We start from the raw sequence: 227904 nt of genomic DNA on the forward strand, positions 1-227904 counted from the left end.
TCGCTGCTCGCCGCAACATGGTCCCAGCTACGTACGCTGGGCATGGTGTTCATGCATGCGTTTCGCAAGCGCGAGACAGTGCAGTATCCCGAACAGCAGGTCTATCTGCCGCCACGCTATCGCGGGCGTATCGTGCTGACGCGCGACCCCGACGGCGAGGAGCGCTGCGTGGCGTGCAACCTGTGCGCGGTGGCCTGTCCGGTGGCGTGCATCTCGTTGCAGAAGGGCGAGAAGGCGGACGGACGCTGGTACCCGGAATTCTTCCGTATCAACTTCTCGCGCTGCATCTTCTGCGGCATGTGCGAGGAGGCCTGCCCGACCTCGGCGATCCAGCTCACGCCGGATTTTGAACTCAGCGAGTATCGCCGCCAGGAGCTGGTCTACGAGAAGGAGGATCTGCTGATCTCGGGACCGGGCAAGGATCACCAGTACAACTTCTACCGGGTGGCGGGACTGTCTATCGCCGGCAAGGGCAAGGGCGAGGCGCAGAACGAGGCCGAGCCGATCGATGTGAAGACGCTGCTGCCGTAGCGCCGGGATTGTCGGCGAGGGCGCAGCCAGCGGGACGGGGCAGGCATCGGGATTCGTTGTGGGGAGAGAAAATGGAAGTTGCCTTCTATCTGAGTGCACTGGTCGCCGTGCTGGCGACGCTGGGGGTGATCACCAACACCCATCCGGTGCATGCGCTGCTGTACCTGATCGTATCGCTGATCAGCGTGGCGATGGTGTTCTTCGCTCTCGGCGCGCCGTTCGCAGGTGCCTTGGAGATCATCGTCTATGCCGGCGCGATCATGGTGCTGTTCGTGTTCGTGGTGATGATGCTCAACCTCGGGGAGGCTGCGGTGGCCCAGGAGCGCGCCTGGCTGCGGCGGCGCTTCTGGCTGGGACCCTCGGTACTCGCCGTGCTGCTGTTCGGGGTGATGGCGAGCCTGCTGTTCTCGGGAGACGGGCGGGGCGTCATCGCTGGCGAGACGCTGACCGCCAAGGCGGTGGGCATGCAGCTGTTCGGGCCTTACCTCATCGTCGTCGAGCTGGCCGCCATGCTGCTGCTGGCGGCGCTGGTCACGGCGTCGCATCTTGGTCGCAGCGAGGCCCATGACGAGGCCGACAGTGAGCGCGAAAAACAGCATGCGGCGCGCCCCGAGTCGGAGCTGCAGACGCAAGCGGCTGCGCCACATCACGAGACGTCAAGGAGAGCGCCATGAACGGGATACCCATGGAGCATGGCCTGCTGCTGGCGGCGGTGCTATTCGCGCTGGGGCTGGCCGGGGTGATGATCCGTCGCAACATGCTGTTCGTGCTGATGAGCCTCGAGATCATGATGAATGCGGCAGCGCTGGCCTTCATCGTCGCCGGCACCCGCTGGGGGCAGCCCGATGGCCAGGTCATGTTCCTGCTGGTGATCACCCTGGCCGCGGCGGAGGCCAGCGTCGGCCTGGCCCTGCTGCTGCAGCTCAACCGGCGCTTCAAGACTCTCGATATCGATGCGATCAGCAGGTTACGCGGATGATGCTGCTACCTTTTACCTTGCTCTTTCCCTTGGCGGGCTTTCTGATCCTGGCGCTCAACTTCGGGCGGTTGTCGGCGCGCGCCAGCGCCACGGTGGGGGTGGCGTCGATGGGATTGGCGGCCGCGACGACCGCCTGGGTCGTGTTCGACTTCCTGGATCAGGGCGGGGCCGCCCATGTACAGCGGTTGTGGACGTGGATTGCGGTGGGCGACTTCCAGCCTGCCATCGGGCTGCATCTCGATGGGCTGTCGCTGACCCTGCTGGGTGTCGTGACCGGGGTCGGGTTCCTGATCCATCTGTTCGCCGCCTGGTACATGCACGGCGAGGAGGGCGTGACGCGCTTTTTCGCCTACATGAACCTGTTCGTGTTCAGCATGCTGGTGCTGGTGCTCGCCGATAACCTGTTGCTGCTCTATCTGGGCTGGGAGGGAGTGGGGCTATGCAGCTATCTGCTGATCGGCTTCTACTACCGTGACGCGGCGAACGGCTGGGCGGCCTTCAAGGCCTTCATCGTCACGCGCATCGGCGACGTCTTCCTGGCCATCGGGCTGTTCATCCTGTTCGTGCAACTGGGCACGCTGAACATCCAGACGCTACTGGCCCGGGCGCCGGAGGTCTGGTCCCGGGGCGACCTGATGGTCGAGCTGGCCGCGCTGATGCTGCTCGGTGGCGCCGTAGGCAAGTCGGCCCAGCTGCCGCTGCATACCTGGCTGGCGGATGCCATGGCCGGCCCCACGCCGGTCTCGGCCCTGATTCATGCGGCAACCATGGTTACCGCCGGGGTCTACCTGATTGCGCGCACCCATGGCGTGTTCCTGCTCGCCCCCGACGTGCTCACGCTGGTCGGGGTGATCGGGGCGGTCACCCTGCTACTGGCCGGTTTCGCCGCGCTGGCCCAGACCGACATCAAGCGCGTGCTGGCCTACTCCACCATGGGGCAGATCGGCTACATGTTCGTGGCGCTGGGGGTGGGCGCCTTCGATGCGGCGATCTTCCACCTGATGACGCATGCTTTCTTCAAGGCCTTGCTGTTCCTGTCCGCCGGCTCGGTGATCGTCTCCTGTCATCATGAGCAGGACATGCGACGTCTGGGCGGACTGTGGAAGCGCTTGCCGCTGGCCTATGCCGGTTTCGTGGTGGGCGGCGCGGCGCTGGCTGCGCTACCGCTGGTCACCGCCGGCTTCTACAGCAAGGAGGAGATCCTGTGGGAGGCGCTGGCTGCCGGGCATGGCGGGCTACTGGTCGCCGGGCTGCTGGGCTCGCTGATCACTGCGATCTATACCGTGCGCCTGATCGTGGGCACCTTCCATGGCGAACCGCGCAGCCCGGCCAGCCGAGAAGCCCATGCCGGGCGAGGGCTGGCTCACGGCCTGCCGCTGGTCGTGTTGCTGGTACTGTCGACGGCACTTGGCGCCACCATCACGCCACCGCTGGGTGATGTACTGCCGGCCGGTCCCGGCGCCACGGGGGAGGCGGGGCGCCATGTGCTGGAGATCGTGGCTACCGTGATCGGCGTGGGCGCGTTCCTGGCGGCCATCTGGCTGTTCGGCCGTCGACGCGATCTGGTGGCGCGCTACACGCAGACCCGCCCAGGGCGATGGCTCTGGCAGCTCTGGCACCATGCCTGGGGGTTCGATGCTCTCTACGATTGGGTTCTGGTGCGCCCCTACCGACTGCTGGTGCGCATTAATCGCTACGATCTGCTCAATGCCATGTGCAACGGCGTGCCGTTGTTGACGCGGCTCGTGCATCGCTGCCTGAGTGCGAGCCAGACCGGGCGTCTGCGCCATTACGCCACCTCGATGGCCTTGGGGGCGACGCTTTTGCTGGCGCTACTGGCGTGGGGGTAGGCAGCGAGTACGACACGGGTGCGGCAATGCAGCGGAGAAATTTCATGCGAACAGTAAAAGGAATGGCACGCACATGATCCTGGTCTGGCTCATCCTGATCCCCTTCATCGGCGGTCTGCTGTGCTGGCAGGCCGAACGTCGCGATGAACGGCTGCCGCGCTGGATCGCGCTGGCAACCATGCTGCTGGTGCTGGGCTTGACCCTGGGGCTGTGGTGGCAAGGCGATTATGCCCTGAGCGCGCCGGGAACCGCGTCCGGATGGGCTCTGGAGTGGCGCGTGCCATGGATTCCCCGTTTCGGCATCGAGGTGCATCTGGCGCTGGATGGCCTGTCGCTGATCATGATTGCCCTGACAGGTCTGCTGGGGGTGCTGGCGGTGCTGTGTTCCTGGCGAGAGATCGTGCGTCGGGTGGGGTTCTTCCATCTCAATCTGTTGTGGATTCTCGGCGGGGTGGTGGGCGTCTTCCTGGCCATCGATCTGTTCCTGTTCTTCTTCTTCTGGGAAATGATGCTGGTGCCGATGTACTTCCTGATCGCGCTATGGGGACACAGCGGCTCGCCGGGCAAGACCCGCATCGGTGCGGCGACCAAGTTCTTCATCTATACCCAGGCCAGCGGTCTGCTGATGCTGATCGCCATCCTGGGGCTGGTGTTTGCGCATCATGCGGCCACCGGCGAGTACAGTTTCAGCTACGAGGCGCTGCGCAATACACCGCTGTCCGACGGGGTGGCGATGCTGCTGATGCTGGGCTTCTTCGTCGCCTTTGCCGTCAAGCTGCCGGTGGTGCCGCTGCACGGCTGGCTGCCCGATGCCCATGCCCAGGCACCGACGGCGGGCAGCGTCGATCTGGCCGGCATCCTGCTCAAGACTGCGGCCTACGGCATGCTGCGCTTCGCCCTGCCGCTGTTTCCCGAAGCCTCGCAGGCCTTCGCACCGGTGGCCATGGTGCTGGGTCTGATCGGTATCTTCTACGGCGCGGTGCTGGCCTGTGGACAACACGACATCAAGCGGCTGATCGCCTACACCAGTATCTCGCATATGGGATTCGTGCTGATCGGTATCTATGCCGGCACCACCCTGGCGCTGCAGGGCGTCATCGTACTGATGGTGGCTCACGCCTTCTCGGCGGCGGGGTTGTTCATCCTCAGCGGCCAGCTCTACGAGCGGCTGCATACCCGCGACATGCGCCAGATGGGCGGGCTGTGGGGACGGATTACCGGACTGCCGGGATTCGCCTTATGTTTCGTCGCAGCCTCGCTGGGGATGCCGGGCACCGCCAACTTCGTCGGCGAGTTCATGGTGCTGTTCGGCACCTTCTCCGTCGCGCCGTGGACGGTGGTCATCGCCAGCGGGGGGCTGGTACTGGCCGCCATCTACTCGCTGTTTCTGATGCAACGGGTCTATTACGGGCCGCCCCAGGCGGCGACCTCGCTGGGGGGGCTGGATCGGCGTGAAATCTTCATGATGCTGGGGTTGCTGGCGCTGGTGCTATTGTTCGGTCTCTATCCGCAGCCGTTGCTCGACACCTCGGGGGCGGCGATGGAGAACCTGCAACGCCTGCTGGAAGGCGCGCCGCTGGCGGTCGAAGTCCGGATAGGAGCGGCGCCATGAACCTGACTCTGTCGCACCTGCCGGCGCTGCTGCCGCTGATTCTCGTCTGCACCACGGCGATCGTCGTCATGCTGACGATCGCATGGCGCCGCCAGCATGCGCTGAGCGCCATGATCACCGTGGCCGGACTCAACCTGGCGCTGTTGTCCCTGCTGGTCGCGTGGCGCTGGGCGCCGTTGGGGGTGACCTCGCTGCTGGTCATCGATGGTTATGCCCTGTTCGGGGCTGCCCTGATCCTGATTGCCTCGCTGGCCTGTGCCACGCTGGGCCATGCCTATCTCGAAGGAGTCCCGGGCCCCCGCGAAGAGTTCTATCTATTGCTGCTGTGCGCTGCCGCAGGCGGCATGGTGCTGGTGAGCAGTCGCCATCTGGCTTCGCTCTTCTTCGGCCTGGAACTGTTGTCGATGCCGCTCTACGGCATGCTGGGCTATACCTACCGCGAGCGGGACGCGCTGGAGGCGGGCATCAAGTACATGGTGCTGTCTGCGACTGCATCCGCCTTTTTGCTGTTTGGCATGGCGCTGCTCTATGCGCGCAGCGGAACGCTGGATTTTGCCGGGCTGGGCATGAGTCTGGCGATTACGGGAGCCGATTCCTGGTGGGTTGCCGGTGTCACGCTGATGCTGGTGGGGCTGGCCTTCAAGCTCTCGATCGTACCCTTTCACTTGTGGACGCCGGATGTCTATCAGGGCGGCCCCAGCCCGGCGGTCACCTTTCTCGCCACCGCCAGCAAGGTGGCGGTGTTCATCGTGTTGCTGCGCTTCCTGCAGGCGCTGCCGGCCCTGCCCAGCGCCTGGCTGCACGAAGCGCTGGCGGCGCTGGCACTGCTCACCATGCTGGTGGGTAACCTGCTGGCCCTGACCCAGAGTGACCTCAAGCGCCTGCTGGGCTACTCGTCGATCGCCCATTTCGGCTACCTGCTGGTTGCGCTGGTGGTCGATGATGGGCTGGCGGCGGAAACCGTCGGGGTATATCTGGTCACCTATCTGCTCACTACGCTGGGCGCCTTCGGGGTGGTGACGCTGCTCTCCAGCCCCTTCGCGCCCGCCCGGGGCGGCGCCGACACCAGCCAGCTTCATCACTATCGGGGGCTGTTCTGGCGGCGTCCCTACCTGACGGCGGTACTCACCGTGATGATGCTGTCGTTGGCGGGCATTCCCTTCACCGCGGGATTCATCGGCAAGTTTTACGTGTTTGCCGTGGCCGTCGAGGCCGGACGCTGGTGGCTGGTGGCGGGTATCGTGGTGGGAAGCGCCATTGGGCTCTACTATTACTTGCGGGTCATGATCACGCTGTATCTCGTCGAGCCCGGCATGCAGGGCCGTGACGCACCGCATGACTGGGGCGTGCAGGCGGGCGGCGTGGTGGTGCTGGCGCTGGCGGCGCTGGTTTTCCTGCTGGGCATCTATCCCGCCCCGATGATCAGTTGGGCGCGCTGGATGGGAGCCACCGTGGTGGGATAACGGCATCCGGGATCGTCGTGCCGGGCGGGTTATCCTTTTCGCTATCTTGACCTGACTGGCCGACAAACAACGCTAACAACAATATACAAAGGAGCGTGCCCTCATGAGTGCGATCGTTCTACTCGTCATAGGCCTGGGCTGCATGGCACTGGGTTATTTCGTCTACTCGAAGTTCATCGCCGAAAGGATCTACCGGCTGGATCCCGATTACCGGACACCGGCGCACGAATTCGAGGATGGCATCGACTTCGTGCCGACCAACAAGTTCGTGCTCTGGGGGCATCACTTCACCTCGGTGGCCGGGGCTGCCCCCATCGTGGGGCCCGCCATTGCCGTCATCTGGGGCTGGCTACCGGCGTTTCTTTGGGTCATCTTCGGTACCGTCTTCTTCGCCGGCGTGCATGATGCGGGTGCGATCTGGGCCAGTGTGCGCAACCGTGCCAAGTCGGTGGGGGCACTGACCGGCGACATCGTCGGCAAGCGGGCGCGCAGCCTGTTCATGATCGTCATCTTTCTGGTGCTGCTGATGGTCAACGCCGTCTTCGGAGTAGTCATCGCCCGTCTGATGATGAACTTCCCCTCTGCGGTAGTACCGGTGTGGGGCGCCATCTTCGTCGCTCTGATCATCGGGCAACTGATCTACCGGCGCATCCTCAGCCTGCCGGTGGTGTCGATTCTGGGCGTTATCGCGCTCTACGCACTCATCGGCGTGGGGCCGGCCGTACCGCTCGAGATGCCCGCCGAGGTCGCCGGCATGTCGGGCAATGCCGTGTGGATTCTGATCCTGTTCGCCTATGCGGCGATCGCTTCGCTACTGCCGGTCTGGATGCTGTTGCAGCCGCGCGACTACATCAATGGGCTGCAGCTGTTTATCGGCCTGATCGTGCTTTACGGCGCCATCGTGCTGCTCAACCCGAGCATGGTCGCCCCGATGTACAACAGTGACGTGCCGGCGGGTACGCCCTCCCTCATACCGCTGCTGTTCGTGACCATCGCCTGCGGTGCCATTTCCGGCTTCCACGGCCTGGTGTCATCCGGGACCACGTCCAAGCAGCTCAACAAGGAGACCGATGCGCGCTTCGTCGGCTACTTCGGTGCCGTGGGCGAAGGCTCTCTGGCATTGGCCGCCATTCTCGTGGCCACGGCCGGCTTCGCCAGCTTCGCCGATTGGCAGGCGATGTACAGCGCCTTCGGCCAGGGGGGCGTGACCGCTTTCGTCGAAGGCGGTGCCTATGTCATTCATAACGGTCTGGGCCTGCCCCAGGCGACGGCGGCTACCCTGCTTACGGTCATGGCGGCCCTGTTCGCCGGCACGACCATGGATACTGGCCTGCGTCTGCAGCGCTACATCTTCCAGGAGTGGGGCGATATCTATGGCCTGGAGTGGATGAAGAAGCCGGCACCGGCCACACTGCTGGCGGTGGGCACCTGCCTGCTGCTCGCCTTCGGCGCTGGCGCAGATGGCTCCGGCGGGCTGATCATCTGGCCGCTGTTCGGGACCACCAACCAGTTGCTGGCGGGCCTGACGCTACTGATCCTCTCCGTCATGCTGGTACGTCTCAAGCGGCCGATCTGGTATACCCTGGCGCCGTTGTGCTTTCTGCTGGTGATGACCGTACTGGCCCTGCTGATGCAGCTGGTCACGTTCTATCATCAGGCCAACTATTTCCTGCTGACGCTGGACATCGTGGTCCTGGTCGCGGCGATCTTCGTCGCCATGGAGTGCGCCGCATCGCTCAAGCGCCATCGCCGTGAAGTTGCCGAGCAGGGCCAATAGACAGGCAGGAGAGAGTCATGGGAAGCGACGACCGTCATCATGATTCCCGCCGCGACAAGCTACGGACCTGGCTCGGCCAGGCCCGTTTCTTCGCCGAGGAGATCTACGTTTCGCGCTATCGCGGAGCGATCGCCCGGGCGCGGCGCGACGAGGACGACCTGTTCATGCTGCTGGTGTTTTCCGAGATGATGGGGATGCCCAATCCCGCCGCCTACTACACGCTGGAGTTGCAACCATTGCTGCTGGAGCGTTTTCATGACTGGCACCGGCGAATGGGAATGGAGCGCTCTCCCCTGGACCATTTTCGCTGCTGCTAAGCCATGGCGCTCGAATGGGGCGCCGCCCTGGCCTGGGAGGCATTGGGTCCTGCCTGCCAACCCCGATCCATCCTCTGAGATGGGGCAGAGCCGAATGAGGCCTTTATGAATGAGCTACTCGATCGTCGTCTGCTGTGGGTAGGAGGTAAGGGCGGCGTCGGCAAGACTACCGTGGCGGCAGCGCTGGCGGTAGTGGCATCACGGCGCGGGCGGCGGGTGCTGGTGGTTTCCACCGATCCGGCGCACAGCCTGGGGGATGTGTTCGACCGTCAGTTGGAGGATGCACCGCGTCGCGTGCTGCCCAACCTGGACGCCATGGAGATCGACCCGGATGCCGAGGTAGAGGCGCATCTCAAGCGGGTCGTCGATCAGATGCGCCGTTACGCCGCTCCGGAAATGATGACGGAGCTCGAGCGGCAGATGCGCCTGACCCGTCAGTCACCCGGGACTCAGGAAGCCGCTCTGCTTGAGCGTCTGGCCAGGCTGATTACGGCAGACGACACGCAATACGAGCTGATCATCTTCGATACCGCTCCCACCGGTCATACCCTGCGTCTGCTCACGCTGCCCGAGGCCATGGCCGCCTGGACCGACGGCCTGCTTGCCCATAACCGCAAGTCTGAGGAATTGGGCAAGGTGTTGCGCCATCTGACGCCCAGGAGCGGACGTGACGTGGCCACGCCCTTCGATGATCCCGACCAGGATGGCCTGAGCGATCTGGATGAACGCTCCCGTGACGTGGCGCAAACGCTGCTCAGCCGGCGCCGACTGTTTCACCGGGCGCGGCGGCGTATCGAGAATGCCGAGGAGAGCGCGTTTCTGTTCGTGATGGCGCCCGAGAGGTTGCCTATTCTGGAAACCGTGCGTGCCGTGCACGCTCTGGAAGCGGTGCATATTCCGGTGGCCGCAGCGCTGGTCAACCGCGTTATCCCTGCCGAGGCCGACGGCGAATTCCTGCGGCGCAGGCGCGAGCAGGAGGCCGTCTATCTGGCGCGTATCGATGACGAGCTGGGGCATCTGCCGCGTCCACGCCTTGCGCTGCTGCCCACTGACGTTCAGGGCCTGGAAATCCTCGATGATCTGGCGGATCGGCTGGTGGAGCTGGGATTCTAGTCGACACCGAGGACTCATGCTGACGACGCGAAGGAGGTGCAGAAAACTCTGCGCCTCCTTCGCGTCGGGCTATCTGAACTGGGCGGGAAGCCAGGTGGCCAGCTCGGGGATGAAGGCCAGTGCCACCAGCATGCCCAACTGCAGGATGATGAACGGCACCACGCCACGGTAGATCGCCGTGGTCGGTACCGACTCGGGAGCCACACCGCGCAGATAGAACAGCGCAAAGCCGAACGGCGGGGTCAAGAACGAGGTCTGCAGGTTGATGGCGATCATGATGCCCAGCCATACCGGGTCGAGCCCCATGGCCAGCAGGACCGGCCCGACAATGGGCACGACGACGAAGGTGATTTCGATGAAATCGAGAATGAAGCCGAGCAGAAAGATCACCAGCATCACGATGGCGGTGGCGCCGATCACGCCGCCGGGCATGTTGCTGAACAGGTCATTGACCAGCTCTTCGCCACCGTAGGCGCGGAACACCAGCGAGAACAGGGCGGCACCGATCAGAATCAGGAACACCATGGTGGTGACGTGAGTGGTCGAGCGCACCACGTCCTTGAGCGTGGCGAAGTCGAGCTTGCGGTAGGCCAGTGCCAGGATCAGCGCGCCAAAGGCGCCTACCGCCGAGGCTTCGGTGGGCGTGGCAAAGCCGCCGAGAATCGAGCCGAGCACGGCGACGATCAGCGCCAAAGGCGGCACCAGTCCCTTGAGCAGCAGAGATAGCAGGCTGCCCTGATGGTTGAGTTCGGCCATCAGTTCCTGGCGGTCGGCGGGCGGCGCAGCTTCCGGTTTGAGCCATGAGATTATCGCGACGTAGGCGATATAGAGCACCACCAGGATCAGCCCGGGAACCAGGGCGCCGATGAACAGGTCGCCTACCGAGACGGTCTTGGGACTCCAGATGCCCATGGCAAGCTGTGCCTGTTGGTAGGCTGACGACAGGACATCGCCGAGCAGTACCAGAGCGATGGAAGGGGGAATGATCTGGCCCAGGGTGCCGGTGGCGCAGATGGTGCCGGCTGCCAGCGATTGACTGTAGCCGCGCTTGAGCATGGTCGGCAGCGACAGCAGCCCCATGGTCACCACGGTCGCCCCGACGATGCCGGTGGAGGCGGCGAGCAGCATGCCGACCAGCGTCACCGAGATGCCCAGGCCACCACGTAGCGAGCCGAACAGCAGCGCCATGGCGTCGAGCAGAGTCTCGGCGACCTTGGACTTCTCCAGCAGCACGCCCATCAGCACGAACAGCGGTACTGCCAGCAGTGTCTGGTTGGTCATGATGCCGTAGAGGCGGTTGGGCAGGGCAGCGAGAAAGCTCGCGTCGAAGTTGGCGTCGATGCCCAGCGATTCGAGCCCGGCACCCAGTCCGGCGAAGATCAGCGAGGTGCCGGCCAGCGTCAGCGCCACCGGGAAGCCGAACATGAGCACGATACAGATCAGCGCGAAGAGCACCAGCGGCATGAACTCCAGCATCACACGCGCTCCTCGATATGGTCATGCTCGGGTGCGGGCGGCAGACGGCCCGAAATGATCAGTGACTTGCGGACGACTTCGGCGATGCCCTGAACGATCATCAACACCGCGAAAGCCGGGATCAGCGTCTTGAGCAGGAACACCGCAGGAATGCCGCCGCTATCGGGGGAGCCTTCGAGAATCGCCCATGACTTGCCGACGTAGCCGAGGCTCGAGGCGATCACGAAACTCATGAAGGGGATCAGCAGCAGCAGGATGCCGAGCAGGTCGACCCAGGCCTGGGTGCGGGGCGAGAGGCGACGATAGAAAATGTCCACCCGCACGTGGCCGTCATGCTTGAACGTGTAGGACGCCGCCAGCAGGAACAGCACGGCATGCATGTACATGACCGATTCCTGCATGGGGACACTGTTGAAACTGAAGATGTAGCGCAGCACGACAATCAGGAACTGGATCAGCATCATCACGATAGTCAGCCAGGCAAGCGTCTTGCCCAGCCACTCAGTGACGGCATCGATCCAGGCCAGGGGAGCCGGCACGGATGAAGCTCGATTCATGGAACCCTCGTTATCGTGACGCATGCGCCGTTTAACGGTGCCAACGTGTTGCGCGCCGCAGCGGATGTTGCGACGCGCAAAGCGGCGAGCGTTGATTTTTTGCCCGCAAGGGTGCCGCGTAACGAAGCGTTAATCAATGAATCATTGGTCGGATGCATGCGCCATGCTGCGCGCGCAGGAGGTGGGCAGGCGGATGTCGACAGCGACAGGCAAATGATCGGAAAACATCTGGTCGAGGACCTGGAGATTGTCGGCTGCCAGGGTCTCGGAGAGCAGGATATGATCCAGCGCACGGCTGGGCTGCCACGAGGGGTAACTCAGCAGGGGCCTTACCGGCTGTAGCGGCAGCGCGGCACAGAACGTCGGATGGGCGTGGATCTGATCCGGTGTGCAGTTGAGATCGCCCATGACCACGACGTGACGCAGCGGCGCGATGATATCGCGCAGATAATCGAGCTGACGATTGCGGGCTCGCTGGCTCAGCGCCAGGTGTGCGACAAACAGGTGCAGGGCATCGGGACCTTCGCCGAAACGCGCATGAATGGCACCACGCCCCGGCAGGGTGCCCGGCAGGCGATGCTCCTCGACGCGGGATGGCGTGTAGCGAGCCAGCAACCCGTTGCTGTGCTGGGCGACCCGGCCCAGGTTGCGATTGAGCTGCTGATAGTAATAGGGAAACTTGCTGCGCGCGGCCAGATACTCCACCTGATTGACGTGACCGGAGCGGAAGCTGCCGCCGTCCACTTCCTGCAGGCCGACGATATCGTAACCGCTCAGGATCTTGCTGATGATGTCCAGGCGGCCCAGGCGCTTGGGATGCGGCAGAAAATGCTGCCAACTGCGCGTCAGGTAGTGGTGATAGGCGGCGGTATGAATGCCGACCTGCAGATTGCAGGTCAGCAGGCGTATCGAGTGACGGTTGTGGGCCGGAAGTTCTGGGGCCTCGCGCATGTCACTCTCCTCTTTCGTTGCGTACCTTGTTCACTAGAGCCTGAGCAATCTGTGGCATGTTGTCCAGACTGCCGGCGCTTTGCGGAGTGATCACGTAACGACCGTCCACCACCAGGGCCGGCACGCCCATCAGCTGGTAACCGCGGATCTTGGCATGGGCCTGATTGACCTGGCTCTTCACGCCGAAGGAGTTCAATGCCTTGAGAGCCTCTTCCTCGCTGACGCCGTACTGGCTGAAGAACTCGGCGATCTCATCGTCGCTGGTCAGTTGCTTGCCCTGTTCATGAATGGCGTCGAAGAAATCGCTATGCAGCTTTTCCTGGATGCCCAGTTGCTTGGCCGCGTAGAACGCCTTGGCGTGCTTGATCCAGACTTGGCCCATGGTGGCGGGAATGCGGGTAAACACCACGTCATCGGGCAGGTCGGCGACCCAGGCATTGAGAGGTTTTTCCAGGTGATAGCAGTGCGGGCAACCATACCAGAAGACTTCATCGACTTCGATCTGATCATCGCCAACGCTCGTTTTCACCGGCTCGTCGAGTACCTGGTAGTCATCTCCGGCTACCGGTTCGGCGGACATGGTCAGGGTGGAAAACGCGAGGCCGGCAGCCAACGCGAGTAATTTCTTGTACATTCGCCTTCTCCTGGCAAGGGGACTACAAGCGGAAAAAAACCAAGGGTATCAGAAGGCTTGGAGCCAGAACCATGAGCAAGGTTCCGTTCCGCCGTCAGACATGGCCGTGACAGATAAAAAAGGCGGCCTAGGCCGCCTTTGGGAATCGTCCGTCTCAGTGGAGACCGTAGACGAAATTGGCCAGGGCCTCCATGTCGGCGTCGCTCAGCTTGGATGCGATATCGCGCATGATGGCGTTGGGGTCGTTGTTGCGCTCGCTCCGGGCGAAATCCTGCAATTGCTTGAGGGTATACTCGGGATGCTGGCCGGAGAGGGCCGGATAGACCGCCGTGCCGATGCCTTGCCCGGTCGGGGTGTGGCAGGCCATGCAGGCCGGGACGCCCTTGGCCAGGCTGCCGGCCCGATAGAGCCGCATGCCGCGCTCGGCTAGCTCGGGATCGGCCTGGCCGAGGTTGGGTTCCTGGTTGGCGTAGTAGGCGGCGACGTCGGCGATGTCCTGATCCGAGAAGTTGGCGACGATGCCGGCCATCTGCGGGACGACACGCACGCCATCACGAATCTCGGCGACCTGTTTGGCGATGTAGGAAGCATGCTGCCCCGCCAGATTGGGGAAGGTCGGGGCCAGGCTGACGCCGTTGGCGCCGTGGCAGGCGGCACAGACCTGGGCCTTTTGCCGGCCGGCGGCGGGGTCGCCTTGAAGCTCCTGCGCATGGGCCACGCCCATTGCACTCATGGTAATTGCCAGGCTTGCGAGTAACTTTCTCATCGTGGATCCACTATGCCATTCATTGTTAACCGGTGTAGGTCACCTGGGCGCCGACCCCCCGGGCCGCAGCGCTTCCCGTGGTGTCAGCACCGTCCGGGCGGCCGGGGATGGGTTGGGTGCATACCATCAACCAAGTCGGCCTCCAGCGGTGCAAGGACCGGTTCGCTGCCGGTAGAAGCACGGTGGTACACTAGCGAGCCCCAGGTCGCAGACAAAAGCCACGGCAGTATACCGGAACCCCCGAGTGACTTGAACGTGGCGAAACGTCGTCAAGTGGCCCTTTTCACGCAAGTTTTGAGCCGAGTCATGTCTATGCACGATGACGTCCGTCTGAATTATCAGACTGCCCGCTTTCTGACCAGCGCACCGAGCCTGGCTCAGTGCCCGCCGGATCGCGGTGCCGAGGTCGCCTTCGCCGGGCGTTCCAACGCGGGAAAGTCCAGCGCGATCAATACCTTGACGCAGCAGAACGCTCTGGCGCGCACCTCCAAGACGCCGGGGCGTACCCAGTTGATCAACTTCTTTGCCCTGGGTAGCGACGAGCAGCGCCGTCTGGTCGATCTGCCGGGATACGGCTTCGCCAAGGTGCCCGAGAAGGTCAAGCTGGAGTGGCAGCGCCACTTGGCCGAATACTTGCAGCGTCGCCAGTCGCTCAAGGGGCTGGTACTGGTCATGGACGTGCGTCACCCGTTGAGCGAGTTCGATCAGATGATGCTCGGGTGGGCGGACGAGCAGGACATGCCGGTGCACATCCTGCTGACCAAGGCGGACAAGCTCAAGCAGGGGCCGGCCAAGGCCTCGCTGCTGAAAGTGCGTCGCCAGCTCGCGGAGTGGGAGGACTTGGTCAGCGTGCAGTTGTTCTCTTCGCTCAAGCGCCAGGGTATCGATGAAGCTTCCCGCCGGCTGGATGCCTGGCTGAGCGAGGCGGGGCCAGCAACTGAACCGTCCTAGCCCTGTCTGACGAAGCCGTCTTGTCGGGCCGCTACCGATCGCGGCCTGACTGCAATGCCTCCAGCAGGGCCGGAAGCTCGCGGACGTGACCTAGACGATGTATGCCGTGCGGCAACTCGCGCTCCTCCTGGCCGTGAACATCGATCCAGGCCACCTGCATTCCCAGGCGCTGGGCGGGCAGCGCATCATCACGCCAGGAATCCCCGACGTGTAGGGCGCGCGAAGCCGGCGTGCCGAGACGGGCAAGCGCCGCCAGGAAGGGACGCGCATCCGGCTTGGGGGCGCGAAGTTCCCCCGCCGCGATCATCACCGGGAAGTGCTGGGCCAGGGCGAGTCGCTTGAGGTTGGCATTGCCGTTGGTGATTGCCGCCAGCCGATAGCGCCCGCGAAAGCGCTCCAGCATTTCGGCCACCTCCGGATAGGTGTCGAGCTCGTGGCGCAGATCGAGAAAGCGCTCCACGGCAGCGGCGGCCCAGAGCTGCGCGGTGCTCCTGGGCAGGCCGAACTCCTCGATGAGCTCGCCCATGGCGCGCTCGCGAATCCAGGTGAAATCCCCGCGGCGCAGCGGAAAGCGCCGTGCGACTTCGCCACGACGGCGCTGGTAGACGGCGAGCGGGAAACGCTCGAGATAGCGCAGCTCACCCCTCCCCGGCAGGGCCGCCAAGGCCTCGCCGAGCCAGGCGTAGTGTTCGGTTTCCGCCCGCTCGAGTATCGGGCGGTTATCCCAGAGGGTGTCGTCGAGATCGAACGTCAGGGCATCGATTCGCATGCAGGTCTCGTCAAGGAGGAAGGTCGGAGTCGCTTTTCGCGTCGGTACCGTGCGGGCGAGCGCCTTGGCGTTGCGCGCGCGGGTGGGCCGCGTCGTAGGCCTGGGCCAAATGCTGCCAGTCGAGGCGCGTGTAGATCTGGGTCGTGGCCAGATTGGCATGGCCGAGCAGTTCCTGTACGGCGCGCAGGTCCTGGCTGGATTCGAGCAGATGGCTGGCGAAGGAGTGGCGCAGTCGATGGGGATGAAGATGCTCTGGCAGGCCGCGCTCACGGGCCGTCTTAACCAGACGCAGCTGAATGCCGCGGTGGCCGAGCCGGGTGCCTCGCTGGCTGACGAAAAGGGCCGGCTCCTCGGCGTCGGTGAGCAGGGCACGGGCCGGTAGCCAAGCATTCAGCGCCTGGCATGCCCGCGTGCCGACCGGGACTTGGCGTGGTTTGCTGCCCTTGCCCAGCACCCGCACACGGCGGGTATCGAGGCTGTCCAGGTCCAGCGCGGCGAGCTCCGCCAGACGCAGGCCACATGAGTACAACAGTTCCAGCATCGCCTGGTCACGCAGGGCCAGCGGTGAGCCGTCATGCGGTGTGTCGAGAAAGCGGGCGAGCAGGTCGACATCCACCGGGCGCGGCAGGCGCCGCGGCTGGCGCGGCGCCTGGGTCAGGGCGACCGGGTTGTGCGCCAGCAGACCTTCGCCGACGAGATGGTCGGCAAAGCGCGACAGCGCTGCGCGTCGCCGGGCCAGGCTACGGGGCGCCAATCCCCGGGTACGCTCGGCGGCGAGGAATCGGCGCAGCCATGCCACATCCAGTTCATGCCAGCCGCGAACCTCGGCCCTGTCGAGAAAGTCCGTCAATGCGAGGAGATCACGGCGGTAGGCATCGACCGTCGCCGGACTGGCGTGGCGTGCCAGCCGGCTCAGGAAGTCATCGACCACGCGGCGCATGGACAGCATCGAAGCGGGACAACAAGCGGCTGATCACCTCGCCAAGATAGGCGGTGAACAGCGTGTCGAGGGTGGCACGAAAGTGTTCGCTGTCGTGGCTGGCAAGCAGCAGGTAACCCAGCGGTTCGCCCAGGGTCAGGCGCGTCACCGCGCAGGAGCCGGCTTGCTCGGGGGGCGTCGCATGCGGCAGCAGGCATTGCCAGTCCTCGCGCGTCAGCCGGGCGCAGCGGCTGGTGCGACCGTCAAGGAGGGCATCCAGACGGGACTTGGCATCCTCCTGCAGGGCCAGACGTGGTGGCTGAAAGGCCGCCTGGGGCGGATCGGCGTAACTGAGCGGGGCGTAGGTCCACAGGGCCACGGCCTGGGTACGGAAGCGTTCGGCCAGCTGGGTCGAGAGCGCCTGACCCAGGGCGTCGCTGTCCTCGGCTTCCAGCAGGGCCAGGACCAGTTCACGGGTACGGCGATACTGCGCCTCGTTATGGCGTGCCGACTCCAGAAGACGTTCGAGCCGCCATTCGGCATTTTCAGCGCGCTCGCGCAGATCGTGAACCAGGCGTTCGAGCAGCGAGATCGAGCCCTTGGCCTCGGGGTGCGGCACCTTGAGTTGCTGCAGCAACCCCTCCCGTCCGATAAAGAAGTCGGGATGGCGTGCCAGCCAGTGGGCGATTCTGTCAGGATCGAGCGTCTGGCGCGGCTCGGGGGCTTGGGCACGTGACATGCTGTGTTCCTCTCGTCACCTTGGCGGCTTGCGACCGGTCTAAAATGGCCTGGCTCGCGGATGCGGCGATGCAATCCGCTGCAGGATTTCCGCTTCCCTGATGCCGGGCCCGGTCACGGGATAACCACACGGCCATCGAAGACCTTGACTGCCGGACCGATCATCATCAGCGGTGCATCCTCGCCGGCCCATTCCAGCGTCAGGCAGCCGCCGGGCAGGTGGATGTTCACCGGGCTCTGCAGCAGGCCGCGGCGGATGCCGCTTGCCGCAGCGGCGCAGGCGCCGGTGCCGCAGGCCAGGGTCTCGCCCGCGCCACGCTCGTAGACCCGCAGCCGGGCCTCGTGGGGTGACACCACCTGCAGAAAGCCGACATTGACCCTGCGGGGGAAGCGGGGATGACACTCGATTGCCGGGCCCAGGCGCGCCACGGGCGCCGTGTCGACATCCTCGACCAACAGCACGGCATGGGGATTGCCCATCGACACGATGCCGACCTCGACGACCTCGTCGTCCACTTCCAGCCTGTGCAGCGGCAGATCGCGGTCGGCCTCGAAGGGCAACGCCTGCGGCGCGAAGCGCGGCGCGCCCATGTTGACCCGGACGCGGCCATCGTCCTCGATGAGCAGCGTCAGTGGCCCGCCCAGCGTCTCGACCTGGATCTCGCGCCTGTGAGTCAGGCGCTGGTCGCGTACGAAACGGGCGAAACAGCGTGCACCGTTGCCGCAGTTCTCCACTTCGCTGCCGTCGGCATTGAAGATGCGGTAGCGGAAATCCATGTCCGGATCGCGGGGCGGTTCGACCAGCAGCAACTGATCGAAGCCGATGCCGAAATGGCGGTCCGCCAGCTGGCGGATCTGCTCCTCGCGCAGGCGGGCGCGCTGGGTGATCAGGTCGACCACCATGAAATCGTTGCCCAGCCCGTGCATCTTGGTGAAGTGCAACAGCATCACGCGCTCCCTGCAGGCTGGGTCGGCGCGGCGTCGGCGGCCCCGGGCAGCAGGGACTCGCCGGCCCATAGATCCTCCAGGCGCTCGCGGCGGCGCACCAGGTGCATCTCGGCTCCATCGACCATGACCTCGGCCGGGCGCGCGCGACTGTTGTAGTTCGATGCCATCACGAAGCCGTAGGCGCCTGCCGAGCGTACGGCGAGCAGGTCATCCGGGGCGATCGCCAGTTCGCGGTCCTTGCCCAGAAAGTCGCCGGTCTCGCACACCGGGCCGACCACGTCGTAGATGGCCGCTTCGCGCGTGGCGCGGGTATCGACCGGGAGGATACGCTGCCAGGCCTGATACAGCGAGGGGCGAATCAGGTCGTTCATGCCGGCATCGACCACGGCGAAGTTCTTGGTTTCGCCGGGCTTCAGATATTCGACACGGGTCAGCAGCAGACCGGCATTGGCGGCGATCGAGCGTCCCGGCTCGAACAGCAGCGTCAGATTGCGCCCGTGCAGACGCTCGAGCAGCGCCGAGGCGTAGTCGAAGGGCGCCGGAGGCCGTTCGTCCCGATAGGGGACGCCGAGCCCGCCGCCGAGATCGAGGTGCTCGATCTCGATGCCGCGCGCCTTGAGACGGTCAAGCAGGGCCAGCAGGCGATCGAGGGCGTCGAGAAAGGGCGACAGTTCGGTGAGCTGCGAGCCGATGTGACAATCGAGGCCGACCACGCGCACGTTGGCCATCTGTGCGGCGCGTTCGTAGACGTCCAGCGCCGTGTCGACGGGGATGCCGAACTTGTTGGCCTTGAGCCCCGTGGAAATGTAAGGGTGCGTCCTGGCGTCGACGTCGGGGTTGACGCGCAGCGACACCGGCGCCACCTGGCCGCGCTCGCCGGCAACCCGGTCGAGGCGTTCGAGCTCGGGCAGTGATTCGACGTTGAAGCACTTGATGCCGACCTCCAGCGCCCGGGCCATCTCGTCGGCCTGCTTGGCGACACCGGAAAACACTACCTTGGCGGGATCGCCACCCGCAGTGAGGACGCGTTCCAGCTCACCGCGCGAGACGATATCGAAGCCGGCACCCAGGCGGGCGAGCAGATTCAGCACCGCCAGGTTGGAGTTGGCCTTGACCGCATAGCAGATCAGATGGGGATGGCCGCCCAGCGCCTCCGTGTAGGCACGGAAGTGCCGGGTGAAGGTCGCCCGGGAGTAGACGTAGCACGGTGTGCCGAAGCGCTCGGCCAGGGCGTCGAGGGCGACGTCTTCGGCGTGCAGCACGCCGTCGCGATAATCGAAGTGATCCATGTCAGTGACTTTCCTGAATGGCGGTCGGGGCCGCTTCCTCGGTTGTCTCGGGGCCGTTCGGCGCACGCGAGGTGCCGGTCGGGTCGTATTTCTCCGCGGCGGCGCGGTCGTCGGGCATGTACAGCGGCCCTTTCTGGCCGCAACCGGCCAGAACGATGAGCGACGCGACGACCAGGGTGGCGCTCCTGAGCTGTCGCCGAGTCATGACGCTTGGCCCCCGCGCAGCGTCGCCAGAGCGTCGCGGGCCCGCTGGGCGGCGGCACGGACCTGGTCGGGAGCGGTGCCGCCGATGTGGTTGCGTGCCGCCACCGAGCCTTCCAGGGTCAGCACCTCGAAGACGTCGGCGTCGATCTGGGAGGAAAACTGGCGCAACTCGTCGAGGGTCATCTCGGAGAGGTCCTTCTTCTCGCGAATGCCGAAGGCCACGGACTGGCCGACGATTTCATGCGCATCGCGGAAGGGCACGCCCTTGCGTACCAGGTAGTCGGCCAGATCGGTGGCGGTGGAAAAGCCGCGCCGGGCCGCCTCGTACATGCGCTCAGCCTTGGCCTCGAGCGCCGGCACCATGTCGGCGAAGGCGCGCAGGCAGCCGCGTACGGTGTCGAGGGTATCGAACAGCGGCTCCTTGTCTTCCTGGTTGTCCTTGTTGTAGGCCAGCGGCTGCGATTTCATCAGCGTCAGAAGTCCCATCAGATGGCCGTAGACGCGCCCGGTCTTGCCGCGCACCAGCTCGGGCACGTCGGGGTTCTTCTTCTGCGGCATGATCGAGGAGCCGGTACAGAAGCGATCGGGCAGGTCGATGAAGTCGAACTGGGCGCTGGTCCACAGCACCAGTTCCTCGCTCATGCGCGAGAGGTGCATCAGGAGAATGCTGGCGAAGGCGGTGAATTCGATGGCAAAGTCGCGATCGCTGACCGCGTCCAGCGAGTTCTCGGCGGGGCGATCGAAGCCGAGCAGTTCGGCGGTGACGTGGCGGTCGATGGGATAGGTGGTGCCGGCCAGCGCCGCGGCACCCAACGGCAGGACATTGACGCGCTTGCGACAGTCCAGCAGGCGCTCGTGATCGCGGGTCAGCATCTCCTGCCAGGCCAGCAGATGGTGGCCGAAGGTCACCGGCTGCGCCGTCTGCAGATGGGTGAAGCCGGGCATGATGGTATCGGCCTCGCGGTCGGCGAGTTCGATCAGCCCGCTGCGCAGGCGGGCCAGTTCGGCCGCGATGGCATCGATCTCGTCGCGCAGATAGAGGCGGATATCGGTGGCGACCTGGTCGTTGCGCGAGCGGCCGGTGTGCAGTTTCTTGCCGGTGATGCCGATCTTCTCGGTCAGCCGGGCTTCGATGTTCATGTGCACGTCTTCGAGTGCAACCGACCAGGCGAAGCGTCCTTCGCTGATCTCCCGGGCGATCTCGTCGAGCCCGGTGACGATGGCGTCGCGTTCGTCTTCGCCCAGCACGCCGACGCGGGCCAGCATGGTGGCATGGGCGATCGAGCCGCGAATATCATGCTGGGCGAGACGCTGATCGAATCCCACGGAGGCGGTAAAAGCGGCGACGAAGGCGTCGGTGGGCTCGCTGAAGCGTCCCCCCCAGGACTGGTTGGTGTGCTGAGTCATCGGGCTTGGGATCCTGCGTTACGGTTCGGCAAAAGGCGATAAGTCGTGTCAGGGAGTGTACCAGAGTCCGTGCGACTGGCGAGGGTGGGGAGGGCGAAGCGAGATGCCGATTTTTCCTTGGTCGATGACTGCTTTATGATGGTTGAATATGCCGCCTGTGCGGTCAACCGGTTCTCGCGTTCTCTCCGGTGGGGGAGACGCTGTCAATTCCGAGGGAGAATGACGTGCCCGCCATCAAGACCCTACGCATCGCCACGCGCAAGAGCATGCTCGCCTTATGGCAGGCCGAGCATGTCAAGGATCGCCTGATGGCGCTACACCCCGAGCTCGATGTCGAACTGGTGGCACTGTCCACCCGCGGTGACAAGATTCTCGACACGCCGCTGGCCAAGGTGGGCGGCAAGGCGCTTTTCGTCAAGGAACTGGAAGAGGCGATGCTCGATGGTCGGGCCGATATCGCCGTCCACTCCATGAAGGATGTGCCGATGCACTTCCCGGAGGGGCTCGGGCTGTCGGTGATCCTCGAGAGTGCCGCGCCTACCGACGCCTTCGTGTCCAACCACTATACTTCGCTGGACGCGCTTCCCGAAGGCGCGCGCGTGGGCTCTTCCAGCTTGCGTCGCGCCCTGCAGGTACGCGAGGCGCGTCCGGATCTCGAGGTCCTGAGCCTGCGCGGCAATGTGCAGACGCGCCTGGCCAAGCTCGACGCCGGCGACTTCGAGGCCATCATTCTTGCCACCTCCGGGTTGCAGCGCCTCGGGCTTGACGAGCGTATCGCCATGGAGCTGTCCCCGGAAGTCAGCCTGCCGGCCTGCGGTCAGGGCGCGCTGGGCATCGAGTGCCGGCATGACAACGCCGAGCTGATCGAGCTGCTGGCACCGCTGGACGATGCGGCAACCGCGACGCGGGTGCGTGCCGAGCGGGCCATGAACACCCGGCTCGAAGGGGGGTGTCAGGTGCCGATCGGCGGTTACGCCGTGCTCGAGGACGAAGGCCGCACGATCTGGCTGCGCGCCTTGGTCGGCGACCCGGAGGGAACCCAGGTGCTGCGCGCCGAGCGGCGAGGAGGGGCCGACGAGCCCGAGGCCCTGGGCATCCGCGTTGCCGAGGATCTGCTCGATCAGGGCGCCGGCGAAATCCTGGCTCGGGTCTACAGTCAGTCGTGACGGCCCATCGGCCTCCTGTTCTCGTCACGCGCCCCGGTGCCCGTGCCGTGCCGCTGTGTGCGGCGCTTGAGCAGGCAGGGCAAGCGGTCATGCGTCTGACGGTGATGGCACTCGAGCCGTTGCCGGAGCCCCCTCCGGCGCGTCAGGCACTGCTGGATCTCGATCAGTTCACGCATGTCATCGCCATCAGCCCCTTTGCGGCCGAGCTGCTGGCGGAACGAATCGATGCCTACTGGCCTCAATTGCCCGTGGGGCCGCGTTTCTACGCGGTGGGCGAATCCACGGCAGACGTTCTGCGGCGCCAGCTCGGTGTGGATGTCGTGACGCCTGCTGCCGGTGCAGGCGACGCCAGCGAAGGCCTGCTGGCCCTGCCCGAACTCGAGACGCTGCGCGAGCAGCGCGTGATGCTGGCCGCTGGAGAGGGCGGGCGGCCGCTACTGGCCGAAACGTTGACCGAAAGGGGCGCGCGGCTGTCGCGTCTGACACTCTATCGGCGTGTCCTGCAGACACCGGATGCCGATAGCATGGCGAGACTGGCAGCGGGAGATTTCACGGCGCTGGTAGTGACCAGCGGCGAAATACTGGAACATCTGGCGGCCTGGTGCAGCAGCCCTGCGGCGTTGAACCAACCGCTAATCGTTTCCAGTCGGCGTTTGGCTACACTGGCTGACACACTAGGGTTCGTACGCCTGCATGTGGCACGGGACGCCACACCCGCTGCGCTGACTGCAGCGGTACTTGAGGCCTGCGGCCCGTAAGGCGCCGATGTCGATCAAGATGATCTTGAAAAGGGCTAGCGACACATGAGCAAGCAACAACACGATCAGGACGGACGAAAGGCGCAATCTGCGGAGCAACCCAGTACGCACCGGACGTCCGAGCACGAGGGTGATGCCATGTCGGCATCGCCGTCAACGCGCAAGGAAGCGCAAGAGACCTCATCGGCCCAACAGCCTGCGGCAGGTCAGACGGCATCGTCTCCGCCAGAGCCCGGTACCAAGGCCGCAAGCGGTAAGAACGTGAGTGGCAATGGCGCTTCCTCGACGGGCAAACCTCCGGCGTCTGCCGCCACCGCTGGCAAGACCGCATCTGACAAGGCTTCTTCTGACAAGGCCTCTCCTGGCAAGAGCGATAGCGCCCGACCCGCCACTACGAGCGGGACCGGTAGCCAGGGCGCCACTGCGGGCTCCACGTCCTCTGCCGGAAACAAGTCCTCTGCCGGAAAGACGAGCACAACGGCCACGTCTCCTCCGGGGGGGAGTTCGGCCCCGGCCACGGCGCGTCATGACGGCGGCGGCGGTGGTCGAGGGCTGGCGGTCGCTGCACTGGTGCTGTTCGTGCTGCTGGCGATCGCGCTGATTGCCGCCGGTTGGTTCGGCTGGCAGAAGCTCTCCGAGCAGCAGGCACGGCTATCCCGGATCGAGCAGAACTCGCAGGCCATCGACCAGCTGCAAAGCCAGCTGTCCAGCCGTGACCAGCAGAGCGATCAGGCTGCCCAGGCGCTGCGGGACGAGTTCGAGCAGTATCGCCAGGAAGTCAACGACACGCTGGACCAGGTGCTCGAACAGCTTGCCAACCAGCAGCAGGCGGATGCCGGCGACTGGCGTTTTGCCGAAGCCGAATATCTGTTGCGTCTGGCCAATCAGCGTCTGCAGCTCGAGCGTGACGTCAAGGGGGCCCGGGCACTGCTGGAGGGCGCCGACAAGCGTCTGGCAGCAGCCGATAACCCGGCGCTGACGCCGGTGCGTCGCGCCATCCAGTCGGAGCTCGGGGCTCTCGACTCGGTGCCGCAGGTCGACCGTACCGGGTTGTACCTGTCGCTGATGGCACAGCAGGAGCAGCTTGCCCAGCTACCGCTCGATCAGGACGTACAGCCGGTCGCCGCGGAAGGCGGGGATACCTCTCCGGTCAGCGGCTCCTGGCAGCAGCAGCTGTCGCGCTTCGGCACCGAGCTCAAGGAGCTGGTGACCGTGCGCCATCACGATGAGGCGCTGGAAGCGCTTATCACGCCCGAGCAGGAGTCCTATCTGCGCCAGAACGTGCGGCTGCAACTGGAACAGGCCCAGATCGCTCTGCTCCAGGCCGATCCCGAGCTCTACCAGGCCAGCCTCAAGAAGGCCATCACCCTGGTGGAAGGGTACTACGATACGGACAGTGACGGCGTGCAGCAGGTGCTCGACCGGCTCAAGGAGATGATGAACCGGACCGTTCGGCCCGAGCTTCCGGATATCAGCGGCTCACTGCAGGCGTTGCGCGATTTCATGCAAAATCGTCATGACGCCGGGGGCGACAACGCATGAGAAAACTGATCCTGCTCATCGTCTTCGGGCTGGCCATCGGAGCGTTGTTCGGCCAGTTGATGCAATCACTGCCGGGCTACTGGCTGGTGCGTGTCGGCGACACCTCGATCCAGACTTCCTTCTGGTTCGGCGTGATTCTGCTGCTGATTGCCTTTCTGGTTCTGTATTTTGCCTTGCGCATATTGACCCACCTGCGCCGGCCGGTCAGCCGGCTCAAGGTGTGGAACAGCCGGACCCGCCACCGCAATGCCATGAAACGCACCGTGCGTGGCCTGGTGGCGTTGGCGGAAGGGCGCTGGAAACGGGCCGAGAAAGCCCTGACCAAGTCGGCGGACGATTCCAGCACGCCGCTGGTCAATTATCTTTCTGCCGCTCTGGCCGCCCATTATCAGGGGCGTTACGACCAGGCCGATACGCTGCTCAAGCGGGCGCATCATAGTACGGAGGGTGCCGATACCGCCGTCGGTCTGGTGCAGGCGCAACTGCTGCTCGACCGTCAGCAGTACGAGGAGGCGCTGGCCATTCTCACTCGGCTTGAGAAACAGATGCCCGAGCATCCTCAGGTGCTCAAGCTGCTCAAGCAGGCCTACATCAGTGTCAGCGATTGGGATGGGCTGCGTCGTCTGATGCCACGCCTCGACAAGCATCAGCTCATCGCTCCCGAGGAGCGCCGCGAGCTGGAACAGCGTGCCTATCGCGAATTGATCATCCAGTCGGTGCAGAATCCGAACGATGTGGAGCGTGTGCGCAATCTCTGGGCCGATCTGCCCGATTATCTGCGCAACGACGTGGAGCTGGTGGCGCTGTATGCCGAGGCGCTGGTCAAGGGAGGTGAGGAGAGCATCGCCGAACGACTGCTGCGTCACTCGCTCAAGGAGCACTGGGATGCGCGTCTGGTGCTGCGTTACGGTCTGCTCAATGTGGACGCGGCGCGCCAGTTGGCCTATGCCGAAAAATGGCTGCAGGAACGTCCCAACGATCCTGACCTGCTGCTGACGCTGGGGCGGTTGTCGCTGCGCAACGCCTACTGGGGCAAGGCGCAGGAGTACTTCGAGTCGAGTCAGCGCCAACGTTCGAGCGGTGTGGTGTGCGCCGAGCTGGCGCGACTGTATGCCAACCTCGGCGAGCACAACAAGAGCCAGCTCTACTATCGACAGAGCGTGGAGCTGCTCGACAAGTCGCTTCCCGCCCTGCCTCAGCCGAGCGACAACAACCGCTGATCCCCTTCGGTTTGCTCTCCTGGGCGCCTTTGGCGCCCTTTTTTGTGTCTTCCCGGCAGGTTCGCATGCACTCGCCCTGCGGGCGGGGGCGCGCCAGTGGCGGGAGGCGGGACGAAGAGATAACGATGGAATGCTGCGAGGTGTTCTGGCGGTTCCAAACGGGCTTGAGCATCTTCAGCCGTTGGGCGCGGCAGGCTAAAAAAGGGCTACCGGTAAACCTCGGTAGCCCTTCTCATGGGTCCTTCTCACTCGCTTTTTACGATTGTCGGTCCACTAGCGCTCCTGAGGGTCGTTCACATCATCGCTGTCGGGGGTGGCATGCGACGCGTCGCCGACGCGATAGGTGTCGATATCCTCATCGGGCTTCCTCTCGGGGTGGGTATCCGCCGCGTTGCGACGCTCTTCGGCCAGGCGCAAGTGCGCAGGCGGCGCCGTCCCGTCCTTGTCCTCGCCAAAGTAGAGCGTGGTGTGCGGGAACGGAATCTCGATGCCCGCTGCGTCGAAGTGCATCTTGACCAGGCGGTTGTAGGCGCGTCCCACGCCCCACTGGTCGCCTGGAGTCGTCTTGATGACCACCCGGATATTGACCGAGCTGTCGGCCAGGGCGGTAACGCCTGCCACGGTAAGCGGGGCAAGAATCTTCTGGCCATACTCCTCGCTTGCCTGGAGTTCGTCGAAAGCCGCCTGGAGATGTTCGATGGCGTGGTCGATGTTCTCGCGATAGGCGATTCCGTACTCGCCGACGTGGTTGCCGAACTCGCGCATGAAGTTCGAGACCGTATCGACGGAGGAGAACGGCACGATGTGATAGGTGCCCGACAGGTCGCGGATGCCGACGGAGCGTATGCTGATGCGCTCGGCGGTCCCGGTCACGCCGCCGGCACTCACCACATCGCCGGTATTCATGGCGTTCTCCAACTGGATGAACACACCGGTGATGACGTCCTGAACCAGCTTCTGGGAGCCGAAACCGATGGCCAGGCCCAGCACCCCGGCACCGGCGATCAAGGGACCGATGTTGATACCGATCTCGGCAAGCACGATCATTGCCGTCATGGTCACCAAGGCGATGGCCAGGGCGTTGCGGAACAGGCTGAGCAGGGTCTTGGCACGGGCCGTCGGCTCGCCGGTGCCGGTTTCCGGGCTGAGGCGGTTCTCGATCAGGCTGGCGATGCCGATCCAGGCAGCGGCGGCCACTATCAGGATGATCAGGACGTTGATCGTGGTGCCTACCGCGTGCGCGCCCGCTTCGGATGCGTACCAGGCGGCAAGGTCGAAAGCGCCCCAAGCGGACAGTACGGCCATGACTACCAGAATCAGAATGATGGCGCGAATGACCTTGAGAAAGGTGGGAATATAGGAGTTAAGTCGCTTTTCCAGCAGTGGCAAGCGCCGGCGCATATCGTCGGAAAGCGTGATGCGATGACCGATCAGTTGCGTCAGCACGCCGGATACCAGCAGGCCGAGACCGATATAAATAATGGTCTTGAGGGTGGCCATCATCACATAGGGCAGGGCACTTTCGGGGTGCAGCACGGTGACCCCGAACACGACCACGGCGTACAGCAGTGCCAGCAGATGCCAGACCCGCGCAAAGGTACGCAGTGCTACGCGGCTAGCCGCCATATCGGCGTGCTCGGCGCGCGCCATCAGAGCCGTACGGAGGGTGATGCGATGGGTAAGAATGACCGTGGCGGCATAGATCAACGCCAGCAGCATGATCAGGGTGCCCAGGCCTTTACCCAGCGCGGGAGAGAGATTGAAGCTGACGATGGGCGCGGCCACCAGCATGCCATAACCGATGAAACTTGCCAGACGCGCCAGGAAGCGATTGCAGTAAGAAGCCTGATCGGCCGCAATCGGCAGCAGGCGCAGCCCCTCGTAGCGTGACGAGAACAGCATGCGCATGGCGGTCTTGAACAACTCGATCATCAGGAAGGCATTGAGAAACAGGGAAAGCCGGGTTTCCATGCTGCCAGCTTCGCCAATGGCGAAGGTGGCCAGGAAGTTGCCACCTACGTAGGCCAGCACGACCGCCAGCACATCGGCGAGGGCGGCCAGAACCACGGCAAGGCTGGTACGCAGCAGCTTGCTCTTGTTGTTGCCATGCAGTGACCAGTGGTTGAGCCGGGTAAATAGCGGTGCCGCCAGGCGGCGTAGAATGAAGAACAGCACGAAGGTGCCGACTACCACTAACGCCAGGTTGAAGGCCGCAGCCAGGAAGGCACTCATGTCGAAGCCCGGACCGGCAGCCGTGGAGCCCCGTTCGGCACTGAACAGCAGTTTCAGGGCATCGATGGCGCGCAGGAATTGATTGCCCAGATCGGCGGCAATGTTGCTCGTAGCTTCAGCCAGGCGGCGAGGAAAGGAAACCTGGTCGGCACGTTGCCCACTCGGGGCTTCGGCGGCGATCTGCTCCGCTGGCACCGCACCCTCGATATCCAGTGTCTGATCGTTCTCCTGCGCAGCCGCCAGCGTGCGTAGCTGCTCGATAAGCGCTTCGCGTGATTGCTCGTTTTCCAGCAGATCGGCCATGGTCGAATAGGCGGGAGTCCCTTGGGGGGGTGGCTGCTGAGCCAGCGCGGGCATGATCATCAGGATGAGGCCCAGCAATAACCAGCGGCCGAGGCGGGTGTCGAGACGTAACGTCGGCACTCTGTCTTACCTCCTTGTCAGGGTCAGGGGCGGTCCCGGGACGCGGGACGCGATACGGTCATCATAACATCGCTTAAATGCAGAAATGGGGCGTTACGCTCTCCGTTGTGTCCGGCGAAGCTCAGCCTGTTTGAGTATCGGCTCAGACTTGCCGTAGCTAGAGAGTGCCATATCCAGGCCATGCAAAACGCTGAAGGGTAATAAGTGTAATGTATTGAAAACGTTTTAAAATGTAATTTTTGGTACCATGCTTGTTTAATGAATCCTTTTCTGCCAGTTTGGAAAAGCGAACTGATCGCTGACAGGAAGACCTGTCGACGTTTATCGAACCAAGGAGGGTTTCGCATGTTCGGTTCCATGACCTGTTCCCGCTGTGGAAGCCATGATCTGATCTCGCCCGAGACGACACATGATTGGGACGAGATTACCTGCCGCGATTGTGGCGAGTTCATTGATACCCGTCAGGGGTATGAATCCCGTCAGTCTCCCTCACTGTTAGCCGAGGCCTGCCTCAAGAGCCGTGAGGTCGCCAGGCAGATGGGGCTTCATGCCTGATTGATAATGGCTCGAGGAGCCGATGAGCGATTCCTCGAGCCATGTTTCCCCTCGACTTCCTAGTGAAGCAGCCCAGCTGTGTCGAAGCTAGAAGCTACAAGAGTAACCGGCCATGTTTAGAGTCTCGTTGGATCTGCGTTGCAATGTGTGCGGTGGCGATCAATTCATGATCCCCTCTTTCGAAGAGGCGAACGAAGATATTCGTTGTGCCGAATGCCACGCTTTCAAATGCAAGAGTGACGACCTTGAGCGTGCCATGTCGGCTATCCATCAACCGCCTGCCGGTCAGGCGATGTTTGCAGGAGCCGCCCGGGCTCGTTCATGGTGACGCGGTTTCCGGATCGCCCTGATGTGCCAACCCGCTCGAGGAGCGAGGCAGGTCGACAGGCGACTCCTTCTCGGACGTCAGCTGAACGGTAGATTCTGGGCCGATGTGACGCATCGCGAGTCACGTTCAAGGCAAGCATGCTGTAACGTTATGCCACCTTCCGAGGTGGCTTTTTCATGTCTGGCCAGCCTTGTCCTGGCGTGGTTGCCCGTGGGGCGGGTGGAGCCGGCTCGGTGGCGATAAAGCTCTTTTTTGCCACACTGAAAGAACAGGCTGTCGCTACGCAGAGGTGACGATATGGATATGAGACGAATGGCAGGTGCCAGCATGCTTGCAGCCGCCTTGTCACTGAGTCTGGTGGTGGTTGCTCAAGCGCAGGGCGGCGGAGAGGAAGCGGAGGCTTATGCCGAAGGCATGGCCGCCTATGACAGTGGTGAGTATGGCAAGGCGCTGGATCTCGTGAGGTCCATGGCAGAGCAGGGCGATGCCAGGGCTCAATATAGCCTGGGAATCATGTACGCGAGGGGGCAGGGCGTTTCCCGGGATGACGCCGAAGCCATCAAGTGGTACCGCAAGGCCGCGCAGCAGGGACTGACTGATGCGCAGTATGCGCTGGGTACGCAGTATGCCAATGGAGACGGCGTGGCCCAGGACAAGATTCAGGCGCTGCGTTGGATAACTTTGGCTGCGGAAGCGGGTGATCGTCAGGCGCAGGCCGCGCGTCAATCGCTTGAGCAACAGATGTCGCATGCGCAAGTCCAGGAAGCACAACGCTTGGCGCAACAGGGCGGGTCTCAATAGTGTCGGCAGTTGACGCTGCAATAATGCACAAGGCCCGCCATCGGCGGGCCTTGCTGGCTCTATCAAGTTCCGGCTCCCGTTAGGACCTGATTCCCTCAGTGGACAGAAGGGCTTCAGTGGCCAGAGGCCGTATCGGTATCGTGCGGCGTATGGAAGAGCGCATCATCTTCTTCGCCACTTACGTTCAGGAAACCGACAAGACCCTTTTCCATACGGGAAATGGCATGGTCGACCAGAATGTATTTGCCCGGATAGTCGACCTGGAATTCCACCATGGTGGCGCCTCCCGGGGCAACGGTAGTGGTTTGTACGTTGGTGAGCGGAGGACTGGTCAGTGACGCTTGGTCATAGACCTTATCGAATATTTCACCGATCACGTGAAAGCTCGATGTGGCGTTGGGGCCGCCGACGCCGAAGAAGATGCGTACGGTTTCACCGACCTTGGCTTCCATCTTGTGAGTCTTGGTCAGGGCGCCCATGGCGCCGTTGAAAGTAAAATGTTCAGGTTGTTCGGCGAGCAACTTGTCGATCGAGAACTCCTGTAATCCTTGGCTGCCGTGACGCTCGGCGGTGTAAATCTCGCCCTGCATGACATAGAACTCGCGATCCACTGGCGCCAGGCCGCCCTCCGGTTCGACCAGAATCATGCCGTACATTCCATTGGAGATGTGTTGAGCCACCATCGGCGTGGCGCAGTGATAGACGTAAAGTCCTGGCTTCAGGGCCTTGAAGGTAAAGCTCTTGGACTGGCCGGGGCTAACCTGCATCACGGCTGCGCCACCGCCGGGGCCGGTGACGGCATGAAGATCCACCGAGTGGATATGGCGGCTGTCCGGAGCATTGGCGAGGTTGAGCGTGACGCTATCACCGACACGGACGCGCAAAAATGGACCGGGAACCTTGTTATTGAATGTCCAATATTTATAGCTGGAGCCATCGGCCAGTTGACCCACGACTTCGGTGGTCTCGAGGTTTACAGTCACCTGTTGCGGCCCACGCTGGCCCACGGGTTCGCCGACTGCATAGGGGTCTTGAGTGATGTCCTCCGCGTCGCTTTTGGCCTGAGCCAGAGGTTCTCCGACGATGAGCTTGCCGATCATGCCTGCTGCCTTATGACCGGGTAGCGTGCAGAAATACTGGTAGACCCCATTCTTGTCGACACGAAAGACAATGGCGGTGGCTGCACCTTTGCCACTGACATTTTCCGAGTCGGCGTCGAAATCGGGAAAGGCAATATCGTGAGTGGCACCGTCACCATTCACCAGGTTGATCTGTATGACGGCCCCTTCGGGAGCCCGCAGGTCAGGGTTGACCTGCCCCTTGATATCCCCCTTTTCCCCCACGAAGACCAGCTGGCCCTCCGAGATATCGGTGCGCAGCGTGTACGTCACATCCGGTGTGATACTTGCGGGGCCTTCACCGGCCTTGTGGGCGGCGAAGCTAGGATTAAGAGAAAGTATGCCTAGAATTGCGGCTGCGATGGCAGCTTTGTTCCGGATGGTGACGTTGCCTTTCATCGTCGTGTCCCCTGTGGAGAGAGTCTGTCTTTTGACGAATCAAAAGTACCACTTTGGGAATACCTATATTTGATTTACATCAATACTGATTGAGGTTGGAAGAACGGCACTTTTTGCTCTCTACGCGGGCATGAATTTGGAAAAAGCAAGGTGGGAGCGCATGCCGGGCATGGCGGCTGCTGGTAAGCGCTTGGTGAGGGAATAAACGAAAAAAAGGGCCCTGAGGCCCTTTCTAGTGCGGTTTCCGGTGTCTTCTGGGAAGTCCTGAAACCTCGGTTTGGTGGAGGCGGCGGGAATTGAACCCGCGTCCGCCGGTACTCGCCCTTCGGCTCTACATGCTTAGTTTCGTCTTCTGATTTAACGCCATGGACTCCGACGAGCAGGATTCCATGACGCGATCCTCCTGAGTTTTAACGGTCAACGGGAAGGCGCCGTCGACCGCGATCCTATCCGCTTTGGCTCATATCCCCTCCGTGATAGATAGGCACATCACTTCGGGGCCAGGCTAACTACCAGCAGTCTTTAAGCTGCCAGAGCGCCCTGAGCGTAGTTTTCGTCGTTTGCGACTATTTGATTGTGATGTGGGATTTACGAGATACATCACGCTCTCGGCATGCACCTTGGGGGTTGCTCCCGGCGTCGAAGCCATGTCGCCCCCTTAGAACTGCAAGAATATAGCAGTCTTTCCGGGAAAGGCCAACTATTGCTTGTTCTGGTCGCGCATGATGCGGCCTTTCTGGCGCTGCCAGTCACGATCCTTCTCGGTGGCGCGCTTGTCGTGCAGCTTCTTGCCCGTAACCAGCGCCAGCTCGCATTTGATCAGGTTCTTCTTCCAGTAGAGCTTGAGCGGTACGCAGGTATGCCCTTTCTCCTGGGTGCGTGAAAATATCTTGGCGATTTCCTTGCGATGCAGCAGCAATTTGCGGGTGCGCGTCGGGTCGGCCACAACATGGGTGCTGGCGGTATTGAGCGGCATGATATGGCTGCCTAGCAGCCATGCCTCGCCGTCCTTGACCAGGATGTAGGTATCAGTGAGCTGAGCCTTGCCGGCACGCAGGCTCTTCACTTCCCAACCTGCCAATGCCAGGCCTGCCTCGAAGGTTTCCTCGACGTGATACTCGAAGCGTGCCTTCTTGTTCTGGGCGATGACGCTGCCGCCAGGTGCGTTAGCTTTTTTCTTGGCCATGAATCCTCAGTCTCGATATGCCCTACCTTCTCGTTTCATTCGAGATGGGGTGAAGCGTGATATCATTCAAGGTATTGGCGAAATAACCGATTATGATACGCGCAAGGCGCGACGAAGTCAGCGGAGAGGTCCATGCCCACTGTCAATCGCTCTGCCCTGGTCAAACACTCTTCCAGGGCCATGTTCGATCTCGTCAACGATTTCGAACGCTATCCAGAATTTCTGCCTGGCTGCCGGCGGGCACGGGTACTCGATGAGGGAGAGTCGTACCTGGTGGGTGAAATGACCCTTGCCAAGGGCGGCGTGGAGCAGAGTATCGCTACACGCAACGAGCTTTACCCCCCCGAGCGAATCGATCTGTCGCTTGCCAGTGGTCCTTTCCGCCGCCTGCAGGGGCGCTGGCTGTTCACGCCCATGGGCGAGCATGCCTGCAGAGTGAGTCTGGAGCTGGAATTCGAATTCTCCAATCGCCTGCTGGGCATGGCGTTCGGCAAGCTGTTTCAGCAGGTTGCCGGACAACTGGTCAGTGCCTTTACGCAGCGTGCCGATGAGTTGTATGGCCAGTCCTGACGCAAGTGAGGCGACAGCGCCAGGTATTACGGTTGAAGTCGCCTTCGCGCTGCCCGACAAGCAGAGAATCGTGACGCTATCGGTTCCCGCCGGTACGACGGCATGTGAAGCGGTGCGTCTTGCCGGTTTGGGGGCGCTTTTCCCCGAAGTGCCTGCTGCCTCGTTCGAAGGGGCGAGTCTGGGCATCTTCGGCAAGCTGCTGCGCAATCCCCGAGAGCATGCGCTCAACGCCGGCGACCGCGTCGAGGTCTACCGGCCGTTGAAGGTCGATCCCAAGCAGGCGAGAGCCGAGCGTGCTACCCGGGCTGGCCGCAAGGTATAGCTCAGGGCAGCTCGCTATCGGTCGGCGTACTGGAAGGCGCGCCTCCGCGCGGGGCATTGGAGGGACCGCTGGGCACCAGGTTGGGCAGGCCGGTGGTTTCCGTAGCCGGGCCGGGGCCGACATCGGGCATCATGTTCACATCGGCATCGATGTCTCCCGATTGGGCGATGTGTGTCAGACGCTCGCCCTGGAAGGTCAGCGTGACGCGCTTCTGGATCGTGCCCCCGTAGGCCTCGTCAAGCAGGAACACGTAGTCCCACTGGTCGGGGGCAAACGGAGCTTCGAGCAGAGGGCTGCCCATGACGTACTGCACCTGGTCGCGGGTCATGCCGGGCTTGAGCTGAGTCAGCATGTCTTGCGTGATCAGGTTGCCTTGCGGCAGATCGCGCTTGTAGACGCCGAGGTAGCTGCAGCCGCTGACCAGGGTCAGGGCGACGGAGAAGGTGACTGTTTTAATCAAGTTTTGCATTTGCGCCTATCTTTCACTATCGTTTGCTTTGGTCGATCATACCCGACTCAATAAGTTACTGCGAAGAGCAACTAAGTATGGCCGATAGAAACCAGGAATTACGCAAGGTAGGTCTTAAGGTCACCTTGCCTCGAGTCAAGATCTTGCAGATCCTGGAAGCGACTCGCGAAGAAGACCTTCACATGAGTGCTGAGGATGTCTACAAGGCGCTCCTGGATGCGGGTGAAGATGTTGGCCTGGCAACCGTTTATCGCGTGCTGACGCAGTTCGAGGCAGCGGGCCTTGTGGTGCGCCATAACTTCGATGGCGGTCATGCCGTATTCGAGATGTCCCAGGAAGAGCATCACGATCATATGCTTTGCTTGGAGAGCGGGGAAGTGGTCGAGTTCTACGATGCCGAAATCGAACGGCGGCAGCGCGAACTCGCCGAAGAGCGAGGGTTCGAGCTGGTTGACCACGCTCTGGTGCTGTATGTCCGTCCGAAGGGATCCACGGCCACGCGTCGTCAGGATGGCGGCCACCGTCGCTGATGACGGTTCGGCCAGCAGCCAGGCGCGATCATGCTAGATGAAGGATAACAAGCCACGGCAAGCCTGCCGTGGCTTTTGCGTTTCTAAAGGGCATGCCCGTGACGATGGTATCGGTGCGCTGCAAAACGTCAGTGATGCGGATGCTGGCTGGCATCCAGCATCTCTCTGGCATGGGCCAGGGTGCGGTCGGAGAGATGGACGCCGCCCAGCATGCGCGCAAGTTCTCGCACCCGGCCTGAGGTATCGAGCAGAGCCATCTGTGTCAGGGTGGTATCGTCACGCACCTGCTTCTCGATATGCAGGTGCTGGTGCGCCTGGGCGGCAACCTGAGGCAGGTGGGTCACGGTCATGACCTGGCCCTGGGAGCCCAGGCGGCGCAGCATCTGGCCTACGATCTCCGCCGTGGCGCCCGAAATGCCGACGTCGACTTCATCGAAGACCAGGGTGGGAATGGTGGAGTGGAGCGCGGCGACGACCTGGATGGCCAGGCTGATGCGCGACAGCTCGCCGCCCGAGGCGACCTTGGCCAGAGGCCGTGGCGGCTGGCCCGGGTTGGCGCTGATCAAGAAGCGCACCTGGTCCAGACCGTTGGGCTGCGGGGTGTCGCGGCTTTCCACTTCGACCTCGAAGGCCGCCTTGCCCATGGCCAGAAAGGCCAGCTGATCCTGTACCTCCCGGCCAAAGGCGGCAGCGGCTTCGCTGCGGGCCGCACTGATCGCGCGGGCGCGCAGGCGATAATCATCACGCAGCGCTTCGACTTCCCGGGTCAGGGCTTCCAGGTCATGATCGCCGCTTTCCAGCCCGGCAAGCTCTTCGCGCAGGCGCTGATGAAGCGCCACCAGCTCTTCAGGCATGACATGGTGCTTGCGGGCGATCCGATGCACTTCACCGAGGCGCGACTCCACCTCGGCCAGTCGCTCGGGGTCGAGTTCGGTGCTATCGGCGAAGTGGTGCAGCTCGCGGGCGGCTTCTTCGACCTGGATCTGCGCATCGCCGAGCATTCCCAGGGCATTCGCCAGCGCGCCCTGTTCGCTGCCCGGCAGTTGCGAAAGGCGAGTGACGGCCTGATTCAGCAGCTGGAGGGCGCCGCCTTCATCGTTGTCGCAACACTGCGCAGCGAACTGAGCCTCGGTAATCAACTCCTCGGCATGAGCGAGCTGTTCCTGCTCCTGTTCAAGAGTGGCCAGCTCCTCTTCCCCTAGTGCCAGCAGGTCGAGCTCCTCCACCTGATAGCGCAGCAACTGGCGGCGTGCCTGCACCTCGTCTCCATCTTCCGCCAGTCGCTTGAGCTTGCGGCGCAGCGCCTGCCAGCGTCGGAACCCGTCCTGCAGTTCGGCAACAGCCGAGGCATGCCCGGCGAAGTCGTCGAGCAGGCGCAGATGGGTCTCCTCATGAAGCAGCGTCTGATGAGCGTGCTGGCTGTGGATCTCGATGAGATGCTCTCCCAGAGCCTTGAGGTCGGCCACGGTGCATGGCTGCCCGTTGATCCAGGCCTTGGAGCGGCCATTGGCGGACACCACGCGACGCAGCAGGCAATCCTCGGTGGGCAATTCACGCGACTCCAGCCAGGCACGGGCACCCGGCAGGCGGGTGATATCGAAGCGGGCGAAGAGATCGGCGCGATCGCGCCCGTGACGTACGCTGCCAGCGTCTGCCCGCTCACCCAGACATAGACCCAGCGCACCGAGCAGAATCGACTTGCCTGCTCCGGTTTCCCCGGTGATGGCGGTCATTCCTCTGCGCAGGTCCAGGTCGAGGGCATCGACGATGGCCAGATCGCGAATCGCAAGCTGTGTCAGCATGGCTACCTCCGGCATTCATTGCGCCGGTGGGTGTCGGCGCCTCTGTTCTGGCTGTTTATACAGTAGCCCCTCGGTCGCTTCAATGACCCATCGGCATCATTGTCGCTGATGGCTTGAGATCGTTGATGGCATCCCCATATAAGGGCCAACGCTTTGTCAATCGCGGCCTGTGGGCCGTTCCATGATTTCAGGAGATGCTACATGGCCAAAGATCCACAGACTCCCACCGATGAGGAAATGGTTCCGCCTGCGCGTGATGACGAGCCGCAATCGCTCGACGACGAGGCGCTTGAAGGCGAACTGGATGACACGCTCAGGGCGGCTGAACAGGCCGAAGTCGATGACGGCATCATGGTGAACCCCGAGGCGGAAACGCTGGCGGCGCGAGTCGAAGAGCTCGAGCAGTCACTGGCCGAAGCCAAGGATCAGACCGTCCGCGCCATGGCGGAATCGCAGAATGTTCGCCGGCGTGCCGAGCAGGACGTGGAGAAGGCGCGCAAGTTTGCGTTGGAAAAGTTCGTCAAGGAGCTCCTGCCGGTGATCGATAGCCTCGAGAAGGCGCTGGACACCATGGGTGAGGACGCCAGCGAGGCGCACCGTGAAGGCGTTGCGATGACGCTCAAGCTGCAGCTCGACGTATTGAAGAAGTTCGGTGTCGAGCCGGTGGAGCCGACGGGCGAGCCTTTCGATCCGCAGTACCACGAGGCTATGGCCATGGTGCCCAATCCGGAAATGGAGCCGAACACGGTCATGGACGTGATGCAGAAGGGGTATCTGCTCAACGGCCGACTGGTGCGCCCGGCCATGGTCGTGGTCAGCCAGGCGGCTGGCTGACGCCGAAGAAACTTTCTGGCGAGGCGCGACGGGAGCCCTTGAAAGGCATCGCAGCGCCCCCACATAGATGACAAGCAGGCGGCGCAGGCCGCAATGAACAGGCAAGCAACGATTTCGAGGTATTCTCATGGGACGCATTATTGGCATCGATTTGGGAACCACCAACTCCTGTGTCGCCGTACTCGACGGTGACAGTGCCAAGGTAATCGAGAACGCGGAAGGCGGCCGCACCACGCCGTCCATCATCGCCTATACCGACGACGGCGAGACGCTGGTCGGACAGGCGGCCAAGCGGCAGGCGGTCACCAATCCGACCAACACGCTGTATGCCGTCAAGCGCCTGATCGGCCGCAAGTTCAAGGACGATGTGGTCCAGAAGGACATCAAGATGGTGCCCTACGGCATCACTGAAGCTGACAACGGCGATGCCTGGATCGAGGTGAAGGGCAAGAAGCTCGCACCGCCGCAGATCAGTGCCGAAGTCCTGAAGAAGATGAAGAAGACTGCCGAGGACTACCTGGGCGAGGAAGTGACCGAGGCGGTCATCACCGTGCCGGCCTACTTCAACGACTCCCAGCGTCAGGCCACCAAGGATGCCGGGCGCATCGCCGGGCTCGACGTCAAGCGCATCATCAACGAACCGACAGCGGCTGCGCTGGCCTACGGCATGGACAAGTCGCGTGGCGACAAGACCATTGCCGTCTACGACCTGGGCGGCGGTACCTTCGATATCTCGATCATTGAAGTCGCCGATGTCGACGGCGAGACGCAGTTCGAGGTGCTGGCCACCAACGGTGACACTTTCCTGGGTGGCGAGGACTTCGACCTCAAGCTGATCGACTATCTGGTCAGCCAGTTCAAGTCCGACAGCGGTATCGACCTGTCCGGTGACTCCCTGGCCATGCAGCGCCTCAAGGAAGCCGCCGAGAAGGCCAAGATCGAGTTGTCCAGCGCTCAGCAGACCGAGGTCAACCTGCCGTACATCACGGCCGACAACACCGGTCCCAAGCACCTGAACGTCAAGATCACCCGTGCCAAGCTCGAGTCGCTGGTCGAGGATCTGGTTCAGCGCTCTCTCGGTCCGTGCAAGACCGCCATGGCCGATGCCGGTCTGTCCTCTTCTGAGATCGACGACGTCATCCTGGTCGGTGGTCAGACGCGCATGCCGATGGTGCAGAAGAAGGTTGCGGAATTCTTCGGCAAGGACGCGCGCAAGGATGTCAATCCGGATGAAGCCGTAGCCATCGGTGCCGCCATTCAGGGCGGTGTGCTGGGTGGCGACGTCAAGGACGTGCTGCTGCTCGACGTGACTCCGCTGACCCTGGGCATCGAGACCCTGGGTGGCGTGATGACGCCGCTGATCGAGAAGAACACCACCATTCCGACCAAGAAGACGCAGACCTTCTCGACCGCGGACGACAACCAGACGGCCGTGACCATTCACGTCCTGCAGGGCGAGCGCAAGCAGTCCGGTCAGAACAAGTCGCTGGGTCGCTTCGATCTGGCCGACATTCCGCCGGCACCGCGTGGTGTGCCGCAGATCGAAGTCGCCTTCGATCTGGATGCCAACGGTATCCTCAACGTGTCTGCCAAGGACAAGGCCACCGGCAAGGAACAGTCGATCGTCATCAAGGCCTCTTCCGGTCTGTCTGACGAAGAGATCGAACAGATGGTCCGCGATGCCGAAGCGCATGCTGACGAGGACAAGAAGTTCGAGGAACTGGTCCAACTGCGCAACCAGGCCGACGGCATGATCCACGCTGCGCGCAAGACCCTGACCGAGGCCGGCGACAAGGCCGATGCCGCCGAGAAGGAGAAGATCGAGACCGCGATCGGCGAACTCGAGGAGGCGCTGAAGGGCGACGATCAGCAGGTCATTCAGACCAAGCTGGATGCGTTGACCGAGGCTTCCGGCGCACTGGCTCAGAAGATGTACGCCGAACAGGCCGATACGGCGCAGGCGGACGGCGATCAGGCCGATGCCGGTACCAAGAAAGACGACGACGTGGTTGACGCGGAATACGAAGAAGTCAACGACGACCAGAAGAAGCAGTAACAGGGCGTCTGACGTTACCACGGAAGACGGCGGCGCGGGGGCCAGATGACTCCCGCGTTGCTGTATCCGTGGTTCAGACACGGAGGCGGATGGATCCATGTCCAAACGTGACTATTACGAAGTACTGAGTGTCGAGCGCGGCGCCGATCAGAAAGAGATCAAGAAAGCCTACCGCCGTCTCGCTCAGAAATTCCATCCGGACCGCAATCCGGGCGATGACACTGCAGCGGAGAAATTCCGCGAGGTGTCCGAAGCTTATGAAGTGCTGTCCGATGACGAGAAGCGCGCCGCCTATGACCAGTTCGGCCATGCCGGTGTCGATGGGCAGGCCGGCGGCGGTTTCGGCGCGGGCGCCGGAGCCGGTGGTTTCAGCGACATCTTCGGCGATGTCTTCGGCGACATCTTCGGTGGTGGCGCGGGTGGCCGGCGCAATCCGAACGCGCCGCAACGCGGCTCGGACCTGCGTTACAATCTCGAGCTCGACCTCGAGAGCGCCGTTACCGGCACGACCGTAGACATTCGCGTGCCGCGCCATGTCGAATGCGATCATTGCGATGGTCAGGGTGCCGAACCGGGCTCCAGCAAGGAGACTTGCCCAACCTGTCATGGCATGGGGCAGGTGCGTATGCAGCAGGGCTTCTTTGCCGTGCAGCAGACGTGCCCGACCTGCCACGGACGGGGCGAGGTGATCAAGGTGCCGTGCCGCAAGTGTCACGGCGAAGGGCGCATGCGCGAGACGCGCACCCTGTCGGTGAAGATTCCTGCCGGAGTGGATACCGGCGATCGCATTCGTCTCAACAATGAAGGCGAGGCCGGTCTCAATGGCGGACCGCCGGGCGATCTCTACGTCCAGGTGGCAATCAAGCCGCACCCGATATTCGAGCGTGACGGACGCCACCTGCACTGCGAGGTGCCGATCAACTTCATCGATGCCGCGCTGGGCGGCGAACTGGAAGTCCCGACGCTGGAAGGTCGGGTCAAACTGAAGATTCCGCCCGAGACCCAGACCGGCAAACTGTTCCGCCTGCGCGGCAAGGGGGTCAAGCCGGTACGCGGCGGCCCGGCAGGGGATCTCTTGTGCAAGGTGGTGCTGGAAACCCCGGTCAATCTCACCGAGCATCAGAAGGACCTGCTGCGTCAGTTCCAGGACAGCCTGAGCGGCAGCAACAGCCATTCACCGAAGAAGGATAGCTGGTTCGACGGCGTGAAGAAGTTCTTCGAGGACATGAAGCCCTGATCTGCGAGCGTATGCGCCAGTCGAAATGGTAGGCAGTGAGAAACCCCCGGCAAGCGTCCGGGGGTTTTGCATGAGAGGGCGGGGAGAGGCGGTATGGAAAAAAGCGCGGACAGGCCGCTGGCCGGCATCCTGCTCAGGCTTCTCTCCGGCGTGCTCTTCACCGGCATGATGGTCTGCATCAAGGTGGTGGGTCCGCTGGTCCCGCTGGGGCAGATCGTATTCTTCCGCTCGGCCTTCGCCCTGTTGCCTATCGCGATCTTCCTGGCGCTGAGGTGGGAGTTTCCCGGCGGGCTCGCCACCCGGCATCCGGGTGGACATCTGTTGCGCTCGGGGCTGGGGGCGCTGGCGATGTTCGCATCCTTCGCGGCGGTGGCCCGGCTGCCGATCGCGGAGGCGACGCTGCTGGCCCAGTTCACGCCTGTATTGATGGCCGTGGGTGGCGTCATTCTGCTGGGAGAGCGCCTCACGGCTCACCGAACCCTGGCGTTGGCAATCACACTGGCGGGGGTGGCCGTGCTGGTGCTGCCTGGATTACTGGCTGGCGATAGCGATGGCCAGGCGACGGGCTACGCGCTGGGGCTGCTGGCGGCGCTACTTTCGACAGGGGCGCTGCTGACGGTGCGGCGCATCTCGCGCACGGAAACCGCCGGCGCGATCGCCTTCTACTTCGTGCTGATCTCGACCTTGGCGGGCGCCGCGACGCTGCCTCTGGGGTGGGCAGCGCTGTCGACGCGCGAGATGCTGCTCTTGAGCATGTCGGGATTGTTCGGGGGTGCAGCGCATATCGCCATGACCCTGGCGCTGCGCTACGCGGAAGCCTCGCGTCTGGCGCCGTTCGAGTATGTCGCCCTGATCTGGCCGGTACTGGCCGATCTGCTGCTGTTCGGTCTGCCGGTATCGAGCGGGTTCCTGCTGGCGCTGCCCCTGGTGCTGGGCGGAGCCGGGTTGGCAGCGCTCGAAGGGCGACGATTCAGATGGCCCCTTCGACAATGAGTTGGGGCACGCCCCGCGAACAGGGTTCGATACGCGCTTCGACCTGGTAGACGCGGCGTAGCAGATCGGGTGTCACTACTTGGCTGGTGGGGCCGCAAGCGATGAGCTGGCCTCGCTCGATGACCATGGCCCGATCGGTGAAGCGCAATGCATGGCCAAGGTCGTGCAACGCCACCATGATCAGCATGCCGCGCTCCTGAGCCAGCCGCCGCAGGATCGTCAGCAGGCCAAGTTGGCGATTGAGGTCGAGGGCCGAGGTCGGCTCATCAAGCAACAGTATTTCCGGCTCCTGAACCAACGCCTGAGCGGCGCTCAGCAACTGCCGCTGTCCGCCACTGAGATTGCCGATGTCGCGTTCACCGAGGGAGGCGATCCCCAGCTCGTCAAGCGCACTGTCGACGTGCGCGAGATCCTCGGTTTGAACCTTCATGCCGCGTCCTTGCATGCGTGCCAGAAGCACCGCCTCGTAGACGGTGAGGACTGCACTGGCGCCGGTGTCCTGGGGCATGTAGGCCACGGGGCGTGCGGTACGCGCGCCGGTGATCCTCACCTCGCCATCGCCCTTGAGCATGCCGAAGATACGTCGGAACAGCGTCGACTTGCCAGCGGCGTTGGGGCCCAGCAGGGCCACGACTTGGCCGCCAGTGAGTTCGGGCGTGGAAATCTCGGTCAGTATCGCCTGTCGACCATAACTGGCCGACAGGCGATCGAGTTGAAGCGTTACCATGCGGCCTTCCGGTGGTTGAGGACGAGAAAGAGAAAGAAGGGAATCCCCACGAGCGACGTGATGATGCCGATCGGGATGACGGTGCCGGGAATGATAACCTTGGAAAGGACCGAGCCGACGGACAGGATGAGTGCTCCACAGATCGCCGATCCCGGAAGGAAGAAGCGCTGATCCTCGCCGAGCAGAAGACGCGCGATGTGCGGGCCGACCAGGCCGATGAAGCCGATGGTACCCACGAAAGCCACGGCCATGGCGGCGAGGAGCGAGACGAGTACCAGAACCTCGAGACGCAGCGCGCGGGGGTTCACGCCCATTGACGCCGCCTTGGTGTCTCCCAGGCGCATGGCGGTCAGGGCCCAGCCGTGGCGCGCGAGGAGGGGGAGAACGGCCACAAGGATGCCAAAGGTGACCCAGAACTTTGGCCACGTCGCCTTGGTCAGGCTGCCCATGGTCCAGAAAACGACAGCCGACACAGCCTGCTGGCTGGCGAAGAACTGGATCAGTCCCATGAGCGCATTGAAGATGAAGACCATGGCGATACCCAGCAGCACGATCGTCTCGATGGTCACGCCGCGTCGTAGGCTCAGCGCATAGATGAAGAGCGACGTTAGCATGGCCATCAGAAACGCGTTGACGGGAATGACATAGTCAACGGCGGTTGGCACGAACATCACACCGAATGCCAACCCCAGGGCTGCGCCGAAGCTGGCACCTGCCGAAATGCCCAGCGTAAAGGGGCTGGCAAGAGGATTGCTGAGTATGGTCTGCATCTGCGCGCCGGCGACCGACAGGCTGGCGCCCACCACGACGGCCATGAGCGCTACCGGCATGCGGATTTCCCAGAGGATGACGCGTATCTGCTCGCTGACGGAGTCGGGCGTGAAAAGCGCGGCAATAACTTCACCCAGTCCGTATCGGGCTGGGCCTAGGGCCAGGTCGATACACAGGCTCAGAAAGAGCGCCAGCACCAGGCCGACAAGGATTATCTGGCGCCGCAGGACAAGGGCGCGATAGAAACCGCGCCCACCGAGCTGGCCGGTATGGGAGGTAGTGTCACTTGGCATCGAGCGAAACCCAGTAGCCGGGGGCATAGTCGACGGGCAGGAAGCGCTCGTGCAGTTCCTTCATCGTGGCTTCGGGATCGAGTTCGCCGAACAGTTCGGGGTGAAGCCACTTGGCGAGCTGCTGTATGGCCACGAAGTAATAGGGGCTATTGTAGAACTGGTGCCAGATGGCGTGGAAATTGCCGTTTTCGACTGCCTTGATGCCTGTCATGGCGGTGCGTTCGGTCAGCGCCTCGAGCTTGGCGAGCGCTGCCTCCGTGTCGGCCCCCGGACCTACGCCGACCCAGGCGCCACCCGGGACGTAGGCATCCCAGTTGCCTCCGGTCACCACCACATGGTCAGGGTTGGCAGCAATGATCTGCTCGGGATTCAATGTGCCAAACGTAGCGGGAATGATGTCGGCGGCAATGTTGTGGCCGCCAGCGAGCTCGACATATTCACCGAAATTGCCGTTGCCAAAGCTCATGCAGCAATCTTCCGAATAGCCGCCCGCCCGGTCCACGAAGACGTCAGGGCGCTCGGGATTCTCCTTGGCAATCACGTCCGTGACGCGGGCCATCTGAGCCTGGGAGAACGCAATGAAGGCTTCGGCATTCTCCTCCTTGCCCATGAGCTGGCCCATGAGGCGCATGGAGGGAAGGGTGTGCTTGAGCGGATCCTCGCGGAAATCGACGTAGACGATGGGAATGTCGAGCTTGGCCAGCTTGTCGTCGTAGCCGGCCTCCTCGGTGGCCGCCTTGGCCTCGATGTTCATGAGCACGACATCCGGCTGGAGTGCGGCAGCCTGCTCCACGTCAAAGGTGCCGTCCTTGAACCCGCCAAACGTCGGTAGGTTCTTCATCTGCGGAAACTTGGCAGCGTACTGTGCATAGCTGTCGGGATCGGCCTGTGAGAAATCCTCGCGCCAGCCCACGACATGAGCGAAGGGGGCCTCCGGCTCGAGCACGCTCAACAGGTAGATCTGTCGGCCCTCGCCCAGGATGACGCGATCCACCGGGACATCGACGGCCACTTGCCGTCCCGCGATGTCGGTCACGGTGGTCTCCTCGGCCGGAGTGGCCGAGCAGGCGAGTGCGAGCAGTGAGCCGCTGATGAGGCTGAACAGTTTGGTGGGCATGAGCGTCGCTGAACCTGTATGCAAGGCGAAGACTGGGGGAGAGCTTGGTGGTCAGTCTGAAGCCGTAGAAAAGCCCTGGCTCTTGTCTGACATGGATAAATGTCGAAAGATTAATGCGTGTAATTCTTGTTTTCAATGGTTCGATGATTCTGCGCGACAAGGCTCGGCGTCGGCAAGACCGGCACACGTGGCAGGTTCGGCCGTGGGTGTCTCATGGCGGCCGATGCAGTACGCTGGCCTGTCACGCATCATTTGCTATGGAGAGCCGATGTGATCCTGCTGACTTTCGTCATTGCCGCGCTGGGCTTTGCCTTCCTGCCCGGGCCCGCCATGCTCTATACCGCCGCGCAGACCCTGGCGCGAGGGCGCCGTGCCGGCTGGTTGGCGGTCGTCGGCGTGCACTTGGGCTGTTATGCCCATGTGATTGCGGCGGCGCTGGGCCTGGCGGCGTTGTTTCAGGCGGTGCCACCTGCGTATGTGGCAATGAAGGTGGTGGGCGGTCTCTATTTGCTGTGGGCCGGATGGCGCATGTGGCGTCTTGGCCTGGAAACGACCGATGCGACGGCCGTGGCAACGCGCGGCCCTCGGCATGCCCTGCGCGACAGTATCGTCGTCGAAGTCTTCAATCCCAAGACGGCGCTGTTCTTTGTCGCCTTCCTGCCCCAGTTCGTGCAGCCGGAGGCGGCCATGCCGGTCGGCTGGCAGATGTTGTGGCTGGGAATCGCGACCAACGTCCTGTTCTCGTCGGCGGATATCGTCGTGGTGCTGCTGGCCTCTCCATTGCGGGCATGGCTGCAGGGCCAGCGTGGCTCGTCGCGCCTGGCGCAGCGGCTGGGCGGCGGTCTGCTGGCCGGGCTGGGGGCGCATGGCTTGCTGCACGCGTCACGATGACTCGCGATAGAGCGCCTGCCGTACGCCGGGCGCATGGCGGCATGCTGATCTGGACGCTGCTGGTGGGATTCTCGTTTCCGGCGGTGGGAATGCTGAGCGAAGGGTTGCCGCCGATGCTGCTGACGGCACTGCGCTTTGCCATCGCCGCTCTTGCCCTGTCGCCCCTGGCGCTTCGAGAAGGCGATAGATGGCCGGCTGGGCGCGAATTGGCGCTGTATGCTGCCATGGGACTGTGTCTGGCGGGCTTCTTCGGGGCGATGTTCTGGGCGGCGCATCGGGCCAGCGCGTTGAGCATGGCAACGTTGTTCGTCAGCGTGCCGTTGATGGCCTATTGCCTGGGGTTGGCGCTGCGCGTGGAGCAGCGTGCCTGGGGACTGCCGGCGATTCTGGCGCTGGGCGCCCTGGGGGCGCTGGGGCTGGCCTGGGCCGAAGCGGGAGGCCGCCTTGATGCGCTGCACTTCGGGGTGGGCGAGGGTGTCTTCTTTGCCGGCTGTGTATCCTCGGCCCTCTATCCTGCGCTCACCAAATGGGGGCTGGCGCGTCGACGCCTGTCCGAGTCCGCGGCCAAGCGGACGTTCTGGAGCCTATTGCTGGGCGGAGCCCTGATCGGGATGCTGGGGCTGGGAGTGGAGGCGCCTTCCGCGCTGCGTCACATGACCCTCGCGGATGGTCTGCTGCTGGTGTATCTGGGCGTGTTCTCCAGTGCGCTGACGTTCTGGTTGCAGCAGCGGGCCACGGCGGCGCTGACGCCTGCGGCGGTCACGGCCTATGGCTATCTGGTGCCGTTCGTTTCCATGTTGCTGCTGTTCGTGCAGCAGCCTCAGCGTGTTGGTTGGCAGTGGCTGCCCGGCAGCCTGCTGGTAGTGAGCGCCATCGTACTACTGGTTCGCCGGGATGTGCTCAGTCGTCGGGCATGACCTCGAAGCAGCTCAGTAGCGTCTTCTGCAGCAGACTGAAGTTGTCGTCGCTGACCATCAGGTAGCGATTGCCATCGAGGTGGGTAAGCCCCTCGAAGTTGTCCACCGACCAGCCTTCCCCGGTCTTGAGCTGCGCGAGGGTGCTGACAGTCAAGTCGCCGTTGGCCTCAAGACTGACGCGGCGCAGCGTGATGGCCAATGATGCCGGTGGCGTGTAGGCGCGCTCCAGGGCAAGCAGGTCGTCACCCAGCGTTTCCAGAGCGGTAAGCCCGCTGTTGTGCGCATCGGCGAGGGGGTAGATCCATTCGGCGCCGCTATCCAGGGCGAACAGGCGCGTACTGCCTGTCGCCATGCCTTGGGGAGGAAACTCGAGCCCGGCGATGACACCCTCTCGGGAGTGCCTTGCCAGCGCTTCCAGTCCGCCGTTGGGCTGGACGCCTCGCAGACCGGGAGGCGTGATGGCCTCGCCTAGCGAGCTGCCATCGGGAAGAAAGCGCTGCAGGCGGGCATGTTGCTCGAAGCCGACCAGCAGTGAGGTGTCGCCGCGCACACTGTTGTCGGCACCCTGCAGTATCAGCGATTCGGCATCGTTGTTCGGCATCCCGAGCAGAGCGTTGTCAGCGCCGCGCAGGGCATAGGTCTTGAGCGGCTCCAGGCCGACGAGCTTGCCGCCACGAAACTCGGGGCGTGCGCGATGCAGCCAGCCCCGGTCCGAGAGCAGGTAGAGCATCGATTCGTCACTGTCCCAGCCCAGCGCGGACAGGCCGCCCACCGGGGTTTCGTCATGCCATTTGCCGGGCAGGGACAGCGTGCCGCACCACCGCAGCTGCGGTGTGGCGTCCAGGCGGGCCTGCGGGGCCAGCGAGACCTGACGAGGCACGGCCGTACAGCCGGCCAGAGCCGTCAGTAGGCAGCAGAGCAAAAGGCGTGGCATGCCGATGATTCTCCGGAAGTGCAAGGTAAAACAAGCTGTTGTCAGCCTAGCGCAAGGCGAGAGGGGCTGCATGGCCGCGACGGGCGAAGCCTCTGATATACTTCCGCGCAACACACATAGTGAAAGGGGGCAATATGACCCGTATCGCCATCATGGGGGTGGCCGGTCGCATGGGCCGTACGCTGGTTGCCGCCATCGAGCAGGATGGGCAGGCGAGCCTGGCCGGGGGTATCGTCGAGCCGGGCAGTTCGCTGGCGGGGGCCGACGTTGGGGAGCTGGCCGGTCTAGGGAATCTGGGGCTGGCAGCGGTTACCTCGCTCGAGGAGATTGCCGACGACTTCGACGTGCTGATCGACTTCACTTCGCCCCGGGTGACGCTAGCCAACCTGGCATTCTGCGCCGCCCACGGCAAGGCCATCGTGATCGGTACGACGGGGCTCGATGATGACGAGCTGGCAACGCTCGACAGCTACCGCGACCGGGTGGCGATGGTCTTTGCCCCCAACATGAGTGTGGGCGTCAATCTGACTCTCAAGCTGCTGCAGACCGCCGCCCGGGCATTGGGCGACGAGGGCTACGATATCGAAGTCATCGAAGCGCATCATCGGCACAAGGTCGATGCGCCTTCGGGCACGGCATTGAAAATGGGCGAAGTGGTCGCCGAGTCGTTGGGGCGCAGTCTCAAGGAACATGGCGTGTTTGCGCGTGAGGGGCAGTGTGGCCCACGCAGCGACAAGGAAATCGGTTTCGCCACTGTGCGTGCCGGCGATATCGTCGGGGAGCACACGGTGATGTTCGCCACCGAGGGTGAGCGCATCGAGATCACCCACAAGGCCACGAGCCGCATGACCTTCGCCAAGGGGGCGGTGCGGGCAGCCCGTTGGCTCGCGAGCAGGCCTGCCGGACGCTACGACATGCAGGATGTGCTGGGGCTGCATGAGGCGGGAATCCAGGGGTAGCGCTGGACGGCAAAATCCTGTAGGATTCCGAAAATTTGGCCAAGCGCATGTCGCAACGGCTGTCAGCATTCCGAGCGAATGACAACAAGCGGGATGAAACCGGTTTCCACTCCGGGTTTCGTCCCGCTTTTTTACGACCTGTCATTGCATACTTAAGGATGAACAGGCTCGGCATGATCGGGCCATTCACCAGGACTTGTCACGAAGAGCAGGGGAGGACGTTGCGTTGATCAGACCCGCGATACTGGCCTTGGAAGACGGCAGCGTGTTTCACGGTACCGCCATCGGCGCCGATGGGCAGACCAGTGGAGAGGTGGTGTTCAATACCGCCATGACCGGCTACCAGGAAATTCTTACCGACCCATCCTACGCCCGACAGATCGTGACGCTGACCTATCCTCATATCGGCAATACCGGCGTCAATGGCGAGGACGTGGAGTCCGACCGGATCTTCGTGGCCGGCCTGGTGATCCGCGATCTGCCGCTGCTGGCCAGCAGTTTCCGAAGCGAGCAGACGCTGGATGCCTACCTGAAGAGCCAGAAGGTGCTCGGCATTGCCGACATCGATACTCGCCGCCTGACCCGTATTCTGCGCGACAAAGGGGCGCAGAACGGGGCCATTCTGGCAGGGCCGGACGCCGAGGGCGAGGATGCCGTCGAGCGCGCCCTGGCCGCGGCGCGTGATTTCCCGGGCCTGAAGGGCATGGACCTGGCCAAGGAGGTGTCATGCAAGGCGCCGTATGAATGGTCCGAAGGCGAGTGGATCCTGGGAAGGGGGTTCGAGGACGGCCAGCAGCGCGAGCGCGAATTTCATGTGGTGGTCTACGACTACGGCGTGAAGCGCAACATCATGCGAATGCTGGTGTCGCGGGGCTGTCGTCTGACCGTGGTGCCGGCCCAGACGCCGGCGCGCGAAGTGCTGGCGATGAATCCCGATGGGGTCCTGCTGGCCAACGGCCCGGGAGACCCCGAGCCGTGCACTTATGCCATCGAGGCCACCCAGGAGCTTCTCGCCACCGACACGCCGCTGTTCGGTATCTGCCTGGGCCATCAGTTGCTGGCGCTGGCGGCCGGTGCCAAGACGGTGAAGATGAAGCATGGTCACCATGGCGCCAACCATCCGGTGCAGGATATCGATACCGGACGGGTAATGATCACCAGCCAGAATCACGGCTTTGCCGCCGATGAGACGACGCTGCCGATTAACGTGCGCGCCACGCACCGTTCACTGTTCGACGGCTCGCTGCAGGGCATCGAACTGACCGATCGTCCGGCGTTCAGCTTCCAGGGGCATCCCGAGGCGTGTCCCGGGCCACGCGACGTGTCGCCGTTGTTCGACCGTTTCGTCACCCTGATGCGTGAACACAAGAAGTGACGGGGTCGGGGTCGGCCACCGAACCAAGACGCTCGAACACTACTGAATAAGCTGCGGGAATCGTCATGCCCAAACGTACCGACATCAAAAGTATCCTCATCATCGGCGCCGGGCCCATCGTCATCGGTCAGGCGAGCGAGTTCGACTACTCCGGCAACCAGGCCTGCAAGGCGCTGCGCGAGGAAGGGTTCCGGGTCATCCTGGTCAATTCCAACCCGGCCACCATCATGACCGATCCGGTCATGGCTGATGCCACCTACATCGAGCCGATCACCTGGCAGGCGGTGGAGAAGATCATCGAGAAGGAGCGCCCCGATGCGCTGCTCCCCACCATGGGCGGCCAGACGGCGTTGAACTGCGCGCTGGATCTCGACAAGCACGGCGTGCTCGACAAGTACGACGTGGAGATGATCGGTGCCAACGCCGATGCCATCAACAAGGCCGAGGATCGTGACCTCTTCGACAAGGCGATGAAGAGCATCGGTCTGGAATGCCCCAAGGCCAAGGTGGCCCACACGATGGAAGAGGCCTGGGAGATCCAGGCCGAGCTGGGCTTCCCGACCATCATTCGGCCTTCCTATACCATGGGCGGCTCCGGCGGCGGCGTGGCATACAACAAGGAAGAGTTCGAGGAGATCTGCCAGCGCGGCTTCGAGCTCTCGAACAACCATGAGTTGCTGATCGACGAGTCGCTGCTGGGTTGGAAGGAATACGAGATGGAGGTCGTTCGCGACAAGAACGACAACTGCATCATCGTCTGCGCCATCGAGAACTTCGATCCCATGGGGGTGCACACCGGTGACTCGATCACCGTGGCACCGGCCCAGACGCTGACCGATCGCGAATACCAGGTCATGCGCGACGCCTCGCTGGCGGTGCTGCGCGAGATCGGCGTCGAGACCGGCGGCTCCAATGTGCAGTTCGGCATGGATCCCGATACCGGACGCATGGTCGTCATCGAGATGAACCCGCGCGTGTCGCGCTCGTCGGCGCTGGCCTCCAAGGCGACCGGTTTTCCGATTGCCAAGATCGCCGCCAAGCTGGCGGTGGGCTATACCCTGGACGAGCTGTCGAACGACATCACCGGCGGCATTACCCCGGCGTCGTTCGAGCCGTCGATCGACTATGTGGTTACCAAGATTCCGCGCTTCACCTTCGAGAAGTTCCCGCAGGCCAATGATCGTCTGACCACGCAGATGAAATCGGTAGGCGAGGTGATGGCGATCGGCCGGACCTTCCAGGAGTCGCTGCAGAAGGCACTGCGCGGCCTGGAAATCGGTGCCGACGGACTCGACCCCAAGGTGACCGAGTTCAGCGACGGCAACCTGGCGCTGATCAAGGGCGAACTGCAGGCCGCCGGTGCCGATCGGATCTTCTACATCGCCGACGCCATGCGCGCCGGGATGAGCCTCGACGAGGTCTTTGCGCTGACCAAGGTCGACCGCTGGTTCCTGATCCAGCTCGAGGATCTCATACGCACCGAAGCCGAGCTGGCCAAACGCTCGCTGGGTGAGCTCGATGCTCGTGCGCTGTTCCAGCTCAAGCGCAAGGGGTTCAGTGATGCGCGCCTGGCGTCGCTGCTGGGCGTCTCGGAGAAGGAGTTCCGTCGCACGCGTCAGAAGCTGGGTATCCGCCCCGTTTACAAGCGGGTCGATACCTGCGCCGCGGAGTTCGCGTCCAGCACGGCTTACATGTACTCCACCTACGAGGAGGAGTGTGAGGCCGATGTCAGTGATCGTCAGAAGATCATGGTGCTGGGCGGTGGTCCCAACCGCATCGGGCAGGGCATCGAATTCGATTACTGCTGCGTGCATGCGGCGCTGGCGATGCGGGACGACGGCTACGAGACCATCATGGTCAACTGCAATCCGGAGACCGTCTCCACTGACTACGACACCTCGGACCGGCTCTATTTCGAGCCGGTGACTCTGGAAGACGTGCTGGAGATCGCCGACAAGGAGAAGCCGGTCGGGGTGATCGTCCAGTTTGGCGGTCAGACGCCGCTCAAGCTGGCGCGCGAGCTCGAGGCTGCCGGCGTGCCGATCATCGGCACCACGCCGGATGCCATCGATCGCGCCGAAGATCGCGAACGCTTCCAGCACATGATCGAGAAGTTGGGACTCAAGCAGCCGCCCAACGCCACGGCGCGCAGCTTCGAGGATGCCTTTGCCAAGGCCGAGGCGATCGGCTATCCGCTGGTGGTGCGGCCGTCCTACGTGCTTGGCGGGCGGGCCATGGAGATCGTCTACAGCGCCGACGAGCTGGAGCGCTACATGACCCATGCGGTCAAGGTCTCCAACGATTCGCCGGTGCTGCTCGACCACTTTCTGAATGCGGCGGTTGAGGTCGATATCGATGCGGTGTCCGATGGGCAGCAGGTGGTGATCGGCGGCATCATGCAGCACATCGAGCAGGCAGGGGTGCATTCCGGTGACTCGGCGTGTTCGCTGCCGCCGTATTCGCTGCCCAAGGATGTGCAGGACGAGATGCGCGATCAGGTCAAGCGCATGGCGGTGGAGCTTAACGTGGTGGGGCTGATGAACGTGCAGCTGGCCTGGCAGGATGGCGAGATCTACGTCATCGAGGTCAATCCGCGCGCCTCGCGTACCGTACCGTTCGTCTCCAAGTGCATCGGGACGTCGCTGGCACAGATCGCCGCACGCTGCATGGCCGGTACCACCCTGGCCGCTCAGAACTTCACGCATGAAGTGGTGCCGAACTACTACAGCGTCAAGGAGGCGGTCTTCCCGTTCAACAAGTTCCCGGGCGTCGACCCGATCCTGTCGCCGGAAATGAAGTCCACCGGTGAAGTGATGGGCAGTGGCACGACATTCGCCGAGGCCTTCTACAAGGCGCAACTGGGGGCCGGCGAGGCGATCCCTAGGCTCGAGGGCGAACGCAGGGCATTTCTCTCGGTACGGGACCCCGACAAGGCGGGCGTTATCGAGGTGGCGCAATCTCTGCTAGCCTTGGGCTTCAGTCTGATCGCGACTCGGGGGACTGCCCGGGCCCTCGAGGAAGCCGGGTTGCCGGTCGAAGCCGTCAACAAGGTCTTCGAGGGGCGTCCGCATATCGTCGATATGCTCAAGAATGATGATGTGGCCTATATCGTCAACACGACCGAAGGCCGCCAGGCGATCAGTGATTCTTCCGTGATCCGTCGTACCGCACTGGCCAGGAAGGTTCCCTATGCCACGACGCTGGCCGGAGCCCGAGCCGTCTGTATGGCGCTCGAGTATGGTAACGAAATCACCGTCCGGCGGCTTCAGGAACTGCACGCAGGAGTGAAACAATGAACAAGGTCCCGATGACCGTCGCAGGCGAGGCTCGCCTGCGTGAAGAGCTCGAGCAGCTCAAGGGCGTCGAGCGTCCGCGCGTGATCAGTGCGATTGCCGAAGCGCGTGAGCATGGCGATCTCAAGGAGAACGCCGAATATCATGCCGCTCGCGAGCAGCAAGGGTTCATCGAAGGGCGCATCCAGGAGATCGAGGGCAAGCTCTCCTCGGCTCAGGTGATCGACGTCACCAAGATGCCCAAGACCGGCAAGGTGATCTTCGGCGTCACGGTCGAGCTGGTCAACCTCGATACCGATGACGAGGTACGTTACCAGATCGTCGGTGAAGACGAGGCCGACATCAAGAAAGGCAAGATCTCGGTGACCTCACCTATCGCCCGTGCCCTGATCGGCAAGGAAGAAGGAGATGTCGTGGTGGTCAGAACGCCTGGTGGTGATGTCGAATACGAAGTGGGTGAAGTGCACCACCTCTGAGGCGAGTGAGGCGCTCAGGGGCCGAGCATGTGGCGCCGCCTCCGGGCGGCACCATTGCTGGCCTGGGGTGGCGTCACTTCTCGCTGTAGCGCGCGACGTTGGAAAGATTCGCCTTGGCCTTCGGGTTGCGACGATAGACCAGCGCCATTTTTCCGATTGACTGAATCAGCTCGGCCCCGGTGCGTTGAACAACCTGGGCGCTGATCTCCTGGCGGGTTTCGCGATCGCTGATAGCGAGCTTGATCTTGATCAGCTCGTGGTCGGTCAATGCGCGATCGATTTCATTCATGACGCCTTCGGACAGGCCATTTTCCGATACCGTCACGATAGGGTCGAGATGATGGCCGATGCTGCGAAATGCTTTCTTTTGTGCCGGTGGTAAGCTCATGGTACTGTGACGTTTCCCGTTTGGCGTGCGTCCCGGCTCGAATCACGGTCCGGGATGAGGTCTGAAGAATCAGAGTCGTGGAATAACGCCTGGTTCTCCGCGGTGAACGGAACGGATTACAGGCGGGCGTGTCCAAGACTGTCCGGACCGCCGATGCGCCATGGTACGGAGAAAGCGGAAGCTTGGAAAGCCGTCTTCATTTCGGCTGGATTCCGACCAACGTCTACACTTCCCCTCTAGAACTACTTTCTATTTCTATGCTATCAGATGGTGATGCCGTGGCACGCTCCTCGCACTCCAGCAAAAGCAGCAACGGCTGGCTCAAGGAACACTTCGATGACCCCTATGTCCAGCGTTCCTGGAAAGATGGCTATCGCTCGCGGGCCAGCTACAAGCTGCTTGAAATCGATGCCAAGGATACCCTGTTCAGACCCGGCATGACCGTGATCGACCTGGGTGCGGCACCTGGTGGCTGGAGCCAGATCGCTGCCGATAAGGTGGGAAGCCAGGGTGTCGTCATCGCTTCGGATATTCTGGAAATGGATGCGCTGGCCGGGGTCGACTTCATTCAGGGTGATTTCACCGAGGATGAAGTGCTGGAAAAGATTCTGGCAACGGTCGGCGAGCGGCGTGTGGATATGGTGATGTCCGACATGGCGCCCAACATGAGCGGGATGTCTGCCATCGATCAGCCTCAGGCGATGTATCTCGTGGAACTGGCGCTTGATCTTGCCCGGCAGACGCTGTCGCCGGGCGGGCGCTTCCTGGCCAAGGTGTTCCAGGGCGAAGGTTTCGATGCCTATCTCAAGGAGCTGCGTAGCGGCTTCGACAAGGTGGCTACCCGTAAGCCGGAGGCCTCGCGCTCGCGCTCGAGAGAGGTCTATCTACTGGCGGAAGGTTTTCATGGCTGAGCTTGCAACCGTGGTTGGGCATCCCCATGTGGTGTAATGTCAAACTGTCGGGCACGCTTGGCAGACAGATTCATGCAAAGAGGGTACTCCCTTGAACGACATGGCGAAGAACCTGATTCTCTGGTTGGTCATCGCGGCAGTATTGCTGACGGTGTTCAACAATTTCAGCGTCGATAGCGCGCCGCAGACAATGAACTATTCGCAGTTCGTCCAGCAGGTGCAGAACGACCAAATCCGCAGTGTGACCATCGACGGTTATACCATTACCGGGGAGCGCAGTGACGGGTCTCAGTTCCAGACCATTCGTCCTGCCGCGCAGGACCCCAAGCTGATGGATGATCTGTTGGCCCATGACGTGACCGTGATCGGCAAGGAGCCGCAGGAACAGAGCCTGTGGACGCGGCTGTTGATCGCGAGCTTCCCGATCCTGATCATCCTGGCCATTTTCATCTTCTTCATGCGCCAGATGCAGGGGGGCGGCAGCGGCCGCGGCGGGCCGATGAGCTTCGGCAAGTCCAAGGCCAAGCTGCTCAGCCAGGACCAGATCAAGACGACCTTCGCCGATGTCGCCGGATGTGACGAGGCCAAGGAGGAAGTGGTCGAGCTGGTTGACTATTTGCGTGATCCGAGCAAGTTCCAGCGCCTGGGCGGCCAGATCCCGCGCGGCGTGCTGATGGTGGGGCCGCCGGGTACCGGTAAGACGCTGCTGGCCAAGGCTATCGCCGGTGAAGCCAAGGTGCCGTTCTTCACCATTTCCGGCTCCGACTTCGTCGAGATGTTCGTGGGCGTCGGTGCCTCGCGCGTGCGCGACATGTTCGAGCAGGCCAAGAAACAGGCGCCCTGCATCATCTTCATCGACGAGATCGATGCCGTCGGTCGTCACCGTGGCTCCGGCATGGGCGGTGGACATGACGAGCGTGAGCAGACGCTGAACCAGTTGCTGGTCGAGATGGATGGCTTTGAAGCCAACGACGGCATCATCGTCATCGCCGCCACCAACCGCCCCGACGTGCTCGATCCGGCGCTGCTGCGCCCGGGACGCTTCGATCGTCAGGTCACGGTAGGACTGCCGGACATCCGTGGCCGCGAGCATATCCTCGGGGTGCACCTGCGCAAGGTGCCGTTGGGTGAGGACGTCAAGCCGAGCCTGATCGCACGCGGAACGCCTGGCTTCTCCGGGGCGGATCTGGCCAACCTGGTCAATGAGGCTGCACTGTTTGCCGCGCGTCGCAACAAGCGCCTGGTCGGCATGGAGGAGCTCGAGCTGGCCAAGGACAAGATCATGATGGGCGCCGAGCGCAAGTCCATGGTCATGTCCGAAAAGGAAAAGCTCAACACGGCCTATCATGAGTCCGGTCATGCCATCATCGGCTTGGTAATGCCGGAGCATGACCCGGTCTACAAGGTCACCATCATTCCGCGTGGCCGTGCGCTGGGCGTGACCATGTTCCTGCCCGAGGAGGATCGCTACAGCTTCTCGCGCCAGCAGATCATCAGTCAGATCTGCTCGCTGTTCGGCGGGCGTATCGCCGAGGAGATGACGCTGGGGCCCAATGGCGTGACCACCGGAGCGTCCAACGACATCAAGCGTGCCACTGAGCTGGCGCACAACATGGTCGCCAAATGGGGTCTCTCCGAAGAGATGGGGCCGCTGATGTACGACGAGGACGAGTCGCACCAGTTCCTCGGTGGGCCCGGTCAAGGAGGCAGCAAGCTCAAGTCCGGTGAGACCACTACGCGTCTCGACAAGGAAGTGCGTCGGATCATTGACGAGTGCTATGCCAAGGCGCGCCAGATCCTCGAAGACAATCGCGACAAGCTCGACACGATGGCCGAAGCGCTGATGCAGTATGAAACCATCGATGCCGAACAGCTCCGGGACATCATGGAAGGCCGCGAGCCTCGTCCGCCGAAGGACTGGGATGGCAACGGTCCGACGGCAGGGCGTGGAACGCCCACTGATACCAAGCCGGTCGAGCCTGCTCCGGAAACCGGAAGCGAGGACGACGATGATACGCGGCGTCGCCCCTCCGACCCGCTGGGAGGCCCGGCGGGACATTGACTTGGGGCGCCGTTTCGGCGCCTTGCACCATCCGGGGCGCGTGTTACAGTGAAGGTTTTCGAGCAGGCAACGGCTGGAATGACTGACACTGAATCACGCGCCTCGCTGCTTTGTGGCAGGCACAGGCTCGACCTTTCCTCTCCCCGCGTCATGGGCATCCTCAACGTCACTCCCGACTCCTTTTCTGATGGCGGTCGCCACAATGTGGGCGATGCGGCGCTGCGCCACGCCGAACGCATGCTGGCCGAAGGGGCCTCGATCGTGGACATCGGGGGGGAGTCGACTCGGCCGGGGGCCGCCAGTGTGTCCGCCGATGAAGAGCTCGAACGTGTCATCCCGGTCGTGGAGCGCCTGGTCAATGAACTTGACGCCTTGGTGTCCGTCGATACCAGCCGTCCGGAAGTCATGAGCGAGGCGGCACGTGCCGGAGCGGGTATGCTCAATGACGTGCGAGGGCTGCGCTTGCCGGGTGCCATGCAAGCGGCGGCACAGAGCGGTCTTCCCGTATGCGTGATGCATATGCTGGGTGAGCCGAGCAACATGCAGCATGCGCCCCACTACGATATGCCGGTGGAACAGGCCGTGGCCGATTTCCTCAGGACGCGCGTTGCCGAGTGTGAGGCGGCCGGGGTGGAGCGGAGTCGCCTGATAGTCGACCCCGGCTTCGGATTCGCCAAGAGTGTCGCCCATAACCTTCGCCTGCTTAATCGTCTGGAGTCGCTGGCCGATATCGGCCTGCCCATCCTGGTGGGCATGTCTCGCAAGAGCATGATCGGCAAGACGCTGGGGAGATCAGTGGAGGAGCGCCTGCCGGGCGGTTTGGCGCTGGCAGCGCTGGCGGTGGAGCGAGGCGCACGTATTCTGCGCGTACATGACGTTGGGCCTACCGTGGACGCGGTGAACATGACTTGGGCCGTGCTGAAGGAAGGCGATGAAGTATGACAAGACGCTATTTTGGAACCGATGGGATTCGAGGCACCGTGGGCGAATATCCGATTACTGCGGATTTCATGCTCAAGCTGGGCTGGGCCGTGGGGCGTGTACTGTCTCGCAGGTTGTCCAGTCGCTCCCGACAGGCACGAACCAAGGTGTTGATCGGCAAGGATACGCGTCTTTCGGGATACATGTTCGAGTCGGCACTGGAAGCCGGGCTGTCCGCAGCGGGGACCGATGTTTCGCTGCTCGGTCCCATGCCGACACCGGGGATCGCCTACCTTACCCGGACGTTTCGTGCGGATGCCGGTATCGTCATATCCGCTTCGCATAATGCCTTTCAGGATAATGGCATCAAGTTCTTCTCTGCCGAGGGCACCAAACTGCCCGACAGCGTCGAGGAGGAGATCGAGGCGGAGCTCGACAAGCCGTTGGAAACCGTAGCGCCCGATTGCCTTGGCAAGGCGGTGCGCATCAATGATGCGGCGGGACGCTACATCGAGTTCTGCAAATCCACCATTCCCCATCGTCTGGGATTGCATGGCCTCAAGGTCGTGCTCGACTGCGCCCATGGTGCGACGTATCACATCGCGCCCAGTGTCTTTCGTGAGTTGGGTGCCGATGTCAGCCTGATGGGGGTGCAGCCGGACGGCCTCAATATCAATCACCTGGTCGGCTCAACCCATCCCGCGTCGCTGCGCGCTGCCGTGATCGAGCGAGGGGCGGATCTTGGCGTGGCCTTCGACGGCGATGGAGATCGTGTCGTGCTGGTGGACGCCGACGGGCGTGAAATCGACGGTGACGACATCCTGTACATGATCGCCCGGGATCGGCATGGCCGCGGTGTGCTCAAAGGCGGTGTAGTCGGTACGCTGATGTCCAACTTCGGCCTGGCGGCAGCTCTCGAGTCGATGGGAGTCCCGTTTGCCCGCGCGCAGGTCGGGGATCGTTATGTAATGGAGTTGCTGGCTGCCAATGATTGGCAGCTTGGAGGCGAGTCGTCGGGACACATCGTGTGTGGGCATGTACAGACGACGGGGGACGGTATCGTCTCGGCGTTGCAGGTACTGGCGATCATGATCCGTGAGGGCATTCCTCTGGCGGGGCTGCTCAAGGGATTCGACAAGGCGCCTCAGGCGCTGATCAATGTGCGCTTGGTGCCGCAGGCGGACAAGCAGGCTTTGCTGGCCAGCGATGCCGTCCAGAAGGCCGTATCGAGCGTGGAGCGCGAATTGAAGGGCGAGGGGCGAGTGCTGCTTCGTCCGTCGGGGACCGAGCCGCTGATACGGGTGATGGTGGAGGGACGTCCGTATTTCGACGTCTCGGCCATGGCACGCCGCATCGCTGCGAGCGTCGAGGCGCAGATGCTTTGAAGCAGGGAGGCGGATGGCAGTCTGAGCCGTTGAAGCGAGAGGGAGGCGGATGTCGGTTTCGGTTGTCTTGTCAAGAGCGCTCCTATACCATTTCGCACCACTTGAAGGAACAAGTCCTATGCGTAAGCCGCTGATCGCAGGCAATTGGAAAATGAATGGCTCGACCGAGCTGATCGAGGCATTCGGTCGTGCCTTTTCTGATGTCGAATTGCCGGCATCGCTGGATGTTGCGCTCTTCCCGCCGTTTCCTTATTTCGAAGCGGCGCGACGGGCTTTCTCCGGAACTCCGTTGAGCCTGGGTGCCCAGACGCTCAATCCGTTGCACTCCGGAGCGCATACGGGAGAGGTCAGCGGCAGGATGCTCAAGGAGTTCGGTGTCGAATATGCGCTTATCGGCCACTCCGAGCGTCGCCACCTGTATCGCGAGGCCGACGAGGATGTCTATGATCGGCTGATTGCAGCGCTCAGTGCAGACATCCATCCCATCCTGTGTGTGGGAGAAATGCTTGAAGAGCGCGATGCCGGGCGTACCAACGAGGTCGTGCTGCGCCAGGTGGGGCACGTCATGGCGCGGCTGGAGCCGGAGCAGCGTAGCCGGGTGATCATCGCTTACGAGCCGGTCTGGGCCATCGGTAGTGGGCGCACAGCCACGCCCGAGCAGGCTCAGGAGGTCATGGCCGCGATTCGTGCCTATCAGGCCAGTTTCGATCGCGATCTGGCGGCCGGGCTGCGTTTGCTCTATGGCGGCAGTATGAATGCCGGCAATGCAGCTGAACTCCTGTCTCAGCCGGACATTGATGGCGGCCTGATAGGCGGAGCATCGCTCAAGGTCGACGATTTTTTAGCTATTTGTCATTCGGTAGGTTGAATCCATGCAAATCGCAGTATTGTTAGTTCATGTGGCGATCGCCATCGCTCTGGTGGTTCTCGTTCTGCTGCAGCAGGGCAAGGGCGCCGAGGCAGGCGCCTCCTTCGGTGGCGGGTCGTCGCAAACGGTGTTTGGTTCACGCGGCAGTGGCGGTTTTCTTGCCAAGCTGACCGGTGTCCTGGCGGCGGTCTTCTTTGCCACCTCCCTGGTGCTGGCGTACTTCGCCTCCCAGGCAGGGGAAGCGCCGGAAGCGGGTATTCCCGACGCGCAGGTGGTCGAGCAGCAAAATACGCTGCCAACGCTTGACGAGGACAGCAATAATATGAATAATGCTGCGCCAGCACTCGAGGAAAGCGGGCAGTAAGCGCTGGATGCGGATGTTGCGATCAGGTTGCTCGTGTCTGAGTGGCCAAGAGTAAGGGTATGGCGTCACGGTTTCGCAGTTATTGATGGCTGTGCAAACGCAGTGAGGCAACCCTCTCCCCCTGATGCCGAAGTGGTGGAATTGGTAGACACGCTATCTTGAGGGGGTAGTGACCTTACGGTCGTGCGGGTTCAAGTCCCGCCTTCGGCACCACTCTCCAGCCGGTGACATGGCTGATGAGACGTTCGATTGGCAAGAGGCGGCAACAGTCAGGTGCTGTTGACGCTAGCAGGCAAAGCGAATATAATCGCCAGCCTATGATGCGGGGTGGAGCAGTCTGGTAGCTCGTCGGGCTCATAACCCGAAGGTCGTCGGTTCAAATCCGGCCCCCGCTACCAAGTTTTTCTTTCGAAAGGCCCCTTCCAGTGAAGGGGCCTTTTGTTAGCAGCTTATCCTGTTGACGACAACGCCAATCAGCCACCTAGCTTCCTTCTATACTCCCGGTCAGGTGCCTGATGCAACTGCTGTAGGAGCCTTCGTCTGTGGCAATCAAGGACGCGGCGCTGTATGCGCTCATCGAGCCGGTGGTTTCGGCCATGGGCTTTGAGCTCTGGGGACTCGACTATTTCGCCCAGGGCAAACATTCCCGATTGGTAATCTATATCGAGAATCCCAGTGGTATCACCGTCGACGATTGTGCCAGCGTCAGCCGGCAGGTCAGCGGCGTGCTCGATGTCGAAGATCCGATTCCCGGCGAATACCGGCTTGAGGTGTCTTCGCCCGGTATGGACCGGCCTCTTTTCACCCTTGATCATTTCGACCGCTTCAGGGGCAGCGACGTGCAACTCAAGCTGCGTACTCCCTTCGATGGGCGTCGCAAGTTTCAGGGTCGCCTGGTAGGGATCGAAGGAGACGAGGTACTACTGCATCTCGGTGAAGAGGAATACTGCTTTCCCATCGAAAGCATCGAGCAGGCGCGCGTCGTGCCGCGGTTTGATGATTAAGGACAGCTTTTCTGGCGAGGCAAAGGCATGAGCAAAGAGATTCTGCTGGTCGTTGACGCGATCTCGAATGAAAAGAGCGTTCCCCGTGAAGTGATCTTCGAGGCAGTCGAAGCGGCATTGGCCAGCGCATCGCGCAAGCGCTTCGAGGGCCAGGACGCCAGCGTGCGGGTCAAGATCAACCGCACTACCGGCGATTACGACACCTTCCGCCGCTGGACGGTGGTCGACGATGACGAATTCGAAAATCCCGACAGTGAGATTCCATTGTCCGAGGCCGAGCGGCGTGATCCGCCCTTGGCACTGGGAGAAGTGGTCGAGGAGCAGATCGAGTCCGTCGCTTTCGGGCGCATCGCTGCACAGACCGCCAAGCAGGTCATCGTCCAGAAGGTTCGCGAGGCCGAGCGTGCGGAAATCGTACGTCAGTACACCGAACGTGAAGGCGAACTGATTGCCGGCATCGTCAAGAAAACGACACGTGACGGGCTGATCATCGATCTGGGCGAGAATGCCGAGGGTTTCCTGCCGCGTAGCGAGATGATCCCTGGCGAGCGCTATCGGATGAATGAGCGGGTCCGGGCACTGCTGTGGAAGGTGGATCCCGAGGCGCGCGGTTCGCAGCTGATCCTGTCGCGTACCCGTCCGGAAGTGATCATCGATCTGTTCAAGATCGAAGTGCCGGAAATCGCCGAACAGCTCATCGAGATCAAAGGAGCGGCTCGCGATCCCGGCGCTCGGGCTAAAATAGCGGTCAAGACCAACGACAAGCGCATCGATCCGGTCGGGGCGTGTGTCGGGATGCGGGGATCGCGTGTCCAGGCGGTCTCCAACGAGCTGCGCAACGAGCGAGTGGATATTATCCTGTGGGACGATAATCCCGCTCAGCTGGTGATCAACGCAATGGCGCCGGCGGATGTCGCCTCCATCCTGGTTGACGAAGACGCCCATTCCATGGATGTCGCCGTCGCCGAGGACAACCTTGCCCAGGCAATCGGCCGTAGCGGTCAGAACGTCCGGTTGGCATCGGAACTGACCGGCTGGACGCTGAACGTCATGACGGTCGACGAAGCCGAAGGCAAGCGTGAGCAGGAGATCGACAGTCTGGTCGAGTACTTCATCAATCATCTGGAAATCGACGAAGAGCTGGCCCGTGTGTTGATTGATGAAGGTTTTACCTCACTCGAGGAACTGGCCTACGTGCCGCTCGAGGAAATGCTCGAGATTGATGATTTCGACGAGGATCTCGTCGAAGAATTGCGCGCTCGGGCGAAGGATGAGCTATTGAACCTGGCCATTGCCTCCGAGGAGGTGCTTGATGGTGCTCAGCCTGCCGAAGATCTTCTGGAGATGGACGGTATGGATCGTCACCTGGCCTTCATTCTGGCCAGCCGGGGCATTGTCACCATGGAGGACCTTGCCGAGCAGTCCATCGATGACCTGAAGGACATCGACGATGTGGACGAGGAGCGCGCTGCGGCACTGATCATGACTGCCCGTGCGCCTTGGTTCGAGAGCGAACAGTAATTAGGTCACGGGCTCAGGAGGGTCGTAATGTCAGAAATGACAGTTAAAGATTTCGCAGTCAAGGTGGGGCGTGACACGTCCCGCTTACTGGAACAGATGAAAGAAGCGGGTCTCCCGCACAAGAACGAAGGCGATGCGGTCTCCGAAGAAGACAAGCAGCGTTTGCTGGATCACCTGACCAAGAGTCACGGCAGCGGTCGCGGGGTCAAGAACCGTATCACCCTGACGCGCAACACCAAGAGCCGGATTCGTTCCGGTGATGGTCGGGGCAAGACCATCGAGGTGCAGGTCCGCAAGAAACGGACCTACGTCAAGCGCGACGAGGAAACCGAGGCGCCCAAGGAAGAGCCGCAGGCGCATTCGGGGCCGGTACAGCTGGTCGGCGACATGGCCACTTCCAATCAGGCACGTGCGAAAGCGGAGCAGGAAGAACGCGAGCGGGTCGCGGCTGAGGATGCGGTTCGTGAACGGTCCAGAGCGGAAGAGGCTGCACGTGAACAGGCCGCGCCTGAGGTGAAGCCCGAGGCAAGCAAGCCGACTGCCAAGCCTGCTGACGAGCAGCCCGTAGAGGAAGAGGTCAGCAGCTCGGAGCCGTTCGTCGAGGCACCGCCCAAGGAACCGCGCAACGACAATCGTCGTGGGCAGAAGAAGGATGCCGATCGTCGTGCAGCCGGTGGCCGCAAGGGCGGGCGTAGTGAAGATGATGACCGTAGCGAGCGCAACGAGCGTCGGCGCGGCGGTGCCGCCAAGAAGGTCAAGCGTTCCGAGCGTCGCGGCAGCCGTCGTGGTGGTCGTGACAACGCACATGGCTTCCAGAAGCCGACACAACCGATCGTGCGTGAAGTCTCCATCCCCGAGTCTATCAGTGTTGCCGAACTTGCCGACAAGATGTCGATCAAGGCCAATGAAGTCATCAAGGCCATGTTCACCATGGGTGCGGCAGTCACCATCAACCAGACCATCGATCAGGACACGGCGGCGATCGTCGTCGAGGAAATGGGTCACAAGCCCAAGCTGATCAAGGATGACGCGCTGGAGACCGAAGTCCTCGAGGGCATTTCCTACGAGGGTGAGGAGATCACGCGCTCTCCGGTGGTCACGGTCATGGGTCACGTCGATCACGGCAAGACGTCGCTGCTCGACTTCATTCGCCGTACCAAGGTGGCCACTGGTGAAGCGGGGGGCATCACCCAGCATATCGGGGCTTATCACGTCGAGGATGAAAATGGCGGCGTGACCTTCCTGGATACCCCGGGACACGCAGCGTTTACCGCCATGCGTGCCCGCGGTGCGAAGGCCACTGACGTGGTCATCCTGGTGGTGGCGGCTGACGATGGCGTGATGCCGCAGACCGTTGAGGCGATCGAGCACGCCAAGGCGGCCGAAGTGCCGATCGTGGTTGCCGTCAACAAGATCGATAAGCCAGGGGCCGATTTCGATCGTGTCCGCAACGAGCTGTCCCAGCATGGCGTCATCTCCGAAGAGTGGGGCGGCGATACACAGTTCGTGCATGTCTCGGCGAAGACCGGGGAAGGCATCGACGCTCTGCTCGAGGCGGTACTGCTGGTATCCGAGGTCCTGGAACTCAAGGCCGTGCCGGAAGCGCCGGGCAAGGGCGTGGTCGTCGAATCGCGTCTCGACAGGGGGCGTGGCCCGGTGGCGACGGTACTGGTACAGAACGGTACCTTGAAGAAGGGCGACATCGTCCTGGCGGGCCTGCATTACGGTCGCGTTCGTGCGCTGGTCAACGAACTCGGTCAGCAGGTCGACTCTGCGGGGCCCTCCATGCCGGTGGAAATCCAGGGGCTGGATGGTACGCCGGAAGCCGGGGAAGAGTTCACGGTCGTGGCTGACGAGAAGAAGGCGCGTGAAGTGGCCAACTTCCGTCAGGGCAAGTACCGTGACGTACGCCTGGCCCGTCAGCAGAAAGCCAAGCTGGAGAACATGTTCAGCCAGATGGGGCAGGACGAGGTGGCCAAGGTCAACATCGTGCTCAAGGCTGACGTACAGGGCTCGCTGGAGGCCATCCGTGGCGCGCTCGAGGAGCTCTCCACCGATGAGGTCAAGGTGGCCGTGGTGTCTTCCGGAGTGGGCGGTATCACCGGAACCGATGCCAACCTGGCGCTTGCCAGTGAGGCGATCGTGGTCGGCTTCAACGTGCGCGCCGATGCCTCCGCACGCGAGATCATCGAACGCGAGGGGCTGGACCTGCGCTACTACAGCGTCATCTACCAGCTCATCGACGAGGTCAAGCAGGCCATGAGCGGCATGCTGGCACCGGAGTGGCGTGAGGACATCATTGGCGTGGCCGAGGTTCGTGACGTCTTCCGCGCACCCAAGATCGGTGCCGTGGCCGGCTGTATGGTTATCGAAGGGACCGTGCACCGTAACAAGAAGATCCGTGTCCTGCGGGAGAACGTGGTCATCTATGAAGGCGAGCTGGAATCCCTGCGTCGCTTCAAGGATGACGTCAACGAGGTCCGTAACGGCATGGAGTGCGGCATCGGCGTCAAGAACTACAACGATGTACAGGTTGGCGACAAGATCGAGGTCTTCGATCAGGTGAGGGTCGAACGTACGCTGTAGTCTCCTGTTGACGAGCGGCGTTCCGGAGATAGGACGAATCCATCGAAGAAGCACCGTTTCCGCAGGTAAGGTGCTTCCGAGACGGAGTCGATATCACCGAGCGTCGCGGGTCCGAACAGAGGCTGAAGACGTCGAAGGAGAGTCATATGCGCGAATTCAAGCGTACCGACCGAGTGGCCGATCAACTGCAGCAAGAGCTGGCGATTCTCATCCAGCGCGAGATCAAGGATCCGCGCTTGGGTATGGTCACCGTCAGTTCGGTCACCGTCAGCCGTGATCTGGGATATGCTGACATCTATGTCACCCTGCTGGGTGAGAATGATGCCGAAACCATCAAGGAAAACCTGGCGGTGCTCAAGCGTGCCGCCGGCTTCCTGCGTTCTCAGATCGCAAGCCGTATCAAGCTGCGCCATGTTCCGGAGTTGCGTTTTCATTACGATGAGAGCGTGGTGCGGGGGCAGCGTCTGTCATCGCTGATCGATGAAGCGGTGGCGCAGGACCGTGCCCGGCAGAGCGATGCGCCGGAGGATGACGCCTCCGAGCGCGAGGATGAACGCTGATGGCGCGACGTCGTCGGGGACGTCCGGTACATGGTGTCCTGCTGCTCGACAAGCCTCAGGGGCTATCGTCGAATCGGGCGCTACAGCGGGCACGAGGCATCTACCAGGCCCAGAAGGCGGGACATACCGGGACGCTGGATCCCATGGCCACGGGACTGTTGCCGGTGTGCTTCGGTGAGGCGACCAAGTTTTCCTCGTATCTGCTGGATGCGGACAAGGTCTACCGGACCCGGGTCAGACTGGGCGAGGTGACCGATACCGGCGATGCCGAGGGGCAGATCATCGAACGCACGGCGGTGCCGGCACTGTCCGATGACGATGTCGAGGCGGTACTGTCGCGTTTTCGCGGCGAAATCGAGCAGATTCCGCCCATGTACTCGGCACTCAAGCATCAGGGCAGGCCGTTGTACGAGCTGGCCCGGAAGGGGGAAACGGTCGAGCGTGCAGTCAGGCGCGTGAAGGTTTATGATACGCGCCTTCTGGCCCGTGACGTGACGGGTTTCGAACTGGAAGTCTCCTGCAGCAAGGGGACCTATGTTCGGACACTGGCCGAGGATATTGGGCGCGAGCTGGGATGCGGGGCGCATATCACTGCGCTGCGCCGTCTCAAGTCAGGGCCCTTTACGGATCAGCACATGCAATCCCTCGAGGCGCTCGAGGCCCTGGATATCGCGGCTCGCGACGCCGTCCTGCAGCCTGTCGATGTCCTGTTGGCTCATCTTCCCCGCCTCTTCGTCAGCGCCGATGCGGCGCACCGTCTGACGCACGGACAGCGGGCAAGCGCCGATACCGCGGGGCTGGTTCAAGACGATGTGGTGAGGCTGTATCGTGATAGCGCCTTTCTGGGGCTCGCCAAGGTGAGCGGATCCGGAGAGATCGCTCCCCGTCGGCTGATCGACACGTCGCTGATGGCGCCGGATCATTAGGAAGCTTTCCGCTGCCGCGAGGCGGCGGGACCTGTCGGGAATATCGTCACGATCTCCTGACATCGCCCGCGTTAGCGGGTTACTGGAGACTGCAAATATGCGTGGTCTTCGACATTCATCATTCAGGCATATTGCTTACTGGAGAAACAGATGGCATTGACCGCTGAAAGAAAGGCCGAAATCGTCAACGAATACGGCCGTGGTGAGAACGACACTGGCTCCCCCGAGGTGCAGGTCGCACTGCTGAGCGCGAACATCGACGGTCTGCAGGACCACTTCAAGACCAACAAGCAGGATCATCACTCCCGTCGTGGTCTGATCCGCATGGTAAACCAGCGCCGCAAGCTGCTGGACTACCTCAAGCGCAAGGATTTCGACCGCTATCAGTCGCTGATCAAGCGCCTGGGCCTGCGTCGCTAAACCGACCGGCCCCTGGCCAGCACTGCGTCTTTCGAACAAGCAACCCTCGGGTTGCTTGTTCTTTTATTGTCCCCCGGTACGCATTAATATGGCCGCCGAGTACATACGAAACTGAAAAAGTCAAAGGACGTCACCGTGAATCCGGTCAAAAAGACATTCCAGTACGGTCAGAGTACCGTCACCCTCGAGACAGGGCGCATCGCCCGGCAAGCCACTGGTGCCGTGCAGATCACCATGGATGATACGGTTGTCCTGTGCACGGTGGTCGCCAGGAAGGACGTCAAGCCCGGGCAGGACTTCTTTCCGCTGTCCGTGCACTATCAGGAAAAAACCTACTCGGTGGGCAAGATTCCCGGCGGCTTCTTCAAGCGCGAAGGCCGTCCCACCGAAAAGGAAACGCTGACGTCCCGCTTGATCGATCGTCCGATCCGTCCGCTGTTTCCCAAGGGATTCATGAATGAGGTCCAGGTGATCTGTACGGTGCTTTCCGCAGATCGCAACCAGGATCCCGATATCGCCGCGATGCTGGGTACCTCCGCGGCGCTGGCCATTTCCGGTGTTCCCTTCAAGGGGCCGATCGGTGCGGCGCGCGTGGCCTTCACCGAAGACCGTGGTTATTACCTGAACCCCAGCGTCGAAGAACTGGCCGTGTCCGAGCTCGACATGGTGGTGGCCGGTACCGAGCAGGCCGTGCTGATGGTGGAATCCGAAGCCCGGGAGCTTACCGAAGACGAGATGCTCGGCGCGGTTCTGTTTGCCCATCAGGAAATGCAGACTGCCATCATCGCAATCAACGAGTTCGTCGGTGAAGCGGGCAAGCCGCAGTGGGACTGGCGGCCGGTGGGCGAAAACGTCGCCCTCAAGGAGGCCATGGCAGCGGCTTTCGAGAGCAGTATCGGGGAAGCCTATCGTGTCACCGACAAGATGGCGCGCCAGGATGCCCTGGCCGAACTGCGCGCACGGGCCGTCGAACAACTGGGCGGAGAGGACGAGGGGCAGTTCAGCGAAGAGGATGTCAAGGAAGCCTTCGCCCGCCTGGAGAAGCAGGTGGTTCGTGGCCGGGTGATCAATGGTGAGCCACGCATCGATGGGCGTGATCAGAAGACCGTCCGCCCGCTGGACATTCAGGTCGATGTGCTGCCCAAGACCCATGGTTCGGCCCTGTTCACCCGTGGCGAGACTCAGGCGATCGTCATCGCTACTCTGGGTACGCTGCGCGATGCTCAACTGATCGAGTCGCTGGAAGGCGAGCGCAAGGATCGTTTCCTGCTGCACTACAACTTCCCTCCCTATAGCGTGGGCGAAGCCGGCTTCATGGGCGGTCCCAAGCGCCGCGAGATCGGCCATGGCCGTCTGGCGCGCCGCGGGGTTCAGGCGATGCTGCCCAGCGAAGAGGCGTTTCCCTACACCATTCGTGTGGTTTCCGAAATCACCGAATCCAACGGCTCCAGTTCCATGGCGTCGGTATGTGGTTCCTCGCTGGCGCTGATGGACGCGGGAGTGCCGCTCAAGGCGCCGGTAGCGGGCATTGCCATGGGCCTGGTCAAGGATGGTGACCGGTTCGCCGTATTGACCGACATTCTGGGTGACGAAGATCACCTCGGCGACATGGACTTCAAGGTGGCCGGCTCGGCGCAGGGCGTCACGGCGCTGCAGATGGACATCAAGATCGAGGGAATCAACGAGGAGATCATGGAAGTCGCTCTGCAGCAGGCGCATGAGGCACGCTTGCAGATCCTCGAGCAGATGAACCAGGTGATCTCCACGAGCCGCGAGGAAGTCTCGGTCAATGCGCCGTCAATGGCGACGATCAAGATCGACCCCGACAAGATTCGTGATGTCATCGGTAAGGGCGGCGCCACGATTCGTGGCATCTGCGAGGAAACGGGCGCCTCGATCGATATCGATGACAACGGCACCGTGCGCATCTATGCCGAGGACAAGGCGGCGGCCAAGAAGGCGATCGATACCGTGCTCGGTATTACTGCCGAAGCGGAAATCGGCAAGCTCTATCGCGGTAAGGTGGTGCGCATCGCCGATTTCGGGGCCTTCGTCAACTTCATGCCGGGGACCGACGGGTTGGTGCACATCTCTCAGATCGTTCCTGAGCGGGTCAACGACGTGCGTGACTTCCTCAACGAAGGCGACGAAGTCATCGTCAAGGTGCTCGATATCGACAACCGCAACCGGGTGAAGCTCTCCATCAAGGAGATCACGGCGGAAGAAAAGGCGGCTTTCGAAGCGACGCTGGTCGAATAAACCGGAACGCGACACGCCGTCTGGTCGAGAACGCCCCTGCATGCAGGGGCGTTTTTCATGGTCTCGCTAACGTTCGATGGCCAGCGCCACGCCCTGTCCCCCGCCGATGCATAGCGTGGCCAGCCCCTTCTTGGCATCGCGGGCGATCATCTCGTGCAGCAGGGTTACCAGGACGCGGCAGCCCGAGGCGCCAATGGGATGACCCAGCGCAATGGCGCCGCCATTGACGTTTATTTTCTGCGCATCCCAGCCCAGCTCGCGATTGACCGCCAGCGCCTGGGCGGCGAAGGCTTCATTGGCTTCGATAAGGTCCAGTGATTCGATCGACCAGCCGGCCTTCTCCAGACAGCGGCGCGTGGCTGGCGCCGGACCGATACCCATGATGGCCGGATCGACGCCGGCGCTGGCATAGGCCTTGATGGTCGCCAGTGGCGTCAGTCCGAGTTGTCGGGCCTTCTGCGCGGAACACAACATGACCGCCGCGGCACCATCGTTGATGGACGAGGCATTGCCGGCCGTCACGCTGCCTTCCTTGCGAAAGGCCGGACGCATGGCGGCGAGCTTCTCGGCGGTGATGCCGGCGCGGGGGCCCTCGTCGGTATCGAACATCGCGGCATCACCCCTGCGCTGCGTCAGTGGCACCGGGACGATCTGATCCTTGAAGCGACCGGCCTCGATCGCTGCCACCGCCTTCTGTTGTGACCGTGCCGCGAAAGCATCCATCTCCTCGCGGCTGATACCATACTTCTCGGCCAGGTTCTCGGCCGTGATGCCCATGTGGTAGTCATTAAAGGCATCCCACAGGCCATCGTGCACCATGGAGTCGATGGCCTTCCAGTCACCCATGCGCTGTCCGGTGCGCGAGTGCGGCAGGAGGTGGGGCGCCAACGACATGTTCTCCTGGCCGCCCGCCAGTACCACGTCCGCATCGCCGCAACGAATCGCCTGCGCTCCCAGGTGCAGCGCCTTGAGCCCGGAGCCGCAGACCTTGTTGATTGTCATGGCGGGCACCGCCTCGGGCAGCCCCGCCAGGATCGCGGCCTGACGGGCGGGGTTCTGCCCGCATCCTGCCGTCAGTACCTGACCCAGCAGCACTTCGTCGACCTCGTGGGGAGCCACGCCGGTGCGCTTGAGAATGTCTTCGATGACCAGAGCGCCGAGCCGGGTGGCGGGAATGCCGGCGAGCGAGCCATTGAATGTGCCGATAGCGGTACGACGTGCTGCCACGATCACCACGTCCTGCATGGAAGACTCCTTGAACTACAGCGGGAATCCGACAGCATAGGAAGCCGCTCGCCATGCGGCAATCAGGCGATAGGATTAGGCTGGGAGGAGAAGAGGGGGTCCCGTAACGGCTTGGGCCGTTACGGGAGCCGGTCAGGCGACCTGAACGGGAATGGCGTGGCTGGTGTGGCTGACCGTATTGCCTTCCTGGAGATAGATCAACGAAGGCTTGTGAAGGTCGAGTTCATTGGCGCTGTAGTGGGCATAGCTGCAGATGATCACGCGATCCCCGACGCTTGCCTGGTGGGCCGCGGCGCCATTGACCGAGATGATCCGCGACCCCTCTTCGCCGCGAATGGCGTAAGTCGTGAAACGCTTGCCATTGTCGACGTTATAGATCTGGATCTGCTCGTATTCGCGGATGCCGGCCATGTCCAGCAGATCGCCATCGATGGCACAGGAGCCCTCGTATTCGAGTACGGCATGGGTGACACGGGCCATGTGCAGTTTGGCCTTGAGCATGATGGTATGCATGGAGGTTCCTCTCTACGCGACCGCGCCATTAGCGCGGCAGGGTGACCGTCAGGTTGTCGAGCAGACGCGCGGGGCCCAGATGAGCCGCGGCGAGAATCACGGCCTCGACGGTAGTGTCGTCGACCTGACCCAAGTCGTGGGCGCGCCGGATTTCGAGATAGTCTGGCTTGAAGCCGTTTTCACTTAGCTGCGCCAGTGCTTTGCGCACTGCCTCGTCAGGCGTCGCACCGCCTTCGAGTGTGCTGCGCAACTCACAAAGGGTGCGATAAAGCGCCGGCGCCCTGGCCCGTTCCGCCTCATTGAGGTAGCCGTTGCGCGACGACAGGGCAAGGCCGTCCTCGGCGCGGACGATGGGAACGCCGACGATCTCGATGGGAAAGTGAAGATCGCTGACCAGTTTGCGAATCACGGCAAGCTGCTGGTAATCCTTCTCGCCGAAGCAGGCGACATCGGGCTGTACCAGATTGAACAGCATGGTCACGACGGTTGCGACGCCATCGAAATGACCGGGGCGGCTGGCGCCACAAAGCCCCGCCGAAACGTCAGGGACATGGACCGAGGTCTGACTCTCGAGACCGTGAGGATAGACGGTGGCGGGCGAAGGAGTAAACAGTACATCGCAGCCGGCATCGCTCAGCTTGCGCTGATCTTCGGCCAGAGTGCGCGGATAGGCATCGAGATCCTCGTCGGGCCCGAACTGCATGGGGTTGACGAAGATACTGGCCACCACCACATCCGCTCTCTTGCGGGCCGCCGCGACTAATGCCAAGTGGCCCTCGTGGAGGTTGCCCATTGTCGGCACAAGCGCGATGCGCTGCCCGGAGCGACGGTGATTATCCAATATCTGGCGTAACTCATCGATTTGCTGCGAGATGCGCATCAGAAGCTATGCTCCTCCGCCGGGAAGCGGCGTGCCTTGACATCGTCATGATAGGTTCGAAATGCTTGCTCGATGGACGCCGCGCCGGCCAGGAAGTTCTTGGTGAAACGGGGCGTGCGGCCGTGCGTGACGCCCAGGACGTCATGCATGACGAGGATCTGACCATCGGTGTCGGGGCCGGCGCCGATACCGATCACCGGCACCTCGACCGCATCGCGTACGGCGCGCCCCAGGCTGGCCGGCACGCACTCGAGCAGGATCACCGAGGCGCCGGCTTCTACCAGGGCGCAGGCGTCCTCCACGATCTGACGGGCTCGCGTATCCTCGCGCCCCTGCACCTTGTAGCCTCCCAACTGATGCACGGACTGCGGGGTCAGGCCCAGGTGAGCACACACCGGCACGCCGCGGCGAACCAGCTCCCGGACGCCATCGGCCATCCAGGCCTCGCCTTCGATTTTGACCAGCTCCGCCCCGGCACGCATCAACGCTCCCGCGTCACGCAGCAGTTGATCAACAGAGGCGTTGCTCATGAAGGGCAGATCGACCATCAGTAGGCTGCGCTGCTTGCCGCGTGCCACGCAGCGCGTGTGGTAGCAGATGTCGTCGAGCGTTACCGGCAGGGTGCTGGAATGGCCCTGCAGCACCATGCCCAACGAATCACCTACCAGTAGCACGTCGATGCCGGCGGCATCGGCAGCATGGGCGAAAGTCGCATCGTAAGCGGTCAGACAACTGAACGCTTCGCCGGCGCGCTTGTACGCGTTCAGCGTGCTCAAGGTGACGGTTTTCATGAGGGCGTCTCGTATATGTCGCTTTGCCTGGGCGTGCGGGTTGGCGGTAAGTGTTACGGTAGTTGTTACGGGCCGGATGTGAAGTGTGAAACGGTAACACTCAGGAGGCAACTCTACCTTTGGGGTGCCAGGGCTCGCAAGTCGTTGCTGACATGCTGCTGGGCCAGCTCGGCGATCGTCTGGCCGTGATACAGGTAACGTTCGCCGGCCAGTTCTGCCAGTGGTACCAGGACGAAGCCACGACGATGCATCTCCGGGTGCGGCAGGCTCAGGCGTGGCGTGTCCCAATGCTGCTCGTCGTACAGCAGCAGGTCCAGATCGAGCGTGCGGGGGCCCCAGCGACGCTGGCGAACACGCCGATGGCGCTGTTCGAGTGTCTGCAACTGATCGAGCAGTGCCAGCGGCGACAGGCGTGTGGAAAGTTCGGCGACGGCATTGAGGTAATCCGGCTGATCCTGCGGCCCTACCGGCGCGCTGGCGAACAGCCGGGAGCGGCGCAACAGCCGAGTCAGCGGTAAGCGGTCGAACTCGGCGAACGCCTGTTCCAGCTGCCGCTGGGGATCATCGAGGTTGCTGCCCAGGCCGATATAGGCGCGATGATCAGTCATCAAGGGTTGGCGGCGTAGAGCTGGCGCCGCGCCGACGCCGGCGCGGACGTCGCTTGCGTCCTGCGGGAGTTCCTGCGGGGTCGCTGTCGACCTTGCTCAGCAATCGGCGCTGACCATGCTCGTCGGATTCCTGAAACGCCGTCCACCAGTCGCCCAGGCCGGAATCGATTTCGCCTGCAGCTTCACGCAACAGCAGAAAGTCATAAGCCGCCCGAAAGCGAGGATGCTCGCGGGTCTGGAAAGCCCGCTTGCCGCGACGCTTGGGCAGACGCTGCTGCAGGTCCCAGATATCGCGCATGGGCAAGCTGAAGCGCTTGGGAATCGACGTGTGCTGCAACTGTCGCGAGACAGCTTGCTGAGAGGCCGTCTGCTGGGCCGGTACGGGGGGCATGCCCTGGGCTTCGAGATGCTCGGCGCGGGCGCGCATACCGGGCCACAGCAGAGCGGCAAACAGGAATGCCGGCGTAACGGGACGCTCCTGCTGAATACGCTGATCGGTATTGGCAAGTGCCTGCTCGATGAGCTTTTCGGCCCAGGGCTTGGCGTTGATGACCTCATCGGCTTCCGGAAACAGCATGGCGAACAGGCCGTATTCGCGAAGCAGATGGAAGGAAGCAACAGCTTGACCGGACAGGAAGAGCTTGAGCACTTCCTCGAACAGCCGCGCAGGGGGAATCTGGAGCAGCAGCGGCGCCTGCTCGCGAATCGGGGCTTCGGTGGCCGGATCGAAGGTAAACCCGAGCTTGGCGGCAAAACGGATTGCCCGCAGCATCCGCACCGGGTCCTCGCGATAACGCGTCACCGGGTCGCCAATCAGGCGCAGCGTGCGTGATTCGAGATCGCGCAAGCCATCCGCCCAGTCATGGATCGAGAAGTCGGCGATATTGTAATAGAGCGCGTTGACGGTGAAGTCACGGCGTAGCGCATCTTCTTCGATGCTGCCCCAGACGTTGTCCCGCAGCAGCAGACCATCCACGGACTGGTGGGACAGCGTCTCGTCGTGGTCTGCACCTGGCTGACCACGGAAGGTCGTGACCTCGATGATCTCGCGACCAAAGCGGACATGTACGATGCGAAAACGTCGACCGATGAGACGGGAGTTGCGAAACAGATCCCGCACCTCATCCGGAGTCGCATTGGTCGCAATATCGAAATCCTTGGGAGGCTTGCCCAGCAGTGAATCGCGCACGCATCCGCCCACCAGATAAGCCTCGAAGCCGGCGTTATGCAGACGGTAGAGGACTTTCAGGGCGTTCTCGCTGAACAACTGGCGCGAGACGGAATGTTCTTCCCGTGGAATGACGCGCAGCTTGGGTGTGGTGTCTTCTATGGCGTCCTGAGTTCCGAACAGGGTTTTCAAGCGTTCACCAGGGCGTTGAAAAAAGCGGTTAAATCCTTTGAACATGCGGCGATATCGATTCGCAATATGCAGGTTCTCCAGTGTAGCTGACCGCTTTTGCCTTGCAAAGCCATATGGGCTGGGGAATGCCTGATTCTACTGAGGATGGGGCAGCAAAGGAGAAAAGGGAGTCGTGTAGAGAGCTGAAGTAGATAAGGGAGGCTCCATGGCCTCCCTCGAAGCATTCTGTTCAGCATCCCTGCTGATGGTTCTTCTTCGTGATGGCGCATCGCCTTGAATACGCACCACAGTCCCAATGGGATATGGCAGGCAAGCAGTATTCTTGTTATTGGCGTTCTTCCCTGGTCGGGACCGTCTCGTATTCAAAACAATAATCCAACCACGACGGCATGATGGCCTCCTCCCGGCGTCTTGTCGTTGTTTCCGGGAGTGTTTCTTGCGCAGAGCATTGTTCTTGTTGGGCTCGTGCGGGAAACGTCGCGTCCTGGTTACGTCCGGATTCCGACCTGATGTTATTGTTGGCGGTCGGCTCGCATCCTGGGGATTGTTATTGTTCGTCCCGTCGATGCGTGAACATGCCCGTCACTGTTGTCGTTATGATTGTGGTGTCGGGTAATGCATCCTCGTAGCGCGCTGTTGTTCTTGTCCGCAGTACGATGATGTCCGGTTGTTGTTTTTCTTGATCTATCTTAGAGCAGTGTGCGTGCCACATCGTGATTTTTGTTTTAAAAACAATGTGTTGTTTTTATCACCCTTGGTTCCGTATGTGCGGCTTCCCAAGGGTGTTACCGATCTTGGATCATAACGGAGCATTGCCTGTGTGAGATGGTAACAACTGGTGCAGTAATGGGCCGATCATGGCCTTCAAGGGGCGAACAAGCGGTATGTAGACCATGGTCGCACCTCGGGGATACAGGAGTGGTTGCCCGTTGTGCCAAGCCCGTTGTGCCAAGTCAGGCAGAGCGTTGCCGTGAGGTCTTCTTGCGCGGAATGCCCAGGCGCTGGCGACGCTCCCACAAGCATTTACGGCTGATACCCAGCTTCTGGGCGAGTTCCGTTTCACTCATCTGGTCCTGGTGCTCGATGACGAAGTGCTGGAAATAATCTTCCAGCGAAAGGTCCTCTTCGGCTTCGGAAGGCGCCGCTTCCTGAGTCGTTGCCGCAGTACCTGTGGCGGTGGGGCGCCTGTAGGAGAGGGAGGGCAGCCCCAGGTCATCGGGATGGATGAGGTGGCCTTCGGCAAGGATGACACTGCGCTCCAGAGCGTTTTCCAGTTCCCGCACGTTGCCTGGCCACGGATAGTCGCGAATGTCACGGCGTGCGGCACGGGACAGACGCAGCCCTTCACGACCGTGACGCTGGCAGATCGCTGCGAGCAGGATGTCGGCGATCTGCAGAATGTCATCCTCCCGGTCGCGCAGGGGCGGGAGGTCGATCTGCATGACATTGAGCCGGTAGTAGAGATCGAGGCGGAACTCCCCGGTACGCGACAGGGCATGCAGATCGCGGTGGGTCGCCGCGATCAGGCGCACATCTACATGGCGTGTCTCCACCGAGCCCACCTTGCGGATCTCGCCCTCCTGCAGCACACGCAGCAGCCGCGCCTGGGCATCGAGAGGGAGCTCGCCGATCTCGTCGAGAAACAGGGTGCCGCCATCGGCGGCCTCTACCAATCCGGTACGGGCACTGGTGGCGCCGGTGAAGGCGCCCTTTTCATGGCCGAACAGCTCCGACTCGATCAGGGTTTCGGGGATGGCGGCGCAGTTGACGCAGATGAGCGGAGCATGAGCGCGCTGGCTCTGACGATGGATGGCGCGGGCCACCAGCTCCTTGCCGGTTCCGGACTCCCCCTGGATCAGTACGGTGACGTGTGCCGGGGCCGTCTTGCGTATGCGTTCGTAGACCGTCTGCATGGCGAGACAGTCGCCGATCATCTCGGGTGAGGTGCTCCGGCCTGGGGAGGCCGTCGCCGGCTCTGTCGCATGTTCGGGCTGGGCCTCGATCACGCGGGTGATGGTGGCGAGAATCTCGTCGTGGTCAAAGGGCTTGGCGATATAGTCCACGGCACCGAGTTTCAGTGCCTCCACCGCCGAGCGCAGACTGGCATAGCTGGTCATGATCAGCACGGGCGTGGGAGCGGCCAGATCGATCATTGCCGTGCCCGGCTCGCCGGGCAGGCGCAAGTCACTGATGACCAGGTCGAAGCTGCTCGGATCGAGCAGGCGGGCCTCATCGACTGAAGCGGCTTCGCCGACGTGATGGTCGTGGCGCTCCAGCAGGCGCTTGAGCGCGGTACGGATGACGCCTTCGTCTTCAACGATCAATATCCGGCTCATGGAATCTTTCGCCATTGTCTTGGGTAAAGGGGAACCACACCGTGACACGGGTGCCGCATGCCTGTCCCGGAGGCGGCGATTCGATATGAATTTGCCCGTGATGTTCTCTGACGATGCTGTAGACCAGGGAAAGACCGAGCCCGGTTCCCTGGCCGGGGGGCTTGGTCGTGGTGAACGGCTCGAACAGATGGTCGCGTACCGTCGCTGCGACTCCCTGCCCGGCATCGGTGACGTTCAGCCTGATGCCTTCCCGGTCCCGGCAAGCCTCGATGGTCACTTCGCCTCCCTGCGGCGAGGCATCCCGGGCATTGCCGAGCAGATTGATCATGACCTGTACCAGATGCTGGGCATTGCCCATGATCATCAGGTCTTCGGGACAGCGATTGTAATAATGGACATCCTGACCCGATCGGGCGAGATGGATCAAGTGCAGCGCCTGCTCGGTGATGTCGTGCAGGGCAACCTTCTCGACATGCCCCGCCTGGGGGTGCTGGCCACCATGGGCAAAGGCGGTCAACGACTGCAGGATCCGCGAGATGCGTGTCGTCAGTTGCTGTATCTGGTCGGCCGTCTCGAGGACCGCGGGATCGGTGGTATCGTAGCGCAGATTCTGTACCAGCGAAGAGATACCGGTGACGGGATTGCCGATTTCGTGAGCGACGCCTGCCGCGAGCTGACCGATGGACGCCAGGCGCTCGGCATGGCGCAGCTCATCCTCGAGCCACTTCATCTCGCTGTGGTCCTCGACCAGAATGACCGCGCCGCCGCGCTCGCCTTCGTCTGCCATGAGGCGCGCCTTGTGCAGGGTCAGGAAGCGCTGACGATCTCCAAGTACCACGCCCTGCTTGTACAGCCGGTCGCTGTCGGCCAGCAGTATCCGCTCCAGCAGCTCGCTCCAGGGGGGCGGCAGGTTGTCGAGGCGCGAGCCGATAATACTGCTGCCGGCAATGCCGGAGAGAGCTGCCAAAGCCTCGTTCCACATCAGCAGTTCGTCATCGTCGCCGAAGGCACATAGGCCCACCGGCAGTTCGGCCAGCGTGCGGCGGTGATAGCGCCGCAGGCTGTCCAGCTCACGCGAAAGGCCTCGCAGACGTGAGCGGTAGGCTTCCAGACGGCTCTCCACGTAATGGATGTCATCGGTGGCCGGGCGTGGCCCCGGCTGATAGGGCAGGAAGCGGTCGACTATATCCTGGGCCACGGCGGGACCCATCAGGCCGGAGAGATTGATCTGGATACGGTCGCGCAGACGGCGCAGGACGTAGGGGCGCCCGTCCACAGGCGACAGGCCGAGTTCATCCAGGGCGCGCGCCACCTCGCGGGAAGCGACATCCGCCCCCAGCGCTGGAGCAAGCTGGCGGCGGATATCGTCACCATTGTGCACGGCCAGTGGCAACCGCTTGGAGCGGATCACGGCATCCACCGAGCAGGACTCCGCCGCGGCGCGCTCGCCTTCCGAGGTCCGGGTCATCAGAGAGACAGCGATGAAGCCCACGATATTCACTGCGAGAGACATCAGGGCCACGGCGTACCAGTCCGGCGGGTTCGCCGAAGCGACTGATGCTGCCATCAGAGGGGAGCGTCCCGTCAGCAGCGGTAGCCATAAGCCTGCGGCCCAAATGGTGGTACCGGCCAGCAGTCCCGTCACCATGCCCTTGCGGTTGGCTCCCGGCCAGTAGAGAACGGCGAGCATGCCTGGCAGGCACTGGGCCATGCCGACAAAGGCGGTGATGCCCAGCGTGGTGAGGTCATGGTGAATGCCGACCAGGCGGTAGAAAAGCCAGCCGCAGAAAATGACGACGGCCACCAGCGCGCAGCGCAGCCAGTGCAGCCAACGATAGAGATCGGTCCGGTTGTCGGGAGGCCGTGCTACCAGCACCAGGTGATTGAGCAGCATGCCGGACAGGGCCAGCGAGATGATGATCAGCGTACCGCTGGCGGCGGCCAGCCCGGCGAGAAAGGCCAGAGCATCGGTCCACCAGGCATCGGACAGGCTGAAGGCGGCGTAGGCGATATCCTGCTGCAAGCCGAGACGCTGGGCGGCCCACACGATCAGCGGAACCGGCAGGGCCATGCCGAGCAGATACAGCGGCAAACTCCAGCTGGCGCGGAACAGCGCCTCGCGCGACGGGTTTTCGGTGAACACCACATGAAACATGTGAGGCATGAGAAAGGCCGCAGCGAAGAACAGCAGCAGCAGTGTTCGCCATTGTCCCGCATCGAGGCGAGTCACGCCGTGCTGATAGGCCTGACCGGCCCCGTCGAGCCAGGATTGCAGGTCGGCGGGCCCGGAAAAGACGCCATAGAGAGCCACGCAGCCAAGGGCGAGCATGGCGCCAAGCTTGACCAGCGACTCCAGCGCGATGACGGCGAGCAGCGAGTCCTGGCGCCGGGCAGCTGCCTGGCGGATGCCGAAGCGGATGGCAAACAGTACGCTGAACAGGCATAGCAGCAGGATTAGCCAGGTATTGCGCGTGCGACCGGTGAGCTGCCCCAGGGCATCATCGAGCGTCTGTATCTGAAGGGCCAGGAGCGGCATCACGGCCAGGAGCGTCACCAGGGTGATCAGCGTGCCCACCCAGCGGCTGCGAAAGCGGAAGGCGAACAGATCTGCCAGTGAGGCGAGCTGATAGGTCTGGGTCAGGCGGTATATCGGGACGAGCAGCACCGGCGCCAGCAGGAAGGCCCCGGCGACGCCCAGGTAATAGGCGAGATAGCCGTAGCCGGCCTCGGCGGCCAACTCCAGGCTGCCGTAGGTGGCCCAGGCGCTGGCGTAGACGCCCAGCGCGAGAGCATGCACGGCCGGGTGGCGAATGAGTCGCTCCGATACGCGACGACGTTCCACCGCAAGAGCGCAGCCGAACAGCAGCGCCAGGTAGCCGAGGCCGAGAGCCAGGCTGGCGTACAGACTAGCGTTGTTCATCCAGAGCTCGTTTCTGCTCCAGCCACACCGACAGGGCGATCAACACGCCCCAGATCAAGAACGGACGATACCAGGCCGAGCCCGGATTGGCCCAGCCGCTCATCAGCAGAGGAGAGAGCAGATAGCCGCCGAAGACCAGGAACAGCATGATGCGATAAACATACATGGGAAGCTCGGATAGCGGGGATGGTTCCGAGTCTAGGCAGGCGGTGGGGCGTACCACAACACGACCTGGGTCGAATGGACTCAGGGCGCGTGGCGTTCATGTCGCGCATGGATTCGCGCCACGCGCCAGTTGGCCACGGCGGCCTCGAGCTGCTCGCGTACCGAAGCTCGGGACAGCGAGGCTGGCGGAGCCTGATCCAGGGCTTCGAGCGCCTTGTGCAGCAGCGGACGAACCTGTTCGTCCCGGGTGGGCAGTGCCGGTGCCAGATTCTGCTTGGACAACTTCTGGCCGTCGGCCCCTAGCATCAGTGGCAGGTGCAGGTAGCGTGGCTCGGGCAGGCCGAGGGCCTCCTGCAACTGACGTTGCCAGGGCGTGTTATCGAGCAGATCGGCGCCGCGCACCACGTCGGTGATGCCCTGGTCGCCGTCGTCGACTACCACCGCCAGCTGATAAGCCCATAGTCCGTCCTTGCGCTTGAGCACCACGTCTCCCAGGGTGGCGGGATCGAAGCACTGCTCGCCGAACAGGCGATCGACCCACCTCACCGGGCGCCGCCCCTTGTCGCTGCGCAGCCGCCAGGCGAGTGGACGATCGCGATGGCAGATACCCTCGCGGCACCAGCCGGGATAGGTCGTGTACTCCCGCCACTCCTTGCGCGAACAGCTGCAAGGGTACGCCATGTCGGAAGCGATCAGTCGCTCGAGCGCCGCCTGGTAGGCGTCGCTGCGCAAGCTCTGGTAGCGGATCTCGCCATCCCAGTGCAGTCCGAAGGCCTCGAGCTGGCGGAGGATGGTATCGGTGGCGCCCGGCGGACAGCGCGGTGGGTCGATATCCTCGATACGCAACCGCCAGTGTCCGTTGGCGTGGCGGGCGTCCAGATAGCTGCCCAGTGCGGCCACCAGCGAGCCGAAGTGCAAGGGGCCTGAGGGGGTCGGAGCGAAACGGCCTTGATAGAGGGGCATGGCATCTCCGCAGCTGATTCCAGTGGCACAAACGCAAACGGGCACCCCAGGGTGCCCGTTCGATACCAGACGGCAATCAACCGCCGAGCTGCTTTTCCTTGAGTTCCGCCAGCGTCTTGCAGTCGACGCACAGCGTGGCGGTGGGGCGGGCTTCGAGGCGACGAATGCCGATCTCGACACCGCAGGCTTCACAATAGCCGTAATCTTCCTCGTCGATCTTCTCGATGGTCTCGTTGATCTTCTTGAGCAGCTTGCGCTCGCGATCCCGCGTCCGCAGTTCCAGGCTGAAGCCCTCTTCCTGGGTGGCACGGTCGGCGGGGTCGGCGAAGTTGTTCGCCTCTTCCTGCAGATGGCGCACCGTACGGTCCACTTCCTCCATGAGATCCTGTTTCCAGCCGAGCAGGATCTGTCGGAAGTGCTCCAGCTGCTTCTCGTTCATGTACTCTTCACCCGGCGCTGGCTCATACGGGATGAATTTCTTTGGCGCTTCCGCTTTCTTTTCTGCTACTGGCATGGGGCTGCCTCATTACGCAAGTGACTTGGGCCGATGCCCGGCCGGGGTGGGCAAGGGGGTCCGCCCGCCCGAAGCCTTGCTTATTTAGCGAAAAAGCCTGCACATTGCAACTGCCGATTGTCGTTACCCCGACGTTTGGGGCCGATTCGGTTAGAATGCGCCTGATCCGTGACGGAGCCCCTAGCACCCAGCCAGGAGTCGTGAATGACTTGGAGTTCTCACCTCGATCGCGTGCAGCCCTTCCGGGTCATGGGCCTGCTCGAAGCGGCCCAGGCGCGCGAGGCCATGGGCCACGACGTGATCCATCTGGAAGTCGGCGAGCCCGACTTCCCCACCCCCGCACCGGTGATGGCTGCCGCCCGGCAGGCCCTGGACGCCGGCGCGACGCGCTATACACCGGCGGGTGGATTGCCGAGGCTGCGCGAGGCCATCGCCGGCCACTATGCCGAGCACTTCGGTGCCCAGGTCGACCCGGCGCGAATTCTGGTCACGCCCGGTGCCTCGGGGGCTCTGCTGCTGGCCAGCCAACTGCTGGCCGAGCGTGGCCGGCGGGTATTGATGGCCGACCCCACCTATCCCTGCAACCGCCACTTCATGGCCCTGGCCGAGGCCGAGGTGGACGTGGTGCCGGTCGGACCGGGAAGCGGTTGGCAACTCGATGCGGCACTGATCGCCCGTCACTGGCGCGATGCTACCCGAGTGGCGATGCTCGCCACGCCCTCCAATCCCACCGGCCATATGCTCGATGCGGCGGCGCTGGCGGATGTCGCCGAAGCGGTGCGGTTACGTGACGGCTATCTGCTGGTCGACGAGATCTACCAGGGGCTGACCTATGATCTCGCGCCGGTCTCGGTCGCTGCCGTGGCGCCGGAGGCCTTCGTGGTCAACAGCTTCTCGAAGTATTTCGGCATGACCGGTTGGCGGCTGGGTTGGCTGGTGGCCCCAGAGGCCGCCATCGAGCCGCTGACCCGCCTGGCCCAGAACGTTTACCTGGCGGCGCCGACGCTTTCTCAGCATGCGGCGCTGGCGGCCTTCACGCCAGAATGTCGCGACATTCTGGAGGCCCGTCGCGGTGAGCTGCATGCCCGCCGCGATGCCCTGCTCGCCGGACTGGCACGCCTGGGCCTGGCACCTTCCCAGCCACCGCAGGGCGCGTTCTACGTATGGCTGGACGTGTCACGCTATACCCGCGATAGCCAGGCGTTCTGTCGCCGTCTGCTGGAAGAGGAGAATGTCGCCATCACGCCGGGCATCGACTTTGCCGTGCACGGCGGCGACACCCATGTCCGCATTGCCTTCACCACTGGCGTGGCCCGTCTGGAAGAGGCCATATCGCGCCTCGAGCGCTTCCTGTCCCGCCTTTAGGAGAGCCTATGGATTATCCGCCGCTGGTTGCCGGCGTGCTGGAGCGTCGTTACAAGCGCTTCTTGGCCGACGTGCGTCTCGACACGGGCGAGATCGTCACCGCGCATTGTCCCAATACCGGCTCGATGCGGGCGGTCAATGTCCCCGGCTGCCGGGTCTGGCTGGCGCCGAGTACCAACCCGGCCCGCAAGCTGGCCTGGACCTGGGAGTTGATCGAATTGCCCGACGGACGAGGCAGCATCGATACGGCTTCGGTACACACCGGGCGTACCAACGCGATCGTCGAGGAGGCGCTGCGCACCGGTCTCGTCGCCGAGCTGGGTGGCTACGAGCAGCTCAAGCGCGAAGCGCGGGTCGAAGATGCCCGGCTGGACTTTCGCCTCGAATCCCCCGGGCGACGAACCGCCTTCGTCGAAGTCAAGCAGGTCACGCTCAGAGAGATTGACGGGCATGGCTATTTCCCGGATGCCGTCAGCGAGCGCGGACGGCGCCATCTGGAAGTGCTGGCCCGCCTGGCCGCGACCGGGCATCGCGCCGTGCTGTTGTTCTGCGTCGCTCACGAGGGGATCGTCGACGTGGCGCCGGCGGCGCATCTCGATCCCGCCTATACGGCGGCGCTGCGGCAGGTCGCGCATCAGGGCGTGGAGGTGCTGGCCTACGGCTGTCGATTCATGCAACGCGACGGGATGCCCATCGGCGTGCGTCTGTCGCGATGTCTGCCGGTGTCACTCACTCGCGAGGTGAATGTTGCCTCCGGCGTCGATGGCTAGGCCCACGGCGGTGAGCGAACGGCCCTGGCACGGGCCGTAGACGCACTCGCCGCTCTCCGGCAGGAACAGCGCGCCATGCATGGCGCACTGGATCAGCTCGCCGCCGGGCTCAAGGAATACGTTGGGACGATACTCAAGAGGCACCTGTCGGTGCGGGCAGCGGTTGCGGTAGGCAAAGCAAACACGCGCTGGCGAACGCGCACCAGAAACGCCGGCGTACCGTCCGGCAGGGTAACGCCCAGTGCACCGGTGGAATCCAACTGAGAAACGTGGGCGAGGGGCGACATGAAAGGCTCCAGCAGGAACGGAATGTGAGGATAGTGCCATGCAGCGACGCGATTGTCTGAAAACAGTGGCGGCTCTGGGCATGCTGCTGGCATGTCCCGCCTGGGCGACGGAGCACACTCGACGCATGAGGGCCATCGGCCGGGTGCGTGACCTGCACCTGCAGCGTTGGCTGGACTCCGCAGAGCTGCTCGAGCGGTTGCAGGCAGCTTCGGCGGTGATCGTCGGCGAGCGTCATGACAACCCCGAGCACCACCGTCTGGAGCGATGGATAGTGACGCAATTGGCCGAGCATCGGCGGTTGGGCGGGGTGGCCATGGAGATGCTCGACGCGTCCCAGCAGGCACGGCTGGCAATTCCCCCGGTGCAGCTGGCCTCGATGAGCGATGACGCTTTGGCGAGCGCTCTGGACTGGAATCGTGGCTGGGATTGGTCGGCCTACGGCCCGCTGGTCAGGAACGTCCTGGTGCGAGACGTGCCGCTGGCCGCCGCCAACCTGCCGGCGTCGGCTGTTCGCGATATCGTCGCGACCGATCAGGCGCCCGAGCTGCCTCCGGCGGTGGTCGATGCCCAGCGTCACGCGCTGGTGGAAGGGCACTGCGGCATGCTGCCCGAGGCGATGCTCGACGGCATGCTCGCCGCCCAGGTCGCCCGCGACCGGGCCATGGCGCAGGCGCTGGATGCGCTCCCAGCCACGGCGCTGCTGATCTGTGGCAGCGGCCATGCGCGGCGCGATCTGGGCGTGGCGCGCTATCTCGGCGCACCGGTCCTGACCATAGGCCTGGTCGAGGTGCCTCCGGACGTCGACGATTGGCGTGACGCGCTGCCCCGCAGCGTCGATCAAGGACCTCCGTTCGATCTGGCCTGGTTCACTCGAGCACATCCGCGTGGCGATATGTGCGCCACGCTGCGTAGGCGTTTTGCCTCTTCGGCGTCGGATCAGTCGCTGTAGAAACGCTGAATGAAGGCGACCTCGGCAGGAGGCTGATCGGGATCGTAGGTGACCATCAGCGAGAAGCGCATCGGCTCGCCCTCGATGATCCGGAAGGTGGCGAGCTGATAGATCGCATCGCCCTCGCGCACCGTGCGAAAGGCCAGCGGTGAAGTCTGACCGGCGAGATTGCCGACATTGCCGTTGACCATGGCATTGACTGCGCGCGTGCTACCGTCGGGCTGCCGCTTGAGCACGCTCACGTTGAGCAACGCTTGCACCTGGCTGCGGGTGATGTCGTAGGCATCGGCCACTTCCGGCGTCAGGAAGGCGGTATTGATGGCGCTGTAATGAATCTCATAATCGCCGACACGCTCCATCTGCTCGGCATGCACTGGGCTCGCCAGAGCCAATAGCGCGAGCAGGACGACGTGGAGCCCGAAACCTGTAGACCGGCATCTGGCAAAGCCTGAAGGTTGCATATGCATGGTGAGTTCTCCTGCGAATGGACGAACGACGGGGGTGGGACTTCAGTATCGCGAGCCGCGGCGGACCCGGAAGATGGCGGTTTCGCCGAACAGGTTGGGCCAGCGCCGTGCGCTCCAGTGCGTCTCGTGTTCACCGTTGCCTACCGCTTGGTCGGTGATCGTCAGCCCCTTGTCGCGACACAGACGTTCAAAGTCGCGGAAGGTCGACAGGTGAATGTTGGGCGTATCGTACCAGGCGTGGGGCAGGGACTTGGACACTGGCATGCGTCCCTGGACGCCCAGGTACAGACGGTGGCGCCAGTAGGCGAAGTTGGGAAAGGCGATGATGCACTCGCTGGCGACTCGCAGCATGTCGTCGAGAACCCGGTCGGGACGGCGCAGCGCCTGCAGCGCCTGGGTCATGACCACCAGGTCGCAGGCATCGTCGACGAAGTTGTCGAGTCCTTCATCGATGTCCTGCTCGATGACGTTGACGCCCTTTTCCAAACAGGCGGTGATACCGTCGGGGTCGATCTCCAGACCGTAGCCGCTGACCTGCTTGTCGCGTGCCAGCGCCGCCAGCAGGGTACCGTCACCGCAGCCCAGGTCGAGTACTCGAGCGCCGACGGGGATCCAGTCGTAGATCAGTTTGAGATCGGCACGCATCAGACGTTCTCCTCGAGGTTCAGCTCGCGGGCGATGCGCTTCATGAAGCCGCCGAACGCGGCTTCGTATCGGGCGTCGGGCAACAGAAAGGCATCATGGCCGTGAGGCGAGTCGATATTGGCGTAACTGACCGCCTTGTTGGCGCGCATCAGGGCATCGACGAGTTCCCGTGAGCGTGCCGGTGCGAAGCGCCAGTCGGTGGTGAAGCTGACCACCAGAAACGGGCACCGTGCCGGTGCCAGCGCTGCCGCCAGATCGCCACCGTGCACGGCGGCCGGATCGAAATAGTCCAGCGCCTTGGTCATCAGCAGATAGGTGTTGGCATCGAATGACGTGGAAAAGGTGTCCCCCTGATGGCGCAGATAGGACTCGACCTGAAACTCCACGTCGTAGCCGAAGTTGAGTTCGTCGGTGCGCAGGTCGCGGCCGAACTTGGCGCCCATGGAGTGCTCCGACAGGTAGGTGATATGTCCCACCATGCGTGCCAGCTTGAGGCCGCGCCTGGGCACCGTGCCGTGCTCGGCGTACCAGCCGTCATAAAAATCGGGGTCGGAGCGGATGGCCTGGCGGGCGACCTCGTTGAAGGCGATATTCTGTGCCGACAGCCGGGGCGTGGCGGCAATGATCGCGGCGTTGGCGACGCGTTCCGGATAGTCCATGGCCCACTGCATCACCTGCATGCCGCCCAGGCTGCCACCGACCACGGCGGCGAAGCGCTCGATGCCCAGCCGGTCGGCCAGCCGGGCCTGGCTGTGAACCCAGTCGCCCACCGTCATCACCGGAAACTCCGGCCCCCATTGACGACCGGTGGCCGGGTTCGTGCTGCAGGGGCCGGTGCTGCCGTGACAGCCCCCCAGGTTGTTGAGCGAGACGACAAAGAAGCGATTGGTGTCGAGTACCTTGCCGGGACCGATATAGGCATCCCACCAGCCGGGCTTGCGCTCCTCGAGGCTATGAAAGCCGGCGGCGTGATGATGGCCGGAGAGCGCGTGGCAGACCAGAATGGCGTTGTCGCGCGCCGCGTTGAGCGTACCGTAGGTCTCGTAGATCAGCTGATAGGCCGGCAGTGACTTGCCGCAGGCCAGAGCCAGGGGAGCGTCGAAGTGCGCCGTCTGGGGCGTGATCAGGCCGACCGAGTCATGAGGAAGCGTCTCGGGCATCGTGGGGTGTCTTTTCCTCGTGTCCAGCAAAGAGAGCCGCAGGAGCGGCTCTCGGCATGTCATTGTACCGGTTCTGGCGCGCGCGTCGTCAAAAGCCGACCAGGGCGCCGGCGATTCCTGCGGAACGGGTCAGGGTGCCGACCACGATACCGTCGACCAGATTGATGGCGATGAACACCACGATGGGTGACAGATCGATCATGCCCAGCGGCGGGATCACGCGGCGTACGGGGGCCATGATCGGCTCGACGATCTGGTGAACCAGAAGCGCCCCGGGGTGGCTGGCCTGGGGCGATACCCAACTCAGAATGATCATGATGATCAGTGCAAAGAAGTAGATCTTCAGTATGGCATTGGCGACTCCGGCCAGGGCGGCAAGCAGTACGCCGATGATCGGCGGCATGCCGTAACCGGCTATCTGCAGGACGACGACGATGGCGATGGCCTTGAGCAGGAATCCGGCCAGCAGGGTGGCGAAGTCGAAACGCCCCATGGGACGGATGAGCTTCTGCAGCGGTGCCACGACCGGCTGGGTGACCTTGACCACCGACTGACTCATCGGGTTGTAGTAGTCGGCGCGCGATAACTGCAGCAGAAAGCGCAGCATCAGTACGAACAGATAGATACTGACGAGTGTGTTGACCAGCATCAGGCCGGCATTTCCCAGTTGGCTGCCCATGGGCATCTCCGTGTCGAATAAGTGTTCTGGCTTATCTGGCTTGGTTGTCGCCGAGTTCGTCGGCCAATTCCCGGGCACGCAGGGCGCAGGCTTGCGTCGCTTCTTCAAACAACTGGCGCAGCCCGCCATCCTCGAAACTCTGAATGGCGCGTTCGGTGGTGCCGCCGGGCGAGGTGACGCGCCGGCGCAGTTCGGCGGGATCGAACTCGCTCTGACGGGCCATCTTGGCAGCGCCGAAGGCCGTCTGCAGGGCCAGGCGCCGGGCGCTGTCCGCCGGCAGGCCGAGCTGGATGCCGGCAGCCTCGAGAGCTTCCATCATCAGGAAGAAGTAGGCCGGCCCGCTGCCGGAAACGGCAGTCACCGCTTCCAGCAGCCCCTCGTCGTCGACCCACTCGACCATGCCCACGGCTTCGAGCAGGGTCGTCGCCAGTTGCTTGTGTTGCTCGCTGACACGGTCGTTGGCATACAGACCCGCGGCGCCTTCGCCGACCAGCGACGGCGTGTTGGGCATGCAGCGGATTACCGCAAGCTCGCCGCCCAGCCAAGCCTCGAGAGTCTGTGCCGTGAGCCCTGCGGCAACGGAGACGATCAGCGGCTTGCGTGCCTGCACGGTTGCGCGCAGATCTTCGCACACTTCTCGCATGACCTGCGGCTTGACGGCGAGCACGATGACATCGGCACGGCGCACGCCTTCGTGATTGTCCGCCGTGGTGTGGATGGCATAGCGTTCACGCAGGGCGGCGAGCTGTTCGGCGTCCGGCGCGGTGGCGGTGATCGCGTCGGCCGGATAGCCGCTGTCGATCATGCCGCCGAAGATGGCACTGGCCATGTTGCCGGCACCGATGAAGGTCACGTGGCTTGTCATGCAATAAATTCTCCGAGATGAACGCCGATCATGCGATACGGGGCGCGGTGCGTCAGGGGAGTGTTCGGGAATTTCGCGCTCATGTCCTGGGCTCACGGGCGCCGAAGATGGCACTACCCAGGCGAACCAAGGTCGCGCCTTCCTGTACGGCGGCCTCGAGGTCATCGCTCATGCCCATCGACAGGGTGTCCAGCGCAAGCTCGGGATGGCGCTGCTGCAGCGCTTCGAACAGCTCGCGCAGACGCGCCAGTGGACGCCGCTGGGCGGCGAGCGTGTCGGCCGGGGCGGGAATCGTCATCAGGCCCCGCAGACGCAGACTGGGCAGTTGCGCGACCTCTTCGGCCAGTGCCGGGAGTTGCTCCGGGGCGATGCCGGATTTGCTGGTCTCCCCGCTGACATTGACCTGCAGGCAGACATCGAGCGGGCCCAGTGCGGCGGGGCGCTGCTCCGAGAGGCGCCGGGCCACCTTGGCGCGATCGATGCTGTGCACCCACTGGAAGTGCTCGGCGACGGCGCGCGTCTTGTTGGATTGCAGGGGCCCGATGAAATGCCAGACGATATCGTCGAGATCGCCCAGTTCGGCCTGCTTGTCCAGCGCCTCCTGGAGGTAGTTCTCGCCGAAGTCGCGCTGATCCGCCGCATAGGCTGCACGGATTGCACTGGCGGGCTTGGTCTTGCTGACGGCCAGCAGGCGAGCGGCGTCGGGCGAACGTCCTGCCTCCTCGAGTGCCCGCGTCAGACGACGACGTGCATGGAGAAGGGATTCGAAAACCTGGGCATCTGGCATACTGAGCCGACCTTATTCGGAGCGAGAGTACGCATGGATATTACCGAACTGCTGGCGTTCTCGGCAAAACAGAAGGCATCCGACCTGCATCTTTCCGCCGGGCTGCCGCCCATGATACGCGTCGACGGCGACGTGCGTCGGCTCAATGTCCCGGCCATGGAGGATCGTGAGGTTCGCAAGCTGATCTACGACATCATGAACGACAAGCAGCGCCGCGATTACGAGGAGGCGCTGGAGACCGATTTCTCCTTCGAGATTCCCGGTGTGTCGCGCTTTCGTGTCAACGCCTTTCATCAGGGACGAGGCGCGGGGGCCGTGTTCCGCACCATCCCCAGCACGGTGCTGTCCATGGACGACCTGGATCTGGGCGAGGTGTTCCGACGCCTGGCGCTACTGCCACGGGGGCTGGTGCTGGTGACCGGTCCGACCGGGTCGGGCAAGAGCACGACGCTGGCAGCGATGATCGACTACATCAACGATCATCGCTACGACCACATCCTCACCATCGAGGACCCGATCGAGTTCGTGCATCGCAGCAAGCGCTGCCTGATCAACCAGCGCGAAGTTCACCGTGACACTCGCGGGTTCGCTCCGGCACTGCGCAGTGCGCTGCGCGAGGATCCCGACGTGATCCTGGTCGGCGAGCTGCGCGATCTGGAAACCATCCGCTTGGCGCTGACTGCTGCCGAGACGGGGCATCTGGTGTTCGGCACCTTGCACACGACCTCGGCGGCGAAGACCATCGACCGGATCATCGATGTCTTCCCGGGCGACGAGAAGGATATGGTCCGCGCGATGCTCTCGGAGTCGCTGCAGGGTGTGATCTCGCAGACCCTGCTCAAGCGAGAGGGCGGCGGCCGGGTGGCGGCCCACGAGATCATGGTCGCCAACTCGGCCATTCGCAATCTGATCCGCGAGGGTAAGGTGGCGCAGATGTACTCCGCCATCCAGACCGGCGGCAACCTGGGCATGCAGACGCTGGATGCCGCGCTGTTGCGGCTGGTGGCTGACGGAACCGTCTCGCGCCAGGAGGCGCAGACACGTACCCGCAGCGGTATGGGGCTTGGCGCATGAGCCATGCGAGGGGCCGCGCGCAACGAGGAGATAGGACATGACGCCTGCCCAGTGGCTGGAGCAGTTGCTCGACATCATGGTGACCCGGCAGGCCTCGGATCTGCTGATTTCTACCGGCGCGCCGCCAAGCCTCAAGGTCAATGGTCAGTTGGTCTCGCTGGGAGAGACGGCGCTATCGATTTCCCAGGTACGCGAACTGGTTTCAGCCACGGTGCCCCAAGGGCAGCACGAGCGCTTCGTGGCCGAGCGCGAGGCCAACTTCGCCTTGAGCCTGCAGGGCAAGGGGCGCTTTCGCGTCAGCGCCTTCTATCAGCGCAGCCAGATGGCCATGGTGGTGCGGCGTATCGCCTTCGATATTCCGGATATCGCCACACTCGAGCTGCCTCCGGCCATCGGTGAGCTGGCCTCGCTCAAGCGCGGCCTGGTGTTCGTAGTGGGCGGCACCGGTACCGGCAAGTCGACGACCCTGGCATCGATGATCCAGCACCGCAATCAGACCAGCGGCGGACATATCATCTGCATCGAGGATCCCATCGAGTACATTCACCCGCACCGTCGGGCGATCATCAATCAGCGTGAAGTGGGCATCGATACCGAGTCCTTCGAGGTCGCGCTGAAGAATACCCTGCGTCAGGCGCCGGACGTGATCATGATCGGCGAGATCCGCAGCCGCGAAACCATGGAGCATGCGCTGACCTTTGCCGAGACGGGCCATCTGTGCCTGGCCACGCTGCATGCCAACAATGCCAACCAGGCGCTGGAGCGCATCATTCACTTCTTTCCCGCCGAGCGTCACGAGCAGGTCTGGATGGATCTCTCGCTCAACCTGCGTGCCGTCGTCGCCCAGCAGCTCGTGCCGCACCGGGATGGTGAGAGTCGCTGCGCGGCCATCGAGATCCTGCTGCAGTCACCCTTGGTCAGCGAGCTGATCCGCAAGGGGGAGGTCGGCGAGATCAAGGATATCATGCGCCGCTCGCGCGACCTGGGCATGCAGACCTTCGATCAGGCGTTGTATGCGTTGTTCCAGGCCGGGCGAATCAGCGAGGAGGTGGCGCTGGTACATGCCGATTCGGCCAACGACCTGCGCATGCTGATCAAGTATGGCGAAGCGCAGGCGCCGGGACTCGAACAGGCGACAGAGGCCGCCCAGCGCTTGAGCCTGCGTGACGAGGATGACTTCTAGCTTGATAGCGGTCGGGGCGGCTCAGGGGGCATAAATGCCGCCCAGCACTCGCGGTCCCCGGGCGCCGGTGACGGCTGGCAAGTTGCCGGGCAGGCCTGCGAGCCTTCGCCAGGCCAGCCAGGCAAAGGCGCCGGCTTCCAGCCAGTCGGCGGGCCAACCCTGAGACTCGCAGCTGATGATCCGCACCTCGGGCAGGCGTCGGGCCAGGCGTGCCATCAGATCCGTGTTGCGAGCCCCGCCGCCGCAGGGAATCAACGTGATGGGGCGATCGTCCCGACGCACCGCCAAGGCCTGTTCGATGCCTTGGGCGACGCTGGCGGCGGTCAGCTCGGCCAGTGTCGCCTGTACGTCTTCCGGCACTTCGTTCCCGTTCAGGCGAGCCTGAAGCCAGGCCGGGTGAAAGTATTCGCGTCCGGTGCTCTTGGGCGGTGTGCGCTGAAAGAAGTCATCGGCAAGCAGCCGAGCCAGCAAGGCCTCATCGACTCGGCCGCTGGCGGCCCAGGTGCCGTCGTTATCGAAGCGCCCCCGGCGATGACGCGCGTGCCAGGCATCGAGCAGCACGTTGGCCGGGCCGGTATCGAAGCCGAGCACCGCCTGCTCATGCTCCGCGGGAGGCAGCCGCGTGAGGTTGGCGAAGCCTCCCAGATTGAGGATGACGCGCCACTCGCCGGGTGCGCCGAACAGCGCGGCGTGAAACGCCGGGGCGAGGGGCGCCGCCTGACCACCCGCGGCGAGGTCGCGACGACGGAAGTCGGCGATGACCTGACAGCCGGTCAGTTCGGCCAACAGGCTGGGATTGTCGAGCTGGTAGGTGTAGGGCGGTGTCGCTTCGGGCTGATGCTCGATAGTCTGGCCGTGGCTGCCGATCGCGACAATTTCCTCGCGGGAAATCCCGGCTTTCGCCAGTAGCCGTTCGACCGCTTCGGCCTGAAGGCGACAGAAGGCTTCTTCCGCCCAGGCCAAGGCATCAAACGTGATGGACGACGCCTGGCAGAGCGCCAGCAAGGCGTCATGCAGCGATTCCGGCATCGCGATTCCCGCCGTTTCGATCAGATGCGGGCGCCCCTCGCCGCAGCGCACCAGAGCGGCATCGATTCCATCCAGGCTGGTGCCGGACATTAACCCTACAAATAGTGACATCCTTCCTCCTGGGTAGCGGGGCGACGGCTGGGTGATGCGGCGCTCAACCGCCCGGTCAAGACATGCTAACATCCCCGGCCATTGGCCAAGGCAACCGTTTTCAGTGGAGATCGATACGATGACCGACGTCTCTAGCGCGCTGGCGCTGATCAAACGCGGGGCGCACGAGATTCTGGTGGAGGAGGAACTCGTCAGGAAGCTCGAGTCCGGACGCAAGCTGCGCATCAAGGCCGGCTTCGATCCCACCGCCCCGGATTTGCACCTGGGGCATAGCGTGCTGCTGACCAAGATGCGCCAGTTCCAGGAGCTGGGACATGAGGTGATCTTCCTGATCGGCGACTTCACCGGGCGCATCGGCGATCCCACCGGCAAGAACGTGACTCGCAAGCCGCTCACCGAAGAGCAGGTTCGGGCCAATGCCCAGACTTACAAGGAGCAGGTGTTCAAGATCCTCGATCCGCAGTTGACCGAGGTGCGCTTCAATGCCGAATGGTTCGGCGAGATGAGCGCGGCGGACATGATCGAGCTGGCGGCACAGAGCACGGTGGCGCGCATGCTCGAGCGTGACGACTTCGAGAAGCGCTATGCGGCCAATCAGTCCATTTCCATTCACGAGTTTCTCTATCCGCTGGTGCAGGGCTACGATTCCGTGGCGCTGAAGGCGGATATCGAACTCGGTGGCACCGATCAGAAGTTCAATCTGCTCATGGGGCGTGAGGTTCAGAAGCACTTCGATCAGGAACCGCAGGTGGTCATCACCATGCCGCTGCTCGAAGGGCTCGATGGCGTGCAGAAGATGTCCAAGTCACTGGGTAACTATGTGGGCGTGGACGAGGCGCCCGGGGCGATGTTCAACAAGTTGGTATCGATGCCCGACAGTCTGATGTGGCGTTACTTCGAGCTGCTCTCGCTCAAGTCCAATACGGAAATTGAAGGCCTCAAGCGTGACGTCGAGCAGGGCGCCAATCCGCGTGACGTCAAGATGGTCCTGGCGCGCGAGTTGATCGGCCGCTATCACGGCGAAGAGGCTGCGGCGAATGCCCACAAGGCCAGCGGCAATCAGTTGGCCGATGGCGAGTTGCCCGCAGATCTGCCTGAAGTGTCGGTGGATTTCGAAGGCAGTGCCCAGGCGCCCATCGCGGCGGTGCTCAACCGGGCCAATCTGGTCAACAACAGCGCGCAGGCCAAGGACATGCTCGGCAACGGCCGGGTCAGGGTCGATGGCGAAGCCGTTGCTCGCGACCATATGCTGGACACGGGCAGAACTTACGTCATCCAGGCTGGCAAGAAGCGCTTCGCGCGTGTCACTCTGACCTGAGATTCCTGCAGCCGCAGTGCCATCGTTCAACGCCCGCCTCGTGCGGGCGTTGTTTATCCACAGCCGGTCTTTGCTTCGGCGCCGCGAATGGGTGTGGATAACGCGTCGGAGTATAAGGATGACCCTCGCATGACAGGTTCTACAATTTTTTATGACGCAGGGCTTGTCAGGGCGGAGCGGGCAGCGTAAAGTACGCCTCCGCTGCTGCCGACGCCCAGACGTCGCCGGCGGTGGGAAGTGAGGCAAGGCATTGTTGTCGTTGGGTTTTTCAATGGCGCCGTGAGTTCCAGACGCGCCGAAAATCGCTTGACGACGCCACCGGAAACGGTAGAATGCGCCCCACTCGAGGCGGCCGCCATCCCAGGGCGGGCCCGACGATCCGCAGCGATCGCCAGGCCATCCGGGGTTGACAAATCCGGCCGGCTCAGTAGAATACGCCTCTCTCGCGGCGGGGTCCTCGGGCCGGAAGCGACGCCAGGCGATGGTCTGGTGCGTTTAGCGAGACGCTCTTTAACAATCGATCAGGTAATTCATGTGGGCGCTTGCCGACGAAGGGGTGAACAGTCACCAAGACCTTCAAGGCAAGCGACTCGTCAAGAGAAGCTTTGACCTTGAGCCAAGTTTGGTCCGCTTAACGGACTATATGATTTTAAACTGAAGAGTTTGATCATGGCTCAGATTGAACGCTGGCGGCAGGCCTAACACATGCAAGTCGAGCGGCAGCGGGAGGTGCTTGCACCTCGCCGGCGAGCGGCGGACGGGTGAGTAATGCATAGGAATCTGCCCGGTAGTGGGGGATAACCTGGGGAAACCCAGGCTAATACCGCATACGTCCTACGGGAGAAAGCAGGGGATCTTCGGACCTTGCGCTATCGGATGAGCCTATGTCGGATTAGCTGGTTGGTGAGGTAACGGCTCACCAAGGCAACGATCCGTAGCTGGTCTGAGAGGATGATCAGCCACACTGGGACTGAGACACGGCCCAGACTCCTACGGGAGGCAGCAGTGGGGAATATTGGACAATGGGCGCAAGCCTGATCCAGCCATGCCGCGTGTGTGAAGAAGGCCTTCGGGTTGTAAAGCACTTTCAGCGGGGAAGAAGGCCTGGGGGTCAATACCCCTCAGGAACGACATCACCCGCAGAAGAAGCACCGGCTAACTCCGTGCCAGCAGCCGCGGTAATACGGAGGGTGCGAGCGTTAATCGGAATTACTGGGCGTAAAGCGCGCGTAGGTGGCATGATAAGCCGGTTGTGAAAGCCCCGGGCTCAACCTGGGAACGGCATCCGGAACTGTCACGCTAGAGTGCAGGAGAGGAAGGTAGAATTCCCGGTGTAGCGGTGAAATGCGTAGAGATCGGGAGGAATACCAGTGGCGAAGGCGGCCTTCTGGACTGACACTGACACTGAGGTGCGAAAGCGTGGGTAGCAAACAGGATTAGATACCCTGGTAGTCCACGCCGTAAACGATGTCGACCAGTCGTTGGGTCCCTTGAGGACTTAGTGGCGCAGTTAACGCGATAAGTCGACCGCCTGGGGAGTACGGCCGCAAGGTTAAAACTCAAATGAATTGACGGGGGCCCGCACAAGCGGTGGAGCATGTGGTTTAATTCGATGCAACGCGAAGAACCTTACCTACCCTTGACATCCTGCGAACCCGGAAGAGATTCCGGGGTGCCTTCGGGAGCGCAGAGACAGGTGCTGCATGGCTGTCGTCAGCTCGTGTTGTGAAATGTTGGGTTAAGTCCCGTAACGAGCGCAACCCCTATCCCTATTTGCCAGCGGTTCGGCCGGGAACTCTAGGGAGACTGCCGGTGACAAACCGGAGGAAGGTGGGGACGACGTCAAGTCATCATGGCCCTTACGGGTAGGGCTACACACGTGCTACAATGGCAGGTACAAAGGGTTGCAAGACGGCGACGTGGAGCGAATCCCAGAAAGCCTGCCTCAGTCCGGATCGGAGTCTGCAACTCGACTCCGTGAAGTCGGAATCGCTAGTAATCGTGAATCAGAATGTCACGGTGAATACGTTCCCGGGCCTTGTACACACCGCCCGTCACACCATGGGAGTGGACTGCACCAGAAGTGGTTAGCCTAACCTTCGGGAGGGCGATCACCACGGTGTGGTTCATGACTGGGGTGAAGTCGTAACAAGGTAGCCGTAGGGGAACCTGCGGCTGGATCACCTCCTTAATCGACGACTCGCCTCTTCCCGGCAAGTGTCCACAATGAATTACCTGATCGGCCAGAGCAAAAGACTGTTTGGGTCGCGGACCCAGTGGTTTGAAGCCGGGTCTGTAGCTCAGTTGGTTAGAGCGCACCCCTGATAAGGGTGAGGTCGGCAGTTCGAGTCTGCCCAGACCCACCAAATTTTATCCAGTGCTTTGTTATTTCGTGACTTGCCTAGCAGGCTAGGCGGCGCCACGAAATGCCTCGCCCTGACTAAAATTATCCCATCAAGGGACATCAGAGGGGCCATAGCTCAGCTGGGAGAGCGCCTGCCTTGCACGCAGGAGGTCAGCGGTTCGATCCCGCTTGGCTCCACCATCCTCTCTTCCCGACAGTCCTCGTTTCGTGACCAGTGATAAACGCTGAACAGGCCCTCCGGCCTGGCTGAGCGCTTATCACTGTTCTCTGAACAGTCGCTCTTTAACAATATGGATCATGCTGACAAAAGTCTCTCTTAGGCATAAGAGAGCAAGATACGTCTCAAGCGTATCCGGCAATTGTCGTAGTGATCGCAGACCAGACCCCTTCGGGTTATATGGTCAAGCGATTAAGCGCATACGGTGGATGCCTTGGCAGCCAGAGGCGATGAAGGACGTGGAAGCCTGCGATAAGGCTCGGCGAGGTGGCAAACAACCTGCGACCCGGGCATTTCCGAATGGGGAAACCCACTCACCATCAGGTGAGTATCGCTGCATGAATACATAGTGCAGCGAGGCGAACCGGGGGAACTGAAACATCTAAGTACCCCGAGGAAAAGAAATCAACCGAGATTCCCCCAGTAGCGGCGAGCGAACGGGGACCAGCCCTTAAGCGTTGGGGCCGATAGGCGAACAGGGTGGGAAACCTGACCATAGCGGGTGACAGTCCCGTAGCCGAAATCCAACCAACGTGAAATCGAGTAGGTCGGGGCACGTGAAACCTTGACTGAAGACGGGGGGACCATCCTCCAAGGCTAAATACTCCTGGCTGACCGATAGTGAACCAGTACCGTGAGGGAAAGGCGAAAAGAACCCCGGCGAGGGGAGTGAAATAGATCCTGAAACCGTATGCGTACAAGCAGTGGGAGCCGACTTAGTTCGGTGACCGCGTACCTTTTGTATAATGGGTCAGCGACTTATTTTCAGTGGCGAGCTTAACCGAATAGGGGAGGCGTAGGGAAACCGAGTCTTAACTGGGCGACCAGTCGCTGGGAATAGACCCGAAACCGGGCGATCTATCCATGAGCAGGGTGAAGGTTGAGTAACATCAACTGGAGGCCCGAACCGGGATCTGTTGAAAAAGATTCGGATGACTTGTGGATCGGAGTGAAAGGCTAATCAAGCTCGGAGATAGCTGGTTCTCCTCGAAAGCTATTTAGGTAGCGCCTCACGTATTACCGCCGGGGGTAGAGCACTGTTTCGGCTAGGGGCCCATCCCGGGTTACCAACCCGAGGCAAACTCCGAATACCGGTGAGTACAGCGTGGGAGACACACGGCGGGTGCTAACGTCCGTCGTGAAAAGGGAAACAACCCAGACCGTCAGCTAAGGCCCCAAAATCCTGGTTAAGTGGGAAACGATGTGGGAAGGCTTAGACAGCTAGGAGGTTGGCTTAGAAGCAGCCATCCTTTAAAGAAAGCGTAATAGCTCACTAGTCGAGTCGGCCTGCGCGGAAGATGTAACGGGGCTCAAACCAGGTGCCGAAGCTACGGGTTCATCCTCTGGATGAGCGGTAGAGGAGCGTCGTGTACGCCGGTGAAGGTCTGTTGAAAAGCAGGCTGGAGGTATCACGAGTGCGAATGCTGACATGAGTAACGACAAGGGGAGTGAAAAACTCCCCCGCCGGAAGACCAAGGGTTTCTGTTCTACGTTAATCGGAGCAGAGTGAGTCGGCCCCTAAGGCGAGGCCGAAAGGCGTAGTCGATGGGAAACGGGTCAATATTCCCGTACCGGATGTGATTGCGATGGGGGGACGAAGAAGGCTAGGTGAGCCCGGCGTTGGTTGTCCGGGTGAAAGTGAGTAGGCTGGGATTTCAGGCAAATCCGGAATCCCAAGGCCGAGACACGAGACGAACAGACTACGGTCTGGAAGTCATTGATGCCACGCTTCCAGGAAAAGCCTCTAAGCTTCAGATCACATGCGACCGTACCCCAAACCGACACAGGTGGTCAGGTAGAGAATACCCAGGCGCTTGAGAGAACTCGGGTGAAGGAACTAGGCAAAATGGTGCCGTAACTTCGGGAGAAGGCACGCCGGCATTAGGTGAAGCCCCTGCGGGTGAAGCCGACGCCGGTCGAAGATACCAGGTGGCTGCAACTGTTTATTAAAAACACAGCACTCTGCAAACGCGCAAGCGGACGTATAGGGTGTGACGCCTGCCCGGTGCCGGAAGGTTAATTGATGGTGTTAGCTCACGCGAAGCTCCTGATCGAAGCCCCGGTAAACGGCGGCCGTAACTATAACGGTCCTAAGGTAGCGAAATTCCTTGTCGGGTAAGTTCCGACCTGCACGAATGGCGTAATGATGGCCACGCTGTCTCCACCCGAGACTCAGTGAAATTGAAATCGCAGTGAAGATGCTGTGTACCCGCGGCTAGACGGAAAGACCCCGTGAACCTTTACTATAGCTTCACACTGGATGCTGATGTTGCTTGTGTAGGATAGCTGGGAGGCTTGGAAACCCGGACGCCAGTTCGGGTGGAGCCAACCTTGAAATACCAGCCTGGCATCATTGGCGTTCTAACTCAGACCCGTCATCCGGGTCGAGGACAGTGTGTGGTGGGTAGTTTGACTGGGGCGGTCTCCTCCCAAAGCGTAACGGAGGAGCACGAAGGTACCCTCAGCACGGTTGGAAATCGTGCACTGAGTGCAAGAGCATAAGGGTGCTTGACTGCGAGACAGACACGTCGAGCAGGTACGAAAGTAGGTTCTAGTGATCCGGTGGTTCTGTATGGAAGGGCCATCGCTCAACGGATAAAAGGTACTCCGGGGATAACAGGCTGATACCGCCCAAGAGTTCACATCGACGGCGGTGTTTGGCACCTCGATGTCGGCTCATCACATCCTGGGGCTGAAGTCGGTCCCAAGGGTATGGCTGTTCGCCATTTAAAGTGGTACGCGAGCTGGGTTTAGAACGTCGTGAGACAGTTCGGTCCCTATCTGCCGTGGGCGTCGGAAGTTTGAGAAGCGCTGCTCCTAGTACGAGAGGACCGGAGTGGACGTACCTCTGGTGTTCCGGTTGTGATGCCAATCGCATTGCCGGGTAGCTATGTACGGACGGGATAACCGCTGAAAGCATCTAAGCGGGAAGCCCCCTTCAAGATGAGACTTCCCTGGGGCCTTGCGCCCCCTGAAGGGCCCAGCAAGACCAGCTGGTTGATAGGCACGGTGTGGAAGCGCAGCAATGCGTTGAGCTAACGTGTACTAATGGCCCGTGAGGCTTGACCATATAACCCCAAGGGGTCTGAGGTCACCTCGACAATTGCCGGATACCAGAGACGTATCGCGGTCAGCAGATCCATGTTGCGTCGTCGCGCGGCGGGCCGGAAGGCCTCGCGGGACGACACCAGTTACGCCTGACGACCATAGCGTGCGGGAACCACCTGACCCCATGCCGAACTCAGCAGTGAAACCGCTCAGCGCCGATGGTAGTGTGGGGTCTCCCCATGCGAGAGTAGGTCATCGTCAGGCACCTATACCGTACCCCAGCTTCGAAAGAAGCTGGGGTATTTTATTGGTGTGGAGGAAAGCCAGGGGTCTCCTCATGGAGAGTCCCGGAACGCCGGCCGAGTCATCGTCAGGCACCTATACCGTACCCCAGCTTCGAAAGAAGCTGGGGTATTTTATTGGTGTGGAGGAAAGCAAGGGGTCTCCCCATGGAGAGTCCCGGAACGCCGGCCGAGCCATCGTCAGGCACCTATACCGTACCCCAGTTTCGAAAGAAGCTAGGGTATTTTATTGGTGTGGAGGAAAGCAGGGGGTCTCCTCATGGAGAGTCCCGGAACGCCGGCCGAGTCATCGTCAGGCACCTATACCGTACCCCAGCTTCGAAAGAAGCTGGGGTATTTCATTGGTGTGGAGGAAAGCAAGGGATCTCCTCATGGAGAGTCCCGGAACGCCGGCTGAGTCATCGTCAGGCACCTCTTCGAACCCCCTGTCCATACGGACAGGGGGTTTTTGCGTTGGCCGGCCGTCAGCCTTCCGACCGGTTCCCGGCGGCCGCAGAGGCGCCCGGCGGAAACCGGGCTCATGCCCGGAAGGGGCGAGCCTAACGGCACAACGCCTCCAGCGCCTCGATCAGGCTGGCCATCTCGTCATCGGTGCCGATCGTGATGCGCAGGAAATCGCGCAGGCTCGTGGTGTTGAAATGCCTGACCAGAATGCCGCGTTCGCGCAGGCCGGCAAATATCTCGCCGGCCTCGAGCTCAGGGTGGCGTACCAGCACGAAGTTGGTCTGTGACGGCAGGACCTCGAAGCCCAATGATTCGAGCTGCCGGCACGTCCGCTCCCGGGTCGTCATGACACGCTCACGGCAGGCATCGAAGTGCGCCGTATCCTGCAGCGCCGCAACACCCGCTGCGATCGCCAGGCTATCGAGGGGATAGGAGTTGAACGAATTCTTGACCCGTTCCAGCCCTTCGATAAGTTCACACGAACCGATGGCATATCCCAGACGTAACCCCGCCAAGCTGCGGGACTTGGAAAACGTACCGGTGACCAGCAGGTTGGAGTGGCGCTTGATCAGCGGGACCGAGCTTTCACCACCGAAGTCCACATAGGCCTCATCCACTAGCACGACGCAGTCGGTGACACGTTCAAGAAGGCCTGAGATGGCTTCTTGTGAGTGTCCATGTCCTGTCGGTGCGTTGGGATTGGCGAAAATCACCCCCCCGTCTTCGTTGGTAAACGCATCCAGCGATACACGCCACTGCGCGTCCAGAGCAACCTGCCGGTAATCGATACCGTAGAGCTTGCAATAGACCGGATAAAAGCTGTAGGTGATCGTCGGCATTGCCAAGGGGGCTGCCTGCCGGAAGAAGGCCTGAAAGGCCAGGGCCAGGACCTCATCGGAACCGTTGCCCACGAAGACCTGCTCCGGGGAGACGTCATAGGTATCCGCCAGCGCCTGGCGCAGCGACGTGGCGTCCGGGTCCGGGTAGAGGCGCAAGTGGTCGATCGGATACTCGTGCAGTACCTGTTCGACGCCCGGCGCCGGCGGGTAGGGGTTCTCGTTGGTATTCAGCTTGATCAGCCGCTCGCGCGGCTGCTCGCCCGGCACGTAGGGCGTCAGTTCGCGTACCGCAGGACTCCAGAACTTGCTCATGGTCACTCGCATGGGTGTGGGTAGATCTCATGTCATGGTGACGCGGCGGGGCAAACCGCGCAAGCTGTGGCACATACCGGAGCCTAACGTACAACAGGGAACGTCACGTATGCTCGCCAAGATTTTCGCTACCTTACTGCCGGTTTTTCTGATCGCCGCCTGCGGCGCGCTTTACGGCAGGTTCCGCAAGCCCGACATCCGCAGTCTGAACACGCTGAACATGGAGCTGTTCGTTCCGCTGCTGATATTTTCGGTTATGGCAGATCGCCAGGCCCCGCTTGAGGAGTACGGGCGTCTGGCGCTGGCTGCCGCTGTCATCGTTCTGGGTTCCGGCGCACTGTTGTGGCCATTGGTGCGCCTGCTAAAGTACGATCCCCGTACCTTTCTGCCCCCGATGATGTTCAATAATACCGGCAACATGGGGATTCCTCTTCTGGTGCTGGCGTTTGGTGACGCGGCTCTGCCCGCTGCCGTGGTGGTCTTTATCGTCGAGATGCTGCTGCACTTTTCGGTAGGGCTACGGATACTGGCCCCCCGCACGCCTCTCTGGCGCCTGCTGCGCATGCCTATCGTATTCGCGAGTCTGATGGGACTGGCTTCCAACCTGGCGGATATTCACCTGCCGGCGTGGTTGTTGGAGGCGATGCACATGCTGGGGAGCGTCAGTATTCCCCTGATGCTGTTCGCGCTGGGAGTCCGCATGCTGGATATCGACCTGAGCGACTGGAAGACCGGTGTACTGGGCGCGTTGTTATGCCCTCTGAGCGGTATCCTGCTGGCTTGGCCTTTATCGGTAGTGCTGGAGCTGCAAGGCCTCAATGCTGCCGTCCTCTGGGTGTTCGCTGCGCTACCTCCCGCCGTTCTCAATTATCTCGTGGCAGAGCAGTATCGTCAGGAGCCACATAAAGTGGCTTCGTTGGTGCTGATTGGCAACCTGGGCAGCCTTATCGTCATGCCGCTTACCTTGGCGATGATTTTTTCCTATCACGTCGTTTAACAATCTTCCCGACTCGTGACCTTGATTAGTTCCCTAATGGCCACATGTTGTAATCATTGCTCATCTGTCAGAGAGAGGATTCATGGCTTACGAACAACTGCTTTCCCCCGTCACGCTGGGGCGAGTCGAACTCCCCAACCGCGTCATCATGGCTCCCCTGACGCGCTCGCGCACGCCGGATAGCGTTCCGGGTGACATGCAGGCGACCTACTACGCCCAGCGTGCCGATGCAGGCCTGATCATTAGCGAGGCGACCAATATCTCGCCAACGGCACAGGGCTATGCTTACACCCCGGGGATCTGGACCGATGCCCAGGAGCAGGGTTGGAAGAAAGTCGTCGGCGCAGTGCACAATGCCGGTGGGCGCATGGCCCTGCAGCTCTGGCATGTGGGACGTATCTCTCATGAGATGATTCAGCCCGAAGGGCGGCAGCCGGTCGCGCCCAGTGCCTTGCGTGCCGAAGGGGCCAACTGCTTCGTGGAGTTCGCCGATGGCAGTGCCGGTCAGCACCCTACCAGCACGCCTCGTGCGCTCGAAACCGACGAGATTCCCGGCCTCATCGATGATTACCGTCAAGCGGCCAAGCGTGCCAAGCGCGCCGGTTTCGATATGGTGGAGGTCCATGCCGCCAATGCCTATCTGCTGCAGCAGTTCCTGGCCACCGGTTCCAACAAGCGCACCGATCGCTACGGCGGCAACCTGGTCAATCGGGCTCGCCTGGTACTGGAAGTCGTCGACGCCGTCAGCGAAGTGATGGGAGCCGACCGGGTCGGCATCCGCCTGTCGCCTTTCATCGAGATTTTCGGTCTTTCCGACGATGAGCCCGAAGAAATGACCTACTACTTGATGGAGCAACTGTCACGTCGCAAGATTGCCTACGTGCATATCAATGAGCCCGACTGGACCGGCTCGGGGCCCCAGCTGGACGATGCGTTCCGCCGTGCAGTGCGTGATCGCTTCCAGGGTGCGCTGATCTATTGCGGCCACTACACTGCAGAGCGTGCCGAGAAGTTGATTGCCGACGGGCTGGGGGATGCCGCAGCGTTTGGTCGCCCCTATATCGCCAATCCCGATCTGGTCGAGCGCTTCCGTCGCAAGGCTCCCTTGAACGAACCGGATCCCAGTACATTCTATGGTGGAGGCGCCGAAGGCTACATCGACTATTCCACATTGTCGTAAGTCGATAGCGTCAGGGGGTGTCAGGCTGCACGGCTTACCGCTATCCTGTCGATATGCGGACGCATAAGCGGCCCATGGCCCATTGGTTAGGAGGACTATATGCAGTTCAGGACGTTACTGGCCAGCTCCGCCATGTTGGCGGTACTGGCGGGGTGTGCGGCGCAGTCTCCCCAGGGAGGCGGCGGAGCGACGAGTCCCGAGGCCGAGAATGTCGCGGTTTATGAAGGGACCTTGCCGTGTCGCAACTGCGCCGGAATCGATCTTACCGTGCAGTTGAACGGCAGTGAGAGCGCACCCGCTGAAGAGCGTACCTTTACGCTCAATGCCGACTATCGCGAACACCCCCAGAATCCTCCTGCCGAGGAGTATCAGGGGCAGTGGGATGTGTTGACCGGCACCGCTGTCGACCCGCAGGCGACCGTCTACGAGCTGACACCGAGCGGCGAAGGGCAGATCTATTATTTCCAGAAGATCGATGGCGATACGCTGGAACTGATCGATCCGCAGCGGCGGCGTTTCCAGAATGGTGAGACACTGCGCCTGCAACGCCAGTAATCCACCGATGTGGAGCATGTACGGGGCGGCCATGGGCCGCCCCGCGCGTTTCTGCTTCAGCAGGATAGGTATGAGCCGGCGTTGTTGGCCGGCAGGAGAGCGAACGCCAGCATGGCAAAGACGAAGAGTGCCTTTGTATGCACCGAATGCGGTGCGGAGTACAGCAAGTGGCAGGGGCAATGCTCGAGCTGTCGCGAATGGAATACCCTCACCGAAATACGCTTGTCGACGGCGCGTCCGGGAGCGGCTCCTGCTACCACGGGGCGCAGCGGTTACGCCGGTATCGTCTCGCGTGAGGTGGTGGATCTTGCGGCCGTGGACCTTACCGAGGTGCCGCGGTTGTCGTCGACATTCGGCGAGTTCGATCGGGTATTGGGTGGCGGCATGGTCCCGGGTTCGGCGGTGCTGCTGGGGGGCAATCCCGGTGCCGGCAAGTCAACGCTGCTGCTGCAGGCCGCCTGCAATCTGGCCCAGAGTCGCCGGGTGCTGTATGTCACCGGTGAGGAGTCATTGTCTCAGGTTGCCATGCGGGCTCATCGTCTGCAGCTGCCGGTAGGCGGATTGAAGATGTTGGCCGAGACCAGTGTCGAGACCACTCTTGCCGTGGCCGAGCGTGAACGCCCCGAGATACTGGTGATCGACTCCATCCAGACCATGCACCTCGAGGACATCAGCTCGGCCCCGGGCGGCGTGGCCCAGGTGCGTGAATCCGCTGCAGCTCTGACACGCTTCGCCAAGCAGACGAATACCGTGCTGTTGCTGGTCGGGCATGTGACCAAGGACGGCACGCTGGCCGGGCCCAAGGTGCTCGAGCACATGATCGACGCCTCGCTGCTGCTCGAGGGCGGAGCCGATTCGCGCTTTCGGACGCTGCGCGGGCAGAAGAACCGCTTTGGCGCCGTCAACGAATTGGGCGTGTTCGCCATGCTCGAGCACGGGCTCAAGGAAGTGAAAAACCCTAGCGCCATCTTCCTTTCGCGCAGCGAAGAACAGGCTTCCGGCAGCCTCGTGATGGTGGTCTGGGAGGGGACGCGGCCGATTCTCGTCGAAGTGCAGGCGCTGGTCGACGAATCGGCACTGGGCAATCCCCGGCGCGTCGCGGTAGGGCTCGATCCGAATCGCCTGGCCATGCTGCTTGCGGTACTGAACAAGCACGGCGGGCTCTTCACCGGCGATCAGGACGTATTCCTGAACGTGGTGGGTGGCGTCAAGGTACTCGAGACCAGCGCCGATCTGGCCGTGCTGCTGGCCGTCGTCTCCAGTCTGCAGAGCCGAGCGCTGCCGCGCGAACTGGTGGTGTTCGGTGAGGTCGGTCTGTCCGGCGAGATCCGTCCCGTCCCCAGCGGACAGGAGCGTATCGTCGAGGCGGCCAAGCACGGCTTCACCCGTGCCATCGTGCCTCGGGCCAATGCGCCCAAGAAATCCCCGCCGGGCATGCAGGTCATCGCCGTGGACAAGCTGGCCGAAGCGCTCGAGGCGCTTTAACGCCGCGGAAAGACGCTTGCCGCCGTTGAGCGTGTTCCGTGACTCCCTTCGCCGAGTGCCGCCATTCCCCCTAGACTTTGAAGAAGCGGGGCTCGATACCTCGCGGCCGCCACCGTCACATGCCGGGACGGCAAGAGTGAACGGTTACCGTGCGGCTTATGTACAATGTGCTCAGGATTAGCAAGGAGAGAGCGATGAGCGCCATTCGACTGACCAAATACAGCCACGGAGCCGGTTGCGGCTGCAAGATCGCTCCGGACGTGCTCGACAGCATTCTCGCCAAGGCGGGACCCGTGGCGTCCCACTCCCGACTGATCGTCGGTAATCAGGGGCGCGAGGATGCGGCGGTCTATGACCTGGGCGATGGGCGCGGCATGATCGCGACGACCGATTTCTTCATGCCGATCGTCGACGATCCCTTCGACTTCGGCCGCATCGCCGCCACCAATGCGATCAGCGATGTCTACGCCATGGGCGGCACCCCGGTCATGGCGCTGGCGATTCTCGGCTGGCCGCTGGACAAGCTGCCGGCGGACATTGCCGGCGACGTGATTTCCGGCGCCCAGTCGGTATGCCGGGAGCTTGGCCTGGCATTGGCGGGGGGCCACTCGATCGATTCGCCGGAGCCGATCTTCGGTCTGGCAGTCAACGGGCTGGTGGATCTCGAACACCTCAAGCTCAACAAGGGCGCCAAGCCCGGCGATCTGCTGTATCTCACCAAGCCACTGGGTATCGGGATGCTGACCACCGCCGAGAAACGCGGATTGCTGGAAGCCGGGCACCATGACCTGGCGCGCAAGACGATGCTCGAACCCAATCTCATCGGCGCCGAGCTGGCACGTGTCAAGGGCGTGCATGCCATGACCGACGTGACCGGTTTCGGGCTGGCGGGACATCTCAGCGAGGTGTGCTCGGCAAGCGGTGTGGCGGCACATGTCGATTTCGGCAAGATTCCCCGCCTGGCCGAGGCGGAAGCCTACCGCCGCCAGGGCGCGCTACCCGGCGGGACCGAGCGTAACCGCCAGGCGCTGGGCACCAGCCTGCCCAAGATGGACGAGGCGCACTGGCAGTGGCTGTGCGATCCGCAGACTTCGGGTGGGCTGCTGCTGGCCGTGGACCCGGCCTGGGCCGACGATGTGGAGCGTATCGGCCGGGCTCACGGTCTGACGCTCGAGGCTTTTGGCGAGTGCGTTCGCCCGCGTGGCGAGGCGTTGATCGAGGTCGTCGGGTGAAGCCAGAGCTGATCGAGCCGGATGTTGCCCTGCTGCGCGAGGGACGCTTGTTGATCGACGTGCGCGCACCCGTCGAATTCCGCCAGGGCGCGCTGCCCGGTGCCATCAACCTGCCGTTGATGGACGACGAGGAGCGCCATCAGGTGGGGCTGACCTACAAGCAATCCGGTCAGGCCGCGGCCATCGAGCTCGGCAACCGTCTGGTGTCGGGCGGTATCCGCCAGGCACGGCTGCGTGACTGGCGCGATGCTGTCGCGGCTCATCCGGACGCCGTGATGTACTGCTTTCGTGGCGGGCTGCGCTCGCAGCTGGTCCAGCAGTGGCTGCGAGAGGTCGGTATCGAGGTGCCGAGGATCCAGGGCGGATGGAAGGCCATGCGTCAGGCGCTGTGTCGTGAAATCGATGCCGCCGCCGAGCGCCCCATGCTGGTCGTGGCCGGGCTGACCGGCTGTGCCAAGACGGAGCTGATCCAGCGCCTCGATACCGGCCTCGACCTGGAGGCCTGCGCTCGCCACAAGGGCTCCGCCTTTGGCCGTCATCCGCTTCAGGCTCCGGCGCAGATCGACTTCGAGCATGCCATGGGCCGGCGGATACTCGAGATTCCACCGGCTTGTGTCGTCGAGGACGAGTCGCGACAGATCGGTCGCATCAACATTCCGCTGACGTTCTGGCGGGGGATGGAGCAGGCGCCGCGAATCCGTGTGGAGATGCCGCTGGATTGGCGGCTCGAGCAGATCCGCAAGGACTACATCGATGACCTGTGGGCGATCTACCGGCACCAGTACGGCGACTGGCTGGGCTGGGCGCTGATGCGCAAGCAGTTGTCGAGCGCGCTGGCCCGGCTCAGGAAGCGCCTGGGGAGCGCACGTCTGCAGCGTCTGCAACGGCTCCAGGCATTGGCCTTCCGCGAGCATGCGGCGGGCAACCGCCAGGCGCACGAAGCCTGGCTGGCACCGCTGCTTACCGAGTACTACGACCCCATGTATCGCCACCAGCTCGAGCGCTATCCGCGCGAGGCGCTGCATGTGGGCGATTGGGACAGTTGTCTGGCCTTTGCGAGGTCTTGGCAGAAGCGTGACTAGGCTGTACGCATCGGTGACAGCCAATGCATCATGACGCGATCGAGCAGTGAGGCGAGACGATCGAAGCGTTGCGGCGTGGCCAGCATCTCTTCGCGCCCCTGTACGAAAGGGCCTCCGGCCGCCTGGATCTCGCGATCATGGGCGAGCAAGGCTTCGGCCATAGTCGGAGTCATCTCCAGATGGCACTGCAGGGCCAGGACGCGTCCCCGGTCCCAGGCGAATCCTTGAACCGGGCTGGCGTCGCTGTAGCCGAGTGGCAGGGCATCTTCGGGAAGGCCGAAGATGTCGCGATGCCAGTGAAAGGCCTCGAAGCTCTCCGGCAGGTCGAAAGGGCTTTCCGGCGCCAGGGTCACGGCGTGCCATCCGGTTTCGGCATAGGTGCCGGGCGAGACGATGGCGCCCAGGCTCTCGGCGATCAGTTGGGCGCCGAAGCCAATGCCCAGCAGCGGCTTGCCGCTCTTGAGGACACGGGCCAGCAGCTTGCGCTCGCGTTTGAGCCAGTCCGGCGTCGTATCGCCGGACTCGGGAGGGCCGCCCAGCAGAATCAGGGCATCGAAGTCCTCGAAGCGCGGCGGAGCCTCGCCAGCATAGAGATGACTCGTGTTGTAGCTGTGTCCCATGCCGGCCAGCCAGTCGGCGAGACGGGCGGGACCGGCGAACGGCGTGTGCTGAAGAAAGTAGATATGCATGGATCCATGATGGATAAGGCCGGAGGCGACGTCCAGTACTGCAACGTTTCCGACCCGGGAGAAAGGGTATGCCGCGGCCTGAAGTGCTCGAGCAGATATATACTATTGTCGCGCAGATTCCGCCGGGGCGCGTCACCACCTACGGGCGGATCGCCAAGATGACCGAAGGGGCGACACCCCGGATGGTGGGCAGCGCCATGCGGCATCTGCCCGCCGGCCATGGCCTGCCCTGGCACCGGGTGATCAACGCCAGTCGGCGCGTCACGGAGCATGAAGGGGCGGTCCGACAGCGCGAGAAGCTGCGTGCCGAGGGGGTGGTCTTCGACAGCGGCGGACGGGTGCCCGACGCTCTGATGTGGCCATGAACCGGTGATGCAGGCAAAAAAACGAGAAGGAAAGCGGGATATGAACCGATCGCGGACAGGCTTCAACGAGCGCCTGCGCCAGCTCGACAGGCGCCGCCAGTTGGCTTACATGGCGACGCTTACCCAGCGCTTGCTGCCCAACTATGCGCTGTACAGTCAGGCCAGCGGCCATGGTGATGCCGGTGCCCTGCGCGGCATTCTGGATCTCGTCTGGGAGACACTGCTGGTCAGTGAGGCGCGTATCGATTTTGCCCGACAGGCGGAGAAGCTCGCATTGCTCGAGCCGCCCGGAGATGACGATAGTTTCGGCGCCCGGCGGGCAGTCGAGACGGTCATGGCGCTGTCGGCGATTCTCGATGCCCTGCAATCAGAGGTGCCCGATGCTCCGTTGGATGTCAGTCGGGTTTCCGGGGATGGTGTGCGAGCCTTCATCGAAATGACCGAAGGGCGCGAAGAGGATGACGCCGAGCAGACCGAGAGCCGCATCCGCAGCCATGAGCTGATGAAAGACGAGCGCGACTTTCAGGACACGGTACTGGAAATGGTGGAGGACGAGCTCGATCGAGACACGCTCAAGGCGCTACGCCGGCTGGGGCGCAATGAAGGCGTCAGCAACCTGGGGCTGAGCCTGGAGTGACGCCCGGCACGTGATAAGCCCGGTACGTGATAATCGAGCCAAGGAGAGAACCATGACCTATCGGGACTATCTTGCCGCCCTGATCGATGAAGCGCACCGGCGCCTGTCTTCGCCGTTGGACGGTGACGACATTCATGAACTGCGCCTGACCTGCAAGCGCTTGCAGGCCGCCTGGCAGCTGCACCGCACGGATCAGCCCAAGGCAACGGTCAAGATGCGCGAGGAAACGCCCAAGCATATCGCCAAGTCGCTGGAGGGTTCCCGGGAAGCGGCAGTACGTCACGCCATGCTGGGCTGGGTCATGCCCCGCGTCACTCCGCCATGGCGTCCCGTATTGGCACGCTTGCGGGCCTCGCTGGCGGCCCAGGCCGGCCAGACGGAAATCGACGCGGATCGGCAGGCGCTGGATACCGAGTTCGACCAGGAGTGGCAGCACTGGGAAGCCGAGCCGCTGACGCCCCAGCGGATGCGCAAGGGGCTCAAGCTGACCCGGAAAAAGGCACGGCGGCTAGCCCGTCGCTGCGCCAAGAGCCGGGATGCGGAACAGTGCCATCGTTGGCGCAAATGGGTGAAGTACCTGACCTACCAGCAACAGATGCGCGAGCAGGTCGAAGACAAGCCGGCCAAGGAGGATCCTCGGCAGCTCAAGCGTCTCGCCAAGCGGCTCGGTCGCCAGCACGACCTGTACAATCTGACGCACTGGCTTGCCAGCCAGTCGCAGGAGGCGGACGTCGATGAGTCGCTGCTCGACGAGATTCGAAATCTCGCCGATCGTCAGCTCGACAAGGGACTGCGTGAAGGACGCAAGCTGGGCTGGCTGTAACCCTTCGCGCGAAGCGGCGGCCAGTTCCCCTTACAGACGCATTTCGATGCCGTGCTCGGCCATGTAGCGCTTGGCATCGGGAATGGTGTACTCGCCGAAGTGGAAGATGCTGGCGGCGAGTACCGCGTCGGCCCCCCCGTCCTTCACGCCGGCCACCAGATGGTCCAGATTGCCGACTCCGCCGGAGGCGATGACCGGCACGCTCACCGCGTCACTGATGGCGCGAGTCACGCCGAGATCGAAGCCTGCCTTGGTGCCGTCGCGGTCCATGCTGGTCAGCAACAGTTCGCCTGCACCGTAGGCGACCATCTTCTTCGCCCACTCGATGGCATCCAGGCCGGTCGGCTTGCGCCCGCCATGGGTGAATATCTCCCAGCGCGGCGCCTCCCCCTCGCCGCTGACCCGCTTGGCATCGATGGCTACCACGATGCATTGATTGCCGAAGCGCTCGGCGGCTTCACGCACGAAGTCGGGGTTGGTCACCGCGGCGGTATTGATCGAGACCTTGTCCGCGCCAGCGTTGAGCATGGTGCGGATATCCTCGCAGCTGCGAATGCCGCCGCCCACCGTCAGCGGGATGAAAACCTCGCCGGCGATGCGCCCGACCATCTCCACCGTGGTGCCGCGGTCCTCATGGCTGGCGGTGATGTCGAGAAAGGTGATCTCGTCGGCACCCTGCTGGTTGTAGCGTTTGGCAATCTCCACCGGGTCGCCGGCGTCACGGATGCCGACGAAATTGACGCCCTTGACCACGCGGCCGGCGTCGACATCGAGACAGGGAATGATGCGTTTGGCCAGGCCCATGGTTACTGTCCTCCGGTCGAGGTGGCGCTGAGGTCATCGCATAGCTGCTGGGCAGCCGCGACATCGAGGCTCCCCTCGTAGATGGCGCGCCCGGTAATGGCACCGAGAATACCGGCATCGGCGACGCGTGCCAGAGCGCGAATATCGTCGAGGTTGGTCACCCCACCCGAGGCGATCACCGGCAGACCGCCCTCGCGGGCGAGCTCCACGGTAGCGTCGAGATTGACGCCCTGCATCATGCCGTCGCGGGCGATGTCGGTATAGACGATGGAGGAGACGCCGGAGTCGGCGAAGCGCTTTGCCAGCTCGGTGGCCTTGACCTTCGAGACCTCGGCCCAGCCATCGGTGGCGACGAAGCCGTCGCGGGCGTCGAGGCCGACAATCACGTGGCCTTCGAAGAGCCGGCACATCTCGGTGACGAACTCGGGATCCTTGACCGCCTGGGTGCCGATGATCACGTAGGAGACGCCGGCATCGAGATAATGTTCGATGGTGGCGGCGCTGCGGATACCGCCGCCGATCTGGATCGGCAGCTCGGGGTAGGCTCGGGCGATGGCGGTCACCGCTGCGCCGTTGACCGGCTTGCCTTCGAAGGCACCGTTGAGATCCACCAGGTGCAGGCGGCGTGCGCCGGTGTCGACCCAGCGAGCGGCCATGGCGACCGGGTCGTCGCCGTAGGTCGTGGCATCGTCCATCCGGCCCTGCTTGAGGCGGACGCACTTGCCGTCCTTGAGATCGATGGCGGGGATGACCAGCATGTCGTGTCCTCGTTGACGCGACGCCCGGCGCCGCGTTCTGCTTATCATAATGTCGGTTGACGTCGGGAAGCTCAGGGCGACCAGGTGACGAAGTTCTCGAGCAGTCGCAGCCCGGCACCGGCGCTTTTCTCGGGGTGGAACTGCACGGCGAATACCGGGCCGCGGCCGGTCGCGACATGGGCCTGAACACCGCCGTACTCGGTAACGCCCAGAATGTCGGCCTCGTCGCGTGCCTCGACGTAGTAGCTGTGCACGAAGTAGAAGCGCGAGGCATCCTCGATGCCGGCCCACAGCGGGTGGGCATGGTGCTGGACGACATGGTTCCAGCCCATGTGCGGCACCTTGAGGCGTTGCCCCTCGGCGTCGCGCAGGTCCTGTCCGAAGTGGCGGACCGTGCCGGGCATGAAGCCCAGGCATGCCACGCCGCCACTCTCCTCGCTCTTGTCCATCAGCATCTGCTGGCCGACGCAGATGCCCAGCAGCGGCTTGGCCTGAGCGGTGAGCAGATCGAGCACGACGCCCTTGAGCTCGGTGCGCTCGAGTTCGCCCATGCAGTCGCGGATCGCGCCCTGGCCGGGCAGGACCAGTCGGGTGGCACCGCGAATCTCGCGAGCATCACGGGTGACCACCACGTGCTCATGGGTGACATGCTCCAGCGCCTTGGCCACGGAGTGCAGATTGCCCATGCCATAATCGATAACGGCGATCGTCATGCTCGCTCCTTGTCCTTTCGGGCGCCGGGTTACAGGCTGCCCTTGGTGGAAGGCATTTGTCCCGCCATGCGCGGGTCCGGCTCGACGGCCATGCGCAGGGCGCGGCCGAATGCCTTGAAGATGGTTTCCGCCTGGTGATGGGCATTGAACCCTTTCAGATTGTCGATGTGCAGCGTGACCCGGGCGTGATTGACGAAGCCCTGGAAGAACTCCCAGAACAGCTGGGTATCGAGGCGGCCGATGACGGCGCGGGTGAATTCGACATCCATGAACAGGCCGGGGCGGCCGGAAAAGTCGACGACCACTCTGGAAAGCGCCTCATCCAGCGGTACGTAGGCGTGCCCATAGCGACGGATACCGCGCTTGTCGCCGATTGCCTGAGCGAAGGCCTGCCCCAGCGTAATGCCCAGATCCTCCACGGTATGGTGATCGTCGATGTGCAGATCGCCCTTGGCCTCGATATCGAGATCGATCAGCCCGTGGCGTGCCACCTGGTCGAGCATGTGGTCGAGAAAGGGCACACCCGTCTCGCATTGGAGACGGCCCTGGCCGTCGAGGTTCACGCGTACCGAAATCCGGGTTTCGGAGGTGTCGCGCGACACCGTGGCGATACGCTCGGACATGTTGGCTCTCCAGCGGCTTGATCGTGTCGTCGGGAGGGTGGCGGCGGCACCTTCCGCGCCTCACCCAGACCCGCCATTATAGAGAATCGGCTAGGCCATCCGCTACAATGCCGGGCAATGACGGGCGGCCATGTTTCGCCGTCCCGGCGACAGGAGACTTGACGGCATGCCGGTGACCTTGCAGGAAGTCGATCACGCGCGGTGGGCAGCGGACGCGCAAATCGCATTGGATCTATCGCGAATCTATCATGATGCATCGCCGGAGCGCCTGCCGGCAGCCCCCGATGATTTCATTCGCGACCATCTCGAACAGGGCGGCACGTTCTGCTGCGCCCATTTCAATGATCGGCGGCTAGGGGCGGTCGCTGCACGCCGCGAACCGGACGTCTGGTGGCTGTCGCATTTCTGCGTGAGAACCACGACCCGGCGTCGCGGAGTGGGGTCCCGGCTGTTGTCGCTGATCGCGAAAGAGGCTCGTGACGCTAGCATTGCCCTTCGCGTACCTGCCGAGGCCCTGATGATGGGAGACCAGTTGCTGCTCTCGCGCCTGGGCTATCGCCTCGATGAGCGAGGCGGCTACTTCGAATACGACCCGTTAGCGCCACACGGAGGACGCGGATGAAAGCGCTGGTAAGAACGCTGCTGGCGGTGATCGGGGTCCTGGCCCTGCTCGTCGTTGGCGCGGTGGTGTATATCACCACCTTTTTCGATCCCAACGATCTCAAGCCCCGCCTGGTAGAGGCGGTGCGCAGCCAGACGGGGCTCGAGCTTCAACTCGAGGGGCCGCTGTCCTGGTCGTTCTATCCGCGTATCGGCGTCAGTGTCGAGCAGGCCGAAGCCTGGCTGCCCGACCAGCCTCTCGAGGAGGCGCCGTTTGCCGCTTTCGACAGTGCGGCGGTCAGCATGGCCTTCGCCCCGCTACTCTCCGGAGAGGTGGCCGTGGATGGCCTGACCCTGGATGGCATGCGTCTCAATCTCGAGCGCGACGAGCAGGGGCGCGGCAACTGGGAGGCGCTGCTCGAGCACATGGAGGGTCGCGGCGAAGAGGCCGAGGATGTGCTGGCTCCCGCCAGTGCCGGGCCGGGATTGGGTAATGATGCCGACAGTCTGCCGGTGGCACTGGATATCGCCAGCGTGCAAGTGCGCGATAGCCGCGTCAATTACGTGGACCGGCAACTGGGGCTGGACCTCACGTTCACCGACCTGACGGTAGAGGGCACCAATGTCAATCCCGAACGGGCTTTTCCGTTGGCGCTCTCTTTCGATGTCACCAGTGCCGAGCCGAACCTTAACAGTCACGTCGATTTCGCCAGCAGGGTCCGCCTGGGGCTGTCGAACGGCCGGTATACGTTCGACAATGTGACACTGGACTCGCAGACGGTGATGCCCGAGCTGTCCGACCAGCCCCAGGGGCTGAATTTCCAGGCCGACAGTCTGGTGGCGGATACCGGGGAGCAGTTGTACAGCCTCGACGGTGCCCGCTTCGATGCCAGCGTGACGCATCCGCAGATACAACAGCCTCCCTTGGCGCTGACGCTGAGCTTTGCCGGGAATGCCGATCTCGCGGAACAGACGGCGCAGTTGCGTGACGTATTGCTCAGCGGGGCGGATAACCTGCGTCTGTCCGGATCGGTGAGCTTTACCGACCTGCTGGAGACGCCGCAGTATTCCGGCCAGGTGAAGCTTGCACCGATGTCGCTGCGTGCCTGGCTCGCGCGCTTCGGCGTGGCGGTCGATACTGGCAGCGATACGGCACTCACCGACTTGGCGCTGACCAGCCCACTGCGTGGTGATCTGACGCAAGCGACGCTGACCAATCTCAGCCTCCTGCTGGACGGTTCCACCTTCACCGGCCGTCTGGGTGCGGGCTTTGGTGGTCAGTCGTTGGCGTTCGACCTGCAGGGCGAACGCCTCGATCTCGATGCCTATCTGCCGTCGTCCGATGCAGAGGGCGAGTCGGCTGACACTGCAGCCATCGTACCGGCCGTCCCGTCCGCCTATGCGGCGGAAGAGGAGGCGGAAGCGCTATTGCCGATCGAGCTGCTGCAGACCCTGACGCTGGAGGGGAAACTGGCGCTCGAACAGCTCAAGGTCAAGGGGCTGACGCTTAGCGATGTCGCTCTGACGGCCTCCGGCGCGGATGGGCGCCACCGGATCGATAAACTGGACGCCAAGCTCTATGACGGCACCCTCGCCGCCACCGCCAGCGTGGACGTACGCCAGGAGCCGGTTCGCCTGGCATTCAGCGAGCAGTTGCGGGAGGTGGATATCGCACCGCTGTATCAGGATGCCACCGGTGAAGCCTCGCCGCTGCGCGGTCGTCTCACCCTGGAAGGCGAATTCACGTCACGTACCAACACCCTCGATACGCTGGTCCGTAATCTCAACGGCAATGCGTCGCTGCGTATCGACGATGGCGCCATGCTCGACGTCAACGTTTCGCGCGAGATGTGCACGACGGTAGCAATGCTCGAAGGACGCGAATCGACACGCGAGTGGAGCGAGGATACGGCCTTCGATCAGATTGCCGCCAGCGTCCGGGTAGTGAACGGCGTGGCACAGAATGACGATCTGACGATCCGCATTCCCGGCATCGAGCTGACTGGCGAGGGCAGCGTGAATCTGGTCACCGAGCGACTTGACTACGATGCCTTTGCGCGTTTCATCGACACTGCCGATGAGGAGGCCTGCAAGGTCAACCCGCGTCTCGAGCGCGTGCGGGTCCCGGTGCATTGCGAAGGGAACCTGAATGAAGCGCCTGGCCAATGGTGCGCCTTTGATCGCCAGGCCTTCCAGAACGTGCTGACGGAACTGGCGCGTGACGAGGCTTCGCGCAAGGCTTCGGAGCGCGTCGACAGGGAACTCGACAAGCGGCTGGGTGGCGATACGGCGAAAAAGATCGATGAACGCCTCGGCGAAGGCACTACCGAGGAACTTCGCAATACGCTGCGTGGTCTATTCAATTGAGCAAAGCCCTAAGCCAGTCCCTGCGCCGACGAGAGTCGGCGCTTTTTTATGCCTGGATCCGTTATTCAGGCGACTGGCAGGCGCCACCAGGCTCTTGACTCAGGAGGTCGTGACAAGCGGTATGCAGGCTATTTCCCTCACGCCGGAGGCGTTTCGTCAACGCCTATTCGACTGGTTTGACGTGCATGGTCGCAAGACGTTGCCCTGGCAGCACGACAAGACGCCCTATCGTGTCTGGTTGTCCGAAATCATGTTGCAGCAGACCCAGGTCGCCACGGTGATTCCCTACTACGAGCGCTTCATGGCCCGCTTTCCCGACGTGCAGGCACTGGCCGCCGCGGAGCAGGACGAGGTATTGCACTTGTGGACGGGGCTGGGCTACTACGCTCGGGCGCGCAACTTGCACAAGGCGGCACAGGTCGTCGTAGAGGAGCACGGCGGCAAGTTTCCCGTCGAAAGCGTCGAGGCGCTCGCCGCGTTGCCGGGGATCGGGCGTTCCACGGCCGGTGCGATCATCAGTATCAGCACCGGGGCCCGCGCGCCCATTCTCGATGGCAACGTCAAGCGCGTTCTGGCGCGCCTGCACGCCGTGGAGGGCTGGCCCGGACGCCCGGCAGTGGAGCGCGGCCTATGGGAACTCGCCGAACGCTATACGCCGCACGTGAGAATGCCTGACTATACCCAGGCGATGATGGATCTGGGTGCCACCCTCTGTACACGTGGCAAGCCGAGTTGCCTGCTGTGCCCCTTTGCGGATGTCTGCGTGGCGCATCGGCGCGGGGAAGAGAGACGCTTTCCCGAGGCCAAGCCGCGCAAGACACTGCCGGAACGCCAGACCCGGATGCTGCTCTTGTCGGATCATGAGGGACGCGTGCTGCTTGAGCAGCGACCGCCGAGCGGCCTATGGGGCGGGCTATGGTGCTTCCCTCAGTTCGATGACGACGCAGGGCTGCGCGACTGGCTGGCGCTGCATCACCCCGAGGCTCGGCTGGAGAAGGCCTGGTCGCCTTTCGCCCATACCTTCAGTCACTTTCGTCTGCTGATCACGCCCAGGCCCGCAAGGCTTGAGGTCGGCATCATGCAGGTCGCCGAAACCGGACAGCAGTGGTATGACCCGGCGGCGCCTGCCAGTATTGGCCTGGCGGCACCGGTCAAGAAGCTGCTGGATAGCCTGTCGCAACTCCATGTCACTACTTCCCAAGAGGAAAACATCCTATGAGCCGCACCGTATTCTGTCGCAAGTATCAACGCGAGATGGAAGGACTGGCGTTTCCGCCGCTACCCGGCGCCAAAGGCAAGGAGCTGCAGGATAACGTCTCCAAGCAGGCATGGGAGGAGTGGCAGGCGCTGCAGACGCGACTGATCAATGAAAAGCATCTCAACCTGCTCGATCCCGAGTCTCGTGCCTATCTCATGGAACAGATGGAACGCTTTCTGGACAACCGTGACACCGACCAGGCGGAGGGTTACGTGCCGCCTTCCGAAGGACGCTAACCGGCCTGATTCGAGAGCGGCATGTTTTTGAAATAAAAAGGCTTGACCGCTCCGAGGCTTTCTAGTTAAATATGTCCCCGTTGGCAGCGGCCAGATAGCTCAGTCGGTAGAGCAGGGGATTGAAAATCCCCGTGTCGGCGGTTCGATTCCGTCTCTGGCCACCACACTGCTGGGGTATCGCCAAGTGGTAAGGCACCGGTTTTTGGTATCGGCATTCCCAGGTTCGAATCCTGGTACCCCAGCCATCGCCAACATGCATTTCAAGCGTTGCCCTTGCCGGCATAGCTCAGTTGGTAGAGCAACTGACTTGTAATCAGTAGGTCCCGGGTTCGACTCCTGGTGCCGGCACCATGGGTAAGTTAGAAAAAATAAAGCGTTACCTCATATCAGAAAGTCGCCATCGAGCGGCTTTTTTTGTGCGTGTCCACTTTTTGTCCATTGGCCAGCGTTTGGTTCCTGGTAGCTTCTCCAGGTGATCCACCACGAGGGCGTACCTGCTCGCGGTGGTGAGTTGTGGTATTTTCCCTTGGTAGACGGAGAGCCTGGTTCACCAGTGCATGGCTGTACCCTTGTGAGGGCTAAGGATTAGCCAAGCGTATTGCGGATAGCTATAGGCTAGGGAGGCGGGAACAGGCTCAAAATAACTTATATAACTAATATAAGGAAAAAAAGTGCCTTACGTTGACTTCTGGTTTCTGCTTGAACATTCGACAGCCTTTAAATGGCTGTTGCTATTTTTGATATCTGCCGTGGCGGGGATATTGATCAAGCGGATCTGCAAGGCGCTTAGGCCAGGCGGGAAGAGAAGCGGAACCGAGCAGCTAATCATTGTAGCTGCTGCGAAGCGGACGCATAAGAGGGCGGGCGAGGGCTTGAACAGCCGAGTCCCCTTCGGAACCGGTAAGCCGCAGACCGGCAGGAACGCCATCGCTGCTGGGCGGGCCTTCCATGATCCCTCTCCTGTATCCCCGCCCAGAGCGAAGCCGGACCGGAATTACGCCGAGGAGCTCATGGATCTGGGCGACGCCTATGTAAGCGAAACGCACCTGATGTCCTCTAGCGAACGTGACATCTATAAAGTGCTGGAGCGGCGCTATGGCGATCGGTACTACATCTTCAGCCAAGTCCGCGTCGTTGATCTGATCCAGCCGAATACGCAGAAATACCCGCGAAGAAGTAAGGAATATACCTCACTGTTTCGGCAATTATCGCAGTGGCACTTCGATTATGTCTTGTGCGAGAAAGATGACTTTCGTGTTTTCTGCGCATTGGAACTGGACGACTCGAGTCATGAGCAGGCCGACAGGGTGAAGCGGGACAGGATTCTTGACCAAGCTTGCGAAGTGGCCGGCGTCCATTTGAAGCGCATGAAAATCAATCATGCAGACAGAAGGGTGGAGATGCTTTGTTAATGGATGCTCGGTGAAGCATCAAGGCGAAAGAATGACCAATTAGAGGGATGTGTCGTGTCGCATCGCCTCCATCTTGCGCTTGTAGCGAAGTAGCTCGCGTATCTCTGCGACAGAACGATCCAGGACGGTATGCCCAGCTACGGTTGGCTGGCCGTTGGCTTCGGCTAGCCAGCGGTCATAGATCGCGGGAATGTCTTCGGGAGCCTGCGAGCCGGCTTCGCGAATAGCGCTGTGCAGGGGGCTTTCCCGAGAGAGCAGTCTTTCGCTTCTGCTCTGAATAGCCGTCTCGGTCGCCGAGAAGGCCTCGTCCGCCAGTCGCTCCAGTAAGCCGGCACGCTCGATTGCCTGGAGAAGCGTAAGCACGTCGCTCGTAGCACTGTCATGGAGGAGGTGGCTGGGAGCAACGCTGCGAGAGGCTTGCTGAGCGAGATCCAGGGCGGTGCGGTACAGGGTGACCTGGCCTTCATCCAGTCCTGCCAGCAGCTTCTCGGCGTCTCTGGTCAGACGATGTAGTTTGATCTCGCTGCCGAACAGCGTGAACTGTTCGATACGGTTCCAGACCAGGACAATCGCCCCGGTGCCAAGCGCTAGCGTCAGCATGCTAACGAAGGCGCCGCCCTCCAGGTAGCCGGTAAAGAGAAACACGAAGCCCAGCAGCATGAAGCTGGCGGTCACGAGGCTCGCCGCGATCTTTCTTCTGATCTTCCAGCCGAAAAAGGCGATCGGATCGTTGCCAAGACCGGCATCGTTCGGCTCTCTTCCTTGCGCTTTATCGTCCATCCAGCGCTCCTGTCGCTGCCGTATCGTTTTACCTTGAAAGACAGCGTTCTGATCGAATCGTCCAGAAGGAAGTGCTGTCTCGTGGTGCGAGGGTTGCTTGAGTCTGGCTGAAAAGGGCTTCCACTGCCGTAATGGGAAGCCTGCGGGGCATATTTTTAGTTGTGCGGCGTCGGGTTAAATAAAATTAGTTTATCCATTTGGCATTTACCCATAATGATTCGTTGACATGATTCGACGAGTTCATTAACCTTGCTAGCGAATGATCGTGATCAGGATGATCGCGTGAGCAAGGAAGCTCTTGGCCAGGATGGCCTGCATGGGGCAGAGAAGGCACATCACGACAGGATGTCATGACCGCCAGGGAAGCCCCCTAATCCGAACTTTTAATTCGCCCCGTATCCCCTGCGGGGCGTTTTTTTTGCGCGTTACCCGTCCTGAACCGTGCGCCTAAAAAGGCAGCGTAATGATGTACTCGGGGTCTGCTATGCCAGTGGCATGGCTGGATGCATCAAGCGCTTTCGCCAAGGCGCTGCGCTGAACGAAGGGGATTCGAGCACCTTCTATGGGGCGACGAGCGTGGCTACATCAATTACCACACGCTAGGCCTGTCTCGGCTAGACACGGTGAATCGAAAAAGAAGGGGACATCCGTCCCCTTCTTTTCGTTTATTGCCCTCTCTGACGGCTTACCGGTTTATTGAGGACGATGCTTCATCGGCTCGGCTCCGGTGCGGGCGGGAGGGCCGAAGCCGAAGTACCCGGCGACTACGGCATTGAGGATATGCAACCAGATATCGTTGCCGTAGAGCGGCGTGAGTCCGAACAGGGTGTTGGTGACGGGAAACAGTCCCAGAATGGCCAATAGCGCAAACAGTACCGTATTAGCCTTCGCATAGAAAACGGCTGATGCAAAACGCTTTGCAGCGACGATCCCCCAGATGCCTACTGCCAGGTGAACCAGGTTGTGCAGGAAATTGACCGGAAAGATGCCCAGCAGCCGGCCGTGTCCCATATCGACCGCCATATCCCCCGTCATCTGCGGCATCGTCACAAGGCCCGGAATGAAGCCGAGGATCCCGACAAGGGTGTAGATGATACCGAAGATAAGCGCGAATTTATTGACCATAAGGCCTCCCTTTCTGCTTGGATTAGCTGCCGTTGCCTTTCGCTCGCTGATACCTCATGGCAGGAATCCCTGTGTTTGATGATCCCCGCCACAATGCAATGCCTGACACAAGCCAGCCATTCGCCTGAATAAAGGTAGAAGAGTTATGTGCGCAGGGATGCCGAATTTACCGCTCCGTTGAGCTTGTGAGAGCAAAAATAACGGTAAGGTCTGCCGCGACAGGGAGAATACGTCAGCCATCGAGCGGGACAATGACTACATGAGGAAAAATTAATCGTGGTTGTCCGGCTAAAGAGATGACGTGACACGAGTGTCGGCTACCCTGAATGAAGATATGGACACACCGCACCTCGAGGCCGCCTGCTACCGTGTGCTCGGCGAGCGTGACGGAAGATGCAGTAGTCTACAGGCAACGATCCCTGTCGAAGATAACGTACGGGCCGCATGGCTAAGTGCCGTGTCGTTGACCGGCGGTCCCGGCCCAAGCGAGGCCAGGAATGACGGGCATGACGAGGCTACCGGGTACGCGAGGGATAAGGCCGTGGGGGCGGGGCGAATCGACGCAGCACCCAGCGAAAGGATGAACCATGAGCGAACGTTACGATAACTTTCACCTGCAGCCACTGGCCGGTGAATGGCGTGAAGGACGCAGTGAGCGCACCTTGGATGTACAGAATCCATACGATCAGAGCACGCTGGTCAGCTTGCGAATGGCCAACCGGGAGGACATGGACGCGGCGTATCGCCGGGCGCAGAAGGCCCAGCCCGAGTGGGCGGACATGGGACCCACTGCGCGTGCCGAGATCATGCTGCGGGCGGAGAGGATCCTCGAGGCGCGCAAGGAAGAGATCGTCGACTGGCTGATACGCGAGGCAGGCAGCACAAGGCTCAAGGCGCAGCTGGAAGTGGACCTGGTGCGCGCGGTGACGCGGGAGGCGGCTAGCCTGCCCAGCCGGGTGCATGGACGTATCCTGCCTTCCAGCATTCCCGGCAAGGAGAGTCGCGTCTATCGTCAGCCGCTGGGAGTGGTCGGGGTGATCAGCCCGTGGAACTTCCCGTTGCAGCTCTCCCAACGCTCCGTGGCGCCAGCCCTGGCGGTGGGCAATGCTGTCGTCATCAAGCCGGCCAGCGATACACCGATCACCGGCGGGCTGCTGCTGGCCAAGATCTTCGAGGAAGCCGGCCTGCCCGAGGGCGTGCTCAGCGTCGTCGTCGGGCCGGGCTCCGAGATCGGCGACGCCTTCGTCGAGCATCCGGTTCCCAAGCTCATCTCCTTTACCGGCTCGACTCCGGTGGGGAAAAACATCGGCAAGATCGCCAACAGCGGCGACTATATCAAGAAGGTGGCGTTGGAGCTGGGCGGCAATGGGCCCCTGGTGGTGCTCGACGATGCCGATATGGATCAGGCCGTCGATGGGGCGATAGCGGGCAAGTTCCTGCATCAGGGGCAGGTGTGCATGGCGATCAACCGTCTCATCGTCGACGAATCCCGTTACGATGAGTTCGTGTCGCGCTTTGTCGAGCGCGCCAGGGCCTTGGCGGTGGGCGATCCCGATGACGAAAAGACCGTCATCGGGCCGATCGTCAACGCCAAGCAGCTCGACGGTCTCAAGGCCAAGATCGAACAGGCCAAGCGGGATGGCGCCAAGGTGCTGCTGGAAGGCGAGATCCAGGGGCAGGTCATACCGCCGCATATCTTCGGCGACGTCACTCAGGACATGGAAATCGCCAGCGAGGAGATCTTCGGCCCGTTGGTGGGCATCCAGCGGGCGCGTGACGAGGCGCATGCGCTGGAGTTGGCCAACGATACCGAGTACGGGCTGTCGAGCTCCGTCTACACCACCAACCTGGAGCGTGGCGTGAAGTTCGCCCAGCGTGTCCAGGCGGGAATGACGCACGTCAACGACATGGCGACCAACGATGAGCCCAATGCGCCCTTTGGTGGCGAGAAGAACTCCGGCATCGGGCGTTTCAATGGAGATTGGGCGATCGACGAGTTCACTACCGATCACTGGATTACCGTGCAGCACCAGCCGCGCCAATATCCCTTCTGATCACTCCTGCACAAGCATGACGGCCGGCCGGCGCTCTGGGGTGCCGGCCGCGTCGTTTCGGGCAGCGCTAGGAGGACTCGGTCGCCAGTAACCCCGTGGTGAGCTGGCCCTCGAGTTCAATGTTGAAGTGCTCCGCCGTGGCCATGTGCTCTGCCATCAACTGCCGGACCCGGACCGTATCCCGGGCCCGTAGCGCCTGAATCAGGGCACGGTGATCGTGCAGGTTGGCCTGGGAGAACTCGAGCTGCTCGGGTAGGCGAGTCTTCTTGAAGATCACCAGGTCGCGGATCATGTCGTTGAGAAAGCGTCCGATGAAGCTGAGCAGCGGATCGGGACAGCGCTGGGCGAGCACGTTGTGAAAGTCCAACTCGGCGATGCGCTGGGAGAGACGCTCTTCGAAGGAACTGGCGGCATGCGCGCAGCGCTCTGTCAGGCGCTCCAGTTCATTAAGATCCTCCTCGCTTAGATGCGTGACGGCCATCGCCGCCAGCTCCGGCTCCACCAGCTTGCGTAGCCGATACACGTCGGGACCGGTGGGGTGCTGGAAATGCAGGTAGTTGCGCAGCAGTTGAGAGGCCAGCGGATAGGGCACCTGGGCCAGCACGGCGCCGCCATTGGGGCCGGTGCGGACCTTGACCAGTCCCTGCACCTCGAGCGACTTGAGTGCCTCGCGCACCGTGCCCTTGGCGCAGTCGAAAAGCTCCATCAGGGCTTTCTCGTTGGGCAGCCTATCGCCGGGCTGCAGATCTCTGAGCACGATCCAGCGTTTCACGGCGTCGACGATCTGGTCCGAGCGCTTCAGCCGTGGCGGCTTGTCGATACCTTCGAAGGCGTGGGGCATGGTGCAGTTCCTGCTGGAGACGCGCCGCAGGCCGTTGGCGCATCTATTTAGACTAAGGTCGTGATTGAGCCTTATTTTATCCTATTTATAGTAATAAATAGAGAGTGGCTGCACTATCCTTGCGTCAGCCTTTTATTCGCTTCTACTCCTGACGAGAACAGCCGAAGGGAGTATCGATGCGCGATTTCGCCGTAGCCGGGCCGGTAAACATTATTCACGTACATGAGAAGGAAGGTGCCATGAGCGCATTTCAATGGGACGACCCCTTGCTGCTGAGCCAGCAGCTGACCGATGAGGAACGTCAGATCCAGGACGCGGCGTACGCCTACTGCCAGGAGAAGCTGCAGCCGCGCGTGCTCAGCGCCTTCCGCGAGGAGCGCTTCGATCGCGAGATTCTGCTCGAGATGGGCGAGATGGGGTTGCTGGGTTCCACCGTCGCCGAGCAGTACGGTGGCGCCGGTGTGGGGCATGTCGCCTATGGTCTGATCGCCCGCGAAGTGGAGCGGGTCGACTCCGGCTATCGCTCGGCGATGAGCGTACAGTCCTCGTTGGTCATGCATCCGATCGAGGCCTACGGCAGCGAAGAGCAGAAGCAGCGTTACCTGCCCAAGCTGGCCAGCGGCGAGATGGTCGGCTGTTTCGGCCTCACCGAACCGGACTTCGGCTCCGACCCCGGCGGTATGCGCACCCGCGCACGCAAAGTGGACGGTGGCTATCGCCTCAACGGGCAGAAGATGTGGATCACCAACAGCCCCATCGCCGATATCGCCGTGGTGTGGGCCAAGTCCGATGCGCATGACAATCGAATCAAGGGCTTTATCGTCGAACGCGGTGCCGAGGGCTTCAGCACGCCGACCATTCACGGCAAGATATCGCTGCGTGCCTCCATCACCGGCGAGATCGTGCTTGAGGACGTTTTCGTCCCCGATGATGCCATCCTGCCGGAAGTCAGCGGTCTGGCCGGCCCCTTCGGCTGCCTCAACAAGGCGCGCTACGGCATCGCCTGGGGCGCGATGGGAGCTGCCGAGTTCTGCTGGCACGCGGCGCGTCAGTACACGCTGGATCGCCAGCAGTTCGGACGTCCGCTGGCGGCCACTCAGTTGGTCCAGCTCAAACTCGCCAACATGCAGACCGAGATCACGCTGGGATTGCAGGCCTGTCTGCAGATCGGACGCCTGCTGGACGCCAAGCAGGGTGCGCCCGAGATGATCTCGCTGATCAAGCGCAACAATACCGGCAAGGCGCTGGACATTGCCCGCCATGCGCGCGACATGCACGGCGGTAACGGCATCTCCGAGGAGTACGGCGTGATCCGGCATATGGTCAACCTCGAGACGGTCAACACCTACGAAGGCACGCACGATATTCATGCGCTGATCCTGGGGCGTGCCCAGACCGGCATTCAGGCTTTCTATTGAGCCGCATGATGGCCGGGACGACACGTAAGCCGCTACAGGGCATCCGGGTACTCGATCTGTCCCGGGTACTGGCCGGGCCCTGGTGCGCTCAGCAGCTGGCGGACATGGGCGCCGAGGTCATCAAGGTCGAGCGCCCCGGCACGGGAGATGATACCCGGGCCTGGGGGCCGCCCTGGCTTGCCGGCTCACACGAGTCGGCCTATTTTCTCAGCGCCAATCGTGGCAAGCGATCGGTCACGCTGGATCTCGCTTCTGCCGAAGGCCAGGCCCTGGTGCGTCAGTTGGTCTCGCAGTGCGACGTGCTGATCGAAAACTTCAAGGTTGGCGGGCTCAAGGCCTACGGGCTGGATTACGCGAGTCTCAAGGCCATCAAGCCGGAGCTGATCTACTGCTCGATCACCGGCTTCGGCCAGGACGGCCCCTATGCGCAGCGGGCCGGATACGACTTCATGATCCAGGCCATGGGAGGCTTGATGAGCCTGACCGGTGAGCCTGATGGGCAGCCGGGCGGAGGGCCGGTGAAGGTCGGCGTTGCCGTGGCGGACATCTTCACCGGGCTTTACGCCACCAACGCCATCCTTGCGGCACTCTGGCAGCGCCTCGCCACGGGGGAGGGGGCCTACATCGACCTGGCGCTGATGGACGTGCAGGTCGGGGTACTGGCCAACCAGGCGTTGAATTATCTGACCAGTGGACAGGCGCCCCAGCGCATGGGAAATGCCCATCCCAATATCGTGCCCTATCAGGCCTTCGCGACGCGCGATGGTCATCTGATTCTCGCCGTGGGTAACGATGGCCAGTTTCAGCGGCTATGCCAGGTACTCGAGTGCGGCGAGCTGGCTCGAGAGTCACGTTTTGCGACCAACAGCGCCCGGGTCGAACATCGCGCGCAACTGGTGCCGGAGCTGGCGGCACGGCTGGCGACACGCAACACGGACGACTGGCTGGCCCGACTGGAAGCGGTGGGCGTCCCCTGCGGGCCGATCAACACGCTGGATCGGGTCTTCGACGATCCGCAGGTGCGTCACCGGGGCATGGCGCTGACAATGGCGCATCCCGATGCCGAGCAGGTGGCCCTGGTCAGCAATCCTGTGCGTTTCGATGGACAAGCGCTCAATGCCGATATTCCCCCCCCGACGCTGGGACAACACACGCATGAAGTACTCAAGGAGCTGCTCGGGCTGGACGATGCCGACATCGAGGCACTGCATCGGCGTGGCATTACGGGGTAGAGACAAGCCGCAGACGCTAACGGCTCTGTAGACAGGTTATACAAACAAAAAAAGACCCGGCATGTGCCGGGCGATGAGCTTGGAGCTCAATACGGTAAGACCTCAGGTTCCTTGATTGCCATGGCGTCCTGCCTCGTCAATCTCCTTCCCTTCGCCTCGGTCATCCTGACCGCGCATTTCCTTACACCGGCGACCACTCCCTGGCCGCTGCTCACCGTACGCCATCACTCTAGTCATCGTGAACGCAGTCTGCAAGGGAGACGCTACGGGGAGAGACAGACTGCTTGGCAAGTTAACCGCGCCCTCAAGGGGCTTGTTAGCCTGCCCCTTCCTGACTATCATCGTGGCCACGCCGGTGTAGCTCAGCTGGTAGAGCAACGCATTCGTAATGCGTAGGTCGTAGGTTCAAATCCTATCACCGGCATGAAAGATACGAAAAGCCGCCGCTTACGGGTCATGCCGGGTGGCGGTTTTCTGTTGCGCTCCTCTCAGTCTCCCCAGTGGCGTCTCTTTAGGCTTTGACGATATGCAATGCCATGTGCAGCCAGTAAAGTTTTTCAGGTAGTCAGCAACAGTATCGAATAGCCAGCAGCGCCAGAAGCGAAGGGCCAAAAACGACTCTGACGTTCCTCCGGTAGTTCCTCTTTCAACACATTGAGGACGATACCGCCCGCCAGGAAAGCGAACAGCATGCTAGTGGCAGCCTCGCTAACTTGTATAGCAAGCCCGATCCCCCAGCCGATGATGACAGCCAGTGAAAGTACCCACCTACCTTTCGTCAGGTAAGCGGCGCGGTGGTGCCGTAATAGTCCATGATCATTCACCAGAAAATGAAAACTCATGGCAAGGAAGAAGAACAGCATTTCGAGGGGGGTGTCTTCCCGGTAAACCAGTAAATAGCCAATCAAGGCATTGTATAAAGCAAAAGAGCCGATATGCAGCCAGAACACTCCTCCCCTTGTCTTGTCGACAGATGCTGAGGAGTGTTCCCTATCCGTACTCTGATGATGCTTGACCAGGCGCTCCAGACCATAAAAGGTGGCGAGCCCTGTAAGCGCAACGAGATAAGCATGATGTTCAAGAAAAGTTATGGCGCCATTTTCGCCTAGGGTTTGCTGCGCTTCCTCCAGCTCCGGAAAGATATGAATGAAGACGTAAGCGACAGAAACGCCACCTGCAAACGAGAGCCAGGCACTACGTGGGATATCCTTCAAGGTGAGGAGTTTTACAACAAGAGCGTGAACTAGGGCCAGGCCCAGGATGAAAAGTGTTTGTAAAAGTATCATCAGTTTTCCTAATGGGCAGTCATCGTTCTGCTAAGCCGCTGGCAGCAAATCATAGAATCTATTTCGATATTCACTGAAATTTTCAAGTGATGCGACAACCACTTACCTTGGTGGATGTGTGCGTTGCATGAGTGTAGCAATGATTAGGAAACTTGGGATTGTTGAGCGTTACATTCAGGTACATTCGATACGCTCTTGACAGGTTTGTCTGGCATCTACCAAATAGGTGCCCCCTTATCGACCTTGAGGCTACATGGTTCTCCTGGCAATCTTTGCCCTTCTATCCATCGGCGTGTCGTTCCTTTGCTCTATTCTCGAAGTGGCACTGCTATCCCTCACGCCCAGTTACGTCGCTCAGCAGCGGGACGTTACAATGGTTCCGTTATGCACGGAGCATGTCGTTTTAAGTTGCCAACCGTGATGCAGGTGGAGGCAGGAAGGCAAGTGGCGAACCGCAGCTCTCATGCCCTTCCTGATAAAGTATTGGGCAGGTCCAGCTGATGCTCACCCGTATTGAGCCGGGCATTGATGAACTGTTGGTCCAGCATGTCGGTAGGAATTTCTGTAAGCGCTTTTACTATGCGGTCTGCATGGGCCTGGATAACCGGCTGATGCTCATCCTCGGCGAATAGTGAAAGCGTCTTCAGTGCCTGAAGCAGGGCAAGGCAAATGCTGATGTCTTCCTGACCATAATGCAGGATCGGTGAAAAAAGCCGATAGAGGAGACTGTCTACACGTTCCTCTGACCAAGTCAGCCGGTAGTGGCCTTTAGAATCAGCGAGTGTGTTGCAGGGTTGAAACTGCAATCGTTGACACAAAAGCTCGGTGATCTGGTGAATGCATAACCGGGCAGTCCCCGGATCATTAATACCCGGTGATAGTGCCTTGATGGCAATTTCCATCAATTGAGTCAGTCCATTGACATAGAGGTCCTTGATGGACTCTCCCTCAGAATACTCGAGATGCGACAGCACTGACTTGCACCACTTATCGCTTAACTGATGCTTGGTTTCGACCTTGAGTAATGGGAATCCTTTTACCGTATAGTCCCCGAAACGAAAATTGAGATGTATAAGAACATCGGCTTTTTGAGCTAATTTGGCCAACTCCTCAAATTCTACATTCTGGATATAACCACTTTGGCGAGCATGAATCGAATGACACCTTTCTTTGGAAATGGGATGAAGGTCAAGAGAAAGCCAACTGGGGGAGTTCTGTCTGGCCTTGAGACGCGCCATGGAGTGTTGGGTCGCACTATGAAGCCCTTGGGTTATGGCATTGATCTGTACCGACTGAGAAGCGTTGTGGATAAAATATACAAAGAGCACCAGGCAGTTAATGACCATGCCTGCACCCAGGTACACTGCCAGAGAGCGCCAGAGGTCAGGTGTCAATCCGTTTACCGGTACCATTAGCAGGATCAATATGAACAGGATGGTACCGAGATAATGCCCCAGCACTTGCTGATGGCGGCGCTCGGTAACCAATCCAAATACCAACTTGTGAGAAAAATTTCCCCCTGCTTGGGAGAGAACCGACATCACCATGGAAAAGCTGAACACTAGCAGTGAAATCATACCGGCTATCAATGTTGCCAGCAGGGTACGAGCGGTGTCCGGATTATCGAAGTTTAGCGGTTCAAGGAAATCAGGCAGGTCAGACGCATTTACCGGCGCTAGAATGGCTATCAATCCTAAGGCCAGATAAATGGAAATTATCAGGCTGGTCAGGTAAGCAATACTTTCGCGAAAATTCTTTAAGAGCCTGATAGGCCAAGCAAGCAAATGAATCATTGGCAGTCCTGGTTATTTACGATGTGCTTAATAACATGGTAGCCATGATGAATAATTTCTTGGCCAATTGACAGGGAGAATGGTAGGTCACTTTGAGCTTGATCCAAGCGGTTAGTCTATTCGTCGCGTAAGCGCTTGCCAACAATGTCGGGGCATGGATTTTTCGACTTTTCTATAAACACTATTATTTTATGTGTTTGATTGTAACCTAAAGTATGCAAGTCATGCTGGCGGCAATGAAGCCCGAATGGCAGGAAGCTGGAGCAATCATGGTCCAATCTGTTTCAGATTGTCGTTGTGTACTTGGTAATAATGTCCATCTTTAAAGGCATAAGGGATGTGGCTGCAGACTAGGTATTATAGTGTCGTTATTATTAGCGAGTTAATTTTTTGCCTATAATGGAAGTGTCGTGCTGTATCGTTTGGCTGTCATAAGGTTTGCGTTATAAAAGCTCATTTATTTTTTCAAAAATAAACATGGGTAGCCTTGCAACCTCTAGCTTGAGGGCTAGCTTGAGGAAGACACTTGTTGAAATTGAAAGGGAGTTTGCAATGCAACGGTTAAAATATAATGCTTCTCTTGTGGCGTTTGCCATCGCTTCGGCCACTGCCGTATCTCAAGCACAAGCACAGAATGACACCAAGAATAACGCCAACGGTGATATTATCGCCATCAGCGAATGGAATTACGATACGCTTTATCAGGAAGGGGGCATGACGGCTGATAGCCTCATGGATACCGAGGTGTTTGGTGCTAATGGAGAGGAAATCGGCAGCATCGAAAATGTGCTGTTGGATGATAATAACCGTATTTCCGCCGTTATAGCTCAGGTTGGCGGATTATGGGATATTGGCGATACACATGTTCTAGTTCCGTGGGAAGAAGCGGAAATCACTGAAGATGGTGTCAAGCTTCCTATTACGGAAGACAATGCTGATGATTACGGCCTGTTCAGCAGTGATTATATTACCAAGCAGGATCTTTCAAATACTAGGCAAGTGGATGACGATGTTACCACTGGGCCTCGTGTATGGAAGCTCTCTGAGTTACTCGATGACTACGCCAGCATAGGTGATGGAGAAGGCTACGGTTATGTGGACAACGTACTGTTCAATCGCGACGGGGAAATACAGGCAATCGTGATTGAAGCTGATACGGCTTATGGCGGCGAACCTTATGCCTACCCCTTTTATGGCTATGCCTATGGATGGGATCCGACCTACACATCCTATGCCCTTCCCTATGAGGAAGCGGATCTCGACGACATCACCGTCTTTGATTATGAAGAGTACGATGGACTCTGGGATTGATTTTCGCCGGTGGGCTGTCGTTTAGCTACTAGACATTTATCGGTTGAATATAAGTGGTGCATGGATCAAGGAGGCGGTAGCCAGCAGCCTCCTTGGTTTCAATATTATTCTGTCTCCTTGTCCTAATGCCAGATGATGAAAACGATGGAGAACATGAGATGAAAGTAGATATGAAAAGCGGTTATCGTCTAATCCCGCTATGTTTGGCCGCGTTGCCTTTGACGGCCTGGGCAGCTCCAGAGACATTGGAAAACTGGCAAGACGAAAAGAATGCCTCCCAGCCTGCGTGGATGATAAGCCAGCTGTTGGGGGATGATGTTATCGCAGGCGAAAACACCGAGGTCGGAGAAGTGACGGATGTAGTGCTTGATGAAGAAGGCAACGTTACTTCAATTATCGTATATTCCAACGGCAACCAGGTCGAGCGGGGCTACAGGGAAGTCTCGTGGCCGGTCAAGCTCTTCGAGCCTAGTGACGTTCTGCTCTCGATTGCGCAGCAGCCGTCCGCTTTCGGCGAGTTGGAGCATAGTGAGACTCCGCAAGAATTGATTGGCGAGGATCGATTCAGTGCCGATTCCATACTAGGAATGAGCGTTCAGGTCGAAGATAAGCCCTACGGGGAGGTTGAGGATCTGGGCATAGATGAGCAAGGGCAGGTGACCAGTGCGGTAATCGACCCGGATGGGTTGGAAACCTCCGACTATTGGATTCCCTCGGATATGGGGTGGATTAGCCCTGAGTGGATACTGGTTATTCCCTATACTCAGAGCGAAATCGAACAGACTGCACCTTACGAAAATCAGGATAATTCAACGTCATCCTAGTAGGCTCGAAATGTCGCGCTCTGATCTTGATCAGAGCGTTTTTTGTGCGAATCTGGCGCACTATAAAGCTGGCATGCTGAACAACTCACCTTGGTAATATCGCAAGTATTGCTACTCCTGGATGACTGCTGCGTTATCGAGAATACTTCCAAACAGGCAATCACATTTTGAAGTTTTTTGATGCAGGAAAAGCTTGTCAGGCTCATAGCAGGGATGCTTCCTCCAGCGTAGCCCACTGTCCGCCTTCACTCTTGTTTCTGAAATATTGACCCACGCCACAGATGTACAGGTTGAAGTTATTTCGTCATGCTTGTTGAGGACTAGGTGAACCCGCCCATCAGCTCTTTACACTAAGCCTGTCTTGAAATTGAAGGTTAGATTTGCCGTGTTCAGGAGCATCAGAGACATAGCCTTTCGGCAAAACAGATATTGCTAATTAAAACAACTAGTCAATTAAGGTAAGAGTGAGTAAAAAAATAGTATTTATTTAAATAAAATTATTGCTAAAACTTAAGATGTGAAAGCAAACGAGGTGAACTGCATGGATGCTCCCCGATTATTTCAGTATCGCTGGCAACATCGTAAAAAGGGTGGGCTCTACACGGTGGAGGCGGTAATTCAGGGTACCGGGAGCCTTGACGGTGGGAACTATATTATCTATCGAGATATCGGCAGGTATCCTCATCTCAACTATGTCATCCCATTTGATGAATGGGATGATGAGATGATCCAATATTAGCCAGTAGCAATGCCATACTGTCACGCCGCCAAAATAATCGTAACACGGCCGGAGATGGAGCTCCGGCCGCTACACTGCCGAGATCCATGACTAGATCATATGGGCGTCACGAACCCATTGTCGGATACGCCGGCCACGCCCTAATTTGGGGAGGCGTTGCGTGTCGAATGAGTCCGGAGCGAGATTGACGTCGTCCCCCTCGTTGTCGGCAAAATTGAAGACTCTGTAAGCCCCGACCGGTTTGTCTTCACTGCCGTAGATCGCCACAAGACGTATCTCCAGTGACTGGAGTTGAGTATCTCCCGTACCGCGATACCCGTCGAGCTTGATACTATTGGCGTTGGCGACTCTCTGAATAATGTGCGAGAACGTACCTACATGGCTATAACTGCCTGAGTCTAGCGGGCCTTGCCGTGTTGCCTCGGAGAGAGAAGCGCCCTGGCCTGTATCACTAGGCTGTTCATACTCGATAAGATCCTGAGCGAAATCGCCTTCCGATGTATGCAGGACTGCAATTATATGCGAAATGTAGATAGATTCAGAACTCATGTTACTGATCAAGCATAGAGCATGTATATCCTTGCTACGGCCACGGTTTATTAGAAGACGTGGACGGCGCTGGCGCGCAAAATTCAAATAGAGCAATTGCGCATAGAATAGCCAGACCAGTAGTGTCAGAAAGCCGGCGACGGCATTGAGAGCGCCAGAATTGCTATTTAACCACTCCATGTCGTATCTCCTGGGAAACTTTATAAGTATCTATTCATCCTTGAATGTTTCGAGATAAAGCGTGGCCGATCTCAACGGAGCAACTTCCATAATTTCATGAAATGCCAAATGTCATGGCATAAGGTCAGCATGAAAAAACCGCCAGTAAACGATCAGCTTACTGGCGGCTCCATGAGCACTCATTCATGGTGCTCCATATTTGGCGTTCAAATGACGTTAGGAATTCCTGCCTCCGCCATGGCTATGTTCGCCTCCTTTCTTGCCCGCTTCGGAAGCCTTCTTCGGATCGTTGGCGAAGTTACCACCGCTATGCTGGCCACCTTTGTGGCCGGCTTCGGAAGCGCGCTCGGGGTCGTTGGCAAAATTGCCACCGCTGTTTTGACCCCCTTTATGCCCCGCTTCTGCGGCACGCTCCGGATCATTCTTGAAGTTGCCACCGCTATTCTGGCCACCCTTGTGGCCGGCTTCGGAGGCACGCTCCGGATCGTTGGCGAAATTGCCTCCGCTATGCTGCCCTGCCTCGGAGGCTTTCTGAGGATCGTTCTTGAAGTTGCCGCCGCTATGCTCACCGCCTTTCTTTCCGGCTTGAGAAGCTTTTTCGCGGTCTTCCGCAAAGTTTCCAGAACCACCACGATGTTCAGCCATATCAACCTCCTGTTGCTTTAGCCAATATCAGGCGTAAATAAATGCCTAGGATAAGCTTCGGCACTTGAACGAATCACAAGTCCTGAACGTTGTCATCAACCGACTTGCGATGCCGTTACCCAAGATATAGAAGGGGGATGCTTGGGACGCAAGCCAAGTGGGCGTGGCGTTACAAATAATAACCTGGGATATGTCGGCTCATTATCATCGGAAAACCTTTAAGGCCACGTTTAAACTCCGGTTTAAATAAGCGTCTCACGCCTTGTATATCGTTCTTTCATGTCGTTGTGCGAGCCGATCCTGGCAGGACGCGGGCACCGTGATAGACCCGTCCAGGGCACCGCGCACTGGGGCGAACGTTTTACTCTTGAGGTGTTCATCGGGAAGGCTCGTCGGAGTGTTTGGCGTGCCGGCCGGGCAGGCGCAGCGGCAATTCGGAAACCTGGCGATGTTCCGGCTCCCGATGGTCACGCAAACGTCTGGTATGAGCGCCGTACCAGACACTCAGCGGAGCGGCGGAAAAGCCGTGCAGATAGATGCTGAAGAGAATCGTCCAGGCTGCTGTCACGAAAATGAGCGACGTCCCCGGGACACCAGTGGCTTCAGCAATCAGCACGGCATAAACGATGGACGCCAGACCCCGTGGCCCGGCCCAACCGATAAAGCCCACCGTCGAGGGAGCCAGGCCGCTACCGAGCAGCGCGATGGCCACCGCCAACGGGCGGATAACGAGCAGGCTGGCCAGCGCATAGAGCATCACCTGCCAACTCAGCCCATCGAGCACGTTGGCCACCATGACGGTGCCGAACAATAGAAAGGTGATCAAGGTGAGCAGCTGTCCTTCGGCCTCGGCGAAGCCGGTCGTGCGCGGCAGCAGCGAGCGGGCCGATGTGCCGACGGCCAGCCCGGCCGTGAAGGCACCGACAAAGCCGTTACCGCCGCAGAGTTCACTACCGGCATAGGCGATTGCCGCAAGGGAGATCGTAGCCAGGCGTTGAGTGGTCGGCGTCGTCCATGCATGCCGGGCGCACCACTGTAGAATGCGTCCGCCTAACCAGCCCACCAGTACACCTACGCCGATGCCAAGGCCGACGAGCTCCGCGAACAGGCCGACATAGCTGATGGGCGAGCCGGTATCGTGACGGGCAATGTCTAGCAGGATGGTGATGAACGGCACCGCCAGCCCGTCGTTGAGGCCACTCTCGACATTCAATGTCTGGCGAATGCGGGTCGGCACCGCCGGGTTGCTGACGAAAGACTGGCCGAGTGCGGCATCGGTCGGGGCCAGCGTCGCTGCCAGCAGTGCCACCGCCGCCACCGGTAGAGAAGGCAACAGCAGCATGCCGACGGCGGTGCCGATCAGGACCGCAAGCGGCAGGGCGAGGGTGAGCAGGCGCAGCGCAAGATCGTGTTCCTTGAGGACCGTACGCAGCGGTATACGCGAGGCGTCGGTAAACAGCACTAGTACCAGTGTCGCCTCGGCCAGCGTACTGATGGCCTCGTTCTGTATCTCCAGGTCGAGTACGCCGAGCATGCCGGGCCCGAGGAGCAGCCCGGCTGCCGTGAACGCCATCGGCAGCGTCAACGGAGAGCCCTTCAGCTTGCCGGCCAGCAGGCCGAAGGCGAAGATCGCCAAGGCGACGATAAAGATGTTCGCATCCATGCGTGTCGGATCCACTTCGTAGCGTCGGGTAGCAATACAATAAAAAGGGGGCGCTTTAACGCCTCGTCGCGAGGGGCAGGAGCGGTCGTGGCATCAATGTACCGTAATCACCGTGCAGCCAGCGATGTGATTGACCTTGTGCGAGACGCTGCCCACCGCCAGCCCTTTCAGGTCGCTCAGGCCTCGGCTGCCCATGACGATGGCATCCACCCCGAGGCGATCCGCCTCCTCGACGATAATCCGTGCAGGCGGGCCCTGACGGGTTAGGTGGTGGACTTCGAGACCGTCCAGGCCGACGGCGTGAGCCGCCTCGTCGAGGAGCTTGCGCCCGGCTTTTTCCTCATCCTCGGGGGAGCCGACGAACGGTGCGGCACCGACGCCCAGGCCGACGACATCACTTGCCGGCAGCGTCTCCGAGACATGCAGCAGATAGAGCTTGGCATTCGAAGGCCTGGCCAGTTGGGAGGCGACCTTCAAGGCCTTTTTCGCTGTTTCCGAACCGTCTATGGGGACCAGTAGTGACGTGTACATAGAACCTCCTGACGAGTGGTTTCGAACCGCATGCGGAAGCCTCCGCATCTGAGGGCTCGGGGTTTCATCAGGACCGGGTCGTTATCAAGCGGGTCGTTATCAAGTTAGCGCGGCTCGAGTGAGGCGCGCGCATTTGCCCGGATCCCTTGGCCATCATCTTAGCCAGAGATTCTCATGCCCGACGAGAACGTGCTCGCACAACGAAAGGCCCCACTCTTGGTGGGGCCTTTGTTCAACCGGCGAACTGTCTGAGCCTATGGTCAGACGAACAGCAACGGCACCATCACACTCGAGATCAGCAGGATCAGAGCTCCGCCCAGGCGCGAGGAGATCTGCGCGAAGGGCATCAGTGACATGCGCCGCGCCGCGGAGAGCACCGCTACATCTCCGGTACCGCCCATATTGGCCATGCATAGCCCTGCGGTGATGGCCGACTCGATGGGATAGAAGCCTACCAGCTTGCCGACCAGGCCGGCGCCGAAGGCCGCTCCGGCCACCACGGCGAACACGATCAGCACGTAGGTCAACGAGATGGCATCGATGACCTGGCCGAGATCGGTATAGGCGATGCCGATACCGAACAGCAGCGCGAAGGTCCAGTTGCGGGCCACGAACTGGAACCATTGTGCGGCGGATTCATTGACCGACTCCGGCACCACATTGGCGACCTTGAGCGCGGCCACCAGCACGATCATCAGCGCATAGGGGTGCAGCGGAATGAACGCTCCCAGAATCTGGCCGACGGTGAAGAACGCCAATGCCGCAACCACTCCCACGCCCAGCTTGGCGATGTCCGGCGTGCTCTGCTTTTCCTCGACCTCGACTCCCGGCATCATCTGACCGCCGCCGGAAAGGCCCGGGAAGCGCTTGCCCAGTCCATTGAGCAGGCCCGCGATGATGATGGCGAAGACATTGCCCAGCGCCAGGGCCGGAACCAGAATCGAAATGTAATAGCTGGCAGGCTGGCCCAGCAGCTGCTCGTAGATCTGACTCATGGGCACCGCGCCGGCCCCCATGCCGCCGCCGAGAATTGGCATGGCGATCACCACCACGGCATCCTGGGCCGAGAAGCCGAGCAGGGTGCCGACGACGACCGCGAACAGTGCCGCGAACAGCACCGCGCAAATCAGAGGCAGGGCATAGCGCGACCCGACCTTGACCAGCACCCGAGAGTCCATGCCCAGGATGCTGCCGGTGATCAGCGCGGCGATATAGAAGTTGAGAAAGCCACCGCTCTTCATGAACCGGGTGACGTTGTCCACCACCGGTGCAGGCAGCCATTGCAGGTAGACCATGGCCGCAGCGCCGAAGATGGCCAGGATGGCGCCGCCGCCCAGATAGGTCTTGACGATGGGCAGGCGATCGCCAATGAACCCCAGCAGTTCGCCCAGTACCATCATCACCAGCAGGGCGCCGATCATGCCGGTGGGCAGCGTGTCGGTGGCGATCGCGATGACCATCACGGCCAGGGCAATCCCGAAGATCGGCAGCGACATGCCGAAGATGCGTTGCGAGAAAAGCGAGCTGCCCGAGGCGGCTCTCGAATTGACAGTGTCCGTCATGGTGCGACTCATCGACGGTCTCCCCTCGGATATGTCAGCCTCACGCAGCCGGGCGAGGGATGACGGTGGTCGAAATTGCCCGGCCCGAACTGGCGTGCGCGGCCGGACACGTACATTGGCGCTGAGGATAAGCGTTGGGGAGGCTGAGCCAAGGTTGGCAAAGTTATTAAAGTGTTTTGAAACTAAAGAAAGCCGTGCCGGGCTTGACGGCACAGCACTCTGATGATGGGTATTCCACCAAGGTCGAATGTGGCATCTTTCATGCCCAGCTGACGATGATCGGAGATGTCACCCTTGCCACCCTTCCGCTTACGCTTGAATGGCCTGATCACCCTGTTGGTGGCGGTCATGGTGGTCCTGTCACTGGGCCTGGCCCTATGGCTGTTCAACGCTCAGTTGCGCAATACCCTGGAGCAGGCCCAGGCGTCGCGGGTGACCAACCTGGCACAGACGATAGCCGGCAAGGCGCGGGTTCACGAAGCGCTGCGCAGTCGTCTGCGGACCGTCTCCACCCCCCCGCCGGCCGACAGCCCTCTGCAGGCGGAAATCGATGCCCTGCGCGAGCGGCTGGGCGTCGACTTCATCGTGGTCATGGATACCCAGGCGCTTCGTCTGACCCATCCGGATCCCGAGCGTATCGGGAAGCACTTTCTCGGTAACGACGAGGATGCGGCCCTGGCCGGTGATTCCTACGCCTCGCGCTCGCGGGGCAGTCTGGGAACCAGCATCCGCGGCTTCGCTCCGGTACGTGACGAACGAGGTGAGGTGATCGGTGCCGTCTCGGTCGGGGTTACCCTGGCGTCGCTGGGACCGGTACTCGCCGAGCATCGTCGCGATGTCATTCTCGGCGTGGGCCTGTTGATGCTCGTCGCTGCCCTGGGGGCGCGAGGGTTGGCAGGCTATATCAAGCGTGTGCTGCTGGGGCTCGAGCCCTATCAGATCACGCGGCTGGTCGAGGAGCGCCAGGCAATGCTGGCTTCGGTGCACGAGGGGATTCTGACAGTGGATCGCGACGCGCGTATCACGCTGGTCAATCCGGCGGCGCGTCGCCTGCTGGCGGGTGCCGGTCTGGACGCGCCGCCGCTTGGTACCGATGTGGCGCGCTACCTGCCGCAGAGCGGGCTGCCGGAGGTGCTGGCCAGCGGTCAGGAGCGGCTCGATCAGGTGTTCACCATCAACGGCCACGTGGTGCTCGCCAACCGCCTGCCGATCCGCCATCAGGACCGGGTCATCGGTGCCATCGCGACCTTCCGCGACAAGAGCGAGGTCAATGCCTTGGCCGAACAGCTCACCGGTGTGAGCCGCTACGCGGAAGCGCTGCGCGCCGCAACCCATGAATTCAAGAACCAGTTGCACGTCATGCTCGGGCTGGTGCAGATGGGGGACCTCGACACGCTGCGCATATACCTGCGCGAACTCGCCGATCATCACGTCGCGCCCACGACCGCCCTGGTGGAGGGCATCGAAGATCCGGTGCTGGCGGGATTTCTGCTCGGCAAGCAGAGCGAGGCCCGCGAACGCGACGTGCGACTCGTGATCGAGACGGAAAGCCCGATTCCCGCACCGCACGATACGGCCATCCTGCATACGCTGGTCACGGTACTCGGTAACCTGCTGGAGAATGCCTTCGATGCCGTGGCAGAGCGGGATGAGCGCCTTGTCACCCTGACGCTGGGCTTCGATGAGGCCCTGCTATCCTTGCACGTTGAAGATACGGGCGGCGGGATTGGCGAGGCGGTACGCGAGCGCCTCTTCGAACCCGGCATCTCGACCAAAGGGGCTCGGCGTGGGCTGGGGCTGGCGGCGGTGAAAGCGCAGGTCGACACCCTGGGCGGTACGCTGGCGGTCTATTCGCAAGCGGGACGCGGGACGTTGTTCGAGGTCGAACTGCCTTATGTACCGTCAGAATGAATCACCATCTGCGAGGGCTGGCATGCGTGTGCTGATCGTCGAGGACGACCCCATGGTCATGCGCCTCAACGTCGACTATCTCAACCGGCTGGAGGCCATGCAACTGGTGGCCCAATGCGAAAGCGTAACGGCCGCGCTCGACGTGCTCGAACGCGAGGAGGTCGATCTCGTCCTGCTCGATGTCTATCTGCGCAACCGCAGCGGGCTGGAGGTCATCCGCTATCTGCAGCGGATGGGCCGTGATACCGATGTGATCCTGATTACCGCCGCTTCGGAAACCTCAACGGTTCGTACCGCACGGCGTCTGGGCGTCAGCGATTATCTGGTCAAGCCGTTCACTTTCGAGCGCTTCCGCGACGCCATCCAGGCCTGCTGTCGAACACGCGAGGCGTTGGCGGATCTGCCTGGACAGGTGGGCCAGCATGATATCGACCGATTGTTTCAGCATGCGCCGCCGCCCGAGCCGCGGCGTCCGGGTGACCTGCCCAAGGGACTGACCGCACCCTCGCTGGCCCAGGTGGCACAGGCCATCCTGGCGCTGCCCGACAATGCCTTCACTACCGAGACAGTGATGCCGACCACCGGCATGTCGCGGGTTTCGGTACGCAAGTATCTCAAGTACCTGGCGGAGCGCGGGATACTGGCCGAGTCCTTTCACTACGGGCAGGTCGGGCGGCCCTCCTTTACCTACCGTTGTCAGGATCGCCAGGCATTGGAAACGCTGGCGACGGAGCAGGCTTGATCCGCATGATTGCCGGCTGCGGTTCGCCAGGCAGATGAGAGGAGCCGAGCTCAACCGGCGGCCGAAACTGTCCGGTTACGGCCATCGTGCTTGGCCTGATACAACGCTCTGTCGGCCTGCTTGAGCAGTGTGGTGGAGGTTTCATCGTGGCGCGGATGCAACGAGGCGGCGCCGATACTGACGGTGACGTGATCGCTGACCGGCGAGTCGGCAAAGGGAACGCCCCGTTCGGCAAGTGCCATATGGACGCGTCCGGCGACATGCAGCGTGCCCTGGAGATCGGCGCCCGGCAGCAGAATGGATAGCTCCTCACCGCCGTAGCGGGCGACGAGATCCGCGGGGCGGGTCGCCGCCTCCCGGAGCACCGCCGCAACCTGCTGCAGGCAGACATCTCCGGCCGGATGCCCATAAGCATCGTTGAAACGCTTGAAATAATCGACGTCGATCATCAGCAGACCCAGCGGCAGTTGCTCGCGCGCGCAGCGCCGCCACTCCTGGTCCAGCATGCGGTCGAACTCGCGGCGGTTGGCGACGCCCAGCATTTCGTCGCGCGACGACAGGATATGCAGTTGCCGGTTGAGCTCTTCGAGCCGCTTCTGATCGTTGCGCAGGGACGTGATGTCCTGCGACAGGGCCAGGGCACGCCGGATGTGGCCTTGGTCGTCAGGCAACGGCACGGCGGTGATGCGATAAATGTCATCGTTCAACGGCAGTTCGATTTCCGCTTTATGGCCTGCCAGGGCCCGTCGGCCCAAGGTTTCCAGCCTGTCCCTGGTGGCCTTGTCAAAGCCGCTGTAAATGGGATGGCCGATACGGGCCTGGATGAGTTTTTCCAATCCGTTGCGCCACAACTGGCCATCGACGAAGACGAGACGCAGTTCATGATCGATCACGGCAACGCTGCCATTGGGAATATTGCGAGCAATCGCATTGCATAACTGTTCCGTCTCCTGCTGCTTGCGCAGGGTGACCAACTGCTTGTCGCGGGATCTGGCGGTGCTGCGTATCGAACGGTCGAGCACGTAGATGGCGATGACGATGCCAAAAGACAGCACCATGAAGATCATGCCATAGCGTATGAAGGTCGGCTGTAGCGCAGCCATGAAGGCCTGGTAGTCGTAAGCTATGCTCAGCACGACGGGATAGAGCGACAGTTGGCGTAGCGCCACGATCTTTCGGGCGTGATCGAGCGGTGAAATCAGGATCGTGGATTCGGCATCTTGACGGGAGACGATCTGCTGGATTCGCTCCTTCATCGCCTTCGATGGCTTGCTGTTCGGTGCCGGGTAGAAAATCAATGGGGCCCCGTCAAGGCGGAGCATGCCGATGCGCAGATCGAGATCGCGGCGTGCCCGGGAATAGAAACGCTCGAAATAGGCGGCATCCAGCAGGACCGCCACGACGCCGATGAAGCGGCCTTCGGCGTCCTGCAGGCGGGCGCTTACCGGAATCAAGGCATCATCATTGTCACGTACCGCGAGGGGCGCGCCGATATGCAGGTCGTTACCCTCCCGGTGCGAGCGGAAAAAATCATATCCCGACAGGTCGCTTGAGTTCGCGAGGGGCAGCTTGTTGGCCACGAAGATCGTTTTACCGTCGGCATCGGCCATGATCAATCCGCCGATCTGCGGCGAGCGGAGCATGGTGCGATACATCGGCCCCCACAGAACGGCATTTTGGGTATAGCCCTCCAGCCCGCGCGTCTGCACCTCGGACTCGATTTCCGTCAGCATGAGCTCCGCGGCGGAAAAAGAGCTTTCGGCATGTTCCGCCAGCAGGATCGTCTGGGCTTCGAGCTGTTTTTGCAGGGTGCCAAGGTCGCGCTTGTATTCGTAGTAGGCACCGATGGCCAGAAGGATGCCGGCGGTCGCGATGGCAAGCGAGCCCAGCCCGATGAGAAGGTAGCGGGGGCGTTTTAGCATGGCAAAGGTGTCGCGGTCATGATCGTTGCAAGCAAACGTTTCGTCTCCTTGTCATGCGGTTCGAGCAGGCGGTACGCCCCTCGGCGAGGAAACTCGATTAGCGGATGGCCAACAAGCGGAGCCAAGCGGTTGACAGGAACGTGGAGGCTGCGGATCAGCGCTCAAGGTGAGCGGTAGATTGTCGGTTAGCTTAAGTAAGCGCATCTTTGCAGAAAGTCAGTGCAAAAGCACGAGGTGTCTTTTAACGCTAAATAATGTTAGAGGTCGGCGTCACGACTGGGCTGTAGCCTCATGCCAAGGCATCGACAGCAGGCCGGTACGTGATGCGCTAGCCTTTCGTTGTACTTGCAAGATTCCTCAGATTTTCTACGATGTATTTCCCTTTAAATAAATCAGGGACTTAAAAAAAGCCAGGTAACCACCAGCTAATTCAGGTGCCTTGCACCAGGACTGGACCTGCACGCTGATCACAAACCTAAGGAGGTGATTGGATGTCAGTACAGACCGCAATGCGTCATGACATTTACACTCAGGAACGCAACCGCGATCATTACCCCACTCGCCTGAGCCGGCCGCTGGATGCGCCATGGCTCGACCGCCAGGACGCGGTGGTGAAGGGTAAGGCCGAGGAGGGGCCTCTGAGCCGTGAACAGCTCGCGCGTTTCGAGCGCGACGGCTTTCTCTTCGAACCCAATTTTCTCTCTCCCGAGGAGGTAAAGGGCTTACGCGACGAACTGGCATGGCTGCTCGACCGCGACGACTTCCGCGGGCGTGATTTCACCATCACCGAGCCCGACAGCCAGGAGATCCGCTCGCTCTTTGCCGTGCATTTTCTTTCCGACAAGTTCGCCCGGCTGGCACGGGACGAGCGCCTGACGGGCCGTGCCCAGCAGATCGTCGGTGGTGACGTGTACGTGCACCAGTCACGTATCAACTACAAGCCGGGCTTCCACGGCAAGGGCTTCAACTGGCACTCGGATTTCGAGACCTGGCACGCCGAGGATGGCATGCCCGACATGCACGCCGTCAGCGCCTCCATCGTGCTGACCGACAATCACCATTACAATGGTCCGCTGATGCTGATCCCCGGCTCGCACAAGTACTTCGTGCACTGCCTGGGAGAGACGCCCGACGAGAATCACAAGCAGTCGTTGAAGAATCAGGAGTTCGGCGTGCCCAGCCATGAGGCGCTGCGTCGGCTGATCGAGGCCAATGGCATCGAGGCGCCGACCGGAGCGGCCGGCGGATTGCTGCTGTTCGACTGCAACACGCTGCATGGCTCCAACGCCAACATGTCGCCGGACCCGCGCAGCAATGCCTTCTTCGTGTATAACCGCCGCGACAACGCCTGCCGGGCGCCCTTCGGCGCCAAGCAGCCGCGGCCCTCCTTCCTGGCGCATGGCCCGGATGAGGAGTGGAAGCCCGACACGCACTGACGCGTTGCGCGGTGCTTTAGTCGCGGCCGAGGTGTCAGGCGCCGCTGACGACGGTAGACTCTAGGGTCCATCGCCGCCAGCGGCGCCTTTTTCGTGCCGGCGGCTCATGTCGACAGGAGACCGCGTCATGTCCTTCGAGCCTCGTTTCACCGATGGCCGCGCCTTTACCCATCCCCTGGGCAAGATCGTGTGTGTTGGGCGCAACTACGCCGAACACGCCAGAGAGCTCAACAATCCGGTGCCCAGCGCGCCGCTGCTGTTCATCAAGCCGGCGACCAGCGCCGTGGCGCTGGACACGCCCATCGAGGCGCAGTTCGAGCGTGGCGAGGTGCACTTCGAGACCGAGCTGGCGCTGCTGATCGGTCAACCGCTGACTCGGGCGACGCCAGAGCAGGCCGAGCGCGCCGTCACCGGCATCGGCCTGGCACTGGATCTGACGCTGCGCGAGGTGCAGTCCCGACTCAAGGAGAAGGGCCATCCCTGGGAGATGGCCAAGGCCTTCGATGGCGCCTGCCCGTTGTCGGCGTTCGTTCCCCTCGATGGCGTGCCCGACTGGCAGGCGTTGACGTTTGCTCTGGATATCGACGGACAGCGCCGCCAGACCGGCAATACCCATGACATGCTGTTTTCCGTTCCGGCGCTGCTGGCGGAAATGTCGAAGCATTTCACACTGGAGCCCGGCGATGTCGTCCTCACCGGTACGCCTGCCGGCGTGGGCGTACTGCCACGCAATGCCGAGCTGCATCTGACGCTGGCGGGCGACCTGGAGGTCACGACCCGTACTGCCTGAACCGATAGGTGGCCGGGAAGTCTGAGGGAGTCAGGAACGGGTAGCGAATCCGGAAGCCCGACTGCAACCGTTGCGAGAGGAAAGCCATGAACGCGCAATCTAGGGCAGGCATTCACCATGCCGTCATCGTTTCTGCCGCTCTGCTGATGGTATCGACGTCCGTCCTGGCAGACGACACGCTGGGCGATAAGGCGCGTCGTGTCGGCCAAGCCACCGGCGAACTGCTCAACAATGCCGGCGAAGCGGTGATCGTCACCGGGCGCCGGGCACTCGACGGAACCCGTGAAGGCATCGAGCAGGGCGCCGATTGGACGCAGCGTCAGTTCAGCGGCGATTCACAAAGGCAGGGAGATACCGGCCCGACAACGCAAACGCCGCGTGGTGATGCGGCTTCCGCGTCACCGCCGGGCAATGATGGCGCGAGCAGTGAACGAGACAGTGGCGTGCGCGTGACCCCATTGCAGCAATAAGAGGGGGCTCTTCAAACGTCTCCAAACGTCATGATCCAAGCGCCCCGCCAGGTAAACCTGGCGGGGCGCTTGGACAATCGGGGCGCGGGCCGAAGGCTCACTCCAGATACGTATAGCCTTCCAGTCCGGCCACCAGATCTTCCATGAACAGCTTGCGCTCGTCCTGGGTCAGGCCGCTGCCTTCGAGCTGCGCCTCGAGGTGGTTGCGCAGCACCTTGGCGTCGAAGTTCACGTAGTGCAGCACGTCAGCCACGCTGTCGCCGTACTTCAGGTTCGAGAAGCGTAGCTGGCCGCTGGCATCGAGGGCGGCATCCACCGAGTCGGTATCGCCGAACAGGTTGTGCAGGTCACCGAGAATCTCCTGGTAGGCCCCGACCAGAAACACGCCCAGCAGCTTGTCATCGGTGTCGTCCCATTCGGGCAGCGGCAGGGTCGACTCCAGCCCCTGACCATCGACATAGTTGTCGATACGGCCATCCGAGTCGCAGGTGATGTCCTGGATCACACCGCGGCGGGTCGGGTCGCGGTCCAGTCCGGTCAAGGGCAGCACCGGAAAGACCTGCTTGATGCCCCAGACATCGGGCATCGACTGGAACAGCGAGAAGTTGACGAACAACTTGTCGGCGAGCTTTTCGGCCAGCTCGTCGGCAATTTCGCGGTGGGCGCGGTTGCGGCTGTCGAGGCGGGTGCGCAGACGCTGGCAGGCGGCGAAATAGACCGATTCGCCTTCGGCACGGGCGTCCAGGTCGGCCATGCCCATCACGAAGCGTTCCTGAAGTTCGCCGATCGCCTGGACCAGGTCATGATACGCCTCGACCTGTCCACGCGGCTCACGCATGGTCTCGAGCCGGTCATAGACGCGCCACAGCTCATCGACCTGCGGGTCGTCCTCCGCACGCCGGCGCATGGGCTCGCTCTCGCCGATGCGCTCCTCGTCGATGACGTTGGTGATCAGGACCGCGTGGTGCGCCGTCAGCGCCCTGCCCGATTCGGAGATCAGATGCGGATGCGGGATACCTTCGGCCTCGCAAGCCTGGTGAAACGCCCATACCACGTTGCTGGCGTATTCGCGCATCGAATAGTTGATCGAGCAGAAACTGCGCGAACGGGTCCCTTCATAGTCAATACCCAGCCCGCCGCCCACATCGACGGTATCCACCGGCGCGCCCATCTCGCGCAGGCTCTGGTAGAAGCGTGCGCACTCGCGCAGACCGCGCTGGATGTCGCGGATATTGGCGATCTGCGAGCCGAGGTGAAAATGCACCAGCTGCAGACTCTCCAGCGCGTTGGCACCACGCAGCCGCTCGACCACGCCGAGAACCTGGCTGGCAGTCAGGCCGAACTTGGACTTCTCGCCGCCCGAGTCCTGCCATTTGCCCTTGCCCACCGACGCCAGACGTGCGCGCAGCCCGATACGCGGGCGCACGCCGATGCGTTCGGCCTCCTCGAGAATCAGGTCCAGTTCGGAGAACTTCTCCACCACCAGGTAGACCCGATGGCCGAGCTTCTCGCCCATCAGCGCCAGGCGTACGTACTCGCGGTCCTTGTAGCCGTTGCAGACGATCAGGGACGAGCCGTCGCCGGACAGGGCGAGTACCGCCATCAACTCCGGCTTGCTGCCCGCTTCCAGGCCGACCCGGCCGCGACCGCGTTCCTGAGTGGCGAGAATCTCCTCGACCACGCGACGCTGCTGGTTGACCTTGATCGGATACACGGCAGTGTAGCCGCCCTGGTAGGTCTCCTCGCTCATGGCGGCGTCGAAGGCGGCACATAGCTGTTCGACACGGTCATGCAGGATGTCGGTGAAGCGCACCAGCACCGGCAAACGCAGCCCGGCCTGGCGCAACTGGTCGACCAGGGTGTCGAGCGACAGGGCAGGACCCTCGACCTCGCTGCCCAGCGGGCGCACGACGGCATGGCCGTGATCATCGACATCGAAATAGCCACTGCCCCACTGATCGATGTTGTAGGTGCGGCGGGCCTGGGCGGCGGTAGCAGTCATTAAGCTCTCCTGCGAAACGGCTTGGCCTGAAAAGGCCTGGACAAGAGTGGCCGGACCTGAGGCCGGTCGTCGGGGCGAAAAGCAAAGGGGGCGCATTATGACGCTAGCGACCCCGCATGCCTAGATGGACGCATGCCCGGATGAATAAGCGTAGCCGCTATTGCGCGGCAGGCAGCGGCAAGGCGCCATGGACAATGCGCTGATGCAGCAGGGCGCGGTACTGTTCCGGGTCCTTGGGCGTCAGGCTATGGGCCGGAGGATCGACATAGACCACCAGTAGCCGCGACAGCCAGTAGCGCAGTGCGGTCATGCGCAGCATCACCGGCCACAGGCGGCGTTCGGCCTGGCTCAGGGGGCGGCGGGTCTGGTAGGCGGCGAGCAGGGCATCGTAACGCTCACGGTCGAGCCCGCCGTCATCCAGACTGGCCCAGTCGTTGATGACGATGGCCAGATCGAAGAGCAGATCGCCGGTACAGCCGTTATAGAAGTCGATGATGCCACCGAGCTCGTCGCCCTCGAACAGCGTGTTGTCGCGGAACAGGTCGCCATGCAGGGCTCCCTGGGGCAGCGTCGGCGTGGCGGCGAAAGCCTCCTGATAGGCATCGATCTCGTCGGCCATCAGGCGCTGATCCTCAGCCGACAGATAGCCCATTACCTTGTGGTGGGCCGTGGTCAGCCAATTCAGGTCGCGGGGGTTGGGGCGCTGACCGTCGAAGTGCTGCGAGATGCGATGCATGCGTCCCAGAGCGTCGCCCAGCGCCCGGCACTGGGCCAGGGTCGGCGAGTGCGGGCTCTTGCCGGGCAACCGGGGAAACAGCAGGGCCGGCTTGCCGGCAAGGCGTTGCAGGGCGATGCCGTCACGGTCATGTACCGGGCCGGGTACCGGCAGGCGATGCTCGGCGAGATAGTCCAGAAGATCGACGAAGAACGGCAGTTCCTCGTACTCGCCCTGCTCGAAGAGGGTCAGGACCAGGGGCGCCCGGTCGGTAGTCACGAAGAAGGTGGAGTTCTCCGTGCCGCTGGGAACGTCTTCCAGCGATGCCAGGGCACCGACATCGAAACGTTCCAGAAAGGTCGCGACCTGCGACTCGCTCAAAGGGGTGAATACGGCCATGTCTCTCTCGCCCGGATTGCCAAGCGCGCTATTGTAGCGGCTCGCTGCAGGCAGTCCTACCGGACATTGCGGCCGGCGCAACGTTGCCTGGCAAGACAGGCTGGACGTGGCGACCTATCACCAGCGAATCAGCACCCAGCTCGGCGGCACGACGTCGTTGGCATCGTTGCTGCGCTCGAAGTTGCCGTCGCCGTCATCGTCGATGAGATAGTAGGAGGGGCCGACCGAGGGGACGATCTCGATGGCATAGAGCCGGCCGTTGACGCGATACTCCTTGACGGTGCGGTTGTCCTCCTGGCGGATGGTGACATCCGGCGTCGGACTCTCCTGCTGCTGGGCGAGCACCAGCGGTGTGGCGAACAGCGTGAACAGGCCCAGTGCCAGAGCGGGGGCGGTATGCAACATCTTCATCGAAGACTCCTCAGGCCGGAAGCAACAAGATTTCCTGAACATTAGTGTATGCCCAATCGCCAGCGACCACTACCGTTGTGCCCGGCATGTCACCAAAGTTTTCAGGGTGTATCGAGGCGTGAGATATCACGCTGGGCCAGCAGCCAGGCCAGCGCCAGGCAGGCAAGGATAGCGCCCATCAGCGCCGGAAAGGTGGCTCCGGCCTGTAACAGCAGGCCGAATACCGCCGGGGTCAGTCCCGTGGCGAAGACCATGGCAGCGCTGAGCGTGGCGCGTACGCGCCCCAGGTGCTCGCTGCCCCATAACGTGACCAGCAGGGCGTTGACCACCGGCTCCTGCAGTCCCACGGTCAAGCCGCTGCCCAGCATCAGCGCCCAGACCGCCACGTCGCCTCCCAGGGTCACGACAGCCAGCAGGCCCAGAGCGAAGGGCAGCAGATAGAGCCGGGCGAGCAGGCGCGCGCCCAGGCGGTCGACCCAGCGTCCTCCGAGCAGCGCGCCGGGAAAGCGGATCAGCCCGCGTCCGGTCAGCGCCAGCGCATAGGTGGCGATTGCCGCGTCCAGATCGCGGGTCATCTGCGCCTGGTAGAGAAAGATCCCGGTCATGGTCACCGGCAATAGCAGCAGGAGAGGCAGCAGGCGCCAGAAACGCGCCTCGCGCAGCGGACGCGGGCCTCTGGGGCTCTTTGAAGACGCGTCTGCCCGCACGGGGGCAGACGGCCAGCGAGCGGTGCGTGTGAACAGCCACAGCCAGACAACCGTCAGCAGGGCGGTCAGGGCCCACCACAGCTCGCGCCAGCCGAACCACACCAGCAGCACCGCGACGAGGGGCGCGAGCACGACCTCGCCCAGCGGCACGCCGAGGCTGACCACGCCCAGCGCCCGGCCCCTGAAGTCGGGGAACTCGCGCCCTGCCAGCGTCATGCCGAAATGCAGCAGCAACCCTTGACCGCATAGCCGCACCAGACCGAGTCCGAGCAGCGCCAGCGACACCCAGGGCGACAGGGTGAGCAGCAGCGCCCCGAGCAGCACCCCGCCGACGATACCCAGTGCATAGCGCCGAGGCGCGACCCAGTCGAGGCGTGGCCCCACGTACAGCATTATCACGCCGGCGCACAGCGACAGCAGCGAGTAGGCGGTGCCGAACTCGCCGAGACTCAGGCCGAGCCGTTCGGCGATCGGTGCCTGGAACAGGCCGATGAAGAAACTCTGACCCAGATTGCCGCTGAACACGGCGAACAGGGCGATGCCCAGCAGCATTCCCTGGCGACGGAACAACTCTTTGTAACCCACACTGGCTCCTTGCCGATCATCGCAACGAAAGTGTCATCATAGCGGGAGATGGCGCGCGATACGCCGGATGCCTGACGCCGGGGGTCCCCTTGCGTATCATGAGGGCATCGAATATTTCGTAACGGATACCTTTTCATGGCCGACACGCCCATCGTCCTCGTCGACGGTTCGTCCTACCTCTATCGCGCCTTTCATGCCCTGCCGCCGCTGACCTCCTCCAAGGGCCAGCCCACCGGTGCCATCAAGGGCGTGATCGGCATGCTCAAGAGCCTGATCAGGCAATACCCGGACAGCCCCATGGCGGTGGTCTTCGATGCCAAGGGCAAGACCTTTCGCGATGAGCTGTACGAGGCGTACAAGGCCCATCGCCCACCGATGCCCGACGACCTGCGCGACCAGGTCGAACCGCTGCATGCCTGCGTCCGTGCGCTGGGACTGCCGTTGTTGTGCATCGAAGGGGTGGAAGCCGACGACGTCATCGGTACCTTGGCGCGCCATGCGACCGAGGCCGGGCGCGACGCGGTGATCTCGACCGGCGACAAGGACATGGCCCAACTGGTCAACGGCCACATCACGTTGGTCAACACCATGAAGAACGAGACGCTCGATGAGGTCGGCGTCGAGGCCAAGTTCGGCATTCCGCCCGCCCTGATCATCGACTACCTGGCGCTGATGGGGGACAAGGTCGACAACATCCCCGGCGTGCCCGGAGTGGGCGAGAAGACCGCGCTGGGGCTGCTGCAGGGGATCGGCGGCGGGCTGGACACGCTCTACGCCGATCTCGACCGGGTCAAGACGCTTGGCTTCCGGGGGGCCAAGTCGCTGCCCAAGAAGCTCGAGGAGCACCGTGAGCAGGCCTTCCTCTCCTATCGGCTGGCAACCATCAAGACCGACTGCGAGCTGCCGGTGGGCCTCGATGATCTCGACATCGCGCATCCCGATCGCGAGGCGCTGAAGCAGCTCTATACCGAGCTGGAATTCAAGGGCTGGCTCTCCGAGCTGCTCTCCGGCCAGGATACGGGAGTCGACGATGTGGATTCGGGGACCACGGCGCGCAGCACGTCGCCGGCGGCCGCCGGCGAGGCGGGCGAGAGCTTCGACGGCGATGCGCCGGAGGCCAGCGTGTCGGCGTGCCACAACCATCTCATCCTTGCCCAGAGCGAGTTCGACGCCTGGTTCGGGCGTCTCGAGACTGCCGAGGCATTCTGCTTCGATCTCGAGACCACCAGCCTCAACTACATGGAGGCCGAAATCGTCGGCGTGGGACTGGCGCTCGAGCCAGGCGAGGCGGCCTACATTCCGCTCGCCCACGACTATCTCGACGTACCGGATCAGCTCGATCGCGAGGCGGTGCTCGCCGCGCTCAAGCCGTTGCTCGAGAACCCTGCCCAAGGCAAGATCGGTCAGAACCTCAAGTACGACATTTCGGTGCTGGCGAACTACGATATCCGCGTGGCGGGGCCGCTCACCGACACCATGCTCGAGTCCTACGTGCTCAACTCCACTGCCACGCGCCACGATATGGACTCGCTGGCGCTGAAGTATCTGGGACAGAAGACCGTCAGCTTCGAGGAGATCGCCGGCAAGGGCGCCAAGCAGCTCACCTTCAACCAGATCGATCTCGATCAGGCGGTGCCCTACGCCTGTGAGGATGCCGACGTCACCCTGCGTCTTCACTGTGCATTACGCCCGCGCATCGAGGCGACCGGGCGTCTGGCCGCAGTGCTCGACCACCTCGAGCGTCCGCTGATTCCGGTACTCTCGCGCATGGAGCGGGCCGGCGTGGCGCTCGATGTCGAGCGCCTGCATGCCCAGAGCCAGGAGCTCGAGAAGAACATTCGCAAGCTGGAGGCGGAGGCCTTCGAGCTGGCCGGGCGCGAATTCAACCTCGGCTCGCCCAAGCAACTCGGTGAGATCCTCTTCGAGGAACAGAAGATCCCGGTGATCAAGAAGACGCCCAAGGGGGCGCCTTCCACCGCCGAGGCGGTGCTCGAGGAGCTGGCGCTGGACTATCCGCTGCCCAAGGTGATCATGGCGCATCGCGGGCTGACCAAGCTCAAGTCCACCTACACCGACAAGCTGCCGCAGTTGATCAACAGGCGCACCGGACGCATCCACACCAGCTACCACCAGGCGGTCACCGCCACCGGGCGACTCTCGTCGTCGGACCCCAACCTGCAGAACATTCCCATCCGCACCGAGGAGGGGCGGCGCATCCGTCAGGCCTTCGTTGCCCGGCCCGGCTACGCCATTGTCGCCGCCGACTACTCGCAGATCGAGCTGCGTATCATGGCGCATCTCTCCGAGGACAAGGGGCTCCTTGACGCTTTCGCCGAGGAGCGCGACATTCACACCGCCACGGCGGCCGAGGTGTTCGGCACGTCGCCGGACAAGGTGCTGCCCGACCAGCGGCGCAGTGCCAAGGCGATCAACTTCGGCCTGATCTACGGCATGAGCGCCTGGGGCCTGGCCAAGCAGTTGCGGGTCGAGCGCAAGCAGGCGCAGACGTACATCGAACGCTACTTCGACCGCTATCCCGGCGTGGCGCGATTCATGGACAACATTCGCGCTCAGGCCGCCGAGCAGGGTTACGTCGAGACCGTGTTCGGCCGGCGCCTCTACCTGCCCGAGATCAACTCGCGCCAGCACGCCCGGCGTCAGGCCGCCGAGCGCACCGCGATCAACGCGCCGATGCAAGGCACCGCCGCCGACATCATCAAGCGGGCCATGATCGACGTCGATACCTGGCTGCATCCGCTGGACGGCAAGAGCGAATTCGATGCCTGGATGGTGATGCAGGTCCACGACGAACTGGTCTTCGAGGTCAAGACCGAGCAGGCCGAGGCGTTCATCATGGCGGTGAAGCAGCGCATGCAGAATGCCGGTGAACTCAAGGTGCCGCTGATCGTCGAGGCGCAGAGCGGCGCCAACTGGGATGAAGCGCACTGAAGCAGCGATAGATGGCCCCTCCGGGCTTGGGCCGGAGGGGGAATACGAGACCGCGAATTCTCAGCGGGCCGGGCCGTCAGCGTGAAACATGCCGGTAGCGCCTGGGGCGGCTTCTCCGTGAATGGAGAGGTTTCCCTTGCCCGAGGCCTTGGCGACGTAGAGCGCGGCATCGGCGCAGGCCATGACGGCTTTCGCCGTGACGCCGTGCGCCGGCCATAACGCCACGCCGATACTGCATCCCACGCGTGCGCTGTCGCCCTGGGGCAGCGTCACCGGCTGGCTCACGGCCTTGAGGATGCGCTCGCCCACCTGATGCACCAGCCAACTGGCCTTGTCCCGGTCGGTCTTGATGACGACCACGAACTCGTCGCCGCCCAGCCGGGCCGCGATATCACCGCCACGCAGGCAGGTGCGCAGGCGCTCCGCGACTTCGATCAGTAGCAGGTCGCCCGCATGATGCCCCAGCCGGTCGTTGACCTGCTTGAAGCCGTCGAGATCGAGAAACATGATCGCCACCACCCGTCCCTCGCGCTCGGCTTCGGGCAGGATATGCTGAAGATATTGATCGAGGAAAGCGCGGTTGGGCAGGCCGGTCAGGGGATCGGCATGGGCGAGATCCTTGAGCCGATCGATGGTCTGCCGCTGGCTGAGGATGCGTGCCACCATCTCGCGCAGCGATATCGACAATCGTGTCAGCTCGGGCGAGCTCCGCTCCAGGGGAATGCTGTCCGCGTCCGCATCCTCGCGGACCTCATCCGCGGCATGGGACAGGCGCATCAGCGGCGCCGAGATGCGCACTGCCACATGCCATCCAAGCAGCGCGAAGAGACAGGCCAGCACGCCGCCGGCAATGGTGATGCCCATCTGCAGCTGGCGGACCGGCGCGAATGCGGTTTTGACCGGCTTGCGCGTCAGCACCTTCCAGCCCAGCCCGTCGAAGCTGCGCTCGCCATCGCTGGCGGCGAAGCCGGTCAGGTAGTGATGACCGTCGGGCCACTCTTCTATCGACCAGCCCTGAGCGCCTTGTGCCGGTTGACGAACCAGGCTTGTCGCGGATAGCGATTGCCCCACCATGCCATGGGGGCCGAGCAGAATGACGCCATCGTCGGCGACCACGAAGACTTCCAGTCCGTGCTGTCTCTCGGCCGGTGAAAGCATCGACTGCTCGATGAGGTCGGCCCAGTTCCAGCTCAGGTGTACCGCCAGAACACCGGACAGGCTGCCGTCCGCGCGCTGGACGGGGGCCGCGATATCGACGAACTTCATGGGCTCTCCGCCCGGGGTCGGCAGCAAGCGGGCCAGCATCACGGCGTCGTGCACGTCGCCCACCCAAAGCTTCCGGCGCCCGTTGATGAATACTGGACGATGGGAGATATCGACGCCTTCGAGAATACCGCCGGTCGCTGCCTGCACCGTGCCGTCGGGCCTGATGAAGCCGATCCACGATACCACGTCGTAGCTCTGCTGGAGCTGTTCGAGCCGGTAGCGGAGCGCTGCCGGGTCGGTCGTCTCGCTCAGCATCCGCATTCCCAGAATCAGCTCCACCTCGCTTACCCGGGCATCCATGCTGCGGTCGAGCTTGTCGGCCATCTGATAAGCCGTTTCGGCCAGTGAGTCGCCGATATGCTTCTGAATGGACTCTCCCGTTTCACGAGAGGCGATCCAGCCGAGCAGCACCGTTACCCCGACGACCAGGGCGGCGGTGACAAGCGCGAAACGGGCGCGAAGCGTAAAACGGCTCATCATGATCAAGGGCAGCGTGTCGGAAGGGGGAGGAGGGCTACATTAAAGAGGCGCATCTTACCAGTAATACGTAGCGGAGCGCCAAGAAAGTGATCCATGTTATTGCGATGCGCTCACTTATAAAAACGGATAGGCCCCCCGCCGAGGAGCACGCAATGGCAACATCGCATACGGTCCAGATCCTCGCCTTCGACGTCTTCGGTACGGTCGTCGACTGGCACGGCTCGATTGCCCGGGAGATCGACGCTCTGGGGCTGGGCGTGAATGGCGGTGAGTTCGCACGGGCCTGGCGGGCGGGTTACAAACCGGCGATGCAGCGGGTGCAGTCCGGTGAGCGAGGCTGGACGCTGCTGGACGATCTGCATCGCGGCATTTTCGACGAGGTATTGGCGCAGTTCGGCGTGACCTCGCTCTCCGAGGCGCACAAGCGTCATCTCAACAAGGCGTGGCACCGCCTGGACCCGTGGCCCGATGCGCTGGAGGGGCTGACGCGGCTCAAGCGACACTTCATGCTCTGTACGCTCTCCAACGGCAATCTCGGCCTGCTCGCCAACATGGCCAAGCGAGCCGGTCTGCCTTGGGACTGTCTCCTCTCGGCAGAGGTGTTTCGTCAGTACAAGCCGCATCCCGACACCTATCGCGGCGTGGCCAGGATCTTCGACGTGGCGCCGTCGGCAGTGATGATGGTCGCCGCGCATCAGGAGGATCTTGCTCATGCCCGTGCCAACGGCTTGAAAACGGCGTACATCGAACGTCCCTGGGAATTCGGAAGGGACCGGCCCAAGGAGGTCGCGCCGACACCGGCCAATGACTTGCATGCCCGTTCCCTCATCGACCTGGCCGATCGGCTCGGCTGCTGAGCCATGCGCCATTTCCGTTGTGTCTGAGCAGTGCCTGCGCTCGCCCATGCCGTGTTAAAAATCAGCCCGGGCACGAGTCCGATCAAGACTTTCGTTTACACCGCTTGAATTCCGTTTCTCGCCGATCTCGGGCCAACCTGGAACGGTTCGCGACAAAACTTTACCGTACAACTTGATCCAGGTGTTCTTTACGTTCGTTGGTATTCACTATCATGCGCTGCCTTGCTCCGTCAGGCCTGCGGCAAAATTTTATTTGCCGTGTCATATAACTGAGACATGAATGGCGTGTAATGCCGCTCGGAGGGTGAATCGATCCTCCCGAGTCGTCACGAGAGTCGCCAAGCCTGTCACGCTAACAAGGAGACGCAACTGCCATGCCGCACATTACAGCGACAGCTTACCTCTTCCTGCCCCGGGATCTGTTGGTTCTGGCGTGCGCACACGAAGCCCGAGAGAAGCATCGCTATCGGCTGATGTCGCTGCGCTTCATGCCGTACAACGTCGGGGTCCACCGGCTGCTGGAGATACTTGCCTGCGAAAGCGAGCAGCGCCTCGAAGCACTCTTGCAGGCCTCGAAGTCACTGATGGATGACGGCCTGGCAGAGACACTGGCTGGACAGTGCGAGGTGCAACCCGAGCAGGAGGAGCGTTTCTTCATCACCGATGACACGATGGCGGCCGAAGCCTTGGCATCGGCGCTTCGCGATGAACAGAAATCCCTGCACTTCTACCGTCGCCTCCGTGAAGGCAACGGCATGCCCGGTCTCGACCGGCTGCTGGCGACGTTCATCAGACAGGCACAGATGCAGTGCCAGATTCTTCAAGAGCATGAGGATGTTCTGATAGTGAATACATGCTCCTCCCATGCGCAGCGGGCGGCATAGGAAATCAGACTTGGCCGGACGAGGGGCATGAGATCGACGCGGAGGGTATGAAGCGCGTCAGCTCCTCCCAGCCCATGTTGCCACCGGTCACCACGAGCACGATATCGCCCTCCGGCGGCAGGTCGGGCAGATGCGCTTCCATCAACGCGGCGATGCCGACAGCCGCGCCCGGTTCGGCGTAGAGCTTTGCGCGGGCAATCAGCCAGCGCACCGCATCGTGAATGGCTTCCTCGCTGACGGTCACCAGCGCATCGACATGCTCGCGGCAAAGCGCATAGGTATGCTGGCCGACGATAGCGGCGCCGAGACTGTTGGCGCAGGTATCGAGAGAGGCCAGGCGGGTCGGGCCGCCATGAGCGAAGGCGTGCGCCATGCTCGCCGCGCCGGCCGGCTCGACGCCGATCAGGCGAATATCCGGGCGCAGGGCACGCACGGCGACGCTGACGCCCGAGAGCAACCCACCCCCGCCGACCGGACAGAGTATCGCCGCTGCGTGCGGTGCCTGTTCGATAATTTCCAGTCCCACCGTGCCCTGACCGGCAATGATGCGCTCGTCGTCGTAGGGGTGTACCAGCGTCAGGCCGCGCTCCTCGACCAGTCGATGCATCAGCGACCAAGCCTCGTTGATGCCACCATGCAGAATGACCTCGGCGCCGAGCGCGCGGGTGCCGGCGACCTTGAAGGGGCTGGCATCCTCGGGCATGACGATGGTCACCGGGGTCTGCGTCGCCTGGGCCGCCCAGGCCAGGCCGAGCGCATGATTGCCCGCCGACACCGCGCCCACGCCGCGAACAAGCTCCTGCTCGCTTGCACTGCGCATCCAGTGGAGTCCGCCACGGGCCTTGAACGAGCCGGTACGCTGAAACGGTTCGGCCTTGAGCCGAACGGGACGCCCGAGACGTTCGGATAGCGCAGATTCGGTGAGCATGGGGGTCGCGGCCAGCGATGTGGCGATCGTGTCATGGGCACGCAGTATCGGCTCGAGGGTGATCATGGTCGGCTCCTGCGGAAGGTGGCAGCTCCCGTGGGAGCGCTGCCGTCATGCATGTCATTTCAGAATAGCGATTTCGATGGCCTCAAGGGTAGCGACCGGTACTCGATAAAGGAGTGACTGGCCCTCGTTTCATGACTTCAAGCCATCGCAGGTCAGCGAATGAAGCATATCTTTACCTGCCTTTAAACTTTGAATCCGAATTATGGGGACAGGCTTCTCGAGACCTCCTAAGTTGACCTTACTGCACGTGCAATTCGCGCCGGCATGTAAACCGTGTCTGCGCGACGCGACGGCATACCCAACCGGAGAGACGACGTGAAGAAGGTGGCCCGGCGAAGCTTGTTGGTTCTGGCAGGACTCGTTGTTCTGTTGATGCTCCTGTTGATCGCGGCGGCAATGCTGATCGAGTCGCCATGGGCAAGAGACATGCTCGAGGATCAGGCCAGTCAGCGTCTGGGGGGCCGCGACGTCCAGATTGGTGAGCTGGATATCGATTGGGGTTTGCCGTTGGGCATTCGCTTGAGCGACTTGCGTATAGCCAACACCGACTGGGCCGAACATGAGCAGATAGTGCAGATGGCGGGCCTGGAGGTGACAGTGGATGTCGGTCAGCTTGTGCAGGGCAATATCGGCCTGGAGCGGGTCGCCATGGCGCAGCCCGTCGTTCACTTGGCCCGCCGTGAAGACGGTACCTCCAACTGGGCCGGACTGACGCCCGATGAGGCTGAGGACGTCAAGAAGGCGGATGAGGCCCTGGGTTTCCAGCCCGATGTCATCACTATCGATCGGGGCCGGATCACGTATCAGGATGCCAAGCTCGATGTGGCGATGAGCGCCGATATCCAGACGACGGACGACGGGCAGGACGGGCGTCATCTGCAGGTCCAGGCGCAGGGGCAGTTCCGCGGCAATCCGCTGCAACTCAGCGCGCGGGGCGGAGCGCCCTCCCGCATATTTACCGAAGAGACATACCCCGTCGCGCTCGAAGGCAATCTGGGCGACATGCAGCTTGGCTTCGACGGCCAGGTACGCGACGTGCTGCAGTTCCAGGCGCTGCAAGGCCAGGTGAGCGCCACGCTACCCGAGGGAGGCGAAATGCCAGCACCGCTCGGCCAGTCGCCGGCGTCGGTCCCCGCGCTCGATTTGCAGGCGCAACTGAATCATGAGGGGCAGCGTTGGGCGCTGAAGAATATCGAGATGCGCTCGGGGGAAAGTCACCTGACCGGCCTGATGGTGTTCGAGCCGGGCGATACGCCGCGATTCGAGATCCAGTTGCATGCCAATCAGCTGGATCTCAATCGCCTGGGCGTCATGGGGCTTCTCGACCCTGAAGAAGGTGAAGAGCGCGAAGCGGAGAACCCCTCAGAAAAACGGCCCGAAGATGCGCAACACGAGTCTTTCCAGAAACGCCTGGCGCAACGGCTCAACCCGCTGCAGCGTTATCAGGGGCAGGTGGACATCAGCATTGGCCGACTGCTTTATGGCGACGAAGTGTTGCGCGAGGTGGTACTCCAGGGGGAATTGGAACGCGGGCATTTGGACATGCAGCAGATCCACGCCGTGCAGGGCGACGGCAAGCTAGCCGCCCAGGGTTGGCTCGACGTGCAGGGCGATACCCTCAAAGTCTCGCTGGATGCCGAGCTGGATCAGGTGGACCTGGGACAGGCGTTGGCCCCGCTGGGCTACAGCGAACTGGGTGTGCTGGAGGGGCAGATCCATACGCGCTTCTCCGACGGTGCGCTCAAGCTGAGCAATACCGAGGTGGACTACCGGGCCCCGGCGCAGGGGCTGGCGCTGCATGTACAGGCTGAGACGCGTGAACGCGAAGAGGCTCAACCTCCCGGCGTACACGTCGAAGGCAGCGCCAGATGGCGGGAAACGCCCTTTCGTTTCGATCTGGATCTCGGCCCGCTGTTGAGCCTCACCGATGCCGAAACACCCTATCCGGTACAGGGTACCGTGACGTCACGGGATACGACGCTATATGCCGATGGCACCGTGACCCAGCCGCTGGCTCCCGAGGCGGTCGACGCGCAGTTGCGTCTCGAGGGACCGAATCCTGCCCAGTTGAATGCCCTGCTCGGGCAGGACCTGCCGGACATGGCCGCCTATGAAATCAGCGGCCGGCTCCGCTGGCATGACAGCCTGCTTCGGTTGACCGATATCCAGGCCGAGCTCGGCGATAGCGACATCCAGGGCGATATCCGCTTCAAGTGGGACGGCCGCACCACGCTCTGGGCGACGCTGAGATCCCAGCAGATGAACGAGCGGGACGTGGAACCGTTATGGGAATCCGAGGATGAGGAGAGCAAATCCTTCTTCTCCGACGAACCGTTCAATCTCGAAGCGCTGCGTAGGTTGGATATCGTGGTGGATTATCGAGCTGACAACCTGAACGCCCGCAACATCCCGTTGAGCGATGTACAGACAGAGGTGGAGCTGCGTCAGGGAGTGCTGACCGTGGATCCTCTGCAACTGGGCGTCGGGAGCGGCGAGGTCACGATGCATGCCAGACTGGATGCCCGGGAGGCGCCGCTGCAAGGGCGCTGGGACATGTCGGCTGCCCGGGTGAATCTTACTCCGCTGTTGAAGAAGGCCGATCTTCCCGAGATAGCTGATGCGACCGATCCGGCTGAAAGCTCCGCCGGCGTGATCGGCGGCAAGGGGCAGGTGCGCTTCCGTGGGCGTTCGATGGACGCGCTCATGGCCAGTCTCGACGGTAAGCTGGAACTGGCTATCTCGCGAGGCTATCTGGATGCGGTAATTCTGGAGCTGCTGGGGCTGGATGCCGGAGAAGCCCTGGTGGCGGCGCTGGCGGACTCGGAAAGGGTTCCCATGCAGTGTGGCTATGTCCGCCTGGACGCCGATGACGGGCTGGTGGCGCTCGAGCAGTTCTACGTCAATACGCAGGACGCCAACTATACCGCGGGAGGCACGATCGACCTGGGCGCGGAGCATCTGAATCTGACCTTCAAGGCGCACCCCAAGGATGTCAGTCTCCTGTCGTTCAATACCCCCGTGCAACTTCAGGGGCCTCTGCGTGCCCCCGAGGTGAGCGTGATCTCGGCCGAACTGCTGGCCCGCGGTGCGGCAAGTGTGGTCGGTGCACTCGTGGCGCCGCCGCTGGCGATATTGCCCTGGGTGGAGCCGGGCACGGGCGAAGGCGTCGGGCCGGGTTGCCGACAGGCGCTGTCGGAGTTCGAGACGGACGCCAACCAGGAGTGAGCCGGGTTCCAAAGGACTGACATGCGTTGATGAACCGCTACGTCAGGTGCAGTGTTGCGCCATGTAATGGTTATTTCTTCCAAGCCATGGAAAACTCCTCGCCTTCTATTGGCTAGGCTGTGTCATTTCATGCTTGTGGGTCGAATCGGATTGGTATTGACAGTGGCCATGCTGCAGGGGATAGCGCTTGCCGGTGAAAAACCGGACCCGCTCAGGCGGATGTTGCCAAGCGATAGCGCCACGGCAATGGTCGAGAAGTGTGGCGTTGGCGATCCCGGGCTATCGCTGGGCGCCCTGCATACCAACGCGGCGCTCTATGCTGAGCTGGAGCGGCTCGATCGCGAGCGTGACACCCTGGAGCTGGCGGTGGCCGGCCACTCTCTGGAAGGGCGTCCCTTGTACCGGGCGACAGTGGGACACGGTCCCCGCACCGTCATGATCGTGACGCAGCAGCATGGCGATGAACCGCTGGGGACCGAGGCTGCTCTTGGTCTGCTCGAGACTCTGAGCCGCGACAGCGATTCGGCGCGTGCTCTCAGGGAGAACGTCACGGTCGTGGTCATGCCGAGAGTCAACCCGGACGGCTGGGCACGCTGGCAGCGCCAGGCAGCGGGGATGGGGGTGGTCATCGATCCCCGGCGCAACTCCGCGCATATGGATCTCAACCGCAGCTACGACCCGGAAAAGCGGCCGGATCCGGCCAAGATCCCCGAAGCCATGGCCGTACTCGGAGTGGTGGACGCGTATCGTCCCGATCTCTTTCTCGATTATCACCAGCAGAACAATTATCTCGGCGCCGATGGCGAACTGGACAGCATGTCCGTGCGATGGGCAAGCAGTCCGGATGTCGCGCCGGAGGTGGCCGCAGATGGCCAGCGCGCCGCCGCCGTGATTGCCGAAAGTCTCGGGCGTGCCGGCGAGGCCCGGGTATCGCTCTATCCCGCCAATGACAATCCCCATGTCAGCCGCAACGGCCTGGCTCTGGCGGGTACGCCAACGCTATTGATCGAGCAGCGCGGCCTGCGGGAGATGGAGCGCACCGCGGAGCAAGGGCTCAAGAAGGGCGAAAGGGCATTGCCCTGCGCGCTGCTTCTCGAGGGACTGCTGAGCATGCGCAGCATCGTCCAGGCCATGGCCGATGGCTCGCTCCGGGAGACCGACCCCGCCAGCGCTCTGCTCATCGAACGACGTGGCGAGAAGGTGAACCAAGTGGCTTTCGCGACCGCGGCATCGGGAACCTAGGGAAGCGGATAACCACACGACCATGCCGCGGTGGCGACCGCGGCATGATCTTTACGCCTTATACGCTTGCTGGCGACGGCCCGCTATTACATCGCTTCCTTGATGCCCCGCTGGATTAGCCACCAGTTGACCGGATAGGAAGTGATGAAGCCCGCGATCATGGCGATCTGCATCATGAACCAGAACTCGATCGAAGCGACGTGCAGGCGCTCGCCTAGCAGCGTGGCAAACAGATAGAAATGCGCAAAGGCCATGAAGCCGTACATGCCGACCTGCCAGGCGGTCAGCGACAGGAAGTCTGCCTTGGTGGCCTGAACCAGGCCCTGGCCGGGCGACAGTCCGCGCATCGGCTTGATGGTGAAGTATTGGAACGCAATGCCAAAAAGGAAGGCCAGCGCATAATCGAGTATCCACACGGCGTACATCTTTTCGCCGAAGATCGTCTGCCAGCCCAGCCAGATGGCAATGATCGGGAAAAACAGGGCCAGCGACTCGGCAACGATGTCACCCAGGGTACAGCCACTGCCGCAGTGCAGCGCCCCTTTGGCCACCTTGAGCGGAAACGGAGTCTGAGCCTTGTGCGGCGGCGTCTCGTCGTTCTGCATTGCCGGGTGGGCCACTTCATGGGCGGCCAGGCGGCCGTACTTGAGATAGAACGCCACGATCACCACGTGGCCGAACAGTGCACACAGCGGCCAGACGTAATTCATGATGCTCATGTGCTGGGGATGCTTTCTGACATCCAGGGCAATGTAGATGGCGCAGACAATGCCGAGCAGGACAGAAACCCACGACAGGACGTGTAACCAGGTCGGTATCATGCAAGAACTCCTTTTCGTTGCCAGATAGAACCGTTTGGATCGTTTGAACGGAACCGACAGATAACAGCCGGGCAGAACTCTGCCTTCTTACACTAGTGACTCCGACGGCAATGGTGCAAACCGTCAGAGCAATCGACCGGACAGGCGACGATCATCTCTCCCGTCATGCCTGAAACTCCGGGATGCATGCCTATAACTCCGATAAGAGAAGCGGGGGCCGGCAGGCCTGTTTCGCTGCGTTTGTCGTCCCCGTCATCCTCGCCTAGGGTTGTGGTAACCCCGTCCGTGCCTATCCCAACCAGAAATCCGCACGGATGCTCTGCGCGGCCCTGACTCTTGCCGCGATTACCTGACCGTACCGCTACCGATGAGGAGTCGGCATGATGGACCATTCCGAACACGCATCGCCTACGTCACCCGCCGAGGCATCGTCTCCGGCCGCCGGGAAGACCCGGGTAACCTTCACTCTCAATGGTCAGCCCTGCGAAGTGCACGTCGAGCCCAACGTCGTGTTGCTCGATGCACTGCGTGAGGTACTCGATCTGACCGGCACCAAGAAAGGCTGCGATCACGGCCAGTGCGGTGCCTGTACCGTGCTGGTCGATGGCCATTCGGCCAACTCCTGCCTGACGCTGGCGGTGATGCATGAAGGCAGTGAGATCACGACCGTCGAGGGTCTTGCCCGTGACGGTCAGCTGCACCCGGTTCAGGAAGCCTTCCTCGAACACGACGCCTACCAGTGCGGCTACTGCACGGCGGGGCAGATGATGGCGGCAGTGTCGATGCTGAATGACAAGCGAATCGCCAGCGACGATGCCGCGGTCAAGGAGGCGATGAGCGGCAACATCTGTCGCTGCGGGGCCTACAAGAACATCCTGAGCGCGGTGCAGTCCGCGCGTCAGAAAGTCTGAGGAGGCTTCCGAGATGCGCAACTTCGCCTATCAACGCGCCAGCGATGTGGACGAGGCGTCCCGCCTGCACGGCAACGACAGCCACGCCGACTTCATTGCCGGCGGCACCAACCTGATCGACATGGTCAAGCTCGATATCATGCGTCCCGAGCGTCTGGTCGACATCAACCAGCTGCCGCTCACCGGGATCGAGGCGTTGAAGGACGGACGCCTGAAGGTCGGGGCCTTGGTGACCAACACCGATCTCGCCTACGACGAACACGTGACGTCACACTACGCGGTACTGTCCGAGGCGCTGCTGGCCGGCGCTTCGACCCAGCTACGCAACGTCGCCACCACGGCGGGCAACGTCATGCAGCGCACCCGCTGCCCGTACTTTCGCAACTCGGCACGGGCCTGCAACAAGCGTGAGCCGGGCACCGGCTGCGATGCGCTGGTCAAGATCAACCGCAATCATGCCGTGCTCGGCATCAGCGACCAATGCATCGCGGTGCATCCCTCCGACATGTGTGTGGCGATGCAGGCTCTGGGGGCGACGATTCACGTCGAGGGAGCCGAGGGCGGACGCGATATTCCCTTCGAGGATTTTCATCTGCTGCCAGGCGACACGCCCGAGCGCGAGCACGATCTCAAGGATGGCGAACTGATCACGCACGTCACACTCGATGCGCCGATTCAGGGCGGGAAAGGGCACTACCTCAAGCTGCGCGATCGCGCCTCCTACGAGTTCGCTCTCGCCTCCTGCGCCGCTGTGGTGGCGATGGAGGGCGACACCATCCGCGAAGCGCGTCTGGCGCTGGGCGGTGTCGGCACCAAGCCTTGGCGCGCCCACAAGGCCGAGGAGGCCCTCAAGGGGCATCCGGCCACTCAGGAAACCTTCGAGCGCGCCGCCCGGATCGCGCTCGAAGATGCCATACCGCATCGCGATACTGCGTTCAAGATTCCCCTGGCCAGACAGGCCATCGTTCGCGCGCTGACCACGGTGACTGCGCAAGGCTAAGCAAGGAGGCTTTTGGCAATGGCAGAAACGATTATCGGCCACCGTACAACGCGCATCGACGGTGAGCTCAAGATGACCGGCAAGGCCGACTATGCCGCCGATCACAACCTGCCCAATCAGGTCTACGGTTATCCGGTGCCCAGCACCATCGCCTGCGGCAAGCTGCTGGGGCTCGATCTCGACGAGGCCCTGGCGGCGCCGGGGGTGATCGAAATCGTGCACCGCGGCAACTTTCCGGCGCTTTCGCGTTCGGCCAACCATCCGGCGTGCAGTACGCCGGCCCGGCTGTATCGCTCCCCGAGCACCATGGGAGAGGAGAACAAGGTCGGCGAGGTGCGCCTGCCGTTCGAGGACGACGGCATCCACTACGAGGGCCAGTACATCGCCCTGGTGGTCGCCGACACCTATGAGCACGCTCGCGCCGCGGCGCGTCTGGTCAAGGCCCGCTATGAAGAGCATCAGGCGGTGCCGGGGCTGTTCTACACCGACGCGGAAGGCGAGGAGGATGGCGACGAGGCGGTCTCCCGCGGCGATCCCGCCGGCGCCTATGACGCGGCGCCGGTCAGGCTCGACCACACCTACACCATCGCCATGGAGACCCACGTGGCGATGGAGCTCCATGCCTCCAACGCCTATTGGGACGGCGACCGACTGACCATCTACGAGTCCACCCAAGGGGTGATCTTCCAGCGCAACGCGCTGGCGCAGATATTCGGCATTCCGCCCGAAAAGGTCACGGTGATCGCCCACTACATCGGCTCGGGCTTCGGCAGCAAGCTGTTCATGTGGCCTCATGCGGTGATCACCGCCGTGGCGGCGAAGATGGTGGGACGGCCGGTCAAGACGGTGCTGTCGCGGCAGCAGAACTTCTGCAGCGCCGGCAACCGTCCGGCCTCGCGCCAGCGCATCCGCATGGCTGCCGAGCGCGATGGCAAACTGCTGTCGATTCGCCACGATAGCCAGAACGAGACCTCCTTCGTCGACGAATATACCGAGTCGATCGGCAGCGGCACGCCGCGCGCCTACGCCTGCGACAACGTCTCGGTGTCCCAGCGCCGGGTCGAGGTCAACCACGGCACGCCGACCTCGATGCGCGCGCCGGGCGAGGTGTCGGGCAGCGTGGCGCTGGAGATCGCCATGGACGAACTGGCAATCGAGCTTGGCATGGACCCGCTCGAGCTGCGCAGGAAAAACTTCGCCGAGCGCGATCCTGCCGCCGATCTGCCGTGGTCGGGCAACCATCTGCGCGAATGCTGGGACGACGCTTCGCGACGCTTCGGCTGGGACAAGCGCAATCCCGAGATCGGCTCGATGCGTGACGGCCACGAAATCATCGGCTGGGGCATGGCGGACGCCACCTGGGAAGCGATGCGCAGTCACTGCAGCGCCCGCGCCGAACTGCGTGCCGACGGCACGGTACAGATTGCCTGCGGGACCCAGGATATCGGTACCGGCACTTACACCGTCGTCGCCCAGACCGCCAGCGAGCTGACCGGTGTGCCGCTATCGCGCATCGAGGTCAAGCTGGGCGATTCGATGCTGCCGGCCGGACCGTTGTCCGGTGGTTCGATGGCCACCGCCACCACGCTGCCGGCGGTAGCCGGGGCAACGCGCAAGGCGATCGAACAGCTCAAGCAGATCGCCATTGCCGAAGGTGCCCCCTTTGCCGGCAAGGAGGCCGATGCGCTGTCCTTCAAGAACGGCGAACTGTCCGACGGTAGCCGCTCGGTATCGTTCGCCGAGATTCTCGACGCGGTGCCGCGCGGCATGGCCGAGGGCGAGGCCAGCGCCGCGCCGGGCGACGAGCAGAACGAGTTCTCGTTCCGCTCGTTCGGCGCCCACTTCGTCGAGATCCGCTGGGACCCGGGTATCTCGCGCCTGCGGGTGGCTCGGGTAGTCAGTACCATCGACGTCGGCCGTGCGATCAATCCGCTGACCGCCAGGAACCAGGTCGAGGGGGCGATCGTGATGGGCATGGGCATGGGCATGTTCGAGGAAACCGAGTACGACGAGACCGGTAACATCTACAACAACAACTACGCCGATTACATCGTCCCGGTTCATGCCGACATTCCCGATATCGAGGTCGAGCTGCTCGATAACCCCGACTACAACTTCAACGAGTTCGGTGCCCGTGGCATCGGCGAAATCGGCATCACCGGCATGGCCGCGGCGATCTCCAACGCGGTCTACCACGCCACCGGCAAGCGCATCCGCGACATGCCCATCTCGGTCGCCAAGCTGCTGGCCGACTGAGCGCACCCTGGCAGGGCGATGCCATGTGGCAGGACGATGCATGGCATCGCGCTTCCGACCCGACCGTGACTTCAGCTCCTACGCTGACCCAACCTGCCACCGGCCCGGGCCGGTGGCGACGTGATGAGGTTTTCGTCATGACCGACAAGCAGACGCCGCGTGGCGAGCTCGACTCTCGCGACGCACCCGAATCCACCCAGGGCGGTGTCCAGATCCAGGAAGTACCTTCGCCGTCCCGGCGCCATTTCATCAAGTCGGTAGGGGCGACCGGTCTGGCCGCCGCCGCCGCGCCAGCCCTGGCGCGTGTCGACTATTCCAGCGAGGACGAGAAACAGCCCGAGGGCAGGCGCACCGACGCAGAAGAGCCGGCCGAGGGGACGCGCCGCATCACCCTGACCGTCAACGGCCAGGCGCATACGCTCGATGTCGCTCCCAACATGGCGCTGCTCGACGTGTTGCGTCACCGCCTCGAACTGACCGGCACCAAGAAGGGCTGCGACCTCGGCCAGTGCGGCGCCTGTACCGTGCATGTCAACGGCGTGGCGATCAACTCCTGCCTGAGCCTGGCGGTGATGCATGACGGCGACGAGATCACCACCGTCGAGGGACTGGAGCAAAACGGTCAGCTCCATCCCATCCAGCAGGCCTTCCATGAGCACGACGCCTACCAGTGCGGCTACTGCACGCCGGGGCAGATGATGTCGGCGGTGGCGATCCTGAACGATCCCGACATCGCCAGCGACGATGCCGCGGTACGCGAAGCGATGAGCGGCAACATCTGCCGCTGCGGCGCCTACAAGAACATCCTCAGCGCGATCCAGACGGCGCGGAAGAACGTATAAGGAGCGACGACATGCGTCATTTCGATTACAGCCGCGCCGACAGCATCGACCAGGCGGTGGCGACCTGCGCCCAGTCCGACGCGGCGGCGTTCCTGGCCGGCGGCACCAATCTGCTCGACATGGTCAAGATCGACATCATGCGTCCCGAACTGATGGTCGACATCCACCGGCTGGGGCTCAACGAGATCGAGGCACTCGACGACGGCCGCCTGAGGATCGGTGCGCTGGTCACCAATACCGCGCTGGCGCGTGATGCCAGGGTCAAGTCGGACTACAGGGTGCTCTCCGAGGCGCTGCTGTCCGGTGCCTCGACCCAGTTGCGCAACAAGGCGACCACCGGCGGCAACATGATGCAGCGCGTGCGCTGCCCCTATTTCCGCGATGGGGTATCGGACTGCAACAAGCGCGAGCCGGGCTCCGGCTGCGCGGCGATCGGCGGCTACAACCGCTCGGTCCATGCGGTGCTCGGTACCAGCGATCAGTGCATCGCTACCTACCCCTCTGACATGAGCGTGGCGATGGCGGCGATCGGCGCGACGGTCGGCGTCACCGGCCCCGACGGCGAGCGCGAGATCGACTTTCTCGATTTTCACCTGCTGCCGGGCGACAAGCCGTGGGAGGAGTTCGCGCTCAAGAGCAACGAGCTGATCACTCACGTCACCCTCGACGCGCCCATTCAGGGTGCCAGATCGGCCTATCTCAAGCTGCGCGATCGCTCGTCCTATCAGTTTGCGCTCGCCTCCAGCGCGGTGATCGTGGCGCTCGATGGCAACACCATCCGCGACGCGCGCCTCGCCATGGGCGGCGTGGCGACCAAGCCGTGGCGCGCCAGGGAAGCGGAAAACGCCCTCAAGGGCCAGCCCGCCACCCAGCAGAGCTTCGAGCGGGCCGCGCAGATCGCGATGCAGGACGCCAAGGGCTACAAGCACAACGCCTACAAGATTCCGCTCGGTCGACAAGCCATCGTGCGCAACCTGACCACGCTGACCGCTTAGAGCGCAACGAGGACACTGCAATGAGTGACAATATCATTGGCGCCGCCAAGCCGCGCATCGACGGCCCGCTCAAGCTGACCGGACGGGCCAAATACTCTTCCGACAATCTTCTCGATGACATGGTGTACGCCTATGGCGTGTTCAGTTCGATCGCCAGCGGCGAAGTGACCGACATCGACCTCGGCGTGGCCAAACAGTCGCCGGGCGTGATCGATATCTTCCACCACAATCACTTTCCCCAGCTGTTTCATACGCCCAGCCGCATGGAGCAGGAGAACAAGGTCGACGAGCAGCGCCTGCCGTTCGAGGACAACCGGGTCCATTACGCCGGCCAGTTCGTCGCGCTGGTCGTGGCCGACAGCTTCGAGAACGCCCGCGCCGCGGCCTACAAGGTCAAGGTCGCCTACAAGGAAACGCCGGCGATCGCCAATCTGGCCCAGGCGGTCGAGGCCAACGGTACCCAGCCGCACCAGGACAGCAGGAGCTCGCGTGGCGACCCCGAGCCGGCCTTCGTCAGCGCACCGCACAAGATCGACTTCACCTACGTGACGCCGGTCGAGACCCATAACCCGATGGAGATGCATGCCACTGTCGCGGCCTGGGACGGCGGCAAGCTCACCATGTATGACACCACCCAGGGGGTGGTCAACGCGCGCAACGTCTATGCCAAGGTGTTCGGCATCTCGCCGGATCGCGTCGAGGTGCTCACACCGTTTCTCGGCTCGGGCTTCGGCAGCAAGCTGTGGCCCTGGCCTCATGCCATTGCCGCCGCCGCCGCCGCGCGCGAGGTGGGGCGGCCGGTGCAGCTCGTCGTGCCGCGCCAGGAGATGTTCACCACCACCGGGCACCGTCCGGAGACGAGTCAGCGCCTGCGTATCGCCACTGACGATGACGGTCGGCTGGTGTCGCTGCGCCATGAATCGATCTCGACCACCTCGACCATCGATCAGCGCCACCAGACCTATGTCGAGTCGTGCGGCAAGATGACCCAGGGGCTGTATTCCTGCGACAACCTGCTGGTGACGCATTCGACCACCGGAGCCAATCGCGGCACGCCGACCTCGATGCGCGCCCCCGGTGCCGCGCCGGGACTGTTCGCCCTGGAGTCGGCCATGGACGAGATGGCGATCGAGGCCGGCCTCGATCCGCTCGAGTTTCGCCGCCGCAACTACGCCGACAGCGACGAGAGCAAGAGGCTGCCGTGGTCGAGCAACCATCTGCGCGATGCCTACGATCAGGCCGCCGAGACGTTCGGCTGGTCAAGCCGCAACCCCAAGATCGGCTCGATGCGCGATGGCAATGAAATCGTCGGCTGGGGCATGGCGACCTGCAACTGGGAGGCGATCCGCCGGCCGTGCGATGCTCGCGTGTCGCTGCGTGCCGACGGCACCGCCTACGCCTCCTGCGCCACCCAGGATATCGGCACCGGCACCTACACCGTCGTCGCTCAGGCGGTCAGCCAGGTGACCGGCTTGCCGCTGGAGAAGATCGAGGTCGAGCTGGGTGACTCCTCCTACCCCTCGGGGCCGATCTCCGGCGGTTCGTGGGCGACGGCCACGGCACTGCCGGCCATCGCGGCGGCGGCGCGCCAGGCCATCGATGAGCTCAAGAGCTATGCGACAGCCGACGATGGCGCCTTCGCCGGCGCCAAGCCGGACGAGCTGAGCTTCGAGAGTGGCCGGCTCAAGAACGCTGACGGCAAGACGGCCGCCTTCGCCGATGTGCTCAAGCAGCGCAAGCTGGCCAGTGCCGACGGCGAGGCGCATACCGGTGGCGCGCCGACCGACGAATACGCCTTCCGCTCGTTCGGCGCCCACTTCGTCGAAGTGCGCTGGGACCCGGGCATCTCCAATCTGCGCGTCGCAAGGGTGGTCAGCGCCATCGACGTCGGCCGGGCGGTCAATGCACTGACCGCGCGCAACCAGGTCGAGGGTGCGATCGTGATGGGCGTCGGCATGGCGCTGTTCGAGCAGACCGAATACGACCCCCGCAACGCCCGGCCGGTCAACAACAACTACGCCGAATACCTCGTGCCGGTCCATGCCGACCAGCCCGAGGTCGATGTCATCCTGCTCGACTATCCGGACTACAAGTTCAACGAGTTCGGTGCCCGCGGTATCGGCGAGATCGGCATCACGGGACTCGCCGCCGCGGTGGCCAACGCTGTCTATCACGCCACCGGCAAGCGCATCCGCGAACTGCCGATCACCCTCGACAAGCTGATGGAGACGTAACGGCCGTCAGCATCTGCGGGGGTTGGCGCCGTCGAGAAACAACCGCACGCAGCGTTCGGCCCGGGCGCGTAATACGCTCGGGCTGTTGTCCGTGGGCAATTGCAGCATGGCGCGTAGATGATGTTCACCCAGCAGCATGCCCATGAACATGCTGGCGGCGTCACTGGCGTCCTCGAGTTCCAGGCGTTGCTGTTCGACCTGATGATGGAAGTAGCGCTTCAGGGCCTCGTGCAGTCGCCGGGGTCCGCTGTCGAAGAACAGCTCGGCGAGTTCGGGCTGGCGTGAGGCCTCGGCTACCACCAGCCGGTGCGTATCGAGCGCCTCGCGGCACAGGATGATGCCGAGCAGATGCTCGCCCATCGTCGTCAGAGCCTGGGCCGGCTCGATGTCCCAGTTGTTGCGTGCATCGATGACATCGAAGACACGCCGGGCACGGCGCTCCATGACGGCCTGGAACAGCCGTTCCTTGCTGCCGAAATGCTTGTAGAGGGTTGCCAGCGATCCGCCGGCGCGGGCCACGATGTCGCCCACGCCGACATTGGCGTAGCCATGTTCGAGGAACATGGCCTGCGCGGCGTCGAGCAGAGCGTCGCGGCGCTTGCGGCCTCGCGGCGTTGCCGGAGGAGAAGGAGAGTCGTGCATCGCTGGCGTCTACATCCTTGGTCATGGGCCTGGCATATCGCACTATCCGCGATTGCCTAAAGTAGTGTAGTCTACACTACATTTTTGGTATGGCGGATGACGGTCGCATGAAAATCAAAAGAAAGATCTACACGATACTGGTGCTCTTCGCCCTGATCATCGCGGCCCTGGTCTGGGGAGTTCACTGGTGGCAGACCGGCCGCTATTTCGAGGAGACCGACAATGCCTACGTGCATACCGACAGTGTAGCGATACGCGCCGAAACCGGCGGGCGGGTCATGACGGTGCCAGTCAAGGCCAACCAGCACGTACAGGCCGGCATGCTGCTGGTCGAGCTGGACAGCACCGATGCTCGAGCGCAGCTTGCCCAGGCCACTGCGGCATTGGCGGTGGCGCGGGCCGACGAGACCCGGATGCAGCGTCAATATACCTTGCAGGAAGCGCAGATCGAGGAGGTCGAGGCGCAGATCGCGGCGGCCCAGGCCGATGTCGATCAGGCGCGCCTGCATCTCGAGCGCTCCCAGCGTCTGGCCTCGCAGAAGTATACCTCCGAACAGCAGCGTCAGGATGACGAAGCCGACCTGGCGGTGGCCCGTGCCAATCTGGCGGCACAGCGTGCCGCTGTCGTCTCGGCGCGCAGACAGCTCGAAGTCATCGAAGCCCAGCAGGAAAGTGCCCGGGCCAGCCGCGAGGCTGCCGAGGCCGATCTCGCCCAGGCGCGTCATCAGCTCGCCAAGACGCGCCTGGAGGCGCCGGTGGATGGCGTGGTGGGCAATCTCACCGTCGAGCCTGGCACCCTGGCGCAGCCGTCGCTGACGTTGATGCAACTGGTGCCGGTGCAGTCGGCGTATGTCGTCGCCAACTTCAAGGAGACCCAGACGGCGCGCATGCGCCCGGGACAACCCGTGCACGTGCATGTCGATGCCTATCCGGACGTCGCGTTCGAGGGCGTGGTGGACAGCCTGGCGCCGTCCACCGGGGCGCGCTACAGCCTGCTGCCTCAGGACAACGCCACCGGCAACTTCAATAAGATCGTGCAGCGGGTGCCGGTACGCATCCACCTGACCGGCCCGCAGGAGGCGCTCGGGCAGTTGCGCGATGGCCTGTCCGTGGTGCCCGAAGTCGACACGCGGGAACTGGAGCCGCGCGCTGACGACGCGCAGGGCACGCGCTGAACGTGGCGGGCGGCGCAGCAACCGAAGGGACGGTCGCGAAAGGGCCGGCGGCGGTCCCCGGGCACCCTCCTCAAGAAATGCCTTCCTGGCGCACGCGGCTGGGGTTCATCGCCGCCGTGTTCGGCATGTTCATGGCGATTCTGGACATCCAGATCGTCGCCAGCTCCCTCAACGAGATCCAGGCCGGCGTCTCGGCCAGCAGCGAGGAGATCTCCTGGGTCCAGACGGCCTATCTGATCGCCGAGATCGTGATGATCCCGCTGTCGGGCATGCTCACCCGCATCTTCTCCACCCGGGTGGCATTCGTCGCCTCCTGCGTGGGCTTCACCCTGGCCAGCCTGGGCTGTGCGATGGCCTCCTCCATCGAATCGCTGATCGTGCTACGCGCCATCCAGGGCTTCATGGGCGGGGCGATGATCCCCATCGCCTTCGCCATCAGCTTTACCATCTTCCCGCGGCGCATGATGGGGTCGGTGCAGGCGGTCATGGGACTGGTGGCAACGCTCGCTCCCTCGGTGGGGCCGACTATCGGGGGATATCTCACCGAGTTCGCCAGCTGGCACTGGCTGTTCCTGGCCAACGTGATTCCCGGGGTGGCGGTGTCGCTGGCGGTATGGAACCTGCTCGACATCGATCGCCCCAGCCATGGCGCCCTGCGCCATCTGGATCTGATCGGTCTGGCGCTGATGGCGCTGTTCCTGGGCACGCTGGAGTTCACCCTCGAGGAGGGGCCGGGCGACGACTGGTTCGCCAGCGGCCTGATCCTGACCACGGCAACGGTCTGTTTCCTGGCTGCGGTCGGCTTCTTCTGGCGGACCCTGCGCCATCGTCATCCCGTCGTGGATCTCAGGGTCTTCGCCAACCTGAACTTCGCCATCGGCGCCGGTCTGGGTTTTCTGATCGGTATCGGCCTTTACGGGCTGGTCTACCTGCTGCCGCTGTTTCTGGGCACGGTGCGTGAGTATTCTGCGCTGCAGATCGGCGAAGTGATGGCGGTGACCGGGGCCACCATGTTCCTGACCGCGCCACTGGTGGGGCGCGCCACCGATCGTGTCGACCTGCGCCTGCTGCTGCTGTGCGGGCTGCTGCTCACCGGGCTGGGCACGCTGATGAACGCCGATCTCACCGCCGAGTCGGGCTTCGATCAATTCTTCTGGGCCCAGGTGGTACGCGGCATGGGGCTGGTGATGTGTCTTATCCCTACCTCGCGGATCGCCTTCGGCACCCTGCCGCCGCAAGAGATCGGCAATGCCAGTGGTCTCTACAACGTGATGCGCAACCTGGGCGGGGCGGTGGGGCTGGCGATGCTCGATACCGTGCGCGACCGGCGCATGGATTTCCACTGGAACCAGTTGATTCCTGCCATCGACGAGGGGCGCGAAGTGGTCAACACGACCCTGGCCCAGTATCAGGGGATGCTCAGCGCGGTGAGCGATCCCCAGGCCGGCGCCGTGGCGATGCTCGTCCGCACCCTGCAGCAGCAGAGCATGGTGATGGCCTACAACGACATCTTCCTCTGGCTGGGACTGGTTTATATCCTTGCCGCGCCGCTGATCCTGTTGCTCAAGAAGCCCGAGCACTGAAGGTCAGGCTAACGCGCGAATGAAGGCCTAGGCTATCGACTAACTGCCGGAACGATCCGGACGGGATAGGCTGGGAGGATGTCTGGCAGGCGTGCGGTTTCGAGACTCGAGGCTGGCGCTCGACGAGCCAGCAGGATTCGGCAAGGGGAGGGGGAAGATGTTTCTTGTCTGCGGTGAAGCGTTGTTCGACTTCTTTGCGGCTCCCGGGGCCGCCGATGGCGACGCCTCGTCGCTGGAATTCGAGGCGGTGGCCGGTGGATCGCCGTTCAATGTGGCAATCGGGCTCAGGCGGCTCGGATGCGAGTCGGCGCTGTTCGCCGGGCTCTCCACCGACTTTCTCGGACAGCGCCTGGCCCGAGTCCTGGCCCGCGAAGGGGTGAGTCGCGACTACCTCGTGCGTCTCGACGATCCGACGACGCTGGCGATGGTGGCCCTCGATGCCGGCGGTTCGCCGCAGTACGCCTTCTACAATGAGCGCGGTGCCGACCGCAGGCTCACGGCGGCCCATCTGCCCCAACTCGCCGCCGATATCCGCGGCCTTCATGTGGGCTCCTATTCGCTGGTGGTATCGCCCACCGCCGAGACGCTGCAGGCATTGGTCGAGCGGGAAGCGGAACACCGCCTGATCTCGCTCGACCCCAACGTGCGTCTGCAGATCGAGCCCGATGGCGAGCGCTGGCGCGAGAGGATCGAGGCCCTGGCGCGTCAGGCGCATCTCATCAAGGTCAGCGAAGAGGATCTCGTCACGCTGTATGGCGAGCATCACGCCGAGGCCGTGGCCCAAGGCTGGCTGTCCGAGCGCTGCCAACTGGTGATCATGACGCGGGGCGGGCAGGGCGTGACGGCGTTCTCCCGAACCCATGGGCGCTTGACGCAGGCCGCCTGTCCGGTGGAGATGGTCGATGCGGTGGGGGCGGGCGACACGTTTCAGGCCGCCATGCTGTGCTGGCTCGACGAGCAGAGGCTGGCGACGCCGTCCGGCATTGCGGACTTGAGCGCGTCGCAGATCGAGGCGATGTTGCGTTTCGCCGGGCGGGCCGCGGCCCTGACCTGCACGCGGCGTGGGCCGGACCTGCCGCACCGCGAGGAGTTGCCCGACGAATGAGCACGCCGCCACGAACGAGAGTCGGCCGGGCGCTACGTCAGACCGGCACCTCGTAGCGTTCGGCCAGTGCCTGCCGGTAGGTCCGATAGAGTGTCTGGTAGCGCGGTACGTTTTCCGCCTGGGGCCGGGTCTGCGTCTTGCTATCGAGACTGACCAGGCCCTCACATAATTCGGTCAGCGTGCGACTCGCACCGCGTTCGTGATCATCACACCACGCCGCCTGTATGGCCGCCCCGAGTGCCGCCGCCTCGGTAATGTTGGGGCAGATCACCTCGACGCCCAGCACGTCGGCGACAATTTGGCGCCACACCGGGCTCTTGGCACCGCCGCCGACCAGACGCACCTGGTTGGCACGTTGCGCCAGCGGCCCGAGCAGGTCGAGGCCATAGCGCAGCCCAAAGGTGGTGCCTTCCACGACCGCCCGACACAGGTTGGCCGGCGTAGTGTTGCGGCTGGTCAGGCCGACGAAGCTTGCAGTGGCATGCGGCAGCGTCGGCACGCGTTCGCCGTTGAAGAATGGCAGCACCATCACCCCGCCCGCCCCCACCGGCGCGGCCGCGACCTGCTCGCCGAAGGTGGCGATGTCGAAGCCGAACAGCTCGCGTACACGGGTGGTCGCCGAGGTCACGTTCATGGTGCATACCAGGGGCAGCCAGCCGCCACTGCTGGCACAGAAATTGGCCACCAGGCCGCTGGCCTCGACGACGGGATGATCGGCGTAAGCATAGACCGTTCCCGACGTGCCGAGACTCAGGGTGACCAGGCCCGGGGTAATATTCCCCGTCCCGATGGCCGCCATCATGTTGTCACCGCCGCCGCTGGCGACCAGGACATCCTCGCCGAGCCCCAACTGGCGAGCCACCTCGGGACGTACCCGCCCTACCGGCTTGCGGGAATCGATCAGCCGCGGCAGCACCCGCTCGGGATCGAGTTCGGGGGCAATGACCCGAAAGACCTCATGATGCCAGGTACGCGAGCGGGTATCGAAGTAACCGGTCCCCGAGGCGTCGCCGCATTCGGCGACGCGCTCGCCGGTCAGCCAGAAATTGAGGTAATCGTGGGGGAGCAGGAGTGTATCGATGCGCCGATACAACTCGGGGTGCGTGTCGCGCAACCAAGCTACCTTGGAAGCCGTGTAGCCGGTCTGCAGCATCAGCCCCAGCGTCTCCAGGCAGGCCTGGTGGCCGCCCAGTTTCTCGACCAGCGCCTCGTTGTGCAGGGCCGTTTCGGTATCGCACCACAGCTTGGCCGGATACAGCGGCTCGCCGCGTTCGTCGAGCGCGACCATGCCGTGCTGCTGGCCGGACACACCGATGGCACGGATCTCGCGCGGGTCGATCCTGGCCTGTTCCACGGCGTCGGCAAAGGCGCTGCGCAGCGCCTCGATCCACTCCTCGGGATGCTGCTCGCGCCGGCCGCCCTCGCCCTCGTCCAGCCGGTGCGCGTGACTGGCCTCGCCGATCACGCCCTGCGCGGTATCGACGATGACCACCTTGGTGCTCTGGGTTCCGCAGTCCACTCCTGCGTACATGCGCTGTTCCTCGTTCGCCCTCATTCGCTGTCGCCTGCCCTTGCCGTACAGGATAGTCGTGGCCTTCGCTCGCGAACTACCCCGCCACCAGGGCTTCTACCGTGGCCCGGGCGCCTTGGGCATGCAAGCGCTCCAGCGCCTCGAGGTAGGCCCGGCGAAAGCGCTCGTCATCAGCCAGGTCGCCGAACAGTTGGCGATTCTCGATGAATGCGGTCGGCCGCTGACGATTGTCGCGAGCAATGGCGATCAGCGAGTCCCTGAGCCGGTCGACGATCTCGATGGGGCAGCCCTGCTCGTCGGCGCCCTCGGCATAGCGGGCCCAGCTGGCGACCACTGCCGCGCTGCGCCGGATATCGCCACCGCGGACGAGTTGCTCGCGAATCACCGGCAGCAGCCACTTGGGAATGCGATCCGAGCTTTCCGCACAAAGGCGCGCCAGGGTGTCCTTGATCTCGGGATTGGCGAAGCGTTCGATCAGGGTGCGCTTGTAGACATCCAGGTCGACACCCGGCACCGGACGCAGGGTCGGCGTGGCCTCGATGTTCATGTAGTCGAGCAGGAAATCGACGAACAGCGGGTCCTGGCAGACCTCATGGGCGTACCGGTAGCCGGCCAGATAGCCAAAGTAGGTCAGCGCCTGGTGGCTGGCGTTGAGCAGGCGCAGTTTCATCAGCTCGTAGGGCATGACATCGTCGACGACCTGCACATCGACCGTCTCGAAGGCCGGCCTGCCAAGCGTGAAGTGGTCCTCGAGCACCCATTGGGTGAACGGCTCGCAGACCACCGGCCAACGATCCTCGACCGCGAAACGCCGCTGCAGCTCCTCGATGTCCGTTGGCGTGGTGACCGGCGTGATGCGGTCGACCATCGAATTGGGAAAACGCACCTCGCGCTCTACCCAGGCGCCAAGTTCGCTATCCAGCGCCCGGGCGTGCGCCGTGAACATGCGATGCGCGACTTCGCCATTGCCCTGGATGTTGTCGCAGGACATCACCGTGAATGGTGCCACGCCCCGCTCGCGCCGGCGTCGCAGCGCTTCGACGATCAGTCCGAAGGTGGTCTGTGGGGCCTGCGGATGTTCCAGATCGTGCCTGACCTGCGCATTGCTCAGATCGTACTCGCCGGTGACATGATGGAAGTTGTAGCCGCCCTCGGTCACGGTCAGCGAGACGATACGGGTGGCCGGGTCGGCCATCCGCTCGATCACCGCCCCGGGATCGTCGGGGGCGAACAGATAGTCGATGATCGAGCCGATCACGCGCGGTTCATAGTGGCCGTCGGGATGCTTGGTGATCAAAGTGTAGAGATAGTCCTGCGCGGCCAGCGCCTCCTGCATGCGACGGTCGCCCGGCATCACGCCGACCCCGACGATGCCCCAGTCCAGGGCCTCGCCACGGTTCATCAGTGCATCGAGGTACATGGCCTGATGGGCACGGTGAAAACCGCCCACGCCGAAATGGACGATACCCGGCGTCACCGCGCTGCGCTCGTAATGGGGCACGGCGACGCGGGAATCGAGCTGGTCGAGAGTCTGGCGGCTGAGAGCGGTCATGGGCACTCCTTGCGGCAGTGAAAATTGGAAAAAGGATGGCGCGTCAGTACCAGCGGATATCCGGCTCGACCGACGCCGCCTTGATGAGTCGGGCGTTGAGCATGTCCTTGTGGCGGGCCTTGTCGATGGCACCTGCTTGCTCCTGCCCCATGCCCAGCCAGCGCTGGATCAAGCGCGCTTCCAGCACCTCGTCGGGCACCTCCAGAAACAGGCTCAGGTCGAAGCATTCGCGCAGGGCCGACCACGGCGCCCGGTCGAGCAGCAGGTAATTGCCCTCGACGATGACGATGCGATGCTCGAGGGTGACCAACCGACCACCGGCGCGGGCCAGATCGAGCGGTCGGTCGAACACCGGCACCGCCACCGTGCGGTCCGCCCGGCGGATGCGCTGCAGATCGTGAAGCAGCCCATCGGGATCGAAGGTCTCCGGCGCCCCCTTGATCGGCACCTGCCCACGCGGCTCGAGCACGGCATTGTCGAGGTGATAACCATCCATCGGCACGACCGCCGCGATACCCGGCTGGCGGGCATTTATCTCTCGGGCCAGCCACGCCGACAGGAACGATTTGCCCGCCGCCGGCGGCCCGGCCAGGGCGACGATGAAGCGCTTGCGGTCGGCAGCGGCAGCGATCAGCCGCGCCGCCATGTCGTGAATATTCGGATTCATGAGTTTCTCGGCATTTGTACTTGCCTAGGCCAGGCGTGTCCTAAAACGCAGCGAGCGATGACCAGACAAGGCAAACATCGACGAAAAAGGCGGAGTTTACGTTGGGTAAATGAGCATTTTTGAGTCGATGTTTAACGCCGTATGATCGAGCGCAGCCAGTTTTCGGACACGCCTCAGCTCATCCAATTGCCCCCGTCGACGTTTAGGGTCTGTGCAACGACATAATCGCTATCCGACGAAGCCAGAAACACCGCCGCGCCGGCATGATCCTCGGGCCGGCCCATGCGCCCGTAAGGCACCGCCTCGCCGACCAGGCGCTTCTTTTCGCCGAGCGGACGGTTCTCGTAGCGGGCGAACAGCGCATCGACCTCATCCCACATCGGCGTGTCGACCACGCCGGGGGCGATACCGTTGACGTTGATGCGATGCTTGATCAGATCCAGGCCGCAGGACTGGGTCAGGCTGATCACGGCGGCCTTGGAGGCGCAGTACATGCTCACCAGCGGTTCGCCGCGACGCCCCGCCTGACTGGCCATGTTGATGATCTTGCCGCCGCTGCCACGCTCGACCATGGCCTGGGCCACCGCCTGCAGGGTGAAGAACAGGCCTTTGACGTTGACGCTGAACTGCCGGTCGTAGCTCTGCTCGGTGACCTCGAGCACCGGCGCCATGTCGAACACCGCGGCGTTGTTGACCAGAATGTCGATGCCGCCGAAGCGCGCGGTGACGTCCCGTACCAGGGCGGCGATGGAATCCCGGTCGCAGACATCGAGACGCTGGCCCATGACCCGCTCGCCCGAGGGGTCGAGTGCCTGCCTGAGCTGGCCGATGGCGGCATCGATGGCCTGCGCATCGATGTCCGCCACCACGACGCGCGCCCCCTCCTGCAGGTAGCGCGTGACGATGGCCAGCCCGATACCCCGCGCGCCGCCGGTCACGATGGCGACCTTGTTGTCGAGTTTCATCGCATTATCGTCCTTGTTCCTTGAATCGGGTTACGCCAGGTTCCGCCCACGTCGGTCGCGCCAATGCGCAATCAATGCCTCGAGCCCCTGCATGTCGTTCATGATCCGCCAGGCACCGGCCTCGAGTAGACGCTGCTCATGCCCCGCCTCGATATGGCTGGCGCCGGTAAAACCGATCACGGTCATGCCGGCGGCATGCGCGGCTTTGACGCCCGACACGCTGTCCTCGATCACCAGGCACTCCGCCGGCGCACATCCCATGCTGCGGGCTGCCAGCAGGTAGACCGCCGGATCCGGTTTGGGCCGTTCCGCCTGGTCGGCGGTGAACAGCGGCACATTGCCCAGCCAGGCGTCGAGCCCGGTGGCCTTGAGCGACGCCACCACGCGCTGACGCCGGCTGTTGGAGACGATCGCCAGCGGCATGTCGAGGCGCGCCACGACCTCGGCGACGCCCTCGATGGCCAGCAGCTCGCGGACCAGGCGTGCCTCGATATCGGTATCGAGGCGTTCGAGGGCATCACCGGGCAGCCGGTGAGCGCTGTCCCGCTCGATGTGCTCGAGAATCGCCGCCGTGGTCATGCCCAGCGCCTGACGCAGCGCCGAGTCGGGCTGGATATCCGGCAGCCATTCGCCGAGTCGCTGGATCAGCGTTTTCTCGGCGATGGCCTCGCTGTCCACCAGTACGCCGTCGCAATCGAAGATCAGGGTTTCCATGCCATTCCTCGGTGACGTGATCAGTGACTGGCAGCCGCGCTGGGCGCCGAGCGATTGTCCTGGCGGCAGATGTCGGCCAGCGGATGTCGATGCAGGTTGGGCAGTGCCAGGCCGTGGTTGTCGAACAGGTGGGCGCGTCCAGCGTCGAAACCGAAGCGCACCGTGTCGCGGACCTGCGAGGTCACATCGCCATCGGTGACCAGAATGACCGGTGTGTCGCCCATCTGCAGATACAAGGAGGTCGACCCACCCAGACGCTCGATGACCTGAACCTCCCCCTCAAGCGGGCCCTGATCGTTAAGGAGCAGGTGTTCGGGACGCACCCCGAGTTCGAGACGCTCGCCTGGATTCAGTGCGCTGCCATCCACGGGCACATGACACTGTCCGCCGCCCGGTAATCGCACATCGACGCCCTTGGCACTCGCCCCCATGACCTCGACGTCGAGGAAATTCATCTTCGGCGAACCAATGAAGCCGGCCACGAAGCGATTGCGCGGATGGTGATAGAGTTCCATGGGCGAGCCGACCTGTTCGACCACGCCGCCCTGCAGCACGACGATCTTGTCGGCCATGGTCATGGCCTCGATCTGGTCGTGAGTGACGTAGATCATGGTGGCGTCGAGCTCGTCATGCAGGCGCGCCAGCTCGATGCGCATCTGCACGCGCAGCGCCGCGTCGAGGTTGGACAACGGCTCGTCGAACAGGAAGATGCTCGGGTTGCGCACGATCGCCCGACCGATCGCCACGCGCTGGCGCTGGCCACCCGAAAGGGCCCTGGGCTTACGGTCGAGCAACGGCTCGAGCTGCAGGATGCGTGCCGCCTCCAGCACCTTCTGGCGGCGCGCCTGCTTGGAGATGCCAGCCAGTTTGAGGCTGAAGCCCATGTTGTCCTCGACGGTCATGTGCGGATACAGCGCATAGCTCTGGAAGACCATGGCCAGGCCGCGCTCGGCAGGGCCCACATCGTTGATGCGCTGGCCGTCGATGAGAATGTCGCCGCCCGTGGTGCTTTCCAGGCCGGCGATCATGCGCAGCAGGGTCGACTTGCCGCATCCGGACGGGCCGACGAAGACCACGAATTCCTTGTCGTTGACGTCCAGGTCGACGCCCTTGATCACGCGGGTGTCGTCGAACTGCTTGACGACCTGCTTGAGTTGTAGCGTTGCCATGTTCCGCTCCTTGTTCTACTGAACGCTATTTGACGGCACCGAAGGTCAGGCCACGCACCATCTGCTTCTACGTTTAGGAGAGCGCCAGCCGAACAGCCGTTCGGCATCGACGAATACCTATTTCACCGCGCTGAATGTCAGGCCACGTACCATCTGCTTCTACGTTTAGGAGAGCGCCAGCCGAACAGCCGTTCGGCATCGACGAATACCTATTTCACCGCGCTGAATGTCAGGCCACGTACCATCTGCTTCTACGTTTAGGAGAGCGCCAGCCGAACAGCCGTTCGGCATCGACGAATACCTATTTCACCGCGCCGAAGGTCAGGCCACGCACCATCTGCTTCTGCGTGAGCCAGCCGAACACCAGGATGGGGGCGATGGCCATGGTCGAGGCCGCGGAGAGCTTGGCCCAGAACAGTCCCTCGGGGCTCGAGAACGAGGCGATGTAGGCGGTCAGCGGTGCCGCCTGCGACGAGGTGAGGTTGAGGCTCCAGAAGGCCTCGTTCCAGCTCAGGATCACCGCCAACAATCCGGTAGAGGCGATGCCCGGCAGGGTCAGCGGCAGCAGCAGATGCCAGACTTCCTGAAAGGTGCTGGCGCCATCCATGCGCCCCGCCTCGAGGATGTCCTTGGGCAAGTCCTTGAAGAAGGTATAGAGCATCCACACCACGATCGGCAGATTCATCAACGTGTAGACGATGATCAGACCAGTGCGCGTGTCGAGCAGCCCGGTATCGCGAAACAGCAGATAGATCGGCACCAGCACGCCCACCGGCGGCAGCATCTTGGTGGACAGCATCCACAGCAGCGTGCCCTTGGTGCGCCTGGTGGGCAGAAAGGCCATGGAGTAGGCCGAGGGAATCGCCAACAGCAGGGCCAGCAGGGTCGAGCCGAAGGCTACCACGACACTGTTCAGGGCGAACTTGAAGTAGTCGGCGCGCTGCTGCACCTCGATGTAGTTCTCCACGGTCGGCGAGAAGATCAGGCTGGGGTCGGCGATGGCCTCGGTTTCGGTCTTGAAGCTGGTCACGATCATCCAGAAGATCGGGAAGAAGATCAGGATGGCCACGCTCCAGCCAAGCACGGTCAGCCACAGGCGACGGCCGGCTATCCCGCTCAGATAAGATTTCCGCGACGTCGCCCGGGTCGACTTGGTGTCGTGGGCCAGGGGCGCCTGGCCGGTCTTTGCGCTCGTCATGATTCGGCTCCCCGACTAGCTTTCCAGGTTCCTGGCCACCATGCGGACCAGGAAGATGGCGACGATATTGGCGAGAATGATCGCGACCACCCCGCCGGCGGAGGCCATGCCCACGTCGAAATCGAGCAGCGCGCTGATGTAGATGTAATAGGCCAGGTTGGTGGTGGCCAGGCCAGGGCCACCCGAGGTCGTCACGAAGATCTCGGCGAACACGGTGAGCAAAAAGATCATCTCGATCATGATCACCACGCTGATCGCGCGCTTTAAGTGCGGCAGCGTGATGTAGAAGAACACGGCCAGCGGGCCGGCGCCGTCCATGCGTGCCGCCTCGACCTGGTCATCGTCCAGCGACTGCAGCGCGGTGAGCAGGATCAGCAGGGCGAACGGCAGCCACTGCCAGGCAACGATGATGATGATCGAGGTCAGCGGCAGCGACGAGAACCAGTCCACCGCCGGCAGGCCGAACAGTTCGGCGACCCAGGAGAGCACGCCGTTGGCCGGGTGCATCATCATGTTCTTCCACACCAGCGCGCTGACGGTGGGCATGACGAAGAACGGCGAGATGGCCAGCACCCGTGCGATGCCGCGGCCGAAGAACTCCTGCTGGAACAGCACGGCCAGCAGCGTGCCGCCGATGACGGTGATCGCCAGCACCGAGCCCACCAGAATCAGCGTGGTGCCCATCGCCGACCACAGCGCCGGATCGGTGAACAGGTATCGGTAATTTTCCAGCCCGGCGAAGCCGTTCATGCCCGGCATCAGCAGGTTGTAGCGCTGGGAGGAGAACCACACGGTCATCGCCAGCGGTACGATCATCCACAGAAGCAGCAGGGTGACGGCAGGCGCCTGCAGGGTAAGGGAACGCAATCCCCCGACGGTGCGCCCGGAGGCTCGTGCTTTGTTCATGGCGTTCACGCAGTAGGTTGGAGTGTCGCCGGCCGGAGAGAGTGCCCGGCCTGGCGATGATGCGTCACCGGGCCGGCAGCGGCTGGATGGCTTGCGACGGCTACTTGGGATAGCCCGCGCGTTGCATGGTGCGCTCGGTCGAACGCTGCGCCGAACTCAGCGCCTGCTCCACCGACATGTCGCCGGTCAGCGCCGCGGCGATCATCTGCCCGACCTGGGTGCCGATGGCCTGGAACTCGGGAATGCCCACGAACTGCACGCCCACGTAGGGGCTGGGCTCCAGGGTCGAGTCGGTGGGATCGGCCTCGCGGATGGCGTTGAGCACGAAGTCGGCAAACGGCGCGGCCTGCTGGTAGTTTTCGTTGGCGTAGGTGGACTCCCGGGTGCCCGGCGGTACGCTGGTCCAGCCCTTGGTCTCACCGACGAGCTCGATGTAATCCTGCGATGTCGCCCAGGTGATGAAGGTCTTCGCGGCGTCCTTGGCGTCGGAGGACTTCGGAATCGCCAGTGCCCAGGTCCACAGCCAGTGCGAGCCCTTGGGGGTTTCGGCGACCGGCGCCGGGGCAAAGCCCAACTGGTCGGCGACATCGGACTCGTCGGGATTGTAGAGCTTGCCGGCGGCCGAGGTGGCGTCGACCCACATGCCGCAGTTGCCGCGTGAGAACAGCGCCAGGTTCTCGTTGAAACCGTTGGAGCTGGCCCCCGGCGGTCCATAGTTGTCGAGCAGGTCGACATAGAACGACACGGCGTCCTGCCAGGCCTGGGAATCGAGCTGGGGATTCCAGTCCATGTCGAACCAGCGCCCGCCGTAAGTGTTCACCAGGGTCGAGACGAAGGCCATGTTCTCGCCCCAGCCCGGCTTGCCGCGCAGGCAGATGCCGTAGACCTCGTTCTGGGGATCGTGGATCTGGCTGGCCCAGTCGCGCACTTCCTGCCAGGTCGGCTGTTCGCTCATCTCGAGGCCGGCCTTCTCGAACAGCGCCTTGTTGTAATACAGCATCGAGCTTTCGGCGTAGAACGGCAGCGCGTAAAGGGTGTCGTCGTGGCTCAGGCCATCGCGAACCGTCTGCAGCAGGTCATCGACATGGTAGCTCTCGGGCAGGTCATCGAGTGGTGTCAGCCAGCCGCGTTCAGCCCAGATCGGCACCTCGTAAGCGCCGATGGTCATGACGTCGAACTGGCCGCCGTCGGTGGCGATGTCAGTAGTCATGCGCTGGCGCAGCACGTTCTCCTCGAGAACGACCCAGTTCAGTTGGATATCCGGGTGGGCCTTCTCGAACTCGTCGGTCAGGCTCTGCATGATGACCATGTCGTTGTTGTTGACCGTCGCGACGGTGATGGTCTGCGCCTGGGCGGAGAAGGAGGTCAGGGCCGCAGCCCCGACCAGCGGAATGGCGTGACGTAACCGCATGGCATGCTCCTCGGAGGAGATCGTGGATTTGTTTTTTGATCAATCTACTCATTGGTAGAACAAATGATCATTCCAGCCCCCGAAAAAAGCAAACCGCTGGGCTTAGACTTTCGCCTAGTCAGCCGATCTGCTCGAGAATGAAGCGTGCCGCCGCTTCGTCGGTCACCAGGCCTTGCAGCCAACCGCCACGCAGGGCGGCAAGGATCGCCGGCCCCTTGTCGCGTCCGCCGGCCAGCCCGACCAGGGCCTGTCCGTCGAGCGCCACGAGCGGCAGGCTGGTGATGCGCCGGGTGAGCGGGCAGTCGATCAGCGTGCCGTCGCGATCCAGCGGCCAGCCCAGCAATTCGCCGACGGCGCCGGCTTCGAGCAGCTCCTCGAGCTCCGCCCTGCTGATGAACTGATCCTGGAACAGCGTCGCCTGCGGATCGATGCGCCCGATGCCGATGAAGCCGGCCTCGGATTGCATCGCTACCTGTGCCACCGCCTGTACCAGGGGCTGAGCGAGCAGGGCGTCCTTCTCGGCCACGGACCCGGCCACCACGGGCGCCGGCAGCAGGAAGCGCCCGGCATCGGTCTTGTCGGCAAGCACCATCACGCCGTCGTAGCGATTGGCGGAGCCGTCACGGGCGACGTTGCCGACCAGCGAGACGAAGCGGTGCTGGGGACGTTCGAGGTGGCTCAACGCTTCCACGGTGGCGCGTACCGCGCGCCCTGTCCCCAGCGACAGCGTCAACGGCTCGGCCCGCTCGATGTAGCGCAGCAGCCGCTCGCCGCCGGCCTGGGCCAGGAAGCGCGAATTGTCATCGCTGTCGGGATCGGAGGGCACCACGTCGCAGAATGCCAGCCCGAAGGCGGTGACCAGCGCATCCGCCATGGCCATGCAGCTGGCCAGGGGATGGTCGATGTGCACCTTGACCAGCCCCTCCTGCCGCGCCAGGGCCAGCAGGCGCTGCACCCCCGGGCGCGAGACGCCCAACTGGCTGGCGATCTCGTCCTGGGTGCGCCCGCCGACATAGGAAAGCCAGGCGGCACGCGCCGCCTGGTCCAGCTTGAGTTCGAACTTGTCCATGCATCACCGTCGTCTGTCGTCATCGGGAAAATCATCGCAGCCAGCCCCGTAACGCACAATAAGACGTCGGCTGTTCTCGAATTCTCGGATCGCTCTCGGATCGCCCTGCACGGCATGTCGTGGCCGGCCGTTCCAAGATGGCGATTTACGTAAAATCACGCATGTGGCATCGGTGCGGTGGCTGCCGGGAAGGGGACAGCCGACCGACCTGATCCGGCGACCATGGGCTTTAGTCCAAAAGACATTAGTTTAATTGCCGCCTCTCCATAATCCCGCAATAGTGACTTTCGTTAAGATATCGCTTCATAAGTACAACATTGAAGCAACCTCATTCTTCGCCCTGCATTATCGAATCGGTCGATCCGGTAGTAATAAAACAAAATGGAGCGTGGGAATATGGAAAACCTTTTAAAAACAAATGTCTTTTCCACTGCCCTCAAGGGGATCGGCTGCGTGCTCCTGCCGCTGGCGCTGGCGGCACCGGCACATGCCGCCGATGTGGAAGTGCTCAACTGGTGGACGTCGGGCAGCGAGGCCAAGGCGTTGGGCGTTCTCAAGAACGATCTGGCCGATCAAGGCGTCGGCTGGAAGAACATGCCGGTCGCCGGCGGTGCCGGGACCAATGCCATGGCGGTGCTGCGCTCGCGTGTCGCTTCGGGCAATCCGCCGACGGCGGCGCAGATCCTCGGCTTCGACGCCCGCGACTGGGCCGAGCGCGATGCGCTGGCCAACCTCGATGCGGTCGCCGAGGAGCAGAACTGGGCCGAGGTGTTGCCGCAGGCCGTGAAGGATTTCGCCCGGTATGACGACCACTGGATCGGAGCCCCGTTCGAGATCCATTCCACCAACTGGGTGTGGGGGAACAAGAAGCTGATGGACGAGCTGGGCATCCAGCAGCCCGAGACCTGGGACGATTTCATTGCTTCGCTCAAGAAGGCGCAGGATGCCGGTTACGTCGGCCTGGCCTATGGCGGGCAGCCTTGGCAGGACGCGACGGTGTTCGAGAATGTGGTGCTGGCCACCGGGGGGCCGGATTTCTATCGTCAGGCATTCATCGACCTCGACGAAGCCGCATTGAATTCGCAGACCATGGTCGAGTCGTTCGATCGCATGCGTGAGTTGCTCGCCTACAAGGACGCCAACTCCTCCGGACGTGACTGGAATCTGGCGACTGCCATGGTCATCAGCGACAAGGCGCTCTACCAGATCATGGGGGACTGGGCCAAGGGGGAATTCAACAGTGCCAATCTCCAGCCCGGCCAGGACTTCGTATGTTTCCGCACGCCCGGCACCCAAGGCGCCGTGACCTTCAACAGTGATCTGATGATCATGTTCGAGACCGACGATCCGCAGCAGCAGGAGATGCAGCGGACCATGGCCAGCATCATCATGTCGCCCGAGTTCCAGATCGCCTTCAGTCAGATCAAGGGATCGGTACCGGCACGTATGGACCTGTCGGGCGAGAAGCTCGACGCCTGCGCGCAGAAGGGCTACGAACAGGTCAAGGAAGCTGCCGACAACAATACGCTGATGGGCAGTCTCGCTCATGGCTACGCCGCCCCGGCCTCGGTGAAGAACGCCGTGTTCGACATCGTCTCGGCCTTCGTGAACAGCGGCATGGACAGTCAGACCGCTGCCGAGCAGCTTGCCCGAGCGGTACAGGGCGCTCGTGGCTGAACGGCATGAAGCCCCGCAATTAGCGGGGCTTCTGCTTTGCCGCTTCCATTTCACGTCTCATGTCAGGACGCATCGCCATGGCCGGCTCATCGGCAAAACGTAAGCTGGGCACTCGCGCGCAGACTTGGCTACCCAAGCTCGTGCTGTCGCCCTCGCTCGTGCTCGTACTGTTCTTCGTCTACGGCTTCATTGTATGGACCACCTACATCTCGTTCAGCGCATCCCGCATGCTTCCCGACTACACCTGGGTAGGCTGGCAGCAGTGGTCGCGTCTGTGGAGCACCTGGACCTGGGACATTGCCCTGCACAATATCTGGATATTCGGGCTGCTCTATATCGTCGGCTGCACGCTGCTGGGGCTACTGCTGGCGATCCTGCTCGATCAACGTATCCGAGCCGAAGGCGTGTTGCGCACCATTTATCTTTACCCGATGGCGCTGTCGTTCATCGTTACCGGCACCGCCTGGCAGTGGTTCCTCAATCCCGGCCTGGGACTCGAGAAGACCATGCACGAGCTGGGCTGGACCAGCTTCAGCTTCGACTGGCTGATCGACTTCGACATGGCGATCTACACGGTCATCATCGCCGCGGTGTGGCAAGCGACGGGCTTCGTGATGGCAATGTTCCTCGCCGGGCTGCGTGGCATCGACGGCGAAATGATCAAGGCCGCCCAGATCGATGGCGCGCCGACCTGGAAGATCTATGCGCGCATCATCATTCCCCAGCTGCGTCCGGTGTTTCTGAGTGCGGTGGTGGTACTCGCCCACCTGGCGATCAAGAGCTTCGATCTGATCGTCGCCATGACCGGTGGCGGGCCGGGTAACGCCACCACGGTACCGGCGACCTTCATGTATTCCTATGCCTTCTCGCGAAATGAAATGGGCATTGCCGCAGCCAGTGCGGTGTTCATGCTCGCCGTCATCGCGGCGCTGATCGTGCCTTATCTCTATTCCGAACTGCGAGGATCCCGCTCATGAGGGCTGCCGCTGCGACGGCGCGCGCCGATGCCTGGCGGCGTGTCCTGCTCTACGTCGTGCTGATCGGTTTCGCTGTCCTGTTTCTGACACCGCTGTACGTGATGCTGACCACTTCGTTCAAGACGTTGCCCGAAATTCATCAGGGCAACATGCTGGCGCTCCCTGAACAATGGACGCTTGCGCCATGGCGCGAGGCGTGGGGTAGCGCCTGCATCGGTCTCGAATGCGAGGGCATCAACGGTTATTTCTTCAACAGCATTCGCATCGTGGTGCCAGCGGTGATTCTCTCGACGTTGCTCGGTGCCTTCAACGGCTACGTGTTGACCAAGTGGCGCTTCCGGGGGCACAAGCTCGTGTTCGGGCTGATTCTGTTCGGCTGCTTCATCCCGTTTCAGATCATTCTGCTGCCCATGGCCCGGGTGCTCGGCTTCCTGCATCTGGCGAACACCATCACGGGGCTGGTGCTGGTGCACGTGGTGTACGGCATCGGCTTCACTACCCTGTTCTTCCGCAACTACTACGAGACTTTCCCCGACGAGCTGGTGCGTGCCGCGATGCTCGATGGGGCCGGCTTCTTCACCATCTTCTTTCGCATCCTGCTGCCGGCTTCCCTGCCGATCATCGTGGTCACCGTGATCTGGCAGTTCACCAATGCCTGGAACGATTTCCTGTTCGGCGTCACCTTCACTTCCGGCGAGAGCGCGCCGATCACGGTGGCGCTCAACAACCTTGTCAACAGCTCCACCGGGGTCAAGGCCTACAACGTCAACATGGCGGCGGCGATGTTCGCGGCCGTGCCGACGCTGATCGTCTACATCCTGGCGGGCAAGTATTTCGTGCGCGGACTGATGTCCGGATCGGTCAAGGGCTAATAAAAAATGAGTTTTCTGCACATCGATAACGTCAAGAAGCGCTTCGGTGACACGACGGTGCTCAAGGGGATCGACATCGCCATCGAGAAAGGCGATTTCCTGGTGCTGGTCGGGCCGTCGGGCTGCGGCAAGTCGACGCTGCTCAACATGATCGCCGGTCTCGACTCGATCAGCGAGGGCGAGCTGCGCCTCGATGGCGAGTCGATCAATCACGTGCACCCGTCGCAGCGCAACATTGCCATGGTGTTCCAGTCCTATGCGCTCTATCCCAGCATGACGGTGGCGGGCAATATCGGCTTTGGCCTCGAGATGCGCAAGGTGCCCAAGGCCGAGCGCGAGAAGGCGATCCAGAAGGTGGCGCAGATGCTGCAGATCGAGCCGCTGCTGGGACGCAAGCCTGCCCAGCTTTCCGGCGGACAGCGACAGCGCGTGGCGATGGGGCGCGCCCTGGTGCGCGATCCCCAGCTATTCCTGTTCGACGAGCCGCTTTCCAACCTCGATGCCAAGCTACGTGTCGATATGCGTACCGAGATCAAGCAGCTCCATCAGCGCCTGGGCACTACCATCGTTTATGTCACCCATGATCAGATCGAGGCGATGACGCTGGCCACCCGTATCGCGGTGATGTGCGATGGCGAACTGCAGCAGCTCGGCACGCCCCATGAGGTCTACGACGATCCCAATAACCTGTTTGTCGCCGGTTTCATGGGCTCGCCGTCGATGAATCTGATCGAGGCACGTCTCGAAACGCACGGTGACGAACTGGTCGCCGTGGTCGAGACGGACGAGGCACCGCTGCGGTTGCCGGTGGTGCGCGATCGCCAGGCTCTCGTCGGCCATGCCGGGCACCGAGTGACCATAGGGCTGCGGCCCGAGGCGATCACCGACCCGCGCAGTGCCAACCGCCAGGAGGGCAGTATTCATGAGGCGGAGCTGAACGTGGGACTCGTCGAGCCGACCGGTGCCGATCTCTACGCCGTCATTCGGCTCGGCGGTCGCGAGGTCAATGCGCGAATGCGGGCGGGAACGCCGGTCGAGTCGGGAAGCCGTACCCTGTTCGCCTTCGACGTGGCGCGCATGGTGGTCTTCGATCCCGACAGCGGGGCGCGGATACGTTGAGCCGATACCCGGCGGCGTGTCGGGCGCGACCGAGTCAGCCGACGTATTTGGCCAAGGCCGTGGCCGCTGTCGGGGCCAGGGGCAACAAGGGAAATAGCGTCGCCTGGTAGGCGTGGTAGATGTCGGGCTTGCCCGACCAGACGCTGGCGGCGGGGGCGTTGTGCTCGTCGAGTTCGTGGTGCCAGCTGCCATGGGTTCGATCGATCAGGTAGGTGTCGATGTAATCCCACCAGGTGCGGTACCACCGTTCGTAATGGAAATCGCCGGTGCGCATGAGGAAGGCTGCGGCGGCAATGACGGCTTCGCCGGCCACCCAGTGCATGCGGCTTCTCACCACCGGCTGGCCGTCCCAGCCCAAGGTATAGACGAAGCCCGGGGCGCCATCGACATGCCAACCGCCGGCGACCGCCGTGTCGAACAGGGCCTTGGCATCCTCGAACAGCCAGGAGGGCGTCGTCTGGCCGGCGTGCAGTAGGGTGGCTTCGAGATTGAGCAGCAGGCGCGACCACTCCAGGGCGTGGCCCGGCGTGAGCCCGTAGGGGCGGAATGGATCGGCAGGCGTGTCGCGGTGGTAATCGCGCTGCTGCTGCCAGCGGTCATCGAAGTGCTCGACTACCACATGGCCGGCACTGACGGCATCCTCATGAATCAGGTGCCGGGCGATGCTGAGGGCTCGCTCCCGCCAGACCGGGGCCTCGAGCGCATCGGCCAGCGCCAGGAAGGCCTCGACGCTGTGCATGTTGCTGTTGGCGCCTCGGTAGGGTTCGCACTGCGTCCAGTCGCGATGGTAACTCTCCACCATGCGCCCCTCGGTGTCGGACCAGAAGCGTGCCTCGATCACATCCACGATCTGATCGAGAAGCGCACGGGCATGCGGACGTGCCGCCGCGGTCGCCGAGGCGGCAGCCAGCGCGACGAAGGCATGCAGGTAGGCCTCCTTGCGGGTGGCGGTCTGGATGCCCGGCGTCGGCAGTTCCGGATACCAGCCGCCATGCTCCGGATCGATGAATAGATCAAGCAGGGCCTGCACGCCATGATCCACCAAGGCTCCCGCCCCGGGAATGCCCTGCAGAGCCGCCAGGGCGAAGGTATGGGTCATGCGCGCGGTGACCAGTGTCTGCGGCGCCTTGTCGTGGCGTTGGCGTCCGGTATCGTCCAGCCAGCCGAAACCGCCTTCGGGGCGACGTGCCGCCTTGCCGAAGGCGATTAGGGCATCGCCCTGCCGGGCCAGCCAGCGGCGATGGCCCGGGGCGTTCAGCCAACCGGAAGACAGGGAAGAGGAGGGTGACGGGAAATGCTGCATGGGAGCTCCTGATGACGGAATAATGAATGCTTTCTTTTATGCCTGTTTTATAGGAGGAGTCACTCTCATCATAGCGTGATGCCGCAGGAAATTGTCGTGGGAAAAAATGAAATTTCTGGATCATCATGGCAGAGATTTATTTGATGATTTCGTTGCGTGACCATAGTCGTATTGCTGGATCATGATTTCGCTTCAATAATCGAAAAAATCAGCTAATTAAGCATTGTTTTGAATAGCATTAAGAGATTAATGTTTCCTCAAAATTTTGTTTCTTAAACATTTATTTTTCTTGTCTCATGGGAGAGGCGTGGGAGGAGCAGGAGGTCAGGATTGTGAGTGAGTGGGCTGTTCATGACGAAGTGGCAAAAGATCGTTGTGATTCAGTGCCCTAAAAGCATTGTGTTGATAGCGATGGATGGCCCCGATATCCGTGAGGTATCGAGTCGACGAATACAACAATAAGGGAATGTATCATGAGACAGTTTGAACCCTATTTTCGCCCTTTTGCCAGGTATGCATTGATCGGCATCGGTTGCCTCGCTCCGATGGGAGTGCATGCCGATATCAATCCCAGCTTTTTCGGTTATGCCCGTTCTGGCATTGGCTCGACCGCAGGCGGTGGGGCGCAAACCTGCTTCCAGGCGGCTGGAGCCCCCGCCAAGTATCGTCTCGGCAACGAATGCGAGACCTACGCCGAGATCGGCCTGGGTGCCCAGCTCTATCAGCAGCAGGGCACAACCTTCGATTTCGCCAGTCGCGTGGCTTATGTCACCTCGCAGAGCAACGACTCCGAGTCGCTCGCCGACGATGACAACGACATCGCGCTCCGCGAGATGTACGTTAGTGGCACCAACGTCGTCGCCGGCTTGCCGGGCGCGACGCTGTGGGCCGGCAAGCGCTTCTACAAACGCCACGACATCCACATGAATGACTTCTATTACTGGGATGCCTCGGGGCCGGGCGCCGGGATCGAGGACATCGATATCGGCCTCGGCAAGCTCAGTCTGGCCTGGACGCGTGGCAGCGATACGACCGATGCTCGCTTCCCCGATGCCGGCGAGCGTCTCTCGGGCGATACCATCGATCTGCGCTGGGGCGATATCCCGGTCAATCCCGGCGGGTCACTGGAGTTCGGCGTCGACTACGGGCGTGCCTCGCTGAGCGAATGGCAGGAAGACATGCTCGAGGACAACGGGATCGATCCCGACGATTCCGACAAGGGCTGGATGGGGACCGTCGAACATACCCAGAGCAACTGGCTCGGCGGATTCAACAAGATCGCGCTGCAATACGGCACCGACGGTATCCTGACGCCTGGCAACAGTGTGGGCCGGGCGGTCAGCGTGCTGGACAACGACGACGGCGACATGTGGCGCATCCTCGATCACGGTCATGTTTGGCTGATCCCCGACAGGCTGGACCTGCTCTATGCCGTCATTTATGAAGACAAGCGTTTCGACAACGATACCGGTCGCAAGTGGTTCTCCGCCGGTATTCGGCCGGTCTATTACTGGACGGATATCATGAGTACCGCCTTGGAAGTGGGGTACGACCACATCGATCCGCAGAGTAACGTCGACAGCTACAACAGCAGCAACCACCAGAGCGCCAAGGTCACGCTGGCCCAGCAATGGTCGGCCGGGCGTGGCGCGATGATCCGTCCGACCATCCGCGTGTTTGCCACTTATGCCGACTGGAGCGGCAACGCCTATCAGGCAGGTGAGGACTACGCCCGGCTCGCCGATAACCTGGCCAACGCCAACGGCCCGAACAATGTCGACTTCGACGACAGCGATGGCATGACCTTCGGTGCCCAGATGGAAGTCTGGTTCGGCGGCTGATGCCCCTCGCCGCATGACGGCCGTCATGCTCGCTTACTGTTCTTTCGGCCCCGAAGCCAGCTTCGGGGTCCTTTTGTCTTGCCCACCCATCGGGATACTGTCATGAATCGCTGCCCCTCTACGTTGCCGATGACGACGACTATGCGCCTGGCCACCACGCTCCTGTTGACGACTCTGGCCGGCTGCGTGTCGCTCAACCCGCCCTCTGCCCTGGAATCACGCTCCGGACAGCCAGCGCCGAGCCAGGTCCAGGAGTGCTGCCAGACCCTGGCGGATCTCCCCTATCGGCCTCTTCAGGCGGATCAGACCCTGACGCTCAGCTTCGATGCGACCACGCCGGTGCATCAGTTCGCGGATGGCAGGAGCTATTTCCATGCCTTTGCCTTGCCCCGCAACGGCCAGCCACTGACGTTGCGGCTGACCAGCGCCATTGACGATGAGCAGGTTTTCGCTCCGACGCTGCTGCTGCTGGACGAACGTTTCCAGCCCGTGCGGCGCGTAAGCAGCGATCAGTTCCGCTATCAGGGACCCTCCGGTTTTCGAGATGCCCGCCTGAGCGGTGCGGTCAGTGTCATGCCGGGGCCCGATGCCGCTTATGTCGTCGTCTATACCAGCGAGCAGGCGCGCCAGGGCACGACGACCTACGAAAGCCCCGAGAAGGTCTACGCCCGTGTACGCGGTCTGGCGGTTCCCGACATCGACGATCCCGTGGCGGCGCATACGGCCACGGGCCGCCTGACCCTCGAGGTCTCTCCGCTGGGGGACGGGGGACTGCTGGCTCCTCTCATGGGGCATGCGCCTTCGATTCCGCTCAATGCCACCGATACGGTGCAGACGGCCGCACCCTCTCGTCCGGCATCGGCTTCACCACCGTCGGTGACGGCGGTTGTCCCGGCGAATGTCGCGCCGGTGCCTGATGCCGTTCAGCCGGAACTCGATTATCGGCGCATGATCCGGGCTGCGCTCAAGGCCGACGACGTTGAACTCGCCCTGCAATTGGCCGAGCATGCCGAACAGGCCGGGCAGCAAGGCACCCGCGCCTGGCTGGCCGATCAGCTCCGGGCGAGGTAGTCCTGAACTGTGGATACGGCCTGGCGGCGGATAGCGCGGTCATGTCCCGTCGGGACTGGCGCCTCGCGGCTGGGCGTCGGTCTGGATCCTGAACAGCACATAGGGCTTTTGCCGTTCGTCCTGGCCCTGGTACGTCGCCTGGCGCTGGAGCTGGTTGGCCGTGACGTAGAGCCCGCCATCGGGACCGAGTGACAGGGTGTCCGGCCACAGCAGGCGCGGATCGTGCACCAGCGTCTCCCAGGAGGCGCTCCCGGTGTCGTAGCGGTGAATGGCGTTGTGCTCGTAGTCGGTGGCGTAGAGCCGACCGCTGGCGTCCATCAGCATGCCGTCCGACGCGCCGCCCTTGGAGCCGAGGTCCTGCACCGCCGCGACCACGCTCTGGGTCGACGCCGCGCGATCGCGCAACAGGCGAGTGGGCACGCTGTAGAGGTGATGGCCGGAGAGGGCCGAGTAGTAGAGCGTCTCGCCATCCGGCGAGAGGGCAATGCCGTCGGCGGGAACGCGGCGGATTTCGCCGTCACTGTTGGCCAGGGTCAGCCGTTCGCCTTCCACCATGGGCACGAAATCCGCCTCGGCCTGGGTGGACGCGTGGCCGCTCAGCTTGCGCCAGGCCTCGCCCGAGGCAAGATCGACCACGATGATCGCCCCGGGGCCGGAAAACGACGAGTCGGTGATATAGGCGATGCCGCCTTTACCCTGGGAGAAGTCGAAGCGCACATCGTTCAGGTAGGTGGAGTCGAGCGCTGCGCTGGCGGGCAGTATGATCGTCCTGCTGACCTGATTGGTCTCGAGATCGATCGCTACCAGCTTGGCGCCGTTCTCCTGGGGCCCCGAGCCCTCGTAGCCCGAATCGGGCAACCGGCCGGTATCGAGCAGCCACACCTGGCCGTCGCCCGGCGCGATTACGCTCTGCACGCTGATCAGCGACTCGCCGGGATGGTCTACATCGGGCGTATTGAGGTCAGCATTGGGGTAGGGAATCTCCTCGCCATCCTTGAGCTCGGCGACGGTGAAATCGACACCCTCCTCCCAGCGAGGATAGCTGACGAAGCGGCGACCCTCCTGAGTCACCGTGATGCCGGTGGGCATCTGATCGTGAAACAGAAAGTCGGGCGTCATCTCGCCGATGGTCCGCTCGGTGGCAAAATCCACCTCCTGGGAAGCGCCCTGCGAATCGTCTTGAGCGATGGCCGATAACGGCAGCAGTAGCGTCCCGATCAACAGCGGGGATAGAGAACGGTGTGTCTTCATCACGAATCCTTGTTAGCAGACAGGTCGCTAACAAGGTAGTGAAGAATGCCGCCATCCGCGATTTCCGATGGCTGAGCCTCACCAGCCCCAGAACATCAGCCACCAGGCCAGCAGGATCACCCCGATCGCCAGCGCCACGCCGCCGAGTGCCGCTACACGCCGACCGCCCTGAGCGTAGCGGCCGAGAATCCGCCAGGCGATTTGCAGACACCACAGGCTGCCGAGCGCGAGCAGCGTGGCGCGCAGGTCGTTGGCCCACAGCAGGCGCATGCCGTCGCCGCGCAGCAGACTGACCGTGGTGGCCGACAGTCCCAGGAATACTCCCAGCCCGCCCAGAGGAATCAGTGCGTGGGATAGATGCCAGAGCCGCGTCCAGGACCAGGCGCCGAGCGCGCGGTTGGCCAGCGCCAGACACAGGCTCAACGCCGTGCCGAGCACCAGGCCGGTGCCCAGGATGTAGGCGATCAGCAGTGCGCCGTCGAGCAGGTTGAAGACGTCGTTGTGGGCCGGGTAGTTGGTCAGGATCCAGTGGGGGGCAGTGGTTTCCAGCGGCCACATCCAGCCATGCTCCACCAGCCACACGGCGAGTGTCTGCTTGATCTGCACGAACCAGGGGCTGGCGCTCCAGTGGAAGGCGCCGATGGCGACGCCCAGCAGGCCGAAGATCAACAGTATGAATTCTCCGGACGTGGCGCGTCCGGCAGGCGGGTCGAGCAGTTCCGAGCCAAGCGCGCGGGTCTCGAGGTGAATGGCCGACTTGTAGCCGCTGCAGCGCGAACACATATGGCAGTCGCTGGCGCTGTCGAGTTGCTTGAGCGGAATCAGGGGGGCGCAATCCGGTGCATGGGTGCGTACGGCGTGGCCGGCACGCACGTCACGGTTGTGCGCCTCCCAGGCGGCCTTGTCGGTACGGTAGTGCAGCGGCGAAAGCTTGGCGAGCAGCGCGAACACGCCATTGACCGGACACAGATGGCGGCACCACACCCGCTTGCCCTTGCCGTAGACGAGTCCCACACCGATGGCGGCGACGGTCGAACCGCCGAGCACCACCAGGGCACCGACCGGATACTGGTAGACGCTGGCCATCTGACCGTAGAGCGTGGTGCCGAGAAACGCCACGAAGGGCCAGCCCCCCCAGCGCATCCAGCGTGGAATCGGACGCCCCAGGCCGACACGGCTGGCCGCCTCGGTCAGCGTCCCCTCGGGACAGAACACCCCGCACCAGACGCGCCCGAGCAGTACCATGCTGATCAGCACGAAGGGCCACCACAAACCCCAGAACACGAACTCGGCGAACACCGTAAGGTTGGTGAGGATATGCGCCTGGTAGTCCGGCAGCGGCAGCCAGGCCGGGACCACCAGCAGAAAGGCATAGAGCCCGACCACGCACCACTGGATGGCCTGAATTACGCCCCGCCGACGCTGCATGGCGTGGCTCAGGGCAACGAGGCGTGACGTCCGTGCCGGCATGGCCGACGACGCTGTACGACACCCCGCCATCATGCCGGCTCCTTGCCCGCGGCAGGTGCCGGACGAGCCCGGGAGACGCGACGGTGCTGCCATTTCAACAGGCTGAACACCGCGACCCAGTAGAGCACGTACCCCACCACCACGGTAAAGGCCGGCCAGGCGCGATAGCCGGCGAAGGAGGCCAGCAGGCCACCGAGTCCGCCACTGTCATCCAGCCAGGCGCTGGTATCCCACAGCGGATCGGGACCGGCCGGCAGCACGCCGAGGTTGATCAGCCGCTCGAGTCCGGCGACGAACAGCGAGGCGGCCAGCAACAGCAGCAGCGTTTCGGTGATGCGGAAGAAGATCCGCCAGGAAAACAGTCTCGAGCCGAGCTGCAGAAGACCGAAGGTGACCAATGCCAGGGCGAAGCCGGCCGCTGAAGCTGCCACGAAGCCGCCCATGGCACCGCTTTGCCACTGCGCCATGCCCATGCCGTAGAGGAAGACCACCGTCTCGGCGCCTTCGCGGGCCACGGCGATGGCCACCAGCAAGGCGATGCCCCAGTAGCGTGCCTGGGCCACCGAATCGGACAGGCCGCGCTCGAGCTCCGACTTGAGGGTGCGCCCGTGTACGCGCATCCACACCACCATCTGCACGATCAGGGCGCAGGCGACCAGCACCATGGCCGCCTGGAACAGCTCCTGCGACGTTCCCTGCAGCCAGCTGTCGGCGCTCATCAGCGCCACCCCCATGAAGCCCGCCAGCACCAGGCCACCCAGCACACCCAGCCAGAGATAGCGTAGGCCGGTTGTGGCATTGGCCTGCTTCAGCCAGGCATAGGCGATTCCCACGACGAGAATCGCCTCGACGCTTTCGCGCCAGATGATGAAGAGTACCTGTTCGAGCATGTTGCCGATCCTCCCGGCCTATTCCGCGATCACCTGCCCACGCGCATCGGGGAGATGGAATTCGTCGAAGAAATCGTACTCACCGGGCTTGAGCGGGTGCACGACCACGAAGGAGTCGACGCCCGGCCCCATGACCTTCTCCTTGCGCAGGGAGCGGCTCTCGAATTCGACGGGCGTATTGCCGGTGTTGTGCAGGTTGATCTTGAAGCGTTCGCCGGCCTTGACGTGCAGCGTCTCGGGATCGAGCGTACCGTTGTGCAGCGTCAGGTCATAGCTGGGCAGGTCGCCGGCGTGCACCTGCGTCACGCCGACAAGGGCCAGCAGCAGCATGACGCTAGCCTGAAATCGCATAATGCTCTCCTGAGACGGCGATCAATAACCGCCTTTCTTGCCGATGCCGGCATAGACGAAGTCGTATTCCACGGTGAACGGCGCGTACCACTCGCCCACGCCGGTCTCCTTGTCGACGTGACGCTGAATGTCCGGATGCTGCAGGGTATAGGTCAGATGATACTTCCCGGGACCGTCGAGCTTGACGTTGGCACCGTAGTGCGGACCGTCGTTGGCCACCATGGGCATGAAATGGCCCTCGATGGGCGTGTCGCTGCCTTCCTTGGTGAGCGTGTAGTCGACCTGCAGGTAAGGGATCCAACTGCCGGGCTCGAAACCGTTGTCATTGTCCTCGAGGGCATGAATATCCGCCTCCAGGTGCACGTCGGCCTGATCCGCCGGCAATTCGCCCGCCGGCTCCATGACGACCGGCTGCAGGTAGACGGCGGCGATCTCCATGCCGTGCTCGAGCTTGGGCTCGCCGATGGGATACTCCAGAGCCAGAGCCGGTGCGGCGACCACGAGAGATGACAGAACGAGCAGAGGAGACAGACGTTTCATGACGGTTTCCTTGATTCGGTTATGGCTTGACAGGTTGTCGAGTGCCAAGCGAGAACGATCCATGAATCAAAGCATAAATGAGATTCAGTCTCAAGCGCGTTCTGTTTATTGCGATTGCGACGAATCGCCACATTGGCGCCATCAATGCCGTGTCCGGCGCCAAGCTGGCGCACGAACGAGGCATGTCGCATGCTAGGCGCCATGTCTTCTCTCGATTTTCTCGACCCTCTGCGCCAGCGGCTAGGCGAGCGCCGCCATCGGGCATTGATCTGGCTGAGCGGTGCTCCGCATGCATGTCATGCGCGGGCGCAAGCGTTCTGGCGTGCAGCGGTCTGGCAGTCGCCGCTGTGGGTCAGCGCCGGCCAGGGACCTGAAGGTATTGCCTCGCTGCCGCCTGCCAAGGCGCGCACCCGGCTGGGCCAGGAGCACGGACTGATCGTCATTGACGCCGTTTCGCCGCATACCGGCTTCGATCCCGATGCTTTCGGGGCGCTATCGGGCACCCTGTGCGCCGGCGGGGTGTTGATCCTGATGACGCCCGAGTCCTGGCAGGACGGCGAGCCGGCACTGGATGCGGATTATGCGCGTCTGGCGCACTGGCCTCATTCACCGGAGAGCCTGTCGTCACGCTATCTGTCGCGTCTGGCGCGCTGCCTGCAGGGCTCGTCGGCGGTAATTCACTGGCCGGCGATGCACGAGCGTCCCTCCGCGACCGCTCTCGAAGGTGTCTTGGGGGGCTCCCGGATAGTGTCGTCGCCAACCGTGGTTAACGACAGCGACTGCCTGAGCCATGACCAGGCGCTGGCGGTCGAGCAGCTCGTGCGGCTGCGCCGACGCCGGCCGCTGGTATTGAGCGCCGATCGCGGCCGGGGCAAGAGCGCCGCGCTGGGCATTGCCGCCGCCCGACGGCTGCTCGCGGGCGAGACCCGGTTATGGGTTACCGCCCCCCGACCTGCAGCGGTCGAGCCGTTGTTCGAGCGGTTGATCGCGCTGCTGCCACAGGGCCGACGCGTCGGCAACGTGTTTCGTATCGAGACGCGGGCGGGAAATGGCGAGGTACGCTTTCTCGCCCCGGATGCGGTGGAGGCGGCGCTGCGGGAAGCCGACATCGATCCCAAGGCACGCCCCACGCTGTTCGTCGACGAGGCCGCGGCGATTCCCACGCCGTTGCTGGGGCGGTGGCTCGAAGCCTTTCCTAGAATCGCTTTCGCCACGACCGTGCACGGCTATGAGGGGACCGGTCGCGGCTTCCAGTTGCGCTTTCGCGAGCGGCTCGAACGGCAGACGCCGTCCTGGCGAGCGCTGCAGCTCCAGCAGCCGATCCGCTGGGCCGAGGCGGACCCGCTGGAAACGATCACCCGCGAGCTGCTGCTGCTCGATGCCGAGCCGGACGATATGGCGACGGCGAGCGCGGCCATGATGTCTCATCCGGTGGCGTATCGGTTGCTCGAACGCGAGGCGCTGGCCGACGACGAAAAAGGATTGCGCGACGTGTTCGGGCTGCTGGTTCAGGCGCATTACCGCACCACGCCGGCCGATCTGCGTCAGTTGCTCGACGGCCCCGATATCCAGGTGTTGGGCGCCTATGCCGATGAGGTGTGTGTGGGGGTGTGTCTGGTGCAGCGGGAAGGAGGTTTCCCGCAGGCGCTGGCGGAGCAGATCCACACCGGCAAACGTCGTCCGCGCGGGCATCTGCTGGCCCAGTCGCTAGCCGCACACGGCGGGTGGCGGGAGGCGGCGGAGCGGCGCTGGTATCGCATCGTGCGTATCGCCGTGCACCCGGCGGCTCGGCGGCGGGGGATAGGCGCCGCCATGCTTGAGCGGCTGGCGGCGCAGGGCCGTGAGGCCGGCATCGAGCAACTGGGCGTGAGCTTCGGTGCCGAGCCGGAGCTGATCGCCTTCTGGCGAGCGCAGGGTTTTGTCGCGCTGCGCCTGGGACTGACGCGCGAGGCGTCCAGTGGCGAACATGCCTTGATGATGGGACGCCCTCTGTCGCGGGACGCCGAGCGCTTCTTGCGAATGCTGAGCGGCGACTTCTCGCAACTGCTGCCCAGTCTGCTGGCGCATGACCTCGCCTCACTCGACGCCGATGTCGCTCTTGCACTACTGGCCGAGGGCGCGGTGCCCAGAGTCGACGAGGTGCTGCTTGCCCGCATCCAATGGTTCGCCAGCGGCGGCGGCGAACTGGCGCTGGTACGCCCCTGGATGGCGAGGGCATGGCTTGCCTGGTGGCGTGGTCCGCATGGACATGAGGAGAGCGAGCTGACCCGGCTGGCCGCGCCCCTGTTTCAAGGCGAGGATCGGCCCCTCGATGAGCGACGGGGTCGGGGCGACGGGCTGGACGCGTACGGGCGAAAGGCCCGCCTGGCGCACTGGCGTGAGCTGGCCGGATGTCTCCATCGCCGCCTGCAGAGCTAACGCCTAAAGCCCGGGAATGCCGAGTGGCCCGGGCATGTCCGGAATCGGCGAACAGCCGTTCAGCAGGGCAAGGAGTGCCAGGGCGCAAAGGGCCAGCGTGATGAGGCGTGACATGGGGACACCGACGGGACTAGGGGGTTCATACTAGCGGCAGTCGGCGTGGCGGACCAGACGAATAGTCTTGCGTTGGGCGTGCCAAGGGGTAAGGTGGCAGGGACTCAAGCTGGAAGTCTTCCGTATGAACGATCATCTGTTGCAGTTATCCCCGGCCCCTGTCTGGCGCCATTTTCGCACCCTGTGCAACACGCCGCGCCCTTCGGGCCACGAAGCCGAGCTGGTCGCCAAGCTCGAGCAATGGGCCGAGGCCCAGGGGCTCGCCCACGAGCGCGATGCATTCGGCAACCTGCTGATCCGCAAGCCCGCCACGCCGGGTTGCGAGGCGATACCCGGCATCGTCCTGCAGGGGCATCTCGACATGGTCGCCCAGGCCAATGCCGATCATCCCCACGATTTCACTCGCGACCCCCTCGTCACCTATCTCGAGGAGGGCTGGCTGCACGCTCAGGATACTACGCTCGGCGCCGACAACGGCTTGGGCGTGGCGGCGGCACTGGCGATTCTCGAGGACGATGAGCTGCGCCATGGGCCGCTGGAGGCCCTGTTCACCCTCGAGGAGGAGTCGGGCATGGGCGGGGCGCTCAACCTGGCCGAGGGCTGGCTGCAGGGGCGCTATCTGCTGAATCTCGATTCCGAGGATCGTGGCCAGGTCTACATCGGCTGCGCCGGTGGTGCTGACGTGGTGGTCGAAGCCCAGTTGCCCACCCGCGGACTCGGCGAACATGAAGTGATATGTCAGGTGGCGCTGACCGGTCTCACCGGCGGTCACTCGGGTATCGACATCGACAAGGGGCGGGGCAATGCCAACCGCCTGCTGGTGCGTGTGTTGCGGGCGCTGGAGCCGTTCGGCATCCGTCTGGCCGCCTATCATGGCGGGACGCTGCGCAATGCCCTGCCGAGAGAAGCCTTCGCCCGCCTGGCGTTGCCGCACGATGAGATCGACGCGGTGCGCGATCGCCTGGCCGAGCTGCAAGCCGAGCTTCAGTCCGAACTGGCCGGAGTGGATGAGGGGTTAAGGCTCGAGCTGTTGCCTGACGAGGGCGACGAGGCGCTGACCGAGGCGGCCAGTCATCGACTGGCGGCGGCACTGCACGCGGCGCCTTATGGCGTGGAGCGCATGAGCGTGGAGGTGCCCGGCGTGGTGGAGACCTCCAGCAACCTTGGCGTCGTCAAGCTCGAGCAGGGACGATTCCACCTGAGTGCACTGGTGCGTTCGCTGCGCGACAGTGCGACGCGGGATCTCGTCGATCGCTTCAAGGCGCTATTCATGCTGATGGGCGCCGACACGCGAACCGAGAACGGCTATCCCGGCTGGACCCCCAATCCCGAAAGCCCGCTGCTGGCGCGCTTTCGCCGTCTGCACCTCGAGCGCCTCGGTGTCGACCCCGAAGTTCGCGTGATTCATGCCGGTCTCGAGTGTGGCATTCTGGGTGGCAAGTACCCGCAACTCGACATGATCTCCTTCGGCCCGCAGATCCGTGGCGCGCATTCACCCGCCGAAAGGGTCGAGGTCGATTCCGTGGAGGAGTTCTGGAGCCTGCTGCGCGGGGTGATCGAGGACATCGGCAGCGGCCACGCCGCCTGAAAGGTGGCATAAGGAAGCCATAAGGAAAAAGTCCGGCTTCCGGAGGCAGTCGCTGCCATCAACGGCGCCCATTGGTGTGGCGCTGCCGGTCACGGCCTTTCCGGTGTTGCCGGAAAGGCCGTGGCGTTTCAGACCTTCTCCGTCTCGAGCGGCTGGCTTGCGTTCGCACTCGCCTGGCCGATCACCTGACGCAGGTGAGCGCGATATTCGGCGACGTGGCGCTCGATCTCCGGCGCCTTGATGACATCGTTGGCCAGATAGGTGGGCAGTGCCTCGAGACCGATGAATTCCTGCGATTTGTGGAAGGGGAAGTAGACGGCATCCACACCGCGGCCTTCGAAAAAGTTGCCGGGTTCGTCGAAGGCCTCGCGGGGCGCGTTCCAGGTCAGCGACAGCATGTAGCGGCGCCCCTGAAGCAGTCCGCCGCTTCCGTAATGACGACTGGCGTCATGGCGCGAACGGCCATCGTTGGCATACAGCGACCCGTGACCGGCGGTCAGGACTTCATCAAGGTACTGCTTGACGATCCACGGCGCGCCCATCCACCAGCCGGGCATCTGATAGATGATGACATCGGCCCATAGAAACTTCTCCACTTCCTCCTCGACGTCATAGCCGGCGTCGACGTGCGTTTCCCGCAGGTCATGCCCGAGAGCGCCGAGCTCTTCCCTCGCCGTCTGGTGCAGCGTCGCGTTGTAGCGCCCACCGGAATGGGCAAAGGCTTTCTTGCCGTCGATCAACAGAATCTTCATGCACTGCTCCCTGGTTGTCGAATGCCACCGCAGCGGTGACATGGGCGATGCAGTGTCGATGCCTTAGACGAAAGGATAAAGACCGCTGGCTGCAAAAGTGCTTTGAGCGGAGCGTAAAGAAAGACGGCGGCTACAGACGCAGCCGTGGCGCGATGAAGTCGAGAAAGGCGCCGATGCGCGACACCAGGGAGGTATGCCGGTAATAGACCGCCTGAATCCGTTCGTACTCCTCGTGAGTCGTCTCGGCCAGTACGTCCTGCAGCCGGCCGTCCTTCAGGTCGTCATGAATCAGGAAATCGGCCAGACAGGCAATGCCCAGGCCGGACACGGCCATTTGGCGCAGCGCTTCGCCGCTCGACGAGGCCAGGGTCGGGCGGATCTCGTCGCCATTCCCCACCGGCCAGCGATTGAGCCACGCGGGATGCGTGAAGCCCAGCAGCGAATGGTCCTTCAGCGCGGCGGTATCCTGGGGAGCGCCGTGACGGGCCAGGTAGGCGGGGCTGGCCACCAGACGCCTTCGGCTTCTGCCCAAGGGACGAGCGTGCAGGCTGGAATCCTTGAGTTCCCCGATGCGGATGGCGATGTCGGTACGATTCTCCAGCAGGTCGATGTTGGTCTCGTGAGTGGTCAGTTCCAGGCGCACCTTGGGGTAATGGTGGTGGAAGACTTCCAGGTGCGGCACGATCTGATGCAACAGAAAGGGCGTGGCGGCATCGACACGCAGGCGTCCGGCGGGCTCGCGGCGACGCACGGCCAGGGTCTCTTCGGCACTTTCCAGATCGTTCAGCGCGCGGCGGGCCCGGTCAATGATGATATCGCCTTCCTCGGTGGTTTCGAGACGCCGGGTGGTGCGATTGATCAACGTCGATTCCAAGGCCGTTTCCAGGCGCGATACCGCCCTCGACAGGCGCGCCGGGCTCGTGCCCAGCATCTCGGCGGCAGCAGTGAAACTGCCGGCATCCACGACGGCCAGCAGCAGTTCCAGATCTTCCCAACGGCTCTTCATCTCGTATCCTGTCGGTGAAAACGCTCACAGCATAACGCGGTGGCGCACCGCCGGAGAGGCATCCAATGAAGGCCGGTGGCGCCTGGTTCCAGAGAACACGGGCGGACGATGCCCGTGGACCTTCACCCCACGCTAGTTTGTCGGGAGCGTATGCGACATCGTCGCAGCGGCTGTCTGGGTCTCGAGGCGATAGCCGTGCTGGTAGATGCTGCGCAGGCGCAGGCCGTGGCGGCCGTCGAGCTCGAGCTTGCGGCGCAGGCGGCTGATGTGGGTGTCGACGGTGCGGGTCGAGACGTCGCCCTTGATGCCCCAGATCACTTCGAGCAGGTGGGCGCGAGCGAGCAGTTCGCCGGAGTGGGTGAAAAGCAGCGTGGCCAGGCGGTATTCGCGTTCCGTCAGCGTCACGCTGCGGCCGTCGACATGCACGCTGCGGGTAGCGCTGTCGAGCCGGTAAGCGCCGATTCGTTCCAGGGAGGAGGGCGCCTGCAGCAGGCCCGCCCGACGTCCCAGGGCACTGACACGGGCATTCAGCTCGCGCGGACGCAGCGGCTTGGCCAGAAAATCGTCGGCTCCCTGACCCAGGGCCAGCACGACATCTTCCTCGTCGTGGCTGGCGGTGATGAAGAGGATCGGGCCGCGCCAGCCGTCGTGCTGACGCAGGTGCGCCATCATGTCCATGCCGCAGGCATCGGGAAGACGCCAGTCGAGGATCAGCAGGTCGAAGGTCTGCTGGGGCAGGGCGCGGCGCAGCTCGCTGGCTCGTCCGAACAGCGTCACCACGTGTCCCGCCGCTTCCAGGCACTGGGCGATGAAGGCCTGCTGGTCAAGGTCGTCTTCCAGAACGCCGATATGCATGTCATTGCCCCGCTTGTCTGGCGTATGCCTGTCATGGCTTATCGGCATCATAGGACGTCACCTTGATTGACACAAAGTTTCACAATCTAACGCTGCGGCCTCGGCCTATACTCCCGGGCATTTCGGGGAGGAATCCAGCATGCGGACATGGCTGAAGAAGACGTGGCAGGGGTGGGGTGTGGCGATGCTGGTGGTGCTGGCGGGGCCGGCCCAGGCGCTGGAGCCGCCGAGCGGGCCGGTGCTGCTCATCGTCGGCGGCAAGCTTGGCCAGACCAACGTCGGTGACGAGGCGCACTTCGACCGCACCATGCTACAGGCGCTCGAGCAACACGCCACGCGTACCCGTACGCCTTGGCATGACGATGCCGTGACGTTCGAAGGCCCGCTCGGGCGGGCGCTGCTCGAGGCGGTGGGGGGCGAGGGTGCGCATGCGATGCGCATCACGGCGCTCAACGACTATGCAGCCAGCGTGCCGGTCGCCGACTTCCTGCGGCACGACGTGATCCTGGCCATGTCCGCCGATGGACGACCGCTGCGGGTCCGCGATCACGGCCCGCTGTTCGTCATCTATCCTTTCGACGCTCAACCGGAACTGCTCAATGAAGAGATCCTTGCCCGCTCGGTCTGGCAGATCAAGCGCATCGACATCGAGTGAGCCGATTCTGCCGGCCGGGGGCGTGACGCTGCAGTCGCTGTTCTCGCGGCGATTTCGTATCGCCACCTTCGCCGCCATTCTGTTCTTTCTGGCGGCGCTGACGACGGGCGGCGTGATCCTCCAGCGCCATCAGGCACTGGAGAACAAGCTGCGGGAAAACCTGATCTGGATGACCTATCAGTTCGACCGCGAGGTGCGTGAATTCCGCTTTGTCCTGGAGGTGGAACGCGATGTCGCGCTCGAGGCACTCCTGCTGCGTCACGACATTCTCTACAGCCGCATGCAGCTGTTCCAGCACGGTGACATGGCTCGGGAACTGAGCAGGATCGACGTGCTCGAGATACCGGTCCAGCAGGCCATTCACCTGATCGAGACGATGGACGCACTGCTGCAGACGCTGCCCGAGGGCGCAGTGACGCTGCCCGAGTCGCTGAAGCTCCCGCTGCGCGTGGAAAGCGAGGCACTGCAGGACGTGGCCAGCACCATTCTGGTCGATACCAATGCCTACGTGGCCGGACAGCGCACGTTCGAGCGCAGTCGGCTGCTCGAACTCTACGGTCTGGCACTGGCGCTGATCGTCATGCTGATGATGTCGGGGGCCGTGTTGGTCCGCGCCCTGATCCGCGAGGGACGTGCCCGCCATGCGAAGGCACAGCTGCTGGAGCGCCGGGGCCGGGAACTGAACGAAGCCGTTGCGCGTGCCGAGGCAGCCAGTCGGGCCAAGTCGGAATTCATGGCGGTGATGAGCCATGAGATCCGCACCCCGCTCAACGGTGTGGTGGGCATGACCGAGCTGCTCTCCGGGGAGACGCTGACGCCGCGTGGCGGCGAATACCTGCAGGCGCTCAGGCAGAGCGCCACCGGCCTGCAGGCGGTGATCAACGACGTGCTCGACTACACCAAGATCGAATCCGGCGCACTGGATCTCGACATTCGGCCCTTCGAGCTGGCGACCTTCGTGGAGCAGCTCTGCAGCGGCTACCAGCTGCGTGCGCAGGGTTCCGCCGTCGCCTTCTGTCACCACGTCGACGATACGCTGCCGCATTGCGTGAGCGGCGAAGTCAATCGGCTGCGTCAGATCCTGTTGAACCTGCTCAACAATGCCTTCAAGTTCACGCCATCGGGGCTGGTCGAGCTGCGTGTCAGCGCCGCGTCGCCATCTCAGGTGCGCTTCGAGGTGCGCGATACCGGTTGCGGCATCGCGCGCGAGGACCAGGCGCGCCTGTTCGAACCCTTCACTCAGGTCGATACGTCCATCGCCCGCCGCCACGAGGGGACCGGGCTGGGCCTGGCAATCTGCCAGCGCCTGGTGCAGGCCATGGGCGGTGAATTGGGCGTCAACAGCCAGCCCGGCCTGGGAAGCCTGTTCTGGTTCGTCGTGGCGCTGCCCGAAGCGCCACGTCTTCAGGTCGAGCGGCATGACGACGCCTGCGCCGTCATGCCAAAGACGTATCGAATCCTGATCGTCGAGGACAACCCCATCAACCAGGTACTGACCCGGGCGATGCTGGAGCGGCTGGGCCAGCATGCCGAGGTGGTGGCGGACGGCGGCGAGGCACTGGAGCGCCTGCAGCGCGATGATGCGCCACGCTTCGATCTGGTGTTGATGGACATGCAGATGCCGGTGCTCGACGGTCTCGAGACCACGCGGCGCTGGCGGGCGACCGAAACCCGGGGACACCTGCCCATCGTCGCCATGACTGCCAATGTCATGCCCGAAGATCTCGAGCGCTGTCGGCAGAGTGGCATGGATGATGTGCTGTGCAAGCCATTCACCGGTGACGAGCTGTGTCGCACGCTCGTGCGCCAGTTGAGTCCGACGGCAAGGTCCACAGAGCCGGACGCGGGCGAAAGCGCCGTATCGCTCGCTCCCGCATCGGCCAACGGCGATGATATCGCCGGGACGGCGTTGCTCGACGCCGAGATCGGCGAGGAGCTGGCACAGACGCTGGATCGGGAGGCTCTGGATCGGCTGTTGCAGACCTATCTGACGCGCCTCGAGTCGCGTCTGGTGACTCTCGAGGCCGGCCTGGCCGCCGAGGACCGCCAGGCACTGCAGCGCGAGGCGCACTCGCTCAAGGGGGCCTCGGCGTCGCTGGGATGCGCGGCGATCGCCGCCGAGGCCGCGGCACTGGAAACGGCCGCGCCCACGGCCGCAAGGGAAGCCTTGCGTCACCACTTGGAGCAACTGGCGAGACTCAAGGAGGCGACGCGCGAGGCGCTGCGAGGGGCGGGGCTGCTGGTCGCCTCGGCGAAGGCGCTCGACTGAGCACCGCCGGGGCCGTGTGGCTACGCCGTCAGCAGCGGTAGCGCCGCCTGTTGCCGGTACCACCGGTCGAATTCCATGGCGGCCATCGGGCGGGCGAAGAGATAGCCCTGGCCCCGATGACAGCCGGCGTCCCTGAGCAGGTCGTGCTGGGGCCAGGTCTCGATGCCCTCCGCCACGACTTCGAGCCCCAGGCGTCTACCCAGGTCGACAGTGGCCAGGGTGATGGCCCGGGCTCCGCGATCGTGATCGCAGCGGGACACGAAGCTGCGATCCAGCTTCAGTTCGTCGAAGGGCAGGCGGTAGAGCTGGGTCATGGAAGAGTAGCCGGTGCCGAAGTCGTCCAGCGACAGACGGCAGCCGCGCTCGCGTAGCGCCGCCAGGACGTGACGGGCGTAGCCGAAACAGTCGATGCCCGACGATTCCGTCAGCTCCAGCGTCACGCCGTGCAGGTTTTCGGCATGTGGGGCGATCAGCCGATCGAACTTCGCTATCGCGTCGGGCGCCTTGAGCAGCAGCGGCGAAATGTTGACCGCCATCTCCAGTGACCAGCCGCACGCGAGCCAGCGATCGCGTTGGGCCAGCGCCCGTTCGAGCACGTGCCAGGTCAACTCGACGATCTGCTGGCTCTGCTCGGCCAGGGGAATGAAGCGGTCCGGCGATACCAGGCCCTGCTGCGGATCACGCCAGCGCACCAGTGCTTCGACACCGATGATCCTGCCGGACGGCAATTCGCGCTGGGGCTGGTAGGCCAGGAAGAGGTGTTCCTGGCGCATGGCCGCGGCGAGATCGTCGGCGGTGGGCGGCTTGTGCCAGGAGAGGTGTCGCAGCAATGGCACGAGGCGCGTCGCCAGGGCCGCCTTGGGAAGGAAGCCCAGCATGCGTAGGCCGCTGGTGCGTCCGAACCTTACCACTTCGTTTGCCGTCGTCTCTCCGCATCCACTGACCAGCAGAATGGCTGCGTCGAGGCGCAGGTCGTCGAGATATTCGATTACGTGTAGGCCCGTGAACTCGCCGAGATCGAAATCCAGCAGGATCAGGTCGGTATCGAGCAGTGCCGGCTGGCGGGCTAACTCGCCCAGGCCACTGGCTGTGGTGACGGTGTAGCCGCATCGGCCAAGCAGCAACTGGCCCAGGGTCTGGATTTCATTGTCATCGTCTATGATCAGGGCGCGCTGCGTCATGATGAGCTCCCGGTCGTCCGCAGTTGGCCGCCCCGGCTGTCAGCCGGAGCGGATTGTCGAGTTACCGCGGTCGGCGGGTTCAGAAGACTTCCCACTCGGAGACGGGCGATTTCGCCAAGGGTTTGCGAGGCGATGGCGAGGTCGAGGATACGGATGCTGCCGGCTGGCGGGCGGCGGATGCTGGCAGGCTGGCGGTCTCGGTGTGGCTCAGCCGGAAGGAAGCGATCAGGGCGCTGAGGCTTGCGGCCTGCTCGCGCATTCCGCCGGCGGCGTTGTTGGACTCCTCCACCAGTGCCGCGTTGTGCTGCGTCATGGTGTCGAGTTCGGTGACGGCGGTGTTGACCTGGGCGATGCCCAGATTCTGCTCCCGCGCGCCCGCGCTGATCTCGCCGATCACGTCGGTGACGCGGGCGATGCTGTCGACGATTTCCTGCATCGTCCGGCCGGTCTCCTTGACCAGCTTGGCACCGTACTGCGTGCGGGAGACCGACGTGTCGATCAATTCGCGGATGTCACGGGAGGCGTCGCTGGAACGGCTCGCCAGTGTGCGGACTTCCTGGGCGACCACGGCGAATCCGCGGCCATGCTCGCCGGCCCGGGCGGCCTCGACCGAGGCGTTGAGCGCCAGAATGTTGGTCTGGAAGGCAATGCCGTCGATCAGGCTGATGATCTCGCTGATCTGCTGTGACGAAGCGGTGATTTCGTCCATGGTGTTCTCGACCTGGCGCATGGCCTGGTGACCATGACGCACCACGTCGACCGTGGACTGCACCAGTTGGTTGGCCTGCTGGGCGGCCTCCGAGGTGTTGCTCACCGTGGCGGCGATCTCCTCCATGGAGGCGGAGGTTTCCTGCAGGCTGGAGGCCGCCTGCTCGGTACGCGCAGCCAGCTCCTGGCTGCCTCGGGCGATTTCGTCTGCGGCCTTGTTGACGCTCTGGGTGCTGGTGCGGACCGACTGCAGGGTGGTGTCGATACGCTCGATGAAGGCATTGAACTGGATCGCCAGTTCGCCGATCTCGTCGCTGCGGCTGTTGTCGATGCGGGCGGTGAGATCGCCATCGCCCTCGGTGATCTCCTTGATTCGCTGCGTGATGCGACGAATGGCGCGCGACATGAACAGCGGGCCCACGAGGGCGATGACCACGGCGGCGATGAAGACCAGGGCAGCGAAGATGGCGACGATGGACTGCCGAGTCCTGATGCGCTCCAGCGTAGCAGTCTCCAGGGCAAGTATCTTGATGTCGGCCGCTTCTCCGGCCGTGTTGTACAAACCGCGCAATGACTCGAAGGCGGTCAGCGAGTTGCCTTCGAGTTGTGCGATGGCTGCTGTCCTGTCGCCGTTTTCGTAAAGAGAAAAGACGCGTTCGGATTGTGTCGTCCAGTTGTTGTAGAGTGTCTCGAAGTTGGTGAACTCGCTGGTGATTTCGGGATAGGCGCTCAGCTTGTCGAGAAAGGTCTGCATGCCGTCATGGGCTTGCCGGGCATTTTCCCGGTAGTCCTCGAGAATGTCGGCCGATTTGTCGCTGTCCGGCGTGGTGCGCAGGTATTCGAGTTCCGCGACACGGGCCTGATACAGGTCGCGATCGGCATTCAGGACGGCGGAAGTGGCCTTGTTGAAGGTGTTGGCAAACTCGGCCATGCGCTGCTTGACGGAGTTGATCAGGAAGAAATCGGTCGTGACGATAATCAGCAATGCCAGCGCAACGCCGATAAAGGCGATGGCATATTTCACGCTGATTTTGTTGAAAGTCTTGCCCATGGTTTGCATTCTTTTGTCTCCCGGTAGAACCGAGTCATTGTGATGTTGAGAGCACATTACAATGGCAATGTCATGGGGTCGACAATGTGTCTCGTTATGTCACCTTTGTTCACCTTTAAGTTCAAACGTTCGCTAGTTAAAAGTATGGTTATTCGTTTTTACAATTAAGGTAATAGTAAAATATCTTCCTCTTTGGCCGCGTTTGAAATTACGAAGATTTGTAGATTCCGTCAGGTTTCACACTGCTGATCCTGACGGACGGCTTCCAGGCCGGCCGCGGAGATATAACCCTGCCGGTGAGCGTGCTCCGCCATCCTGGCGCTATCGGCCGCCAGTACCAGCGCACAGTTGGCCTGTGCCACGTCATCGGCAAGGCGCTGAATGGCCTGATCGCGCGATGCGTCGTTGCTGACGTTGCGGATATAGATGGCGGCAATGCGGTCGGGGTTCTCGCGAACGATCTGCGCGTAGACCTCGGGATCGTGCTGGCCACTGTCGCCGATAAGCACGAAGGATGACGTGTCGTAGAGCGACATGACCTTCTGGATGAGATGGTGCTTGTGATCCGTCGCCTTGCGCGGCCACGGGCGCTGCAGCGTCAATCCCCATTCGCGCAGAAACAGGATGGGCCCTACGGGAATGCGGTTGAGGTTGAAGAACTCCTCGAGGATCTCGTAGATGCTCCAGGGGCCGCGCGAGACGTAGACCATGGGCCTTTGACGGTCGCCCTCCTTGCCGTCGTAAAGCGCCTGGTAGAAGGCGGCGACGCCGGGAAAGGCCGTACGCTGGTGGGCTTTCTTGAGAAACAGCCGATAGAGCATCTTGAGCTTGTTGGCCACGCCGGTGTACATGACCGTGTCGTCGATATCGCTGATCACGATAAGGTCCGCTTCCACCCGGGGAATGTAAATATCGGCATTGGCGCAGACCGAATTGCGTTGATCCGCAATGATGTTCAGCTCGGCGGTGTGCCAGATACGGTCGGTGGGCAGTTCATGCTCGATACGCAGATGGGCATGAAAATAGCCGTCCCGATCCGTTTTGACCACGGTGCGCGTACCCGCCAGATCAATCGCGACATCGGTGTCCTTGATACCCCAGCGCACCATGCGCCGGAACAGATCGATGACGTCACGGCGCAGCGTTCCCTCGGGAACGTTCTTGCCCAGTTCGGGCTGGTGAAAGACTCGCCCCATCAGAAAGACTTCCTCTCGAGAGCCGTAGCCGCGATAGGTGTGAATCACCCAAGGGCCCTGACGTTGCTCCTTTCTGATCGGGCGCGAAGCGATGTGCAGCAGCTTCTTGAATACGTACATAAGATTGCTGGAAAAGCGATCGCGCATTCCCATTCCCTGGCGTTAGACCGCGTGACTTGAGACGAGCGTATTCCTTGTCTGTTGAAACTGGTACAGATTCGGCACGTTTTCAACAGAAAAGCCCACCCCGCCAAGCGGAGTGGGCTCGTTTCTTGCCTCGGCGGAGGTGATCAGGCGTGCTGTTCCGTGTGGCGCCCTTCGCAGATCTCCTCGACCAGCTTCGAGCAGAAAGCCTTTAGATCGTCCGGCTTGCGGCTGGTCACCAGGCCATGATCGACGACGACCTCCTGGTCGACCCAGTTGGCTCCGGCATTCTTGAGATCCAGCGAAACGGAAGGGAAGGACGTCATGGTGCGACCTTCGACGACACCTGCGTTGATCAACAGCCAAGGGCCGTGGCAGATCGCCCCTACCGGCTTGTGATCCTCGAAGAACGCCCGGGCGAAGGCGACCGCCTTGTCGTCCATGCGCAGGATATCGGGATTGATCTGGCCGCCTGGCAGTACCAAGGCGTGATAGTCGCTGGGGCGGGCGTCATCCAGTGACCGGTCGACCTTGTAGGTCTCGCTCCAGTCGGTCTTGTCCCACGCCTTGATGGTATCCTTCTCGGGCGAGACGATATGCACCTCGGCACCTGCCTCGAGCAGGGCGTCACGCGGTGCCGTCAGCTCGACTTCTTCGAAACCGTTGGTGGCAAGAATCGCGACACGTTTACCTTGCAGTTGTTGAGCCATCGTGACCTCCTAGTCGTGATGTCATGAATGGATGATGAAGATGAATAAGACCGCTAACTGCCGAAATATCCTTCATGCGCTTACTGCGTGTCCTGCTTCTTGAGCTTGGGATAGCTGGGAGAAACTTCAAGCGGTCGAATGTCGCGATTTGTTGCACGTTGCGTATGGCAGGGCTTGCCGCATGGGCGGCTTGACTTCAGGATGGGCAGGCACGACAGGCACTGTCCTGCCTGTTCACGGCTGCCGAGCCGTCGGCTTGTCCCTTACTCATGCAGGATGTTCCGTGTTCAGCTCCGCTCCGCTATCCGCATTGCCCGTGTCACTGCTCGTCGTCTTGTCGGCTGCCTTGGCGATGAGTCTCGTCATGCTCAGGCGACTTCGTCTAAGACTGCATCGTCAGGAGGAGGAAGCCGAGGTACTTCACCAGCGGCTGGCAGCGGCCCAGGCGGACCGGGAGCGTCTGGAGCGAGAGCTGGCGCAGAGCGACACTCTGCTCGACAGTGTGCGCGAGCAACATGTCGAGTTGCAGCGCCAGATGGATGAACGCGAGCGGCACCTGATGGATACCGGCGAGCGCCTGGCGACCCTGCGTGAACGCCATGCACGGCTGGAGGTCGAGCGCGACCAGGAGCGTGAGCATCACGGCGAGAAGCTGCGTCTGCTCGAGGAGGCGCGCGATCGCTTGAGCCGCGACTTCGAGACCTTGGCCGGGCGCATCTTCGACGAGCGCCAGCGCGCCTTCACGGCCCAGAGTCGTGAGAGCCTGGAGACGTTACTCAAGCCGTTTCGCGAACAGGTCGGCCATTTCCAGCGCCGCGTCGAAGAGCTGCATGGCCAGGAGATGCGCGAGCGCACCACGCTCAAGGTACAGATCGACCATCTTGCCGCCCTCAATCGTCAGATCACCGAAGAGGCCGCCAGTCTCACCCGGGCACTCAAGGGCGACAAGAAGATGCAGGGCAACTGGGGCGAGGTAATGCTGGAGTCGGTGCTCGAGCGCTCAGGCCTGCGCCGTGATCAGGAGTATCGGCGCGAGGTGGCGATCCAGGCCGAGGAGGGCCGGTTGCGTCCCGACGCGGTGATCTATCTGCCCGAGGACAAGCATCTGATCATCGATGCCAAGGTGTCGCTTAATGCCTACGTCGGCTATGTCAATGCCGAAAGCGACGGAGACCGGGATGCGGCGCTCAAGGCGCATCTCCAGGCCGTACGCCAGCACGTGCAGACCCTGTCGCGACGCGACTATCAGCGCCTGCCGGGGCTCAACTCGCCGGATTTCGTGTTTCTGTTCATGCCCGTGGAACCGGCCTTTGCGCTGGCCTTCCAGCACGACGATACGCTGTTCCAGGACGCCTTTGCCCAGGATATCGTCATCGTCACGCCCACGACGTTGCTGGCCAGCCTGCGTACCGTGGCGAGTCTTTGGAGCCTGGAACGCCAGAACGAGAATGCACGGCTGATCGCCGAGCGTGCCGGGCGTCTGCTCGACAAGTTTCGCGGCTTCGTCGACAGCCTCGATGAAGTGGGACGGCATCTGGAACGCGCTCAGGGAAGTTATCGCCAGGCCATGGGACGCCTGACCAGCGGGCAGGGCAGTCTGGTCAACCAGGCCGTGGCACTGCAGGGGCTCGGCGTGCGCATGAAACGCGAGCTGCCGGTTCATCTGACCCAGGCCGCCGCCGCATCCACCGCGGATGCGCCGCGCAATGTCGCCTGCAAGGCGACCGATCTCGACGATGATCCGGCCTTGGGCGGGCCGCAGTAGCATGCCTCATGCCCGCATAAAAAAACGCTGCCTTCCGGCAGCGCTCTTCGATGCGAATCGGCTTGTCGACTTCAGCCCAGGTAAGCGGAAAGCATCCACACGGTCTTTTCCTGCTCACCGATATAATCGCTGATCTGGGACGCGGTCCCTTCGTCGCCCGTGTCGCCTGCCACGGCAACGATTTCACGCTGCAGTTCGATCAGCGCCTGATAGCCCTGAATCAAGCCACGCACGCAGTTTTCACCGCTATGAACGTCTTTGTCTTCCGCGATGCGTGACAGCTTGAAATAGTCGCTGTAGGCATGAATCGGTTGATGACCCAGCGTCAGGATACGCTCGGCGACTTCATCCACCTTGGTCAGCAGGTCGGTGTAGATTTCCTCGAACTTGTTGTGCAGTTCGAAAAACTGCGGCCCCTTGACGTTCCAGTGATAGCCACGCGCGTTCATGTAAAAGATCTGGTAGTTGGCCAGCAGCGCATTGAGTCGGTCGGCGAGCTGGCTGGCGCTGGCTGACTGCAGACCAATGGCGTTGGTATCGGACATGTTGCTACCTCCTTGCTAAACGATGCTACGAGTGTAGAACGTGGCGTCGACGCCGGAAAACGGATAATCACCATGACCGGCATAGGCCTATCCTATGAAATGGCGATGCCCCTGACATTTTCAAGTCCCATCGTGCAATACGCTGCTGCCCGTCATGCATGCATTGATTTCACCCTCTCAGGCCGCCTAGCGTTTGATCGACCACAGTCGGCCGATGGCTTCGGCGCGGTCGGCGAGCAGCTCTGCGCAGCGCGTCAGCGCGTCATCCAGCGCCAGCGGACCGTCGGCCAGTGCGAAGACGGCGGTGACGCCTTCGTCATGGGCCGCCTGCCAGCCGGAGCCGAGACTGCCGGCCAGCACCAGGGTCGGCACGCCGAGCTGGCGCGCGCGCCGCGCGATTCCCACCGGGGTCTTGCCCGACAGGCTCTGGCCGTCGAGTCGCCCCTCGCCGGTGATGACCAGATGTGCCCCCTCGGCGAGCTGCTCGAATCCGGCCTGTTCCATGACCAGGTCGATGCCTGGGCGGAGCGTGGCGCCCAGGAAAGCGCGCGCTGCGAATCCCATGCCCCCGGCCGCGCCCGCGCCCGGCAGATCGCGGTAATCCTCGCCGATCGCCCGGGCGGTGAGATCCGCGAAATGCTCCAGCGCGATGTCGAGGCGGCCGATATCGGCTTCGCTGGCGCCTTTCTGCGGGCCGAATACCGCACTGGCGCCGCGTGTTCCCAGCAAAGGATTGTCCACGTCGACGGCCGTTTCCACGACGAGACCGGACAGGCGCGGGTCGAGACCCGCAAGGTCCAGCCGCTCGAGCTGAGCCAGCGCTGCACCGCCGGGAGGCAATTCGTGGCCATGGCGATCCAGAAGCCGGGCGCCCAAGGCACTCAGCATCCCCGCACCGGCATCGTTGGTGGCGCTGCCGCCCAGGGTGAGGACGAGTTTGCGTGCACCGGCATTGAGCGCCTCACGGACCAGCTCGCCCACGCCGTAGGTGGTGCTGTGCAGCGCGGTGCGCTCGCTGCGGAACAGCTGCTGCAGGCCGCTGGCCTGGGCGAGCTCCACGTAGGCGGTGCGCGACTCGGCCAGCCAGCCCCAGCACGCGGTGGTCGGCCGGCCCAGTGCATCCTGAACCTGCGCCTCGCGGCGTTCGGCCTGCGTGGCGGCGAGCAGGGCATCGAGGGTCCCCTCGCCGCCATCGCCCATCGGACACAGGTGTAGCGCGGAAAGCGGCAGGACCCGGCCCAGCCCCTCGGCGATGGCGGCGGCGGCGTCACGGGCCGAAAGAGCGTCCTTGTAGCTGTCGGGAGCGATGACGATCTTCATGATGGTGTCTTCATGCTGGCAGGGGCTCCTGGATACGCCTCGGAGGGCATCATTGTGAATGGCCAGGCCTCCATGCTAACGCGACGGGCTGGCAGGGTCACCGGGCCGCCTGGCCCGGATCGGCGGCGAGCCGGGCAGAGTGACGAATGCGACGTTGCGCAAGCGATAAGCGCGCCCTGGCCTGTTAGACTGAGGATATGCTATCTGCCGTGAGGAAGCGTCATGTCCATTTCGTGTCGATTCTGGCTGTTGCCCGCCCTGGCGGCGCTCGGCGGCTGTCAGGCGCTGTCGCCCAGCGATCCGCTTGCCGTCCAGCCGCAGGCCGCTCTGCCGGAAGAGTGTCAGTGGCAAGCGCAGGGCGATTCCCTGGCGTGGCTGCGCGCGACCAGTGAAGCGCTTGAGGCCGAGGGGTACGTGATTCGGGATACCGATGCCGAACTCGGGCTGGTCAGCGCCGAGCGCAGCACCGCTCAGCCCGGCCTGGGGGCCGTGGATCGCAGTTTCTGGGGACGCTCCGGTTTCTGGGGCAGCTTTGGCCTGGGGGGGCGGCACGGCTATTCGCTGGGCTACTTCCAGCGCTTTGGCGGCGACCCGGTGCGGATAGAGCGGGTCTCGGTCACCGCGCCCGGGGACATCGTCCGGGTGACACGCGATTCACAGGTGGTCGACATCGACGGTTATCTGCTCGATGCCCGGCCGGACATGTCCGCAAGTTTCTGCCAGCGCCTTCGAGAGTCCATCGAGTCACGCCTGGCCCGCCGCGAGTCTCAGCTCTCAACGGGAGGGGACGCCCCATGATTCGTCTGCAGCGCATCCTGACGTCTCTGCTGCTTCTGGCCTCCCTGATGATGCTGGGCGGTTGTGCGTTCTCTCCCACTCAGCCCGAAACCCGCAGCATCACGGTAGCCGCCGAGCGCGACCAGGCGCTGCGTGCCGGGCTAGAGATGCTCGTCGAGCGCGGTTTCGTGATTCGCCACGCCGATGTCGACCTGGGGCGTGTCGACGCCATCCTCGCCTCGCGTCCCGCCTACGAGGTGCGCTATGACGTGGAGACCGAGAATGGTTCGACGCGCATTGCACTGTCGGGGCGACGCGGCGGTCAGCCGCTGGCCCCGATCACCTTCGATCCACTGCTCAATGACATCTCGGCGCGTCTGGGACTGGCGCCCTGATGGGCGTCGGCCGACATGCGGCGGTCAGCGCTCGGGGGCGTTCCCTTCGAACAGCGGGCGTAGTCGCTCACGCAGGCGGGCGAGAGTGTCTTCGTCGTAAGGCTCCGGCGTTCCCTGCCCCCACACCGGGGCTGGCCAGGCAGCGTCGTCACGGCGTCGCGCGATGACGTGCAGATGCAACTGCGCGACCTGGTTGCCGAGGGTCGCCAGGTTGAGCTTGTCGCCTGCGCTGGTCTGCATCAATCCCTGGCCGAGCGTCGTGGCTTCCTGCCAAAGACGGGCCTGATCGGCGGTCGACAGTTCATAGACCTCGCTAATATCGGCCTGGCGCGGCACCAGGACCAGCCACGCAAAGCGTCGATCATTCATCACCCGAACCTGGCATAGCGGCAAATCGGCGAGAAAGTGAGTGTCGGCCTCGAGGCGGGGGTGCAAGGTGAAGTGAGACATGAGAAGGGAGTCGTCGCAGCGGCAGTGGCGATCTATGGTACACCCTTCGACCGCAACGCTCGATGCGGCATTACACATACGGGGAGACGATGCATGGGATTGTGGGAAGGGCTGGCGCTGGTGGTGACCGGCATGGTCGCCGGTTTCATCAATGTGCTATCGGCAGGGGGCTCGATGCTGACCCTGCCGATGCTGATGTTTCTGGGCATGCCGCCTCAGGTGGCCAACGGCACCAACCGGGTGTCGATTACCTTGCAGAGCATCTCCGCGGTGAGTGGCTTCTTCCGCGCCGGTGCCCATGAGATCGGGCTCAGCCTGCGCCTGTCGCTGCCGGCCGTGGCAGGCTCTCTGCTGGGGGCCTGGCTGGCCATGCAGGTGCCGGATGCCCTGTTCGAGGCGGTGCTGATCACGGCGATGGTGGTTGCCTCCGTGATGTTGCTGCTGCCGCAACCGGCCCTGGACACACGCAAGCTGACGCCCGAGCGACTGTCCCTGGCGGTGTATGCGGCCATGTTCGTGATCGGCCTCTACGGCGGATTCATTCAGGTCGGTGTCGGCGTGCTGTTCATCGTCGTGCTTTATCGCATGCTCAGGATCGATCTGGCCCAGGTCAATGTGTTCAAGGTCTTCATCGTACTGGTCTACACCTTGCCGGCTCTGGCGCTGTTCATGTTCAACGGCCAGGTGCGCTGGGGGCCGGGACTACTGCTGGCAGCCGGCAGCATGACCGGTGCCTGGCTGGCGGTACGAGTCAACATGGGGCCTCGCGGCGCCTTGTGGGTCAAGTGGCTGACCCTGGCCGTCATCGTGGCAATCGTCCTGCGCCTGTTGCTGGGTTGAGCTGCCCCACGTCAGGAAGCGGCATTTTCTCGCTCCGCCTGCTACGTTTCGTAGTGTGGCTTCGCCGTGTTCAGGCCCGTCAACAGGAGGATAAGGCATGAAGCGTATGGCATGGTTGGTGACAGGTATGTTGGTGCTGGCATTGCTCAGTGGTTGTAACACTCTCCGTGGTGCGGGGGAGGACATCGAGCGGGGTGGGGAAGCCGTTCAGAACGCTGCCAGCTGATCACCCGCGCACATCGGGGAGATCCGACGGCACCGCTCTGCCGCGATAAATGGCAAGATTGCTCAAGCCCTGTTAGGCTGAAAACCACGTTCCGAAACGGAATGGGAACGCTCTGGAGAGCGTCATGAATCTCACGTTAAGGAGGACTTCGTCATGAAAAAGCTTTTCGCACTGACATTCGCCATGCTGGTTTCCGCCAGCCTGCTGGCCGGTTGCAACACTATCGGTGGCGCCGGTGAAGATATCGAGCAGGGTGGCGAGGCCGTTCAGGACGCCGCCAACTAAGCAAGGCTTCCGCCCGGCTCATGCCGGGCGGAAGGTATCGCCGCCATCCCCTAAGCGCTTGTCTCTGAGCCTGATGACATTAAACGACATTCATCATTTAGAGCGCTTGCGCTGACTCCCTCCACTCCCCGGGTTGCGCACAGGAACCCTTGCGCGTTGCGAACTCTTCCGCCGGTATCACCGATAACTCTCCCATCCTCGCACCCGTTCGGCAGGGATTTCGTAATTGCCCGGTTTTGTTTCCTATACTGGTCATGACGCTTTAGCCCATGCATGATGTGCGGCCGCGTCATGGTCGTTCGGCCAAGAAGGCCGAACGGTATGTGATAACAATTAGGGTACTAGCGAACATGGTGGCCGCTCCTGGCGGGCCAAGGCAGTGGCCAAGCCACGCTAGCGACGTTTATACGCCCTTGAATCCGCCATTCACCGACGGAGAGCGCTTGTGGCAAGACAACCTCATCAAGACCAAGACCAAGACTCTACCCCCGATTCGCAGGAAGCGTCCGAGGGAATTCCCGCGCCGGAAGGCCCGGCAAACCTCATCGACACCGATTATGTGATCGGTCAGGACAATGTGGCCTCGCGCAAGTTCGGCGTGGACTTCGATCTGCACGGCAAGGTCTTCACGATCTCCTCGCTGGTGATTCTGTTTTTCGTGATCATCACCCTGGCGTTGCAGAATCAGGTCGATCCCCTTTTCAATGGCGCGAAAAACTGGCTGACGAGCAATCTGACCTGGTTCTTCCTTCTGGCAGCCAACATCTTCGTGATTCTGACCGTCGTGCTAATCTTCACGCCGCTGGGAAAGGTACGTCTCGGCGGGGCGGATGCCAAGCCGGATTACAGCTACGCGGGCTGGTTCGCCATGCTGTTCGCCGCGGGCATGGGCATCGGCCTGATGTTCTACGGCGTCTCCGAACCCCTGACCCACTTCGGGACTTCCCTGGGCGGTATCGAAATGGGCGATAACGGTGTCCGCACCGATTGGGCCCCGCTGGGAGCCGCCGGAGGTGACGAGCAGGAGGCCATCTCGCTGGCCATGGCCGCCACCATTTTCCACTGGGGCCTGCATCCCTGGGGTATCTATGCCGTGGTGGCGCTGGCGTTGGCACTCTTCTCGTTCAACAAGGGCCTGCCGCTGACCATGCGCTCGATCTTCTACCCGATTCTGGGGGAGCGCGTCTGGGGCTGGCCGGGCCACATCATCGATATCCTGGCGGTGTTCGCCACCCTGTTCGGTCTGGCCACTTCGCTCGGCCTCGGTGCCTCCCAGGCTTCCGCCGGGCTGGGCTATCTGTTCGGCATCCCGAACACCACGGTCACCATGGTCATCCTGATTATGGGGATTACCCTGGTAGCGCTGGGCTCGGTCGTGGCCGGGGTCGACAAGGGCGTGCAGCGGCTGTCGCAGGTCAACATGATACTGGCCTTTCTACTGCTGTTGTTCGTGATCATCGTCGGACCGACGATGATGATCGCCACCGGTTTCTTCGAGAATCTGGCCTCCTACATCACTCATCTGCCGGCGCTGTCCAATCCTTTCGGCCGTGAGGATGCCAACTTCAGCGAGGGATGGACCGCTTTCTACTGGGCATGGTGGGTCAGCTGGTCGCCCTTCGTCGGCATGTTCATCGCCCGTGTCAGCCGTGGCCGTACGGTGCGTGAGTTCCTGATCGCCGTGCTGCTGGTACCTTCACTGGTCTCGGTGCTGTGGATGACCGCCTTCGGTGGCACGGCCATTCATCAATTGGTGGCCAGCGGCTTCGAAGGTGTCAGGGATGCGGATCTGGAACTGCAACTGTTCGTGATGCTCGGTCAACTGCCGTGGACCTCCATTACCTCGTTCATCGGTATCGTGCTGGTCATGGTGTTCTTCATTACCTCGTCGGATTCCGGCTCGTTGGTGATCGACACCATCACTGCCGGCGGCAAGGTGGACGCACCCAAGCCTCAGCGGGTGTTCTGGGCACTCATCGAAGGGGCAATCGCCATTGCCCTGCTGCTCGGTGGCGGACTGACCGCCCTGCAGGCTGCGGTCATCACTACCGGGCTGCCGTTCACCCTGGTACTGCTGGCGGCGTGCTATGCGATCATCAAGGGCTTGATGAGCGAGCCCAAAGCGCGTTGAACGGACGTCGTTCCTGAGTGACCAAGGCGGCCTGCGGGCCGCCTTTTTCATGTTGCGGGGGCGGTATCAGCTCCAGAGGTCGCCGATAGGCGTCTGCGGCGTGTAGTGCCGGGCAATCTGTGCCTGCAGCAGTTCCGCCGTGGCCAGGGCGTCGATCAGCGCATGGTGGCCCTGATAGGCCGGTAGGCCGTAGCGGGCACGGCTGTCGTGCAAGCGGATCGAGGCTGGCGGCCGGCCGATCCAGCGCTGAAACCGGGCCCACATGGACTGCCGATAACGGCGCGCTTCCAGCGACATGGTATCGATGACCGGAAACAGGGCACCTTCGCCGCGGCGCGCCTTGATCGCCGCATTGAGGAAGGGGCGCTCGATGTGCCGGTAATGAACCACGACCAGGCGTCCGGCCATGGCGGCCAGCATGTCGTCGAGAATCGCGTCGAAATCCGGGGCATCGGCGATCTTCGAATGGGTGATGCGGTGAAACTTGATCGACTCTTCATTCAACGAGCGTGAGGGACGCACCACCCAGTAGCGGCGCTGCGCCAGTGCAATGCGGCGCAGGGTGAAGGGCACCAGGCCCAGGCTGACGATGGCGTGACGCTGTTCGTCAAGGCCGGTGGTTTCCATGTCCAGCGCGACCATGGGCGCCTCGCTGATGGGCATGTCCGCTGTCAGGGTATTGGCGGCAAAGAAGCGCTTGAGGCTCGGATCACGAGCCGTATCGGCCCGGTGGGACAGATACTCGGGCCAGTCGGGACGACTGGCGGTGTGGCGAAAGGGTGGCATGCGAATCAACGCTGACGAGAAATGGGGTAGCGGAAACCGAGAAACTTCTGGGCATTGCTCAGCACATGGAAGGCCTCCTTGAGGTTGTGGCGCTCGCTGTCGGAGAGATTCTCCGGTTCGACATTGTTGTCCGGAGCGCGCTCCTGCTCGATATCCAGCACCTGATGACGAAGGCGCACCATGCTGATGAACTCCAGCGCATAGCGGATGCGTTCACCGCTGCCTTCCGGCAGTAGCTGGGTCTTGGCGATATCGTCGAGACGTTCGAAGGAGTTCTGGGCGCGGGAGCCGCAGGCCAGGGCGTGCACGCGGATCAGGTCGACCATGGGGGCCGTGCCGCGGCGCTTCAGATTGATCGAGTTGTTGTGCTTGCCGTCCTGCTCCATCACGAAGGTGCGGAAAAATCCCAGCGGCGGTGTACGGTTGAGGGCGTTGCGCGCCATGGCGGCCAGGAACGGCGGGCTCTGCGAGGCCTTCTCCGCGACCAGATCCTGCAATTGTTCGACGAAGGCCTCCTCGCCATGCACGCTGTCCAGGTCAAAGAAGATCGAGCTGTGCAGCAGCCGTTCCGGGCTGGGCTGATCGATCCAGTCGCTGAAGTAGCGCTTCCAGACCGCGAGCGGCTGGCGCCAGCGGTCGTTGGTGGCCATGATGTCGCCCTTGCACAAGGTGTAGCCGCAGGCATCCAGCCCATTGGTGACCCGTTTCGCCAACTCGACGAAATAGGCGTCGTGCTGCGCGGGATCGAAGCGGTCGTCCAGTACCAGGGCGTTGTCCTGGTCGGTGACGATGGATTGTTCGTTGCGCGCCATCGAGCCCAGCGCCATGAAGCAGTAGGGCACGGGAGGCGGGCCGAGCTCTGCCTCGGCGAGCTCCAGCAGGCGCCGGGTGAAGCTGCGACCGATGGTGGCCAGGGCGCTGCCCACCATCTGCGAATTGGCACCCTCGGCTATCATGTGCACGAAGGCTTCGCGAACATTGGCGCCAAGGCGCGCCAGCTCCTTGGCGCTGGTCTGGTTGAAGATGCTGCTGACCAGGTAGAGACTGCTGTGCGTCTCGTAGCGGATGATGTCCGACAGGTGCAGCACCCCCACGGGGCGTCGACGATGCAGCACCGGCAGATGCTGGATGTTGTTGCGCAACATGCACAGCATGGCCTCGTGAACCGATTCGTCCGACTGAATGGTGATCGGCTGGCCGTGGAGGATTTCACCGGCCGTCACGTTCGCCGGAAGCCCGGCGGCCAGTACCCGGGTGCGGAAGTCGAGATCGGTGAGAATGCCCACCATCGTCCATGACTGGCCCTGCTCGTCGACAAAGGTACGGCGGGCGTCGCTGTCAAGGGTAGCGTCGGACGTGCTGAAGACCAGCACCGAGGTGACGTTCTCCTCGTTCATGCGCTGCGCGGCCTCCTGCACCGAGGCTGAGGTCTCGATCATGACCGGCCGGCGGGTCAGCAGCTTGCGCACCCGGGTGATCATCATGTTGTTGTTCTTGCGGTACTGTTCCACCGTGGCCTCGAGGCGCGGACGTTCCACCTCGACGAAATCGGCGAAATGCTCGTCTTCCTCGCACAGGCGGGAGAAGATGCTATCGGGAATGAAGTAGATTAGCGTGTCTTCGATCGCCCGGGCGGGAAAGCTCACCCGATGGCTGCGCAGCAGGCTGAAGTGACCGAAGATGTCGCCTTCGCTCAGACGATTGTAGAGTTCGCCGTTGCGACGAAAGATTTCCACCGCCCCGCTGCGGATGTAGTGCAGGTCGTGGATCTCATCGCCATGCTGATGGATAGCCGCCCCCGCCTGAAAGTAGGCCACCTCGACATGGCTGGCGACCTCGTCGAGCAATTCGTCGGAAAGGGCGTCGAAAGGTGCGAAACGTCCCATGTGCTCGCGGATTTCCAGCAGCTCGACATCCATGGCGCGGCCCTTACAATGAGTATTTACCGGTGAGTCTGGCGCGCCGGCGCAATGAGCACAAGGCCGCAGCGCGCTGTGCCGTCACCGTAGTGGCGCTTGATCCAGCATAGCATCCCGGCTCGATGGGGCCGGGTTCGCAGTGTCATGTCGTCATTCATTCCTGCTAAGCCTCCGGGGGCGCTTCATGTCAGCCGACTCTCTCTCTCCCAAGCCCGTGGAAGACGCGTCTCGTGATGCCGAGTGCGGCATGGATTACGAAGATGCCAGCACGCGTCCCGCGCGCGACCTGCCGGGTCCCGACGAACTACCCATCACCCTGACCTTCAACGACACGGCCTACGCCACCGTGCTGGCCACGCCTGACGATCTGGAGTCGCTGGCGCTGGGGTTCGCCTTTTCCGAAGGCATGATCCTGCGCCGTGAGGAAGTGGCGGCCATTACGCTGGCGCCGTCGCGCCATGGCTTTCGGGTCCGTCTCGAAGTCGATCCCCGTGTGGCACGCCGCGCCGAGGAGGGTGCACGCGTCACTCTCTCCACCAGCGGCTGCGGTGCCTGTGGAGCCCAGAGCGAGGCGCAGGTGATGTTCGGGATGCAGCGACTCGACCCTCGGCCGCCGCCGCCAGCCGCCCACGTGCAGACGGCGCAGGCCGCGCTGGTACAGCGGGCCCGGCCCGGCCTGCATCTGGCGCTGGGGCTGGATGAGGCGGGAGAGGTCTATGCCATGGGGCAGGACATCGGCCGCCACAATGCGCTCGACAAGCTGATCGGGCAAAGCCTGGCATCGGGAAGATGGCCGGCTCTGGTGATGATGTCGAGCCGTTGCAGTCTCGAGCTGGTGCAGAAGACCGTGCATGCCGGCATTCCGGCCTTGGCCACGCTGTCGCATCCCTCGCATCTGGCTATCGACATGGCACGGCTCTGCGCCCTGACGCTGATCAACTGCCATCGGGGCAAGCGGCTGGAGCTGCTCAGCCGGAGCTAGCCGGTACCAACCGGGCAACGCGTCACGCCCTGTCGGTCTGCGCCCCGAAGGTGAAACGGCGTTCGAGCTGCTCGAAGCCGAGGTCGATGACGATGGCCAGCAGGCCGACCACGGCGGCGCCCTGAATCACGTAGGCGAGGTTGTTGCCGACCAGCCCGGC

The 227904-nt window shown here is 62.6% G+C and carries 199 protein-coding genes, 8 tRNA genes, 3 rRNA genes, 1 other RNA gene and 2 pseudogenes (2 of these 213 cut by a window edge); 117 read left to right on the top strand and 96 right to left on the bottom strand.

Going from position 1 to position 227904, the window contains the following annotated elements:
- The 9 genes from nuoI to ACYQ12_RS02575 form a co-directional block, all read left to right on the top strand.
- Window positions 1-531 carry the 3' portion of an NADH-quinone oxidoreductase subunit NuoI gene (gene nuoI, locus ACYQ12_RS02535; RefSeq protein ID WP_459867255.1) on the top strand. Its footprint begins 36 nt before the window's first position, so 531 of the gene's 567 nt are visible here — the last part of the coding sequence; its start codon lies off the left edge, out of view; its stop codon occupies window positions 529-531.
- A 71-nt stretch (window positions 532-602) separates the two neighbouring features.
- Entirely contained in the window at window positions 603-1205 is a 603-nt protein-coding gene (nuoJ, locus tag ACYQ12_RS02540) for an NADH-quinone oxidoreductase subunit J (protein WP_459867258.1), read from the top strand.
- On the top strand, window positions 1202-1510 hold the full coding sequence (gene nuoK / locus ACYQ12_RS02545; RefSeq protein WP_459867261.1) for an NADH-quinone oxidoreductase subunit NuoK: 309 nt from the start codon (window positions 1202-1204) through the stop codon (window positions 1508-1510). Before nuoJ ends, nuoK begins: the two co-directional genes overlap by 4 nt.
- Complete coding sequence (gene nuoL / locus ACYQ12_RS02550) at window positions 1507-3360, top strand: NADH-quinone oxidoreductase subunit L (protein WP_459867264.1); 1854 nt, start codon at window positions 1507-1509, stop codon at window positions 3358-3360. Before nuoK ends, nuoL begins: the two co-directional genes overlap by 4 nt.
- 73 nt (window positions 3361-3433) lie before the next feature.
- Window positions 3434-4972 carry an NADH-quinone oxidoreductase subunit M gene (gene nuoM / locus ACYQ12_RS02555; protein WP_459867267.1) on the top strand — a complete coding sequence of 513 codons (1539 nt, stop codon included), beginning with the start codon at window positions 3434-3436 and terminating at the stop codon, window positions 4970-4972.
- A complete protein-coding gene (gene nuoN, locus ACYQ12_RS02560) occupies window positions 4969-6435 on the top strand; it encodes an NADH-quinone oxidoreductase subunit NuoN (RefSeq protein WP_459867270.1) in 1467 nt (488 codons plus the stop codon). The genes nuoM and nuoN overlap by 4 nt, the downstream gene beginning before the upstream one ends.
- A 103-nt stretch (window positions 6436-6538) precedes the next feature.
- Window positions 6539-8212 (top strand): carbon starvation CstA family protein, encoded by a 1674-nt coding sequence (locus ACYQ12_RS02565; protein ID WP_459867273.1) that lies wholly within the window; start codon window positions 6539-6541, stop codon window positions 8210-8212.
- Between the two features lie 17 nt (window positions 8213-8229).
- Window positions 8230-8529: a cory-CC-star protein gene (locus ACYQ12_RS02570; protein WP_459867276.1), complete on the top strand. Its 300-nt coding sequence runs from the start codon at window positions 8230-8232 to the stop codon at window positions 8527-8529.
- Between the two features lie 105 nt (window positions 8530-8634).
- On the top strand, window positions 8635-9642 hold the full coding sequence (locus tag ACYQ12_RS02575; RefSeq protein ID WP_459867279.1) for an ArsA family ATPase: 1008 nt from the start codon (window positions 8635-8637) through the stop codon (window positions 9640-9642).
- 69 nt (window positions 9643-9711) lie between these two features.
- Here ACYQ12_RS02575 and ACYQ12_RS02580 read toward each other — a convergent pair whose 3' ends face one another.
- The 5 genes from ACYQ12_RS02580 to ACYQ12_RS02600 form a co-directional block, all read right to left on the bottom strand.
- Window positions 9712-11118, bottom strand: coding sequence for a TRAP transporter large permease (locus ACYQ12_RS02580; protein WP_459867282.1), 1407 nt, complete (start codon window positions 11116-11118; stop codon window positions 9712-9714).
- Complete coding sequence (locus ACYQ12_RS02585; RefSeq protein WP_459867285.1) at window positions 11118-11675, bottom strand: TRAP transporter small permease subunit; 558 nt, start codon at window positions 11673-11675, stop codon at window positions 11118-11120. The genes ACYQ12_RS02580 and ACYQ12_RS02585 overlap by 1 nt, the downstream gene beginning before the upstream one ends.
- A gap of 141 nt (window positions 11676-11816) precedes the next feature.
- On the bottom strand, window positions 11817-12626 hold the full coding sequence (locus ACYQ12_RS02590) for an endonuclease/exonuclease/phosphatase family protein (RefSeq protein WP_459867288.1): 810 nt from the start codon (window positions 12624-12626) through the stop codon (window positions 11817-11819).
- 1 nt (window position 12627) lies between these two features.
- Window positions 12628-13260, bottom strand: a complete 633-nt coding sequence (locus ACYQ12_RS02595; protein ID WP_459867291.1) for a thiol:disulfide interchange protein DsbA/DsbL — start codon at window positions 13258-13260, stop codon at window positions 12628-12630.
- Window positions 13261-13414: 154 nt separating this feature from the next.
- Window positions 13415-14026 carry a c-type cytochrome gene (locus ACYQ12_RS02600; RefSeq protein ID WP_459867294.1) on the bottom strand — a complete coding sequence of 204 codons (612 nt, stop codon included), beginning with the start codon at window positions 14024-14026 and terminating at the stop codon, window positions 13415-13417.
- A 312-nt stretch (window positions 14027-14338) separates the two neighbouring features.
- On the opposite strand from ACYQ12_RS02600, the gene yihA reads away from it, so the two are divergent.
- Window positions 14339-14977 carry a ribosome biogenesis GTP-binding protein YihA/YsxC gene (gene yihA / locus ACYQ12_RS02605; RefSeq protein WP_459874455.1) on the top strand — a complete coding sequence of 213 codons (639 nt, stop codon included), beginning with the start codon at window positions 14339-14341 and terminating at the stop codon, window positions 14975-14977.
- Window positions 14978-15008: 31 nt separating this feature from the next.
- Here the strand turns inward: yihA and ACYQ12_RS02610 are convergent, their stop codons facing one another.
- The 7 genes and pseudogenes from ACYQ12_RS02610 to argH all read right to left on the bottom strand — a co-directional run bounded on the left by ACYQ12_RS02610 (window position 15009) and on the right by argH (window position 21251).
- A complete protein-coding gene (locus ACYQ12_RS02610) occupies window positions 15009-15746 on the bottom strand; it encodes an HAD family hydrolase (protein ID WP_459867297.1) in 738 nt (245 codons plus the stop codon).
- Window positions 15747-15756: 10 nt separating this feature from the next.
- Window positions 15757-16686 carry a tyrosine recombinase XerC gene (locus tag ACYQ12_RS02615; RefSeq protein WP_459867300.1) on the bottom strand — a complete coding sequence of 310 codons (930 nt, stop codon included), beginning with the start codon at window positions 16684-16686 and terminating at the stop codon, window positions 15757-15759.
- Window positions 16667-17404, bottom strand: coding sequence for a DUF484 family protein (locus tag ACYQ12_RS02620; RefSeq protein WP_459867303.1), 738 nt, complete (start codon window positions 17402-17404; stop codon window positions 16667-16669). Before ACYQ12_RS02620 ends, ACYQ12_RS02615 begins: the two co-directional genes overlap by 20 nt.
- Before the next feature lie 113 nt (window positions 17405-17517).
- Complete coding sequence (gene dapF, locus ACYQ12_RS02625; RefSeq protein ID WP_459867306.1) at window positions 17518-18351, bottom strand: diaminopimelate epimerase; 834 nt, start codon at window positions 18349-18351, stop codon at window positions 17518-17520.
- The gene (gene lysA, locus ACYQ12_RS02630) at window positions 18351-19640 is read right to left on the bottom strand and encodes a diaminopimelate decarboxylase (protein ID WP_459867309.1); all 1290 of its coding nucleotides are present in this window, start codon (window positions 19638-19640) and stop codon (window positions 18351-18353) included. The genes dapF and lysA overlap by 1 nt, the downstream gene beginning before the upstream one ends.
- An 88-nt stretch (window positions 19641-19728) precedes the next feature.
- Window positions 19729-19845 (bottom strand): annotated as a pseudogene (gene lptM / locus ACYQ12_RS02635) (LPS translocon maturation chaperone LptM); the annotation flags it as partial.
- Window positions 19842-21251 (bottom strand): argininosuccinate lyase, encoded by a 1410-nt coding sequence (gene argH / locus ACYQ12_RS02640; protein ID WP_459867312.1) that lies wholly within the window; start codon window positions 21249-21251, stop codon window positions 19842-19844. The pseudogene lptM and the gene argH, both read right to left, overlap by 4 nt.
- A 224-nt stretch (window positions 21252-21475) precedes the next feature.
- Here argH and hemC point away from each other — a divergent pair, with 224 nt between their 5' ends.
- Genes hemC through ACYQ12_RS02660 form a run of 4 tightly spaced genes read left to right on the top strand, consistent with a single transcriptional unit; the run spans window position 21476 to window position 25937 of the window.
- A complete protein-coding gene (gene hemC, locus ACYQ12_RS02645) occupies window positions 21476-22417 on the top strand; it encodes a hydroxymethylbilane synthase (protein ID WP_459867314.1) in 942 nt (313 codons plus the stop codon).
- Complete coding sequence (locus ACYQ12_RS02650) at window positions 22414-23175, top strand: uroporphyrinogen-III synthase (protein WP_459867316.1); 762 nt, start codon at window positions 22414-22416, stop codon at window positions 23173-23175. Before hemC ends, ACYQ12_RS02650 begins: the two co-directional genes overlap by 4 nt.
- Window positions 23176-23220: 45 nt before the next feature.
- A complete protein-coding gene (locus ACYQ12_RS02655; RefSeq protein ID WP_459867319.1) occupies window positions 23221-24717 on the top strand; it encodes a uroporphyrinogen-III C-methyltransferase in 1497 nt (498 codons plus the stop codon).
- Window positions 24714-25937 (top strand): heme biosynthesis HemY N-terminal domain-containing protein, encoded by a 1224-nt coding sequence (locus ACYQ12_RS02660; protein ID WP_459867321.1) that lies wholly within the window; start codon window positions 24714-24716, stop codon window positions 25935-25937. Before ACYQ12_RS02655 ends, ACYQ12_RS02660 begins: the two co-directional genes overlap by 4 nt.
- A gap of 273 nt (window positions 25938-26210) precedes the next feature.
- On the opposite strand, the gene ybiO is transcribed toward ACYQ12_RS02660, so the two are convergent.
- Window positions 26211-28592, bottom strand: a complete 2382-nt coding sequence (gene ybiO / locus ACYQ12_RS02665) for a mechanosensitive channel protein (protein ID WP_459867324.1) — start codon at window positions 28590-28592, stop codon at window positions 26211-26213.
- A gap of 345 nt (window positions 28593-28937) precedes the next feature.
- Between ybiO and ACYQ12_RS02670 the strand changes: the two genes are divergently transcribed.
- Together ACYQ12_RS02670 and ACYQ12_RS02675 are read left to right on the top strand one after the other, a co-directional pair.
- On the top strand, window positions 28938-29147 hold the full coding sequence (locus tag ACYQ12_RS02670; protein ID WP_459867327.1) for a hypothetical protein: 210 nt from the start codon (window positions 28938-28940) through the stop codon (window positions 29145-29147).
- A 655-nt stretch (window positions 29148-29802) separates the two neighbouring features.
- Window positions 29803-30276: a tetratricopeptide repeat protein gene (locus tag ACYQ12_RS02675; RefSeq protein ID WP_459867330.1), complete on the top strand. Its 474-nt coding sequence runs from the start codon at window positions 29803-29805 to the stop codon at window positions 30274-30276.
- 113 nt (window positions 30277-30389) lie between these two features.
- On the opposite strand, the gene nirK is transcribed toward ACYQ12_RS02675, so the two are convergent.
- From nirK to smpB, 3 genes are all read right to left on the bottom strand, one after another.
- Complete coding sequence (nirK, locus tag ACYQ12_RS02680; protein ID WP_459867333.1) at window positions 30390-31793, bottom strand: copper-containing nitrite reductase; 1404 nt, start codon at window positions 31791-31793, stop codon at window positions 30390-30392.
- A gap of 278 nt (window positions 31794-32071) precedes the next feature.
- Window positions 32072-32451: a transfer-messenger RNA gene (gene ssrA, locus ACYQ12_RS02685) on the bottom strand.
- A 42-nt stretch (window positions 32452-32493) separates the two neighbouring features.
- Complete coding sequence (smpB, locus tag ACYQ12_RS02690; RefSeq protein WP_459867336.1) at window positions 32494-32979, bottom strand: SsrA-binding protein SmpB; 486 nt, start codon at window positions 32977-32979, stop codon at window positions 32494-32496.
- Window positions 32980-33111: 132 nt separating this feature from the next.
- Between smpB and ACYQ12_RS02695 the strand changes: the two genes are divergently transcribed.
- Complete coding sequence (locus ACYQ12_RS02695; RefSeq protein WP_459867339.1) at window positions 33112-33549, top strand: type II toxin-antitoxin system RatA family toxin; 438 nt, start codon at window positions 33112-33114, stop codon at window positions 33547-33549.
- The gene (locus ACYQ12_RS02700) at window positions 33536-33871 is read left to right on the top strand and encodes an RnfH family protein (RefSeq protein ID WP_459867342.1); all 336 of its coding nucleotides are present in this window, start codon (window positions 33536-33538) and stop codon (window positions 33869-33871) included. The genes ACYQ12_RS02695 and ACYQ12_RS02700 overlap by 14 nt, the downstream gene beginning before the upstream one ends.
- 1 nt (window position 33872) lies before the next feature.
- Here the strand turns inward: ACYQ12_RS02700 and ACYQ12_RS02705 are convergent, their stop codons facing one another.
- Window positions 33873-34340: an outer membrane protein assembly factor BamE gene (locus tag ACYQ12_RS02705; protein ID WP_459867345.1), complete on the bottom strand. Its 468-nt coding sequence runs from the start codon at window positions 34338-34340 to the stop codon at window positions 33873-33875.
- A gap of 77 nt (window positions 34341-34417) precedes the next feature.
- On the opposite strand from ACYQ12_RS02705, the gene fur reads away from it, so the two are divergent.
- Window positions 34418-34870 (top strand): ferric iron uptake transcriptional regulator, encoded by a 453-nt coding sequence (gene fur, locus ACYQ12_RS02710; protein WP_459867348.1) that lies wholly within the window; start codon window positions 34418-34420, stop codon window positions 34868-34870.
- A gap of 128 nt (window positions 34871-34998) precedes the next feature.
- Here fur and recN read toward each other — a convergent pair whose 3' ends face one another.
- On the bottom strand, window positions 34999-36672 hold the full coding sequence (gene recN / locus ACYQ12_RS02715) for a DNA repair protein RecN (protein ID WP_459867351.1): 1674 nt from the start codon (window positions 36670-36672) through the stop codon (window positions 34999-35001).
- Between the two features lie 201 nt (window positions 36673-36873).
- Here recN and grpE point away from each other — a divergent pair, with 201 nt between their 5' ends.
- From grpE to ACYQ12_RS02735, 4 genes are all read left to right on the top strand, one after another.
- Window positions 36874-37506 carry a nucleotide exchange factor GrpE gene (gene grpE / locus ACYQ12_RS02720; protein WP_459867354.1) on the top strand — a complete coding sequence of 211 codons (633 nt, stop codon included), beginning with the start codon at window positions 36874-36876 and terminating at the stop codon, window positions 37504-37506.
- 127 nt (window positions 37507-37633) lie between these two features.
- The gene (gene dnaK, locus ACYQ12_RS02725; protein ID WP_459867357.1) at window positions 37634-39562 is read left to right on the top strand and encodes a molecular chaperone DnaK; all 1929 of its coding nucleotides are present in this window, start codon (window positions 37634-37636) and stop codon (window positions 39560-39562) included.
- Between the two features lie 97 nt (window positions 39563-39659).
- Window positions 39660-40799, top strand: a complete 1140-nt coding sequence (gene dnaJ / locus ACYQ12_RS02730) for a molecular chaperone DnaJ (RefSeq protein ID WP_459867360.1) — start codon at window positions 39660-39662, stop codon at window positions 40797-40799.
- A 93-nt stretch (window positions 40800-40892) separates the two neighbouring features.
- Window positions 40893-41792, top strand: a complete 900-nt coding sequence (locus ACYQ12_RS02735; RefSeq protein ID WP_459867363.1) for a DMT family transporter — start codon at window positions 40893-40895, stop codon at window positions 41790-41792.
- On the opposite strand, the gene ACYQ12_RS02740 is transcribed toward ACYQ12_RS02735, so the two are convergent.
- From ACYQ12_RS02740 to ACYQ12_RS02750, 3 genes are read right to left on the bottom strand one after another with little or no spacing between them, the layout of a single operon-like run.
- Complete coding sequence (locus tag ACYQ12_RS02740) at window positions 41770-42519, bottom strand: ABC transporter ATP-binding protein (RefSeq protein ID WP_459867366.1); 750 nt, start codon at window positions 42517-42519, stop codon at window positions 41770-41772. The two genes, ACYQ12_RS02735 and ACYQ12_RS02740, sit on opposite strands and share 23 nt — an antisense overlap.
- Window positions 42513-43583, bottom strand: a complete 1071-nt coding sequence (locus ACYQ12_RS02745; protein ID WP_459867369.1) for a FecCD family ABC transporter permease — start codon at window positions 43581-43583, stop codon at window positions 42513-42515. Before ACYQ12_RS02745 ends, ACYQ12_RS02740 begins: the two co-directional genes overlap by 7 nt.
- On the bottom strand, window positions 43573-44700 hold the full coding sequence (locus tag ACYQ12_RS02750; protein WP_459867371.1) for an ABC transporter substrate-binding protein: 1128 nt from the start codon (window positions 44698-44700) through the stop codon (window positions 43573-43575). The genes ACYQ12_RS02745 and ACYQ12_RS02750 overlap by 11 nt, the downstream gene beginning before the upstream one ends.
- A 270-nt stretch (window positions 44701-44970) precedes the next feature.
- Here ACYQ12_RS02750 and ACYQ12_RS02755 point away from each other — a divergent pair, with 270 nt between their 5' ends.
- Together ACYQ12_RS02755 and ACYQ12_RS02760 are read left to right on the top strand one after the other, a co-directional pair.
- Window positions 44971-45591 (top strand): LysE family translocator, encoded by a 621-nt coding sequence (locus ACYQ12_RS02755; protein WP_459867374.1) that lies wholly within the window; start codon window positions 44971-44973, stop codon window positions 45589-45591.
- On the top strand, window positions 45588-46508 hold the full coding sequence (locus tag ACYQ12_RS02760) for a DMT family transporter (RefSeq protein ID WP_459867377.1): 921 nt from the start codon (window positions 45588-45590) through the stop codon (window positions 46506-46508). Before ACYQ12_RS02755 ends, ACYQ12_RS02760 begins: the two co-directional genes overlap by 4 nt.
- Here ACYQ12_RS02760 and ACYQ12_RS02765 read toward each other — a convergent pair.
- Window positions 46492-47442, bottom strand: a complete 951-nt coding sequence (locus tag ACYQ12_RS02765; RefSeq protein ID WP_459867380.1) for an esterase-like activity of phytase family protein — start codon at window positions 47440-47442, stop codon at window positions 46492-46494. The two genes, ACYQ12_RS02760 and ACYQ12_RS02765, sit on opposite strands and share 17 nt — an antisense overlap.
- A gap of 134 nt (window positions 47443-47576) precedes the next feature.
- Here ACYQ12_RS02765 and dapB point away from each other — a divergent pair, with 134 nt between their 5' ends.
- From dapB to greA, 4 genes are all read left to right on the top strand, one after another.
- A complete protein-coding gene (gene dapB / locus ACYQ12_RS02770) occupies window positions 47577-48401 on the top strand; it encodes a 4-hydroxy-tetrahydrodipicolinate reductase (RefSeq protein WP_459867383.1) in 825 nt (274 codons plus the stop codon).
- Window positions 48402-48627: 226 nt separating this feature from the next.
- Window positions 48628-49776 (top strand): glutamine-hydrolyzing carbamoyl-phosphate synthase small subunit, encoded by a 1149-nt coding sequence (gene carA / locus ACYQ12_RS02775; protein WP_459867386.1) that lies wholly within the window; start codon window positions 48628-48630, stop codon window positions 49774-49776.
- Between the two features lie 65 nt (window positions 49777-49841).
- Window positions 49842-53072 (top strand): carbamoyl-phosphate synthase large subunit, encoded by a 3231-nt coding sequence (gene carB / locus ACYQ12_RS02780; RefSeq protein WP_459867389.1) that lies wholly within the window; start codon window positions 49842-49844, stop codon window positions 53070-53072.
- The gene (gene greA / locus ACYQ12_RS02785; RefSeq protein WP_459867392.1) at window positions 53069-53545 is read left to right on the top strand and encodes a transcription elongation factor GreA; all 477 of its coding nucleotides are present in this window, start codon (window positions 53069-53071) and stop codon (window positions 53543-53545) included. Before carB ends, greA begins: the two co-directional genes overlap by 4 nt.
- Window positions 53546-53618: 73 nt before the next feature.
- Here the strand turns inward: greA and yhbY are convergent, their stop codons facing one another.
- Complete coding sequence (gene yhbY, locus ACYQ12_RS02790; RefSeq protein WP_459867394.1) at window positions 53619-53933, bottom strand: ribosome assembly RNA-binding protein YhbY; 315 nt, start codon at window positions 53931-53933, stop codon at window positions 53619-53621.
- 257 nt (window positions 53934-54190) lie between these two features.
- Here yhbY and rlmE point away from each other — a divergent pair, with 257 nt between their 5' ends.
- The 15 genes from rlmE (at window position 54191) to pnp (ending at window position 69720) form a co-directional block, all read left to right on the top strand.
- Window positions 54191-54844: a 23S rRNA (uridine(2552)-2'-O)-methyltransferase RlmE gene (rlmE, locus tag ACYQ12_RS02795; RefSeq protein ID WP_459867397.1), complete on the top strand. Its 654-nt coding sequence runs from the start codon at window positions 54191-54193 to the stop codon at window positions 54842-54844.
- A 91-nt stretch (window positions 54845-54935) separates the two neighbouring features.
- The gene (ftsH, locus tag ACYQ12_RS02800; protein WP_459867400.1) at window positions 54936-56906 is read left to right on the top strand and encodes an ATP-dependent zinc metalloprotease FtsH; all 1971 of its coding nucleotides are present in this window, start codon (window positions 54936-54938) and stop codon (window positions 56904-56906) included.
- A 78-nt stretch (window positions 56907-56984) separates the two neighbouring features.
- Window positions 56985-57848: a dihydropteroate synthase gene (gene folP / locus ACYQ12_RS02805; RefSeq protein WP_459867403.1), complete on the top strand. Its 864-nt coding sequence runs from the start codon at window positions 56985-56987 to the stop codon at window positions 57846-57848.
- Entirely contained in the window at window positions 57845-59212 is a 1368-nt protein-coding gene (glmM, locus tag ACYQ12_RS02810) for a phosphoglucosamine mutase (protein ID WP_459867406.1), read from the top strand. The genes folP and glmM overlap by 4 nt, the downstream gene beginning before the upstream one ends.
- A 118-nt stretch (window positions 59213-59330) precedes the next feature.
- The gene (gene tpiA, locus ACYQ12_RS02815) at window positions 59331-60080 is read left to right on the top strand and encodes a triose-phosphate isomerase (RefSeq protein ID WP_459867409.1); all 750 of its coding nucleotides are present in this window, start codon (window positions 59331-59333) and stop codon (window positions 60078-60080) included.
- Between the two features lie 4 nt (window positions 60081-60084).
- Window positions 60085-60444, top strand: a complete 360-nt coding sequence (gene secG, locus ACYQ12_RS02820) for a preprotein translocase subunit SecG (RefSeq protein WP_459867412.1) — start codon at window positions 60085-60087, stop codon at window positions 60442-60444.
- 126 nt (window positions 60445-60570) lie between these two features.
- Window positions 60571-60657 (top strand) — tRNA-Leu (locus ACYQ12_RS02825).
- Window positions 60658-60765: 108 nt separating this feature from the next.
- A tRNA-Met gene (locus tag ACYQ12_RS02830) sits at window positions 60766-60842 on the top strand.
- Between the two features lie 144 nt (window positions 60843-60986).
- Entirely contained in the window at window positions 60987-61448 is a 462-nt protein-coding gene (gene rimP / locus ACYQ12_RS02835; protein ID WP_459867415.1) for a ribosome maturation factor RimP, read from the top strand.
- Window positions 61449-61475: 27 nt separating this feature from the next.
- A complete protein-coding gene (gene nusA / locus ACYQ12_RS02840) occupies window positions 61476-62969 on the top strand; it encodes a transcription termination factor NusA (protein WP_459867418.1) in 1494 nt (497 codons plus the stop codon).
- Window positions 62970-62996: 27 nt separating this feature from the next.
- Window positions 62997-65555, top strand: a complete 2559-nt coding sequence (gene infB / locus ACYQ12_RS02845; protein WP_459867421.1) for a translation initiation factor IF-2 — start codon at window positions 62997-62999, stop codon at window positions 65553-65555.
- A 146-nt stretch (window positions 65556-65701) separates the two neighbouring features.
- Window positions 65702-66115, top strand: a complete 414-nt coding sequence (gene rbfA, locus ACYQ12_RS02850; protein WP_459867424.1) for a 30S ribosome-binding factor RbfA — start codon at window positions 65702-65704, stop codon at window positions 66113-66115.
- On the top strand, window positions 66115-67041 hold the full coding sequence (gene truB, locus ACYQ12_RS02855; RefSeq protein WP_459867427.1) for a tRNA pseudouridine(55) synthase TruB: 927 nt from the start codon (window positions 66115-66117) through the stop codon (window positions 67039-67041). Before rbfA ends, truB begins: the two co-directional genes overlap by 1 nt.
- A gap of 150 nt (window positions 67042-67191) precedes the next feature.
- Window positions 67192-67461: a 30S ribosomal protein S15 gene (rpsO, locus tag ACYQ12_RS02860; RefSeq protein ID WP_459867430.1), complete on the top strand. Its 270-nt coding sequence runs from the start codon at window positions 67192-67194 to the stop codon at window positions 67459-67461.
- Window positions 67462-67596: 135 nt separating this feature from the next.
- Complete coding sequence (gene pnp, locus ACYQ12_RS02865) at window positions 67597-69720, top strand: polyribonucleotide nucleotidyltransferase (RefSeq protein ID WP_459867433.1); 2124 nt, start codon at window positions 67597-67599, stop codon at window positions 69718-69720.
- A 66-nt stretch (window positions 69721-69786) separates the two neighbouring features.
- On the opposite strand, the gene ACYQ12_RS02870 is transcribed toward pnp, so the two are convergent.
- The 11 genes from ACYQ12_RS02870 to dksA form a co-directional block, all read right to left on the bottom strand.
- Entirely contained in the window at window positions 69787-70965 is a 1179-nt protein-coding gene (locus tag ACYQ12_RS02870; RefSeq protein ID WP_459867435.1) for an acetyl-CoA C-acetyltransferase, read from the bottom strand.
- Window positions 70966-71097: 132 nt separating this feature from the next.
- The gene (panD, locus tag ACYQ12_RS02875; RefSeq protein ID WP_459867438.1) at window positions 71098-71478 is read right to left on the bottom strand and encodes an aspartate 1-decarboxylase; all 381 of its coding nucleotides are present in this window, start codon (window positions 71476-71478) and stop codon (window positions 71098-71100) included.
- Window positions 71479-71506: 28 nt separating this feature from the next.
- A complete protein-coding gene (gene panC, locus ACYQ12_RS02880; RefSeq protein WP_459867441.1) occupies window positions 71507-72358 on the bottom strand; it encodes a pantoate--beta-alanine ligase in 852 nt (283 codons plus the stop codon).
- Window positions 72358-73149, bottom strand: coding sequence for a 3-methyl-2-oxobutanoate hydroxymethyltransferase (gene panB / locus ACYQ12_RS02885; RefSeq protein WP_459867444.1), 792 nt, complete (start codon window positions 73147-73149; stop codon window positions 72358-72360). Before panB ends, panC begins: the two co-directional genes overlap by 1 nt.
- A gap of 113 nt (window positions 73150-73262) precedes the next feature.
- The gene (gene folK, locus ACYQ12_RS02890; RefSeq protein ID WP_459867447.1) at window positions 73263-73757 is read right to left on the bottom strand and encodes a 2-amino-4-hydroxy-6-hydroxymethyldihydropteridine diphosphokinase; all 495 of its coding nucleotides are present in this window, start codon (window positions 73755-73757) and stop codon (window positions 73263-73265) included.
- Window positions 73750-75162, bottom strand: a complete 1413-nt coding sequence (gene pcnB, locus ACYQ12_RS02895; protein ID WP_459867450.1) for a polynucleotide adenylyltransferase PcnB — start codon at window positions 75160-75162, stop codon at window positions 73750-73752. Before pcnB ends, folK begins: the two co-directional genes overlap by 8 nt.
- Window positions 75163-76070: 908 nt before the next feature.
- A complete protein-coding gene (locus tag ACYQ12_RS02900) occupies window positions 76071-77453 on the bottom strand; it encodes a sigma-54-dependent transcriptional regulator (RefSeq protein WP_459867453.1) in 1383 nt (460 codons plus the stop codon).
- On the bottom strand, window positions 77431-80373 hold the full coding sequence (locus ACYQ12_RS02905) for an ATP-binding protein (protein ID WP_459867456.1): 2943 nt from the start codon (window positions 80371-80373) through the stop codon (window positions 77431-77433). The genes ACYQ12_RS02900 and ACYQ12_RS02905 overlap by 23 nt, the downstream gene beginning before the upstream one ends.
- On the bottom strand, window positions 80360-80539 hold the full coding sequence (locus tag ACYQ12_RS02910) for a hypothetical protein (RefSeq protein ID WP_459867459.1): 180 nt from the start codon (window positions 80537-80539) through the stop codon (window positions 80360-80362). The genes ACYQ12_RS02905 and ACYQ12_RS02910 overlap by 14 nt, the downstream gene beginning before the upstream one ends.
- Window positions 80540-80619: 80 nt before the next feature.
- Window positions 80620-81501, bottom strand: coding sequence for a tRNA glutamyl-Q(34) synthetase GluQRS (gene gluQRS, locus ACYQ12_RS02915; RefSeq protein ID WP_459867462.1), 882 nt, complete (start codon window positions 81499-81501; stop codon window positions 80620-80622).
- Window positions 81502-81577: 76 nt separating this feature from the next.
- Window positions 81578-82015 (bottom strand): RNA polymerase-binding protein DksA, encoded by a 438-nt coding sequence (dksA, locus tag ACYQ12_RS02920; RefSeq protein WP_459867465.1) that lies wholly within the window; start codon window positions 82013-82015, stop codon window positions 81578-81580.
- Window positions 82016-82219: 204 nt separating this feature from the next.
- Between dksA and ACYQ12_RS02925 the strand changes: the two genes are divergently transcribed.
- Both ACYQ12_RS02925 and sfsA read left to right on the top strand, forming a co-directional pair.
- Window positions 82220-83380, top strand: coding sequence for an aminotransferase class I/II-fold pyridoxal phosphate-dependent enzyme (locus ACYQ12_RS02925; protein WP_459867468.1), 1161 nt, complete (start codon window positions 82220-82222; stop codon window positions 83378-83380).
- 8 nt (window positions 83381-83388) lie between these two features.
- Window positions 83389-84150 (top strand): DNA/RNA nuclease SfsA, encoded by a 762-nt coding sequence (sfsA, locus tag ACYQ12_RS02930; RefSeq protein WP_459867471.1) that lies wholly within the window; start codon window positions 83389-83391, stop codon window positions 84148-84150.
- Here sfsA and ACYQ12_RS02935 read toward each other — a convergent pair.
- On the bottom strand, window positions 84106-84573 hold the full coding sequence (locus ACYQ12_RS02935; RefSeq protein ID WP_459867474.1) for a Rieske (2Fe-2S) protein: 468 nt from the start codon (window positions 84571-84573) through the stop codon (window positions 84106-84108). The two genes, sfsA and ACYQ12_RS02935, sit on opposite strands and share 45 nt — an antisense overlap.
- Here ACYQ12_RS02935 and ACYQ12_RS02940 point away from each other — a divergent pair.
- Window positions 84476-85387 (top strand): ChaN family lipoprotein, encoded by a 912-nt coding sequence (locus ACYQ12_RS02940; RefSeq protein ID WP_459867477.1) that lies wholly within the window; start codon window positions 84476-84478, stop codon window positions 85385-85387. The two genes, ACYQ12_RS02935 and ACYQ12_RS02940, sit on opposite strands and share 98 nt — an antisense overlap.
- Here ACYQ12_RS02940 and ACYQ12_RS02945 read toward each other — a convergent pair.
- The 6 genes from ACYQ12_RS02945 to ACYQ12_RS02970 form a co-directional block, all read right to left on the bottom strand.
- A complete protein-coding gene (locus ACYQ12_RS02945) occupies window positions 85375-85854 on the bottom strand; it encodes a DUF4426 domain-containing protein (RefSeq protein WP_459867480.1) in 480 nt (159 codons plus the stop codon). The genes ACYQ12_RS02940 and ACYQ12_RS02945 overlap by 13 nt on opposite strands.
- Before the next feature lie 42 nt (window positions 85855-85896).
- Window positions 85897-86499 carry a methionine biosynthesis protein MetW gene (metW, locus tag ACYQ12_RS02950; protein ID WP_459867482.1) on the bottom strand — a complete coding sequence of 201 codons (603 nt, stop codon included), beginning with the start codon at window positions 86497-86499 and terminating at the stop codon, window positions 85897-85899.
- Window positions 86499-87659 (bottom strand): homoserine O-succinyltransferase MetX, encoded by a 1161-nt coding sequence (gene metX, locus ACYQ12_RS02955; RefSeq protein ID WP_459867484.1) that lies wholly within the window; start codon window positions 87657-87659, stop codon window positions 86499-86501. Before metX ends, metW begins: the two co-directional genes overlap by 1 nt.
- An 88-nt stretch (window positions 87660-87747) precedes the next feature.
- Window positions 87748-88338 carry a YggT family protein gene (locus ACYQ12_RS02960; RefSeq protein WP_459867487.1) on the bottom strand — a complete coding sequence of 197 codons (591 nt, stop codon included), beginning with the start codon at window positions 88336-88338 and terminating at the stop codon, window positions 87748-87750.
- A 31-nt stretch (window positions 88339-88369) separates the two neighbouring features.
- Window positions 88370-89203, bottom strand: a complete 834-nt coding sequence (proC, locus tag ACYQ12_RS02965; RefSeq protein ID WP_459867490.1) for a pyrroline-5-carboxylate reductase — start codon at window positions 89201-89203, stop codon at window positions 88370-88372.
- A 79-nt stretch (window positions 89204-89282) separates the two neighbouring features.
- Window positions 89283-89990, bottom strand: coding sequence for a YggS family pyridoxal phosphate-dependent enzyme (locus tag ACYQ12_RS02970; RefSeq protein WP_459867493.1), 708 nt, complete (start codon window positions 89988-89990; stop codon window positions 89283-89285).
- A 33-nt stretch (window positions 89991-90023) separates the two neighbouring features.
- Here ACYQ12_RS02970 and ACYQ12_RS02975 point away from each other — a divergent pair, with 33 nt between their 5' ends.
- Together ACYQ12_RS02975 and ACYQ12_RS02980 are read left to right on the top strand one after the other, a co-directional pair.
- On the top strand, window positions 90024-91064 hold the full coding sequence (locus ACYQ12_RS02975; protein WP_459867496.1) for a type IV pilus twitching motility protein PilT: 1041 nt from the start codon (window positions 90024-90026) through the stop codon (window positions 91062-91064).
- Between the two features lie 37 nt (window positions 91065-91101).
- Window positions 91102-92247 (top strand): PilT/PilU family type 4a pilus ATPase, encoded by a 1146-nt coding sequence (locus ACYQ12_RS02980; RefSeq protein WP_459867499.1) that lies wholly within the window; start codon window positions 91102-91104, stop codon window positions 92245-92247.
- A 21-nt stretch (window positions 92248-92268) separates the two neighbouring features.
- Here ACYQ12_RS02980 and ACYQ12_RS02985 read toward each other — a convergent pair whose 3' ends face one another.
- Entirely contained in the window at window positions 92269-93387 is a 1119-nt protein-coding gene (locus ACYQ12_RS02985) for an anhydro-N-acetylmuramic acid kinase (protein ID WP_459867502.1), read from the bottom strand.
- Between the two features lie 118 nt (window positions 93388-93505).
- Here ACYQ12_RS02985 and tyrS point away from each other — a divergent pair, with 118 nt between their 5' ends.
- From tyrS to rrf, 6 genes are all read left to right on the top strand, one after another.
- The gene (gene tyrS, locus ACYQ12_RS02990; RefSeq protein ID WP_459867505.1) at window positions 93506-94705 is read left to right on the top strand and encodes a tyrosine--tRNA ligase; all 1200 of its coding nucleotides are present in this window, start codon (window positions 93506-93508) and stop codon (window positions 94703-94705) included.
- A gap of 651 nt (window positions 94706-95356) precedes the next feature.
- Window positions 95357-96896, top strand: a 16S ribosomal RNA gene (locus ACYQ12_RS02995).
- Window positions 96897-96994: 98 nt separating this feature from the next.
- A tRNA-Ile gene (locus tag ACYQ12_RS03000) sits at window positions 96995-97071 on the top strand.
- Between the two features lie 103 nt (window positions 97072-97174).
- Window positions 97175-97250 (top strand) — tRNA-Ala (locus tag ACYQ12_RS03005).
- A gap of 219 nt (window positions 97251-97469) precedes the next feature.
- Window positions 97470-100357, top strand: a 23S ribosomal RNA gene (locus ACYQ12_RS03010).
- 126 nt (window positions 100358-100483) lie between these two features.
- Window positions 100484-100599 (top strand): 5S ribosomal RNA (gene rrf / locus ACYQ12_RS03015).
- The 16S, 23S and 5S rRNA genes sit together here with 2 tRNA genes alongside, the layout of an rRNA operon.
- Window positions 100600-101176: 577 nt before the next feature.
- Here rrf and hisC read toward each other — a convergent pair.
- On the bottom strand, window positions 101177-102232 hold the full coding sequence (gene hisC, locus ACYQ12_RS03020; protein WP_459867508.1) for a histidinol-phosphate transaminase: 1056 nt from the start codon (window positions 102230-102232) through the stop codon (window positions 101177-101179).
- A gap of 109 nt (window positions 102233-102341) precedes the next feature.
- Between hisC and ACYQ12_RS03025 the strand changes: the two genes are divergently transcribed.
- The 6 genes from ACYQ12_RS03025 (at window position 102342) to mnmH (ending at window position 108763) form a co-directional block, all read left to right on the top strand.
- The gene (locus tag ACYQ12_RS03025; protein ID WP_459867511.1) at window positions 102342-103229 is read left to right on the top strand and encodes an AEC family transporter; all 888 of its coding nucleotides are present in this window, start codon (window positions 102342-102344) and stop codon (window positions 103227-103229) included.
- 82 nt (window positions 103230-103311) lie between these two features.
- A complete protein-coding gene (locus ACYQ12_RS03030; RefSeq protein WP_459867514.1) occupies window positions 103312-104409 on the top strand; it encodes an alkene reductase in 1098 nt (365 codons plus the stop codon).
- Between the two features lie 99 nt (window positions 104410-104508).
- Window positions 104509-104964 (top strand): copper resistance protein NlpE N-terminal domain-containing protein, encoded by a 456-nt coding sequence (locus tag ACYQ12_RS03035; protein ID WP_459867517.1) that lies wholly within the window; start codon window positions 104509-104511, stop codon window positions 104962-104964.
- A gap of 111 nt (window positions 104965-105075) precedes the next feature.
- Window positions 105076-106449 (top strand): DNA repair protein RadA, encoded by a 1374-nt coding sequence (gene radA / locus ACYQ12_RS03040; RefSeq protein WP_459867520.1) that lies wholly within the window; start codon window positions 105076-105078, stop codon window positions 106447-106449.
- Window positions 106450-106643: 194 nt separating this feature from the next.
- Window positions 106644-107681, top strand: a complete 1038-nt coding sequence (gene selD, locus ACYQ12_RS03045; RefSeq protein ID WP_459867523.1) for a selenide, water dikinase SelD — start codon at window positions 106644-106646, stop codon at window positions 107679-107681.
- On the top strand, window positions 107678-108763 hold the full coding sequence (gene mnmH / locus ACYQ12_RS03050; protein WP_459867526.1) for a tRNA 2-selenouridine(34) synthase MnmH: 1086 nt from the start codon (window positions 107678-107680) through the stop codon (window positions 108761-108763). The genes selD and mnmH overlap by 4 nt, the downstream gene beginning before the upstream one ends.
- On the opposite strand, the gene ACYQ12_RS03055 is transcribed toward mnmH, so the two are convergent.
- Window positions 108760-109452: a type 1 glutamine amidotransferase gene (locus ACYQ12_RS03055; protein WP_459867528.1), complete on the bottom strand. Its 693-nt coding sequence runs from the start codon at window positions 109450-109452 to the stop codon at window positions 108760-108762. The two genes, mnmH and ACYQ12_RS03055, sit on opposite strands and share 4 nt — an antisense overlap.
- Before the next feature lie 68 nt (window positions 109453-109520).
- Here ACYQ12_RS03055 and ACYQ12_RS03060 point away from each other — a divergent pair, with 68 nt between their 5' ends.
- The 3 genes from ACYQ12_RS03060 to ACYQ12_RS03070 are packed head-to-tail and all read left to right on the top strand — an operon-like array spanning window position 109521 to window position 111277.
- A complete protein-coding gene (locus ACYQ12_RS03060; protein WP_459867530.1) occupies window positions 109521-109817 on the top strand; it encodes an MGMT family protein in 297 nt (98 codons plus the stop codon).
- Between the two features lie 40 nt (window positions 109818-109857).
- Window positions 109858-110454: a YjaG family protein gene (locus tag ACYQ12_RS03065; protein ID WP_459867532.1), complete on the top strand. Its 597-nt coding sequence runs from the start codon at window positions 109858-109860 to the stop codon at window positions 110452-110454.
- 52 nt (window positions 110455-110506) lie between these two features.
- The gene (locus tag ACYQ12_RS03070) at window positions 110507-111277 is read left to right on the top strand and encodes a CHAD domain-containing protein (RefSeq protein WP_459867535.1); all 771 of its coding nucleotides are present in this window, start codon (window positions 110507-110509) and stop codon (window positions 111275-111277) included.
- A 30-nt stretch (window positions 111278-111307) separates the two neighbouring features.
- Here ACYQ12_RS03070 and hisF read toward each other — a convergent pair whose 3' ends face one another.
- From hisF to hisB, 4 genes are all read right to left on the bottom strand, one after another.
- Window positions 111308-112081, bottom strand: a complete 774-nt coding sequence (gene hisF / locus ACYQ12_RS03075) for an imidazole glycerol phosphate synthase subunit HisF (RefSeq protein WP_459867538.1) — start codon at window positions 112079-112081, stop codon at window positions 111308-111310.
- A 2-nt stretch (window positions 112082-112083) separates the two neighbouring features.
- Complete coding sequence (gene hisA / locus ACYQ12_RS03080; protein WP_459867541.1) at window positions 112084-112839, bottom strand: 1-(5-phosphoribosyl)-5-[(5-phosphoribosylamino)methylideneamino]imidazole-4-carboxamide isomerase; 756 nt, start codon at window positions 112837-112839, stop codon at window positions 112084-112086.
- Between the two features lie 71 nt (window positions 112840-112910).
- Window positions 112911-113552 carry an imidazole glycerol phosphate synthase subunit HisH gene (gene hisH, locus ACYQ12_RS03085; protein WP_459867544.1) on the bottom strand — a complete coding sequence of 214 codons (642 nt, stop codon included), beginning with the start codon at window positions 113550-113552 and terminating at the stop codon, window positions 112911-112913.
- Between the two features lie 29 nt (window positions 113553-113581).
- Window positions 113582-114175 (bottom strand): imidazoleglycerol-phosphate dehydratase HisB, encoded by a 594-nt coding sequence (gene hisB / locus ACYQ12_RS03090; RefSeq protein WP_459867547.1) that lies wholly within the window; start codon window positions 114173-114175, stop codon window positions 113582-113584.
- Between the two features lie 130 nt (window positions 114176-114305).
- Here hisB and ACYQ12_RS03095 point away from each other — a divergent pair, with 130 nt between their 5' ends.
- The 8 genes from ACYQ12_RS03095 (at window position 114306) to ACYQ12_RS03130 (ending at window position 120048) form a co-directional block, all read left to right on the top strand.
- The gene (locus ACYQ12_RS03095; RefSeq protein ID WP_459867550.1) at window positions 114306-114797 is read left to right on the top strand and encodes an acetyl-CoA sensor PanZ family protein; all 492 of its coding nucleotides are present in this window, start codon (window positions 114306-114308) and stop codon (window positions 114795-114797) included.
- Window positions 114794-117142 (top strand): AsmA family protein, encoded by a 2349-nt coding sequence (locus ACYQ12_RS03100; protein ID WP_459867553.1) that lies wholly within the window; start codon window positions 114794-114796, stop codon window positions 117140-117142. The genes ACYQ12_RS03095 and ACYQ12_RS03100 overlap by 4 nt, the downstream gene beginning before the upstream one ends.
- Window positions 117143-117263: 121 nt before the next feature.
- Window positions 117264-118361 (top strand): A/G-specific adenine glycosylase, encoded by a 1098-nt coding sequence (mutY, locus tag ACYQ12_RS03105; protein WP_459867556.1) that lies wholly within the window; start codon window positions 117264-117266, stop codon window positions 118359-118361.
- Window positions 118358-118636, top strand: coding sequence for an oxidative damage protection protein (locus ACYQ12_RS03110; RefSeq protein WP_459867559.1), 279 nt, complete (start codon window positions 118358-118360; stop codon window positions 118634-118636). Before mutY ends, ACYQ12_RS03110 begins: the two co-directional genes overlap by 4 nt.
- Window positions 118637-118724: 88 nt before the next feature.
- Window positions 118725-118800 (top strand) — tRNA-Phe (locus tag ACYQ12_RS03115).
- Between the two features lie 6 nt (window positions 118801-118806).
- Window positions 118807-118881 (top strand) — tRNA-Gln (locus ACYQ12_RS03120).
- 30 nt (window positions 118882-118911) lie between these two features.
- Window positions 118912-118987, top strand: a tRNA-Thr gene (locus tag ACYQ12_RS03125).
- A 320-nt stretch (window positions 118988-119307) separates the two neighbouring features.
- The gene (locus ACYQ12_RS03130) at window positions 119308-120048 is read left to right on the top strand and encodes a DUF2726 domain-containing protein (RefSeq protein ID WP_459867562.1); all 741 of its coding nucleotides are present in this window, start codon (window positions 119308-119310) and stop codon (window positions 120046-120048) included.
- Between the two features lie 39 nt (window positions 120049-120087).
- Here ACYQ12_RS03130 and ACYQ12_RS03135 read toward each other — a convergent pair whose 3' ends face one another.
- Both ACYQ12_RS03135 and ACYQ12_RS03140 read right to left on the bottom strand, forming a co-directional pair.
- A complete protein-coding gene (locus tag ACYQ12_RS03135; RefSeq protein ID WP_459867565.1) occupies window positions 120088-120828 on the bottom strand; it encodes a hypothetical protein in 741 nt (246 codons plus the stop codon).
- Between the two features lie 693 nt (window positions 120829-121521).
- The gene (locus ACYQ12_RS03140) at window positions 121522-121953 is read right to left on the bottom strand and encodes a DUF4383 domain-containing protein (protein WP_459867568.1); all 432 of its coding nucleotides are present in this window, start codon (window positions 121951-121953) and stop codon (window positions 121522-121524) included.
- 587 nt (window positions 121954-122540) lie between these two features.
- Between ACYQ12_RS03140 and ACYQ12_RS03145 the strand changes: the two genes are divergently transcribed.
- Window positions 122541-124007, top strand: a complete 1467-nt coding sequence (locus ACYQ12_RS03145) for an aldehyde dehydrogenase family protein (RefSeq protein ID WP_459867570.1) — start codon at window positions 122541-122543, stop codon at window positions 124005-124007.
- A 67-nt stretch (window positions 124008-124074) separates the two neighbouring features.
- Here ACYQ12_RS03145 and ACYQ12_RS03150 read toward each other — a convergent pair whose 3' ends face one another.
- Window positions 124075-124848, bottom strand: coding sequence for a FadR/GntR family transcriptional regulator (locus tag ACYQ12_RS03150; RefSeq protein ID WP_459867573.1), 774 nt, complete (start codon window positions 124846-124848; stop codon window positions 124075-124077).
- Window positions 124849-125087: 239 nt separating this feature from the next.
- On the opposite strand from ACYQ12_RS03150, the gene ACYQ12_RS03155 reads away from it, so the two are divergent.
- The 3 genes from ACYQ12_RS03155 (at window position 125088) to ACYQ12_RS03165 (ending at window position 127922) form a co-directional block, all read left to right on the top strand.
- Window positions 125088-126266: an acyl-CoA dehydrogenase gene (locus ACYQ12_RS03155; protein WP_459867576.1), complete on the top strand. Its 1179-nt coding sequence runs from the start codon at window positions 125088-125090 to the stop codon at window positions 126264-126266.
- A gap of 5 nt (window positions 126267-126271) precedes the next feature.
- Window positions 126272-127498, top strand: coding sequence for a CaiB/BaiF CoA transferase family protein (locus ACYQ12_RS03160; protein WP_459874456.1), 1227 nt, complete (start codon window positions 126272-126274; stop codon window positions 127496-127498).
- Between the two features lie 351 nt (window positions 127499-127849).
- Window positions 127850-127922 (top strand) — tRNA-Thr (locus tag ACYQ12_RS03165).
- A 133-nt stretch (window positions 127923-128055) separates the two neighbouring features.
- Here the strand turns inward: ACYQ12_RS03165 and ACYQ12_RS03170 are convergent.
- Window positions 128056-128784: a hypothetical protein gene (locus ACYQ12_RS03170; protein ID WP_459867579.1), complete on the bottom strand. Its 729-nt coding sequence runs from the start codon at window positions 128782-128784 to the stop codon at window positions 128056-128058.
- Window positions 128785-129037: 253 nt separating this feature from the next.
- Between ACYQ12_RS03170 and ACYQ12_RS03175 the strand changes: the two are divergent.
- Window positions 129038-129151 (top strand): annotated as a pseudogene (locus ACYQ12_RS03175) (CNNM domain-containing protein); the annotation flags it as partial.
- Between the two features lie 94 nt (window positions 129152-129245).
- Here ACYQ12_RS03175 and ACYQ12_RS03180 read toward each other — a convergent pair.
- The gene (locus ACYQ12_RS03180; protein ID WP_459867582.1) at window positions 129246-130577 is read right to left on the bottom strand and encodes a DUF2254 domain-containing protein; all 1332 of its coding nucleotides are present in this window, start codon (window positions 130575-130577) and stop codon (window positions 129246-129248) included.
- A 513-nt stretch (window positions 130578-131090) separates the two neighbouring features.
- Between ACYQ12_RS03180 and ACYQ12_RS03185 the strand changes: the two genes are divergently transcribed.
- From ACYQ12_RS03185 to ACYQ12_RS03195, 3 genes are all read left to right on the top strand, one after another.
- Window positions 131091-131888, top strand: a complete 798-nt coding sequence (locus ACYQ12_RS03185) for a PRC-barrel domain-containing protein (RefSeq protein WP_459867585.1) — start codon at window positions 131091-131093, stop codon at window positions 131886-131888.
- 158 nt (window positions 131889-132046) lie between these two features.
- The gene (locus tag ACYQ12_RS03190; RefSeq protein WP_459867588.1) at window positions 132047-132712 is read left to right on the top strand and encodes a PRC-barrel domain-containing protein; all 666 of its coding nucleotides are present in this window, start codon (window positions 132047-132049) and stop codon (window positions 132710-132712) included.
- Window positions 132713-133253: 541 nt separating this feature from the next.
- Entirely contained in the window at window positions 133254-133451 is a 198-nt protein-coding gene (locus ACYQ12_RS03195; RefSeq protein WP_459867591.1) for a hypothetical protein, read from the top strand.
- Between the two features lie 90 nt (window positions 133452-133541).
- On the opposite strand, the gene ACYQ12_RS03200 is transcribed toward ACYQ12_RS03195, so the two are convergent.
- The 5 genes from ACYQ12_RS03200 to ACYQ12_RS03220 form a co-directional block, all read right to left on the bottom strand.
- Entirely contained in the window at window positions 133542-134180 is a 639-nt protein-coding gene (locus ACYQ12_RS03200) for a hypothetical protein (protein ID WP_459867594.1), read from the bottom strand.
- Between the two features lie 216 nt (window positions 134181-134396).
- Window positions 134397-134825: a con-10 family general stress protein gene (locus ACYQ12_RS03205; RefSeq protein WP_459867597.1), complete on the bottom strand. Its 429-nt coding sequence runs from the start codon at window positions 134823-134825 to the stop codon at window positions 134397-134399.
- Window positions 134826-135201: 376 nt separating this feature from the next.
- Entirely contained in the window at window positions 135202-136488 is a 1287-nt protein-coding gene (locus ACYQ12_RS03210) for a cation:proton antiporter domain-containing protein (RefSeq protein ID WP_459867600.1), read from the bottom strand.
- Between the two features lie 93 nt (window positions 136489-136581).
- A complete protein-coding gene (locus tag ACYQ12_RS03215; RefSeq protein ID WP_459867603.1) occupies window positions 136582-137019 on the bottom strand; it encodes a universal stress protein in 438 nt (145 codons plus the stop codon).
- Window positions 137020-137279: 260 nt separating this feature from the next.
- The gene (locus ACYQ12_RS03220; protein WP_459867606.1) at window positions 137280-138593 is read right to left on the bottom strand and encodes a 2-hydroxycarboxylate transporter family protein; all 1314 of its coding nucleotides are present in this window, start codon (window positions 138591-138593) and stop codon (window positions 137280-137282) included.
- 273 nt (window positions 138594-138866) lie between these two features.
- Here ACYQ12_RS03220 and dcuS point away from each other — a divergent pair, with 273 nt between their 5' ends.
- Both dcuS and ACYQ12_RS03230 read left to right on the top strand, forming a co-directional pair.
- Complete coding sequence (gene dcuS, locus ACYQ12_RS03225; RefSeq protein ID WP_459867609.1) at window positions 138867-140492, top strand: DcuS/MalK family sensor histidine kinase; 1626 nt, start codon at window positions 138867-138869, stop codon at window positions 140490-140492.
- Between the two features lie 22 nt (window positions 140493-140514).
- The gene (locus ACYQ12_RS03230) at window positions 140515-141234 is read left to right on the top strand and encodes a response regulator (protein WP_459867612.1); all 720 of its coding nucleotides are present in this window, start codon (window positions 140515-140517) and stop codon (window positions 141232-141234) included.
- 50 nt (window positions 141235-141284) lie between these two features.
- Here ACYQ12_RS03230 and ACYQ12_RS03235 read toward each other — a convergent pair whose 3' ends face one another.
- Window positions 141285-143156: a diguanylate cyclase gene (locus ACYQ12_RS03235; RefSeq protein ID WP_459867615.1), complete on the bottom strand. Its 1872-nt coding sequence runs from the start codon at window positions 143154-143156 to the stop codon at window positions 141285-141287.
- A 491-nt stretch (window positions 143157-143647) separates the two neighbouring features.
- On the opposite strand from ACYQ12_RS03235, the gene thpD reads away from it, so the two are divergent.
- The 3 genes from thpD to ACYQ12_RS03250 all read left to right on the top strand — a co-directional run bounded on the left by thpD (window position 143648) and on the right by ACYQ12_RS03250 (window position 145852).
- Entirely contained in the window at window positions 143648-144592 is a 945-nt protein-coding gene (gene thpD / locus ACYQ12_RS03240; RefSeq protein ID WP_459867618.1) for an ectoine hydroxylase, read from the top strand.
- 127 nt (window positions 144593-144719) lie between these two features.
- Entirely contained in the window at window positions 144720-145382 is a 663-nt protein-coding gene (locus tag ACYQ12_RS03245) for a fumarylacetoacetate hydrolase family protein (RefSeq protein WP_459867621.1), read from the top strand.
- Window positions 145383-145468: 86 nt separating this feature from the next.
- Window positions 145469-145852, top strand: coding sequence for a hypothetical protein (locus ACYQ12_RS03250; protein ID WP_459867624.1), 384 nt, complete (start codon window positions 145469-145471; stop codon window positions 145850-145852).
- Between the two features lie 97 nt (window positions 145853-145949).
- Here the strand turns inward: ACYQ12_RS03250 and speA are convergent, their stop codons facing one another.
- The 4 genes from speA to ACYQ12_RS03270 all read right to left on the bottom strand — a co-directional run bounded on the left by speA (window position 145950) and on the right by ACYQ12_RS03270 (window position 150671).
- On the bottom strand, window positions 145950-147854 hold the full coding sequence (gene speA, locus ACYQ12_RS03255; protein WP_459867627.1) for a biosynthetic arginine decarboxylase: 1905 nt from the start codon (window positions 147852-147854) through the stop codon (window positions 145950-145952).
- 157 nt (window positions 147855-148011) lie between these two features.
- The gene (locus ACYQ12_RS03260; RefSeq protein ID WP_459867630.1) at window positions 148012-148968 is read right to left on the bottom strand and encodes a homoserine kinase; all 957 of its coding nucleotides are present in this window, start codon (window positions 148966-148968) and stop codon (window positions 148012-148014) included.
- A 117-nt stretch (window positions 148969-149085) separates the two neighbouring features.
- Window positions 149086-149379 (bottom strand): DUF2782 domain-containing protein, encoded by a 294-nt coding sequence (locus tag ACYQ12_RS03265; protein ID WP_459867633.1) that lies wholly within the window; start codon window positions 149377-149379, stop codon window positions 149086-149088.
- 101 nt (window positions 149380-149480) lie between these two features.
- Window positions 149481-150671, bottom strand: a complete 1191-nt coding sequence (locus tag ACYQ12_RS03270; protein WP_459867636.1) for an MFS transporter — start codon at window positions 150669-150671, stop codon at window positions 149481-149483.
- Between the two features lie 135 nt (window positions 150672-150806).
- Between ACYQ12_RS03270 and polA the strand changes: the two genes are divergently transcribed.
- Window positions 150807-153620, top strand: a complete 2814-nt coding sequence (polA, locus tag ACYQ12_RS03275; protein ID WP_459867639.1) for a DNA polymerase I — start codon at window positions 150807-150809, stop codon at window positions 153618-153620.
- Between the two features lie 60 nt (window positions 153621-153680).
- Here polA and ACYQ12_RS03280 read toward each other — a convergent pair whose 3' ends face one another.
- Window positions 153681-155366, bottom strand: coding sequence for a sensor domain-containing diguanylate cyclase (locus ACYQ12_RS03280; RefSeq protein WP_459867642.1), 1686 nt, complete (start codon window positions 155364-155366; stop codon window positions 153681-153683).
- A gap of 152 nt (window positions 155367-155518) precedes the next feature.
- Here ACYQ12_RS03280 and ACYQ12_RS03285 point away from each other — a divergent pair, with 152 nt between their 5' ends.
- Both ACYQ12_RS03285 and ACYQ12_RS03290 read left to right on the top strand, forming a co-directional pair.
- A complete protein-coding gene (locus ACYQ12_RS03285; RefSeq protein ID WP_459867645.1) occupies window positions 155519-156223 on the top strand; it encodes a haloacid dehalogenase type II in 705 nt (234 codons plus the stop codon).
- 374 nt (window positions 156224-156597) lie between these two features.
- Complete coding sequence (locus tag ACYQ12_RS03290; RefSeq protein ID WP_459867648.1) at window positions 156598-157107, top strand: hypothetical protein; 510 nt, start codon at window positions 156598-156600, stop codon at window positions 157105-157107.
- 4 nt (window positions 157108-157111) lie between these two features.
- On the opposite strand, the gene ACYQ12_RS03295 is transcribed toward ACYQ12_RS03290, so the two are convergent.
- Entirely contained in the window at window positions 157112-158101 is a 990-nt protein-coding gene (locus ACYQ12_RS03295; RefSeq protein WP_459867651.1) for a threonine ammonia-lyase, read from the bottom strand.
- A 315-nt stretch (window positions 158102-158416) separates the two neighbouring features.
- Here ACYQ12_RS03295 and ACYQ12_RS03300 point away from each other — a divergent pair, with 315 nt between their 5' ends.
- Window positions 158417-161326: an AsmA family protein gene (locus tag ACYQ12_RS03300; RefSeq protein ID WP_459867654.1), complete on the top strand. Its 2910-nt coding sequence runs from the start codon at window positions 158417-158419 to the stop codon at window positions 161324-161326.
- Between the two features lie 168 nt (window positions 161327-161494).
- Window positions 161495-162568 carry a M14 family zinc carboxypeptidase gene (locus tag ACYQ12_RS03305; RefSeq protein ID WP_459867657.1) on the top strand — a complete coding sequence of 358 codons (1074 nt, stop codon included), beginning with the start codon at window positions 161495-161497 and terminating at the stop codon, window positions 162566-162568.
- 86 nt (window positions 162569-162654) lie between these two features.
- Here ACYQ12_RS03305 and ACYQ12_RS03310 read toward each other — a convergent pair whose 3' ends face one another.
- Window positions 162655-163389, bottom strand: a complete 735-nt coding sequence (locus tag ACYQ12_RS03310; protein WP_459867659.1) for a DUF4396 domain-containing protein — start codon at window positions 163387-163389, stop codon at window positions 162655-162657.
- A gap of 380 nt (window positions 163390-163769) precedes the next feature.
- Here ACYQ12_RS03310 and ACYQ12_RS03315 point away from each other — a divergent pair, with 380 nt between their 5' ends.
- From ACYQ12_RS03315 to ACYQ12_RS03340, 6 genes are all read left to right on the top strand, one after another.
- Entirely contained in the window at window positions 163770-164300 is a 531-nt protein-coding gene (locus ACYQ12_RS03315; RefSeq protein WP_459867661.1) for a (2Fe-2S)-binding protein, read from the top strand.
- Window positions 164301-164313: 13 nt separating this feature from the next.
- Window positions 164314-165300: an FAD binding domain-containing protein gene (locus ACYQ12_RS03320; RefSeq protein ID WP_459867664.1), complete on the top strand. Its 987-nt coding sequence runs from the start codon at window positions 164314-164316 to the stop codon at window positions 165298-165300.
- A gap of 18 nt (window positions 165301-165318) precedes the next feature.
- On the top strand, window positions 165319-167556 hold the full coding sequence (locus ACYQ12_RS03325; protein WP_459867667.1) for a xanthine dehydrogenase family protein molybdopterin-binding subunit: 2238 nt from the start codon (window positions 165319-165321) through the stop codon (window positions 167554-167556).
- Between the two features lie 137 nt (window positions 167557-167693).
- Window positions 167694-168398 (top strand): (2Fe-2S)-binding protein, encoded by a 705-nt coding sequence (locus ACYQ12_RS03330; RefSeq protein ID WP_459867670.1) that lies wholly within the window; start codon window positions 167694-167696, stop codon window positions 168396-168398.
- Window positions 168399-168409: 11 nt separating this feature from the next.
- Window positions 168410-169393: an FAD binding domain-containing protein gene (locus ACYQ12_RS03335; protein ID WP_459867673.1), complete on the top strand. Its 984-nt coding sequence runs from the start codon at window positions 168410-168412 to the stop codon at window positions 169391-169393.
- Window positions 169394-169413: 20 nt separating this feature from the next.
- Window positions 169414-171627 carry a xanthine dehydrogenase family protein molybdopterin-binding subunit gene (locus ACYQ12_RS03340; RefSeq protein WP_459867676.1) on the top strand — a complete coding sequence of 738 codons (2214 nt, stop codon included), beginning with the start codon at window positions 169414-169416 and terminating at the stop codon, window positions 171625-171627.
- 6 nt (window positions 171628-171633) lie between these two features.
- On the opposite strand, the gene ACYQ12_RS03345 is transcribed toward ACYQ12_RS03340, so the two are convergent.
- Window positions 171634-172269: a TetR/AcrR family transcriptional regulator C-terminal domain-containing protein gene (locus ACYQ12_RS03345; RefSeq protein WP_459867679.1), complete on the bottom strand. Its 636-nt coding sequence runs from the start codon at window positions 172267-172269 to the stop codon at window positions 171634-171636.
- A gap of 107 nt (window positions 172270-172376) precedes the next feature.
- Here ACYQ12_RS03345 and ACYQ12_RS03350 point away from each other — a divergent pair, with 107 nt between their 5' ends.
- The 3 genes from ACYQ12_RS03350 to ACYQ12_RS03360 all read left to right on the top strand — a co-directional run bounded on the left by ACYQ12_RS03350 (window position 172377) and on the right by ACYQ12_RS03360 (window position 176132).
- On the top strand, window positions 172377-173444 hold the full coding sequence (locus tag ACYQ12_RS03350; protein WP_459867682.1) for an HlyD family secretion protein: 1068 nt from the start codon (window positions 172377-172379) through the stop codon (window positions 173442-173444).
- A 77-nt stretch (window positions 173445-173521) separates the two neighbouring features.
- A complete protein-coding gene (locus ACYQ12_RS03355; protein ID WP_459867684.1) occupies window positions 173522-175027 on the top strand; it encodes a DHA2 family efflux MFS transporter permease subunit in 1506 nt (501 codons plus the stop codon).
- Between the two features lie 157 nt (window positions 175028-175184).
- Window positions 175185-176132 (top strand): carbohydrate kinase family protein, encoded by a 948-nt coding sequence (locus ACYQ12_RS03360; RefSeq protein WP_459867687.1) that lies wholly within the window; start codon window positions 175185-175187, stop codon window positions 176130-176132.
- A 37-nt stretch (window positions 176133-176169) separates the two neighbouring features.
- Here the strand turns inward: ACYQ12_RS03360 and xylB are convergent, their stop codons facing one another.
- The 10 genes from xylB to ACYQ12_RS03410 all read right to left on the bottom strand — a co-directional run bounded on the left by xylB (window position 176170) and on the right by ACYQ12_RS03410 (window position 187314).
- Complete coding sequence (gene xylB / locus ACYQ12_RS03365; RefSeq protein WP_459867690.1) at window positions 176170-177663, bottom strand: xylulokinase; 1494 nt, start codon at window positions 177661-177663, stop codon at window positions 176170-176172.
- A gap of 76 nt (window positions 177664-177739) precedes the next feature.
- A complete protein-coding gene (locus tag ACYQ12_RS03370; protein WP_459867693.1) occupies window positions 177740-179215 on the bottom strand; it encodes a mannitol dehydrogenase family protein in 1476 nt (491 codons plus the stop codon).
- Between the two features lie 43 nt (window positions 179216-179258).
- A complete protein-coding gene (locus ACYQ12_RS03375) occupies window positions 179259-179882 on the bottom strand; it encodes a nucleoside triphosphate hydrolase (protein WP_459867696.1) in 624 nt (207 codons plus the stop codon).
- A gap of 173 nt (window positions 179883-180055) precedes the next feature.
- Window positions 180056-180847, bottom strand: a complete 792-nt coding sequence (locus tag ACYQ12_RS03380) for an L-iditol 2-dehydrogenase (protein WP_459867699.1) — start codon at window positions 180845-180847, stop codon at window positions 180056-180058.
- Between the two features lie 30 nt (window positions 180848-180877).
- Complete coding sequence (locus ACYQ12_RS03385) at window positions 180878-181561, bottom strand: HAD family hydrolase (protein WP_459867702.1); 684 nt, start codon at window positions 181559-181561, stop codon at window positions 180878-180880.
- A 20-nt stretch (window positions 181562-181581) separates the two neighbouring features.
- Window positions 181582-182730, bottom strand: coding sequence for an ABC transporter ATP-binding protein (locus ACYQ12_RS03390; protein WP_459867705.1), 1149 nt, complete (start codon window positions 182728-182730; stop codon window positions 181582-181584).
- Window positions 182731-183031: 301 nt separating this feature from the next.
- On the bottom strand, window positions 183032-183928 hold the full coding sequence (locus ACYQ12_RS03395; protein WP_459867708.1) for a carbohydrate ABC transporter permease: 897 nt from the start codon (window positions 183926-183928) through the stop codon (window positions 183032-183034).
- Between the two features lie 15 nt (window positions 183929-183943).
- On the bottom strand, window positions 183944-184834 hold the full coding sequence (locus tag ACYQ12_RS03400; protein WP_459867711.1) for a carbohydrate ABC transporter permease: 891 nt from the start codon (window positions 184832-184834) through the stop codon (window positions 183944-183946).
- Window positions 184835-184934: 100 nt separating this feature from the next.
- Complete coding sequence (locus ACYQ12_RS03405) at window positions 184935-186245, bottom strand: ABC transporter substrate-binding protein (protein WP_459867714.1); 1311 nt, start codon at window positions 186243-186245, stop codon at window positions 184935-184937.
- Window positions 186246-186363: 118 nt separating this feature from the next.
- Entirely contained in the window at window positions 186364-187314 is a 951-nt protein-coding gene (locus ACYQ12_RS03410) for a sugar-binding transcriptional regulator (RefSeq protein WP_459867717.1), read from the bottom strand.
- Window positions 187315-187710: 396 nt separating this feature from the next.
- Between ACYQ12_RS03410 and ACYQ12_RS03415 the strand changes: the two genes are divergently transcribed.
- The 4 genes from ACYQ12_RS03415 (at window position 187711) to ACYQ12_RS03430 (ending at window position 191959) form a co-directional block, all read left to right on the top strand.
- Window positions 187711-188991, top strand: a complete 1281-nt coding sequence (locus tag ACYQ12_RS03415; RefSeq protein WP_459867720.1) for an ABC transporter substrate-binding protein — start codon at window positions 187711-187713, stop codon at window positions 188989-188991.
- A gap of 77 nt (window positions 188992-189068) precedes the next feature.
- Complete coding sequence (locus ACYQ12_RS03420; protein ID WP_459867723.1) at window positions 189069-189968, top strand: carbohydrate ABC transporter permease; 900 nt, start codon at window positions 189069-189071, stop codon at window positions 189966-189968.
- Entirely contained in the window at window positions 189965-190840 is an 876-nt protein-coding gene (locus ACYQ12_RS03425) for a carbohydrate ABC transporter permease (RefSeq protein ID WP_459867726.1), read from the top strand. The genes ACYQ12_RS03420 and ACYQ12_RS03425 overlap by 4 nt, the downstream gene beginning before the upstream one ends.
- Window positions 190841-190846: 6 nt before the next feature.
- Window positions 190847-191959: an ABC transporter ATP-binding protein gene (locus tag ACYQ12_RS03430; protein WP_459867729.1), complete on the top strand. Its 1113-nt coding sequence runs from the start codon at window positions 190847-190849 to the stop codon at window positions 191957-191959.
- A gap of 34 nt (window positions 191960-191993) precedes the next feature.
- Here the strand turns inward: ACYQ12_RS03430 and ACYQ12_RS03435 are convergent, their stop codons facing one another.
- Window positions 191994-193262, bottom strand: coding sequence for a D-mannose isomerase (locus ACYQ12_RS03435; RefSeq protein ID WP_459867732.1), 1269 nt, complete (start codon window positions 193260-193262; stop codon window positions 191994-191996).
- A gap of 473 nt (window positions 193263-193735) precedes the next feature.
- Between ACYQ12_RS03435 and ACYQ12_RS03440 the strand changes: the two genes are divergently transcribed.
- Complete coding sequence (locus tag ACYQ12_RS03440; RefSeq protein ID WP_459867735.1) at window positions 193736-195103, top strand: maltoporin; 1368 nt, start codon at window positions 193736-193738, stop codon at window positions 195101-195103.
- 102 nt (window positions 195104-195205) lie between these two features.
- On the top strand, window positions 195206-196174 hold the full coding sequence (locus tag ACYQ12_RS03445) for a MalM family protein (protein ID WP_459867738.1): 969 nt from the start codon (window positions 195206-195208) through the stop codon (window positions 196172-196174).
- A 39-nt stretch (window positions 196175-196213) separates the two neighbouring features.
- Here ACYQ12_RS03445 and ACYQ12_RS03450 read toward each other — a convergent pair whose 3' ends face one another.
- The 5 genes from ACYQ12_RS03450 to ACYQ12_RS03470 form a co-directional block, all read right to left on the bottom strand.
- Window positions 196214-197425 carry an L-dopachrome tautomerase-related protein gene (locus ACYQ12_RS03450; RefSeq protein WP_459867740.1) on the bottom strand — a complete coding sequence of 404 codons (1212 nt, stop codon included), beginning with the start codon at window positions 197423-197425 and terminating at the stop codon, window positions 196214-196216.
- A 78-nt stretch (window positions 197426-197503) separates the two neighbouring features.
- Window positions 197504-198928: a 4Fe-4S binding protein gene (locus tag ACYQ12_RS03455; RefSeq protein ID WP_459867743.1), complete on the bottom strand. Its 1425-nt coding sequence runs from the start codon at window positions 198926-198928 to the stop codon at window positions 197504-197506.
- Window positions 198925-199785 carry an FTR1 family iron permease gene (locus tag ACYQ12_RS03460; RefSeq protein WP_459867746.1) on the bottom strand — a complete coding sequence of 287 codons (861 nt, stop codon included), beginning with the start codon at window positions 199783-199785 and terminating at the stop codon, window positions 198925-198927. The genes ACYQ12_RS03455 and ACYQ12_RS03460 overlap by 4 nt, the downstream gene beginning before the upstream one ends.
- A gap of 18 nt (window positions 199786-199803) precedes the next feature.
- Window positions 199804-200136: a cupredoxin domain-containing protein gene (locus tag ACYQ12_RS03465; RefSeq protein ID WP_459867749.1), complete on the bottom strand. Its 333-nt coding sequence runs from the start codon at window positions 200134-200136 to the stop codon at window positions 199804-199806.
- Window positions 200137-200157: 21 nt separating this feature from the next.
- Window positions 200158-200676 carry an iron transporter gene (locus ACYQ12_RS03470; protein ID WP_459867752.1) on the bottom strand — a complete coding sequence of 173 codons (519 nt, stop codon included), beginning with the start codon at window positions 200674-200676 and terminating at the stop codon, window positions 200158-200160.
- A gap of 201 nt (window positions 200677-200877) precedes the next feature.
- Here ACYQ12_RS03470 and ACYQ12_RS03475 point away from each other — a divergent pair, with 201 nt between their 5' ends.
- The gene (locus tag ACYQ12_RS03475; protein WP_459867755.1) at window positions 200878-203094 is read left to right on the top strand and encodes a tRNA(Met) cytidine acetyltransferase TmcA; all 2217 of its coding nucleotides are present in this window, start codon (window positions 200878-200880) and stop codon (window positions 203092-203094) included.
- Between the two features lie 238 nt (window positions 203095-203332).
- Window positions 203333-204796 carry an aminoacyl-histidine dipeptidase gene (locus tag ACYQ12_RS03480; RefSeq protein WP_459867758.1) on the top strand — a complete coding sequence of 488 codons (1464 nt, stop codon included), beginning with the start codon at window positions 203333-203335 and terminating at the stop codon, window positions 204794-204796.
- Window positions 204797-204924: 128 nt separating this feature from the next.
- Here the strand turns inward: ACYQ12_RS03480 and ACYQ12_RS03485 are convergent, their stop codons facing one another.
- The 3 genes from ACYQ12_RS03485 to ACYQ12_RS03495 form a co-directional block, all read right to left on the bottom strand.
- Entirely contained in the window at window positions 204925-205548 is a 624-nt protein-coding gene (locus tag ACYQ12_RS03485; protein ID WP_459867761.1) for an NAD(P)H-dependent oxidoreductase, read from the bottom strand.
- A 130-nt stretch (window positions 205549-205678) separates the two neighbouring features.
- Window positions 205679-206554, bottom strand: a complete 876-nt coding sequence (locus ACYQ12_RS03490) for a LysR substrate-binding domain-containing protein (protein WP_459867763.1) — start codon at window positions 206552-206554, stop codon at window positions 205679-205681.
- A gap of 132 nt (window positions 206555-206686) precedes the next feature.
- Entirely contained in the window at window positions 206687-207409 is a 723-nt protein-coding gene (locus ACYQ12_RS03495) for a response regulator transcription factor (protein WP_459874457.1), read from the bottom strand.
- 139 nt (window positions 207410-207548) lie between these two features.
- Between ACYQ12_RS03495 and ACYQ12_RS03500 the strand changes: the two genes are divergently transcribed.
- Together ACYQ12_RS03500 and ACYQ12_RS03505 are read left to right on the top strand one after the other, a co-directional pair.
- The gene (locus ACYQ12_RS03500; RefSeq protein ID WP_459867766.1) at window positions 207549-208064 is read left to right on the top strand and encodes a putative pterin-binding protein; all 516 of its coding nucleotides are present in this window, start codon (window positions 207549-207551) and stop codon (window positions 208062-208064) included.
- A 22-nt stretch (window positions 208065-208086) separates the two neighbouring features.
- Complete coding sequence (locus ACYQ12_RS03505; RefSeq protein ID WP_459867769.1) at window positions 208087-210333, top strand: ATP-binding protein; 2247 nt, start codon at window positions 208087-208089, stop codon at window positions 210331-210333.
- Window positions 210334-210353: 20 nt separating this feature from the next.
- Here the strand turns inward: ACYQ12_RS03505 and ACYQ12_RS03510 are convergent, their stop codons facing one another.
- The 4 genes from ACYQ12_RS03510 to ACYQ12_RS03525 all read right to left on the bottom strand — a co-directional run bounded on the left by ACYQ12_RS03510 (window position 210354) and on the right by ACYQ12_RS03525 (window position 215323).
- The gene (locus tag ACYQ12_RS03510) at window positions 210354-211514 is read right to left on the bottom strand and encodes an EAL domain-containing protein (RefSeq protein ID WP_459867772.1); all 1161 of its coding nucleotides are present in this window, start codon (window positions 211512-211514) and stop codon (window positions 210354-210356) included.
- 79 nt (window positions 211515-211593) lie between these two features.
- On the bottom strand, window positions 211594-213282 hold the full coding sequence (locus ACYQ12_RS03515) for a methyl-accepting chemotaxis protein (RefSeq protein WP_459867775.1): 1689 nt from the start codon (window positions 213280-213282) through the stop codon (window positions 211594-211596).
- Window positions 213283-213503: 221 nt separating this feature from the next.
- The gene (locus ACYQ12_RS03520; protein WP_459867778.1) at window positions 213504-214616 is read right to left on the bottom strand and encodes an App1 family protein phosphatidate phosphatase; all 1113 of its coding nucleotides are present in this window, start codon (window positions 214614-214616) and stop codon (window positions 213504-213506) included.
- A gap of 143 nt (window positions 214617-214759) precedes the next feature.
- Window positions 214760-215323, bottom strand: a complete 564-nt coding sequence (locus tag ACYQ12_RS03525; RefSeq protein ID WP_459867781.1) for a type 1 glutamine amidotransferase domain-containing protein — start codon at window positions 215321-215323, stop codon at window positions 214760-214762.
- A 364-nt stretch (window positions 215324-215687) separates the two neighbouring features.
- On the opposite strand from ACYQ12_RS03525, the gene ACYQ12_RS03530 reads away from it, so the two are divergent.
- The gene (locus ACYQ12_RS03530; protein ID WP_459867784.1) at window positions 215688-217088 is read left to right on the top strand and encodes a DNA recombination protein RmuC; all 1401 of its coding nucleotides are present in this window, start codon (window positions 215688-215690) and stop codon (window positions 217086-217088) included.
- Window positions 217089-217159: 71 nt separating this feature from the next.
- Here ACYQ12_RS03530 and ACYQ12_RS03535 read toward each other — a convergent pair whose 3' ends face one another.
- On the bottom strand, window positions 217160-217633 hold the full coding sequence (locus tag ACYQ12_RS03535; RefSeq protein WP_459867787.1) for a Dps family protein: 474 nt from the start codon (window positions 217631-217633) through the stop codon (window positions 217160-217162).
- 186 nt (window positions 217634-217819) lie between these two features.
- Window positions 217820-218953 (bottom strand): glycerate kinase, encoded by a 1134-nt coding sequence (locus ACYQ12_RS03540; RefSeq protein WP_459867790.1) that lies wholly within the window; start codon window positions 218951-218953, stop codon window positions 217820-217822.
- Between the two features lie 222 nt (window positions 218954-219175).
- Here ACYQ12_RS03540 and ACYQ12_RS03545 point away from each other — a divergent pair, with 222 nt between their 5' ends.
- Complete coding sequence (locus ACYQ12_RS03545; protein ID WP_459867793.1) at window positions 219176-219751, top strand: hypothetical protein; 576 nt, start codon at window positions 219176-219178, stop codon at window positions 219749-219751.
- A complete protein-coding gene (locus ACYQ12_RS03550) occupies window positions 219748-220125 on the top strand; it encodes a hypothetical protein (RefSeq protein WP_459867796.1) in 378 nt (125 codons plus the stop codon). Before ACYQ12_RS03545 ends, ACYQ12_RS03550 begins: the two co-directional genes overlap by 4 nt.
- Window positions 220126-220149: 24 nt before the next feature.
- Here the strand turns inward: ACYQ12_RS03550 and ACYQ12_RS03555 are convergent, their stop codons facing one another.
- On the bottom strand, window positions 220150-220575 hold the full coding sequence (locus tag ACYQ12_RS03555; protein ID WP_459867799.1) for an HIT domain-containing protein: 426 nt from the start codon (window positions 220573-220575) through the stop codon (window positions 220150-220152).
- 93 nt (window positions 220576-220668) lie between these two features.
- Between ACYQ12_RS03555 and ACYQ12_RS03560 the strand changes: the two genes are divergently transcribed.
- From ACYQ12_RS03560 to ACYQ12_RS03575, 4 genes are all read left to right on the top strand, one after another.
- Window positions 220669-221415 carry a sulfite exporter TauE/SafE family protein gene (locus ACYQ12_RS03560; protein ID WP_459867802.1) on the top strand — a complete coding sequence of 249 codons (747 nt, stop codon included), beginning with the start codon at window positions 220669-220671 and terminating at the stop codon, window positions 221413-221415.
- Window positions 221416-221542: 127 nt separating this feature from the next.
- On the top strand, window positions 221543-221641 hold the full coding sequence (locus ACYQ12_RS03565) for an entericidin A/B family lipoprotein (protein ID WP_459874458.1): 99 nt from the start codon (window positions 221543-221545) through the stop codon (window positions 221639-221641).
- Window positions 221642-221794: 153 nt separating this feature from the next.
- On the top strand, window positions 221795-221926 hold the full coding sequence (locus ACYQ12_RS03570; protein ID WP_459636427.1) for an entericidin A/B family lipoprotein: 132 nt from the start codon (window positions 221795-221797) through the stop codon (window positions 221924-221926).
- Window positions 221927-222371: 445 nt separating this feature from the next.
- The gene (locus ACYQ12_RS03575; protein WP_459867805.1) at window positions 222372-224057 is read left to right on the top strand and encodes a BCCT family transporter; all 1686 of its coding nucleotides are present in this window, start codon (window positions 222372-222374) and stop codon (window positions 224055-224057) included.
- 66 nt (window positions 224058-224123) lie between these two features.
- Here the strand turns inward: ACYQ12_RS03575 and ACYQ12_RS03580 are convergent, their stop codons facing one another.
- Window positions 224124-224843 (bottom strand): 3'-5' exonuclease, encoded by a 720-nt coding sequence (locus tag ACYQ12_RS03580; protein WP_459867808.1) that lies wholly within the window; start codon window positions 224841-224843, stop codon window positions 224124-224126.
- Window positions 224844-224848: 5 nt separating this feature from the next.
- The gene (locus ACYQ12_RS03585) at window positions 224849-226762 is read right to left on the bottom strand and encodes a DUF294 nucleotidyltransferase-like domain-containing protein (RefSeq protein WP_459867811.1); all 1914 of its coding nucleotides are present in this window, start codon (window positions 226760-226762) and stop codon (window positions 224849-224851) included.
- Window positions 226763-226946: 184 nt separating this feature from the next.
- On the opposite strand from ACYQ12_RS03585, the gene ACYQ12_RS03590 reads away from it, so the two are divergent.
- Window positions 226947-227744 (top strand): formate dehydrogenase accessory sulfurtransferase FdhD, encoded by a 798-nt coding sequence (locus tag ACYQ12_RS03590; protein WP_459867814.1) that lies wholly within the window; start codon window positions 226947-226949, stop codon window positions 227742-227744.
- Between the two features lie 22 nt (window positions 227745-227766).
- Here ACYQ12_RS03590 and ACYQ12_RS03595 read toward each other — a convergent pair whose 3' ends face one another.
- Window positions 227767-227904 carry the final stretch of an ABC transporter permease gene (locus tag ACYQ12_RS03595; RefSeq protein WP_459867817.1) on the bottom strand. The gene runs 630 nt beyond the window's last position, so the window shows 138 of its 768 coding nt (coding positions 631-768); its start codon lies beyond the right edge, outside the window — the gene reads right to left on this strand; its stop codon occupies window positions 227767-227769.

It is taken from the genome of Halomonas shantousis (genome assembly GCF_054654615.1).

Excerpts from the sequence above, each read along its gene's own strand:
- nuoJ (WP_459867258.1), top strand. The coding sequence starts at position 603 with ATGGAAGTTGCCTTCTATCTGAGTGCACTGGTCGCCGTGCTGGCGACG.
- nuoK (WP_459867261.1), top strand. The coding sequence starts at position 1,202 with ATGAACGGGATACCCATGGAGCATGGCCTGCTGCTGGCGGCGGTGCTA.
- nuoL (WP_459867264.1), top strand. The coding sequence starts at position 1,507 with ATGATGCTGCTACCTTTTACCTTGCTCTTTCCCTTGGCGGGCTTTCTG.
- nuoM (WP_459867267.1), top strand. The coding sequence starts at position 3,434 with ATGATCCTGGTCTGGCTCATCCTGATCCCCTTCATCGGCGGTCTGCTG.
- nuoN (WP_459867270.1), top strand. The coding sequence starts at position 4,969 with ATGAACCTGACTCTGTCGCACCTGCCGGCGCTGCTGCCGCTGATTCTC.
- ACYQ12_RS02565 (WP_459867273.1), top strand. The coding sequence starts at position 6,539 with ATGAGTGCGATCGTTCTACTCGTCATAGGCCTGGGCTGCATGGCACTG.
- ACYQ12_RS02570 (WP_459867276.1), top strand. The coding sequence starts at position 8,230 with ATGGGAAGCGACGACCGTCATCATGATTCCCGCCGCGACAAGCTACGG.
- ACYQ12_RS02575 (WP_459867279.1), top strand. The coding sequence starts at position 8,635 with ATGAATGAGCTACTCGATCGTCGTCTGCTGTGGGTAGGAGGTAAGGGC.
- ACYQ12_RS02580 (WP_459867282.1), bottom strand. The coding sequence starts at position 11,118 with ATGCTGGAGTTCATGCCGCTGGTGCTCTTCGCGCTGATCTGTATCGTG.
- ACYQ12_RS02585 (WP_459867285.1), bottom strand. The coding sequence starts at position 11,675 with ATGAATCGAGCTTCATCCGTGCCGGCTCCCCTGGCCTGGATCGATGCC.
- ACYQ12_RS02590 (WP_459867288.1), bottom strand. The coding sequence starts at position 12,626 with ATGCGCGAGGCCCCAGAACTTCCGGCCCACAACCGTCACTCGATACGC.
- ACYQ12_RS02595 (WP_459867291.1), bottom strand. The coding sequence starts at position 13,260 with ATGTACAAGAAATTACTCGCGTTGGCTGCCGGCCTCGCGTTTTCCACC.
- ACYQ12_RS02600 (WP_459867294.1), bottom strand. The coding sequence starts at position 14,026 with ATGAGAAAGTTACTCGCAAGCCTGGCAATTACCATGAGTGCAATGGGC.
- yihA (WP_459874455.1), top strand. The coding sequence starts at position 14,339 with ATGCACGATGACGTCCGTCTGAATTATCAGACTGCCCGCTTTCTGACC.
- ACYQ12_RS02610 (WP_459867297.1), bottom strand. The coding sequence starts at position 15,746 with ATGCGAATCGATGCCCTGACGTTCGATCTCGACGACACCCTCTGGGAT.
- ACYQ12_RS02615 (WP_459867300.1), bottom strand. The coding sequence starts at position 16,686 with ATGCGCCGCGTGGTCGATGACTTCCTGAGCCGGCTGGCACGCCACGCC.
- ACYQ12_RS02620 (WP_459867303.1), bottom strand. The coding sequence starts at position 17,404 with ATGTCACGTGCCCAAGCCCCCGAGCCGCGCCAGACGCTCGATCCTGAC.
- dapF (WP_459867306.1), bottom strand. The coding sequence starts at position 18,351 with ATGCTGTTGCACTTCACCAAGATGCACGGGCTGGGCAACGATTTCATG.
- lysA (WP_459867309.1), bottom strand. The coding sequence starts at position 19,640 with ATGGATCACTTCGATTATCGCGACGGCGTGCTGCACGCCGAAGACGTC.
- argH (WP_459867312.1), bottom strand. The coding sequence starts at position 21,251 with ATGACTCAGCACACCAACCAGTCCTGGGGGGGACGCTTCAGCGAGCCC.
- ACYQ12_RS02655 (WP_459867319.1), top strand. The coding sequence starts at position 23,221 with ATGAGCAAGCAACAACACGATCAGGACGGACGAAAGGCGCAATCTGCG.
- ACYQ12_RS02660 (WP_459867321.1), top strand. The coding sequence starts at position 24,714 with ATGAGAAAACTGATCCTGCTCATCGTCTTCGGGCTGGCCATCGGAGCG.
- ACYQ12_RS02670 (WP_459867327.1), top strand. The coding sequence starts at position 28,938 with ATGTTCGGTTCCATGACCTGTTCCCGCTGTGGAAGCCATGATCTGATC.
- ACYQ12_RS02675 (WP_459867330.1), top strand. The coding sequence starts at position 29,803 with ATGCTTGCAGCCGCCTTGTCACTGAGTCTGGTGGTGGTTGCTCAAGCG.
- nirK (WP_459867333.1), bottom strand. The coding sequence starts at position 31,793 with ATGAAAGGCAACGTCACCATCCGGAACAAAGCTGCCATCGCAGCCGCA.
- smpB (WP_459867336.1), bottom strand. The coding sequence starts at position 32,979 with ATGGCCAAGAAAAAAGCTAACGCACCTGGCGGCAGCGTCATCGCCCAG.
- ACYQ12_RS02695 (WP_459867339.1), top strand. The coding sequence starts at position 33,112 with ATGCCCACTGTCAATCGCTCTGCCCTGGTCAAACACTCTTCCAGGGCC.
- ACYQ12_RS02700 (WP_459867342.1), top strand. The coding sequence starts at position 33,536 with ATGGCCAGTCCTGACGCAAGTGAGGCGACAGCGCCAGGTATTACGGTT.
- ACYQ12_RS02705 (WP_459867345.1), bottom strand. The coding sequence starts at position 34,340 with ATGCAAAACTTGATTAAAACAGTCACCTTCTCCGTCGCCCTGACCCTG.
- fur (WP_459867348.1), top strand. The coding sequence starts at position 34,418 with ATGGCCGATAGAAACCAGGAATTACGCAAGGTAGGTCTTAAGGTCACC.
- recN (WP_459867351.1), bottom strand. The coding sequence starts at position 36,672 with ATGCTGACACAGCTTGCGATTCGCGATCTGGCCATCGTCGATGCCCTC.
- grpE (WP_459867354.1), top strand. The coding sequence starts at position 36,874 with ATGGCCAAAGATCCACAGACTCCCACCGATGAGGAAATGGTTCCGCCT.
- dnaK (WP_459867357.1), top strand. The coding sequence starts at position 37,634 with ATGGGACGCATTATTGGCATCGATTTGGGAACCACCAACTCCTGTGTC.
- dnaJ (WP_459867360.1), top strand. The coding sequence starts at position 39,660 with ATGTCCAAACGTGACTATTACGAAGTACTGAGTGTCGAGCGCGGCGCC.
- ACYQ12_RS02735 (WP_459867363.1), top strand. The coding sequence starts at position 40,893 with ATGGAAAAAAGCGCGGACAGGCCGCTGGCCGGCATCCTGCTCAGGCTT.
- ACYQ12_RS02740 (WP_459867366.1), bottom strand. The coding sequence starts at position 42,519 with ATGGTAACGCTTCAACTCGATCGCCTGTCGGCCAGTTATGGTCGACAG.
- ACYQ12_RS02745 (WP_459867369.1), bottom strand. The coding sequence starts at position 43,583 with ATGCCAAGTGACACTACCTCCCATACCGGCCAGCTCGGTGGGCGCGGT.
- ACYQ12_RS02750 (WP_459867371.1), bottom strand. The coding sequence starts at position 44,700 with ATGCCCACCAAACTGTTCAGCCTCATCAGCGGCTCACTGCTCGCACTC.
- ACYQ12_RS02760 (WP_459867377.1), top strand. The coding sequence starts at position 45,588 with ATGACTCGCGATAGAGCGCCTGCCGTACGCCGGGCGCATGGCGGCATG.
- ACYQ12_RS02765 (WP_459867380.1), bottom strand. The coding sequence starts at position 47,442 with ATGCCACGCCTTTTGCTCTGCTGCCTACTGACGGCTCTGGCCGGCTGT.
- dapB (WP_459867383.1), top strand. The coding sequence starts at position 47,577 with ATGACCCGTATCGCCATCATGGGGGTGGCCGGTCGCATGGGCCGTACG.
- carB (WP_459867389.1), top strand. The coding sequence starts at position 49,842 with ATGCCCAAACGTACCGACATCAAAAGTATCCTCATCATCGGCGCCGGG.
- greA (WP_459867392.1), top strand. The coding sequence starts at position 53,069 with ATGAACAAGGTCCCGATGACCGTCGCAGGCGAGGCTCGCCTGCGTGAA.
- yhbY (WP_459867394.1), bottom strand. The coding sequence starts at position 53,933 with ATGAGCTTACCACCGGCACAAAAGAAAGCATTTCGCAGCATCGGCCAT.
- rlmE (WP_459867397.1), top strand. The coding sequence starts at position 54,191 with ATGCTATCAGATGGTGATGCCGTGGCACGCTCCTCGCACTCCAGCAAA.
- folP (WP_459867403.1), top strand. The coding sequence starts at position 56,985 with ATGACTGACACTGAATCACGCGCCTCGCTGCTTTGTGGCAGGCACAGG.
- glmM (WP_459867406.1), top strand. The coding sequence starts at position 57,845 with ATGACAAGACGCTATTTTGGAACCGATGGGATTCGAGGCACCGTGGGC.
- tpiA (WP_459867409.1), top strand. The coding sequence starts at position 59,331 with ATGCGTAAGCCGCTGATCGCAGGCAATTGGAAAATGAATGGCTCGACC.
- secG (WP_459867412.1), top strand. The coding sequence starts at position 60,085 with ATGCAAATCGCAGTATTGTTAGTTCATGTGGCGATCGCCATCGCTCTG.
- nusA (WP_459867418.1), top strand. The coding sequence starts at position 61,476 with ATGAGCAAAGAGATTCTGCTGGTCGTTGACGCGATCTCGAATGAAAAG.
- infB (WP_459867421.1), top strand. The coding sequence starts at position 62,997 with ATGTCAGAAATGACAGTTAAAGATTTCGCAGTCAAGGTGGGGCGTGAC.
- rbfA (WP_459867424.1), top strand. The coding sequence starts at position 65,702 with ATGCGCGAATTCAAGCGTACCGACCGAGTGGCCGATCAACTGCAGCAA.
- truB (WP_459867427.1), top strand. The coding sequence starts at position 66,115 with ATGGCGCGACGTCGTCGGGGACGTCCGGTACATGGTGTCCTGCTGCTC.
- rpsO (WP_459867430.1), top strand. The coding sequence starts at position 67,192 with ATGGCATTGACCGCTGAAAGAAAGGCCGAAATCGTCAACGAATACGGC.
- ACYQ12_RS02870 (WP_459867435.1), bottom strand. The coding sequence starts at position 70,965 with ATGCAGGACGTGGTGATCGTGGCAGCACGTCGTACCGCTATCGGCACA.
- panD (WP_459867438.1), bottom strand. The coding sequence starts at position 71,478 with ATGCATACCATCATGCTCAAGGCCAAACTGCACATGGCCCGTGTCACC.
- panC (WP_459867441.1), bottom strand. The coding sequence starts at position 72,358 with ATGCGCATCTCGCAGCAAATCGATGAGTTACGCCAGATATTGGATAAT.
- panB (WP_459867444.1), bottom strand. The coding sequence starts at position 73,149 with ATGAAAACCGTCACCTTGAGCACGCTGAACGCGTACAAGCGCGCCGGC.
- folK (WP_459867447.1), bottom strand. The coding sequence starts at position 73,757 with ATGACTGATCATCGCGCCTATATCGGCCTGGGCAGCAACCTCGATGAT.
- pcnB (WP_459867450.1), bottom strand. The coding sequence starts at position 75,162 with ATGTTCAAAGGATTTAACCGCTTTTTTCAACGCCCTGGTGAACGCTTG.
- ACYQ12_RS02900 (WP_459867453.1), bottom strand. The coding sequence starts at position 77,453 with ATGAGCCGGATATTGATCGTTGAAGACGAAGGCGTCATCCGTACCGCG.
- ACYQ12_RS02905 (WP_459867456.1), bottom strand. The coding sequence starts at position 80,373 with ATGAACAACGCTAGTCTGTACGCCAGCCTGGCTCTCGGCCTCGGCTAC.
- ACYQ12_RS02910 (WP_459867459.1), bottom strand. The coding sequence starts at position 80,539 with ATGTATGTTTATCGCATCATGCTGTTCCTGGTCTTCGGCGGCTATCTG.
- gluQRS (WP_459867462.1), bottom strand. The coding sequence starts at position 81,501 with ATGCCCCTCTATCAAGGCCGTTTCGCTCCGACCCCCTCAGGCCCCTTG.
- dksA (WP_459867465.1), bottom strand. The coding sequence starts at position 82,015 with ATGCCAGTAGCAGAAAAGAAAGCGGAAGCGCCAAAGAAATTCATCCCG.
- ACYQ12_RS02925 (WP_459867468.1), top strand. The coding sequence starts at position 82,220 with ATGACTTGGAGTTCTCACCTCGATCGCGTGCAGCCCTTCCGGGTCATG.
- sfsA (WP_459867471.1), top strand. The coding sequence starts at position 83,389 with ATGGATTATCCGCCGCTGGTTGCCGGCGTGCTGGAGCGTCGTTACAAG.
- ACYQ12_RS02940 (WP_459867477.1), top strand. The coding sequence starts at position 84,476 with ATGCAGCGACGCGATTGTCTGAAAACAGTGGCGGCTCTGGGCATGCTG.
- ACYQ12_RS02935 (WP_459867474.1), bottom strand. The coding sequence starts at position 84,573 with ATGGCCCTCATGCGTCGAGTGTGCTCCGTCGCCCAGGCGGGACATGCC.
- ACYQ12_RS02945 (WP_459867480.1), bottom strand. The coding sequence starts at position 85,854 with ATGCATATGCAACCTTCAGGCTTTGCCAGATGCCGGTCTACAGGTTTC.
- metW (WP_459867482.1), bottom strand. The coding sequence starts at position 86,499 with ATGCGTGCCGATCTCAAACTGATCTACGACTGGATCCCCGTCGGCGCT.
- metX (WP_459867484.1), bottom strand. The coding sequence starts at position 87,659 with ATGCCCGAGACGCTTCCTCATGACTCGGTCGGCCTGATCACGCCCCAG.
- ACYQ12_RS02960 (WP_459867487.1), bottom strand. The coding sequence starts at position 88,338 with ATGGGCAGCCAACTGGGAAATGCCGGCCTGATGCTGGTCAACACACTC.
- proC (WP_459867490.1), bottom strand. The coding sequence starts at position 89,203 with ATGACAAGCCACGTGACCTTCATCGGTGCCGGCAACATGGCCAGTGCC.
- ACYQ12_RS02970 (WP_459867493.1), bottom strand. The coding sequence starts at position 89,990 with ATGCCAGATGCCCAGGTTTTCGAATCCCTTCTCCATGCACGTCGTCGT.
- ACYQ12_RS02975 (WP_459867496.1), top strand. The coding sequence starts at position 90,024 with ATGGATATTACCGAACTGCTGGCGTTCTCGGCAAAACAGAAGGCATCC.
- ACYQ12_RS02980 (WP_459867499.1), top strand. The coding sequence starts at position 91,102 with ATGACGCCTGCCCAGTGGCTGGAGCAGTTGCTCGACATCATGGTGACC.
- ACYQ12_RS02985 (WP_459867502.1), bottom strand. The coding sequence starts at position 93,387 with ATGTCACTATTTGTAGGGTTAATGTCCGGCACCAGCCTGGATGGAATC.
- tyrS (WP_459867505.1), top strand. The coding sequence starts at position 93,506 with ATGACCGACGTCTCTAGCGCGCTGGCGCTGATCAAACGCGGGGCGCAC.
- hisC (WP_459867508.1), bottom strand. The coding sequence starts at position 102,232 with ATGAGCAAGTTCTGGAGTCCTGCGGTACGCGAACTGACGCCCTACGTG.
- ACYQ12_RS03025 (WP_459867511.1), top strand. The coding sequence starts at position 102,342 with ATGCTCGCCAAGATTTTCGCTACCTTACTGCCGGTTTTTCTGATCGCC.
- ACYQ12_RS03030 (WP_459867514.1), top strand. The coding sequence starts at position 103,312 with ATGGCTTACGAACAACTGCTTTCCCCCGTCACGCTGGGGCGAGTCGAA.
- ACYQ12_RS03035 (WP_459867517.1), top strand. The coding sequence starts at position 104,509 with ATGCAGTTCAGGACGTTACTGGCCAGCTCCGCCATGTTGGCGGTACTG.
- radA (WP_459867520.1), top strand. The coding sequence starts at position 105,076 with ATGGCAAAGACGAAGAGTGCCTTTGTATGCACCGAATGCGGTGCGGAG.
- selD (WP_459867523.1), top strand. The coding sequence starts at position 106,644 with ATGAGCGCCATTCGACTGACCAAATACAGCCACGGAGCCGGTTGCGGC.
- ACYQ12_RS03055 (WP_459867528.1), bottom strand. The coding sequence starts at position 109,452 with ATGCATATCTACTTTCTTCAGCACACGCCGTTCGCCGGTCCCGCCCGT.
- ACYQ12_RS03060 (WP_459867530.1), top strand. The coding sequence starts at position 109,521 with ATGCCGCGGCCTGAAGTGCTCGAGCAGATATATACTATTGTCGCGCAG.
- ACYQ12_RS03065 (WP_459867532.1), top strand. The coding sequence starts at position 109,858 with ATGAACCGATCGCGGACAGGCTTCAACGAGCGCCTGCGCCAGCTCGAC.
- ACYQ12_RS03070 (WP_459867535.1), top strand. The coding sequence starts at position 110,507 with ATGACCTATCGGGACTATCTTGCCGCCCTGATCGATGAAGCGCACCGG.
- hisF (WP_459867538.1), bottom strand. The coding sequence starts at position 112,081 with ATGGGCCTGGCCAAACGCATCATTCCCTGTCTCGATGTCGACGCCGGC.
- hisA (WP_459867541.1), bottom strand. The coding sequence starts at position 112,839 with ATGCTGGTCATCCCCGCCATCGATCTCAAGGACGGCAAGTGCGTCCGC.
- hisH (WP_459867544.1), bottom strand. The coding sequence starts at position 113,552 with ATGACGATCGCCGTTATCGATTATGGCATGGGCAATCTGCACTCCGTG.
- hisB (WP_459867547.1), bottom strand. The coding sequence starts at position 114,175 with ATGTCCGAGCGTATCGCCACGGTGTCGCGCGACACCTCCGAAACCCGG.
- ACYQ12_RS03095 (WP_459867550.1), top strand. The coding sequence starts at position 114,306 with ATGTTTCGCCGTCCCGGCGACAGGAGACTTGACGGCATGCCGGTGACC.
- ACYQ12_RS03100 (WP_459867553.1), top strand. The coding sequence starts at position 114,794 with ATGAAAGCGCTGGTAAGAACGCTGCTGGCGGTGATCGGGGTCCTGGCC.
- mutY (WP_459867556.1), top strand. The coding sequence starts at position 117,264 with ATGCAGGCTATTTCCCTCACGCCGGAGGCGTTTCGTCAACGCCTATTC.
- ACYQ12_RS03110 (WP_459867559.1), top strand. The coding sequence starts at position 118,358 with ATGAGCCGCACCGTATTCTGTCGCAAGTATCAACGCGAGATGGAAGGA.
- ACYQ12_RS03135 (WP_459867565.1), bottom strand. The coding sequence starts at position 120,828 with ATGGACGATAAAGCGCAAGGAAGAGAGCCGAACGATGCCGGTCTTGGC.
- ACYQ12_RS03140 (WP_459867568.1), bottom strand. The coding sequence starts at position 121,953 with ATGGTCAATAAATTCGCGCTTATCTTCGGTATCATCTACACCCTTGTC.
- ACYQ12_RS03145 (WP_459867570.1), top strand. The coding sequence starts at position 122,541 with ATGAGCGAACGTTACGATAACTTTCACCTGCAGCCACTGGCCGGTGAA.
- ACYQ12_RS03150 (WP_459867573.1), bottom strand. The coding sequence starts at position 124,848 with ATGCCCCACGCCTTCGAAGGTATCGACAAGCCGCCACGGCTGAAGCGC.
- ACYQ12_RS03155 (WP_459867576.1), top strand. The coding sequence starts at position 125,088 with ATGAGCGCATTTCAATGGGACGACCCCTTGCTGCTGAGCCAGCAGCTG.
- ACYQ12_RS03160 (WP_459874456.1), top strand. The coding sequence starts at position 126,272 with ATGATGGCCGGGACGACACGTAAGCCGCTACAGGGCATCCGGGTACTC.
- ACYQ12_RS03170 (WP_459867579.1), bottom strand. The coding sequence starts at position 128,784 with ATGATACTTTTACAAACACTTTTCATCCTGGGCCTGGCCCTAGTTCAC.
- ACYQ12_RS03180 (WP_459867582.1), bottom strand. The coding sequence starts at position 130,577 with ATGATTCATTTGCTTGCTTGGCCTATCAGGCTCTTAAAGAATTTTCGC.
- ACYQ12_RS03190 (WP_459867588.1), top strand. The coding sequence starts at position 132,047 with ATGAAAGTAGATATGAAAAGCGGTTATCGTCTAATCCCGCTATGTTTG.
- ACYQ12_RS03195 (WP_459867591.1), top strand. The coding sequence starts at position 133,254 with ATGGATGCTCCCCGATTATTTCAGTATCGCTGGCAACATCGTAAAAAG.
- ACYQ12_RS03200 (WP_459867594.1), bottom strand. The coding sequence starts at position 134,180 with ATGGAGTGGTTAAATAGCAATTCTGGCGCTCTCAATGCCGTCGCCGGC.
- ACYQ12_RS03205 (WP_459867597.1), bottom strand. The coding sequence starts at position 134,825 with ATGGCTGAACATCGTGGTGGTTCTGGAAACTTTGCGGAAGACCGCGAA.
- ACYQ12_RS03210 (WP_459867600.1), bottom strand. The coding sequence starts at position 136,488 with ATGGATGCGAACATCTTTATCGTCGCCTTGGCGATCTTCGCCTTCGGC.
- ACYQ12_RS03215 (WP_459867603.1), bottom strand. The coding sequence starts at position 137,019 with ATGTACACGTCACTACTGGTCCCCATAGACGGTTCGGAAACAGCGAAA.
- ACYQ12_RS03220 (WP_459867606.1), bottom strand. The coding sequence starts at position 138,593 with ATGAGTCGCACCATGACGGACACTGTCAATTCGAGAGCCGCCTCGGGC.
- dcuS (WP_459867609.1), top strand. The coding sequence starts at position 138,867 with ATGTCACCCTTGCCACCCTTCCGCTTACGCTTGAATGGCCTGATCACC.
- ACYQ12_RS03230 (WP_459867612.1), top strand. The coding sequence starts at position 140,515 with ATGCGTGTGCTGATCGTCGAGGACGACCCCATGGTCATGCGCCTCAAC.
- ACYQ12_RS03235 (WP_459867615.1), bottom strand. The coding sequence starts at position 143,156 with ATGCTAAAACGCCCCCGCTACCTTCTCATCGGGCTGGGCTCGCTTGCC.
- thpD (WP_459867618.1), top strand. The coding sequence starts at position 143,648 with ATGTCAGTACAGACCGCAATGCGTCATGACATTTACACTCAGGAACGC.
- ACYQ12_RS03245 (WP_459867621.1), top strand. The coding sequence starts at position 144,720 with ATGTCCTTCGAGCCTCGTTTCACCGATGGCCGCGCCTTTACCCATCCC.
- ACYQ12_RS03250 (WP_459867624.1), top strand. The coding sequence starts at position 145,469 with ATGAACGCGCAATCTAGGGCAGGCATTCACCATGCCGTCATCGTTTCT.
- speA (WP_459867627.1), bottom strand. The coding sequence starts at position 147,854 with ATGACTGCTACCGCCGCCCAGGCCCGCCGCACCTACAACATCGATCAG.
- ACYQ12_RS03260 (WP_459867630.1), bottom strand. The coding sequence starts at position 148,968 with ATGGCCGTATTCACCCCTTTGAGCGAGTCGCAGGTCGCGACCTTTCTG.
- ACYQ12_RS03265 (WP_459867633.1), bottom strand. The coding sequence starts at position 149,379 with ATGAAGATGTTGCATACCGCCCCCGCTCTGGCACTGGGCCTGTTCACG.
- polA (WP_459867639.1), top strand. The coding sequence starts at position 150,807 with ATGGCCGACACGCCCATCGTCCTCGTCGACGGTTCGTCCTACCTCTAT.
- ACYQ12_RS03280 (WP_459867642.1), bottom strand. The coding sequence starts at position 155,366 with ATGATGAGCCGTTTTACGCTTCGCGCCCGTTTCGCGCTTGTCACCGCC.
- ACYQ12_RS03285 (WP_459867645.1), top strand. The coding sequence starts at position 155,519 with ATGGCAACATCGCATACGGTCCAGATCCTCGCCTTCGACGTCTTCGGT.
- ACYQ12_RS03290 (WP_459867648.1), top strand. The coding sequence starts at position 156,598 with ATGCCGCACATTACAGCGACAGCTTACCTCTTCCTGCCCCGGGATCTG.
- ACYQ12_RS03295 (WP_459867651.1), bottom strand. The coding sequence starts at position 158,101 with ATGATCACCCTCGAGCCGATACTGCGTGCCCATGACACGATCGCCACA.
- ACYQ12_RS03305 (WP_459867657.1), top strand. The coding sequence starts at position 161,495 with ATGCTGCAGGGGATAGCGCTTGCCGGTGAAAAACCGGACCCGCTCAGG.
- ACYQ12_RS03310 (WP_459867659.1), bottom strand. The coding sequence starts at position 163,389 with ATGATACCGACCTGGTTACACGTCCTGTCGTGGGTTTCTGTCCTGCTC.
- ACYQ12_RS03315 (WP_459867661.1), top strand. The coding sequence starts at position 163,770 with ATGATGGACCATTCCGAACACGCATCGCCTACGTCACCCGCCGAGGCA.
- ACYQ12_RS03320 (WP_459867664.1), top strand. The coding sequence starts at position 164,314 with ATGCGCAACTTCGCCTATCAACGCGCCAGCGATGTGGACGAGGCGTCC.
- ACYQ12_RS03325 (WP_459867667.1), top strand. The coding sequence starts at position 165,319 with ATGGCAGAAACGATTATCGGCCACCGTACAACGCGCATCGACGGTGAG.
- ACYQ12_RS03330 (WP_459867670.1), top strand. The coding sequence starts at position 167,694 with ATGACCGACAAGCAGACGCCGCGTGGCGAGCTCGACTCTCGCGACGCA.
- ACYQ12_RS03335 (WP_459867673.1), top strand. The coding sequence starts at position 168,410 with ATGCGTCATTTCGATTACAGCCGCGCCGACAGCATCGACCAGGCGGTG.
- ACYQ12_RS03340 (WP_459867676.1), top strand. The coding sequence starts at position 169,414 with ATGAGTGACAATATCATTGGCGCCGCCAAGCCGCGCATCGACGGCCCG.
- ACYQ12_RS03345 (WP_459867679.1), bottom strand. The coding sequence starts at position 172,269 with ATGCACGACTCTCCTTCTCCTCCGGCAACGCCGCGAGGCCGCAAGCGC.
- ACYQ12_RS03350 (WP_459867682.1), top strand. The coding sequence starts at position 172,377 with ATGAAAATCAAAAGAAAGATCTACACGATACTGGTGCTCTTCGCCCTG.
- ACYQ12_RS03355 (WP_459867684.1), top strand. The coding sequence starts at position 173,522 with ATGCCTTCCTGGCGCACGCGGCTGGGGTTCATCGCCGCCGTGTTCGGC.
- ACYQ12_RS03360 (WP_459867687.1), top strand. The coding sequence starts at position 175,185 with ATGTTTCTTGTCTGCGGTGAAGCGTTGTTCGACTTCTTTGCGGCTCCC.
- xylB (WP_459867690.1), bottom strand. The coding sequence starts at position 177,663 with ATGTACGCAGGAGTGGACTGCGGAACCCAGAGCACCAAGGTGGTCATC.
- ACYQ12_RS03370 (WP_459867693.1), bottom strand. The coding sequence starts at position 179,215 with ATGACCGCTCTCAGCCGCCAGACTCTCGACCAGCTCGATTCCCGCGTC.
- ACYQ12_RS03375 (WP_459867696.1), bottom strand. The coding sequence starts at position 179,882 with ATGAATCCGAATATTCACGACATGGCGGCGCGGCTGATCGCTGCCGCT.
- ACYQ12_RS03380 (WP_459867699.1), bottom strand. The coding sequence starts at position 180,847 with ATGAAACTCGACAACAAGGTCGCCATCGTGACCGGCGGCGCGCGGGGT.
- ACYQ12_RS03385 (WP_459867702.1), bottom strand. The coding sequence starts at position 181,561 with ATGGAAACCCTGATCTTCGATTGCGACGGCGTACTGGTGGACAGCGAG.
- ACYQ12_RS03390 (WP_459867705.1), bottom strand. The coding sequence starts at position 182,730 with ATGGCAACGCTACAACTCAAGCAGGTCGTCAAGCAGTTCGACGACACC.
- ACYQ12_RS03395 (WP_459867708.1), bottom strand. The coding sequence starts at position 183,928 with ATGACGAGCGCAAAGACCGGCCAGGCGCCCCTGGCCCACGACACCAAG.
- ACYQ12_RS03400 (WP_459867711.1), bottom strand. The coding sequence starts at position 184,834 with ATGAACAAAGCACGAGCCTCCGGGCGCACCGTCGGGGGATTGCGTTCC.
- ACYQ12_RS03405 (WP_459867714.1), bottom strand. The coding sequence starts at position 186,245 with ATGCGGTTACGTCACGCCATTCCGCTGGTCGGGGCTGCGGCCCTGACC.
- ACYQ12_RS03410 (WP_459867717.1), bottom strand. The coding sequence starts at position 187,314 with ATGGACAAGTTCGAACTCAAGCTGGACCAGGCGGCGCGTGCCGCCTGG.
- ACYQ12_RS03415 (WP_459867720.1), top strand. The coding sequence starts at position 187,711 with ATGGAAAACCTTTTAAAAACAAATGTCTTTTCCACTGCCCTCAAGGGG.
- ACYQ12_RS03420 (WP_459867723.1), top strand. The coding sequence starts at position 189,069 with ATGGCCGGCTCATCGGCAAAACGTAAGCTGGGCACTCGCGCGCAGACT.
- ACYQ12_RS03425 (WP_459867726.1), top strand. The coding sequence starts at position 189,965 with ATGAGGGCTGCCGCTGCGACGGCGCGCGCCGATGCCTGGCGGCGTGTC.
- ACYQ12_RS03430 (WP_459867729.1), top strand. The coding sequence starts at position 190,847 with ATGAGTTTTCTGCACATCGATAACGTCAAGAAGCGCTTCGGTGACACG.
- ACYQ12_RS03435 (WP_459867732.1), bottom strand. The coding sequence starts at position 193,262 with ATGCAGCATTTCCCGTCACCCTCCTCTTCCCTGTCTTCCGGTTGGCTG.
- ACYQ12_RS03440 (WP_459867735.1), top strand. The coding sequence starts at position 193,736 with ATGAGACAGTTTGAACCCTATTTTCGCCCTTTTGCCAGGTATGCATTG.
- ACYQ12_RS03445 (WP_459867738.1), top strand. The coding sequence starts at position 195,206 with ATGAATCGCTGCCCCTCTACGTTGCCGATGACGACGACTATGCGCCTG.
- ACYQ12_RS03450 (WP_459867740.1), bottom strand. The coding sequence starts at position 197,425 with ATGAAGACACACCGTTCTCTATCCCCGCTGTTGATCGGGACGCTACTG.
- ACYQ12_RS03455 (WP_459867743.1), bottom strand. The coding sequence starts at position 198,928 with ATGATGGCGGGGTGTCGTACAGCGTCGTCGGCCATGCCGGCACGGACG.
- ACYQ12_RS03460 (WP_459867746.1), bottom strand. The coding sequence starts at position 199,785 with ATGCTCGAACAGGTACTCTTCATCATCTGGCGCGAAAGCGTCGAGGCG.
- ACYQ12_RS03465 (WP_459867749.1), bottom strand. The coding sequence starts at position 200,136 with ATGCGATTTCAGGCTAGCGTCATGCTGCTGCTGGCCCTTGTCGGCGTG.
- ACYQ12_RS03470 (WP_459867752.1), bottom strand. The coding sequence starts at position 200,676 with ATGAAACGTCTGTCTCCTCTGCTCGTTCTGTCATCTCTCGTGGTCGCC.
- ACYQ12_RS03475 (WP_459867755.1), top strand. The coding sequence starts at position 200,878 with ATGTCTTCTCTCGATTTTCTCGACCCTCTGCGCCAGCGGCTAGGCGAG.
- ACYQ12_RS03480 (WP_459867758.1), top strand. The coding sequence starts at position 203,333 with ATGAACGATCATCTGTTGCAGTTATCCCCGGCCCCTGTCTGGCGCCAT.
- ACYQ12_RS03485 (WP_459867761.1), bottom strand. The coding sequence starts at position 205,548 with ATGAAGATTCTGTTGATCGACGGCAAGAAAGCCTTTGCCCATTCCGGT.
- ACYQ12_RS03490 (WP_459867763.1), bottom strand. The coding sequence starts at position 206,554 with ATGAAGAGCCGTTGGGAAGATCTGGAACTGCTGCTGGCCGTCGTGGAT.
- ACYQ12_RS03495 (WP_459874457.1), bottom strand. The coding sequence starts at position 207,409 with ATGCATATCGGCGTTCTGGAAGACGACCTTGACCAGCAGGCCTTCATC.
- ACYQ12_RS03500 (WP_459867766.1), top strand. The coding sequence starts at position 207,549 with ATGCGGACATGGCTGAAGAAGACGTGGCAGGGGTGGGGTGTGGCGATG.
- ACYQ12_RS03510 (WP_459867772.1), bottom strand. The coding sequence starts at position 211,514 with ATGACGCAGCGCGCCCTGATCATAGACGATGACAATGAAATCCAGACC.
- ACYQ12_RS03515 (WP_459867775.1), bottom strand. The coding sequence starts at position 213,282 with ATGCAAACCATGGGCAAGACTTTCAACAAAATCAGCGTGAAATATGCC.
- ACYQ12_RS03520 (WP_459867778.1), bottom strand. The coding sequence starts at position 214,616 with ATGCGCGATCGCTTTTCCAGCAATCTTATGTACGTATTCAAGAAGCTG.
- ACYQ12_RS03525 (WP_459867781.1), bottom strand. The coding sequence starts at position 215,323 with ATGGCTCAACAACTGCAAGGTAAACGTGTCGCGATTCTTGCCACCAAC.
- ACYQ12_RS03530 (WP_459867784.1), top strand. The coding sequence starts at position 215,688 with ATGCTCAGGCGACTTCGTCTAAGACTGCATCGTCAGGAGGAGGAAGCC.
- ACYQ12_RS03535 (WP_459867787.1), bottom strand. The coding sequence starts at position 217,633 with ATGTCCGATACCAACGCCATTGGTCTGCAGTCAGCCAGCGCCAGCCAG.
- ACYQ12_RS03540 (WP_459867790.1), bottom strand. The coding sequence starts at position 218,953 with ATGAAGATCGTCATCGCTCCCGACAGCTACAAGGACGCTCTTTCGGCC.
- ACYQ12_RS03545 (WP_459867793.1), top strand. The coding sequence starts at position 219,176 with ATGTCCATTTCGTGTCGATTCTGGCTGTTGCCCGCCCTGGCGGCGCTC.
- ACYQ12_RS03550 (WP_459867796.1), top strand. The coding sequence starts at position 219,748 with ATGATTCGTCTGCAGCGCATCCTGACGTCTCTGCTGCTTCTGGCCTCC.
- ACYQ12_RS03555 (WP_459867799.1), bottom strand. The coding sequence starts at position 220,575 with ATGTCTCACTTCACCTTGCACCCCCGCCTCGAGGCCGACACTCACTTT.
- ACYQ12_RS03560 (WP_459867802.1), top strand. The coding sequence starts at position 220,669 with ATGGGATTGTGGGAAGGGCTGGCGCTGGTGGTGACCGGCATGGTCGCC.
- ACYQ12_RS03565 (WP_459874458.1), top strand. The coding sequence starts at position 221,543 with ATGTTGGTGCTGGCATTGCTCAGTGGTTGTAACACTCTCCGTGGTGCG.
- ACYQ12_RS03570 (WP_459636427.1), top strand. The coding sequence starts at position 221,795 with ATGAAAAAGCTTTTCGCACTGACATTCGCCATGCTGGTTTCCGCCAGC.
- ACYQ12_RS03580 (WP_459867808.1), bottom strand. The coding sequence starts at position 224,843 with ATGCCACCCTTTCGCCACACCGCCAGTCGTCCCGACTGGCCCGAGTAT.
- ACYQ12_RS03585 (WP_459867811.1), bottom strand. The coding sequence starts at position 226,762 with ATGGATGTCGAGCTGCTGGAAATCCGCGAGCACATGGGACGTTTCGCA.
- ACYQ12_RS03590 (WP_459867814.1), top strand. The coding sequence starts at position 226,947 with ATGTCAGCCGACTCTCTCTCTCCCAAGCCCGTGGAAGACGCGTCTCGT.